The organism is Tsukamurella sp. TY48 (assembly GCF_019656655.1).
Taxonomy (GTDB): Bacteria; Actinomycetota; Actinomycetes; order Mycobacteriales; family Mycobacteriaceae; genus Tsukamurella; species Tsukamurella strandjordii.
Window position 1 is genome coordinate 735,276 of the sequence record NZ_BPMV01000002.1, and the last position, 230,686, is coordinate 965,961.

Here is a 230,686-nt window from a genome sequence, read left to right on the forward strand (position 1 = left end):
GGTCGCCGAGAACCTGTTGTCCGGGTGGGATGCTCCGGCCGCCACCACTGATCACCGGTTCGTGCCGGGCGCCGTCTTCAGCCGCCCGCAGGTGGCCTCGGTGGGCCTCACCGAGGCCGTGGCCCGGGACCGGGGCATCGATGTGGCGGTGGCGGAGCAGAAGTACTCCGATATCGCCTACGGCTGGGCCATGGGCGATCCCGAGGGCATGTGCAAGCTGATCGCCGACCGCTCGACCGGGTTGTTGGTCGGCGCGCACATCGTGGGGCACCAGGCCTCGGCGCTGATCCAGTCCGCGATCACGGCGATGTCGTTCTCGATCCCCGCGAAGGAGTTCGCGCGCGGCCAGTACTGGATCCATCCGGCGCTGCCGGAACTGGTGGAGAACGCCTTGCTCGGCCTGCACACCGAGCGATAGAGTCATATGCATGAATCACGATGATTTGAATGCACCCGGTTGTTCCAACCCCAACTGCACCTGTGAGAACTGTTCCTGCGGCGACAGCTGCAGCTGCGGCTCCGACAAGTAGGTCAGTTCCGTAGCGTCCGCAGCGCGATCTCCGAGGCCAGGGCCGAGGGGGCGCGCAGCGGAAGCCAATGGTCGCCGTCGGGTACCTCGCTGAGCCGGTAATCGGCCCGCAGGTACCGGGCGGTGCCCCTGGCCTGCGCCTGTCCCGCGATCGCATCGCGGGTGCCCCACACCAGCGTGGTGGGCACCTCGATCACCGGACAGTCCAGGCCCTCGCCACCGGGCACCATGTTCGCCCGGTACCAGTTCAATCCCGCGGTCAGCGTGGCGTTGTTCGCCACCGCGTCGATACCGCCTCCCGGCGCCGTCGCCAGCAGCGTGCGCGCATTGTTGTCGAGCAGCTGCTTCTCCGCCTCCCCCTCGGTGAGGAACAGCTCCAGGTATCGCGACCGCTGCCGCTGGTCCGGATCCGAGGCCATCGCCTCGCCGAAGGCCGACGGGTGCCCGAAGGAGACCGCCGTGAGGCTCATCGCCCGCAACGGGTACGCGGCGGCGAAGTGCCACGCCACGGTGGCGCCCAGCCCGTGCCCCACGAGGTGCGCGTACGGGATCTCCAGCGCATCGAGCACGCCCGCGGCGTCCTCGGCGAGCTGTTTCATCGTGTAGTTGTCGACGCCCTCGGGTCGCGCGCCGGCGCTGTACCCGCGTTGCCGCGGGGCGACGGTGCGCAATCCGGCCTCGTGCAGGCGCTCACGCACCTGGTCGAAGCACTCCTCGGTCTGCGGAAACCCGTGCAAGAGCAGCACGGGAACCCCGTGCTCAGGTCCCCCGACCGAGACGTCGAAGGTCCACGACCCCACGGGAACCTGCACCGTGCTCGGAGTATCGATCGGCATGGTGGATAACGCTAGTCACTGACGATGCGAAGCGGCGGCAGGATGGCCGAAAACACGCCAGACCGTTGCAAAGGTGCGACGATCGCGTCCACATCGCAGTGCTCCTCGATCGCGTCCGCCAGCCGGTCGAGCTGGGCCGATCGCGCACCGTCGTAGCTGGATTCCGGGCCGAGGTCCGTACCGGGGAAGGTGCGGCGCAGGTAGGCACGCCGGAATTCGTCGGCGCCGAACAGCCCGTGCCAGTGGGTGCCGAGGACGGCGCCGTGCAGTGCCCCCTCGGGACCGTCGGGTCCGTCGAGGAGCGGTGCCTCGCCGGTCCGGACGACGGCGCCGTGGTGGATCTCGTAGCCCGTGGCCGGTACGCCGAGGCCGGTGCCCGCCACCGTCCGCACGCACTTGCGGGCGCCGAACTCGATGTCGAGGTCGAGCAGGCCGAGGCCCTCGACGCGGCTGCCCGGCGCGGCCTCGACGCCCGTGGGATCGGTGATGCTGCGGCCGAGCATCTGGTACCCGCCGCAGATCCCGACCACGGGGCGTCCGGCGGCGGCGCGGGCCGCGAGAGCCGCGGCGAGCCCGCGCTCACGCAGCCAGGCGAGGTCGGAGACGGTGGCCTTGGTGCCGGGCAGCACCACGAGGTCGGCGGCGGCCACATCGGCGGGACGGGTGGTCCAGCGGACGGTCACGGCGGGCTCACAGGCGAGCGCCTCGACGTCGGTGGTGTTGGACACCCGGGGCAGGGCGATGGCGGCCACCTGCAGGGCGTCGGCGCGGCGCGATCCGGGGCCCACGAGGTCGGTGCCGAGTGCGGCGAGCGAATCCTCGGCGTCGAGCCACAGGTCGGGCAGGTGCGGCAGCACGCCGAGCGTGGGGCGCTTGGTGATCTCCGCGAGCTGGTCCAGGCCGGGCTCGAGGATCGACGGATCGCCGCGGAACCGGTTGATCAGGAACCCGTAGATGCGGGCCTGATCGGCGGGCGAGAGCACGGCGACGGTGCCGGCCAGGTGCGCCAGGACGCCCCCTCGGTCGATGTCGCCCACCACCAGCACGGGGAGGTCCGCCGCCTGGGCGAGTCCCATGTTGGCGATGTCGGTGGCGCGCAGGTTGATCTCGGCGGGGCTCCCGGCGCCCTCGCAGAGCACCACGTCGAAGTCCTCGCGGAGCGCGGTCAGGGTGGCGGTCACCTCGTCGAGCAGCCAGCGGCGGCGGGTGACGTAGTCCTTCGCGCCGACATCGCCCACGGCGCGGCCGTGCAGCACGAGCTGGGAGCGGCGGTCGCTGCCGGGTTTGAGCAGTACGGGGTTGTACCGGACCGACGGTGCCAGACCGCAGGCGAGCGCCTGCGTCGCCTGCGCGCGGCCGATCTCGCCCGAGGTCCCATCGGGTTCGACAGTGGCCACGGAGTTGTTGGACATGTTCTGCGCCTTGAACGGCGCCACCCGCACACCGTTGCGGGCGAGCAGCCGGCACAGGCCCGCGGTCACGGTGGACTTGCCGGCGTCGCTGGTGGCGCCGGCGATCAGCAGTGCGCCGTGGAGATCCACGCCTACGCGCTGGGCAGCGTGAGGATCTCGGCACCGTCGTCGGTGACGACGAGGGTGTGCTCGAACTGCGCGGTCCACTTCTTGTCGGTGGTGGCCACGGTCCAGCCGTCGGGCCAGATCTCGTAGTCGAGGCCGCCGAGGTTGATCATGGGCTCGATGGTGAAGACCATGCCGGGTTCGAGCACGGTGTCCACGTTCGGCTCGTCGTAGTGCAGCACCACGAGGCCGTTGTGGAAGGTCTCGCCGATGCCGTGGCCGGTGAAGTCACGGACCACGGTGTAGCCGAACCGATTCGCGTAGGCCTCGATCACGCGGCCGACCACGTTGAGCTCGCGCCCGGGCTTGACGGCCTTGATGGCGCGTTCGGTGGCGATGCGGGTGCGCTCGACCAGCAGGCGGTGCTCCTCGGAGACGTCGCCGGCGAGGAAGGTGGCGTTGGTGTCGCCGTGCACGCCGTCGATGTAGGCGGTCACGTCGATGTTGACGATGTCGCCGTCCTGGATCACGGTCGAGTCCGGGATGCCGTGGCAGATGACCTCGTTGAGGCTCGTGCAGCACGATTTCGGGAAGCCGCGGTAGCCCAGGGTCGACGGGTACGCGCCGTGGTCGATCATGTACTGGTGGGCCACCCGGTCGAGGTGGTCGGTGGTGACGCCGGGCGCCACCTCCGCGCCCGCGGCCTGCAGCGCGTCGGCGGCGATCCGCGAGGCCAGCCGCATCTTCTCGATGGTCTCCGGTGTCTGCACCCAGGGCTCGTTGCCCTCGTTCGCCGACTTCTTGTCGACGTACTCGGGGCGCGCGATCTGGGACGGGACGGCCAGCCGCGGCGAGACGGTGCCGGGGACGAGTGCAGCGCGGGTCATCCCTCCAGCCTAATCGTCCCCGCCGCCCCGTCGCCCCGCCTCCCCATCCCCCTCCCATCCCCTCCACTTCCCCCTCCCACCCCTCTTCTTCCGCCCCCAACCTGACTTAACTGCGTTAGCCCACACGACGTCCTGGGCGGATGCCTACACATATCGCTGTTAAGTCAGGAGGGGCTAGGTCAGAGGAGGAGCGTCAGAGGAGGAGCAAGGTCAGGGAGGTCGGGATCCAGTAGTGGCACAGAGGCGCGGTGAAGCCGTGCGCGCGGGCGTAATCGTCGACGGGCCGGATTCGTGCGAGGACGCCGCCGGCCGATTCGACGGTGCGGCGCGAGCCGATGTTGTCGTCGTCGCAGGTGACGAGCACCTCGGGCAGGCCGAGGCGGGCGGCCTCGGCGAGCATCAGTGCGAGCGCAGCGCCGGCGACGCCCTTCCGGCGCTCCGAGGGACGCACGTGGTAGCCGATGTGGCCGCCCAGTTCGGCGAGCATCTCGGTGAGTTCGTGGCGGAGCTGAATCGCTCCCAGGTAGCGATCGCCCCGAACGATCCAGCGATTGGTCGCGGGCACCACGGTGTCGGTCCGCTCGACCGTGGCGTTCGCGGCGAGCCGGTCCACCCAGGCGGCGAATCCGGCCGGATCACGACGATCGAGACCGCGGGCCAGCGCGCTGCCCGCCCCCGGATGATGCGCGGTATCGCCCCACTCGGCGACATTGCGCAACCACTCCTCGTGCAGGTCTGCGCGCGGCGCGATCAGTTCGATGCCCATGCCGCCACCCTTCCCCGGCCTTCGGGGCGGGGCAACCGAATTCCGTGGGACCCGGTCAGTTCGGGACGGCGCCGACCGGGGCGTCGAACCGGTCGAAGAACTCCTTGGTCACCGCGACGGCGTTGTCGGAGCTGCCACCGAGCACCACCATCGTCGCGAAGGCGAGATCGCCGCGGTAGCCCACGAACCAGGCGTGCGAGCCGCCCTCGACCTCGGCCTCACCGGTCTTGCCCAGGATGTCGCCGGACCCGCGGATCAGCTCGGCGGTACCGGAGGCGACCACCTCGCGCATCATGGCCCGCACCCCGTCGACCGCCCGGGGATCCAGCGGCGGGCGGTCACCGTCGACCTTGGTCGGCTTGCCCAGCAGCAGCTGCGGAGTGACCGCGCCGCCCTTGGCCACTGCCGCGGCGACCAGCGCCATGGAGAACGGGCTCACCAGCACCTCGCCCTGGCCGAAGCTGTCCTCGACCTGGTTCACCATGGCCTTGGGCGTGGGGTACTGGCCGGAGGCCACCGGCAGCCCCTGGATGTCGTACTCGGGTCCGACGCCGAGTTCCGCGGCGGCCGTGGGCAGTGCGTCGAAGGCCATCTTCGATCCGAGGTAGGCGAAGCTGGTGTTGCAGGACCGGGCGAAGGCGCGCTGCATGGTGACGTCGCCGAGCGCGAACCGGTTGTAGTTGGGCACCTCGCGCTCGCCGATGGTGAGTGTTCCGGGGCACGGCACGATCGTGTCGGGCGTCGCGGTGCCGGTGGAGATCGCAGCGGTGGCGGTGACGATCTTCCCCGTAGACCCCGGCGGATACAGGCCGGAGGTGGCCAGCGACCCGAGCTTGTCGGCCTCCGGATTCTGCGCCACGGCCAGTACGTTCCCCGTGGACGGCTGGATCACCACCATCATCGACTGCCGGTCGCGCCGGGTGTTCACCGCGGCCTGCGCCGCGGCCTGCGCGATCGGCGAGATGCTCACCGTGGCGGAGGCGGCGGTCTTCGGCGGCGTGCTGGTGAGGGTGACCACCTGGGCTCCGGTATCGGCCTGCACCACCACTTCCCAGCCGTCGGTGCCGCCGAGATCGCCCTCCACGTTCTTCTTGATCGACGACATGAGCGCGGGCGCGAAGGTGCGGTCCGTGGACACCAGATCTGCCTGCTCGACGAGCGTGACGCCGGGCAGCGCGGTCACATCGCCCGCCAGCTTGCGCAGATCGTCCTGGTTCACGGTGGCCACCACGTAGGGCCCCTGGAACGAGGTGGCCTGCTCGGTGAGCTGCACGGGGTCGAGCCCCGGGACGATGGGTTGCAGTGCGCGCGTGAGCTGTCCGGCCACGTCGAGCACCGTGGTGGGCGCGGTGACCTTCGAGGCCTCCAGGCGGATCCGGGTCACCACACCGGGCACCAGCACCGACCCACCCGATGCCGAGTTCACCGGCGCCTTGGGCGCGGCGAGGGCCTTGAGCACCATCGTCTGATTGGCGCCGAGCCGGGGGTGCAGCACCGTCGGGTCCCAGCGCACCTTCCACTGGCCGTTCTCCTGCACCGCGGTGAACGTGCCCTGGTAGCTCCACGTGCGGTTCGACCTACCGCGGTCGGCGGGCAGATCCCACACGTACTCGTAGTCCACGGCGCTGGTGGAGCCTTGCGTACGCACCTGTCCCACTTTGAGTTTCACGCCCCGCGCCTGCAAACCCTCGAAGGTGCCCTGCAGCATCTTCTTGGCGGCGGAGGGCGTGGTGGTGAGGTTCGCGGCGCCGTCGAGATCCTTGTCCGCGAGGGCGGCACCGAAGCGCACGGCCACCGGACCGGGACCGTTGGTGTTCGCGGTTGCGCAGCCGCCCGACACGACCATCGCCACGAGGGCGACGATCACGACGACACGGGTGCGCAGGTTCTTCACCGGGACAGGGTATGACGGTGCGCGGACCGGGCCGGGTTGCCGCGCGGGCCTGTGAAGACTGAGACGCAAGTGACCTCACCACGGTGCGCCCCACACCGAACTGACTCATGAGTAAGATAGCGCCATGTCCACTCCCACGAGCCGGCGCGCCGTGATCGTCTCCGGCGCCCGCACCCCCTTCGTCCGCGCCTTCGGCGACTTCGCCCAACTCGACACCATCGCCCTCGCCGGCCGCGCCGTCGAGGGCCTGCTGGACCGCGTCCCGGCCGTCGCGGACCGGATCGAGGCCATCGTCTGGGGCGGCGTGATCCTGCCCGCCGGTGCCCCCAACATCGCGCGCGAGGTGGCCATCGACCTGGGCCTGGGCCACGGCGTCGAGGGCCACACCGTGACCCGCGCCTGCGCCTCCGGCCTACAGGCCGTCACGACCGCGGCCGCCGCGATCGAGCGCGGTGAGTACGACATCATGATCGCGGGCGGCTCCGATTCGGTGTCGAACGCCTCGGTCAACCTGCCGAACAAGCTGGTCCAGGCAGCGGCACCGCTGGCCCTGGGCAAGCCCTCGATCCGCGACTACGTGGGTGCCGCGCTGGGGCTCGCCCCGTTCACCGGTCTCCTGCCGAGCCGCCCGAAGATCTCCGAGCGCACCACCGGAGAGGTGATGGGCGAATCGGCCGACAAGATGGCGAAGATCCACGGCATCTCCCGCGAGGCGCAGGACGCCTACGCCGCGCGGTCGCACGCCCGGGCCGCCGCCGCCATCGCCTCGGGCCGCTTCGACGACGAGGTGGTCCCGGTGACCACGCCCGACGGCACCACCGTGACCCGCGACGGCCTGGTCCGCGACAACACCAGCGCCGAGAAGCTGGCCTCCCTCCGCCCCGTCTTCAACCGCGACGGCACGGTGACCGCGGGCAACGCCAGCCCGCTGACCGACGGTGCCGCGGCCGTGCTCGTGATGAGCGAGGACAAGGCCCGCGAACTCGGCCTGACCCCGCTGGCCGCGATCCGCTCCTGGAGCTACGTGAGCGTCGACCCCGCCGACGAGGTGCTCATCGGCCCGGCCATCTCGATGCCGCGTGCGCTGGACAAAGCCGGCCTGGAACTGGACGACGTCGACCTCGTCGACATCCACGAGGCCTTCGCGGCCCAGACTCTGTCGGTCCTCGATGCGCTGGCGAGCCCGGAGTGGGCGGCGGAGCGACTCGACCGCGACACCCCGGTGGGCGAGATCGACCCGGACAAGCTGAACGTGCACGGCGGCTCGGTATCGATCGGACATCCCTTCGGCGCCACCGGTGCCCGCATGGTGACCACGATGGCCAACGAGCTCGCCCGCACCGGCAAGCAGACCGCGCTGCTCGGGATCTGCGCTGCCGGTGGGCACGGCGCGAGCGTGGTGCTGGAACGGGTCGAATGATCAGGTGACCGAGAGGCCACCGTCGACGCACAGGTTCTGGCCGGTGACGAACCGCGAGCCCTCCCCCGCCAGGAAGACCGCGGCCGCCGCGAAGTCCGACGGTGCGCCGAGCGTCCCGGTGTGGGCGCGCCGCCGGAAGTACTCGGCGCGTTCGGGATCGGCGAGGACGGCAGTGGTCATCGGTGTCGCGATCAGGCCGGGGGTCAGCGAATTGGCGGTCACGCCGCGGGCGGCCCAGGCCTCCGACTGGGAACGGGTAAGTCCGGCGATCCCCGCCTTCGCGACCCCGTAGGCCCCGCTGTTGCCGAAGGCGCGGTGCGCCTGCGTCGAGGCGACGTTGATGATGCGGCCCCAGCCGCGGGCGGCCATCCGCGGACCGTAGTGCTGCCCCAGCCGGAAGGGTGCGTCGAGGTTCACCGCGAGGATCTCGCGGTAGAGGACATCGTCGATCTCGGCGAGCGGCGGGCGGGGATTGGTCCCGGCGCAGTTGATCAGGATGTCGACGGCATCGGCACGCGCGTCGACCGCCGCGATGAGATCGTCGACCCCGTCGGCGAGGTCGGCGCTGATGCCCTCGGGACCGAGCCGGTCACGGTCCCGGCCGGTGCGCAGGACGCGGGCCCCGGCACCGTCGAGCGCCTCCGCGATGGCCGCGCCGATCCCCGAGCTGGCCCCCGTGACCAGAGCGGTGCGTCCGGTGAGATCGAACAGTCCCGCCACCTCGGATCGCATGCCGACACCCTACGCGGGGGCCTCGTTAGGCTGGGGTGATGTTGGGCCTGACACTGATGTTCAAGCGGTTCTTCGGCGCGGTGCGCACCAGCTGGCGGGACCCGTCGATGCGCGGCGCGGTGCTCAGCCTGATCATCATCGTGACCGCGGCGACGATCTTCTACACCCTCGCCGAGAAGTGGTCGGTGATCGATTCACTGTTCTACGCCGTATCCGTGGGGCTCCCGATGGGCAACGGCGATCTCAACCCCACGACGACCCTGTCGAAGATCTTCACGCTGGTCTACGCCGTGCTGGTGGTGGGGCTGTTCGTGACGGTGGGCGGTTCCCTCGCGAGCTCGATCGTGCAGAACAACACCGAGAAGGTCAGTCGGCTCAACAAGCGCGGCCAGGGCGATGAGCCGCAGGGCTGATCAGTTCAGCACGGCGAGCAACCAGATCCCCACGGCGCACAGCGCGCCGGCCAGTTCGATCAGGATGAGCAGTCCCGCGGCCTTGGTCGCGGCGATCGCCCCGGTCCAGCCCGCCCGAACGTCCTTGAGGCGCACCGCTTCGGCGATGAAGGTGCCACCGATGAAGCCGATCAGCAGCCCGATCACGGGGATCACGAAGAACAGCACGATCCCACAGACGCCGCCCGCCACGAGCGACCACTTCCCCACCCCGGCCTTGGCCATGGTGCGGTGTCCCACGAAGTACTTGACCACCCACGCGATCACCATGCAGCCGAGCGCCGCGGCGAAGACGCCCCAGGCCGACCCGCCGGTGAAGATCGCCCAGATCAGGATGCCCAGCGCCACCAGGGTGGAACCCGGCAGCACCGGGATCACGATCCCCAACAGGCCGACCACCATCAGCGCGACGACCGCGACGTACCCCCACGTATTCACGCACGAATAGTAAGGGCAAGGCGTTCTCTTACACGAGTGCCGTGACGCACTCAGGTCAACAGGACCGTGGCGAAGGTCGCGACCTGCTCGAATCCCACCCGCTCATAGGCGCGACGGGCCGGGGTGTTGAAGCTGTTGACGTACAGGCTGGGCACCCGCCCGGTGCGCCGCACCGCGTCGGCGACGGCCGCCGTTCCGGCACCGCCGAGACCCTGCCCCCGCAGGTCGGGCCGCACCCATACGCCCTGGATCTGTCCGACGGTGCGCGAAACGGCCCCGACCTCGGCCTTGAAGGCGACCTCGGGACCGTCGAAGAGCACGTACGCGCGGCCGCTGAGGATCGTGTTGGCGACGCGGCGGCGGTAGGCGCGGCCCCCGTCGCCCATGCGCGGGTCGATGCCGACCTCGGCGGTGAACATCGCGATCGACGCATCGAGGTAGCGGTCGAGCTCCGCCATCCGGGCGGGCCGGACACCGGTGTGCGGCGCGCGCGAAGGACCGGCCATGACCATCAACGGCTGCTCCTCGCGAACCTCCCGCGCCGGGCCCCACGACGATTCGAGGTCCGACCACAGGGGCAGCACCAGCTCGGCGCGACCGACCACCGATGCGGCGGTGCGCGCACCGCGGCCCGCGCGGCCGGCGAAGTACCGCATCGCATCGAGATCGCCGCGCAGCGGCATGAGGTTCGCCCCGGCGAAGCACAGGGCGGAGGAGGAATCGCGGTGCGACCACAGCTCGCCGCCGAGCGAACCGGGATCGGTGCCGTACTCCTGGACGCGCCCGGCCACCATGCAGGCGGCCACCGGATCCGCATCGAGGACGGCCAGCACCTTGGGCAGATCCCGCGGCGGGACCGGCCTCTCGTGCAGCATCCTCAACACGGGCGACTCCTCACGCTCTTCGCGACGGCCTACCTAGGACACGGTGACCACGGGGGTACCGCTCCCCTCACTATCCCCCGATTCCTCGGCGATCCGCAGGGCTTCCTCGATCAGGGTCTCCACGATCTGCGCCTCGGGCACCGTCTTGATCACCTCGCCCTTGACGAAGATCTGGCCCTTGCCGTTGCCGGAGGCCACACCGAGGTCGGCCTCGCGGGCCTCGCCCGGACCGTTCACGACGCAGCCCATGACGGCCACGCGCAGCGGCACCTCCATGCCCTCGAGCCCCGCGGAGACCTCGTTCGCGAGCTTGTAGACATCGACCTGGGCACGGCCGCAGGACGGGCAGGAGACGATCTCCAGCTTGCGGGGCCGCAGGTTCAGCGACTGCAGGATGGCATCGCCCACCTTGATCTCCTCGGCCGGCGGGGCCGAGAGGGAGACGCGGATGGTGTCGCCGATGCCCTCGGCGAGCAGGGCTCCGAAGGCGACGGAGCTCTTGATGGTGCCCTGGAAGGCGGGGCCGGCCTCGGTGACGCCGAGGTGCAGCGGGTAGTCGCACTGCGCGGCCAGCTGCCGGTAGGCCTCCACCATGATCACCGGATCGTTGTGCTTGACCGAGATCTTGATGTCGCCGAAGCCGTGCTCCTCGAACAGGCTCGCCTCCCACAGCGCGGACTCGACCAGCGCCTCGGGGGTGGCCTTGCCGTACTTCTCCATCATCCGCTTGTCCAGCGAGCCCGCGTTCACGCCGATGCGGATCGGGATACCGGCGTCACCGGCGGCCTTCGCGACCTCCTTGACGCGGCCGTCGAACTCCTTGATGTTGCCCGGGTTCACGCGCACCGCGGCGCAACCGGCGTCGATCGCGGCGAAGATGTACTTCGGCTGGAAGTGGATGTCCGCGATCACCGGGATGTTCGCCTTCTTGGCGATGATCGGCAGCGCGTCGGCGTCCTCCTGCCGCGGGCAGGCCACGCGCACCATGTCGCAGCCGGACGCGGTGAGCTCGGCGATCTGCTGCAGCGTGGCGTTCACGTCGTGGGTCTTGGTGGTGCACATGGACTGCACCGAGATGGGGCTGTCGCTGCCGACGCCGACTCCGCCCACGTTGAGCTGGCGGGTCTTGCGGCGGGGTGCGAGCGTCGGGGCCGGGGCTGCCGGCATTCCCAAACCTACGGACATGTGCTGCTTCTCCGGTTTCAGTTGAAGAGCTTGATGGGATTGACGATGTCGGCTGTGAGGACGAGCAACATGTACCCGCCCGCGAGCGCCAGGACGACGTACGTCAGCGGCGCGAGCTTCATGTAGTCGACGGGGCCGCCCTTGCGGCCGGTGACCAGGTCGCGGAGCTTCTCGAAGATCACCACCGCCATGTGGCCACCGTCGAACGGGGGCACCGGCAGCAGGTTGATCAGGCCGAGCATGAGGTTGAGGCCGGCGAGCAGCAGGAAGAACACCTGCCACATATCGCGCTCGGCCACCTCGCCACCGATCATCGCCGCGCCCACCATGGACTGCGGGGTGTCGAGGCCGCGCTTCTCGCCCTTGATCGCGTCGATCAGGGCCGGCACCTTCTGCGGCAGCTGGCCGATCGCGACCACGGTCTTCTGACCGAGGTCGAGGGTGAACGCCGCGGTGCCGCCGATCGCCGTGAGCGGGTTGTAGTGGTTCGTCACACCGAGCGTCCCCACCGTGATGCCGATGGTGGGCCCGGTGACCTCGGCGAAGTCCTTACCGTCGGGGGTCGACCGCCACTTCTTGGAGATGATGGGATCGACGGTGATCGTCTGGTCCCGGCCGTCCCGGACGATGCCGAGGGCGATCGGCCCGGAGGCCTTCTGCAGGGCGTCGAACACAGTCTCAGCGTTCACGGGAGTGCCGTTGACCGAGGCGATGACGTCGCCGAACTGCAGGCCCGCCTGCGCTGCCGGGCTGGGCTTGCACTCGCCGATCGGCTGGCCGGGCTTACCCTCCGGCGTCGGTTTGGTCGTGGCTTCGGCGACGCAGCCGGTGCCGGCGACGGCCGCCTGCGCGGGGGTGTTGATGGCGGGGAGGCCGGACACCACGGCGACGCCGTAGATCAGGACGATCCCGAGGACGAAGTTCATCGCCGGTCCGGCGAACAGCACGAACAGCCGCTTCCACGCGGCCTGCTTGTACATCGCCTTCTCCTGCTCGACGGGCGTCTTCAGCTCGTCCATCAGCGTCATTCCGGCGATATCGCAGAAGCCGCCCAGAGGCAGCGCTTTGACCCCGTACTCGATCCCGTCCGGGCCCTTCGGGCGCCGGGTCGACCACAGCGTGGGCCCGAAGCCCACGAAGTAGCGCCGCACCTTCATCCCCGTGGCCTGTGCGGCCCACATGTGCCCGCACTCGTGCCACGCGATCGAGGCGAGGATGCACAGCGCGAACGCCGCGATACCCAGGCCATACATCATGGCGTCCAGAATACCGGGGCGCGGCAGTGGTGCGGACCACGTGATCGGCGCTTCCGCTCAGGGCCGAATCCGTGGCCCTCGGGCCGGGTCAGGCGAGGCCGACGAGCGTCGCCGCACGGGCGCGCGCCCACTCCTCCGCGGCGAGCACATCGGCCACGTCGCGCGGCTCGGCCTGCCACTGCGCACCGTCGGACACCACCTGCGCGACGGTGTCGACGATGGCGAGGAAGGACGTGCGTCCGTCGAGGAAGGCCTGGGCGACCACCTCGTTGGCGGCGTTGAAGACCGCGGTCAGGCTGCCGCCCCGGGTGCCGGCATCGCGGGCGACGGCGATCGCGGGAAAGGTCTCGTCGTCCACGGGGGCGAAGGTCCAGGTGTGCGCCTGGGTGAAATCACAGGCCACGGACGCGCCGGGGACGCGATCGGGCCAGCCCAGCGCCAGCGCGATCGGCAGCTTCATCGACGGCGGCGAGGCCTTGGCGATGGTGGCGCCGTCGACGAAGGTGACCATCGAGTGCACCACGGACTGCCGGTGCACGGTCACGTCGATGCGGTCGTAGGGCACGCCGAACAGCAGGTGCGCCTCGATCACCTCGAGCGCCTTGTTCACCAGCGTGGCGGAGTTCAGGGTGATCATCTGCCCCATCGACCAGGTGGGGTGCTGCGCAGCCTGCGCGGGTGTGACATCGGCCAGTTCCGCCCGGGTGCGGCCGAAGAACGGGCCACCGGACGCGGTGAGGATCAGCCGGTCGACCTCGGCGGCCGTACCGCCGCGCAGGCACTGGGCGATGGCCGAGTGCTCGGAGTCGACGGGCACGATCTGGCCGGGCGCGGCGCGCCCCAGCACCAGCGAACCGCCGGCGACGAGGGATTCCTTGTTGGCCAGCGCGAGCCGCGCGCCGCTGTCGAGTGCGGCCAAGGTCGGGCCGAGACCGAGGCTGCCGACCACGCCGTTGAGCACCACATGGGCCTCGACCGTCTCCACCAGGCGGGTCATGGCGTCCGGGCCCGTCAGCGCGCCGTCGAAGGAGCCGGCGCGGGAGGCATCGGCGATGCCGATCCGGGCGCCGTCGATTCCGGTCGCGCGGGCCTGCTGCGCGAGCAACTCGGGGTTGCCGCCGCCGGCACCGAGCCCGACCACCTCGAACCGGTCCGGGTTCTCGGCGATCACCTCCAGCGCCTGGGTGCCGATGGAGCCGGTGCTGCCGAGGATGAGGACGCGGGTGGTCACCGCCTCAGCGTATCGGCGCTCACTCGGGGCCCGACGGTCCGCCACTCCTCGCCATGCACAGGCCAGGCTAACCTTGTGAAGTACGGAATCCCGACGAAAGGCCCGCCACGATGGCCAGCACTCTCCGCGACGGCGCGGTGTTCCCGATCTGCCTGCGCGAATTCGACGTGCTCCGCGTGACCGATGTGACGCCGGGGATGCGACGCATCGTGGTCGGCGGCCCGGCGATGGATACGCACGTCCGGGACGGGGTGGAGCTGCCACCGGTACGCAGCACCGGTTTCGACGACGACGTCAAGGTGCTCCTCCCCGATCTGCACACCGGCGAGTTCCCGTTCGAGGTGCCGAAGAACACCGATCAGGGCCGCGTGGACTGGACCGACGGGTCGTTCGAGCACGCCCGCACGTACACGGTGCGCGAGATCGACGCCGACGCCGGCGAGATGAGCATCGACTTCGTCCTGCACGGCACCGGCCTGGCCGCCACATGGGCCCGGCGGGCCGAGGTGGGTTCGAAGGTGCTCATCGCCGGGCCGAAGCACTCCGCCGCGCTCCCCCGCGATGTGGACTGGCTCCTGCTGGGCGGCGACGAGACCGCGCTGCCGGCCATCGGGCGCTGCCTGGAACTGCTGCCCCCGGGGTTCAAGGCCACCGCGATCATCGAGGTCGCCGAGCCCGCGCACCGGCAGGAGCTGCGGACGCAGGGCGATGTGGAGTTCGTCTGGCTGTACCGCTCGGAGTCGGGCGGGCAGTCGCGCATGGTCGAGACGGTGCAGCAGGCGCGGTGGCGCGGCGAGCGCCCGTACCTGTGGGTGGCGGGCGAGACGCTGACGATCAAGCCGCTGCGGCGCTGGGCGAAGAACGACAAGGGGCTGGACAAGGATCGGGTGGAGATCACCGGGTACTGGCGCCACCGCGAGGTGGCGACGGTCGAGGGCGACGCGGAGCTCGTGGACACCAGCCAGGATCAGAACCTCGCCTCCGAGATCCACGAGCTCACGGAGCTGTTGCCGCCGTTCGCGATCCGCGCCGGCGTGACCCTCGGCATCTTCGCCGCGATCGACGAGGGCGCCACCACGGCGTCGGCGATCGCCACCGCCTGCGGGACCGATCCCGCGGCCACCGAGAAGCTGCTGCGGCATCTGGCGCTGCTGGAGTTCGTGACGCGGGACGGGTCCGGCTACGCGCTGACGGCGCGCGGCGAGCTGCTCACCGACCCCGACGAGATCCTGCCGGGGAGCCTGCACAACGACCGCCTGCGCACGCGCCTCGACCTGCCCTTCACGCGGCTCGTCGACGCCGTCCGCACCGGCCGGGCCGTCCCGTTCGAGGGCGGCACGCTGCGCGAGGCGCGCCGGACCGACGACGACCTGGCCGAACAGCTGCACGCCCACGCCACGCGCTGGGCCACCTATCGCGCGCCCGCCCTCCCGGAGGCGATCGATTTCGCGGCGATCCGCACCGTGGCCGTCTTCGGCGACGGCGCCGGGGTGTACGCGGACAACCTCGCCCGGCTGCTCCCCGACGTGTCGGCGACCCTGATCGGGATGCCGAGCACGGTGGAGCGCGAGTACGCGGTCGTGGCCCCCGAGCGTCGCGCGCGCGTGACCGCCGCGCCCGCAACGGTCTTCGCGCCGCTGCCGCAGCGGTACGACCTCGTCCTCGGCATCGACTTCCTGGAGACACTCCCGGACGCGGACGCGCGCCTACTGCTCTCGACCTTGCGCGGCAGCGCCGGGACGGTGGCCTTCGTCGGTGACGTGCTCAATCCGGAGACCACGGACGATCACGAGACCGAGGCCGATCTGCGGGCACTGTGCCTGCACGGCGGCGGCGTGCGCACCGCCGACGAGATCGCCGCGCTGGCCGACGATGCCGCGCACCGGATCGCGCCGCTCGGCTGGGGAACCTTCGTCGTCGAGTTCGACGGGACGCCCGCCTGAGCCTCCGGGTACTCGTTTCCCATCGCAACGGCTACGCTGCGATGCATGTCGGAAAACTTCGACTCCAACGAACGTGAATTCGGCGGTGCGGGCAAGCGCGCCCGCGACGCCGATCGCGAGGAGGTCATGGGCCTGCTCGACAGCGCCCTGTCCGACGGTCAGCTCGACGGTGCCGAACATCGCGACCGGGTCGCCACCGCCCTGCGCGCGAGCACGCTCGGCGAGCTCACCGGCCTCGTCGACGATCTGCAGGTCGCGGCTCCCTCGTTCCTCGCACCACCCACGGACCGCCCGGCGACACCCGCCCGGGTGACGCCGTCCGCACCCGTACCCGCGCCTGCGAAACCGCCGTCGACGAAGGTCACACGGGCGGAATCGTCCGTCGACTCGACCACCTCCACCGCGCTCATCTTCGTGGTCGTGATCGTCCTCACCGCCGTGCTCATCGGGGGCGTCGCGAAGGCGATGAACGACTCGAGCGGAGGAACGTTCGGCGATGGGGGCCCTCAGTGGTCCCGGATCTGCGACAGCGAGGGCAAGAACTGCCGCGACCAGAACGGCAGGGCCGTGCCCGATGATCCACCCGCGAAGAAGCCGCCGGAGCCCGTGGCCGGTGTGCGCCTGGTCGGCAATCCGATGGCGTCGACGAACATCCGCGCCGTCTACGAGTCGATGACCACCGCACTGAAACCGGTGGCGGTCGTCTCGCTGACGATCGACCAGTGGGGCCCCGTGGCCACGCTCGCCCTCCCCGACGATCCCGAGAACCTCGAAACCTGGGTGCTCCGCGACGGTATGTGGAGATACTCCTTCGACCTGCGCAATCAGACCGGCGCCCGGTTCGCACCCGATGTGATGAACCTCGACGCCATCACCACTGCGATCGCCGATGCGCCCGGAATCACCCGGACGGTCCGCGAGCCGACCAGAGTCGCGTTCGCGGCGACGGCGGTCACGATCGACTACACCGGACCGGCGGGCACGAGCTCGACCCTGATCCTGGCGCCGGACGGCACCGTCGTTCCGTGACCTAGTCGATCCGCGCGGTCCCGGTCACCGCGGACACGGGGATCGGGCCGTAGATGTGCGGGAACAGCTCGTCGACGCCCGGGGCGGGCGGCTCGTACCGCACATCGAGGCCCGTCGGATCGATGGAGAGCAGGACGAGATCGGACGCGGGAACGTCGGCGTAGAACCGCTCCCGCACGCCGCGCCACTGCTCGGCGGTGGAGGCGTGGATGAATCCGACGTCGGCGAGCGACGCGCCGCGGGTCGACATCGTGTATTCGCCGGCGGCCTGAGCGGTATCCCAGTCGGTGACGAAGGCGAGGTGGAAGATCACCCGTCCGACGCTACCGGTGATTTGCGGCGCCCCTGATACGACAGCCGGTCGTAGCGGGATAGGATTCGTACATATCCCGGGGCTCAGCCTCCCGGGCGGCAGGCAGCGACGAAGGAGAACGCGCAGTGGCAACCACCGACCTGGAGCGTCAGCAGAGCAATTCGACGGTCGACGAGGCCGACGTGCCCTCGAAGGACTGGGGCTGGAGCGGCAACGCGCCGAACGCCGCCCGCGTCGCCGGCGTGCTGTTCGCGCTGCTCCTGCTGGGCATGACCATCGGCAACCACCCCGGCAAGACCGAGGACATCTGGCTGGTCGGCTTCGCCGTGGCCATCCTGGGTGCCATCGTGATCAACTGGTACTCCAGCCGCGGCAAGTGGAAGAACTGAGCTAGCCGCCCCGTTCCACCCGAGAACGCCTGACCCGCCGGGTCAGGCGTTTTCTTCTGCCGCGAGCTGACCGCAGGCCGCGGCGATCTCCTGGCCGCGGGTATCGCGCACGGTGCACGAGACGCCCTGCGCGATCACCCGGCGCACGAACTCGTCCTGCCGGTCCTTCGGCGAGGCGTCCCACTCGCTGCCCGGCGTCGGGTTGAGCGGGATCAGGTTGACGTGCGCGAACTGGCCCAGCTTCTTGCGCAGCTTCTCGCCCAGCATGTCGGCCCGCCAGGGCTGATCGTTCACGTCCCGGATCAGGGCGTACTCGATGGAGACGCGGCGGCCGGTCTTATCGGCGTAGTAGCGGGCCGCGTCCAGCACCTCGGCCACGCTCCACCGGTTGTTCACCGGCACCAGGGTGTCGCGGAGCTCGTCGTCGGGGGTGTGCAGCGAGACGGCGAGCGTCACCGACAGGCCCTCGTCGGCCAGCTTCCGGATCGCGGGCGCGAGGCCCACGGTGCTCACGGTGACGTGGCGCTGCGAGATACCCAGGCCCTCGGGCGCGGGTGCGACGATCCGGCGCACGGCCTGCACCACCCGCTTGTAGTTGGCGAGCGGCTCCCCCATGCCCATGAAGACGACGTTCGACAGGCGCCCCGGCCCGCCGGCCACGTCACCGTCCTGCATGGCCTTCGCGGCACTACGGACCTGGTCGACGATCTCGGCGGTGGAGAGGTTGCGATCGAGGCCGCCCTGGCCGGTGGCGCAGAACGGGCACGCCATACCGCAGCCGGCCTGGCTGGAGATACACAGCGTGGCGCGGTCGGTGTACCGCATGAGCACCGATTCGAGCAGCGTGCCGTCGTGCAGGCGCCACAGCGTCTTGCGGGTGGTGCCGCTGTCGGTGGCGATGTGCCGCACGGGCGTCATCAGCTCGGGCAGGAGCGCCTCGCCGACGGTGCCGCGCGCGGCGGCCGGGAGATCGGTCATCGTGGCCGCGTCGGCCTCGAGCCGGCCGTAGTAGTGACGGGCGAGCTGGTTCGCGCGGAACTTGGGCAGACCGAGGTCGACGACGGCCTGCTGCAGCTCGTCGTCGGTGAGGTCGGCCAGGTGGCGCGGGGGCTTGCCGCGCTTGGGCGCGTCGAACACCAGGGGCAGAGAAGTACTCATGTCCACTCCAGTGTCCCATGGTTTCGCAGTGCGCGATCAGGTGGCAGGATATGCCGCATGGCAGCGAACGAAGACCGTGTTCGGGACAGCGAAGAGCCCGTGAAGATTCCGGCCTCGACCGACCCCGAGGAACAGTCCGGCGCGCCCGCGAAGAAGGACGGCGGGGTGACTCTCGACGCCTACGACCAGGTCAAGCACACCCGGTCGGCGTCGCTGTGGTCCGGGCTGGTCGGTGGCGCGGTGATCCTGCTCGTACTGCTCGCCTTCATCGTGCAGAACCAGCAGAACACCCAGATCAACCTGCTGTTCTGGGAGGCGAACCTGCCGCTGGGCGTGTCCCTGCTGATCGCGGCCATCCTGGGCGCGCTCGTCGTGGGTTCCGCGGGCGGCCTGCGGATCTTCCAGCTGCGCCGCGCCGCGAAGAAGCTGCGCGACTGACATCCGGGCCGCCGTGAGCGCGACCGCGCCTCGGTGAAACGATGGGCGCATGCGTGCGTGGGTCGTCTGGTCGGTGGCGACGTTCGCCTATGTGATCGGTGTGCTGCAACGCACCTCGTTCGGGGTGTCGGGCACCGAGGCCGGTGAGCGGTACGGCGCGGCACCGGCGACGCTGTCCGCGTTCGTCGTGCTGCAGCTCGTGGTCTACGCGGGGATGCAGATCCCGGCGGGCCTGTTGCTCGACCGGTTCGGGTCGCGTCGGCTCGTGTTCACGGGCGCGATGATCATGGCGGCCGGTCAGATGACGCTCGCGCTCACCGAGTCCCTCCCCGTGGCCATCGCCGGCCGCGTCGCCGTCGGCGTGGGCGATGCCCTCACCTTCGTCTCGGTGCTGCGTCTGGTGCCCGCGTGGTTCCCGGTGCGCCGCATCCCGCTCGTCACCCAGCTGACGGGCATGACCGGTCAGCTCGGCCAGATCCTGTCGGCCGTTCCCTTCCTGGCGCTGCTGCACGCGTCCGGGTGGACACCCGCCTACGTGGGCGCGGCCAGCCTCGGACTCGTCGCGGCGGTCGCGGTGCTGACGCTGGTCCGGGACGCGCCGCCCGATCGGGTGGCGCCGCGCGTCACCGTCCGCGTGGGCGACATCCCGGGCATCCTGCGGTCGACGTGGATGCACCCCGGTACCCGTCTCGGTTTCTTCACGCACATGGGCGCGATGTTCTCGGTGACCGCCTTCATGCTGATGTGGGGCGTGCCCTATCTGACTCTCGGACAGGGACTCCCGTCGAGTACGGCGGGTGCGATCGTCAGCTTCGGTGTGGTCGCGACGCTGGCATCGGGCCCCGTGATCGGCTACCTCACCGGTCGCTTCCCGCTGCGCCGCTCGTGGATGGTGATCGCGATCATCCTGGGGAGCGCCGCGGTGTGGACGGTGGTCCTGGTGCGCGACGAGCCGTCCCCCGTCTGGCTGCTGACGCTGCTGGTCCTGGTGATCTCGGTGGGCGGTCCGAGTTCGGCCATCGGCTTCGATTACGCGCGCTCGTTCAACACCACCCGGGTGTTGGGCACCGCGCAGGGCATGGTGAACATCGGCGGCTTCCTGGCGAGCCTGGTGCTGATCCAGGCGATGGGCTCGATCATGGGCTCGGGCGCAGGTCTCAGCTTCGACGGCTTCCGCGCCGCCTGGATGGCGCAGTACCCGCTGTGGGCGATCGCTCTGATCGGCGTGATCGTGACCCGCCGCAAGGCGCGTCGCCGGGAGAACATCACGCCGCGACCGCTGCGCGAGGTGGTGCGGCGGCGCCCGGCGAATCCGGCCGGCTAGCTCCCCATCAACGCGGTGAGCGCGGCCCACACCACGACGGCGCTGGGCAGCAGCGAGTCCAGGCGGTCCATGAGGCCGCCGTGGCCGGGCAGCAGGGTGCCCATGTCCTTGATCCCCAGATCGCGCTTGACCTGCGATTCCAGCAGGTCGCCGAGGGTTGCGGTGATCACCACGACGGGCCCCAGCAGCAGGCCCCACACCGGGTTCACATCGAGCAGGTACTTCAGCACCAGCACGGCGCCGATCGCGCCCGCGACCATCGAGCCGGCGAAGCCCTCCCAGGACTTCTTCGGGCTGATCGCGGGCACCATCGGATGCTTGCCGAAGAGCACTCCGGCGGCGTATCCGCCCACGTCGGAGCACACGACCAGGATGATGAGCGCCGCCACGCGCTGCGGCCCGCGGTTGTCGGGCAGCACGAGCATCGCGCCGAACGACGCGAACAGCGGGATCCAGGCGAGCACGAAGACGGTGGTGGAGATGTCGCGGGTGAAGGAGTTCGGGGCGGCGGTGCTCTGATGTCCCAGGAGCCGCCAGATCATCGACACCAGCACGGTGGCGGTGAACGCGGCGAGCACGCCCTCGGGGCCGAGCGGCCAGCACAGCCAGATGATGGCCTGGCCGCCGATCAGCATCGGCCACAGTTCGAGGTTGGTGCCGGCGGCGCGGAACCGCTTGACCACCTCCCAGGTGGCCACCGCCACGGCGGCGGCGACGAGCGGCACCCACAGGTGCGGAGCGAACACCAGGATCGCGACGATCATCGCGCCCAGGCTCACGCCCACCGCGATGGCGGCGGGCAGGTTGCGTCCGGCACTGATCTGCCGCTTGGCCGGCGGCGCAGATCCGGCGCCGGGATCTCCGGTCGCCGATTCCGGGGTATCAGCCACGGCTAGACCTCCATCAGATCGGCTTCCTTGTGCTTGACCAGGTCATCGATCTGCGCCACGTACTTGGCGGTCGTCTTGTCGAGGTCCTTCTCGGCGCGTGCCACGTCGTCCTCGCCGGCGTCGCCGTCCTTCTCGATCTTGGCGAGCTGCTCATTGGCCTTGCGACGCACGTTGCGGATGGAGACCTTCGCGTCCTCGCCCTTGCTCTTGACCTGCTTGACCAGGTCGCGGCGGCGTTCCTCGGTGAGCTGCGGGATCGCGACGCGGATGAGCTGCCCGTCGTTGGTCGGGTTCACGCCGAGATCGGAGTTGCGGATCGCGGTCTCGATGTTGCCCAGCTGGTTGGCCTCGTAGGGCTTGATCACCACGAGGCGGGCCTCGGGGGTGGTGATGGAGCTGATCTGCGTGATCGGCGTGGGCGAGCCGTAGTAGTCCACGACCACCTTCGAGAACATCGAGGGGTTCGCGCGACCGGTGCGGATCGACTGAAAGTCCTCCCGGGCCACCGAGACGGCCTTCTCCATCTTCTCCTCGGCGTCGAAGAGTGCTTCGTCGATCACTGGTTTCGTCCTTCGTTCGTCAGTCGGTGAGGGGTGCGCGGCGGTCCGTCAGGGGCGGACCAGCGTGCCGATCTTGTGGCCGGCGACGGCGCGGGCGATGTTCCCCTCCACCAGGAGATTGAACACCAGCATCGGCATCTTGTTGTCCATGCAGAGGCTGAAGGCCGTCGCGTCGGCCACCTTGAGGCCCTTTTCCAGCGCCTCGCGGTGGGTGATCTCGGTGAACATGGTGGCATCGGGGTTGGTGCGCGGGTCGCTGTCGTAGACGCCGTCCACGGCCTTGGCCATGAGCACCACCTCGGCGCCGATCTCCAGCGCGCGCTGTGCGGCGGTGGTGTCGGTGGAGAAGTAGGGCATGCCCATGCCCGCGCCGAAGATCACCACGCGGCCCTTCTCCAGGTGCCGCCGGGCACGCAGCGGCAGGTAGGGCTCCGCGACCTGACCCATGGTGATGGCCGTCTGCACGCGGGTGTCCACGCCCTCCTTCTGCAGGAAGTCCTGCAGAGCGAGGCAGTTCATCACGGTGCCGAGCATGCCCATGTAATCGGACCGGGCGCGGTCCATGCCGCGGTTCTGCAGTTCGGCGCCGCGGAAGAAGTTGCCTCCGCCGATCACCACCGCGACCTCGTGGCCGCTGCGGGCCACTTCGGCGATCTGCTGCGCGACGGTGCTCACCACGTCGGGGTCGAGGCCCACCTCGCCGCCGCCGAACATCTCACCGCCCAGCTTGAGCAGCACGCGCTTGTAGCCGTGCCGCCCCTGTTCCTGTGGAGAGTCCTGCTGGGTTCCTTGGGCAACGTCTGTCACGGACCCCATCCTATGCGGGCCGATCGATTCCTCGGAGCCGGTCCTCGATCAGGTTGCCCACGGCGCGTTGTCCGGCGAGGGTCGGGTGCAGTCCGTTGGCCTCGGGCTCCTGCTCCTTGAGCTTCACTCCGCCCAGGGCCACATAGGGATCCGGCGAGCAGGCGGGCCGTTCGGTGGGCGGCGCGATGTAGAGGGCGCCGCGGTCGGCGGCCACCTCGGCGATGAGCTGTTCCATGCCGCGGTACCAGCGGCGCCAGTGGTCGACGTTCTCCGCGGGGATGCCCGCGCTGTCGAGGCACGCGGCGTTCTCCGGGCCGGACAGTGTGAACAGCGGCAGGTAGCCGACGAGCACGATGCGCACGTCCGGTGCGGCCGCCTTGCGGATCGCGTCGACGGTGGCCGCGTACTGGGCCCGCACGAAGGCCCATCCCTGGGTGCCGGGGAGGTTCTGTTCGGAGACGGCACGGCATTGCTCGTCCGGCTCGGCGAAGCAGTGCATCACCACTCCCCCGAAGCCCATCGAGTTCGCACCCGCGAGAACGGTCACCAGGCGGGTGTACGGCCCCACCCCGTACAGCTGCGGTGAGGTGTTCGGCTTCGGCGAGGGCTGCGTCAGATCGTCGAGAGTGGCGCCGGCGCACGCCCGGTCGGTGAAGGAGTAGGGCTGCAGCCGCTGGGCCAGCACGTGGCCGAGATCGTCGCCGTTGCGGGTGCACAGGTCCATCGCCTGCACCTTGCGGTGCGAGCCGGACGTCGCGTAGCTGTCGCCCATGGACACGTACTGGGCGCCGCCGGGAAGGTCGGGGATGTAGCTGGTCGCATTCGACTGGTAGTGCACGTAGCCGCTGCCGCCGCCGATGAAGGTGGAGGCCGCAGTCACCAGGATCAGGCACATCACGAGCGCGGCTGCGATCGCACGACGGGTCCTGGGCACCCCGGCGACACTACACAGCCGCAAACTCGCCTTCTCGCAGCGCGAGGTAGGCCGACGGAGTCATCCCCAGGAAATCGCGCACCTCGCGGCTCAGATGCGCCTGGTCGGAGAATCCGCGCCGGGCGGCGATCTCGGCGGGCCTGCCGCCGGCCTCGAGGTCGCGCCGGGCGGCGTCGAAGCGCATGAGGCGCGCCGCGGCCTTGATGCTCATGCCGAACTCGGCGGAGAACTTCATCGCCAGGTAGCGGGCCGACCACCCCGACCGCTGGGTGAGGTCGGCCACGGTGACCGCGCCCCGGTGACGGGCGAGGTGGGCCCAGGCGGCGGCCGCGTCGGGCTGTACCTGGCGTGCGGTGCTCGCGTGCCGGGCGAGGACGCCCGCCGCGACGCGGGCGCGGTCGGCGGGTGCGGCGGCACCGACCCGGCCGGCCAGTTCGGCGGCGAGCTCGGGGTGCAGGTCGGTGAGTTCGATCGCCTCGCCGCCGAGTTCGGCCGCGGGGGCGCCGGTCAGGGCCCGGACCAGGCTCGGCGGCAGGTCCACTTGGACGCCGCGTTGCAGGCCCTCGTGGTGCACCAGGTAGGGCGCGTGGTGCATCCCCGAGATGCAGACCCGGAAGCTGGTCCTGCCGTCGAGGCCCGGCCCCGTGAGGTCGAGGCCGTCACCGAGGTCGATGATCAGGGTGAGGGCCGGCGACGGGACGGCGAGGTGGGTGCCCGGGAGCACTCCGCCGATGTCGTACGCCACCGTGCGGGCGACGCCGGGCTCGGCTAGCCCGCGTACGTACCGAAACTCCACGTGTTGCCCTCCGGGTCGGCGATGGAGAAGCCTCGGGACCCATAGTCCTCTTCGGCCATGTCGCGCACCAGCGTGGCCTTCAGCTCGGTGGCGCGGGCGTACACGGCGTCGGGGTCGGTGACCACCACGTAGAGGCTGCCGCTTCCGGTGGGGACGGAGAAGGTCTTGTCCTGTTTGCAGGCGCTGTGGATCATGACGCGCCCGCCGTCGGGCCAGAGCATCTCGGAGTGGATCACCTCGCCGTCACCGTCGCCCTCGACGAGGATGCCGTCCTCGAAGCCGAGGCGGCGCAGCCATTCCCGCGCCGCGAGCGGATCGGTGTAGGTGAGTCCGGGCCAGATGTTGCTGTCTGTGCGTGTGGTGTTCATGCCTCAAGGCTGACAGCCGCCGCGCCGTTCGGGCTTGAAGAAATCCGCACGCCTCCATTGGACACAGTTACGACGATGAAAACCGCAGGTCGCGATGCACGGTCACGGTGTCGCAATCGGTGCGACGGCGGAAACGACGCGGGCCGGACAGTCGTGATGACTGTCCGGCCCGGGTCGTTGCTGCGGTGGAGGATTACTCCTGGCCGACCTCGAAGCGGGTGAAGGCGAGCACCTTCACGCCGGCCTCGTCCAGCACCTGCTGAACCGACTTCTTGCTGTCGGTCACCGACGGCTGGTCGGGGAGGACGGTGTCCTTGTAGTAGGCCACGGTCTTGCCCTCGACGATCTTCGACAGCGCCTGCTCCGGCTTGCCCTCGGCACGCGCGGTCTCCTCGGCGATGCGACGCTCGTTCTCGATGACGTCGGCCGGAACCTCGTCCCGGCTGGCGTAGCGCGCCTTGAGCGCGGCCACCTGCATGCCGGCGCCGCGAGCGGCCTCGGCAGCAGCGTCACCCTCGCCCGAGTACGAGACCAGCACGCCCACGGCGGGCGGCAGGTCCGAGCTGCGCTTGTGCAGGTAGACGGCCACGGGGCCGTCGTACCGAGCGACGCGACGCAGGACCAGCTTCTCGCCCAGCTTGGCCGAGGCGGCCTCGATGCGAGCGGCGACGGTCTCGCCGTCGATCGTCAGGGCCTCGACGGCCTCGACGGTGGCGGCGTCCGACGCGGCGGCGGCGGTCACGATGGCCTCGGCCAGCTCCTGGAACTCCGCGTTCTTGGCCACGAAGTCGGTCTCGGAGTTGAGCTCGATGAGCACGCCGTCCTTGGCGGCCACGAGGCCCTCGGCGGTGGAACGACCGGCACGCTTGCCGACGTCCTTCGCGCCCTTGATGCGCAGCACCTCGACGGCCTTGTCGAAATCGCCGTCGGTCTCGGTGAGCGCGTTCTTGCAGTCCATCATCCCCGACCCGGTGAGGTCGCGGAGACGCTTGACGTCAGCGGCGGTGTAGTTCGCCATGTATGCGGCTCCTTACGTAAGAGGGAAGGTCGTGCGACCGGAAAACGATCAGGCTTCCGGGGTCTCGGTGGGCGCCTCGGCCGGAGCCTCGGTGGCCTTGGCCTCGTCCGCCGCGGTGGCGACGGTGGCCGACTCCAGGAGCTCCTGCTCCCACTCGGCGAGGGGCTCGCCGGCGCCGGCCTCGGGCTTGGCGTCGCCACCGGCGACACCCGCGCGGGCCTGCACGCCCTCGGCCACGGCGGAAGCCACGACCTTGGTCAGCAGAGCGGCGGAGCGGATCGCATCGTCGTTACCCGGGATCGGGTAGTCGACGAGGTCGGGATCGCAGTTGGTGTCGAGGATCGCGATGACCGGGATACCCAGCTTGCGGGCCTCGCCCACGGCGATGTGCTCCTTGTTGGTGTCCACGACCCAGATGGCCGAGGGAACCTTGGCCATGTCGCGGATACCGCCGAGGGTGCGCTCGAGCTTGTTCTTCTCACGCGTGAGCATGAGGATTTCCTTCTTGGTGCGACCCTCGAAGCCACCGGTCTGCTCCATGGTCTCCAGCTCCTTCATGCGCTGAAGACGCTTGTGGACCGTCTGGAAGTTGGTGAGCATGCCGCCCAGCCAGCGCTGGTTCACGTAGGGCATACCGACGCGGGTCGCCTCTTCGGCGATGCTCTCCTGGGCCTGCTTCTTGGTGCCGACGAAGAGCACGGTGCCGCCGTGGGCAACGGTCTCCTTGACGAACTCGTAGGCCTTATCGATGTAGGTCAGCGTCTGCTGCAGATCGATGATGTAGATGCCGTTGCGGTCGGTGAAGATGAAACGCTTCATCTTCGGGTTCCACCGGCGGGTCTGATGACCGAAGTGCGCGCCGCTGTCCAGCAGCTGCTTCATGGTTACGACAGCCATGATGCCTCTTTCGTAGTTGCAGTTTCACACGCCGCGACTGCCCCGAATCCACTGGTCAGCGGTTCGAGACGGTGCGCGGTGTCCTGGTGTTCCGCCGCGCTGCACTCCCTCGTGCGAGGGAGACCGCGCTGCACGGCACGCCCGTGGGGCGCCTGGGGAACACGCGTAGTCACTCCGCCATCGGGACGGAGCGCGAATCCAGTGTACGCCGCGGGCGACGACCTGCGAAATCGTCGTTTCAGCGCAGGTCGGCGAACGCGCCGAGGTCAGGCGTCGACGGGATCGGTGCGGCGCTCCTCGGCCCGCTTGTCCCAGAAGTCGGCGCCCACGATGCCCAGGCCGGCCGGGTCGAACTGCGGGTCGATCCCCAGTTTCTGTTGGCGCTCGAAGTCGCGCAGCGCCGCGAACGCGGCGTTCTGCAGGACGAGGATGCCGAGCACGTTGAGCCAGGCCATCAGGCCGACACCGAGGTCGCCCATCGCCCAGGCGTCCTTGGCCTCGGAGACCGCCCCCATCGCGACGGACACCAGGATCAGGGCCTGTAGGAGGATCGTGAGCGTGCGCCCGAGCGGCGAGTTCAGGCCGGGGATCACGAAGGTCGCCGCGCGTCCGAGGAGGAAGCGCAGGTTGGTCTCGGCCATGTAGTAGTACGCGACGATGGTGGTGAAGCAGAAGAAGGCCAGTGAGATCGCGATGAAACTCGCGCCGGCGCCGTTGAAGACAGTGTCGAAGCCCTGCTGCGGATAGGCGGGGCCCACCGTGGGGTCGCCGGTGAGCGCGCCGCCGTCGGCGATCACGGGCGCGGTCTGGTCGTCGCCGTCGAACACTCGGTAAGCGCCGGTGCTGAGGATGAGGAAACCGGTGGCGGAGCAGACGAAGAGGGTATCGACGTACACGGCGAAGGCCTGGACCAGGCCCTGCTTCGCCGGGTGGCTGACCTCGGCCGCCGCCGCGGCGTGGGGGCCGGTTCCCTGCCCCGCCTCGTTGGAGTAGATGCCGCGCTTGACGCCCCACATGATCGCCGCGCCGACGGCGCCGCCGATTCCCGCCTCCAGGCCGAACGCGGAGGCGATCACCAGCTTGAAGACCTCGGGGACGGCCGACGCGTTGAAGGCCATCACGATGAGCGCGGCCGCGATGTAGACGATGGCCATGAAGGGCACGACCACGGTGGCGAAGGTGGCGATCCGCTTGACGCCGCCGATGATCACGAAGGCGAGCACGATCACGATGCCGACCGCGGCCACCCAGGGCTGCACGCCCCAGGCGCCGTCCATCGCGACGGCCATCGAGTTGGCCTGGACCATCGGCATCAACAGCCCGCAGGCCAGCACAGTGACCGCGGCGAAGGCGAGGCCGTACACCCGGCCGGCGAGGGCGAATCGGGTGTGCGCCCAGGCGCGGGAGAAGTAGTAGGCGGGGCCGCCGCGGTACTCCCCCGTGAGCCGGTCGCGTTCCTTGTAGATCTGGCCCAGCGTGCACTCGACGAAGGAGGTGGACGCGCCGAGGAAGGCCATCACCCACATCCAGAACAGCGCACCCGGGCCACCGAAGGCGATGGCGGTGGCCACACCGGCGATGTTGCCGGTTCCGACCCGGCCGGCCAACGAGATCGCCAGGGCCTGAAAGGAGCTCACTCCGTCGTCGGACTTCTCGCCGCCGACGAGCTGCTTGATCATCGTGGGGATCTGCCGCACCTGGACGAACCGGGACCGGATGCTGAAGTACACCCCCGCGCCGAGGCAGAGGAACACCAGGGGCGGGCTCCAGACGTACGTGTTCAGCGTGGCGATCAGCTCCGACATGGCCCCGACCGTAACCAGTACATCGGCGCAGTGGCGGCGTTATACCAATTCGAAACAAACATTTCCCAAAGCGTCATCAAAGACGGCGGTCACTCGCTGAAGAGCTCCTCGAGGTGCTTGTCGACGGCGGCCAGGGCTCCCGCGGGGGCGATGACGCCGAGGTCGAGCAGGGGCGTCAGGCCGGTGAGGGCGAGGACACGGTCGGCCTCGACCTCGGGGTCGCGCCGGGCGTCGATACTGCCATCCGCGATCGCCTGCGCGAGGAGGGAGACCACCTGGGCTCGCCCGGCGAGCATGCCCTCGCGGGTGCGCGCGCGCACGTTCTCGTCGTGCAGCGCTTCCAGGACGTAGGCCGCGCTCATCCGACTGGTCGCCCGCGCGTCGTCGTGGAGGGGCAACATCTCGGCGACGGTCAGCCGCAGCACCTCGCGCGGATGCGGCGCGTCTCCGAGCTCCGCCAATCCGCTCGCCACCCGCGCCGCGGTCCGTTCCGCGGCGAAGTCCATGGCGAAGGTCAGCAACTCCTGGCGGCTCGCGAAGTAGTGCTGGAGCTGCCCGTGAGACATGCCGGCCTCCTTCGCCACCTCGCGCAGGCTCAGCCGGAGCACGCCCCGGGTGTTCACCACCTGCCACAGCGCACGGGCAATGGTCTCCCGGCGCTCTCGATGATCGACCTGCTTCGGCATCGACCGCCCCTCCTGTTTCAATACGCTTGAAATAATACAACTGGCTGATAACGTCGAGGGGACGACACGCCACAGAGAGGTGATCGATATGAGCGAGCATCCCCGCGTCAGCACCGCCGAGGGCATCGTCGAAGGCGAGCACGTCAGGGGCACCGCGATCTACCGCGGCATCCCGTACGCGCAGCCGCCCGTCGGGGCGCTGCGCTTCGCCGCCCCGGCGCCGGTCCCCCACTGGGACGGGGTCCGGCCAGCGATCGAGTTCGGTCCCCCGCCTCCGCAATCCGGTCCCGGTCCGCAGGCGGCGGCGTCGGACGATGCGAATTGGCTCACCGTCACCGTGTGCACCCCGACCCCCGCCCGGTCTTCCGGCTCCGGACTGCCGGTCCTGGTGTGGATCTCCTGCGGCGGCTACATGGCCGGCACCGCGGCGGACCCGATGTTCGATCCCACCGCGCTCGCGAGCGAGGGCCTCGTGGTCGTGATCGTCCAGTGCCGGATGGGCGCCGAGGGCTTCGCGCTGCTGGACGGTGCACCGTCGAACCGAGGCCTGCTCGACCAGATCGCCGCGCTCGAGTGGATCCAGAGGAACATCGCGGCGTTCGGCGGCGACCCCGACGCGGTGACCATCTCGGGCACGTCGGGCGGCGCGGGATCGGTCGCCGCCCTGCTCACGATCCCGTCGGCGCGGCCCCTGTTCCGGCGGGCCATCACCCATTCGGTCCCCGGCCTGAACATCACCCCGGCGCTGGCATCGGAGGTCACGGACGCGCTCGCGGAACGTCTCGGCGTCGCGCCGACAGCGGCGGGGTTCGCAGAAGTCCCGCCGCAACGTCTCGCCGAGGAGGTCACGGCGCTGTGCGTCGACTCCCCCGCCCACCGGGAACGATGGGGCCGCCTCGCCCGGCTCGGGATCGTCGTGTGCCCGATCATCGACGGGGACCTCCTGTCGGAGACCCCGTGGGACGCGCTCAGTTCGGGCGGCGCCCCGGGCATCGACCTGCTCGCCGGGCACATGCGCGACGAGTTCCGCCTGTTCAGCATCATGATGGGCCTGCGCGGCACCTTCACGGAGGACGACGCGGCCACGGCACTGGAGGGCTTCGCGCCCGGCGATCCCGCCGAGTACCGCGCCGCGTACCCGGACGCGACGGCGGACCACATGGTGGAGATCGTGTACTCGGACGCCACGTTCCGCATGCCGACGGCGCTGCTCGCGGAGGCGAACGCCGAGGCGGGAGGCACCTCGTTCCTGTTCGAGATGCAGTACGCCTCCGAGGTCTACGGCGCCTGCCACAGCATCGACGTCCCGCTCGCCTTCGGAACCCTGGACTGCCCCACCGGCGTCCTCTTGTTCGGCGAGGACGCGCCGGACGGGGCGCGCGCGGTGTCGGATGAGCTGCTCCACACCTGGGTTCGGTTCTGCGCCACCGGCGACCCGGGCTGGCCCCGCTACGACACGGATCTGCGGAGCACCCGACTCCTCGACGCCCCGTCGACGACGGCGCCGTATCCGGAGGAACGGTCGCGCCGGATCTGGCAGGGCCGTCCGCCGGCACCGTTCGCCCCCGCCTGAGCGAGTGCCGGCAGCGATGGCACCACCGGTCCACGTCACCACCTGGCAGCCCACAGATCCGAGCCGCCGGGGCGCTACGCCCGCGATCTTCGTGCACGGCGTCCTCACTTGGGGTGACGACGCCGCGTACGGCTTCGCCGCGCAGCGTCCGCTCGCCGACGAGAGGCGCCTGCTGCTCGTGGACCGCCGCGGCTACGGCCGGTCCCCCGACCCGGATCGGAGCGACTTCGACGTGGACGCCGAGGATCTCGTCGCGCTCCTCGACACCTGCCCGGAGGGCGCGCACCTCGTCGGGCACTCGAACGGCGGACTCGCGGCGATGCTCGCCGCGGCGCGACGCCCGGGGGCCGTGCGATCGCTGACCCTGATCCAGCCGTCGGCTCTGCAAGCGGCCGCGGATCACCCGGCGGTGCGCGACCTGCTGGCCCGCGTCCAGGCCGGGCCCGCAGCAGGCACGCTCGACCTGGATCCGGCCGAGTTCCTCCGACTTTCGACCGAGGGCATGGGGATGACGATGCCTGCGCCGACTCCCGAGCGGCTGCGCGCCGCAGGAACGTCGATGCGTGAGCGACCGGTGTGGGAGGCGGATCCGCCCCTGCAGCCGCTCGCCGCCGCGCCGTGGCCCGCACTGGTCATCACCGGCACGTGGGAGGACGCTCCCGAGGAGTACCGGCGGTACGCGGGCGAACCGCTCCTCGCCTGCGCGGACGCGGTGGCCGACCGGATCGGCGCCCAGCGACTGCGCGTGCCCGGGTACTACCCGCACACCCAGCACCCCGCGGAGGTGAACGCCGCGCTGCGCCGCTTGTGGCGGGACTCAGTTCGGTAAAGCGCGCGGCGAGGCCGTCGAGCAGGAAGCGCACGGCGCCGTCGAAGCGCTCGTCCTCGTCCGGCGCGCCCCAGGCGTCGACCCGGCCTGCGCCGACGCGGGTGGTGCTCACGCTGTAGCGGAGACCCGCTCCTCGGCCGACTCGTCGGCGTAGACGTCCTTGCGCGGCGCGTTGTAGGCGTCCTCGTCGAGGATGCCCTCCTGCTTCGCGACGAGCGTGGGCACCAGCGCCTGGCCGGTCACGTTGAGCGCGGTGCGCCCCATGTCGACGATCGGCTCTACCGCCAACAGCAGGCCGGCACCGGCGAGCGGGAGACCCAAGGTCGACAGCGTCAGCGTGAGCATCACGGTGGCGCCGGTGGTTCCGGCCGTGGCGGCGGAACCGATCACCGCCACCACCACGATCAGCAGGTAATCGGTGAACCGGAGGTCGATGTGGAAGTACTGGGCCACGAAGATCGCGGCGATGGCCGGGTAGATCGCGGCACAGCCGTCCATCTTGGTGGTGGCGCCCAGCGGTACCGCGAACGAGGCGTACTCGCGCGGCACGCCCAGGTTCCGCTCGGTGACGCGCTCGGTCACCGGGAGGGTGCCGATCGAACTGCGGGAGACGAAGCCGAGCTGCGCCGCGGGCCACACTCCGGAGAAGAACTGCTTGACCGAAAGCCCGTGCGCACGAACGAGGATCGGATACACCACGAACCCGACGATCGCGAGGCCCAGGTAGATCGCGCCCGTGAAGGCGCCGAGCGAGCCGATCGAGCTCCAGCCGTAGGTGGCCACCGCGTTGCCGATCAGGGCGGCGGTACCGATCGGCGAGAGCCGGATGATCCACCACAGCACCTTCTGCACGATCGCCAGCAGCGAGGCGTTGAACTGCAGGAAGGGCTCGGCCTTCTGACCCACCTTGAGTGCGGCGATGCCGATGGCGATCGCGATCACCAGGACCTGGAGCACGTTGAAGCTCAGCGATACCGAGCCGTTCGACAGCTTCGCCTGCAGGCCGAGGAAGTTCGACGGCACCAGGCCGGTGAGGAAGGCCCACCAGGAGCCCGAGCTCGAGGGCGCCTTGCCCTCCCCTGTCACCGTGGTGTGCTCACCGGGCTGCAGCACCAGGCCCAGGATGATGCCGATCACCACGGCGATGAACGCGGTGATCGCGAACCATACGAGCGTCTTGGCGGCCAGTCGCGCGGCGTTGGTCACGTTGCGCAGGTTGGCGATCGACGCGACCACTGCGGTCACCACCAGGGGCACCACGGCGACCGTCAGCAGTTTGACGTAGCTGGTTCCGATGGTGTCGAGGGTTCCGGCGAGCCAGTTCTCGTTCCCGTCGGCGGCCGGGCCCATCCGGCGGGCGAGCAGGCCGAGCAGCACGCCCACGACGAGGCCGACCGTGATCTGGAAGCCGAAGTTCTTGAATAGCGGAGGAATACGTGAGGGAGCATTCGCCGAGGTCGCGGCAGTGGACATGACAGACGTCCTTAGAGAGATGTGGTCCTGGAATCAGGAAGAGGGTGCGGGTGGGCGGACGGGCGTCAGCGGCGACAGAGCGCGCTGGCCGTCTGCACCTGGTCGACGAACCGTCGACTCGTCAGGAGACACTGCACCGGACCACGGTAGCGCCCCGGCGGACCGTTGAGCGAACCGCGGTCCGCGTAGGGTGATACTTCGTGCGAGAAAGGATCGAGAAGAGTGACTGACATGGATCGCCCGGCCTTGCCGAAGCTCCGGATCGCCCTGATCCTCGGCTCGCTCTCATCCTTCGGCCCGATCACCACGGACCTGTACCTTCCCGCGCTTCCTGCGGCCGCTGAGGACCTGGGCGCCTCACAGCCCGCCATCCAGGCGACCCTGACGACCTGTCTGATCGGCCTGGCGATCGGCCAGATCGTGGTGGGCCCGCTGTCGGATTCGATCGGCCGCCGCCGGCCGATGATCGCCGGGATGGCGCTGTTCATCGCGAGCTCCTTGCTGTGCGCCGTGGCACCGTCGGTGTACCTGCTCGATGCGGCCCGGCTGCTGCAGGGGCTCGCGGGCGCCGCCGGGATCGTGCTGAGCCTGGCGATCGTGCGCGATCTGTTCCACGGGGTCGACGCGGCGCGCATGATCGCGGCCCTCATGGCGGTGAGCGGTGTGGCACCGATCGTCGCTCCCCTGGCCGGGGCCCAGCTCCTGAGGGTCATGGATTGGCGCGGACTGTTCGTGGTGCTGGCGGTCCTCGGGGTGCTGCTGCTCGCGGTCGCGGCGCTGTTGGTCCCGGAGACCCTGCCGGCCTCGGGGCGGCGCCCCTCGGGCTGGCGTTCGGTGGGCGCGGGCTACTACGCCTTGGCCCGGGATCGGCGGTTCGTGGCGCTCACCCTGACCGGCGGCCTCGCCTTCGCCGCCATGTTCGCCTACATCTCCACGTCGGCGTTCGTCTTCCAGGAGCATTTCGGCTACACCGCAACACAGTTCAGTGTGGTCTTCGCGGCGAACGCCGTGGGCCTACTGGTGTCGAATCTGGTGGGCGGCAGGCTCGTCGGCCGCGTCTCCACCTCCGCTCTGGTGTGGACCGGACTGGCCGGCATGACGGTGGGCTCGTGCGCGGCCCTGCTCGCGCTCACCGCGGATGCGCTCCCGCTCGTGATCGTCGCGCTGTTCGTCGCCGTGACCAGCCTCGGTCTGGTGATGCCGACGGTGGCGGCGCTCGCGCTGGAGGACCACGGGAGGCTGGCGGGCACGGCGTCGGCAGCACTGGGATCGGCGCGTTTCGTGCTCGGTGGAGCGGCGGCGCTGTTCGCGGGCATCGGCGGGAACCCGGTGGTGTTGGGCGTGGTGATGACGGTGTGCGCCGTGGGCGCCCTGATGGCTTTCGTGGTCGCCAAGCGAACGCCAACCCTCGCCAGCTAGATTTACTACATGACATCTTCAGGTCAACAAATACTTCTTCCGGGGATCAGTACCCGCGCCTGGGAACATCCGGCCGATCGCGCCGCGCTCGTCGCGCTGCGCAGCCTCAAGGGCTTCGACACCCTGCTCAAGGGCATCTCGGCGCTCCTGCGCGAACGCCAGCACCGCCTGCTCTACCTGGCCTCCGGGGTCCGGGCGGACGAGCGGCAGTTCGCCACGCTCCATTCCACGCTGCGGCAGTGCGCCGAGGTTCTCGACGCCGAGGCCGTGCCGGAGATCTACGTGGTGCAGTCGCCCGCCGTGAACGCCATGACGATCGGCATGGACACGCCCTTCATCGTGGTCACCACGGGCCTGCTCGATCTGCTCGACGACGACGAGCTGCGGTTCGTCCTGGGCCACGAGCTGGGTCACGCGTTATCGGGGCACGCCGTGTACCGGACGATGCTGATGCACCTGCTGCGGTTGGCGGGCAGTTTCGGGTGGGTACCGATCGGCGGCTGGGGCTTGCGGGCGATGGTCGCGGCGCTGATGGAGTGGCAGCGCAAGTCCGAGCTGTCGGGTGATCGCGCCGGACTGTTGTGCGTGCAGGATCCGGATGTGGCGCTGCGCGTGCACATGAAGACGGCGGGCGGCACCCGGCTGGCCGCGATGGACTCGCAGCGCTTCCTGGCGCAGGCGGCCGAGTACGAGCGCACGGGGGACCTCCGCGACGGCGTGCTCAAACTGCTGAATCTGGAGCTGGAATCGCATCCCTTCTCCGTGCTGCGCGCCGCCGACCTCAATCGATGGGTGGAGCGCGGCGACTACGGCCGGATCGTGGGCGGCGAGTACCCAACGCGCGCCGATGACGGAAAGGCCGATCCCGCCGAGGAGTTCAAGTCCGCCGCCAAGGGCTACAAGGAGAGCTTCGACGCCTCCGCCGACCCGCTGATCACCACGCTGCGCGAGTACGGCGCCTCCGCGGTGAACACGGTGGGCCAGGGCGTCACCGATGTGGCCACCGGCGTGAGCCGCAAGATCGACGAATGGCGCCGCAATGCGGCCCGTAGGTACGACGAGGACTGATCGTCAACCGGGGTGGCGGGCTCCTGTGGAGGAACGGGATTCCTCCACAGGAGCCCCGCCGGTGAGCATTCCGCGCGGATCGCGGCGCGCATCCTCGAAGCATGCGTCGCGTCGTCCTCGTCCTGCTCCTGCTGTTGCCCGCCGCGCCCGCGCGGGCAGCGCCGGGGTACGACTGGCCGCTGGATCCGCGGCCGTCCGTCGCCCGGCCGTTCGCGAATCCGGACAAGCGCTGGCAGCCCGGTCATCGCGGTGTCGATCTGGCTGCGGCGGCGGGGCAGGCCGTGTACTCGGCGGGACCGGGGCGGGTGCACCACGTGGGCCGCGTCGACGACCGCATCGTGGTCTCGGTGCTGCATCCGAACGGCCTGCTCACCACGTACGAGCCCATCGCGGAACCGGCCGTCGCGGAGGGCGACGAGGTCGCAGTGGGAACGGCCATCGGATCCGTCGCCGCGGGCCATGAGGGCTGTCCTGTCGCCGTTTGCCTGCACTGGGGCCTGCGTCGGGGATCCGGCCACGCGGCACGCTATTTCAATCCGTTGTTGCTGGTGGGGGCGGCACCGGTGCGCTTGCTGCCCGACACGGGCGGGCCGACTCCGGCGTGAGCTCGGTGGGGCGGCGCGCGCGCCGGGGCCCGGAGTGCAACGATGCACGGGTGACAGGCGAACCCGCAGACAGCGCTCCCACGGCCCCCTTGGACGACGAGGCGAAGGCGGAACGGCTCCAGGAGGCTCAGACCATCGCGTACCCGAGCAGTTCGGGGGGCAACAAGCGCAAGCAGCCCGAACACGATCCGACGGTCGTCGTGTTGTTCGGCGCCACCGGCGACCTCTCGCGGCGGAAGCTGCTGTGCGGCCTGGGCTACCTGGCCGTCTCCGGGCTCGGGCCCGATATGCGCGTGATCGGCACCAGCCTGGACGACATGACCGACGAGCAGTTCCGGGAGTTCGCCCGTACCGCCATCGACGAGGTCGGTGCCCGCAAGCTGACCGATGAGCAGTGGAAGGAGTTCGCGCCCGATCTGTCGTACGTGAACACCTCCGCCGGCCCGGAGGGATTGGCGAAGGCGGTCGCCGAGAAGGAGAAGGAGCTCGGTGCCGACCGCGGGCAGCGCGTGCGCCGCCTGTTCTACCTCAGCGTGCCGCCCAAGGCCGCGACGTCGGTGATCTCCACGCTCTCGAAGGCAGGGCTCACCGAGGGGTCGCGGGTGATCATGGAGAAGCCCTTCGGTGAAGACCTGGAGTCGGCGCTCGCCCTGAACGCGGAGGTCCATAAGACCTTCAAGGAGAAGCAGATCTTCCGGATCGACCACTTCCTCGGGAAGGAGGCGGCGCAGAACATCCTCGCCTTCCGGTTCGCCAATGGATTGTTCGAGCCGATCTGGAATCGCAACTTCATCGATCACGTGCAGATCGATGTCCCGGAGTCCCTGGGCCTCGACGCCCGGGCCGCCTTCTACGAGCCGACGGGCGCGTACAAGGACATGGTGGTCACCCACCTGTTCCAGGTGATGGCCTTCGTAGCGATGGAGCCGCCGACGGCGTTGGAGCCGCGGGCGATCTCGGAGGAGAAGAACAAGGTCTTCCGCTCCCTGGAGCCGATCCAGTCCGACGATGTGGTGCGCGGGCAGTACATCGGCTACCGGCACGAGGAGGGCGTCGACCCCGAGTCCGACACCGAGACCTTCATCGCGCTCAAGGCCCGCATCGACAACTGGCGGTGGGCGGGTGTCCCGTTCTACCTGCGCACCGGCAAGCGCATGGCGTCCGGGATGCGGATCATCTCGATCGCCTTCAAGGAGGCGCCCAAGTCGATGTTCCCCGCGGGTTCCGGTATCGGACAGCAGGGCCCGGATCACCTCACCTTCGACCTGGCCGACGAGTCGAAGGTGTCGTTGTCCTTCTACGGCAAGCGTCCCGGGCCCGGGATGCGGCTGGAGAAGCTGGCGATGCAGTTCTCCACCGAGGACACCGACCGCGCGGGCGACGTGCTGGAGGCCTACGAGCGCCTGATCCTCGATGCCATGCACGGCGACCACACGCTGTTCACCACGGCCGAGGGCATCGAATCGCTCTGGGAGCGCTCGATTCCCCTGTTGGACGATCCGCCCCCGGTCAAGCTGTACGAGCCGGGATCGTGGGGCCCGAACTCGATTCATCAGTTGATCGCGCCGAACGCGTGGCGTCTGCCCTTCGAACGCGCCTGGCACGACTGAGCTCATCGGCCGCGCACCGGACCGCCGGCGTCGACCTACCGGAAGTCGTAGTCGTCGAGGGGGAAGGTGTCCTGCGACCGCACCGCATCGCGGACCGATGTGGGCCGGAACAATGGCGATTCCCCGCGTCCGTTGGTCCAGTACGAGTTCGACGATGCGCAGTCGCCTCGGACGAAGACGGAATCGTCGAGCAGTCGCTCCATGCGTGCGAGGAAGCGGGCATTCGCCGCATCGGTCACCTCGAAGACCCGCGCATCCCGGCGGTGCAACTCGCCGAATAACCGGCGGATGTGCCGCATCTGGTATTCGACGGTGTTGAACCACGACAGCCCCACCCAGGAGTACGGGCTGGCGAGGGATAGCAAGTTGGGGAAGGCCGGCATCGAGACGCCCTCGTACGCCTGAAATCTGGTCTCCCGCCACCACGTACCGAGGTCGCGACCGTCCCGGCCGATCACCTCGAGCGCCGGCAGGTTGGTCTTCCAGACGTCGAACCCGGTGGCCAGGACGAGGGTGTCGACGAGTCGCCGGGTTCCATCGGTGCTCACCACCGCTCGGGGCTCGATCCGCTCGATCCCCGCGGTGTCGAGGTTGACGTGCGGTCGCGCCAGCGCGCGGTAATAGGCGTTGGAGACGGTCGGCCGCTTGCACCCGTAGTCGTACGCCGGTGTCAACGCCGAGCGGAGGCCCCGATCCCGGATCGACAGGAATCGGTGCGCGCGCGCAGCCTGAGCGGCGGACACGTTGAGATGTCGGAACCACCGGTACCGCCACATCGCCACGACCATCAGGAATTCCATGAAGGTATCCGTGCTCCATCGCACGGCGCGTTGCGTGGCCGGGTACCGGGCGAACAGGCGCCGAACCACGGGAGCGAATCGGATGTCGAGCTTGGGCATCACCCAGATGGGTGTGCGCTGGTACACGGTGAGCTCGGAGACCTCTTTCGCGAGTTCCGGAATCACTTGCACAGCCGTCGAACCGGTACCGATGATCGCTGCGCGCTCGCCGGTGAAGGAGTGCTCGGCATCCCAGGTGGCGGTATGCACCACCGTGCCCTCGAAGGTCTCGATGCCCGGTATCTCCGGGGTGGCGGGCTTGGACAGGAATCCGGTCGCGCACACGAGGAACCGGGTGCGCACGGATCCGCCGTCGGCGAACTCCACGTGCCATCGGCCACCGGCCTCGTCCCACCGGGCGCTGCGGACCTCCGTGGCGAAGCGCATGTGGCGACGCACGTCGTACTTGTCCACCACGTGTTCGGCATAGGCTTTGAGTTCCGGTCCCCGAGCGTACATCCCGGACCAGTTCGGATTGGGCTCGAACCAGTAGGAGAAGGTCGTCGAGGGCACGTCCACCGTCAAACCGGGGTACCGATTGACGTGCCAGGTGCCTCCGAGATCGTCCTCCCGGTCCACCACCAGCAGACGCTCGTAGCCGAGACCCTTCAGCGCGATCGCGGCACCGATTCCTCCGAATCCCGCGCCGATGACGACGACGTCGAGTTCGTCCGATGGCACGGTCATGGCCGCACTCGTCCCGTTGCGATCTCATCGTCGCGAGTACGCTGGGCCACATGAAAATTCACTCGGCCCGCGTGCTCATCACCGGCGCCTCCGGAGGATTGGGATCCGCGCTCGCCACCGCGTTCGCCGCCGGTGGGGCCGATCTGGTTCTCACCGGTCGTAGAGGTACGGCGCTCCGCGAGGTCGCTGATCGCGTCGGTGGCCGGGCCCTCGAGGCCGACCTCACCGACCCCGGAACCCCCGAAGCACTCGTGGCAGAGGCGGGTCCGATCGACATCCTGGTGAACGCGGCCGCGGTCCCCGCGTCGGGTCTGGCCTGGGAGTACAGCTCCGAAGAACTCGACCGCGCTCTGACCGTGAATCTTCGAGCACCCATCCTGCTCTCTCGGCTCGCCTCCGACGGAATGCGCGAACGTGGAACGGGGCATATCGTTTTCCTCTCCTCATTGTCCGGTCGATCGGCATCGGCGCGGATGGCCCTGTACAGCGCCACCAAGTTCGGCCTCAGAGGGTTCGCGCTCGCCCTACGGGAAGATCTGCGCCCTCACGGTGTCGGCGTCTCATCCGTTCTGCCCGGGCCGATTCGGGACGCCGGGATGTTCGCCGACTCCGGTGTCCGGGTCCCGAGGATGGCGACCCGGACGTCCGGTCAGGTGGCACGGGCGACGGTTCGCGCCGTACAGCGCGATATCGGCGAGATCACCGTCGCTCCGTGGCTCATGCGGGCGGCCACCGCCATCAGCGCGATCGCTCCCGGCGCCTCAGCGACGGTGGGCCGCATGACGGGTAGCGATGCGCTGATGGCGGAAGTCAGCGAGGGTCAACGCGGAAAGCGCTGACGAGCCGCCTACTTGGCCGTGCCGCCGGCCGTCGAGGAGTCACCGGTGGCCGACGAATCGCTGGCCGTCGATGAAACACTGCCCGCCGACGAATCACTGCTCGTCGACGAGGACGACGCGCTCGACCCGCCGGCGGAGCCCGAGGTCGCACTCGAAGTCGCCGACACCGACGTACCCGCCGACTCCGCGGCTGCGGACCCGGTCGTAGCGCCACTGGTGGAATCGCTCGTGCTGGTCCGGGTCGATCCGGAGCGATCGTCTCGACTCGGGGCGGTCGATGCGGGGGTCACCTGCGCCTGGCTCTGATCGCTCGTCCCCGATCCGCTGGTGGACGCCGTCGATCGCGTCGCATCGCCGCTGTTGGTCGCGGATCCATTGCCCGACAGGGGGTAGCCCGATCCGACCGGCGAATCGGAGTTCACCGATGCCGACTTCTCCGTACGCGCGGTGCCGACGCCTGTGGCACCGGCGACGGCCGCAGGCGACGCCGCTGAAGCGGACGACGCACCCTCGGCGATCGGGGCGGCCGCGGCGACCGGGGCCGGGGCGGGCGGCACGGCGGTCGGCAGCCCGAACGAGGAGGAGATGCTCGCCATCAGCGCTCCGAAGTCGCCGCCGACCGCGTTGGCCGCGCCGCTGATATCGGCGGGCTTCGGAATGACCTTGTCGAAGTCCTTACCGAGCTTGTCCAAGGTCTTCTTGATCTGCTCTGTATCGATGATGTCTCCGCGCAGGACCCGTTGGAAGGCCTCATCGGCCCCCTCCTGCACGCGCGCCTGCCCCTCGGGGCTCCACAACGACTTCGCGTCCACGTCTGCGCCCTTGGGGATTCCGGCGGGACGGCCGACCCAGTCATCACTGGTGAAGGGCTGCCCGAAGTCGGCGATGGTGTACCAGTTCCCGAACAGCGGGATGCGTGCCAGCGAACCGGGCGCGCCCTTCACGACGAACTGGCACGGCAGGCAGTAGGTGCCCTCGACGAACGGATTGAGGGCGTTGAAGGTCGCGGTCCCGAGCCGGGAGTACGCGGCGGACACCTGCTGCGGGGTCGGCATCTGCCGGAATCCCTCGGGAGTCTTCGTCAGGGTCTCCCACACCGCCTGCGGAAGCCCGAAGACGTTGATCCGCTGGGTCGTGTTCGACCACGGCATCGTGATCGACGGGTCGATGGTGTTACGCACCGTTCCGTACGAGACGCCCTGGATCAACTGCCACGGCATCACCTTGAAGTACTTGTCCCAGTACGTCGGGTTGGCACACGGTGCGGGTGCACCGGTGCAATCCGGTGTCATCGGGAAGTTCGCCTCGAAGGTGACATTGATCGGATTCGCCACGGCCTGTGCGATGGCCGGGATCGGCATCAGAAGCGACGTGATGCCGTTGACCTTCGCGATGTCCGCCTGGTCGTAGCCGAGTACGTTGCCGGGTTGGTACAGCCACCAGTTGCCGCCCAATTCGAAGGCCGCCGACGTCTTGTTGACACCATCGATCTGGGCCGCCGGCATGTTGGCGATCGTCTGGATGACGTTGAGCGGGATGTTGGCGACGGAGTTGGCGGAGGCCGCCGGCACGGGGAGGGTGGCGGCGAAGAATCCCGTGGCGGCCATGGTGGCCACGGTCATGGAGGTGGATCGAGTCGATCTCAAGATAGCAAACCTTCCTTGTTGTTGATTTGCAATTTTGTAGCGCGGGCGACGTTACCGGTCGGAACGCCGGGACTGAAGGTCTGCGTTCGAACTGACACATTCGGAGCAGATCGTCACGGCTGCGGCCTCAGCCAGCGCCTGCGGCCGTAGGAATCGAGATGGGTGACATCGCCGACCGGCGTCCGCGCAGACGGGCCGTACCGGCCCCGCGGCCATCCGAGGGGCACGATGCACACCGGTGTCACTTCGGCGGGCAGTCCCAGGATTCTGCGGGCGGACAGCAGATTCCACAGCGGCATGGTGATCAGCGATGCTCCGAGCCCCATCGCGCGCGCCGCCAACAACAGGTTCTGCACGGCGGGGTAGATCGACCCCCAGTACCCGCTCTCCGCGACGTGCGGCATACGGACCACGGGAACGCGTCCCTCGCCGACGCCCAACCGCAGGCAGGCGACCACCAGTACCGGGATCTCGGTGAAGTGATCCACCTGCCACTGAACGGCCTTGGCCATCCGCGCCTTCGAATCATCAGCCGCAGCGATCCGACGGTACGTCGTGCGCCAGTAGAAGTTCCAGGCCTGGCGGTAGCGCCGCCCCAGGCGTTCCTTGATCCGCGGATCCTTGACCACGACGAACTCCCACTGTTGGCCGTTCTGCCCGGTGGGAGCATGCTGCGCCAGTTCGATGCACCGCAGCACCAGGGCGTCGTCCACCGGATCCGGCAGCACACGGCGGATCGCCCGTTGCGTGAGCATCGCCTCCACGAGGGGCATGTCCAACCGGGCGAGGGCCGCTTCACTGGGCGGGATGCGATCAACCATGAGCGAGCGCCCACTCTCCGGTGAATCGTTGAATATCGGGAACGTGTGTCTTCACCTGGCCTGCGACCAGGCGCTCGATCGGACCACCGACCACCGGGACCCGCACCCGCACATCACCGGTCACGTACAACTGGCACCCCGTCTCCGTGGGCCGCAAGCGCGCACTGGCCACTCCCGAGCCGGGAGCACCCTGCACATCCACCGTGATCGCACCCTCCACGCGGGCACCGACGGGCACCCAGCGCTCGACGGCGATCACCCGGATGTCGCGCGGATACATCGCCGCCAGTAGCGGATGCATCACGGTGCGCGCGACGTCCTGAACGACTTCGACCATCACCGCCCCTGCGCCGTCGACGTCGAGCGATGTGAGGTCGAGGCCGCCGCCGAAGTGGTGGAATCGCGCTGCCCAGTAGTCGGGCGACGCGAAGGCACCCATGACTTGATCCATGGTCGCCGTCGAGCAGGTCTCGACTTCGAATCGACGCGACATGTCACTGACCTCCCGGGCTCGTGGAGCCGATCGCCGCCGCCAACTCGCGCGCCGAATCCAGGTGCTCCTGCTGCACATTCGTCGGAGGGATGGGTATTCCGAGGTAGCGGTCGCGCTGTTCACCCGTGCCGAGGTAGCTGGTGAGCGACAGCGTCGAGGTGATCTGATTCCCGGGGTAGGTCGCATGCATCTCACCCGCGAACCGGCCTCCTTGCCACTCCGCGAGCCGCGCGACCTCGGCGAGGTTGCCCCGCCAGCTGTCACGACAGGCGATGAACACGGCGAAGCGCCGGCCGGAGAGGACCTCTCGCCCTTGCGGGGAGGCGAGGAAGGATCGAACGGGCAGACTCGCACGCCCCCACCAGGTGGGCGATCCGATACAGATCAGGTCGTAGTCGCCGTCGAAGACCTCCGGAGGCAGGGCGATGTCGCCCACACTCCCCCGTACCTGAGCGGGCAGAAGGCTCATCATGTCCGGCCACACACGCCGGAGCGGGAAGTGCGCCAATCGCGGCGCGAATCTACGGTCCGTCAGCTCGATCTCCGCCGGCACCACGTCCCATCCGTGCCGGAGGAGTTCGTCTCCCGCCGCTCGCAGGAGACGGGCGGATTGCCCGGTGAAGCTGTAGGACACCAACAGTGCCCGAGGAGCAGCCTGTGCCATTCGTTCTCCTTCGTGTCGCTTCTGACACTTTGTTGCACTTGCAACGCTAGACCACCTAGGTGAACTTTTCGGAGCGACATATTCACAATCGTCACGTACCGTTGGCTCATGACCAACAAGGCCACCGTCGACCTGAGTGGCGCCGCCCAGACCATGCTGACCACGCTCTACCTCAAGGCGCTGGACGCGGATTTCGTGCGCCCGGTGCTCGGGGACGAGTTCGCCCGGGACGCGGTGGCCGGCATCGACTACGACTGGCGCTCGCTCGGTGTCTCCGCTCGCTGGGCCCCCCTCGTCACCGTGCGCACGGCCCAGTACGACATCTGGACGCGTGAGTTCCTCGCGAAGCACCCCGAGGCGACCGTCGTGCACCTGGGATGCGGACTCGACAGCCGGATCTTCCGCATCGCACCGGGACCGGGGGTGCGGTGGATCGATGTGGACTTCCCCGCAGTGATCGCGCTGCGCGGCCAGGTCTATCCGTCGCGTCCGGGTTACCGCCTCCTGGCCGCCTCCGCAACGGATAATTCGTGGCTGCAGGAGATTCCGGCTGATCGCCCCACGTTGCTGCTCGCCGAGGGGATCAGCATGTATCTCACTCGGGAGGAGGGTGGCGCGCTGTTGCGCTCGGTGATCGATCGCTTCGGCGCGGGAGAGGTGCAGATCGATTTCTACAGCCGCCCCACGATCCGGACGCAGCGCCTGCACAAGCTCAACCGCACCACCGGTTCCACATTGCACTGGGGCGTGAATCGCCCCGCCGAGGTTCTCGCCGATGTTCCGGAACTCCGATCGGTGGACGATCGATCCTTCTTCGATGCGAGCACCTTTCCGCGTGACTCGCGTCTGCTCTCGGCGCTCGGTCGGCTCGGCCGCGTACTGCCGCCCGTCCGGAACGCGGTGCAGTACCACCGCTACGGCTTCGGCCCGATCGCCTGACCCGGACATCAGCGGCCGTCCGCGATCTCGTCCAGGATCGCGGCGACGGCGTCCATCGCTTGCTTCGAATCCGTTCCATAGGTGTGGTATTCGAGCTGGAGACGCCCGTTGAAGATCTTGCTGGTGTACATCTCGATACCCGAGCTCACCTGGAAGAACAGTTCACCGTGTACGGCGGTCAGCTCCACCCCGTCCGGCGTGCGCACGGGTGGCACCACACCGTTGTCGGTGACCATCACCACGTCCGGAAGGCCAGGCGGATTGCCGACGTACTCGGGAGTGAAATGCAGCAGCGACTGCTGAATCACCCCTGCCGCGAGATCATCGCGGAAGCTGTCCGCGATCTCCCTGCCGAGGCTCACCACGTCGGTGTCCGAATCGATTTCGGCGAGGAAGGTAGCGACGCCGACAGGATTGGTACAGCCCGTTGCGGTGACGGCCGGCGAGAGGACGTACCGAAGATCGACGGGGTAGATGTACGGAACGGGAATCGCCGTGCCACCCCGCAAGCGCCACTCCGCGACGAGTACTGCCGCAGACACGATCCCGTTCACGCTCACGCGCCGATCACGGGAGAGGTCCACCAGGCGACGAGTCCGCTCCTCGCTGAAGGTGTGCTGCACCATCGGCACCCGCACGGGGTGTGGGGGCCGCGCCGTCGTCACGGCGCGGCGTGACGGCGGCAGGTCGTAGGCGAACATCGCGGGCATGAACCGCTCCAGGCCGGACCGGCGTTGCTTCGTCACGTTCCGTTCAGCCAGGATCTTCTCCAGCCCCTCGGGGGCCGGCTGAGGCGGGCCGGGGCGGGCGCCACCCGTCGTCACGAGGTCGGTGTAGATCCCGAAGAGTTCCTCGATCAGAGCGAACTGATGGTGTCCGTCCGCCAGCGCGTGGTGCACGTACAGCGTGGCGGCGGTCTGCGGGCCTTCCTGTTGCACCGTCAGGTGCACCAGCGCCTGCTCCTGATCGAACTGCGGCGCGGGCGCATCAGCCGTGACGAGGGTGATTCCCGGGTGGAGGAGATCGTCGGCGACGATCCTGAAACCGCCGTCACCGTCGTCTTCGATCCGCGCCGCCAGGACCGGATGCACCTCGAGCAGGATCTCGAAGGCCTCACCGAGCGCGTCGACGTCGACCGGACCGTGGACGTGCGCCCCCAATCCGACGAAGTTGTGGGTGTCGGCGAACATCTTCTCGCTGTCCGCGAGTGCCCGCAGTACCGAGGATTCGAACATGACTGCCTCTCATCGATCGTCAATCCCGCATGCTCGCCCGGCGATAGCCGATGGCGAGCGGCACGGCGCACAGCAGGACGATTGCCCCCGACCACGCGATCAGCTCCAGCAACGGCGACCGCACCGGCCCTCCGACAGCCAGGGCACGCATGACGTCGACGGTGTTGCTGAACGGTTGGTGCGCAACGATGGGCTGTAGCCACTGCGGATACTGCTCCAACGGAACGAATCCGGTGCAGAAGAACATGAACAGCCCGGAGACGAGCGCCGTGGCCTCGACGACGATCGTCTTGGCCGCGTACACCGCCACCGTCAGTACGGCGGTCGAGAACGCCACGCCGAAGAGCACCGGCACGAAGAGCCAGCCCACGGCGCCGAGCAGGCCGTTCTCGAAGCGCAGACCGAGGAGAACCCCGGTCACCGTGAGCACCGTTGTGGCGAACAGGATCCGCAGCGCCTCGGCCACCAATCGCGAAGTCACCCCGGCCGCCCGATGGATCGGGCTGCCCCACAACCGGGAGAGGAATCCGTTCTCGCGCTCGGCCATCACGCCCAACCCACCGACGGTGGCTCCCTGCGTGGCGGCGACCAGCGCCACGAGCGGCACGCTACCGGTCAGGGCACTGTGTCCCGTGAGCTGGGAGATCCCCTCCCCCAGCACGATGTCGAGTGTCACTAGGAAGGCGACGGGCACGAGGACGGTCTCCGCGAGTGTCGCGGGGTCACGCACCCATCGGCGCACGATCCGCTCCGCCAGCAACCCCGTCTGCCGCACCAGGGCACCCGGTGACCGCTCACCGGTGCGCGGGTCGGTGCGTTCATCGGGTGGCGCGGCCACCGCGTGCGTGCCGGTCATCGGTTCCTCCTCGCCACGACGACCGCATGGAGCGGCAGCACGGCCAGCACCAGGCCGATCGCCCAGTACACGGCGGGTCCGATCACGTCCCACGTCGCCGATCCGGCGGCTCCGGGCACTGAATCTCCGGCGAGGGCGCGCAGTGCGAAGACGAACTGGGACACCGGCTGGTCCCGTGCGAAGCCCTGAATCCACTCGGGGAACCGCTCGACCGGCTGCACACCGACAGACAACAGGCCGAGGATGAGCTGCGGCAGCATCATCAGGTGCGTCGTCGCCTCCGGGTTCCGGGTGGCGGTGCCCACCAGGTCACCCAACAGCGACAGTGTGAGACCCACCAGTAACGCGAGGCCGAGGAACCCGGCCGTGGCCGCCGCGCCGCCGTAGAAACGGAATCCGATCACGTGAGCACATGCCAGAGAGATCCCCAGTGCCAGAACGCACCGGTACATGCTTCCGGACATGCGCGCGGCCATCGGGATCAGCCGACCGATGGGCATGGAACGGAATCGGCGGTCGATGCCGTCCACGGAGTCCGTGGCGGCCCGGAATCCCCCCGAGATCGCGGCGAACGAAATCGCCTGCAGCACGATCAGCGGTGTCAGGTATTGGGCGTAGCTGCTCATCGCGGACGCGTACGCGCCCATGAACTGTTTGAGCGGGATGTAGAAGCCCACGGTGAACATGACGGAGGCCGCCACCTGGGTCACGAGCTCGCCGTTGCGCAGGCTGGGCACGATGGAGCGCACGGTGAGCACCCACCACTGCTGTCCCGCCGACGTATCGGGTCGCGCCGTCACGTCGCGACCTCCTCGTGCGCCGCCGGTGCGCCGCTCCCGGTGAGCGCGAAGAAGACTTCGTCCAGCGACGGGCGCCGCAGCGCGACGTCGAGGAGTTCGATACCCGCGGAGTCGATCCGAGAGACCGCCTCGACGAGCGTTCGAGTGCCGTCCGGCGCGGGGATCGCGATGCGATCCGTGCCCGTGGTCGCCTCCCTGTCGGCCGGGGCCATCGCCCCGAGGGCCTCGATCACCCGGGGCACGTCGGTGCGGTCGCGGGGCACGATCTCGCAGACGGTGGCTCCGGTGCGTTCCTTGAGCTGATCCGCAGTGCCCTCGGCGATGACGGTGCCCCGATCGATCACGGTGATGCGGTCGCTGAGCGCATCCGCCTCCTCGAGGTACTGGGTGGTGAGCAGGGTGGCGATGCCCTCTTCCCGCAACTGCCGCACCAGATCCCACACGCCCTGCCTACTGCGCGGGTCCAGGCCCGTCGTCGGCTCATCGAGGAAGACCACCTCCGGCCGCACCACCAGGCCGCATGCGATGTCGATGCGCCGGCGCATGCCTCCCGAGTAGGTGCCCACCTGACGGTCGGCGGCGTACTCCAGGTCGAATCGTTCGAGCAGGTCCGTCGCACGGGCCTGCGCAGCCGCCTTGCGAAGCCCCTGCAGCCGGGCGAACAGGATCAGGTTCTCCCGGCCGGTGAGCATGTCGTCCAGTGCGGCGTTCTGCCCCGTCAGCATGATCGCGCGGCGCACGCCCGCAGGGTCGAGCGCCACGTCGCATCCGGCGACCACCGCGCGGCCCGTCGAGGGCCGGGAAAGGGTGGCCAGGATGTCGACCGTGGTGGTCTTTCCGGCACCGTTCGGCCCGAGAAGGCCCAGGATCTCGCCCCGACGCACTTCCAAGTCGATGCCGCTCAGCGCGACGAAGTCGCCGAACCGCTTGGTCAGGCCCTCGACGACGACAGCGCTCTCCGTGTGGTTCATCCCGCATCCTCGCCAGACAGATCGATGAGTTCCCAGTCGTCGCCGGCATCCGCCGGAGACTCGGTCGTTTCCCGCGTCACCGCACCGAGTGCTGTGGACACGGCCTCCGCCAGTGCCGCGATCCGGGCCTCGTCGACCCGGCGCCGGTCGTACCACCAATCCAGGTGCATGCGACCGCCGGCGCGGTACACGCGCAGTTCCACGGCGTGGCCCAGCGCGGGGATGGCATCGCGCACGGGCCTGGCGGCATCGGTTCCGAGCCAGACGGGGGCCGACGCCGCCAACGCCTCCGGCGGCTCGGGGATCGAGCCGGCGATCGACAGATGTACATCTGCATCACGCAGTCCCGCGAGCCGCGCCGAGGTCGGCGCGTACTGGTAGCGCAACAATCCGTAGCCGATTCCCTGATGTGTCACGCCGCGCAGTTCGTTACGGACGGCGTCGAGCAGGAGGGAATCCCCCTCGTCCGGAGCTGTGATCGACACCGGGTAGACGGTGCCGAACCACCCCACCGTGTCCCGCAGATCGAGCTCGGGTTTCAGGATCGACCGCGCGTCACCGTCGACATCGATGAGGACCCGACCGGGACCCGCGATCGCGACGACTCCGCGCACCAGTGCCGCCGTGATCAGTTCGTCGAGGCGGATCCCCGTCCGTCGCCGCGCGTCGTCGAGCTCCGCCGCTTCCACCGCGCCCAGGGTCGTGGGCAGCCGGAGGAAGTCGGCCGCGGCCGGCGGCGCAGCGGTATCCGTCGTCGCGATGCGCACGGCGGGTTCGGACAAGGTGTCGAGCCATCGCGAATAGCCGTCGAGAACCGCACGGTGTCCGGCGAGCTCCGAGAGCCGCTGGCACCAATCCCGCCATCCGGTCGATGCAGGAGTGAGCGAGACCGGCATGCCGGCGGCGCGCTGGCTGAACGCGGTGAGCAGGTCACTCATGAGGATCTCGCGGGAACGGGCGTCGCCGACGATGCCGGGTACCGCGAGCGCCAATCGGGATTCACCGCCGTCGGTGTCCCGCAGGAGCAGCGCCGTGAGCATCGATCCGTCCCCGGGGCCGTCGGCGATGATCTCCGCCAACCTCTCCCCCGCAAGGGCTTCGGCGTCGGCGCCGGCGGGGAGAGTCTCCACGCAGGTGCTCGACCAGGCCTGCTGCTCCTCGGCGGGATCACCGATGATCTGTTCCCAGATACCGCCGCGACGGCGCAGGCGCAGACGGAGCACCTCGTGGCGGCGGACCACCGCCCCGAGTACCTCGGAGACGTCATCGACGCCGAGTCCTGCGGCCAGCCGCAGGACGATCGGGGTGCGCCAGCAGCCGTAGTCGGTGATGCCACCGTCGAGCAGCCGCGCGAGATTCGGCGGGAGCGGCGGGTGGTCCGTGGGCTCTTCTCCGCCGGTCAATCCGGCCTCGGCGTCGCGTTCGGCGATCGCCGCCGCAAGCGATCTCACCGTCGGGTGGTCGTACAGGTCCTGCGGCGTGATGTCGATCCCCGCGTGCCCTGCGGCGATCGAGACACCGATGGCGATCAGCGAATCTCCGCCCACGTCGAAGAAGTCCGCATCGGCGTCGACGGACTCCGCACCCAGGCATGCGGCCCAGACACGACGGAGGGCGGCTTCGATTCCCTCGCCGGCTTCGTCCTGGTCCTGCGCTGCAGCCGGAGTGTGGGCGGTATCGATACCGACGGTGCCCGCCCGCGGCGAGGGGTGCACCCAATGCCGCTCGGGCAGGAAGGGGTAGCCGGGAAGGAGCACCCGCTCACCGGTCGGCAGAAACTGCTCGACCTCGATGCCGGCGGCCCACAGTTGCCCCAGCCCTTCCAGGAAGAACTCGTGGTCGTCGCGGTCCTGAGCCGGATGCCGCAGCAGTCGCACCACGCGATGCGAGTCGCGGAACCGCGGATGCCGCTTGGCCGCCGATGTCAGGGCGCCACCGGGACCGACCTCGACGAGCACCCGGTGCGGATCGGCGAGAGCGATGTACAGTTCATCGGCGAACCGCACGGTGGCCCGGATCTGGCGGGACCAGGTCCCGGGATCGGTCGCCTCGGCGTCGCTCATCATGGCCCCGGTCACATTGGACGCCATAGGGATCCGTGGGGCCGACAGCGTCGATCGGCGCAGGACGGCGTCGAACGCGGTTGCCGCCTGCTCCATCATCCGGGAGTGGAAGGCGTGCGATGTGCGCACCCTACGAGCGTTCACTCCGTCCGCGGCGAGCCGCGCGCTGAGATCGGCGATCGCGTCCGCGCTGCCCGCGACGACGCACCCACCGGGCTCGTTGATGGTGGCGATGTCGAGGTCCGGACCCACGTGCGGCGTCACCTCCGGTGCACCGAGCGGCACCGCCAGCATGACGCCCGGCGGTGCGGCGTGCATCAGGCGCCCGCGCTCGGCGACCACGCTGATCGCGGTCGGGAGGTCGAACACTCCTGCCAGAGTGGCGGCGACGTACTCACCCACGCTGTGCCCCAGCAATAGCGAGGGCCTCACTCCCCGGCGCTCGAGTGCGCGGGCGAGCGCGTACTCCACTGCGAACAGTGCCGGCTGGGATCGGTCGGTGCGCTCCAACTCACGGCTCCGGCCGCCGAACATCAAGCTTTTGAGATCGATGCCCAGGGCCGCGTCGAATCCGGCGGCGCACCTGTCGATGTTCTCCGCGAACACCGGATCGCCGTCGTAGAGCCCGCGCGCCATTCCCACGTACTGCGCACCCTGGCCTGGGAAGAGCATGACGACACGGTCGGTCGCGTCCTCCGCCCCGGCCGGAACGGATGATGTGACACCCTCCGCGGCGCGGAGCGCCGAGATCGCATGGGCGCGGTCGCGGACAACGGTGACACCGCGGGTGACGTCCATCGGCCGGGCCGCCAGCGTGGCCGCCACATCCGCGAGCTCGACCGAGTCGTCCGCCTCGAGCTCATCAGCCAGCGCCGTTCGGGCCACCGTCAATCGTTCGGTCCCGCGTGCCGACAGCAACAGCGGGTACGGGCCGGCACCGGGGGCCGCCGCCGCCGGGACCGGGGCCTCCTCCAGCACCAGGTGCACGTTCGTGCCACCCACCCCGAACGAACTGATACCGGCGAGTCTGGGCCCCTCGCTCTCCCAGTCGATCACGCCTGGGTTCAGCGCGAACGGGGTCTCGTCGAGACGCAGTTCGGGGTTCGGGGCGGTGAAGTGCAGCGTCCCCGGGAGTGAGCGATTCTTCAAGCAGAGGATCACTTTGAGCAGACCGGCGATGCCCGAGGCGACTTCCAGGTGGCCGATGTTCGCCTTGACCGAGCCGAGGTGGCAGGGACCGGTGCGCTCGTGCTCCGCGAGCTCGAAGGCCTGGCGCAGGCCCTCGATCTCGATCGGGTCACCGAGCGGCGTTCCGGTGCCGTGCGTCTCGACATAGGTGACGTCCGCGGGGTCGACGCCGGCAACGCCGTGCGCCTCGGCGATCACGGCGGCCTGTCCGGCGGCGGTGGGCGCCGCATAGGTCATCTTGGCCGCACCGTCGTTGTTGATCGCCGATCCCCGGATCACCGCGTGGATCGGGTCGCCGTCGGCACGAGCGCGGTCGAGTGTCTTGAGCACGACGGCCCCGACCCCGCTTCCGAACACCGTTCCGTCGGCTCGCACGTCGAACGGGCGGCAGTGTCCGCTCGGTGATGTCATGGCACCGGGTTCGTGCCAGTATCCGGCGCGGTTGGGAATGCGAATCGATGATCCACCTGCGATAGCCGCGTCCACCTCGCCGGAGATCAACGCCTGGCATGCCAGGTGCACGGCGACGGCGGAGGACGAGCACGCGGTCTGCACGGACAGTGCCGGTCCGCGAAGGTCGAACTGATGCGCAACGCGAGTCGCGATGTGGTCCTTGTCGTTACGCAGGGAGAGATCGATCATCTCGAAACTCGCCCCCTGCCCGATGATGTGCTCCACATCGAGCCCCGACATCAGGTTGTTGAGCAGATATCCGCTCGCGGAACTCGTTCCGTAGACGCCGACTGCGCCGTCCAATTCCCGTGGGTGATAGCCCGCGTCCTCGATGGCGTGCCACACGGTCTGGAGGAACAGGCGATGCTGCGGATCGAGACCGTCCGCGACGGCTGCGGTGAAACCGAAGAGCTCGGCGTCGAACTCCTCGATCCCGTCCATGGGGGCGCCGGATCGGATGTAGCGCCGATCCGCGATCGCGTCGGCGGCGATGCCCGTCCGCTGCAGCTCCTGTTCGGTGAGCGCAACGATGGATTCGACACCGTCGCGCAGGTTGCGCCAGTACTCCCCCAGGGTTCGGGCACCGGAGAACCGGCCCGCCATGCCGATCACCGCGATCGAGCCCGCCGTGTCTTCCGGATCTTGCTCGTGCGACTGGTTCGTCATCACGGGTGGTCCACCTTTCGTCGGACGGAGGCGCGTCGCCGCGCCGCGACACGTTGTTGGGCGCGTCCACGGAGGCCGTCGGCAGGGGTCGCATCGGAGGTGTGCACGGGCGCCTCGGTCACCCCGAGCCTGCGGACGAGGTCGGTCGCCAGATCATCCAGCCCGGCCCCCTGCAGTAGGAGCGCCACCGGCGGTTCGACCCCGAACTCGCTGCGCACGGTGTTGCGGATACGGACCGCCATCAGCGAGTCCAGCCCCAGCTCGGTGAGCGCGCGCTCGGCGGGGACCACCGCGGTGCCGGAGTATCCGAGAACCGCGCCGATCCGCTTCTGCAGCCGCTCCAGTACGAGCCGGTGCGCCTCGGCGAAGGGCATCGTCCGGAGCCGGTCGAGGTCGATCGCCTCGGTGTCCTCGTCCGGGTCGAGTTCGGCGGCGAGGTGGGTGAAGTAGCCCAAACCCACCAGTTCCGGGAAAGCCGCGGCCGCGCGGTCGAGCCGAAGCCGGGCGACTCCCACGCGGGCACGACCACCGCCGAGGAGCGCGTCCAGGGCCTCCATGCCCTCGTCGGGTGCGATCGGGTCGAGAACGCTCATCTCGAGCGATCGCGCCAGTCCCACTTCGGACCACTGTCCCCAGCAGATCGACGTGACACGGGCCCCCTCCGCGCGGCGGCGCTCGGCGAGTGCGTCGAGATAGGCGTTCGCGGCGGCGTACGCGCCCTGGCCCGGCGATCCCAGCAGGGAGGCGACCGAGGAGAACAGGACCAACCAGTCCAGCGCCGAACCGGCGGTGGCCTCGTCCAGACGGACCGCGCCCATCACCTTCGGGCGCCACACGCGGGCAAGAGCATCGCGGGACATGGCGGTCACGAGCTCGTCATCGAGCACCGCGGCCGAATGGATCACGCCACGCAGCGGCAGCCCGGTCTCCTCGGCGGCCGTGACCAGAGACTCGGCGACACCGTCCGCGGCGACATCGCCGCTGACGTACACGACCTCAGTGTCTGCGGCGAGCTCGGCGAGCACGCGCGCACCGTCCTCGGACAGCTCACTGCGCCCGCACAGCACGATCCGCCCGGCACCGGCAGCCACCAGATGCCGAGCGACCGCCAGTCCGATGCCACCCATTCCTCCGGTCACCACGTAGGCGCCGTCGCTGCGCACCGTCGGATTGCCGGAACCCTCTCGTGGTTCGGGATCGGCCCGCACCAAACGCTGCACGTATCGCCGACCGTCCCGCCACGCCAGCAGATCATCGCCCACGGGCGCGCTGGCCTCGCGCAGGAGCGTCGCCGCCACGTCGTCGACCGACGAGAGGTCGACGAGGGTGGCGCGCAGGTCGGGGTGCTCGTACGCGAGAACCCGGATCAGACCGGTCAAGGCCCCGACGGCCGGTGTCCCGACATCCCCTTCAGCGACCTCCAAGCCCCTGCGAGTGACCAGCCACAACCGGGGTGGCCGGCCATGCCAACCCGAGGTCACCGCACTGACTGCCGTCGCGACCTGCCAGGTCAAGCGTTCCGCCACGGCGACGCGGTCGGCCGCGGTGGCGTCGTCAGTCTCCGCGTCCAGCAGGAGCACGATGCCGGTCGGCGGATAGTCCGGATCCGATGCCACCTCCGCGATCGCGTCCGCCACGGCCTGCTCGCCGAAGTCCGCGGTCACGATTCGACGGCCGGCCCCATGGAGGTCACTCGCGATCGCCTCCACACCGGGCCGGTCGTCGCTGAGCAGCAGCCAGGCCCCGTCGCCGCTTCCGTCGATGCCGTCCGGTGCGGCGCTCTCCTCCCACCGGTGGCCGAACAGCTTGCGCTCCAGGGGCAGAGGCACTGCGTGTCGGCGGATTCGGCGCAGGAAGACACCCCGGATCTCGGCGAGCAATGCGCCCGACCGGTCGGTGATCGTCACGTCTCCGGTGGCACCCTCGTCGCTGAGGGAGACGAACCGAGCGCGGCACGAACTGTCTCGACCGACCGGTGCGTACAGACGGATCGATTCCACCGACACCGGAAGGTAGGCGGCGTCCGCCTCGAGACCGGACTCGGGCAGCGCTGCAGCGAGCGTCTGCAGTGCGGCGTCCAGTGCGACGGGGTGCAGCACCAGTCCGGGGTGCCCGGTGGCCTCCGCCGGAAGGGTCACGTCCGCCTCCGCTGCGCCCACCGGATCACGGGAGACCCGCTGCAGCGCGGCGAATGCGCGATCGTGGTGCGCGCCGGCTCGCCGCAGTGCCGCGTAGACCTCCCGCGGCGAGACCGGCACTCCCGACGTGACCGGGGCGACAGGGCTCGGGTCCCGTTGCGCGAGTCCCGCTCCCACCCGAGCCGTGGCGTGGCGGATCCACTCGCCGCCGCTCCCCCTGCTGAAGATCTCGACCCGGCCGGAGCCGTCGGAGTCGTAGGTCAGCCGGGTCGTGAGTGGGACCGATCCGGTCAGCGGGAGCATCTGCTCCACTTCGAGCTGGTCGACGCCGGCAGGCGCGCCCTCGGTTCCGTACGCGGTGCGGCCGGCCGCCAGCGCGATCTCGGCGAATCCTGCGGCGGGCATGATCGCCTGGCCTTGGACTCGGTGGTCGGCGAGCCAACCGATCTCGTCGAGGCCGACGTCCGCGTGCCACAGGAATCCTCCGCCGGACGGGATCTCGACGGGGCTGCCCAGGAGTGGGTGGACCCGATCGGGCTGGGCTCGGCGATGGGCGGGAGCCGGTGTCCAGTACTTCCGATGGCGCCAGGTGTGTGGCGCGATATCGGTGATGTGCCCCGGAGGGAGGTCTCCCCCGAGTCGCGCGCGATGCGCGTGGAAGACGAGGGCCTCGTCCTCGCCGCGCAACAGCGTGGGAAGGACCAGGACCTCGCGGTCTTCGGGTCCGCTCTCGGTGATCGCGTGCGCGAGAAGGGGGTGCGGGCTGACCTCCACGATCGCGCCGTACCGTGACGTGGCCGCCGTGGCCGCCTCGGCGAAGCGAACGGGTTGCCGCAGGTTCGACACCCAGTACTCGGCGTCGAAGACCGGGGATTCGTCGCCCGGGCGGACCGTCGACAGCACCGGAATCCTCGGTGGGACCGGCGCGATTCCCGCCAGGGCCTGCCGCAGTTCCGGGAGGATGGGATCGACGGTGGCATGGTGGGATGCCACGTCCACCTCGACTCGCCGCGCCAACAGGTTCCGGCGGGACACGGCTTCCACCACCTCGTCCACCCGGTCGGGCGGGCCGGCGACAACGGTCTGCCGCGGCGAGGCGATCACGGCGATCGAGACACCGTCGTGGTCGGTGAGTAGGGATTCGACCGCCTGTGCATCCATCTCGAGTAGCGCCATTGCGCCCTGTCCGGACAGGTCCCTGCGCATCAGGCGTGAGCGGGTGGCGATCACGCGCAAGCCGTCCGCCACGGATAGTCCGCCCGCGACGATGGCCGCCGTCACCTCTCCCATCGAGTGGCCGATCACCGCGTCCGGTGTCACGCCATGGGCGCGCCAGAGATCCGTGAGGGCCAGTTGCACACCGACGAGGACCGGCTGGATCCGATCGATCCCCTCGATGGGCTCGTCGGACTCCAAGGCGGAGCGGAGTGAGAAGCCGACCTGCTCGACGAAATCAGCGTCGTAGCGGTCCACGGCGGCGGCGAACTCGGGCTCGTCCACCAGGAGCCGTCGGCCCATCCCCGGCCATTGCGCACCCTGCCCGGAGTACGCGAACACCACTCCCGGCCCGGGGCCGGCACCCGCGGGGAGGACTGCGGCGCGCGACTCCCCCGTGGCGAGCGCGCGCAGCCCCGCGACGGCCTCCCGGTGGTCTCGCGCCGACACCGTTGCGGTGAGCGGGGCCCCCGCACTCTGTCGGGCGACGGTGTGGGCGACGTCCCGCAGGACCGATCGCGCGCCGCGTCCCTCCAGCCACTGGGCGAGCGCCCGGGCACGATCGCGCACCGCCGCGTCGTCGGTGCCGCCGACCGAGAGCACGCAGACGGACCGCGCATCGCCCTCGTCTCCCAGCGGCATCGGATCGGGGCCCTGCTCGATGACCACGTGCGCATTCGTGCCGCCGAGTCCGAAGGAGGAGACACCCGCGCGGCGCGGACCGCTCGCGGACGGCCACGGATCCGGCTCGGTGGGGACGAACAGGCGGGTGCGGGAGGCATCGATCGCGGGATTCCACTGCGAGAAGTGCAGATTGGGCGGCACTTTTCCACGATTGACCACCAGAACGGATTTGATGAAGCCCGCGATGCCCGCGGCTGCCTCAAGGTGCCCCATGTTGGTCTTCACCGCGCCGAGCGCGCATCGGCTCTCCCCCGCCCCGTACACCCGGGCCAATGCATCGAACTCGATCGGATCGCCGATACCGGTGCCGGTGCCGTGAGTCTCGACGAAGTTGATCGACGCCGCGGGCACATCGCCGAGCGCACGCGTGAGCACCTCGCTCTGGGCGGGGGCGTTGGGCGCGGTGAGGCCGTTGCTACGGCCGTCCTGGTTGGTGGCGGAACCCCGCACGACCGCGAGCACGCGGTCCCCGTCCCGGACGGCATCGGTGAGGCGTTTGAGCACGACGACGCCGCAGCCCTCGCCTCGCACGAATCCGTCGGCGGCGGCATCGAAGGCGTTGCAGCGTCCGCGCGGCGAGAGCATTCCCCACTTCCCCAGTGCCAGTTGGGTCTCGGGCCGCAGGATGAGGCTCACTCCGCCGGCGAGAGCCAGGTCGGTCTCCCGGGACCGCAGACTCTGGCACGCCAGATGCACGGACACCAAAGACGATGAGCAGGCGGTGTCGACGGCGACCGCCGGGCCGCGCAACCCGAGGAGGTAAGCGATGCGACCCACGGTCACGCTGTGTGCGTTCCCGGTCGCCGAATAGGCGTCGATGGTGTCGGAATCCGCGACCGATGCCGCCTGATACTCGTTGTAGTAGACGCCCATCATCACGGCGGCGCGGAGCCCGTCGATCTGCCCCGGTGCGATCCCGGCGTGCTCGAGCGCCTCCCATGCCACCTCCAACAACATCCGCTGTTGCGGATCCATCGCCTCCGCCTCGCGGGGCGCGATGCCGAAGTGCTCCGCGTCGAAGCCGTCGATGCCGTCGACGAAACCTCCCCACTTCGATGGCATCCGACCGGGTACCGAGGGGTCGGCGTCGTAGTACGCCTCGGCGTCCCAACGGTCCTCGGGCACCTCCACGACGGCGTCTCCTGATCGCATCAACAGGTCCCAGTACTGGTCCGGATCGTTGACGCCGCCGGGGAACCGGCAGCCGATTCCCACGACCGCGATCGGTTCCGCGGTCGAGATCCTCGACGCCTTGGTGAACTGCTCCGTCAGGGCATCACGCTGGTCGTCCGACATCGCTTGCACTCGTGCGTAGGTCGATCCGCGTGCCGCACCGGACGCGGCCGACGACTGGTCGGAACTCGTCATCAGATACTCCTCTCAGCGTCGGAGAAGGTCTCCGCACTCTCGAACAATTCGTCCAGCAGGCTCGTCTCCGCCGGGGCATCGGTATCGCCGATGTCCGTCGCGTCGAGCGCCGGTGCAACCAACTGCACGATGTGTGCGGCCAGTTGCGCAACGGTGGGGTGGTCCCACAGCATCGTTGCCGAGAGATCCACTCCGACTTTCGCTTTGGCGTCCCGGAGCACGGCCATCGCCATCATGGAATCGAGTCCGAGCTCAGGAAACGGACTGTCCACGTCCACGACCTCGGGATCGGTGCCCAGTTCGCGGGCGAGCACGGCGCGCAGGAGGTCCCGCACCGCCGTCTGCGCCTGTTGCGGCGTCAGCGTGGACAGATCGGGCAATGAGCCGACCGGATCCTCGCCGTCGAGGTCGGCAGGGTCGGCACCGCTCATGCTTCCCGCCTCGAGAGGGGCGAAGCGCAGACCTCGCAGCTCGCACCACGTGCGACCGTCGGCATCGTCGATTCGGGCGTCGACAAGGAGGTCCTCGTCGCCCCCGGGGCGCCGGGCCACCTGCACCACGACGCGATCTCCGACGGGCGCAGCGCCGGTCGTCGCCGCATCGATCGAGACCGGGAGCAGCAGTCCTGCGTCCATCCTGCCGATGAGCCGGGCGAGGTGCACAGCCGCGTCGGTCGCCGAGGCGACGCTCGCGTCCGCATCGAGGGTGACCTCGGCGGTGATCGACCCCGGACCGGACACGTACCCGGTCACCTCCCAGGGGAACGGGCGGCCCTCAACCCCCCAGTCGCGAACCCGATCGGCCACCGCCGCCGCGTCGTACTCGGGTGTCTCGAACGCCGCTGCGCGGGTGCCCGCATCGTCGCGGTCGTCTTCGGTGCCGGCACGGGCTGTTCCGAATCCGGCGCTCGCGTGCCGGATCCATCGTTCGGCGGCGGCGTTCGGATCGGCGCTGGAGGTGATGACGATGCCGTCGTCGCTCCTCCGGACGTGCACGGCGCGAGGTCGGTCCAGGACGATCGGGTACTCGAACCGGAGGTCGCGCAGCTCCGCCCCTGCCGCCACCGATGCGAGGGTGGCTGCGATCACGGATACCGGAACCACCTCCACTCCCCGGACCCGGTGCGGGGTGGGGTACGGCCGGCGCCCGGCCGACAGACCCGCGAGCCAGCCGCCGTCGGCGTCGTCCCGCCCCTGCACGCTGCCGTGCTGCGGTGCAGGCAGATCCACGGCTGCCTCGCACCGCGCACCGAGCAGGCCGTCGAGGATCTTCATCGGGGCGCGGGTCCGGAAGCTCTCCGCGAGCAAGGGCCAATCCGCACCGGCGATCACGCTCCGAGTGGGGGCCTCCGGGCCGAGCACGTAGGGCAGGCAGCGGACGGCGGCGTCGTTCGGCATGGGGGTGAGCCCTGCGGACGCGGTGTCCGGCTGCGCCTGCGCCCAGGACTCAAAGAGGCCCCAGTCCACCACTCGCACCGGCAGGCCCAGGTGGCGGCGCACGGCGGCCACGGCGTCGGCGTACGCGTTGGCGGCGGTGTAGTGCCCGAGCCACCGCGACCCGGTGAGCCCGGTGATCGAGGAGAAGACGACGAGGTCGCGCAGGGGCGTGTGCAGACTCAGCTCGTGCACGATCGCGAGGACGTCGACCTTGGCGCGGAACATTGCGTCGATGTCGTCGGCGCTGAGCTCGGACAACAGGCCCGCGCCGCCCGCGAGCGAGCTGACGTACACGCCGCCGAGCGGCGGCAGGTCGTCGCCGAACCGTGCGAACAGTTCCGTCATCGCCGACCGGTCAGCCGCATCGATCGCCACGGGGACGATCCGGGTTCCGTTCTCGGCGAGCTCGTCCTCGAGTCCGTCCGGGAGTCCTCCGCGCCGGGAGAGCGCGACCACGGTCCGCGCTCCCATTCGGGCGAGCTGGCGGATCACATCGCCGCCGATGTTTCCGGTGGCACCGATCACCAGGTGGGTCTCGTCCCCGCCGACGTCGTTGCGCGCGATCGGCGCGGTGGTTCGGCGGAGCCGCGGAACGCGTCGCACGCCCGTGCGGTAGAGCACCTGGTCCTCGTCATCGGCGGCGCCGGCCTCCGCCGTCAGAGCAGCCGCCACGAGCCGCGGCGGCAGTGCCGCGTCGACGTCGATCAGCCCTCCCCAGAGCTCGGGATGTTCCAGAGCGAGGGTTCGGCCCGCTCCCCACAGGGCCGCGTGCGCGGGGTTCGCCACCTCACCCTCGCTCACCGCCTCCGCATTGCGGGTCAGGACCGTCAGGCGTGCGCCGTTCCCGTGCTCGCGAAGCAGCCGGATCAGGGTCGCGACATCGCGAACCCCCCGGCGTGCCGACGAGGGATCGACGCCGTCCCGGGGCATCGCCGGCGCATAGACCACACGATCGACGCCGTGCAGCGCGGAACGAACGGCCCCGATGTCGTCCACGAGGGCGGCCGCGCGCACAACGAGGGCTCCGTCACCGAGCAGCGCGCCGAGCTCATCACCGTCCTCATCGGCGACCACGAGCCACCGGCGTGGCTCCGGTTCGGCTGCGGCCAGGGCGCGTTCGGGGAATGCCAGTTCGAGGAACCAGCCGTGCGGCCCGCCGTCGGCGACCGGGGCGGGCGCATCGATGACGCTCGCGCGTGGCACGATCCAGTGCCGTTGTCGCATCCACTGGGTCGCGGGCAGGTCCACCGGCGGTCGCGGCCGTTGCGGTTCCACCGGATATCCGGGGCCGCGCACCGCGGTCAGATTCGCCTCGAACTGCACCGCCTCCGCCGCATCGCGGAGCAGAGTCCCCACCACGCAGGTGGATCCATCGACGACATCCTCGATCGCCGAGGTCAACAGGGGATGCGGGCTGATCTCGATGAACGTTCCGCACACCTTCGCCGCTGCCGACACCGCATCCGCGAAGAGAACAGGCCGCCGGAGATTGTCGGCCCAGTAATCGGCGTCGACCCGCGGACCTTCCTGGCCGGCCTGGACGGTCGAGTGGAACGGGATCCGTGGCACGGCGGGCGTGATGTCAGCGAGCGAGGCGCGCAGTTCGTCCAGGATCGGATCGACGGTGGCGTGATGGGAGGCCACGTCCACATCGATGCGCCGCGCCAAGAGATCACGGGCGGAGACCTCGGCGATCACGGCGTCGATCCGGTCGGGGTCGCCCGCGACCACGGTCTGCCGGGGTGATGCCACCACGGCTACCGATACCCCCTCGTGCCGGGCCGCGACCTCGGCGGCGGCATCCGCATCGAGCTCCAGGAGTGCCATCGCTCCCCGGCCCGCGAGGTCGCGCTTCATCAGCGCGGATCGGGTCGCGATCACCGTGAGACCGTCCCTGACCGACAGCGCTCCCGCGGTGACGGCCGCCGCGACCTCGCCCATCGAGTGGCCGATCACGGCATCGGGCTCCACACCCCGCGACTTCCAGAGCTCGACCAGCGCCAGTTGCACCCCCACCAGAACCGGCTGGATGCGATCGATCCCCGAGAGCGGGGATGCATCGGACAGTGCCTGTTCGAGCGAGAATCCGACCACGTCACGGAAGTCCGCGTCCAGCTCCCGCACCGCAGCGGCGAACGCGGGGTCGTCCGCCATCAGGCGCCGGCCCATGCCGGCCCACTGCGCACCCTGACCGGAGAAGACGAACACCGTCCCCGGGCGGCGCCCTCCTCGCTGGGGCGCCACCACGCCGGGCGCGGGCCGACCCTCCGCCAGCGCGTGCAGTCCGCGGACCGCCCCCTCGTGATCCGCTGCGATCACCGTCGCGATCCGCGGAAACCGTGGCCTGCGGAACTGCAGCTCGTGGGCGACATCGGCGAGCGGGACCGACGCCCCGGCACCGTCGAGCCAGTGCGCGAGGGCAGCGGCCGACGCCTTGATCCGCTCGATCGACTTGCCCGAGAGGGTGAGTCGTGCGACCGCGTCGGCGGTGTCCGGCGACAGGTGATCCGCATCCGGTGCGGTATCGATCGGCGGTGCCTGTTCGACGATCACGTGCGCGTTCGTTCCACTGACTCCGAAGGAGGAGACTCCCGCGCGCCGTGGCCGGTCCAGCGCCGGCCAATCGATCGTTCCCGTCGGGAAGACGAACTTCTCCGCTCCCTCGCCGGCGTGCGGCGTCAGCGCATCGAAGTGCAGGTTGCCCGGGATGCGCCCGCGTCCCAGCGCGAGCACGGTCTTGATGAAACCCGCCATACCCGCTGCGGATTCGAGGTGCCCCAGATTCGATTTCACTGCACCGATGACGAGCGGTGCGGCGCCGGCGCGTTCCCCGAAGACCCGCGCGAGGGTGTCCAGTTCGATCGGGTCCCCGAGTGCCGTCCCCGTGCCGTGCGATTCGATGAAATCGATGGTGTCCGGTGCGAGATCGGAGATCTCGAGCGCGCGCCGCAGGAGCGCCTGCTGCGCCGGTCCGTTGGGCACCGTCTGGCCGCTGCTCGCACCGTCCTGGTTGACGGCCGTCCCGCGTACCACGGCGAGCACGCGGTCGCCTGCGGCCGCCGCGTCCGATAGGCGCTTGAGCACCACGACCCCGCAGCCCTCGCTGCGCACGTATCCGTCGGCCGATGCGTCGAAGGGTTTGCACCGACCGTCGGGCGCCAACATGCCCCATCGCGAACACGCGATGCTGTTCTCCGGACTGAGGACGAGGTTCACGCCCGCGACGAGGGCCGCATCGCTCTCCCGGCTGCGCAGCCCCTGGCAGGCCAGGTGGAGGGCGCTCAGCGACGATGAGCACGCCGTGTCGAGGACGACCGCCGGTCCGTTGAGGCCGAGGAAGTAGGACAGCCGCCCGGCCGCGAAGTTGTGCGCGCTGCCGAACGGGACGTAGGGGTCGATCTCGTCGGGTTCGAGTGCCCCCGCCAGGGTGGTCGAGTAGTCGGTCGTGGTCAGGCCGACGTAGACCCCGGTTCGACTGCCCCGCAGGGAGGTGGGCACGATCCCCGCATGCTCGAGCGCCTGCCAGGCGACCTCGAGCAGGAGGCGGTGCTGCGGGTCCATGCCCGCAGCCTCGCGCGGTGAGATCCCGAAGAACTCAGCGTCGAAAGCGGCGGGGTCCCAATCGGTGAGGAACCCGCCCTCGCGATTACAGATCGTGCCCGGCACAGTGTGATCCGGCGAGTAGAGTTCGTCCGCGTCCCATCGGTCGCCGGGTACCCGCACCACCCCGTCGATGCCGTTGTCGAGCAGGTCCCAGTACTCCTCAGGGTCGGAGACTCCGCCGGGCAGACGGCACCCGATTCCGACCACCGCGATCGGCTCGCGGTCGCCCTGCTGGGCTATCGCGAGTCGCTCGGTGAGTTCGTCGATCCGACGCAGGGCCTCGGTGACCAGGGCCCGGCGATCGGTGGTGGATGGTGATGTCATGAAGTCAGCCCAGTCTTTCCGCGAGTCGTGCCAGTAGCTGGTCCTCGGTGATCTCGTCGTAGTCGTCCGACGGCGGCGTCATCGCCGGCGTCGCCTCGATGAGCTCCGGGAGGATCGTGCTGAGGTGGGCGGTGAGGCCGTCGGCGCTCGGGTAGTCGAAGACCACCGATGTCGGTAGGGCCGTCCCGATCGCCAGTGACAGCGTCCTGGCGACGGTCACCACGGTGAGGGAGTCCATGCCCGCCTGGAAGAAGCCGTCACCGCGGTCGAGCAGATCGGTGGAATCGAGTCCCAATGCAGCGGCGACGATATCGGCGACCGCATCGGCCAGGATCGCCCGCCGCTGGTCCGCAGGTGCGGCCCGCAATGCCGTCCTCAGTGCGGTGGCGTCCGATTCCGCGGCGTCACCCTCGCGCGGCAGGAGATCGTCGACCAGGCGGAGCGCCGCGTGCAGTCGGTACGCATCGGCCAGGCGCTGCCAGTCGGCGGCCACGACCACCGAACGGAGGGGACCGCCCGGCACCAGTGCCAGTCGCAGAGCGCGGATCGCGGTCGCATCGGCCATGGGCGCCAGCCCCGAGCCCTCGGTCGTCTCCCTGACCACCTCGTCCTGTGCCGCGTGCAGCGACTGCCACAGGCCCCAATTCACCACTGTGGCCGGCAGACCCGCGGCGCGGCGCGCGTAGGCGAAGGCATCGAGGTAGGTGGTGCTCGCGGCGTAGTGTCCGAGCCACCGCGATCCGGTCAGGCCCGAGATCGAGGTGAAGACCACGAAATGGGCCGGTGCTGCGCTCCGGGAAAGCCGGTCCAGGACGGCGACGGCATCGAGTTTGGGCGCGAACATCGCCGCGACGTCCTCGTCGTCCATCTGCGCGAGCGTGACCGGTCCGCCACCGAATGCGGCGAGATAGATTCCGGACAGCTCCGGCAGATCGGCACCGAATCGGCGGAAGAGCGCCGCCATGGCGGCTTCGTCGGTGACATCCGCCGCGACCGTGACCAGCCGCGCGCCCACCTCCGCGATCTCGGCCGCCAACCCGTCGAGCCGATTTCCCGGGTTCCGCGAGACCGCCACAACGGTGCGCGCACCCAATCGGACCAGTTCCCGGATCAGCGTCGGCCCCAGGTTTCCGGTCGCACCGACCACGAGGTGTGCGCCCGCGAGGTCGATCGCACCGTCGTCGATCCCATCGACCTCGCGCATCTCGTGTGCGCTGAACGGACGCAGTCGCGGGGCGTGCCGGACGCCCGCGCGGTAGACCACCTGGTCCTCGGTCTCGTCCGACGCCTCGGTGCGCAGATAGCCGGCCGCGATCGCGGCGGGGACCGCGGCGTCCACATCCACGAGCCCGCCGAACGCGCGGGGGTGTTCGAGCGCAAGGGTCCGTCCGAGGCCCCACAGCACCGCGTGCGCGGGGTCGGCGCGATCGCCCGCTCCGATCGGTTGCGCATTGCGGGTCAGCAGGTGCAGCGGACCGCATCCGACGGCGAGGGTCGCGGTCAGGAGCGCACGGCCCGTCGCGAAGAGTCGGTACCCGGCACTGGGATCGAGGGGATCGAGGGCTGGATCGGGCGCGTACACCACATGATCCGCCGCCCCGAGCGCGGCGACCGCCTCGGGGCTCGGCACGGTCTGCTGGGTCGCGAACTCCGCCGCGGACACGGTCGCCGCTTCCGGTCCGAGGGCGGCGGCGAGCTCGGCCGCCCAGGCACCGTCCCCGATCACGACCCATCGGCCCGTCGCGGGCGGTAGTCCCGCGGGCGCTTCACGTTCGGGCCAGTGCAGCCGGTGGTTCCACTCGGCGGGCACCGGTCCGTCCGCACCGGACGGCGCTGTCGCCCGTGCATGTATCGGCGCAGCCTCGGCGAGCCAGTGTTCGGTGCGGTGCCACGGCATCGTCGGCAGCAGTGGCGCAACGCTCTTCGCGGCCTCGTCCTGCGGCGGGCGGGGCGCCGCAACCGAGGCGACGGCGCGCCGGAACGCCACCGTGTCGTCACCGTCGCGGGTCAACGACCCCGTCACGAACCGTCCCTCGGGCACCGTGTCGGTGATCGCGTGCTGCAGCAGCGGATGGGTGCTGACCTCGATGAAAGTCCCGTGGTCGGCGGCCGCGCTGCTGATCGCGCGGGCCAGTCGCACCGGACGGCGGACGTTGTCCGCCCAGTAGGCCGCGTCGACTTTCGGCTCGGCGGTGTCCTGAACGGTCGAGTAGAAGGGCAGGCGCGGCACCGCGGGGACGAGATCGGCGAGTTCTGCCGCGAGTGCGTGCATCACCGGCTCCATCTGGGCGGTGTGCGAGGCGACCTCCATGTCCACGCGGCGGGCGAAGACATTGCGTGCAGAGGCATCGGCGATCACCGCTTCCACCTGCTCGGGAACCCCCGCGATCCCGGTCTGCCGGTCCGAGGCGTACACGCAGATCTCCACCCCGTTCCGCCCCTCGATGAGTTCGGCGGCCACCTCCGGACCCACGCCGAGCATCGCCACGGCGCCCGTGCCGCCCAGCTCCGACATCAGCCGGCCGCGGGTCGCCACGACGCGCAATCCCTGCTCCACGGTGAGCGCTCCGGAGACGACTGCCGCGGTGACCTCTCCCACCGAATGGCCGATCACCGCATCGGGTTCGACGCCATGACTGCGCAAGGCCGCGACGAGCGCGAGCTGCACTCCCACGAGGATCGGTTGGAGCCGGCGATCGCCCTCGATGCGGGCTCCCTCGGCGAGCGCGGATCGCAGTGAGAAGCCGGTGTTGGCGACGAAGGCCGGCTCGAGGAGATCGACGGCCTCCGCGAACGCGGGCTCCTCCGCCAGGAGAGTCCGAGCCATACCCGGCCATTGCGCGCCCTGACCGGAGAAGACGAAGACGGTACCGCTGGGGATCTCGCACCCCGACTGCGGTACCACGGCGTCGTGCTCCCCTCCGTCCGCGACCGCTCGCAGTGCCGCGGCGGCTCCGTCGGCATCGCGGGCGAGGACGGTCGCCGTGCAGGCGTACCGGGTCCGGTGCTCGGCGAGTGCCGCGGCCACCGCGGGCAACGGGAGGTCGGCGCCGGCCCCGTCGAACCAGTCACCCAGCCGCCGTGCCCAGGACGCGAGCCGCTCGGGGGTTTTCGCGGAGACGGTGAGCGCGGTCACCGGTTGGGCGCGGGAGGACTCCGGAGCGCGGGGCGCATCGGGTGCCTGTTCGAGCACGACGTGCGCGTTGGTTCCACCGAACCCGAAGGAGGAGACGCCCGCTCGGCGCGGCCGTCCGAGATCCGGCCACGGACGGTTCTCGTCGACGACCGCCAGACGCATGCGATCGAACGGAATGTGCGGATTGGGCTGCGTGTAGTGCGGTGTGGCGGGAATCGTGCCGTGTCGAAGCGCGAGCACGGTCTTGATCAGGCCCGCGATCCCCGCCGCCCCCTCGAGATGGCCGAGGTTGCCCTTCACGGAGCCGATCAGCAGCGGCGCGTCCTGCGGGCGTCCCCGCCCGAGGACGGCCCCCAGCGCCCGGGCCTCGATGGGATCGCCGAGGGGCGTGCCGGTTCCGTGCGCCTCCACGTAGTCGACCTCGCGCAGGGGCACTCCCGCCGCGGCGTACGCGGAGCGCAGCACGGCCATCTGCGCCGACGGATTCGGCGCGAACAGCCCGTTGGACAACCCATCCTGATTGACCGCGCTGCCGCGGACCACCGCCAGCACGTCATCGCCATCACGTCGTGCATCGGACAGGCGCTTGAGCACCACCACGCCGCAGCCCTCACCACGGACGAATCCGTCCGCGGCGGCGTCGAAGGCCTGGCATCGGCCGGTCGGCGACAGGGCACCCGATTCGTCGAATCCGTGGAAGATCGCCGGTGACAGTAGCAGGTTCACCCCGCCCACCAGCGCCACATCACTCTCCTTGAGCCGCAGCGAGGAGACGGCGAGGTGTAGCGCCACCAACGAGGACGAACACGCGGTATCCACCGTCAGTGAGGGGCCCCGCAGATCCAGGAGGTACGAAAGCCGGTTCGCGATGATGCTCAGCGCTCCACCGGTGTTGCTCCACGCGTTGACAGCGGACAGGTTCGCCGATGCGAGGAAGCCGTACTCGCTCACGCAGGCACCGATGAAGACGCCCGTGCGGCTGCGCCGCAGCGACTCCGGCACGATCCCGGCACGTTCGAGGGCCTCCCACGCCACCTCGAGCAACATCCGCTGCTGCGGGTCCATCGAGGCGGCTTCGCGCGCGGAGATGTCGAAGAACTCGGCATCGAACCCGGCGATGTCATCGAGGAACGCGCCCCATCGCGTCGTGCGTGCGAGTACCGCACCGGTCTCCGCGGTGCCGTCGTCCCAGGGCTCCCAGCGGCTGGGCGCGACTTCACGCACCCCCGTGCGCCCCGCGGACAGCATGTCCCAGAGCTCGTCGGGATCGTCGGCGCCGGGCACGCGGCACGCCAAGCCGACCACCGCGATCGGCTCATCCGGCTGGTGGATCGTGGAAGCGGTCACCGGGTCGGCATCGTCCTGCGGATCGTCCGCGGTCAAGTGCGCGACCAGCTGGTCGATCGTGGGGTGCTCCCAGAAGTCGACGGGAGAGACGACCGCGCCCACGTACTCCCCCAGCTCACCCGCCAGCACGACGAGGTCCTTCGATCCGACCCCGAGGTCGGTCATCGGCGCGCCTGTATCGACACTCCGACGGTCGACGTCGAAGTTCTCGACGAGATAGTCCACGATCCAGCTGCGGATCGTCACGGCGTCACGGTGCCCGGTCATTGAACGCTTCCCTCCACGCTGTCGAAAAGGTTGTCCAGCAGCCCGTCTCCGGCTTGCTCCGCGGCGGGCTCGCCGCGCGATTCCGCTCCCGGCGGACTCGCGCCGACGCGCTCCGCCAGATGCCGGGCGAGCGCGCCGAGCGTCGGGTGGTTCCACAGCATCGTCACCGACAGTTCGGTGCCGACCAGGGTCTCGGCATCACGCCGGATGGACATGGCCATCACGGAGTTCAGTCCGATCTCGGCGAAGGGCCGGTCCGCGGTGAGTTCCGCCGGACTCATCCGCAGCTCCCGGGCCACGATGTCGCGCAGTCCGCTCTCGATCGACGCCAATGCATCGCTCGGTGACATCTGCGACCACACCGGCGTTTCCCCGGCCCGGTCGCGCCCGGCGGCATCCGGCCGCGCGCCGCCCGGTCGCGGCACCATGATCGCCTGATGTGCACCGTGCGCGGCCGCGTACTCCCACGCTGCGAACGCCTCCGCCGGACGGACCGGGCGCGAACCCATCCGTTCGAGCTCGCGCCGGACCACCTCCGCGCCGGCCCCGAAGCCCATGTCCTGCCAGGCCACCCAGTCCAAGGCGAGCACGTCGGTCGCGCCCTCGTGGTGCCGGCGTCGTGCCAGTCCATCGAGGTACGCGTTCGCCGCGGCGTACGCGCTCTGCCCCGGTACGCCGTAAACGGCTCCGGCCGAGCCGACCAGGTGCAGGAAGTCGACCGTCCCCGGGGGGAAGGCATCGGCCAGAGCCCGGGCGCCGGCCACCTTCGGCGCCAACACCGCGTCGACGGATTCCGCGTCGACATCGTCGATCAACATCGCCGATTGCACCCCTGCCGCGTGCACGATGCCACGGATGGCAGGCGCCCCCTGTCGATCGCGATCGGCGAGGTACTCCGTGAGCGCACCGGCGGCCGCGATGTCCAGTGCGATCGTCTCGACCGCGACGCCGCGTTGCTCCAGGGCGGCGACGGCGTCGATACGCTCGCGCAGCACCGGTTCGACGACGGTGTTCCACTGCGCGCGGGCCGGCAGCGGTGTGCGGCCGGCCAGGATGATCCGTCGAGCCCCCTTGTCGGCGAGCCATACCGCGATCGCCAGGCCGAGGCTTCCGAGTCCGCCGGTCACGAGATACGCGGCATCGGGCCGGCAGCGCATCGGTGTCCCCGCGTCCGTCGCGGGGACTGCGGCGGGCACGCCGACGGTGATCGCACCGTCGCGCAACCGCAGGGGCTCTCGGGATCGTCCTCGGAGCGCCTCGGCCACCGGGGCGCCCTCGCCTACCGGTCCCGCTGCGGGCAGATCGAGCAATCCACCCCACGATTCGGGGTGCTCCGCCGCGATCACCCCTGCCAGGCCCCAGAGCACCGATTGCGGTGCAGCGCTCGGTGATGTGCCATCGGCGACGCCGTGCGTCAGCAACCAGACCCGGCCGGTGCCGGCCCGGTTCACGGCGCGGACCAGGTCCAGTACCTCGCAGGTGAGACGTGTGGCGGCGGCGAGGTCGGATTCCTCCGCGCGTACCTGCGGAACGTAGAGGACGCGGTCGCTGCGATCGATGTCCTCGTTCTGGCTGATATCGAGCCCGGTACCTGCCAGCTCCGCGGCGAGCTGCTCGTCACCGATCACCGTCACGGTTCGTGGTCGATCGGCGTCCTCCGGTGTCCAGGTTCGCCATTCGAGCGTGTGGACGATCTCCGAGGGTGCGGCGTCGGACAGCAGCGCATCGTCGCCGACAGGTGCGAATCGCAGTCCCCGCAGCTCTGCCAGCAGGGTGCCGTGGGCATCGGTCACGTCCACGTCGACTCCCCCGATGACCGCGTCGGAGCCCGACAGCGTCCGTCCATCCCGAGCGCGGACCGTCACCCGTCCACCGTCGGAGGGTGCGGGGTTGACGACGTGCAGCGAGTCGACTGCGGCGGGTACGAGCAGGCGGGAATCCTCCGGGGCCACCATTCTGCTCACCCCGACCGCGGCGTCGAGCAGGGCCGTGATCGGTGTCTGCGCGGTGGCGACGTCGACCACGAGGGCGGAGTCGCTGCGGCGTACCGCAGACACGGACCAGGGAAACGGAGTTCCCTCGACGCCCCACTCGGCGGGCGGCTCCGTGATCCCGCGTGCCTGGTCGTCCACCGCGTCCGGACCGATGGGGTCCAGGACATCGGGGGCCGCTCCCGCTGCGAGCCGGGCCGTCGCGTGCACGGTCCACGGCCCGTCATCGCCCGGCGCGCTCGACAGTGTCAGGCGATCGCCTTCGAGGATCACGTGGATGATCCGGTGCTGGTTCAGGACGAGCGGTGTCTCGAAGCCGAGACGGTCCACTCCGTGCGCACCGATGTCCGATGCCGCGGCCGCGAACGTGGCCAGCAGCACCGAGATCGGCACCAGCTCGACCTGATGGACCCGATGGAACCCCGGGTACGGCCGGTCGGTGGGCGCGATGCGTGCCCGCCACAGGTCCGTGGTCTGCGTGCCCACCAGCCGGGTGCGGCCACCGAGCACGGTGCCGATCCGGGGGACGGTATCGGTGGCGGACGATGCCCGCATCGGCGGCATCCAGTGCGCGGAGTGCAGCCAGGGCGTCGCAGGTAGCTCGATCCGCGGCCTCCGTGGCTGGACATCGGAATGCCGACCGAGCGAGGCGAGTGCGGTGTGGAAGTCGAGCCGCTCGTCACCGTCCCGCGCCACCGTCCCCGTCACGTGGTGCCGGGATCCGGGAAGGCACTCGGTGACGGCGTGGGTCAGTACCGGGTGCGGCGATACCTCGACGAAGGTGCCCCAGCGGTCGGCGGCGTCCGCCACTGCGGCGGCGAATCGCACCGGGGAGCGCAGGTTCGACGCCCAGTAGTCGGCATCGAACGGGGGCGCCGTGTCCCCCGCGAGCACGGTCGAGAGCACCGGGATCGTGGGTTTGCGCGGTGCCAGGCATGCCAGTTCCGCGCGCAGCTCGTCGAGGATCGGGTCGACGGTGCGGTGGTGCGATGCCACGTCGACGTCCACTCGCCGCGCCATCAGCCCCCGCGCCGCGACCGCGTCCATCAGCGCGGCGATCCGGTCCGGATCACCCGCGACCACGGTCTGCCGCGGCGAGGCGACGACGGCCACGGATACCCCGTGGAATTCCGACGCCAGGATCTCGGCGGACGCCTCGTCCATCTCGATCAATGCCATCGCACCGCGGCCCGAAAGTTCACGACGCATGAGGCGCGAGCGCGTCGCGATGACCCGCAGACCGTCGGCCACCGACAATCCGCCCGATACGATCGCCGCGCTCACTTCGCCCATCGAGTGACCTATCACCGCGTCCGGGACGATGCCGTGCGAACGCCACAGCTCCACCAGGGCCAGCTGCACGCCGATGAGGACCGGCTGGATCCTGTCGATCCCCTCCACCGGGCGTCCCGACCGGAGTACCTGCGCGAGCGAGAAGCCCACCTGCTCGACGAAGACCTGGTCGAGATCCGCCACCGCGTCGGCGAATGCCGGCTCGGCGGTCAGGAGCCGCTGGCCCATCCCCGTCCATTGCGCCCCCTGGCCGGAGAACACGAAGACCACGCCGGAATCGCGCGCCGGCTCCCGCGCCGGTACGACGCCGGCAGCAGACACACCGGCCGCCAGAGCGCGCAACCCCGCAACCGCGGCATCGCGATCCGCGGCGACCACCGCACCGAAGCACCCGCCCCGCGACCCGCGACCCGCGAGGGCCGCCGCGACGCTGGACAGCGGGGAGTCCGAGCCCGAGGTCTCGAGCCAGTTCGCGAGCACGTCCGCGAATCGCTGCACCCGTGGGACTGAGCCGGCCGGGACGGTCAGCCGAGTCAGGTCTGTTCCGGCGTCGGACTGAAACGCAGAAGGGGCATCGCTCGGCTCGTCGGGTGCCTGCTCCAGTACGACGTGCGCATTGGTTCCACCGAACCCGAAGGAGGACACGCCCGCTCGCCGCGGGTGTCCGGCGGTCGGCCATTCGGTGGGCCCGCCGACGACCCGGAGCCTGTGGGCATCGAACGGAATGTGGGGGTTCGGAGCCGTGTACCCCAGGTTGGCGGGGATACGGGCCTTCCGCAGTGCCAGGACGGACTTGATGAACCCCGCCACACCCGCGGCGGCCTCGAGATGGCCGAGGTTCGACTTCACCGCGCCCAGGAGAAGGGGCGCGTCGGGAGTCCTGCCGCGGCCGAGCACGGTGCCCAAGGCGCGGGCCTCGATCGGATCGCCGAGGAGGGTCCCCGTGCCGTGGGTCTCCACGAACTCGACGTCCCGAGGGGCGATTCCGGCATCGGCGTACGCGGCCCGCAGGACCGCCGCCTGCGCCGCGGGGTTGGGTGCGGTCAGACCGTTGGACCGGCCGTCCTGATTGACCGCGGAACCTCGCACCACCGCCAGGACCCGATCTCCGTCGCGTCGGGCGTCGGAGAGCCGTTTGAGCACCACCACACCACAGCCCTCGCCACGGACGTAGCCGTCGGCGGCCGCGTCGAAGGAGTGGCAACGCCCTGTCGGTGACATGGCGTCGAGCTGATCGAAGCTCCGGGTCACCGCCGGCGACAGCATCACATTGACCCCGCCCGCCAGGGCCAGATCGGTCTCCCCCGAGCGCAGGCTGCGGCAAGCCAGGTGGATCGTCACCAGGGACGAGGAACAGGCGCTGTCGATCGTGACGGACGGCCCCCGGAGATCGAGCGCGTACGAGACTCGATTCGACACCACGCTGAGCGCGCTGCCGGTGCCGGACCAGCCGTCGACGGCGGCCAGGTCGCGGCTCACCAAGTAGCCGTATTCGGCGGCGCACGCTCCGGCGAAGACACCCGTCTGCGAGTGCGCGAGCGAGTCGACGGGGATGCCCGCGTGCTCGATCGCCTGGTGGGCGACCTCGAGGAACAACCGCTGCTGGGGATCCATCTTCGCGGCCTCGTTGGGAGAGATCCCGAAGTAGTCGGCGTCGAACCCCGCTATGTCGGAGAGGAAGGCCCCGAACCGGGTGGTGCCCCGCACCGCGTCCGCCACCGGTGGCCCACCGTCGATGAAATCGTTCCACCGCCCGTCCGGGACTTCACCGACTGCGCACTCACCCGATTCGAGGAAGGCCCAGAACGCGTCCGGGTCGTTGATGTCGGACGGGAACCGGCAACCGATGCCGATCACCGCGATCGGCTCGTCGGTACTCCCCGTCGGTCCGGCCCCGGCCGCCGATTCCGCCGCATTCGCTCCGGCGAGCGCGGCAGCGAGCGAGTTGACGGTGGGGTGCTCGAAGAGTTCGGCTGCGGTCACCGTGCGCCCCAATAACTCCGAGAGTTCCCCTGCTAGTACCACGACATCGGTGGAACCGAGGCCCACATCGCGCAGTGGGGCATCGGGGTCGGCCTCGCCCTGGACGCACCCGACGACCTCCACCAGGTAGTCGAGCAACCATCCGCGGATGGCCGCCTCGTCCGGAGCCGCACTCATGCTTCCTCTCCGAGGCGCTGGAAGGCACCCTCTCGATAGAGCCGAGCGCTTTCCTGTCTCCGCGTCTTTCCACTGGTGGTGATGGGGATCGCGCCCTGCGGCACGAGAACGATGTCCGATGCCCGCAGGCTGTGCCGCTGCGCGATCGCCGCAGCCGCCTTCGCGCGCGCGTCGCGTACGGCGGTCGCGACCTCCGCGGGATCGCTCGGCAGGCGACGCAGTTCGGCCACGACGACCAGTTGCTCGGTACCGTCCCCCGGCACCGCGATCGCGGCGGTCCGCGCCCCCGTGTGCGCGGAAACGGTGGATTCGACGTCGTCGGGGTAGTGATTGCGCCCGTCGATGATGATGAGGTCCTTGATCCGGCCGACCACGAAGAGGTCGTCGCCGGACATCACTCCGAGGTCACCCGTTCGCATCCACGGTCCGGGCGCAGTGCCCTCCGAGGGCGCCTCGAGTCGCCCGCCGAAGACGCTCTCGCTCCGCTCGGGGTTTCGCCAGTACCCGGCCGCGACGTTGTCCCCGTACACCCAGATCTCGCCGACTTTCCCTTCCGGGCACTCGGTGCGACTCTCCGGATCGACGATCCGGAAGGTCGTGCTGCGCGGATGGCCGAGCCCGATCTGCTCGGACCCCGCCCCGGCGTCATCGACCCGGACTGCATACCCGTCCGCGAGCCGCTCGAAGTCGAATGAGACCACCGGCGTGTCACTTCCGACCACCGCCGACGACACGTACAAGGTGGCCTCGGCCAGACCGTAGGCGGGCGTCTGCGCCCCCGGGCTCAGTCCGAACGGGGTGAATCGCTCGCTGAATCTGCGGATCGTTCCCGCCTGAACCCGCTCGGCGGCGTTGAGGATTCCGCGCACACCGGCGAGGCTCAGTCCTTCGAGGTCCTCATCGCGGGTGCGGCGCGCGGCGAGGTCGAAGGCGAAGTTCGGTGCCGCCGAGTGCACGCACGGATATCCGGCCAGGAGCTTGATCCATCGTGACGGCTTCTGCAGGAAGGACATCGGGCTGGTTACCACTGCATGGCGACCGATTCCGATGGGCGACATGATGCCCAGCATCAGACCGAGGTCGTGGTAGAACGGCAGCCACGAGACCAGCGTGGTCTCCTCCGGCGGTTCGCCTCCCAGACCGCTGAACATGTCGGTGACGATCTGATCGATGTTGACCACGATGTTGCGGTGGGTGACGCTGACTCCCGAGGGGGTGCCCGTGGATCCGGACGTGTACTGCAGCAGTGCCAGCCGCTCCCCGTCCCGGTCGGTCGAGTAGGGAGCCGCCGGGGCGTCGTAGTCGAGGACGTCCAGTTCGATCACCGCGATACCTTGCGCGGACGGCGCATTCATGGACGGGAGAACCGCATCCACCGAGGTGGTGGTCGTGAGAACCACGACCGGTTCGCAGTTCTCGAGCACGCGCGCTGCCCGCTCGTCGTGCGCACCACCCATCGGAACGGACAGCGGCACAGCCACCAGGCCGGCTTCGAGCGCTCCGAGGAAGCCGACGATGTACTCCATCGACTGAGGCGCGAGAATCGCCACGCGATCCCCCACCGCGCCGTGCTTGCTCAGTTCGCCGGCGACCACCTGTACCCGACGGCGGAGCTCCGACCAGGTCAAGCTCTCGAAGAACCCGTCCTGATCCACCTCGTAGTCCACGAAGGTGAAGGCGGGCTCATCACCACGAGACTGGGCCAGACGCTCCAAGGCGACGGGGATCAGTTCGTCCGAGACACGCAATGCAGACACTTCCAGCACACACCTTCCGCGTAGGCGACGCGGGGCAGGAGATCGGCGCCCCGGTCCAAAGCATAACCAATTAACTGAACCTAGTTTCGCGTCACTTTGCTACCACATATGCCCAACGATGGCTGGGTACGTTGCCCGGACGCGGAGCGATCAGGCGGCTCGTCGACGGGTTACCACCCGGTCTGACGTGTGTCTATCCGAATTATCTTGCGAAATTATGAAGATCCATGGATTCGGCGACGGTCCTCGTCGGCCGGCACTACCGCTGCATCCAGGCTAGTTTCGATGTCGGCAGCCAGTGTTGCTAGGTGATCCGAGAGGTAGAAATGGTGACCAGTAAAGATTCGCATGCCGAAACCGGACACGGTACGACTCGCCCATTTCGACATATTGTTTACTGTCGCAATCTCATCACTCTCGCCGACATACGCCCGAATCGGACAATTCAGCACGGCCTCGTCCGGCGCCCGATAGCGGGTGATCGCCCGGAATCCACGCAGCGTGGGAAGGATCCGGGAAGCGAACGCATCGTGTTCGAGCAGCGCAGCGTCGATCCCCGTCATCGAGGCGGCCGCACCGAGAAGGCCGTCGTCGGAGTCCGCGACATCGTCGAAACCGGCGTGCCCGGGCGCTGCACACGCGGAGACGAACAGGGCGTCCACCGGACGCCCCGCCTCGGCGAACCGCCGGGCCATCTCGAACGCGACCAGCGATCCCATGCTGTGACCGAAGAAGGCTATCGGCGAACCATCGTCTACCCGCTCGGGAGAAAGCTTGCGCCACAGGCCGTCGACGAGTTCCTCGATACTGCTCAACGTGGCGACATCGTGAGCCCCGTCGCGTCCGGGGTAGGGCACGGCGATCCGCCGCACCCCGGAGGTGAATTCGCGCGCAAGCGGCACGTAGTACGACGGGGCGCCACCAGCGTGCGGAAACAGGAACAACTTCACCGTATTCACGATCTCACACTAACCGATTTCCACTGTCCCGCAACGGAGCTGGAATCGCTGCACCAGCGGATATGGTCAGTTGTCCGAAGCACCACACAGCTTCGACCGTCGAAGATTACGGGACGTTCGTCCAAGATTTACTTGCTCGCGAAGAGATTCGTCTCGCCGGAGCGTAACCTCATGCGCGTGGGTGCGCCTGTTCGTGCGCGGCACGAAGACGGGCGACGCTGACGTGCGTGTACAGCTGAGTCGTCGCGAGCGAGCTGTGGCCCAGGAGTTCTTGCACCACACGAAGATCGGCGCCACCGTCGAGCAGGTGCGTCGCAGCGGTGTGCCGCAATCCGTGCGGAGCCACCTCGCGGCCGCCGGGCACTGACGCCGTGACCTGGTGGACGACGGTGCGCGCCTGTCGCGGATCGAGCCGGCCCCCGCGCGCGCCGAGGAACAAGGCGGCGCCGGACTTCTCGCCCACGAGTCGCGGCCGGGCCTCGTCGAGCCATCGCCGCAGCACATCGGCGGCGGGCGCTCCGTAGGGCACCGTCCGTTCCTTGTTGCCCTTGCCGATCACCCGGATCACCCGGCGCGCCTGGTCCACGGAGCCCACGTCGAGTCCGCAGAGCTCGCTGACGCGGATGCCGGTGGCGTAGAGCAGCTCGGTGATCGCCTGGTCCCGCACGGCGATCGGGTCACCCTCTGCCGCACCCGAGGCCGCGTTCGCAAGAGCGGCCGAGGCATCGTCGGCCGACAACACACCGGGCAGCGTGCGGCGCGGCCGCGGCGCCTTCAAGCGCGTCCCGGGATCGAAGGCCAGGTGGCCGCGCCGGGTGGCCCAGGCCGTGAAGGTCCGCGCCGACGACGCCTGCCGCGCGAGCGTGGTCCGCGCGGCGCCGGAGGCCGCCCGCTCCCCCAGCCAGGCGCGCAGGGTCGCCAGATCGAGGTCGGAACCGGCCACACCACGCTCGGCGGCGAAGTCGAGGAGTGAGGTCAGGTCGGCGAGGTAGGCGCGCACGGTGTGCTCGCTGCGGCCACGTTCGAGCCGCAGGTACGTCTCGTACTCCGCCAGCGCCTCGCTCATATCCCCACGATAAGGCCAACTCCCGCCCGACCCGCCGATTGAACACCGTTACCGCGGACGCCACCTGGGGCGGCGATCGCGGTAACGGTGTTCAATTGCGAGCGGGGGACGCGGATCAGCCGCGGTGCTGGAGGCGGCGGCTGAGCCAGTTGCCGAAGAACTGGACGATCTGCACCACCACGATGAGCACGACGATCACCACGAGGGTGAGCTGCCAGTTGGCCTGCTGGTAGCCGTACTGGCGGGCGAAGTCGCCCAGGCCGCCGCCGCCCACGTAGCCGGCCATGGCCGACATGTCGACCACCGCGACGAACATGAAGGTGTAACCCAGCGTCAACGGCGCGAGCCCCTCGGGGATCACGACGGTGGCCAGGGTGCGCAACTTGCTGGCACCCATCGACCGCGCGGCCTCCACCACACCCGGGTCCACGGTCACCAGGTTCTGCTCCACCACGCGGCCGATCACGAAGGTGGCCATCACCGTCATGGCGAAGGCCGCGGCCTCGACACCGATCCGGGTACCGATCACCGCCTTGGTGATCGGCGCGATCGCCGTGATGAAGATGATGAACGGGATCGGCCGGATGATGTTGACCAGCACGTTGAGCACGCCGAAGACGAACTTGTTCTCCAGCAGGTTGCCGGGCCGCGTCGCGTACAACAGGGTGCCGTAGATCAGGCCCAGCAGTCCGCCCACGACCATGGTGATGCCGACCAGGCGGACCGTTTCACCGATCGCCTCGACGAACACCTCCTTGGTGCCGGGAGGGAAGACGTCGTCGAGGAAGGTCATGTAGTTGCCGCTCATCGCGCGACCTCCTGTCCGGTCTGCGGATCCTTGATGTGCGCGAGCACGCCGAGTTGCTCGATCGCCTTCGCGATCGCCGCGTCGTCACCGGTCACCGAGTAGGTCAACGAGCCGAACGGACGGCCGCCCACCTCGGCGACGCCGCCGTACAGCACGCGGGCGGTGGCGCCGTGCGCCGCGAACACCTCGGCCGCATCGGGTGCGTCGATATCGTCGCGGACGTCGACGGTGACGACGGTGCCCGGCCGCGCATCCAGCAGCCGTTGCAGGGTCTCCGGGGCGACATCGTCACCCACGGCCGCGTGCACGAGACTCGCGGTGGCCTCGGACTCCGAGGTCGCGAAGACGTCGTAGACGGGGCCGTAATCCACCAGTTTGCCCCGGTCGAGCACGGCGACGTGGTCGCAGATCCGGCGGATCACGTCCATCTCGTGCGTGATCACCACGATGGTGGTGCCGAACTCCTTGTTCACCCGCAGCAGCAGGTCGAGGACCTCACTGGTGGTGCCCGGGTCGAGCGCGCTGGTGGCCTCGTCGGCGAGCAGGATCTTCGGGTTGCGTGCCAGGGCGCGGGCGATGCCCACGCGTTGGCTCTGCCCGCCGGAGAGCTGACTCGGGTACTGCTCGGCCTTGTCACCGATGCCCACGAAGTCGAGCAGCTCCGCGACCCGCTTCTTGCGGTCGGCCTTGGACATGTCCGTCAAGGTCAGCGGGTACTCCACGTTCCCCGCCACGGTGCGCGAGTTCATGAGATTGAACCGCTGGAAGATCATGCCGATGCCTGCGCGGAGCTCGCGCAGGTCGCGCTCGCCGAGATCGCCGACCACGGTGTCGAGCACGCGCACCTCACCCGAGGTGGTGTTCTCCAGACCGTTGATCGTGCGGATCAGCGTGGACTTGCCCGCGCCGGATTGCCCGATCACTCCGGTGATGGTGCCCTCATCGATCGAGAAGCTGACGCCGTCCAGAGCCTTGGTCGTGCCGAAATCCCGAGTGGCATCGCGGAACTCGATGGCCACTCGGGCGTCGGTGTGCTCGCTCACTTGGTGCCGCGGGCCTGGACCTGCTGCTGAAGGCTCTCAGTGAGGCTCTGCAGCTCGGCGGCGGGCTTGTCGACCAGGATGAACGAATCGCCCTTGTCCTTCTTGAGCTGCTCGAGGACCTTCTGGTCCTTGTACAGCTGGGCCAGCTTCAGGTAGGTGGCGTTGTCCTTATCGGCCTTGCGGACCACGAAGGCGTTGATGAAGGGCTGTGACTGCGGGCTGGCCGGATCGTCCTTGGCGATGATCAGGTCCTTGCCCAGCTTCGCGTTCTCGGCGGGGTCGTTGTTCACCACGGCACCGTCGACGCTGTCGAGGCTCAGCGCGGTCTGGTTGGCGTCGACCGCCTTGACCGAGACCTTCGAGGCGGCGGTGTCGATATCCGCCGGGGTCACCTGGCGGCTCGCGACATCGCCCTTGAGCTTGATCAGGCCGGCCGACGAGAGCACGCCGAGGGCGCGCGACTGGTTGGTCGGATCGTCGGGCACCACGACGGAACCGCCCTGCGGGATCTCGGCCACCGACTTGTGCTTCTTCGAGTACAGCGGCAGCGGGTAGATCGCGGTCGCGCCGATCGGCACCAGCTCGGTCTTGTTCTTCACGTTGTACTCCGCGAGGAACTGCAGGTGCTGGTACTCGTTGATCTGCAGATCGCCGTCGTTCAGCGCGGCGTTCGGCTGCTGGTAATCGCTGAAGTTCGTGGTCTCCACCTTGATGCCCTGCTCCTTGGCGAGGTCCTTGTAGACCTGCCAGAACTGCTGGGCACCGTCGGTGACGCCGATCTTGATGGTGTCGCCGTCGCTCGAGCCGGAGCCACACGCGGTAGTGGCGAGGGCGAGGGGCACGACCAGGGCGAGCGCGAAACGCTTCATCTTCACGGCTTTGTTTCTCCAACGTCGACGGATACGGGGTTCTCCCGGTTGCGCAACGATACCTACTCGCTGGTACATCCGCGGTGCAACGCGGCGTCCCGGCACGGCGACCCCGGCGCTGACCAGGTTCGACGATGCGTGCGGGGTTTGACTCATGCGTGCATGAAACAGTCCGAACCCGCGTCCGAGCGGTCTGCACCCGATCGATCACGAATCGAGAAGCCGTGACCGATCCGCGCTCGTAACCTGGATCCGAGACCGCAGCCGGATCGCGAGGAGTAGCCATGGCACCGAAGAGCCCGACCCCCGTTTCGTTCACCGCCACCCCCGAGCGGCTCGCCGGCCGGACCATCCTCCGGCTCCCGGCGGATGCCAGCGCCGCGCTCCCCTCCCGCGGTCAGGTCGCGGTCACCGGCTCCGTCGGCGGTCGGGATTTCAGCGGCGTCGTCGAGCCGGACGGCCGGAAGGGGCATTGGCTCGATCTGGAGGGGACGACGGGGGTTCGTCCCGGGTCGGTCGTCACGGTCGACCTGACGCCCAGCGCGGAGTGGCCGGAACCCGCGGTGCCCGAGGATCTCAGTGCCGCGCTCTCGGATGCCCCCGATGTGGCGGACGTGTGGACGGACATCACGCCGATGGCCCGCTGGGAGTGGGTGCGCTGGGTCGGCGCCACGAAGAACCCGGCGACCCGGGCGAAGCGCGTCGAGGTCAGCATCTCCAAGATGCGCTCGGGCAAGCGTCGCCCGTGCTGTTTCGACCTCTCGTCGTGCACCGATCCCGAGCTGTCGAAGAGCGGCCAGCTGCTGGCCGCCGAGTAGGCGTCAGCGCGGGAGCGGGATCCGCGCCGTCTCCGGGATGCGGTAGGTCAACGCGAGCGCGATCACGTTGAGGGCCACCAGGTACAGCGGGAAGGCGATGTCGATTCCCAGCTGGTGGATCTCGGTGCCGATCGCCGGAATGGTGCCGCCGAACAGGGCGGTGGCGATCGAGAAGGCCGCGCCGGTGGCGAGGACGCGGATACGCGCGGGGAACATCTCGCCGATCATGGCGGCGGCGACGCACATGAGGATCGCGCAGATGCCCATTCCCACGCACTGGATGAGCAGCACCGTGACGGGGTTCGCCGAGATGCCCACGAACAGCGGCACGGTGAGCACGATGTTGGCGCCGTAGAAGGTGAACATCATCGGCTTGCGCCCGATGCGGTCCGAGAGCCGGCCCAGCGGGAGCTGAATCGCGCCGTAGAAGATGAAGGCGACGGTCGAGATGGTGATCGCCTGCTTCTTGTCGAGGCCGGACGTGATGATCGCCCACGTGGGCACGTAGGTGCTCCAGGTGTAGAAGACGGCGGCCGTCACGGACGCCAGGACGAAGGCGCGCCAGAACGCGGGCCGGTGGTCGACGAAGACCTCGCGGAAGGGCGGCGTGGCGGCGGGCTCGTCGCCCTGCCGATAGGTCTCCTCGGCGCGACGACGGATCCACCACGCCACGACGGCGGCGAGCGCACCGATGAGGAAGGGCACGCGCCACGCCCAGTCGGCCATCGCATCGGTGCCGACGGCGTTCACCAGGATCGTGATCAGTCCGAGGCACGCGACCTTGCCGAGGCTGGAGCTCACGTTCGTGATGCTCGTGTACACGCCGCGCCGCTCGTCGGGAGCAGACTCCATGAGGAAGGCGCTGGCCGCGGCGAGTTCGCCGCCGGTGGACAGTCCCTGGATCAGGCGCGCGATCACCAGAATGACCGGCGCCAGCACTCCGACCTGCTCGTACGTGGGTGCGACGCCGATCATCAGGCTTCCGACGCCCATCATTCCCACGCCCACGGTCAGGGCCAACCGTCGGCCGTAGCGATCGGCCATCCATCCCATCAGCACGCCACCGATGGGCCTGGTCAGGAAGCCGACGGCGAAGACCGCGAAGGTCGCGAGCAGCGGGACGACGGACTCCGCGTCGCCGGGGAAGAACTGCCGGGCGAAGTAGATCGCGAGGAAGGAGTAGGCGCTCCAATCGAAGTACTCGACCAGGTGACCCACCGAGCCGGTGAGGATCTGCCGCCGCCGACGCGCCGCGATCGCGGGGGTCGTCTCGGTCGTCATCGCGGCATCCTCGGGCTCGGGAATGGTCGATCCAGCATCGGATCCGGGGAATCGTACCCGGCCGAGTGCCCAGCTCACGACCCTGCGGAGACGAAAGGACCGCCCGCCGGACCGGTGCCGAATATCGGTACACCGTCCGGTATGCCGTCGCTCACAGATTGTGGCGCGCAATCCGGAGCCCACCTAGCGTGAACTACATGCGATCCGCAACTAACGTCTCCCCGGGATTCATCCGCCCTCTGGCGACAACGGAGTCCTTCTTCACACTCGGCGGCGGAATGTACGTCGGCTACGGCGTCGTCGCCGACGGGCCGGTGGACCTCGAAGCCCTCCGTGCGGCCGCCGCGCGACTCAGCGCCGCCTACCCCGGGCTGCGGGCGCGGATCACCGTGGAAGATCCGATGACTGGCGCGTTCGTCGCGAACGACGGCGCTGCGCCGATCGCAGTGTCGAGCTCGATCGGTGAGCCCACCGGGTTGGCGCCCCTGAAGGAACTGTCGATCGCGCAGAATCGCGCGATCGCCGAGATCCACGTGGTCACCGGCTCTGGCACCGAGCAGGCCGTGTACCTCCTGGTGCACCACGCGCTCGCGGACGGCCACCACGCACTCGCGCTACTCCAGGCGCTGTGGACCTCCTACACCGCGATCGTCACGGGCGGCGACGGCGTGCTCGACGAGCGGTCGCAGTTCCCCATCGCCCTCGAGGACTTCCTCGCCGAGCGCGGCTTCCCGACCGAGCTCCCGATCGAGGCCGCTGCGACCTCGACGGTCGATCCTGCCGACGCTCCGAGCGCCACCGCCGCGACCGGTACCGACGCGGCGCCCGATTCCGGAATGCCCGCGCTGCACCGCGCCCAGCTCTCCGCCACCGAGACCGCAGCGCTCATCGCGTACGGCCACCGCGCCGGCCGCACCGTGAACCAACTCGTCTCGGCGGCGTTCATCGCCGCCTCCGCCACGGTCCGCGGGCTCGGCGCGTCCCGCATCCTCTACGGCTACCCGGTCGACCTGCGCCGCCGCCTCGGCGAGCCCGCCGCCGGCTTCACCGACATCACCAATGCGCTCGGCATGGCCTTCTTCCAGGCGGATTCCGACGAGGCGAGCCTCGACGAGCTCGCGGCGCAGGTGGGCGCCGGACTCGCGCGAGATCTGGACGCGGGCACGGTCCAGCGGCCGATGTCGATGGCCTTCGGTGCCGAGATCCCCGAGGACTGCGCGGTCGCCGTGATCACCAACTGGGGACCCGTGCCGCACCTGCCCACGCCGGACGGTCTCTCCCTCACCGAGTTCCTCCCCGCGTTCCACCTCGACGTGCCCGCGGCACCCGGCGGTGCGGACTGGAGCGCTCTGGCGGCGAAGATGACCTTCGCCATCGTCTCCTCATTCGACGGCCGGCTCAACGTGGACCTGTCCGGCGGCGCCGAATCGGCCGAACTCGCCACCGAGCTCCTGCGGAACCTGCGCGCGTTCGCGCTGACGGACTGATCGTTCACCGGTCCCCCGCATCGGCGGATGACCGGAGGCGCCACAGCGCACCGTCTTTGGTGATCAGCCCCTTGGCGTCGAGCATCGCGAGGTGCCCGAGCACGGCGCGGGCGGGGAGGCCCGCGACGGCCGCCACCTCCGAGGCCGGCAGGCCCGAGCGCGCCGGCAGCGCGTCGTAGACGCGGAGCTCGGCCGGGCCCAGGCCGTCCGTCGGGCGCGCGGTAACCGCGCGTTCAGCTGCCAGCTCGCCGATCCGGCCCACCTCCTCGACCACCTCCGCCGATCGGGTCACCAGTCGGGCACCGTCGCGGATCAGCCGATGGCAGGTGACGGAGGTCGCCACGGTGATCGGACCGGGCACCGCGCACACCGGGACGTCACGACGCTTCGCCCAGGTAGCCGTGTTCCGGGTGCCCGACCGCAATCCGGCCTCGATCACCACCACTCCCCCGGGAACGGTGCCCACCATCCGATTCCGTTGCAGGAATCGATGCTTGGCCGGCACCGTACCGGGCGGATACTCCGAGACCACCGCACCGTCCTCCCCGATCCGCCGGAACAGCCGAGCGTGTCCCGCGGGATACGGACGGTCCACCCCGCCCGCCACGAAGGCCACGGTCGGACCGCCGGCGGCGAGGGCGGCGCGGTGCGCCACTCCGTCGATGCCGTAGGCCCCACCCGAGACGATCGTGAAGCCCTCCGCCGACAGATCGCCCGCGAACTGGTCGGCCACCCGCTCCCCGTAACCCGACGGTGCGCGCGTCCCCACCATCGCCACCGACCGGTCCAGGAGCTCGTCCAAACGGCCCTGCCCCACCACCCACAGCGCCAGCGGTCGCAGCTCACGCCACTGGTCCTCGTGATCCATGGCAGGAGTTCGCTCCCGCGCGTGCAGCACGGAAAGGCGGTACTCCGGCCATTCCTCGTCGTCCGGCGTCACCAGGCGCCCACCGAGGTGCCCGACGTGGGCGAGATCCGCCTCGGCGCGGTCCCGGTCGGCGCGGGCGGACGTCGCCTCGGCCACGTCCTCGAAGCCCGACGGGAATTCCCTGCGCCGCACAGCCTGTGCCGCGGCCTCCGGCCCCACCGTGTCGACCAGCGCGATCAGTGGCGCACACGGCGGTTCCGCGACCCGACTCAGATACGCCCACGCGCGCCGCGCCCCGTCGCCCGTCATCGTCCGTCCCGGAATCCCAGAGCCTGTACCACTTCCGGTTCGCCCGGCCGGTCCAGACCGGACAGGTCGGCAAGCGACCACGCCACCCGCAGGCACCGGTCGGCCCCTCGCGCGGTGATCCTGCCCTCGCGTAAGTACGCCTCCAAGGGCTGTAAGGCGGTCCGCGCCAACCGGAACCTGCGCCGCAGCACCACCCCCGGTACCTCGGAATTGGTGAGCCACCCCTCCGCCGCCCATCGCTCCGCCGCCGCCTCGCGCGCCGCCCGCACCCGTGCCCTGATCGCGGCGCTCGACTCACCCACCTCGTCGTCCTCGTGCAATGCGCCGGTGCCCGGCGGTTCCATGCGCACCCACAGGTCGACCCGGTCGAGCAGCGGTCCCGACAGTCTGCCGAGATAGCGGCGGCGCACCGTGGCGGTGCAGGTGCAGTCGCTGTCCCGCGCCGGGGCGCACGGGCAGGGGTTCGCCGCCAGAACCAGTTGGAACCGCGACGGGTACTTCACCACGCCGTCGCGCCGCGCCAGCCGGATCTGCCCCTCCTCCAGCGGGGTCCGCAGGGCCTCCAGGGATTTCGGGCCCATCTCGGCGCATTCGTCGAGGAAGAGCACGCCGCGGTGTGCGAGCGAGACCGCGCCGGGCTTGGCGAGTCCGCTGCCGCCACCCACCAGCGCGCTCACCGATGAGGTCTGGTGCGGAGCCACGAACGGCGGCACCGTGATCAACGGCCGATCCGCCCGCAGGTTCCCGACGATCGAGTGAATGGCACTCACTTCCAACGCCTCCCGCCTCCCCAGCGGTGGCAGGATCCCCGGCAGCCGCGACGCGAGCATCGTCTTCCCGATCCCCGGCGGTCCGGTGAGCATCACGTGGTGCGCTCCCGCGGCCGCCACTTCGAGCGCGAACTTCGCCTCGGGCTGCCCCACCACGTCCGCCAGGTCTGCGGCGCACGGTTCGTCGGTACCCGTCACCGAACCCGTCGGCTCGACGAGCGCCCCCTCCCCCGCGAGCCAGGCCACCACATCGGCCAGATGCGGGACGCCGAGCACCTCGATGCCGTCGACGAGGCCCGCCTCATCGAGATTCCCGAGCGGCACGAGGGCGCGAGTGAATCCGGATTCCTTCGCGGCCAACACGGCGGGAAGAACGCCCCGCACGGGCCGAACCCGGCCGTCGAGCGCGAGTTCGCCGAGCAGAACGCACCCGGCGAGCCGGGGTTCGGGAACGCGTTCGGCCGCGCGCAGGATGGCCACGGCGAGCGGCAGGTCGTACACCGATCCCACTTTGGGCAGCGTGGCCGGCGATAGGGCGAGCGTGATCCGGGTATCGGGGAACTTCAGGCCGATGTTGACGATGGCCGCCCGCACCCGGTCGCGCGACTCCTGCAGCACCGTGTCGGGCAGGCCCACCAGGTGCACGGCCGGGAGTCCGCCGCCGATGCAGCCCTCGATCTCGACCACGGCACCGTCGATCCCGGTGATCGCCACCGAGTGCACCTTGCTCAGCGCCACCATCAGGCCACCCCTGCCCGGTATTCGAGGGTCACCGGTCCGCCGGGCGGGGTGAACACCGAGGCCACGTCGATCCGGATGCGCTGGAACGCCCCCTCCCGCTCGGCCAGCCATCGGGCCGTGAGCGCCCGCAACTGCGCGACCTTCCGTGGGGTCACCGCGTCGAATCCGCTGCCGTAGGCCGTGCCCGACCTCGTCTTCACCTCGACCACCGCGAGCACACCGTCCGCGGACTGCGCGATCACATCCAGCTCGCCCCGCAGTCCCCCGCCGGAGTACCGCCAGTTCCGGTCCAGCACCCGCCACCCGTGCCCGGACAGGTACTCGCACACCAGGTCCTCGCCGGCGCGGCCCACCTCGTTGTTGCCCATGCATCGATCGTGCGCCGCGCAACCGACCGGAACTCCACGCGAGGACTCCCCTGTGGAGAAACGGAAGTTTCATACCCAAACTGGGGACGGATGGGCCGCGATGACCGCTCAGCCTCGGAGGAATCGCCCCGCGAGCAAACGGATCTCGGCCGCGTCACCGCGCCACCCCTGTGCCAGGACGCGGTACACCACCGGGCCCACCAGCTCGGCCGCCGCGCGTCGGCGATCCATCGCCGCGGGCAGTGCGCCGGCATCCTGTACCCGGGCGATCACCGCCTCGGCGGCGTCTCCCAAGGGATCGGCCCCGGCGATCAAGGCGGCCACCGCGGCGTCGTGCTGCGCCTCGCCGATCAGCGCGCGATACGCCAGCCCCGCATCGGACACGGTGAGGAAACGCACCACCGCAGCGAGGAAGCACTCGATGTCCGCGAGGGGCGTGGGCTGCGGATCCACCGCCAGTTCACGGACCGCGTCGGCGGCGCTGGCCTCCAGCAGGATCTCCGCCTTCGTCGACCACCACCGGTACACGGTCTGCCGCCCCACCCCGGCACGCTCGGCGATGCCCTTCATCGTCATCGCGGCGTAACCCTGCTCGACGAGCATGTCGTCTACCGCGCGCAGCACGGCCACCCGGGCCTCCTCGCTGCGCGGGCGGCCGACCGGCCTCTCCGTCCGCGTCATGGCGTCACCGTAACAGCGCCACGTCCGGCCGTTCCGGACGTGTGCCCCAGCGGGCGTCGCGCACCTGGTCGACCGAGATCAGCGGGAGCCCCGCGAACCGCTCGGCGCCCCGGACCTCGTGCAACCGCACCATCTCGCCGTCGTCGTGCACCAGTTCGCCCAGAGCACCGACCGGCGGGAGGCCGGCGAGCGCGAGCAGATCGACGGTGGCCTCGGTGTGGCCGCCGCGCTCGGCGGTGCCTCCGGGCCGGGCGCGCAGGGGCACGATGTGCCCCGGCCGCAACAGGTCCGACGGTGTGGTGGCCGGGTGGGCCAGCGCCGCGAGCGTGAGCGCTCGATCGGTGGCGGAGATCCCCGTGCTCACCACATCGCGGGCGTCCACGGTGACCGTGTACGCCGTCCGATGCGGATCCTCGTTGCGGTCGGTCATCGGTGCCAGCCCGAGCCTGTCCGCTCGCTCGGCGGTCATCGGGGCGCAGAGGAAGCCCGAGGTGTGCCGGATCATCCAGCCGACGGTGGCCGGGGTGGCGGTCGTCGCGGCGATGATCGCGTCGACCTCGTTCTCCCGGCGGGTGTCGTCGGCCACGAGGATCACCGCACCGCGGCGGAGCTGCGCGACGGCGGCGTCGATCGAATCGACAGCGATGTCCATCGATCCTCCGTCAGTTCCCGGCGGCGACGGCCGTGCGCGACGACCGCAGTTCCATCACGCCCGTGAGGCCGGCCAGCACGGCGACGGCGACCGCGAACACCAATCCGGCATCGCGCAGGCCGATCACCGCCGACAGCGCGCCGACGCCGATCGCGGGCACCGCGAGCATCAGGTACAACCCGGCGAAGAACGACGAGGAGACCTCGGCGCGATGGGCGGGCGGCACCTGCTCGACGGTGGTCGCGATGCCGGCGTTCAGGCAGAGGCCACCCGAGAGGCCGAGCACCACGGCGGCGGCGATGAGCGCCGCGAGAGAGTTCACCAGGAGGGCGACGGCGAGCAGGACGGCGGCTCCCACGAGGCCTGCGCAACCGGCGGGAAGTGCGGTGCGGGGCTTCATCCGGCGGGCGGCGAGCTGACCGATCGCCATGCCCGCGAAGGCCAGGAAGACCTCGAACCCAGCGAGCGAATGGCTCGGCAAGTGCAGGTACTCCGCTAGGAACAACGCCGAGACCGCGGTGAGGACGCCGGTCACGGCGAAGGCGGATCCCGCGGCGAGCACGGCACGCACGAAGGCACCGTGGATCTCGGCGGGCACGCGCAGGCGACGGGAACGCACGCGCCACGTTCCGGCCGCGGCCGCCCTGGGCGCGTACAGCCACAGGCCGGCGAAGGCCAGCAGCGACAGCGCGAGGTGCACCACGAAGGGCACCGTCAGTGGGGCCGAGGTGAGGTCGGCGAGGACACCCGCCAGGAGGGTACCCAGGGCGAGTCCGCCGGTGTTCACGCCGACCGCGAGAGCGCCCGCTGAGGCCTTCCGCTCGGGCGCGAACAGGTCGATCACGGCGGCCGTGCCGGCCCCGCTCATCAGTCCGGCCCCCAGACCGGAGATGACGCGGGCCACGATGAGCAGCGGCAGCGAGGGCGGCAGCAGGAACAGCGCCGCGCTCACGACGGCCATGGTGACGGCGAGCAGCAGCACTGGCCGGCGGCCGATCTCGTCCGAGAGCCGCCCGAAGACGGTGAGCGCACCGACCACGCCGAGCGCGTACACCGCGAAGAGCACGGTGACGATGAGCGAGCTGAATCCCAGCTGCGCGGCGTAGATCGAATAGAGCGGCGTCGGCAGAGTGGTCCCCATCATGACGACGAGGAAGGCGAATGCGGTGGTGGCCACGGCCGGCGCCGTCCGGACGTGCCGCGTTGTCAGTTCAATCATGCTTATCCTTCAATATCGAGACAATGTGACTCGATTCAGGATCGTAGCAGATTCGGGACACTGTGCACCGTTATCTTTCGATGGACCCGGGACGACGAGAAAGACCCAGGCACCGCCCGGTTCGGGCGGTGCCTGGGTCGCGAGGAACGAACGGGATCAGTCCGGCAGGCGCAGATCCGGCTTGTCGAGCTCCTCGATGTTGACGTCCTTGAACGTGACCACGCGAGCCTGCTTGAGGAAGCGGGCGGGACGGTACATGTCCCACACCCAGGCGTCCGTCATGTGCACCTCGAAGTACACCTCGCCGTCCGCGTTCCGCGGAATCAGATCCACCCCGTTGGCCAGGTAGAACCTGCGCTCGGTCTCCACCACGTAGGTGAACTGGCTCAGCACGTCCTTGTACTCGCGGTACATGGACAGCTCCATCGCGGTCTCGTACTTCTCGAGATCCTCTGCGCTCACCGGGGCCTCCTCACCTGTCACCGAACGGACGAACCCGCTCAGACTATCGCGCCGCGGCCGATCGCTCATTCGACGTGGCTTTGAGGGCGGCGCGCACGTTCTGATAGCGCATCCGGTGTTGATCGCTCGGGCCCAGCTCGCCCAGCGCCGCCATGTGCGCCGCCGTCGAGTAGCCCTTGTGCACCGCGAAGCCGTATCCGTCGTAGTCGGCGTCGAGCTCGGCCATCACCCGGTCCCGCGTCACCTTGGCCAGCACGCTGGCCGCGGCGATGCACGACGCCGAGGCGTCGCCCCCGATCACCGGCAACGACGGAATGCCCAGTCCCGGAACGGTGAACCCGTCGATGAGCACGTACCCCGGGGCCACGGGCAGGGTCGCGATGGCGCGGCGCATGCCGGAGATGTTGGCCACGTGCACACCGAGCCGGTCGACCTCGGGCGCGGGGATGGTGACCACCGACCAGCCGACGGCGTGCTTGAGGATCTCGGGATACAGCCTCTCGCGGGCGATCTCACTGAGTTTCTTCGAGTCGTCGAGCCGCGCCAGCGAAGGCGGGATCTTCGCGGGAAGGATGCACGCGGCCACCGTCATCGGCCCGGCGCAGGCGCCGCGTCCGGCCTCGTCGATCCCGGCCACGGGGCCGAGCCCGGCGCGGCCGAGCACCGTCTCCATCGTCGACAGTCCGGACGATGACCGCACCACCGGGCGCGGCGGCCAACGGTCGCGCACGCGGATCAGCCCTGCTGCGGGTTGATCGCCTTGACGGTCTGCCAGCGGCTGAACGGGTAGATGATCGCGGCGACCTTGCCGCGGATGTCCGCCTTGGGCACGGTGCCCTGCAGCTCGTCCTCGATGTGATAGCGCGAGTCCCGCGAGAACAGGCGGTTGTCGCCCATCATGAAGACATTGCCCTGCGGGACGGTGATCGGGCCGAAGGCGCCGGTATCACCGTCATAACGCTGCATCGGCCAGCACTGGTTCGCCGCGGCGTAGCGCTTGGCGTTCTCCTCCAGGTAGGGCTCGTTGAGCTTCTTGCCGTTCACGGTGAGACCCGTCCCCGGCTTGCACTCGATGGTCTGGCCGCCCACCGCGATCACGCGCTTGACGAGATCGTTCTCGTTCGGCGGCTGCAGCCCCACGTACGAGAGCGCCTCCTGCACACCGCGGATGAGGGTGTTGTCGGACCGGACCTTCTGCACCGGCTCCATACCCCAGGACGTGGTGGGCCCCTTGAAGACGATCACGTCGCCGGGCTGCGGATCACCGGTGAAGTAGCTGATCTTCTGCGTCACGATCCGGTCGCCCGTGCAGCCCTCACAGCCGATGAGCGTGGGCTCCATCGACTCCGAGGGCACGTACCACTGGCGGCCGACGAAGGTCTGCAGGCAGAAACTCAGGACCAGCGCGACGACGAGCACGACGGCCACTTCCAGCGGCCAGTTCGTCTTCTTCTGCTTCTTCTCGTCCGCATCACCGGCCACGGCCGCGGGCGCCGCGTGGCGGGCCGGCTCCTCGGCCCCGGATACGGAGGAACCCCCGGCCGACGTCGAATCGTCGGGCTCGGGGGTCTCCTGGGAGTTCGTCTGCTCGGGCACGGGATACACCCTACCGAGCGGGCGAGGCGGCGCGATCCACCCGGACCGCGACCCGCGCTGAGGTCAGCGCTTCTCCTTGATCTTGGCGGCCTTGCCGCGCAGGTCGCGCAGGTAGTACAGCTTCGCGCGACGCACGTCACCGCGGGTGAGGACGTCGATCTTGGCGATGTTCGGGGAGTGCACGGGGAAGGTGCGCTCCACACCGACGCCGAAGGACACCTTGCGCACCGTGAAGGTCTCGCGGATGCCGCCACCCTGGCGGCGGATCACGACGCCCTTGAACACCTGGACGCGCTCCTTCGAGCCCTCGATCACCTTGACGTGAACGTCGAGGGTGTCGCCGGGGCGGAAGTCGGGCACATCGCTGCGCAGGGACTGCTGGTCAATGAAGTCGAGCGTGTTCATCGCTTGATCACCGTTTCTTACATCTTCTTCGCGAGCAGAGGACCCTGGCGTCCCGTCACGACGGCTGTCGTGGGGGCTCGACCGGTTCGTACTCCTGGCTTGTCGACTGCCGGGCAGTCGGATAGGCCCGGGCAGCACGCAGCCCAGGCAACCTGTTGATTGTGCCAGATCGGCGCCGCTTTCCGGAAATCGTGAGGCGACTGGCCATGGAGCGGGGCCGCCGGGGCGGCAAGGGCGCGGGCACGACGGTGCGGTCGAGCTCCTTCTCGGTGTCCTCGCGCAGGTGCGGCAGGAGGTCGGGACGGCCGGCCATCAGGTCCTGAACGGCGATCTTCGCGCGGATCAGCGGTCGCCGCAGCCGCCGCTCGCGGCGCAGCGCCCGCAACATCCGGCGCGAATCCCGGTCGTAGCGCCAGCGCGCCCACGGCGCGCCCGGGCGGGACAGCCGCACGGCGCCGATCAACAGCAGCGGGAAGAAGAACAACCCGAGCAGCCCGGTCCAGATCTTCCCCTTGAGCAGTACGATCGCCGCAGTACCGAGGCTGACCAGCGCGAAGCCGATCTGCGCCGTCCGCCCGGAGGAATCCCGGAAACCGGCGACGTCCACCAGATCGAGCGGACGCAGCCCGAGCAGCAGCAGGCCCGTCATCGCGATCGCCACGAAGACCGCGTCCACGGACGTGCGCCCCTCGTCCTGCCAGTAGACGTCGCGCAGATAGAGGATCAGCGCGAACTCATCGAGGATCAGGGCGGCACCGAGGCCGAAGATCCCGGCGAGCACCGCCGCTGTCGTCTGCGTGGCGGTGCCGAAGTTCGCGATCAACCCCACCGCAGATCCCAGGCACAGGATCACGCCGAAGACCACGTGGTGCACGTGCAACCCGCCGGGCCGGACGTTGCCGAACCACCAGCGCACCTGCGCCCGGATCAGTCGGACGCTGGCACGGATGCACAGGAAGCCCACGATCAGCCCGACGAAGAAGGCGAACAGCGGCAGCCGTCCCGCCTCCACGATGTCGCGGGTGAACCAAGTGGACATGTCTCCAACCTAGCGCCGGATTCGGGCATACCAGGTCACAGCGGCGATCGAAGGTCGACACGGCACCCGGGGCCTCGCGCACGACGCGGTCGCGAGGTGCCCCGGCGCCGTCGATCGTGGGCCTACTTGCCGAAGCCGGCCTTCCGCAGCGCATCGGCCATGGAGCCCGACGGTGCGGACTGCCCGCTCCGCTGGCCGCGGTTCTGCTGGCCCCGGTTCTGGCCGCCCTGTCCCCCGCGGGACTGGCCGCCCTGCCGTCCGCCACCGGGCTGACCGCCCTGCCGTCCCCCACCGGGCTGACCGCCCCGGGACGGTCCGCGCTGCCCGTCGCGGGACCCGCCGCCCCGCTGACCGCGCTCCTTGGGGGCGGCGTCGTCGTTCAGACGGAGAGACAGGCCGATGCGCTGGCGCTCGACGTCCACGTCGACCACCTTGACCTTGACCACCTGACCGGACTTGACCACCTCGTGCGGATCGGAGACGTACCGATCCGACATCGCGGAGACGTGCACGAGGCCGTCCTGGTGCACGCCCACATCGACGAAGGCGCCGAACGCGGCGACATTGGTGACCACGCCCTCGAGCACCATGCCTGGCTTGAGGTCGGAGACCTTCTCCACACCGGCGGCGAAGGTCGCGGTGGCGAACGCGGGACGCGGGTCGCGGCCGGGCTTGTCCAGCTCGGCGAGGATGTCGGTCACCGTCGGGACGCCGAACCGCTCGTCGGCCAACTCGGCCGCGATGTCGGCGGGCCGCAGCTTCGCCAGCGCGGCGCTGTTGCCGATCAGTTCGGCAAGCTGCAGCCCGGAGCGGTCGAGGATCTTCCGCACCACCGGGTACGCCTCGGGGTGTACCCCGGAGGCGTCGAGCGGATCGTCGCCGCCCCGGATCCGGAGGAACCCGGCGCACTGCTCGAAGGCCTTGGGCCCCAGGCGCGGCACCTCCAGCAGGCCCTTGCGGCTCCGGAACGCGCCCGACTTGTCGCGGTACGCCACGATCGCGGCGGCGAGCCCCTCGGACACGCCCGAGACGCGGGCCAGCAGCGGCACAGAGGCGGTGTTGAGGTCGACGCCGACGGCGTTCACCGCGTCCTCCACCACGGCGTCGAGGCTCTTCGCGAGGCTCGCCTGCGAGACGTCGTGCTGGTACTGACCCACGCCGATCGACTTGGGGTCGATCTTCACCAGCTCGGCCAGTGGATCCTGCAGGCGCCGGGCGATGGAGACCGCCCCGCGGAGGGAGACGTCCATATCGGGCAGTTCGGCGCTCGCGTACTCGGACGCCGAGTAGATCGACGCGCCGGCCTCGCTGACCACGGCCTTCGCCGGGACGCGGGCACCGGTCTTCTTGATCTCGCCGAGCAGCTCGGTGGTGAGGGCGTCGGTCTCGCGGGAGGCCGTGCCGTTGCCGATGGCGACCAGATCCACATCGTGGCGGGCGATCAACGCACCGAGCAGCGCCTTGGACTTGTCCCACTGGTTCTGCGGCTGATGCGGGTAGATGATCAGGGTGTCGAGCACCTTGCCGGTGCCGTCCACCACGGCGGTCTTGACGCCGTTGCGGAAGCCGGGGTCGAGACCGAGGGTGGGACGGGTGCCGGCGGGTGCAGCCAGCAGCAGATCCTTGAGGTTGGTGGCGAAGACGGTGACGGCGTCGTCCTCGGCGCGCTGGCGCAGCCGGGTGCGGGCGTCGACGGTGGCCGAGACCATCAGCTTCGTGCGCCAGGCCCAGCGGACCACGGTGCCGAGCCACTTGTCGGCGGCGCGTCCCTGGTTCGCGACGCCGAGCGTGCGCGCGACCATCGCCTCGTAGCCCGCGTCCTCACCGCCGTCGAAGGTCAGCGAGAGCACCTCCTCCTTCTCGCCGCGCAGCACGGCGAGCACACGGTGGCTGGGCATCTGGTCGAGCGGCTCCGAGAACTCGAAGTAGTCGCGGAACTTCTGCGCCTTCTGCGGATCGGCGCCCTCGCGGACCGCGGTGCGCAGGGTGGAATCGGCCCAGAACTTCTCGCGCACCGTGCCCACCAACTCGGCGTCCTCGGCGGCCCGTTCCACCAGGATGTGGCGGGCGCCCTCCAGCGCCGCGGCGGCGTCGGCGACCTCACCCGTGACGAAGCCCGCGGCCAGCTCCTCCGGCACCAGGGTCGGATCGGCGAGCAGCTGCTCGGCCAGCGGCTGCAGGCCGTTCTCCCGCGCGATCTGCGCCTTGGTGCGGCGCTTGGTCTTGTACGGCAGGTAGATGTCCTCGACGCGCGCCTTGGTCTCGGCCGCGAGCAGTGCGGCGCGGATCTCGGGGGTCAGCTTGCCCTGCTCCTCGATCGACGCGAGCACTGCGGCGCGGCGATCGTCGAGCTCGCGCAGGTAGCCGAGGCGCTCCTCCAGCAGGCGCAGCTGCGCATCGTCGAGGCTGCCGGTGACCTCCTTGCGGTACCGGGCGATGAACGGCACCGTCGAGCCCTCGTCCAACAGCCGCACCGTGGCGGCCACCTGCCCCTCCTCGACCGACAGTTCGGCGGCGATGCGAGCGGAAACGGAGATCTCGGGCGTGTTCGGCAGCTTCGAATTCACCCGGCCACCCTACCGACGCCCACCGACGAGAACCGCGAGCACCGGCTCCGTCGCGCCGCACACCATCACCGCCTCGTAGGCGACGTCGGCGAGCCCGGCGCCGCCGTCGCGCACCAGGAAATGCAGCGCGGACAGGGCCCGGGCCGCCTGGAATCCCAGGACGTACCCGGTGTGGTCGCCGTCGGCGCGGCAGGCGTGCGCGTCGCGGTCCAGTGCGTCGACCGCAACCGCGAGCCGCTGCGCCTCCCCCCGCCGACAGCCGGGCGCCCGCATCTCGTCCAGCAGCACCGTGCCGGTGCCGTCGAGGCGAGCGTCGGCGGTGCGGTCGAGCGCGTCCGCCGCCACCGACAGGGCCACGGTGTGGCGACGGTCCGCAGGTACCGCCGCGATCGCCTCCGCGAGATCCGGGAGGCTAGCTGAGCGATGCATCGTCGTTCTCCCAGGTCGAGGAATCCCAGGCATCGGTCGCCCAGGAGGGGTGGAATCCCAACGCCCGCAGGTGATCGCACACATCGGGAGGTGGTTCGACCGCACCCACCACCGCCCCGGGTTCGAACCCGTGCGCGGCGCAGAAGGTGGCGATCGACAGTTCCGGCCAGATCTCGTTGCCCGCGGCCATCTCGCCGTCGAGGAGCGCGATGCCGGGGCGGAGGTAGCCGTCGAGCTCGGTGGTGCCGATCAGGCGCCAGGGCCGTCCCGCCTCGTCGGTGACGGCGGCCACGGCGAGCCGGGTCCAGCCCCGGGCCGGCCCCTCGATACCGCTGCACAACTCGCGCAGGCGCAGGTCGAGATCCTGCGGGGCCGCACCCGGTAGGTCGTAGCGGGTGGCGCGATGCACTCCGCCCGCGGATGCTCCGGCCCGCATCATCGCGCCCATGGGTGCGAACCCGCCGGCCGCAGCGCCGTGCCCGGCCGCAAGGTCGGCCGAGCTCCGCTCGGCGGCCTGGGCGGCGTCCTCGGCCTCCGCGCGGCCACGGAGATCGGCCAGCCCGGCGGCCTGGTCGGCGGCGGGGTCGCCAGGTGGCGCTTGCCCCTTCGCCTCCAGCCGGGCGAGCGCGGTGCGCGCCGCCACGCCGGTGAGAACCGTCTGCGTCTGCTCCACCAGGGCCGCGTAATCGGACACGAAATCGATGCGGGCGGCGGCGAGTTCGGCCGCACCGCGCAGGCCGTGCGAGGGCGCGCGCACCCCCAGTTCGGCGGCGATCCTGCGGGCCGCATCGTCGGCCCGGAGGTATCCCTCGGGATCGTCGGTAGCGATGCCGGGTTCACGCGGCCAGAACTCGGCGACGGTCATCGCGCCGTCGCGATCTGCTCGGCGCCGGAGGTGTCGGTGGCGATCACGTCCCGCGCTCCGGCGCGGATCCGGGCGGCGAGATCGTGCAGCTCGGCGACCGCGGCCCGGTGTGCGGCTCGGGCGGCGGCATCGGATCGCTGCGGGAGGTCGCCGAGGGCACGGGCGTAGCGGTCGTCGGGAAGCGGCAGGTCCGGCGGCTCCGGGAGACCCGCGGCGAGCTCGTCGACCGCGCGGGCCGCGCGCTCCCAGGCGCCGGGATCGAGCTCGAAGCTCATCGCGGCACCGCCGCCAGCTCGGCCCGGGACCGGTAGTGCTCCTCCAACGAATCCGCTGCGCGCCCGGCGAGTTCGGCGATCAGCGCACCCAGCCGCTCGGGCGGGTGGGCGCGCGGCGTACCCGGTGCCAGGTCGACGCCGACCACGTGCCCCCGGACGTCGACGGTGACCGCGACCAGCCGGTCGTTCGAGCGTGCGGTGACCCGGGCGCTCCGGAACTCCTCGTCGAGCGCGGCGAGTGCCGCCTCCCGGCGTTCCACCTCGGCCAGCAGCGCCTCGGCACCCCTGATGTCGGACATGACTCCCCCAAGTCCGCGGGCGCCCCCACGCCCGCTGCGGCACCATCTTCCCCTGCCGCGTGCCCGACGCGGCGGATTTCGGCGATTTCCTCCACCCCGCGGCGTGCGCGGGGCGCGATGGATCTCAGTCGGCGAGAAGATCGGGGCGACGCTCGGCGGTCCGCTCCCGGGACTGTTCGCGTCGCCACGCGGCGACCTTGGCGTGATCCCCGGACAGCAGGACCGGCGGCACCGTCAGATCGCGCCAGGTCTCGGGGCGGGTGTAGGAGGGGCCCTCGAGCAGTCCCTCGGCGCCCTCGGAGAAGGAGTCGTCGTGGTGCGAGAGCTTGTTGCCGAGCACCCCGGGGATCAGCCGGGCGAAGGCCTCGACCATGACCAGGGTGGCCACCTCTCCGCCGATCAGCACGTAGTCGCCGATGGACACCTCGACCACGCGAACGCGGCGGGCGGCGTCGTCGAAGACGCGCTGATCGATGCCCTCGTAGCGGCCACAGGCGAAGACGATGTGCTGCTCGGTGGCCCAGTCGCGCGCCATCGCCTGCGTGAACGGGACGCCCGCGGGGGTAGGCACCACGAGCAGGGCGTCGTCGGGGCAGACGTCGTCGAGCGCGGGGCCCCAGACGGTGGGCTTCATGACCATGCCCGGTCCGCCGCCGTAGGGCGAATCGTCGACGGCCTTGTGCACGTCGTGGGTCCAGTCGCGCAGGTCGTGCACGCCGAACTCGAGCAGCCCCTTGTCGACTGCCTTGCCGAGCAGCGCCTGCTGCAGTGGCGCAAGGTATTCGGGGAAGATGGTGACGACGTCGATGCGCATTACTCGGGGTCCAGCAGGCCCTCGGGTGCGTCCACCTCGACGAAGCCGCCGGCCACGTCGATCGTCGGGACGATGGCGGTGACGAACGGGATCAGGATCTCGCGGCCGTCGGGCGCCTTCACCGACAACAGCTCGCCGCCGGGCGGGTGCAGCACCTCGGCGATGACGCCCACCTCCTCGCCGTCGACGGTGCGCACGGCCAGGCCCTCGAGCTCGTGGTCGTAGAACTCGTCCGGGTCGTCGCTGGGGATCACGTCGGCGGAGTCGATAAGGAAGAGCGTGCCGCGAAGTTCGTCGGCGGCGGTGCGGTCGTTCACGCCCTCCAGACGCACCAGCAGCCTCCCGGAATGCTCCCGGGAGGCTGCCACGGTGTACGTCTGGGTGTTCTTCTCGCGGGGGCGCCGTCCGGTGAGGACGGCGCCGTCCGCGAAGCGGAGCTCGGGCGAATCGGTGCGCACGTCCACGACGATCTCGCCGCGGATGCCGTGCGACTTGGCGACCCGCCCGATCACGAGCTCCATCGGGTCAGCGGACCCGATCGGTGTCGACGACGTCGATCCGGATGCCCTTGCCACCGATGCCGGTGACGAGGGTGCGCAGGGCGGTGGCGGTGCGGCCGCTGCGGCCGATCACCTTGCCCAGGTCGTCCGGGTTCACGTGGACCTCGATCACGCGGCCACGACGGCCGGTGATCAGGTCGACGCGGACGTCGTCCGGGTTCGACACGATGCCGCGAACGAGGTGCTCAACGGCATCGGCGACGACGGCGCTCATTACTCGGCAGCCGGGGCGGTCTCGGCCGGAGCGGCCTCGGCGGGCGCCTCAGCAGCGGCCTCGGCGGCCGGAGCCTCCGCGGGCGCCTCGGCGGCGGCCTTCTTCTCGGCCTTCTTCTTGGCCGTGGTGGCCGCAGCGCTCGGCTCCTTGTCGGCCTCGGCGAGGGCGGCGTTGAACAGGTCCAGCTTGGACGGCTTCTCGGCGGCCTTCTTCAGGGTGCCCTCGGCGCCGGGGAGGCCCTTGAACTTCTGCCAGTCACCGGTGACCTTCAGGAGGGCGAGCACGGGCTCGGTCGGCTGCGCGCCGACACCCAGCCAGTACTGAGCGCGCTCCGAGTCGATCTCGATGAGCGACGGCTCCTCCTTGGGGTGGTACTTGCCGATCGACTCGATCGCACGGCCGTTGCGGCGGGTGCGGGCGTCGGCGATCACGACGCGGTACTGCGGGTTGCGGATCTTGCCGAGCCGCGTGAGCTTGATCTTGACAGACATCTGCTGTGTTCCTCTTACGTTGTAGTCACTGTGCAATTCAGCGATGCGCCTGGATGGCGCACCCGGTTTTGCCGTCTTCAAAGCGTGACCGCCGGGCGGCATACGTACCGGCGCCGGTCAGCAGCGATCCATTCTGCCATGCCCTGCGAGCTGGGCGAAATCGCGGCCACCCGCGCCGCCCTGCCGACGCCGCGGTTCGGCGGTAGCGTGCGCTCATGAGCGAGTTCAGCACGCCACTCGATGACGATTCGGTCCTGATGCCCGCGTATTCGGGCCGGCTCGGCACCGAGCCCATCCCCCGGTCCCGGCTCGCCGATCAGGAGACCGGCCCGTCGGAGGCGTACCGCTTCATCCACGACGAATTGATGCTGGACGGGCAGTCGCGGATGAACCTGGCGACCTTCGTGACCACCTGGATGGAGCCGCAGGGCCAGGCGCTGATGTCGGAATCCTTCGACAAGAACGCCATCGACCACGACGAGTACCCCGCGACCTCGGCGATCGATGCGCGCACCGTGGCGATCGTCGCCGATCTGTTCCACGCCCCGGATCTGGACCCCGCGGATCCGTCGTCGGCCACCGGGACCACGACGATCGGCTCGTCCGAGGCCGTGATGCTCGCGGGGCTCGCGCTGAAGTGGCGGTGGCGCAAGGCCCGCCTGGCCGCGGGTGGCGATGCCGGCCGGCCGAAACTGGTGCTCGGCAGCAATGTGCAGGTGGTGTGGGAGAAGTTCTGCCGCTACTTCGATGTGGAACCGGTGTATCTCCCGGTGGCCCCCGGGCGGTACGTGGTGACCCCGGAGCAGGTACGCGCGGCGGTCGACGAGGACACCATCGGCGTGGTCGCGATCCTCGGCACCACCTTCACCGGCGAGTACGAGGACGTGGCCGGCATCTGCGCGACGCTCGACGAGCTCGCATCGTCCGGCGGCCCCGATGTACCGGTGCACGTGGACGCGGCGAGCGGCGGGTTCGTGGCGCCCTTCCTCGATCCCGATCTGGAGTGGGACTTCCGGCTTCCCCGGGTGGCGTCCATCAACGTCTCGGGGCACAAGTTCGGCCTGACCTACCCGGGCATCGGTTTCGTGGTCTTCCGCGATCGCGCCGCACTCGACGAGGAGCTCATCTTCCGGGTCAACTACCTGGGCGGCGATATGCCCACGTTCACATTGAACTTCTCCCGCCCGGGCGCCCAGATCATCGGCCAGTACTACAACTTCATCCGGCTCGGCCGGCGCGGCTACACCCGGGTGATGCAGGCGCTGCGCGGAACCGCGACCTGGCTCGCGGGGCAGCTCGATGCGCTGCCGCACCTCGAGATCATCACGGACGGTTCGGCATTGCCCGTCGTCACGCTCCAGCTGGCCGACGGTACGCCGTTCACCGCGTTCGACGTCTCGCACGAGCTGCGCACGTACGGATGGCAGGTTCCGGCGTACACCATGCCGGCCGACGCGCAGGACGTGACGGTGCTGCGGATCGTGGTCCGCGAGGGCTTCTCGGGCGATCTCGCCGGGAAGCTGCGCGACGATTTCGCGGCGGCGCTGCAGCGGCTGTGCAATGCGAACGAGGGAGCCGCGCCGAGGTCGGTGTTCCACTACTGAGGCGACCGCCGACTAGGCTCGACGGCAGTTCGTGGTGTTCGCGTGATCCGTGCCACTTCCGGCGCGTTCATTGCAGGAGCAAGGTTACCGACGGGTAAACTCAACGTACGTCGCAGTCTGAGCTCCCACCACTGCCCGGTGTAGACCCCTGCCAGGCCGCGTCCAGCAACCCCGCAGGATTGGACAGCACAATCTTCTCCATGGCTTCGTACCTGGATACCGCCCGGAAGGCGACTCCCGCACGGGACGTCGCACGGTCGGCGCCTGCGAAGTCCGGTGAGCCCGTGAAGGCGCGGTCCGGCGGTTACCTGCACCAGCTCGACTTCGTGCGCACCATCACCTTCCTGCTGGTGGTCTTCATGCACGCGCTCACCAACACCAACGACGAGGTGAACGGCGTCGTCACCAACGCGATCGCCATGAACCTGCACTTCACCCGCAACGCCTTCTTCGCGCTCACGGGTCTGGTGCTGGCGTACGGCGTGGTGGAGTGCGGCGCGCGCCTGAGCCCCCTGCAGTTCTGGCGCAAGCGACTGCCGCTGGTGGTGATCCCCTTCGTGATCTGGGCCTTCGCGTACTGGGTCTACGACATGACGCTCGACGGCCGGTTCTCCACAATCCCCACGAGCCTGGGCGAATTCTGGGACAACCTGAAGTGGGGCGGGATCAACGGGTACCAGCTGTACTTCATCTTCGTCACCATCCAGATCTATCTGCTGTTCCCGCTGATCATCGCCTTCGCCGAGCGCACGCGCGGCGCACACGGCCGCATCCTGGTGGTGAGCGCGGTGCTCCAGGTGGCCATCTACGCGGTGGTCACCCACTGGAACCCCACCACCGGCTGGTGGTCCGAGAACTTCTGGCACATCTACGCCACCTTCATCCCGTACCAGTTCTTCATCCTGCTGGGCGTGTTCGCCGCCTTCCACCGCGAGCGCATCGAAGCGATCCTGCTGGGCAACGCGCCGCTGGTGTACGCCGGAACCGGCGCGGCCGTCGCGGCACTGCTGGTGCACTACCGGATGCAGCTCGACGAGCAGACCGCCCCGTCGGTGGTCTCGGCCGCGTTCCAGCCGATCAACTTCGTGGTCTACGTCGCGCTCGTGGTCGCCGTCTACACCACCGGGTTGCTGCTGGCCCGCAACCGGCACCGGATCCCCCGGATCACCCGGTTCGCCGCCTACGGCACGAAGCGCTCGTTCGGCGTCTTCCTGGTCCACGTGATGGTGCTGTCGGTCCTGCTGCTGCCCAAGGCTCCCGACGGGACGCCGTGGCTCTCGACCGCCCTTCCGAGCCCGGTCGGGACGATCATCGCGTACGCCGTGACCATCGTGGTGACGCTGGGCATCGTCGAGCTGCTCAGCCGCGCACCGAAGGCGCAGTGGTGGATCGGGCGGCCCCGCGCCCCGCGGTCGGTACGAAAAGAGTCTTGACTCTCCCCATAGTGGAGACCGCAGGCTGTATCCCGTGACCGAACACGACACCCTGTTCAGCATCGGCGACCTCGCCACCCGCACCGGACTGTCGGTCAAGACGATCCGGTTCTGGTCCGACGAGGGGCTGGTGCCGCCCACCACCCGCAGTGCCGCCGGATATCGGCGGTACGACGCGGAGGCGGTCGCGCGGCTCGAGCTGGTGCACACGTTGCGCTCGCTGGGAGTCGACGTGAAGACGGTGCGCGCCCTCCTCGACCGGCAGACCAGCCTGGCCGAGGTGGCGCAGGCCCATGCCCGAGCGCTCGATGCGGAGATCCGCACGCTCCGCGTGCGCCGCGCCGTGCTCCGTTCGGTCGCCACCAGGAACAGTTCGACCGAGGAGCTCAGAATCATGCACGAGATGGCCACCCTGTCCGCAGCCGAGCGGCAGCGGATCATCGATGACTTCGTCGACGAGACCTTCGCCGGCATCGCACCCGACGCCCCCGGGGCGCACATCGCCACCGGAATGCGGTCCCTGCCCGCCACGCTCCCGGACGATCCCACGCCCGCCCAGGTGGACGCGTGGATCGAGGTGGCCGCCCTGGTCGCCGATCCCGCGTTCCGGGCCCGCACCCGCGAGATGGCGGTGACCGGCGCGCAGGCCACCGAGGCCCCGGTGATGGTGGACCTGGAGGCGGCGCGCGAGGCGGTGGATTCCGGGGTCGATCCGGCGTCGGCCGCGGCGGGCGCCCTTCTGGACATGCTGATGCCCGCCGGCACGGACCGGCGCGCGATGGCCGACCAGATGGTCACCTTCACCGATGCCCGGGTGGAGCGCTACTGGTCGCTGTTGGCGGTGCTGAACGGCTGGCCGCAGCGCCCCGCGATGGTGCCGGTCGCCGAGTGGGTGATCGCGGCGCTGCGCGCGCACGCGTGATCGCTAGGGCACGGCCACGGTGATCGGCACCGTCCGGACCTGCCCGTCGACCTGGAACTGGACGAACATCCGGTAGTTCCCGGAGGCGCCGAACATGGCGTCGACCTCGACGGTGGGACCGCCGGTGCCGGTCGCGGGTCCGCCGACGGGGTGCAGGTGCGACAGTGCCAGGTCGCCCTCGTGGATCGCCGTGACGTGCGCGAAGCTCTGCAGGTACGGCTGGAGCGCGGTCTCCGGGGAACCGTTGCGGGAGATGACGATCGAGAGCCGGGATTCGGTGCCCGCTGCGGGAGTGCCCGAGACGGTCACGCCGAACTCGCCCGCGGTGGCGGAGGCCGCGGCGGGAGGCAGCGGCGCCTTGGCGTCCTTGCCGATGCCGGCCACGGCGACCGGGTTCGAGAGGATGATCGGGCCGTCCTTCTCGGCGGCACGCGGGATCACCTGCACGTACACGCGGTAGGAGCCGGGAAGCGGCGCGGCGACCGGAGCGGTCCACGCCCCGTCTCCCGAGGCCGTGGGGTGCACGTGCTGGAAGCCGGTGAGGTCGTCCCGCACCAGGTACAGGTGCATCGGCTCGGTCTGCTCGTCGACGACGTCGGTGACCGGTTTCCCATCGGGGCCCGTGATGGTGAACGAGATGCCGCCGGACTGCCCGGGGTCCTTGGCGGCCAGCGTGTAGCCGTTGCGCGTGGCCGACAGGCTGTCGGCGCCCATGCCGGGCATCCCGGCATGGTCCGACGAAGCGCTCGTGGCGGAGCCGTGGCCGGCGTGCTGGCCACCCTGTCCCCCGTTGTCGGTGCCGCAGCCGGCGATCGCGAGCACGGCCGCAGCGGCGAGCGCGGTGGAGGTGAGGATCCGGGAGGTACGCATACTGTCCACCTTCGTGGTCGGTGCCGATGACACCGACCACAGTACCCCCTAGGGGTATGTCGTCAAGGTCTAGAGTTCCGCGAGTTGCCCGCGCACCAGCACCGCCACCGGGGCGGGTAGGGCGCCCTGGGCCAGCGCGATCCGCGGGTCGTCCGCGTAGATCACCAGATCGGCGGGGGCACCTTCCTCGATCGAGGCGAAGCCGAGCCACTGCCGCGCGCGCCACGACGCCGCCGCGATCGCCTCCTCCGGCGGCATCACCGCGGCGAGCGCCGCGATCTCCCGGGGAAGGGCCCCGTGCACGTTGAAGCCGCCGGCGTCGGTCCCCGCGTACATCGCGATCCCGGCCTCCCAGGCGGCTCGGAAGGTGGCCTCGCGACGGTCGTGCAGGGCCGTCATGTGCCGGTGGTAGGTGGGGAACTTCTCCTGCGCCGGGGCGGCGATGGAGGGGAAGTTCTCGATCTGGATCATGGTGGGCACCAAGCCGATCCCCTTCTCCACCATCACCGCGATGGTGTCGTCGGTGAGCCCGGAACCGTGTTCGATCGCGTCCACCCCGGCGGCCAGCAGACCGGGCAACGCGTCCTCACCGAAGACGTGTGCGGTGATCCGCGCTCCCGCCTCGTGCGCCACCCGCACGGCCTCGGCGAGCACGTCATCGGGCCACAGCGGCGCGAGGTCGCCCACGGACCGGTCGATCCAATCCCCCACCAGCTTGATCCACGGATGCCCTTCAGCGGCCCGCCGCCGCACCGCGTCCACGAGCTGCGACGGATCGTCGAGTTGCTCCCCCAGGCCGCGGGTGTACCGCTTCACCAGGGCGATGTGCCGCCCCATCCGGACGAACCGCGGCAGTCCCGGCCGCCCGTCGAGCGGCGAGGTGTCCAGGTCCGATCCCGGCTCACGGATCACGGTGACGCCCACCCGGACGTCCTCGAGCGCGAGGGCGCGGCCCTGCACCAGGTCCGGCTCCCCCTCGGAGACGATGCCCACGTGGCAGTGCGCGTCCACGTAGCCCGGGACCGCCCAGCCGGTGAGCCGGGCATCGGCGGGCGCGCGGTCACGGGTGATCGCGCCGTCGCTCACCCAGAACTCGTCGCGTTCCCCGCCCGGAAGGGTGAAGCCCGAGAAGTGCACACTGCTCATTCTCGGCACAGTAGCTCAGCGGATCACCGCTTCTTGCGGAGTTGCTCCTCCAGCGCGGCCATATCGATGCCCTCCAGGCCCGGAGGCAACTGGTCGAGCCCCTTGGGCATGCTCGACAGGTCCATTCCGGCGGGCATGCCCGGCATTCCCGGCATCCCGGGGAAGCCGCCGCGCATCTTCGGCTGCGTGGGGCCCTGCCGCTTGGCCTTCTTGCCCTGCTTGCCCTTCTGCTTGCGCTTGGGGATCCGCTTGGGGCCGCCACCGAAGCCCGCCATCTGCGACATCATCTTGCGGGCCTCGAAGAACCGGTCCACCAGCTGATTGACGTCGGAGACCGCAACGCCCGAGCCCTTGGCGATGCGCAGGCGGCGGGAGGCGTTGATGATCTTGGGATCGTTGCGCTCGGCCGGGGTCATACCGCGGATGATGGCCTGGATGCGGTCGAGCTGGCTGTCGTCGACCGCGGCCAGCGCGTCCTTCATCTGGCCGGCGCCCGGCAGCATGCCCAGCAGGTTGCCGATCGGACCCATCTTGCGGATCATCAGCATCTGGTCGAGGAAGTCCTCCAGCGTCAGCTCACCCGAGGTGATCTTGGCCGCCGCCTCCTCGGCCTTCTGCTGGTCCATGACCTGCTCGGCCTGCTCGATCAGGGTGAGCACATCGCCCATGCCGAGAATCCGCGAGCTCATCCGGTCGGGGTGGAAGACGTCGAAGTCGTCCAGCTTCTCGCCGGTGGACGCGAACATGATCGGCTTACCGGTGATCTCACGGACCGACAGCGCGGCGCCACCGCGGGCGTCACCGTCGAGCTTGGTGAGCACCACACCGGTGAAGTCGACGCCGTCGGCGAAGGCCTGCGCCGTGGTCACGGCGTCCTGGCCGATCATGGCGTCGAGGACGAAGAGCACCTCGTCGGGGTCGACGGCGTCGCGGATCGCCCGGGCCTGGCCCATGAGCTCCTCGTCGATGCCGAGGCGGCCGGCGGTGTCGACGATCACCACGTCGTGCTGCTTGGCCTTCGCTTCGGCGATGCCGCCGCGGGCCACCTCGACGGGGTCGGCGGCGCTCACGCCGAGCGTGCCCTCGCCGCCGACGGAGGTGCCGGGGTGCGGCGCGTAGGTGGGCACTCCGGCGCGCTCACCGACGATCTTGAGCTGATCGACGGCGCCGGGACGCTGCAGGTCGCAGGCCACGAGCATGGGCGTGTGGCCCTGCTTCTTGAGGTGATGGGCCAGCTTGCCGGCGAGGGTGGTCTTACCGGCGCCCTGCAGGCCCGCGAGCATGATCACCGTGGGCGGGGTCTTCGCCAGGTTCAGCCTGCGGGTCTCGCCGCCGAGGATGCCGACGAGCTCCTCGTTGACGATCTTGACGATCTGCTGCGCGGGGTTGAGCGCGGCCGAGACCTCGTGGCCCTTGGCGCGCTCCTTGACGCGGGCGACGAAGGCGCGCACCACGGGCAGCGCGACATCGGCCTCGAGCAGGGCGAGCCGGATCTCCCGCGCGGTGGCGTCGATGTCCGCGTCGGTGAGCCGGCCCTTGCCGCGCAGTCCGGAGAGTGCGCCGCCAAGCCGATCGGAGAGGGATTCGAACATTGCTCCAGCTTATCGGAGGCTAGGGCCGTCCCGCGTCCTCCGGTGGAGTGGGCGGCGCGGCCTCGGGCAGAACAGCGGTCACGGCGGCCTCCGCACGAGCCCGGAACGCGGTCTCGTCCCCGGCCGCATCGAGACAGAAGACGTCGCTGACGGTGGCACCGAGGGTCGCGGCGCGGGCCCACCGGATGTCCACCCCGGCGTCCTCCAGCGCCGCCGCGATCCGCGCCAGCAGGCCGGGCGTGTCTCCCGCACGCACCTCGAGCACGGCGGTCCCGGGGGCACCGTCGAACCAGCGCAGGTGCGGCGGCGCGGCCACCCGGAGCGGTGGAGCGGCCTCGTCACCGTCCACGGGCGCGGTTGCCGACCGCTCGCGCTCGCGGAGCTCGGATAGCACATCGGCACCGTCGAGCGCGGCGAGCAGTCGCTGCCGGACGATGGCGGGGTCGGGCGGATCACCGAAGGTCGGCACCACCACGAAGGTGTTGACGGCGCTGTCGCCGATGCCGGTCACGGTGGCGCTCTGCACCCGCAGCCCCGCGAGCGCCAGGACCGCGGCCATCCGGGCGAGCACACCCGGTCGGTCGGGCCCGATCACGGTGGCGGTGAAGGTGTGCGGCCCCAGTGCAGGGGCGGGCTCGATCCGCACGTGGGTTCCGCCGTCGGCCGCGAGCGCGGCGATCTCGGAAGCCACGGGCTCGGGCGCCGGCGGGGTGTCGCCGTCGAGCGCGCGGGTCGTGCGCCGCACCAGCTCCCCGATGAGCCCGGCCTTCCAGTCGCCCCAGACGCCGGGGCCGGTGGCCAGGGAGTCGGCCTCGGCGAGCGCGTGCAGCAGTTCGAGCAGCACCGGATCGTTGCCGATCCGCTCGGCGACGAACTCGATCGTGGCGGGGTCGTCGAGATCGCGCCGAGTGGCGGTGGCCGGGAGCAGCAGGTGATGCCGCACCATGCCCTCGAGCACCGCGGTGTCGGCGTCGTCGAGGCCCATTCGCGCGGCGATGGCGATGGCGATCTCGGCACCGATCACGCTGTGGTCGCCACCGCGGCCCTTGCCCAGGTCGTGCAGCAGCGCGCCCAGGACCAGCAGGTCGGGTCGCGCCACGCGGGTGGCGAGGTTCGCGGCGTAGGCGGCGGCCTCCATGAGGTGCCGGTCCACGGTCCAGGTGTGCACCGCGTCGCGCGGCGGCAGATCGCGGACGGCGCCCCACTCGGGGAGCAGCCGCCCCCACAGGCCGGTGCGGTCGAGCGCCTCGATCACCGGAACGGCGTTGCGGCCCGCACCGAGCAGGGCGAGGAAGTCGGCGACGGTCTCCGCCGGCCACGGGCTGCGCGGCGCGGGCGCCACGTCGGCGAGCCGGCGCAGGGTCGAGGCGGAGATCGGCAGGCCCGCGGCCGCGGCCGCGGCGGCGACGCGGACGGTGAGCCCCTGGTCGCGTTCGGGGCGGGCGTCGCGGGCGAGCGCCACCTCACCGGCATGGGCCACGACACCGTCGGCGAGCGGCCGGCGGACGGGCGCGCGGCGCAACCGCGAGACACCGCGGCGCGGCAGCGCATTGGTCGCGGTGCGCAGCCCGGTGTCCACGGCGAAAGCCACGGTGCGGCCACTGTCGCTGATGATCCGGGCCAGGTCGAAGCGGTCGCCCAGGCGCAGGGCGGCGGCGATCTCGTCGGCGTCCTGGGCACGCAGCTGGTCCCGGGCGCGACCGGAGATCCGGTGCAGTTCGGTGCGCACGTCGAGCAGTCGCTCGTAGGCCTGTGCGAGTTCGTTGCCCGACCGTCCGTGGCCGGAGCCCGACGGCGTCGGGATGCCGTCGGTGAGCTGGGCCAGCGAGAGCGCCTGCAGCAGTTGCACATCGCGCATGCCGCCGCGGCCGCTCTTGAGGTCGGGTTCGGCGCGGTGGGCGATCTCGCCGGAGCGGCGCCACCGTTCGCGGGCCTGGGTGGCGGTCTCGTCGAGCCTGGACCGGATGTCGGCGCGCCATTGCCGGCGCACACCGCTGACCAGCAGGTTGGTGATCTCCTCGTCGCCCACGATGTGCCGGGCGTCGAGCAGGCCGAGGGCGGCGGAGAGGTCCGAGGCGGCCACCTGCACGGCCTGTGGCACGGTGCGCACGCTGTGATCGAGTTTGATGTGGGCGTCCCACAGCGGGTACCAGATGCTCTCCGCTGCGGCCGTGACGGTGTCCGGATCGACGCCGTTATCGTGGACGAGCAGGAGGTCGAAGTCGCTGTACGGCAGCAGTTCCCGGCGGCCGAGTCCGCCCACGGCGACCAGCGCCAGACCGCTGTCGGGGCCGATTCCCGCGGCGGTGCCGTGGGTGGCGAGCCAGACCTCGGCGAGGTCGGCCATGGAGGCTCTCAGGGTGGCCGGGTCGATCCGGTGCGGGCCGGAGGCCCTGTCCAGGAGGCGGTTCCGGGCGGCGACCAGTTCGGTCGCCGCACCGGAGCGTCCCGGCTCGTTGGTCTCGCGCGGAGCCGCCACCCGTCTTCCTCCGGCCTAGATGGCGTCGGCGCCGCGCTCGCCCGTGCGCACGCGCACCACGGACTCGACGGGCGTGACCCACACCTTGCCGTCGCCGATCTTGCCGGTGCGGGCACCGTCGACGATCACCTGAACGACGGAGTCGACCACGGCGTCGTCGACGACGACCTCGATGCGGACCTTCGGGACGAAGTCCACGGAGTACTCGGCGCCGCGGTACACCTCGGTGTGCCCCTTCTGGCGGCCGTAGCCCTGCACCTCACTGACGGTCATGCCGAGGATTCCGGCCTGTTCCAGTCCGGCCTTCACATCCTCGAGCGTGAACGGCTTGACGATCGCGGTGACCAGCTTCATGAATGATCCTTACTCAGTCGGTGGTAGTCAGCTTATGTGCCGGGCGCTCAGACCAGGTCGTACGCGGTCTCGGCGTGCTCGGAGTTGTCGATGCCGTCGGCCTCGGACTCCTTGTCGATCCGCCAGCCCAGGGGCTTGAGTGCGAAGGCGATGGCCACGGTGAGCACCGCGGTGAAGGCCATCGCGACCACGGCGATCACCACCTGGACCACCAGCTGCTTGTAGTCGCCGCCGTAGAACAGGCCGGTGTCCTTGGCGATGAAGCCCAGCGAGACGGTGCCGATCAGGCCTGCCACGAGGTGCACGCCCACCACGTCGAGCGAGTCGTCGAAGCCGAACTTGGTCTTGAGTGCCACGCCGTACGCGGCCGCCACACCGGCGACGATGCCCAGGCCGATGGCGCCGATCGGGCTGATGTTGGCGCAGGCGGGGGTCACGGCGACGAGGCCTGCGACCACGCCCGACGCGGCGCCCACCGAGGTGGCGTGGCCGTCGCGGAACTTCTCCACCGCGAGCCAGCCGAGCATCGCGGCGGCGGTGGCGGCCGTCGTGTTCACCCAGGCCAGGCCGGCGGTCATGTTGGCGGTACCCGCGGAACCGGCGTTGAAGCCGAACCAGCCGAACCACAGCAGCGCGGCGCCGAGCATCACGAAGGGGATGTTGTGCGGGCGGTAGGAGTGCTTGCCGAAGCCGAGGCGCTTGCCCACGATGATGGCGAGGATGAGGCCCGCGATACCGGCGTTGATGTGCACCACGGTGCCACCGGCGAAGTCGATCGGTGCGACGTTGGCCGCACCGTCGGTGGTGCCGAACATCGCGGCCGCGATGCTGCCCTCCTTGCCGGAGAGCAGGCCGCCGCCCCACACCATGTGCGCCAGCGGCAGGTACACGATGGTGGTCCAGATGGCGGTGAACAGCAGCCAGGTGCCGAACTTCACGCGCTCGGCGAGCGCACCGGAGATCAGCGCCACGGTGATCACGGCGAAGGTCAGCTGGAAGCCCGCGAAGACGATGGCCGGCAGGCCGCTGCCCGCTGCGCTGAGCACGTACTGCGTCTCACCCGCGACCTCCTTGGTCTGGGTCAGCTGGTCGAGACCGAAGTACTTGAAGGGGTTGTCGAAGAGGCCGAGGTAGTTGCCCTCGCCGGAGAACGACGTGGAGTAGCCCCACAGCACGTAGACGACGGAGACCACGCCGAGCGAGCCGACGGACATCATCATCATGTTCAGGACGGACTTCTGGCGGGACAGGCCGCCGTAGAAGAACGCCAGCGCGGGCGTCATGAGCAGCACGAGCGCGGCGGACATCAGCATCCACGCGGTGGTGCCGGTGTCGACTTTCCCGAAGAGTTCGTCGGGGACAGAAGCCAAGAGCACGGGTGAAACCTCCTCGCGAGCGCCCTTGCGGCGCAGGTGAGAAAAGCTTCTGCCCCGGCGGTTTCCCCGTGGTCGCGCTGATGTTGCCCTCGTGTAACCGGTCCGGGCGAACTTCGGCCCTCCGGTTACGGGGGTGTTACCCGCGCCGCTATCCGAGCAGCGCGTCCACGAAGGCGCCGGGCTCGAAGGGTGCGAGGTCGTCGGCGCCCTCGCCCAGGCCGACGAGCTTCACCGGCACGCCGAGTTCGTGCTGCACGGCGTAGACGATGCCGCCCTTGGCGGTACCGTCGAGCTTGGTGAGCACCACACCGGTGATGTCGACGACCTCGGCGAACACCTTGGCCTGCGAGAGCCCGTTCTGCCCGATGGTGGCGTCCAGCACCAGGAGGACTTCGTCGACCTCGGCCTTCTTCTCGACGACCCGCTTGACCTTGTCCAGCTCGTCCATGAGGCCGGTCTTGGTGTGCAGCCGGCCCGCAGTATCGATGAGCACCACGTCCACACCCTCGGCGGTGCCGCGGGCCACGGCGTCGAAGGCCACCGCGGCGGGGTCGGCGCCCTCCTTGCCGCGGACCACCTCGGCGCCGACGCGCTCGGCCCAGGTCTGGAGCTGGTCGGCGGCGGCGGCGCGGAAGGTGTCGGCGGCGCCCAGCAGCACGCGACGGCCATCGGCCACGAGCACGCGCGCCAGCTTGCCGGTGGTGGTGGTCTTGCCGGTGCCGTTCACGCCCACCACCAGCAGCACCGACGGTGCGCCGGCGTGCGGCAGCGCCTTGATGCTGCGGTCGTACTCGGGGTGGGCCTCGTCGATGAGGACCTTGCGGAGCAGTGCGCGGGCCTCGGCGGCGTTCGCGACACCGTTAGTGGCCACCTGGCGGCGCAGCTCCTCGACCACCTTCAGCGTGGTGGGGGTGCCGAGGTCGGCCATGAGCAGCGTGTCCTCGATCTCCTCCCACGAGTCCTCGTCGAGATCGCCACCGCCGAGCAGGCCGAGCAGCGATGCGCCGACGGTCGACTGCGAGCGGGCCAGGCGGCCCTTGAGCCGGTCGAGTCGCCCTTCGGTGGGGGCGATCTCGTCGAGCTGCTTGAGCGGCGCTTCACCCTGTGCGGCGCGCTCGTCTTCGAGCTCCTCGATCTCGGTGGGTGCCTGCGGTGCCACGTTCGCGATATCGGGCTCGACGTGCTCGGCGACGGCGCGACGGGCCTCCGCCTGCGCCTGCTCCTCCTCGGCGCGACGCTGTTCCTCGGTCTCCGCGAGGTCCGCGAGCGTCACCTCGGGCTCCGGGGCCTCCGGCTCGGTGTCCACGGGCACGGGCGCCGCGGTCGCCTCGGGGGCCGCGGTCGCCTCGGGGGCCGGCTTCGGCTCCACCTTCGGCGTGGCCGGAACCGGTTCCTTCGCACGCGTGCCCTCGCTGAAGTTGAATCCGCCGCCCGCCTGATAGCCGCCGGACTTGTCCAGGCTCTTCGGCTCGGTGGTGTCGTCCTTCAGAGAGACCTGACGCCGCTTGTTGAGGTAGTAGCCGGTCGCCAGTGCGATCAGCACCAGCACAACGGCGACGACGGCGATCAGGATCGCGATGGTCGAAGTAGTCACCCCACGACTCTAGTCAACGCCGTGACGGCGCTGATCGGCGCTCATGCGGACGCCCGGCGTGCCCACTCGGGTGCGTGTTCGGGCAGTGGTCCGATGGCCACTCCACGCGCGGTCAGGCCCCGGAGCACGGGGAATCGACGCAGGACTCGGATGGGCAGAGGCATCCTGTTTCCCGTCCCGACGGTGCCGGGTGCGGCGAGAGCCGGCGCGAGCACCGCCCGGTGCACGACGCGCTGAACCCCTTGAACCAGCGCCGTGGGGAGCCACCGCCGGATCTGGACGCGCCGCAATAGCCCGACCGGAACGGGGCCTCCCTCGCCCAGGGCGGGCCCGAGGATTCGGGCGGCCGCGACCGCATCGGCGACGGCGAGGTTGATTCCCACGCCACCGACGGGCGACATGGCGTGGGCGGCGTCGCCGATGAGGAGCAGTCCCTCGGCGTACCAGCGGCGCGCGCGATTGAGTTCCACGTTGAGCAGCTTCACCTCCTCGAGCGATCCGAGGGTGGCGACGCGGTCGGCGGCCCACGGCGCGAGCCTGACCACCTCGCGCCGGAAGCGGTCGAGTCCGCCTTCGCGGAGCGCGATATCGCCGCCCTTGGGGATCACGTAGGCACACTGCCAGTACTCCCCTCGGTCGATCGTGACGGCGAATCGCCCAGCGCTCATGCGGCCGAACACCCCGTCGGGATCGCCATCGCGGCGGGGCAGCCGGAACCAGAGAACGTCCATCGGTACCCCGAACCGGCGCGGGACGATTCCCGCGGCCGCGCGCACCGCGGAGTCGCGGCCGTCGCAGGCGACGGTGAGCGCGGCCCGCACCTCGTGCTCGGCTCCGGTCCGCCGATCGCGATATCGCACGCCGCCGATCGCCTCTCCCTCTCGGATCAGGTCGATCACCTCGGCGTCACGCACCAGGGTGAAGCTCGGTTCAGCGGCAGCGGCGTCGGCGAGCAGGTCCAGCAAGTCCCACTGCGGAACGAACGCGATGTGCTTGTGCTGCCCCGGAAGTCGGCGGAAGTCGGCGACCACCGCTTCGCCGGCGTCGAGCTGCACCGTCATCTGCTCGACCAGACGGTGCGGCACGGCGGCGAACCGCGCGCCCAGACCGAGCTCGTCGAGCAGCCGCAGGGTCGAGGCGTGCACGGTGTCACCGCGGAAGTCGCGCAGGAAGTCGGTGTGCTTCTCCAGCACCGTGACGCGCGCACCGGCGCGGGCGAGCAGCAGGCCGAGCACCATTCCGGCGGGGCCGCCGCCCACGATGAGACACCCATTTTTCATCATGTGTTGAAATCTACGTCCGCCGAGCGCAGCGGGCAAGCCCCGACGAAACGCAGATCACACCTTCGGATTCGTGGTGAGCCGAATTATTCGCCGTCCGTAATACCGGGGCTACCGTCACGTCCACCGGGTCATTCACTCCACCGAAAGCGAGATCGACTCATGCGCAACACCCTTCCCCGCCGCGCGTTCATCGCGGGCCTGTCGCTCGCCGCGGCGGCGGCCTCCACCGTGGTCGCGACCCCCGCCGCCCACGCGGACACCCTCAAGGGCACCTTCTCGATCGGCTCCGGGTCGTACTTCCGGATGATCCTGCCGAGCGGCTCGCAGTCCGGGCCCTTCCTCGCCAACGGCAACTCGTCCAGCTCGGACAAGACGCTCACGCCGCTCTCCGGAACGTTGACCTCGGGTTCGTACCAGTCGCAGGTGACGGGCGCGCGCACCTTCTTCGGTTCGGACTTCGTGACCTCGACCAAGGCCACCGATCCGCAGACCGGTTCGGCCACGTCGGTGCCGACCATCACCCGGAACGGATCGTCGCTGTCCGGTGATCTGTCGGCCTTCGGTGTCGCGTGGAACGGCCAGGTCTTCAATCAGGGCGCCCCGAAGCCGGGCGGCGGTTTCCCCGGCAAGACCAGCGCGGTGACCGGTTCGATCAACGGGAACACCTACACCCTGCAGTGGACCAGCCAGATCGTGGGCGGACCGTTCAACAACTTCACCGGCCTGTGGCACCTCACAGGCACCTACAACGGGTGACCGCTGCGCCCGAGGCGTCCGGCGCCCTGCTCGCGGGCGTGCCGCGGCTACGAGCCGTGGCCCCGCCCCGCACGGCGGCGACGGCACCGCCGCGGCGGTGGCCGGCGGTGGTACTCCTCGTGATCGGCATCGGCCTCGCGGCCTCGGCGATCGCGGGAGGCCTGCCGAAGACCACGGCCGGCGCGACGAAGATGCTGGACGCGTTCGGGCCGCAGTTGACCAGCGAATCCCTCGCGCGACTGAACGGTGACGTCGATTCCGTCGCGCGATTCGGGGCTGCGGCCCGGGCGGAGGCCGCGTCCGGGCGCCTGGCCACGGCCCCGCGCACCGCGGAGTTCGCCCGCCGCTCCCCCGCGATCGAGTCCAATGCCCGCAATCTCCTGGTGTCGGCGACCGCGGCTCGCGGCGATGTCGATCGTCTGGGGTCGATCCGCGGACTCGGTACAGTCCCGCAGCTGCTCCTGCTCGTCGGAATCGGGCTCGCGATCTCCGGCGCGGTGCTCCTGCGGTCGAGGGCGGATTCCTCGCGCAGGTGGGCGGCGGCCGCCGCATTGCTCGGCGCTGTCTTCCTGCTGATCCACCCGTTCGCCTCCGGACTGGCGACCAACGCCGCATCGGCCCAGCGGGTGATCGACCGCTTCGCGCCGATCATGACGCAGGAGCAGGTGGTCACCCTGCAACAGGACTTCCTGACCCTGGTGGGCGCGGTCGGCGAGATCGATCGCGGCACCGCGGTGCGCCGCACACCCGAGATCCGTGCATTCACGGCCTCGTGGCAGACGGTGTCCTCCGATCTGGCGACGCTCACCGGAGCGATCAACGACAACCTCCCCGACTACCAACGACTCGCGCGAACCAACCGGCTCGTCCCGGTTCCGGGCGGCACCTTCGCCCTGCTCCCGTGGGCGGAACTCGCACTCGGGATCGCCGCCACGGCATCCGTTCTCGCGCTCCGACGAAAGGTTCATCCATGACGGCACGCAGGGCACTCGCCCTCGCCCTCGTCACGCTCGCGGCGGGCGGTGCGGTCGCGTGCGGCTCGGCGTCGAGCGACGCACCGCAGGAGGCACCCGAGCAGCTGGTCGGTCTGTTCCGTTTCACCCCGGGCGGCTTCGCGGACGGTAAGCCCACGGGCACCTACTTCAAGATGGCGATCGTCGGCGGCACCGCGCAGGGCCCGTTCGTCTCGAACGCCAACTCGCCCATCGCCGGCGGCGAGGTGACCGCACTCTCCCCTGGGACCGCAGGCGGGCTGCGCACGGGCGCCTACCAATCGGAGGCGAAACCCGGCTTCCGCAACGGTGATTCGATATCGGGTTCCGTGATCACGCCCACCAAGTTCTTCGATGTGCTGTTCGGAATCTCCACCAACGCGGTCGATCCGCAGACCAGGGCCGCACTGCCCGCACCCTCGGTCACCCGGACCGGCACCGCGCTCTCCGCCGATGTCTCGGCCTGGGCGGCATCGTGGAACAACCAGGAGTTCAACCAGGGCGCTCCGAAACCGGTGCCGCAGACCGACGCCACCGCCGCCGGACAGGAGAACGTGGCCAAGGCGTGGGACGTGGTCTCGCAGCGGTGGCTGGCCCAGCCCGCCGCGGCGAAGTCGACCGGCCCATCGGCCACCGGCACCTTCGATCCCGCCACCCGGCGCTTCACCCTCGACTGGACCAGTCACATCCAGGGCGGACCGTTCAACGACTTCACCGGCGTCTGGCATCTGGAGGGCGTCTTCGAACCCGGACCCCCACCCACCCGGTGACCGCCTCCTCTCCCGATCGATCCGACGAAAGAGCCACGCATGTATCGCCTTCCGCGCACTCTCGGCCTCGCGATCGCGGCCACCCTGGCCGTGACCGTCCCCGCCGGCACCGCCGCCGCGGCGCCGACAACACCGCCCGCCCCAGCGCCCTCGGCCACCTCGCCGAGTACCGCACCGGCGGGGTCGAGCGCCTCGGCCCCGCCTGCCGTGGCCGGCGTGGTCCCGGGCGTGAACCCGGCCGATATCCAGTGCCCGCTGGGGTGGCCCAAGCCGAAGGAGAAGGGCGGCCTCGCGTCGCTGATCCTGCTGGCACCCGCCGCCGGAGCCTTCACCGATGAGGCCTTCGCCGCGGGACAGGCGTACGACCCGATCCTCAGCCTGATCGGGCCCTTCCTGGCAGCGCTCGCCCCGGAGATCACGAAGGCGCAGCCCGCGCTGGCGGGTCCGGTCGGAGCCCTCAACGGTGCCGAGCAAGCGGTCTACGACGCGATCAAGCCCTGGTACGCCCAGTACCGCCCCAAGGTGATCGACGCGCTGACTAAGGCGGGCAACGATCTCGCGCCGGTCCTGCAGGAGATGGTCGCAACCCCGCTCGGCGCCTGCTTCGTGGCCTGGGAGGCGCAGGTGCTCACGGGATTGCAGACCGGCCGGTGGTCGCCGATCGTCTTCAGCGGCCTGGGTGAACTGGCCGAACTCGCCCGCAGCGGCAAGGGCGGCGGCCCCGTCACCGGTTCCCCGACAGGTCCGAAGAGTGGTCCGAAGAACGACCCGAAGGCGGCACCGACGACCAGTGCCCGGCCGTCCGGACCGTCATCGTCCGTGGCGAAGCCGCCGGCCGCCGCGCCGACCACCGGGTCCGTCGCCGCGGTCAAGCCCTCGCCGCGACCCGTTCCCGCGCCGGTCGTCGTCGCGAAGCCGCGGTGATCGAGCTCCGGGACGTCACGGTTCGCTACGGCTCGACGGTGGCGGTCGAGGGCGTCAGCTTCACGGCCCCGTCGGGCGCGGTCACCGGGCTGATCGGCCCGAACGGCGCCGGCAAATCCACCACGCTGCGGCTCATCGCCGGGCTGGAGATCCCGACCTCGGGGACCGTCACCATCGACGGCACGCCCTACCACGAACTCCCCAACCCGGGCACCACGATCGGGGTGCTGCTGGATGCGGAGTGGGCGGCACCGTCGCGATCGGCGCGTGATCACCTACTGTGGCTGGCGGCGGCGATGGGACTGCCCGCTGCGCGGGTCGATGCGGCGCTGGAGCTGGTGGGGTTGCAGGAGGTCGCCCGGCAGTCGGTGGGGTCGTACTCACTGGGCATGCGGCAGCGTCTCGCGATCGCCGGTGCGGTTCTCGGTGATCCGGGAACCGTAGTGCTCGACGAGCCGGTCAACGGACTCGACCCGGAGGCCATCGCGTGGATCAGGCGCACCCTGCGGCGGTTGGCCGACGAGGGGCGCACGGTGCTGTTGTCCTCACACCTGCTCGCCGAGCTGGAGCAGACCGCAGATCGGGTGGTGGCCCTGCGCGACGGTGCGGTCGTCGCCGACGCCCCGCTCCCCGAACTGGTTCCGGCCGCCCGGTCCGGCAGGTCCGGGCTCGAGGAGGTGTACTTCCGGCTGACGGGCGACGACGACGCCCTGCCCATGGCGGATGTCGCGAACGGGACAACGGATTCGGTGATCCCACGGCCGGCGCTGCGCCGCGCGGTCTCGGCCGAGGCGCGAAAGGCGCGCACGTCGGCGGGCTACCGCGCTGTGCTCGGCGGCACGGTGGCGGTGAGCATCGCGGTCGCGATCGTGGTGGGCGTGTTCGCATCCGCGTTCCACGGCGCCACGGTGACCACGGCGGCGTACGGGTTCGGTCTGGTGGGCGGCGCGCTGCTCGCGGTCTCAGGTGTGCTGCTCGTGGGGCTCGACCGCGACCACGGCACGCTCGCATTGACCCGCGTCCTGATCCCCCGCCGCACACTGGTCTACACCGCGAAGGCCGTGGTCGCGGGCTCCGGGGGCGCGGTTGCGGGCCTGGCGTCCGCCGCGGTTGCGGCGGTGATCGGCGCGGTCGCGGGACTGCCCGCGCCGGCGGGCGAGGTCGTTCGCTTGGTGGTCGCGGCACCCGTCGCGGGTGCGCTGCTGAGCATCCTGGGCCTCGCGGTCGGGTACCTCGCATCGTCGACCACCGCCGGCGTGGGCGCGGTGCTGGGCTGGTGGTTCCTGGTGGAGGCGATCGCGGTTCCGGCGCTCCCCTTCGGCCGGGCGGTGCTGGCATGGCTTCCGGCGACGAACGCCCAGTTCGCCACGATCGGCGTCCCCGCGAACACCGTCTCCTGGTCGCCCTGGGTCTCGCTGGCGGTGCTCGCAGCCTGGGCGGCGGCGCTGTCGATCGCCGCGTGGGCCACCCGGCGGTAGCCCCCTGTCGCCGTTCCCCGTGGATGCCACGCGAGCGGAACTGCGCCTGATAGCGTCACGATCCGAGTCGGCTGCGGGAATCCGGTGGGAATCCGGGACTGGCGCGCAACGGTGTGAGGCACTGCCTCGAGTCCGATACCGCCCGGCTCGCGATGTCCATCGCCGCTCCCGCGCACGGGGTGGCCGACGAAACGAGTCGAACCATGCGCTCCGCGCTTCCCGCCCTCATCGCGTCCAGTGCCGTGCTCGCCGGGTGCGGCGCCGGCGCACCGTCGGCCGGCCCCAGCACGCAGGCCTCCGGGAACTTCCCCGTGACGGTCACGACGTGCGATGTCCCCTCGGAGGTCAAGGCCGCGCCGCAGCGGATCGTGACCATGAACCAGGGCGCCACCGAGGTGGCGCTGGCGCTGGGCGTCGCGAGCCGGATGGCGGGCACCGGTTACCTCGACGACGCGGTGGCCCCGCGGTACCAGGCCGACTACGCGACCATTCCCGTGCTGGCCCCGAAGTACCCCACGCAGGAGAAGGTCCTGTCGGTGAACCCGGACCTGATCTACGCGTCCTATGCCTCGGCATTCACGGACAAGGCCGGAGGGGAACGCGCGAAGTGGGCGGGTCGCGGCATTCCGACTGTGCTCGCCCCGGCGGGCTGCCAGAAGAAGCCCGAGCGCGCCACCTGGGACCTGATCTGGGACGAGTTCGCCGCAGCCGGAAAGGCCTTCGGCGCCGAGGAGGCGGCCGCTAAACTCACCGCCGACCAGAAGACGGAGCTGAACGGCGACGCACTCAAAGGCGCGGCCCGGGGCCAGCGGATCCTGTGGTGGGACTCCAAGACCGATATCCCGTTCGTCGGTGCGGGCAAGGGCTCGCCGCAGCTGCTGATCGAATCGGTCGGCGGGGTGAACGTCTTCGCGGACCGGCCCGGTAACTGGGCCGATGTGTCGATGGAGAACGTGATCGGCTCGAATCCGGACGTGATCGTGGTGGCCGATTCCACCAGCAGTCCCGCGCAGTCCCGCATCGACTTCGCCCGCACGGATCCGGCGATGAGTCAGTTGCGGGCCGTGCGGGAGAACAGGTTCGTGGTGATCCCGTTCTCGGAGACCACCTCCGGCGTCCGGTTGCTCGACGGGGCACGCCGGATCGCCGACGGCATCAAGGGACTGCCGTGACCACGGTCCTCGTCGGCATGTCGGCGGGTATCGATCCGGACGAGCTGACGGCGCTCGCCCTGCGCTCGGGTGCCGAGCCGGCCTTCCTCCAGGTGCACGATCCCGCGCTGGTCGATGTGCTCAGCCGGGCCGCCGACGGCGGTGCCCCCGAACTGCTGCTGATCGGGACCGGCTGGGCCGAACCGGGACCCAAGCGTTCATGGCTGCGCCGGGTGGCCGCGCACTGGTTGCGGGAGCGGCTCGCGCTCAGCGCCGCGGCCCCGACGGTGCGCCTCGCCCCGACGCTGCTCGCCGCGCCCGATCCGGCCCTCCTCGCCGCCGCGATCACCGCCGGTGGCGCTCCGATGGCCGCGGATGCAGCGCCGCTGGAATCGGCCGCGTGGGAGGAGGTGCCGCGCCACCGGCATCAGGTACTCGTGTGCCGCGGGCCGCGGTGTTCGGCGCGGGGTGCGTCCGGCCTCTCCGGCGCGCTGAGCGATGAGCTCCGGCGGCACGACCTGGGCGACGACGATGTTCTGGTCACGGTGACGGGGTGCCAGTTCCCGTGCAATCACGCGCCGGTGATCACGGTGCAACCCGACGACGCCTGGTACGGCGGGGTGAGCGTCGACGATGTGCCGCGGCTGGTCGCGGAGCACCTGCTGGAGGGCGGGCGCCTGGTGGGCCGGCAGCTTCCCCGCACCCGGTCCTGATCCAGGAATAATCGGACCGCAGTCCGGAGTTGAGGGGGCTATGAAGAAGATCGGATTCCTCTCGTTCGGACACTGGAGCGACGCGCCGGGGTCACGGACCCGCAGCGCATCGGACGTCTTGCACCAGTCGATCGATCTGGCGGTGGCGGCGGAGGAGGTGGGCGCCGACGGCGCCTACTTCCGCGTGCACCATTTCGCTCAGCAGCTCGGATCGCCCTTCCCGCTCCTCGCCGCCGTGGGCGCGAGGACCTCGCGGATCGAGATCGGCACGGGCGTGATCGACATGCGCTACGAGAATCCGCTGTACATGGCGGAGGACGCGGGCGCTGCTGATCTGATCGCCGGTGAGCGACTGCAGCTCGGGGTGAGCCGGGGATCGCCCGAGCAGGTGATCGACGGCTGGCGCTACTTCGGCTACGAGCCCGGCGAGGGCGAGACCGATGCCGATATGGGACGCTCGCACACCGAACTGTTCCTCAAGGTGCTCGAGGGCCAGGGTTTCGCGCAACCGAGCCCTCGGCCGATGTTCCCGAATCCGCCGGGCCTGCTGCGGGTGGAGCCGCACTCCCCTACGCTGCGCGACCGGATCTGGTGGGGCGCGGCATCGGACGCGACCGCCGAGTGGACGGCGAAGCAGGGCATGAACCTCATGAGCTCCACGCTGAAGACCGACGAGTCGGGCGAGCCCTTCCACGTCCAGCAGGCCACGCAGATCCGCAAGTTCCGCGAGGCCTGGACGGAGGCCGGACACGACCGTGAGCCGCGGGTCTCGGTGAGCCGCAGCATCATGCCGATCATCGACGACGAGAGCCGCGCCTACTTCGGTCACGAGGGCCGAGGAAGTGATCAATTCGGCACCATCGACTCGTTCCGTGCGGTGTTCGGCCGCACCTACGCCGCCGAACCGGATCAGCTGATCGAGCAGTTGCGGGAGGACGAGGGCATCGCCGCCGCCGACACGCTGTTGGTGACGGTGCCGAATCAGCTGGGAGTGGAGTACAACACGAAGCTCCTGGAGTCCTTGGTCAAGGACGTGGCCCCGGCCCTCGGCTGGCGCTGACTCGACTGCCGCCTAGCCCTGATTCACCTTCACCGCGAGAACAGGGCAGGTCGCATCGAGCAGGATCCGCTGCGCGGAGGAACCGAACAGCAGCTTGCCGGTCGGGGTGCGGTGCTTGATACCGATGATGAGCACGGAGGCGTCCAGCTCCGTCCCGGCGTCGACGAGTCCGCCCACCGGATCGCGATCGAGTTCCTTCGGGTGCCGGAAGGTGACCGCGAGGCCCCGCTCGGCCGCATTCGCGATATCCGGCTCGTCCCCGTCCAGGATGAAGATCACGATCTCCTCCCTGCCGCGACGTTCCGACTCCGCGTAGGCCGCTTGGAGGGCCGCCGCGCTCTCCGGGGTCGTCGAGTGGGCGACGAGAATCGTCATGGTCAGACATCCTTTCCGGTACGGGAGGTGACGACTTGGCGGGCCTTGAGCAGGAGCACCAGGAGCAACAAGCTGTAGAGGCCGACCGAGATGGGCGAGGACACGAACACCGAGTAGTTCCCGTTCGACGAGAGCAGAGCATCACGGGCGCTGGTCTCGGCGAGCGGCCCGAGCACCATGCCGATCAGCAGGGGCGCGATCGGCACGTCGTAGCGCTTGAAGGTGAAGGCCAACAGCCCGATACCGAGGAACATCACCAGATCGAAGGTCGTCGGCGAGGTCGCATAGATCCCGAGTCCGCAGAAGACGATGATGCTGCCGTACAAGTAGGGCGCGGGAATCAGCAGCAGCTTCGCCCATAGCTGGGCGAACGGCAGATTGATGATCAACAGCACGACCATGGCGATGAAGAAGCTCGCGAGAAGCGCCCACACCAGGTCCGGCGAATTGTCGAACAGCAACGGCCCGGGCTGAAGCCCGTACTGCCGGAAGGCTGCGAGCATGATGGCGGCGGTCGCGGAGACCGGCAGGCCCAGTGAGAGGAGCGCCCCCATCGCCATGCCTGTTGTCGAGTTTCCCGCGGCCTCCGGCGCTGCGAGCCCTCGGGGTGCCCCCTTTCCGAACATCGGGACCTTCCGTCGCCTGTCCAGACGGCGCTCCATGTCGTAGGCCAGGAAGGTCGGGACCTCCGATCCGCCCACGGGAATGACACCGAAGGGCAGCCCGATGGCGGTGCCGCGGCCCCACGCGGGCATCGCCTCCTTGAACTCGGAGCGGGAGAGCCACGCACGCCCGGCCTTGGCGCCCAGCGCCTTCGGAGCGGGATCGCGGCGGAATCGTCCTGCCACGATGATGATCTCACCGAGCGCCAGCATGCCGACGGCGACGATGACCAGCGAAATCCCGTCGAACAGGTTCGCGGAGCCGAACGTGAATCGCTCGGTCCCGGAGATCTGATCTATCCCGACAGTGGCCAGCATCAGCCCCATCACCAGGGATGCGAGTCCCTTGATCACGGATTCGGAAACGACCGAGGAGATCGCACCGAAGGCGAGCAGGGCGAGGGCGAAATACTCGGCTGGACCGAACTTCGTCGAGACATCCGCCATGAACGGGGCGAGAAGGACCACCAGGAAGGATGCGACCATGCCGCCGATGAAGGCACCGATCGCAGCGATCGCGAGCGCTTGCGGTGCTCTTCCCGTTTTCGCCATCTGATGACCTTCGAAGGTCGAGGCGATCGCCGAGGCCTGACCGGGAGTATTCATCAGGATGGCCATCGTCGAATCTCCGAAGAGGCCGCCGAAGTAGATGCCGGAGAACAGGATGAAGGCCGCGGTGGGATTGAGCGCGAAGGTCATCGGCAGAAGAAGCGCGACAGCCATTGACGAACCCAGGCCCGGCAGAACGCCCACGGCGGTCCCGATCAGGCAGCCGATGACGACCCACATGAGGTTCGCAGGCGACAGGGCACCCGCGAATCCGTCGAGTAGCAGTCCGAATTGATCCATGTCTACAGGCCCCCCAAGATCCCGGACGGAAGCGGGACATCCAACAGGACGCCGAAGATGAGGAAGACCAGACTGGAGAGCAGCAGGGCGGCAGAGACGTCGACCAAGGGTCGCTTGCTGTCGAACGCTCTCGTCACGCACCAGAAGAGCAAGGCAGCCGCGAGAATCCAGCCGAGGATCTCGAGCAGGACCGCGAAGGCCAGCAGCCCACCGATGAGCCAGCCCGCAGCAGCCCAATCGGTGTACGTCCGGAACTTCTTCTCGGCCCGCGCGAGCTCATCGGGATGACGGATGAAGCTCACCGCGAGAGCCGCGGCGAGCGCATACCCCGCGAGTGCGAGCAGCCACGGGAAGAAGGTCGGTCCGGGCTTATCCTTGGCCTGGACGTCCATGGTGAGAATGCCGATAACGACGAGTGTGCTCGCAGCGGCGAGGATCGCCGGCACGACGAGCGCGGAACGTCCGCTCGGGGTGCGCGCCGTCGCAAGGCTCGCCCCTTCGTCCTCCATGGTCATTTGCCCAGCTCCTCGTACAGTCCGGCGACGACGCGATCCTCGTCGGCGATGAAGGTCGCGAGTTCGGGCCCGTCGAGCCAGGACCGCGTCCACTTGTTCCTGCGCTCGGCCTCCGCCCAGTCCTCCGTCCGCAAGACCTCGGCGAAGACGTCCCGAATGTTCTTGACATCGTTGGAGGAGATCCCCGGTGGCGCGAAGATCGCACGCCAGTTCGCCAGCGTGACTTCGTATCCCAATTGGCGGAGCGTCGGAAGATCGACCCCGCTGATCGGATCCTTGGCTGCCATCGCGAGCCCGCGCAGTCGCCCTGTTTGAATCTGGTCCACCAGGTCGGCGTAGCCGGAGAACGCAGCCTTGGCGGTACCGGTCACCAGCGCCTGTGCCACCTCACCGCCGCCGGCCTTCGGTATGTACGTCGTAGCCTTCGGCGAAATTCCTGCGGCCCTGGCAAACTGGGCCATGACCAGCTGGTCGAAACTTCCGCCGCCGGTGAACGGGAGCGATTGCGGGTTACTCTTCCACGCTGCAACCAGGTCGTCGACGGTCTTGTACGGGGAGTTCGCGGGCACCACGAGCACGTCGTATTCTTCGAAGATCCGCGCGATCGGGGTGACATCGGAAACCTTCACCGCCGATTTGGTCTGCTGGACGCCGGCTACGAGTCCGGTACCGCCGACCATCGCGACATCAGCGCGCCCCGGCATGGAGTGGAGCCGAGACAGCCCGATCGTCCCTGCGGCTCCCGGAACGTTGATCACTTGAATGTTCGTGGCGATCTTATCTTTTCGCATGATCGCCTGCGATTCGCGCATGACGAGGTCCCAACCGCCGCCGGCGCCCGCGGGAGCGATGAGCGTTGCTTTGTTGCGAATGTCAGCGGTAAGGCCACCTCGTTGAAAGGAGTAGTAGACGGCCGCGGAGACCACGACGACCACGACGAGCAGGTAGACCGCCCAGGCAAACGCCTTTCGCTGTCCTGGTGGACCTTTCGAGCGCCCCGACTCGTCCACAGCCTCCGCCACGATCTCGCCCTCCTCGACCACATGATGAGAACACCCGATGAGGACGCCAGCTTAACGCCGAGTTAACGCGATCCGAGGCGAATGCAAAACTTCAACAAATAGCAAGGTTTGCGAATCTCAAGTTGTTGCGACAATTGTTGCACCGCAGCCGGTTCGGACAGTGGTCGTCGCCCGGCACAACGTGCTGATGAGGGTGCGGAATCATCCGGAGCACCGAGTGCACGGCGACGCGGTCGAGATCCTCTGATCAGACGAGGGAGAACCTCATCAGGACGCGGGTGAAGCCGTTCAGCACCGAGGTGGTATCGGTGACGTACTCGAATCCGGCGCGCTCGAACAGCGCTCGCGTTCCGACGTACGCCATCGTGAGGTCGACCTTCGCGCCGCGGTTGTCCACGGGATAGGCCTCGACCACCCGTGCCCCGTTGTCCCGGGCGAAGGCGAGCGCACCGTCGACCAGGTGGTGGCTGATGCCCTGCTTGCGGTGACCGGGGCGCACTCGGATGCACCACAGGGACCACGGGTCGAGGTCGTCGACGTGCGGGATCTTCCGGTTGGTGGCGAAGCTGGTGTCCGAGCGCGGGTGGATCGCCGCCCAGCCCACCGGCTCCTCGCCGTCGTACGCGAGCACGCCGGGCGGCGGGGTCTCGGCGCACAGGCCGCGCACCCGGTCGGCGCGGGCGGGGCCGCGCAGCTCCTGGTTCTCCTTGGAGCCGATGCGGTAGCTCAGGCAGAAGCACACGTTCGAGGTGTCCTTCTTCGGACCGACCACCGCCCGGACATCGTCGAAGACGGTGGCCGGGCGGACGTCGATGGGCATCGGTGCGCCCTAGTCGGTCTGGACCTCGCTGCGGTCGCCGGACCACAGGGTGTGGAAGGTGCCGGCCTTGTCGACGCGCTTGTAGGTGTGCGCGCCGAAGAAGTCGCGCTGGCCCTGCACCAGGGCGGCGGGCAGCCGGTCCACGTTGAGCGAGTCGAAGTAGCTCAACGCGGTGGCGAAGCCGGGGACGGGCACGCCCGCCTGGGTCGCGGTGATCACCACGCGGCGCCACGCGGCCTCGCCGTCGCGGATGGCCTGCGCGAAGTACGGTGCTTCGAGAAGCGTGGCGAGGTCGGGGTTCTCGGCGTAGGCGTCGGCGAGCACGTTGAGGAACTGGGCGCGGATGATGCAGCCGCCGCGCCAGATCTTGGCGACGGCACCCTTATCGATGTTCCAGTCGTACTTCTCGGCGCCGGCGATGATCGCGTCGAAGCCCTGGGCGTAGGCCACGATCTTCGAGGCGTAGAGCGCCTTGGCCACGTCGTCGACGAAGGAGTCGTCGACCGCCGGGGCTTCGGGACGGGCGATGCCGAGCGCACGGACCGCGTCACGCTGGCCCCGCTTGGAGGAGACGGCGCGGCCGAACACGGCCTCGGCGACTCCGCCCACGGGCACGCCCAGGTCGAGGGCGGTCTGCACGGTCCAGACGCCGGTGCCCTTGCTGCCGGCCTGGTCGACGACGATATCGACGAAGGGCTTGCCGGTCTCGGCGTCGACATGCTTGAGGATCTCGGTGGTGATCTCGATGAGGTAGCTGTTGAGCGGCCCCTCGTTCCACTTCTTGAAGATGTCCGAGATGGCGGAGGGCGAGTGGCCGGCCACGTTGCGCAGCAGGTCGTAGGCCTCGCCGATGAGCTCCATATCGGCGTACTCGATGCCGTTGTGGATCATCTTGACGAAGTGCCCGGCGCCGTCGGTGCCGACGTGCGTCACGCAGGCCTCGCCCTCGGCGACGGCGGCGATCGAGGCGAGGATCGGGCCCAGGGTCTCGTACGACTGGGCCGTGCCGCCGGGCATGATCGACGGTCCCTTGAGCGCACCCTCCTCGCCACCGGAGATGCCGGCGCCCACGAAGTGGATGCCGGTCGGCGAGATACGCGCCTCGCGGGCGATGGTGTCATGGAAGTTGGCGTTGCCACCGTCGACGATGATGTCGCCCGGCTCGAACCGCTCGGCCAGCTGGTCGATCACGGCATCGGTGCCGGCACCCGCCTGCACCATGATGATCGCGGTGCGGGGCTTGGCGAGGCTGGCGACGAAATCGTCGATCGACTCGCTGGCGACGAAGTTCGCCTCGGGATGGTTGGCGGTCACCTCACGCGTCTTCTCCGGCGACCGGTTGTAAATGGCCACGGTGTTGCCCTCTCGGGAGGCCAGGTTGCGGGCCAGGTTCGAGCCCATCACCGCCATCCCCACCACACCGATGTTCGCCTGGGCGTCGTTGCTGGTCATAACTGGTTCGTACCCTCTCGTCGTGGCCCGTCGCCGTTCCGCTCCTACGCTACTCCGGGGCCATCACGGTGAGCACCGGTACGGGTGCGTCGAGCAGGACGCGCTGCACGGCGCTTCCCACCCCTCAAGGGACTGACCACCTTGGTGATCGGGCTATCGGTGGCCCTCGTCGGCACCGAGCACGAGCTAGAGCCGCGTACAACAAGCTCCAGATGCGGCGCAGTGCCGACGTCTCAAGATTCCGCTCTCACGTCACGGCACCGGTTACGCGCCCTAGGGTGGGAACTATGGCTCGCATCCGTGCTCTGGAACCTGGCTCCCAAACTGTTCGCCGGCACCCTACCGAGGTCGATTGCTACTACTCCGTGGTTACCGACGGCAACGGTGACCTCTTACATCTCTCCACATTTGGCTCTGACGATCGTCAGTCAGATCCGAAGAGCAGCCAGTCAATCCAACTCGACGAGGCTGCTGCTGGCCAACTGCTCGACATTATTGTTAAGGCATTTCCGACGTTGTCCCAGCGCCTGTACTAGCTGGATCAGACCGGCAGCGCGCCGAGGTCCTGCCCACGGATCCGCTGGGAGATGACCTGCGTGATGCCGTCACCCCGCATAGATACACCATACAGCGCGTCGGCAACTTCCATCGTCGGCTTCTGGTGCGTGATCACGATCAACTGGGACTTGTCCCGCAGCTGCTCGAACAACGAGATCAAGCGCCGCAGGTTGGTGTCGTCCAGAGCCGCCTCGACCTCGTCCATCACGTAGAAGGGTGAGGGCCGGGCACGGAAGATGGCCACCAGCATGGCGATGGCGGTGAGAGACTTCTCGCCACCGGACAGCAGCGAGAGCCGCTTCACCTTCTTGCCCGGCGGGCGGGCTTCGACGTCGATGCCGGTGGTGAGCATGTCGGAAGGATCGGTGAGGATCAGCTTGCCCTCGCCACCGGGGAACAGCGTCGCGAACACCTCCACGAACTCGCGCTCCACGTCCACCCAGGCCTCGGTGAACACCTGCAGGATCTTGGCGTCCACCTCGTCGACCACGCTCAGCAGATCCTGCCGGGCTGATTTCACGTCTTCCAGCTGGGTGGACAGGAAGTTGTAGCGTTCCTCCAGCGCCGCGAACTCCTCCAGCGCCAGCGGATTCACCTTGCCCAGCGTGGCGAGGTCCTTCTCGGCCAACTTCAGCCGGCGCTCCTGAGCGGCGCGCTCGAAGGGCATGCCCACCGGCCGGACCACCTGCTCGCCCCGCTCCCGGGCCGCCTCGTACTCGTCGAGCTCCAGCTGCGACGGAGGCAGCGGCACATCGGGTCCGTACTCGGCCACGAGATCGTCGGGGGCCATACCGAACGAGGTGAGCACCTGCTCCTCGAGTTGCTCGATCCGCAGCGCCGCCTGCGCCCGCGCCACCTCATCGCGGTGCACGGCATCGGTCAACTGGGTCAGCCGGGCCGACAGCGCCGTCGACTCCTGCCGCGCCACATCCAGGGCACCCGCTCGCTGCGCGCGCGTCGCCTCCAGCGAATCCCGGTGCGCGGCAGCCCGCGTCACCGCGCGCCCCAGGCGATCCGCCACCAGCGCGGCGCCTTCCGCACACGCCGACGCCACTGCGGCGGCCTGCATGCGCACAGCCGCGGCGCGCTCCATCCGCTCCCTGTTCGCGCGCTCCGCGGCGGCCGCACGGCGCAACCCCTCGGCCTTGCCCCGCACGCCCACGGCGCGCTCCTCGGCGCTGCGCTTGGCGAGCCGAGCCTCCATCTCCACGCTGCGTGCCGAGGCCAACGCCGCCGCGGCGGCGTCCCGCTCGTCGGTTCCCACCGACACCGAATCCTCGGGAAGCTCCTCCGCCAGCCGCAGCCGCTCCTCGTGCTCGACGAGCGCCGCCTGCGTCTCGTCCCGCGACGATTCGATCCGATCCCGCTGCGCCACCAGGCGTTCGGCCTCGTCACGCGCGCTCCGGGCGGCCTGCCCCAGCCGTGCCAACTGCTCGTAGATCGCGCCGAGTTGCGCATCCGACTCGTGCAGAGCCGCGAGCGCCGCCTCGGTCACCTCACGCCGCGCGGCCAGATCCTCGGTCGCACCGGCCAGCGCCGCAGTCACGGACTCCACCGATCGCCGGGTCTCCCCCAGCGACGATTCCGCCGCATCGATCGCCTTCTGCACCTCCAGCGTGGACTGCCGGGCGGCGGAACCACCGGTGAGCACGCCGTGGGCGATCACGTCACCGTCGGTGGTCACGGCCCGCAGCTCCGGCCGCGCCTCCACCACGGACACCGCGGAGGCGACCGAGTCGACCAGTACCACCGAGGCCAGCGCGGATGCCACCACACCGTCCAACGCCGACGGGGCGGTCACGCACTCGCTCGCCCACACGGCACCGTCGGTCAGCGAACCCGCCGGGGACGACGGGGCGGCGAGCCCCTCGACCACGAGCGCGGCGCGGCCCCCGTCGGCCTCGCGCAGTCGGGCCAGCGCGGCGGACGCCACGGCCACCGACGGTGCGGCGACCGCCTCGGCGATCGGGCCCAGCGCCGCGGCGATGGCCTTCTCGTATCCGGGGCGGATCTGCAGCCGCTCGGCGACGGCCGCGGTGATCCCGTCCACGTGCTCGACGACCCAGGCGGCACCGTCGCCCCGGTCCAGGTTCAGGGTGAGCGCCTCGATCCGGGCAGCCAGCGAGGCCACCTTCTGTTCGGCGGCGCGCTCGGCGGCCTGCAACTCCTCGACGCGGGCCTGCGCCGCGACCAACGCGGCCGAGCTGCGTTCGTGATGCTCGTCCAGGCCGGCCTCGTTGGCGTCCAGCTCGGCGATCTGCCCCTGGACCTGTTCGAACTCGGTCTCCGCGGCCTCGGCGCGCTCCACGGCCTCGGCGATGGCCGCGGTGAGGCGTCCGGCCTCGGCGTCGACGGATTCGGCGCGGGTGCGCAGGGTCTCGACCTGCCCCGCCAGGCGGGCGAGCCCTTCCCGACGGTCCGCGACCGCCGCAACGGCGGCCATGTGCGCGGTCTCCGCGGCGCGGGCGGCCTCCTCGCGCTCGGCCAGCTCCTCGGCGGCGCCCTCCAGGATCATGGCGGCCTCTTCGAGGGCCTCCATGAGCTCGGCCTCTTCCTCGGCCACGCGCTCGGCCTCGGCGTCCAGCTCATCGGGATCGCGGCCGGGGGCGTGCTGCACGGGCTCGGACAGCAGCCGGGCCCGCTCGGAGGCGATGCGTCCCGTCGACGAGACCCGTTCGGCCAGCGCCGACAGCGAGAACCAGCCCTCGCCGGCAGCCTTCACGGCCGGATCGAGCGCGGCCACGGCCTCGGAGTGCGAGGCGACCAGCGCGCTGATCTCCTCCAACTGCGCCGCGACGATGTTCTGCTCCTCGCGCACCGCGGCCTCGTTGCCGCTCTGATCGGCGAGCTCGGCGCGGCGCCGGACGAGATCGTCCGCGGCGATCCGCAGCCGGGCGTCGCGCAGGTCGGCCTGGATCGTCTGGGCCCGTCGTGCCACCTCGGCCTGCCGTCCCAGCGGCTTGAGCTGGCGCCGCAGCTCCGTGGTCAGGTCGGTGAGCCGCGCCAGGTTGGCCTGCATCGAGTCGAGCTTGCGGACCGCCTTCTCCTTGCGGCGGCGGTGCTTGAGCACGCCGGCCGCCTCCTCGATGAAGGCGCGACGCTCCTCGGGCTTGGATTCGAGGATGGCCGCCAGCTGCCCCTGCCCGACGATCACGTGCATCTCGCGGCCGATACCGCTATCGGAGAGCAGCTCTTGGACGTCCATGAGCCGGCACTTGGTGCCGTTGATCTCGTACTCGCCGGCGCCGTCGCGGAACATGCGCCGCGTGATGGAGACCTCGGAGTAGTCGATGGGCAGCGCGCCGTCGGAGTTGTCGATGGTCAGCGTGACCTCGGCGCGGCCCAGCGGCGCGCGGCCGGAGGTGCCGGCGAAGATGACGTCCTCCATCTTGCCGCCGCGCAGGCCCTTGGCGCCCTGCTCGCCCATCACCCAGCGCAGGGCGTCGAGGATGTTCGATTTGCCCGATCCGTTGGGACCGACGACGCAGGTGATGCCCGGTTCGAGGCGCAGCGTGGTCGCCGAAGCGAAGGACTTGAAGCCCTTCAGCGTGAGCGACTTGAGATACACGATTGTCGAGAATACCCGTGGTGTCGGATGCCGCGACCTCGCGGTATCGCTCGGCGCGCCTGGTCAGTGGGCGTAGCGGTGATCATCGCGGGGGCTTCGAGCCGAGCGGCTTCGTGCTGAGCGCCCCGCGGGCGTCGACGACCAGCTGCCAGTAGGCCCCGTCATCGCTGCGAATCACCGGTCCGGCCGCCGGTGAGTCGGCGACGGTGGGCGCACGCATCAGCATCGGGCCGAGCACGGTGCTACCGCGGACGCCGTAGCGGCCCTGCACGCTCCATCCCTCCGGGAAGAGGGACAACGATACGTCCTCGGCCGCGCCCGAGATCAGATTGACGGCGGTGCCCTGCGGGCAGCCCGTGTCGTCGATCCGCACCGGGATCGGGGGCGCGGTCGTGCCGGTATCGGTGTCGAAGGCGACGTTCGCGAGGTACGGCTGCCGGCAGTACCTGAGATCGATCCCCACTTTCCGGGCGCCGATCTTGACGTTCACCAGGCCCAGCTGGGCCGGCCCGCCGTTGGCGTCGCCGATGGCCAGGCCGGTGTCGCAGCCCTCGAACCAACAGTTGGTGAGGAACCAGTCGTTCGCGGCGCCCTCCACCCGGATGTGCGTCTCGGTGACCCGCGGGTCGCCGGTGCCCACCAGCTCGACGTTGGTGAGCGAGAGGCCGGCGTTGTGATCTGCGCCGGACCCGAGGATGCTGATGCGGTTGTTGGCGAACTTGCACGCGGTGACGTAGTTCTGAATGCACTTCGTGGTGATGCCCACCCCGAAGTTGTTGATGTCGGAGTTGATGAAACTGGTGCCGCCGGTGTTCTCCTCCATCACCACACCGCGTTGGCCGTGGAAGCGCGGCGCGGTCTCGGCGTTGTGCTCTCCGCGGAGGGTCACCGCATCGAAGGAGCAGCGGAACGAATTCGCGAGCTGCACCGCTGTCGCCTTCACGCCGGTCAGGTGGAAACCCATGCGGGAGAAGGCCACGCGGTGCCTGTCGCGGAGCGTGATGAGCGTGCCCTCGCCGTCGTACACCACCGTGCTGAGGTCGGCACCGGCACCGATGATCGTGGTGAAATCGGGGAGGTCGGGAAAGCGGGTCACGCGGTAAGCGCCCGGCGGCACGTAGATGGGGGCTTTGCCCGCGGCTGCGCGGACCGCCGCATCGAAGGCGGCGGTGGCATCGGCCTTCCCGTCCCCGACCGCCCCGTAGGAGGCGATGCTGATCCGGCCGTCGGGCCCGGGGTCGACGGGGGTCGGGGGCTCGGCGGACGAGCGACAGGCGGCGGCGGTCGTGGCGGCCGCACCAACCCCCAGGCCCAAGAGGAGGCGTCGGCTCAGAACTCCTTCGCGTCCTTCGGCCTCGTCCTCACCCACGATCGCTCCCGACGGTCCCCCGGTCGCTGCACCACTGCAGCACCGTTTCCGCGACCGCCGCGCGGACATCGGCGTGGTAGGCGGGGTGATCGCCGAATTCGGTGGATACGATGTCGATTCGCGGGGCGGGACTGCGCCGGTTCAGGCTCCGGAGGCCCTCCCCACCGCGCTGTCCGGTGAACCACTCGGCGTCCGGCGGCGCCAGGACCACCGTGGTGTGCACATCAGCGTCCGCCAGCGGGCGCAGGAGGACCTCCGGCACCTGGGTGATTCCCGCGATACCGAGGAGGCGCCAGGCCGGGTACGGAAGCCGGGACTGCAGCAGGGCCTTCACCCGCCCGCGGAACGAGCGTTGGAAGGCGGGATCGGACCGCGGCACCCCCTGCGCGTCCGGGCCATCGGCATTGCGCAGCGCGCGTTTGGTGCGCCACGACCAGATCACGGGGTTGACGAGAACCGCTGCGTCCAAACGGGATTCCCGCCCGAGATGCGCCGTCAGCCAGGAACCCGAGCACACGCCGACCGCGGCCAGTCCCGCCGAGTCCGGATCGGCGGCGGCCGCGGCGGTATCGGCGTCCTCGCGTGCCTCCTCCGAGTAGCCGTGCGCGCGTTCTCCGCGGAGCACCACCCCGGACTCCCCCGCGCCCCGGCGATCGAAACGCACCGCCACCACACCGGTTCCGGCGACTCTGCGTGCCAAGCGCACCCACTCACGGTTCGGGCCGTGGTGGGTGTCATTGGCCGTCGCGAAGAACAGCACGCCGGGCGTCGCGTCCCCTGCCGATTCCGATGCGTGCCCTGGGGGTGTCGTCCGAATGCTGAACAGTGAATGGGGACCGAGGTATTCGATGCTCTCGGTCACCTCGCCGCCCGCCGGGTCACGCAGGCGCGCGGTCCGGCGGATCGGTGGGTCGACGGGGACCTCCGGACCGGTGGCGGCGGTATCGAGCCAGTCGGTGATCGCGTCGATGGCGTCGTCCGGGATGCGCACGAGGTAGTCGGGGGGCTGGACGTACTCGGCCATGTGCTCGACGTCGAGGCGGTCCGCGTCGACCGCCGTCGCGAAGGCCTCGACTTTGCGGTCGCCGCCTCCCGGCCGGGTCGCCACCAGCCATCGGCCACCGGTGCCGACCCTCTCCGGATCCAGGCGCAGCCCGGACAGGGCCGCGGCCGCGGTCTCCGACAACGTGGTCCCGATGAGCGGCACGGAGCCGGACACCGATCGGTCGTCTGCGCCGACCGTCATCAGGTACAGGGCCCGTTGCTCGCGGAGGAAGGCCCGCCCGGAGGAGACCGGATCCCACAGTACGACCGGCCCCGTCTCGTGTCCCTCGGTCAGCGCGCGGGCGGCCATCAGGCAACCGGCCCGGAGCCCGACGACGGCGGGCGGCCCGGCGTTCAGCTCGCGCAGGTAGGCCAAGCCCGTACGACAGCTCGCCGCCCACTGCTCGACGGCGTCGTCACCGTCTTCGGAATGCGCGGAATCCCCGGTACCGAGGTAATCGATACGGAGGACGGCGAGCCCCCGGTCGGCCAGTTGTGCGGCGAGCCTCCGCATTCCACGGGTCGCATCGAACTGCTCCTTCGCGAGCGAAGGGAGCAGCAGCACCGATCCCCGGGCGCGGCCCGAGGCGGGCAGATGGAGCACACCGAAGACCGCATCCGGATCCGTTCCCAGGTAGGTGTGCACCTCGCGGTGCGAGACGGGGCCAGCGGCGGCACGATCGTCGGTGCGCTGCTCCTCGGTCACCTCCGTCACTCCTTGGTTCCGATCGGAAGCCGCTGCCACCAGGGGTTCGACTTCGCCGCGACGACGGTGTGCCCGGCCCGGGAGGGCTCGTTCATCCCGAGGGCGCGGCGGTACCCGTCCGGCGATCGCGTGCCCAGGCGCGCCACCACCAGGCGCACCCTCTCGTCCAACCGCGCCGGGGATTCCGCCGGCACGCCGCCGAGGATCACGTAGTCGAAACCCGCGCCGAGCGTGCGCACCACATCGTGCGCGCGTGGTGACAGGAGGCGATCGGACACCGTCGAATCGGCTGCGTCCCCGGATCGAGCCCCGGACGGGAGCACCGCCACCGTGCCCGCCTCCGGCGCCAGGGTCCGGGAAACGCTCTGCGCGCCGTCGACGCCCGCGGCCAACGCAGCGCGCAGGCTCGGCTCCGCTCCGCCCGACGCGTCACCCGCCGACGCCGAGGCGGCGGAGGCGGGTCCCACCGCACGGCAGTCGATCAGCAGCACAGCGGAATCGGTGTCGGCCAGATCCTCGGCGAGGGTCTGCGCCATCGGCCAGGCGTCACCGTCGACCGCCGACACCAGAATCGACACACCGGTCCCCGCCGAGGCGGCACCGGCGGCCGCGACGACGGTATCGCGCACCGCGACGCCGTTCTCGGCGCGCACGACCGGGACGCCGAGGTCGTCGCCCAGTTCGCCGGCCGTCGCGACGCGCGGACGAAGCCTGATCAGGACGAAGGCCGCGGCGCACCCCAGGAGGACACCGACCGCGAGACCCGCGGCGCCGTACTTCGACACCGGGGCAACCGATGCGACGGCCCCGGATCCGTCCGTCACGGGGAGCAGCCGCACCCACGGCGGCAACCCGGGCCTCGGGAGTTCGAGTTCGGACACCTCGCGAGCCAGTTGGCGTGCGGTCTCCCCCGCCAGCCCCTGCGCGATCACGTCGGACGGGTGGGTCGCCGTGAACTGCAGCAACAACGTCCCCGGGGCGAAGGTCACCTTCACCTGGGCGGCGATCTCCTCCGGACTCATCGTCAGCTGCAGCGCTTTGGCGACCTCGGCGGTGATCTTCGGGGAGGTGCCGAGCTCGGCGTAGGTGGCCATCCGGGCCTGGGCGGCCTGGACCGAGTTGTACATGTCGCCGCCCGAAGTGCCGGAGTTGTTCACCACCACGTAGGACTGCGCCGTCGCGGTGTACACGAGGGGCCTGGACTGCGCGTACCCGACGCCGAGGACCGTTCCGGCGACCGCGCAGATCAGGACGAGCCACCACCCTCGCCGCACGAACTGGGTGACGTCACGGAGCGTCACTATGGGATTCCTTTCGGTACGGCCGCAAGAACCGGAGCGGCGACTCCGGGGCCGGGGTTCGACGGCGGACTCCCGCATTCGGACCGCATGCCTGCCTCGCCCCCACTGGCCTCGGCGTGCGCACCCCGTGCGCGCTGGCGATCTTGCGCACCCAGGATACGGATGAACCATACGACTGCAAAGACCGCGGTGGCGAGCACACACTGCTGCAGTCCCTTCCCCGCGACCTCCGAAATGCCCAGCGCGCCGCGCTCGAACAGGGCGGGCAGTGCGACGAAGACCACCCCCATGGTGAGCACCGGGACGGATCGTCCCCGCAGGCACCGGGATACCGCGCACACGGCCAGCAGCACGAGGATCGATTCCACGAGGACACCCGACGTTCCGCCGATCCGGATCCCCTCGTTGATGTGCCCTTCCGCCAGCGAGACCTGCACGCCCGACATGTCGACGGAGCTGGCGCGCACCCGCTCCGCCCAGTCCGGCCCGGCGAGCTTCTTGTCGACACCGAGCTGCGCGGGAATCAGGTTCAGGGGCATCCGGAGCAGGACATCGGAGATATCGAGATAGCCGGGCCCCCGGTAGAAGGTGTTGTCGGTGGCGGCCTCGAACAGGTCGAACCGCCGGATCAGCGGCAGGAGCGGCCCCCACGCGGGCGGATACGGCGCATCGATGCCCGAGGTCAGGTGCGCGGTCGTCGCGCCGACCTTGAGGCCCTGGAGCGCGCCGAAGACGCCCACCGCACCGATCCCGCCGACCGCGAGCAGTACGGCGCGCATCTTCGTGAATCCGGTGAGGAGCAGGCGCACCGTGACCGCCATCAGGGCACCCATGAAGGGGGTCTTCGACGACTGCACCACCCCCCACGCGAACTCGCCCCCCACCAGGACGGCGATCGCGACGGCGTTCCACCGTGGCGAATCCAGTCGCAGGTAGAGGATGAGGGCCGCGGCGCCGATGGCTCCCATCCCGGTGAAGATGGACAGGTAGGGATTGGCTGCGGCGACCTCACCGGCGCGACTCACGGTGCCGGTGAGGTACGCGAAACCCCTGGCCGCCAGTCCCACGCACCACAGCACGACGAAGGTGGCGATCACGGCGGCCGATTGCTTCGGCAGGTCCGCGTCGGGCCGCCGGTCCGGCGGTTGGAGGCGTTGGAACAGGACGAAGGCGGCGACGCAGGCAACGTAGATCCAGAGCCCCGAGGTGACCGGCGGGAGCACCTGGGCGATGCCGCGGTCGTATCCCGCGTGGAAGAGCCGCGTATCGGCGATGTTGTCGCCGAACGACGGTGTCGGCGTGGCCACCAGCAGCAGGACCGGGCGCGCGATGAACGAGATCGTCCAGTACGCCGATTGGATCAGCAGCAGCACCCGCGGGGCGCCGCGCCCCGCCGCAGCGACCAGGGCCAGCGCGATCAGGGGGATCGCGGTCTGCACGATGCTGCCCCACCCCGGGGTGACCTCAGCCCAGGGCGGCATGGATCTGTTCCGCCCGATCGCGATAGGTGTGGCCGCCCTCGACGATTCTGCGGTGGCCACGCGCGGCGACCGCGGCGGCCTCGTCGGGAGCTGCGGCGCAGCGACGCAGGATCTCGGCGAGTTCCTCGTGGCTGTCGAAGAGGTAGGCCTCCCGGCCGTCGTCGAACAGCGCCTCGTGCTCGACGGTGCGCTCCCCCACGACGAGTCCGGCGGCCGCGGGGACCTCGAAGGTCCGGCAGGTGTGGGTGTCGCGGTTATCGGAGTTGAGGAGCACGAGGTTGGCGCCGATCGTGGCGATCGCGGCCGAGAGTTCCTCGCCGTACTGCGGGCCGGCGATCCGGGCGCCACTGGTCCTGGCTCCGAGATTCCGCCGCCAGCCGGGGCCCGCCAGGTAGAACCGGTCACCCAGTTCGCCCGCGAGTTCGATCAGGAATTCGGTGCGGTCGGGCCGCATCGCGCCGATGAATCCCGCGTCGTACCGGACGGGGCCGCGCCGTGCCACGGGGCGGTGCCAGGCGGGGTCGTAGGCGCTGAAGACGTGGATCACCCGGGCCACGCCGCGGGCGTCCAGTTCGGGCACGTTGTGCGCCTTGGTGGTGACCACCGCGTCCCACTCGGCCTCCCGTTCGAGGTAGGCCGGCGTGGTGTTGTACGGATTCGTCACATCGTCCGCGCTGTAGTGCACCTTGACCGGCACCGGCAGGGACAGGAGCCGGGCCTGGTCGAGATGCACCGTCTTGTAGCAGAACAGGAGGTCGGGGCGCAGGGCGGCAACGCAATCCGCCAGTTCGCGGTGCACCCGGTCGACGGTGGCCGGCGAGCGCTCGCCGGTGCGTTTGGCGTACCACCACGCGGGCGTGCCGCGCGTCGGCACGGTCACGGCGGTGGTGTCGACGACGACGACCTCATGGCCCGCGGCCCGGAAGCCGTCGGCGAGGGAACGGGCATTGCTGCCGTACCAGTTGTCGCCCGCGAAGAGGATTCTCATACCGGTGTCTCCTCCGCAAGGGTCGGCGCGACTCCTCGACGGCGCAGTACCTCCGCGCGGACGAGATAGAAGGTGGCCGCGGCGGTCTCCGCGAGCGCGATGCCGACGACGAGCGTCATCGGTGCGTGGGTCTGGAAGGCGACGCCGAGCGTGATGAAGGCGACCACTGCACCGGTCGCCGCACCGGCCACCACGCCGATCTTGTCGCTGAGCACCGGCAGGACCGCGGTCGCGACGAAGGAGGCCACCGCCATCCCCGGCAGCGACCATGCCCCGACCTGGAGCAGGGGTACCGCGTCGATGAACTCGGCCCCGAACAGGATCGGAACGATCCACGGCGCCAGCACCGTCAGCATCAGGGCGGCGAGCGCGCCGAGTCCGGCCACCACCAACACCATGCGCCGGACCACTCCCCAGAACTCGGCGCCGATGCGTTTGCGATCGGCCATCCGCGGCAGCAGGGTCCAGCCGACCGCGTCGAGCAACGAACCGGTCGCCTGCACCGGCCGGTCCGAGGCGCTGAAGAGGCCGATCGCCTGCCGCGGCAGTGCACCGGCGAAGAGGGCCGCAGCTCCCTGCTCGTACGAGTTCTCGAGCATCCGGGCCAGCAGCACCGGAGCCCCGAGCCGATACAGGTCGCCGAGTTCGCGGGGGCGCCCCGGCGGGCCCAGTTCGCGCCACGCCCAGACCCACGACCAGCACACCGGCACCAAAGACGAGGCGATCATGCACAGCACCGCCACGTGTGCGGTGGGCCGGATCGGTAGCAGCGCCACGAGCAGGAGCAGGTACAGCGCGCGCCCCACGGACTGCTGCACCAGGATCACACCGAATCGCTTCATGCCCAGCTGAACCCAGTCCTCTCCGGCGGCGCTGATCGCGCCGCCGAACAGCCCGAGCGTGGCGATGTTGAGCAGGTCGGATGTGGAGAACAGATGCGTCGCCGCGCAGAGTCCGCCGAGGAGCGCCACCATCGTGCCGCGCATCACGCCGTAGGCGCCGCGCAGCTCACTGAGCCCGGGGTCGCCGATCCGGGCGGCGAGGAAGGCGGTGATGCCCTGGTCGGTGACGAGCGCACCGAGGAAGAAGGTCGACAGCGCCACTGTCAGAAGGCCCATCCCGTACGGGCCCAGCAACCGGGCGCACAGCGGGAGCGTGATGAGGGTGATGAGGTACTGGCCGTACTTCCCGAACGAGACGAGCGCGACGTCGCGCATCACGCCCACTGCGCCCTTCATCGGGGCCGCCGTCCGTCGAGCGTCCGGTGGATCAGATGCGCCGCCTGCTCCGCGGACGCATCGATGCCGAAGTCCTCGGCGCGCGCCGCGGCTCTGTCGGCGAGCCGGGTCCGCAGGTCCCGGTCGTCGATCAGCCGGTCGATCGCCGCGGCCAGCAGCACAGGATCACCGGTCGGGACGAGAACCCCGTCGACACCGTCGTCGATGATCTCGGTGGGGCCTCCGCTCGCCGCGGCGATCACCGCGCAGTGGGCCGCCATCGCCTCGACGACCACCTGGCCGAAGGGCTCGGCGAGGCGAGAGAAGTGAATCACCACATCGGCGGCGGCGGCCTCGGCGAGCGGCTCGGAGACATTGCCCACGAAGGCCACGCGCTCGCCGAGTCCCAGCTCGGCAGTCCGCCGGCGCAGCTGATCGGCGTACTCGTGCTCGCCGAAGAGCGTGCCGCCGACGAATCGGACGGCACTCTCGGTACGCGTCCTCGCGAGGGCCTCGAGCACGAGGTCCTGTCCCTTCCACGGCGCCAAGCGACCGAGCATCAGCACGCGCGCTTCGTCGGGTGCGCGCTGCGGCGCACCGCCCGGCACGGAGGCCAGGTCGACGCCGGGGTAGACGACCGCGGCCGGCCGGCCGCCGGTCCACAGGGTGTCGCGGGTGGTGCGGCTGTTCGCGATGAATCCCCGGGCGACGCCGCGGCCCAGGGCTCGCAGGATGAGGGCGACGGGACCGAAGTAGTCGGGGCTGATGCGATCGTGCACGTGCCAGATCAGCGGGATCCCGGCGCGGCGGGCAGCGACCGTTCCCATCAACAGCGCTTTGGTCGACTCGGCGAGCACGGCCTCGGCGCCCGCTGCCCGCAGGACGCCGCCGATGCGCCATCCGGCCCGCACCATCCGCGCCGCACCGGAGATCCAGCGCAACCGGGATCCGGCGATCGACACGGATGAGCTCGCGAATCCTGTGTCGACCACAGTCGCCTCGACGCCCGCATCCGCCAGGATCTGTTGCAGGGGGCCTGCTTCGGTGAGCACCGCGAGCGGCTCGATCCCGTGCTGCGGGAACCGCCGGGCCATGCGGGCCCAGGCGAGTTCGGCGCCCGACGGTGCCGCGGAGTGCGAGAGCAACGCCACCTTCGTCATCGCACCAGGCTCCGGTACAGCTGCACGTGCCGGTCGGCGCAGCGCTGCCAGGTGAACTCCTCGGCATGCCGGCGGCAGGCGTCGACGTCCGGCCGGTCGCCCTCGAGCGCGCGCACCAGCCGATCCGCCAGCGCGCCCTCATCGAGCGCGGGTACCACCAGGTCCGGCGCCAGCCCGACCACCGAATCCGGAAGGCCTCCGACGTCGGTGACCACCGGCGCCCGTCCCGCGGCGAGGGATTCGAGCGCGACCAGGCCGAAACCCTCGAGCGATCGGGTGGGGACCGCGGTCACCGTGGCGGCGCCGTACGCGGCTGCGAGTTCGGCGTCGGAGACCGCGCCGTGCAGCCGGACCGAGTCGCTGAGCCGCAGGTCGCTCACGAGCCGCGCGAGCTCCGCGCCCTGCGAACCCGTGCCGACGATGTCGAGCCGCGCGTCGGGCAGGGCGGCCAGGACCGCGGGCCAGGACCGGATCAACACGTCGATTCCCATGCGCCGTTCCAAGCGGCGCACAGTCAGCACGCGGGGACGGCCGTCCGGAATCGGAGTGGGGCGGAACCGATCCAGATCGGCGCCCGGTGGAATCACCACCACGTCCTCGGGCGGCACACCGTAGGTCGAGACCAGGACATCGGCGAAGTACTGCGACAGTACGACGATCGCTGCAGAGCGCCGGTATCGAACCCACTCCCAGGCCCGTTTGGCCTGTACCGCAGCGGGGCTCGCACCGGAGGCGGCGCTCTCCAATGCCCACGGACCGTGGAAATGCGTCACCAGCGCCGAATGCCCGCGCGCCGGACCGTAGGGCGCGAAGTGCCGATCGAGCACATCGGCATCGCGGCCGGCCGAGCTGGCGCGCGCTCGCGTGAGGAGGTTGCCCTCCGGCGGGCCCCAGCTGCCGCCGCCGGGTTCGGCGTCACCGAAGGCGTCGGCGCTCACCTCGACGTCCGCGCGCGCCCGCAGGGCGGCGAAGAGGCTCGCGAAGTAGCTCGGGATGCCGCCACGACTGGTGCGCGGCCATTCGGCGCCCGCCATGTGCACCGTGAGCGGATCGGAATTGCTCGTACCGCTCACGATGTGGCCTTCGCACCCGGACCGGTGAACCGCAGCCGGACCTCGTTGGGGCAGGCCGCGCGCAGCACGTCGGGGAGATCGTCGGGTGCATCGGCGCTCACCGTGACCACGGCCCGGACCGGCGGGCCCACGGTGATCCGGACATCGTCGACGTGGTCCCCGCGCAGGATGTGCCGTATCTCGCCGAGTTCGACGAATCCGCCGTGGACGCGCACCCGCTCGGCTCCGGTCCCGCGGTACACGCACCCCGATTCGGTGAGCTCCACCCGATAGTCGGTCGGCACCGCACCGTGCTCGGTGAGCAGGGTGACCCAGCCCGCGCTGCCGAACAGCGCCGGATCACCGAGATCGGTGGTCACCGTCATCCCGTACACGCCGTTCTGTCCGCCCGCACGCGCCAGCTCGACGGCGTCGGTCGGAGCACCCCACACCGGTTCTGCCGCATCGGCGTTCGGCGCGAGCTCGAGCGTCACGCCGGGCGTGCCGGCGAGCGCGCGGTGCGCCTGCGCCTCGGCCGGTGTCAGGGCACTGATCTCGCTGAGCGGGCGATCCGGTGCGCCGGCCGTGGCATCGAGCCACCGGGCGAGCCGGTCGGCATGCGTCCGCGCCCGCACCGGCGAATACAACTGCGGGTTGAACTCCGTGAACAGGATGAGGTCGCCCGCTCCGGTCTGCGTGATGACCACCGAGACGTCGCTGACCGGACCGTAGCCGTGGACCCGGGTGTTCCACTTCTCGTTCTCGGGGTCCGGCCGCAGGAAGGGGATCACGTTCACGGTGGGCCCGTACAGCCTGCCCGCGCGGATCGCGCCCGGCATCGATTGGAACAGCTCTCGAGTGTCGACGCGGCCGCGGCCGGCACGCGTGATCCCCGCCGAGACCTGATTCGCGAGTTCGGCGCCGGTCGCCGTCTCGCTCACGTCCAGCCGGATCGGCACCACGTTGGTCATCGTGACCGCGGCGGCGCGCTCGCGCTGGTTCAGCCGGTTCACCATCACCGAGCCGATGATCGACCGCCGGTTGCCGGTGTAGCGCGCGCAGTACGCGCCGACCAGCCCGAGGAGGTGGTGCGGCCACTGCCGCCCGGACGGAGTGATGTGGAGATCGTGACGAAAGGTGACGGGATCGGGAGCCATCGCCGCCGTCGCGGAGGTGAGTGACAGCTGCGGGTTCGCCCAGCCCTCGGTGGACAGCAGGGACGACCACATCTCCAGGTCCACCGGGAAGGGTTCGCGGTTCGCGAGCAACTCGTCGACCTCGACGAACTCGAAATGCTCCGGTTCGCGTCCCGCCAGCAGGGCCACATAGACCTTGGCGAGGCGATTGCGGAACAGGGCGGCGGCGTAGCCGTCGAGGACGGCGTGGTCACCGAACATGGCGTATCCCACCCGGCCGTCCACCTCGACCGTCCATTGTTCGCCCAGCGCAGTACCGTCCAGCAGGTAGGGCTTCCGGAACCGCTCGTTCCCCCATGTCAGGAATTCGCCCTCGGACGCGAAGGTGAGGTGTCCGCGAAAGGGCAACGGGCCGTAGTCGACCTGTAGGTTCGCGCCCTCGGACAGGATGCGCAGGCCCAGGCTGCGGCACTCGTCGGTGGTGCGGTGCAGCGCCTCGGTGAACACCGCCAGATCGGCGCCCGCGGGCAGCAGCGACGAGGTGCCGATCGTCATCAGCGAGGTACCCGGTGCGTCATTGCGGCCCCGCACGAAATTCATCTGTTCCGGGAGCAGCCTCACCGCGCCAGAATAGCCGACGGCGGGCGCATCGCCGGGGTCGAATCGCGAGGTCACAGCGACTCCACCACGGTTCGCATCTGCTGGCGGAACCGCTTAGGGCAGAAGCTTTCCGCCCTGGCGCGGATCACCTGCGGATCGAACGACTCGTCGCGGAATCCCGACATCGCGGCGGCGAATCCGGCGACGACGCCGTCGTCGTCGCTCGGTGGGACCAGCACGCCGGTCACGCCGTCGATCACCGAATCGAGCACGCCGCCCTCACCGAGCGCGATGACCGGGGTGCCGCACGCCATGGCCTCCACGGGCACGATCCCGAAGTCCTCGACTCCCGGCATCAGCACCGCCCGCGCGCGCTGCATGAGCTGCACCATGCGTGCATCGTCGACCCGCCCCACGAACGTGGTCTCGGGGCCGGCGAATTCGCGGCACCGTTGCTCCCACCGGCCCTCGCCCGCCACGATGAGGCGGACCCCGGCGGCCCGCGCCGCGCGTACTGCAAGGTCGGCGCGCTTGTAGGGCACCAGCCGGCCCGCCATGAGGAAGTAGTCCTCCCGCTCCCCCGCGGGCCCGGTACTGAATCGGGTCACGTCGACGGGCGGATGGACGACCTCGGCCTCGCGGCCCCACCACTGTTCGATCCGGCGGGCCACCACACTCGAGTTCGCCACGATCCGGGTGAAGCTCGGCGCCGCGGCTCTCTCGACGGCGCGGGCCTGCTTCGCCAGCAGGGCCAGCGCCAGGCGGCCGGCCGGCGAATTCGCCTCACCCGCCCGGAGGGTCGAGTCCCAGGCCCAGCGCGCGGGCGAGTGCACATAGCCGACGGTCGGCACGCCCACCGTCGGCGCGGCGGCTGCTGCCAAGGCGAAGTGACTGATCACCACGGCATCGACATCGCCGACGTCGACCCCGCGAAGAGCAGCGGGGGCCAGGGGCATCAGCGGCGCGTGCGAGCGGAGGCCGCCGGCCCGGTACGCCCGGTACAACCGATCGAGCCGCGTCGCGCGAAGCCGGCCCGCGAGCTCGACCGGCACGATCGCGGGATCGGCGAACGGGACGTACACGGGCGCATCGGGCCACTCCCGGAGCAACTCCTCGATGACGGACTCCGCGCCCCCCATCTCCGTCCACCGCTCGTGGACGATCGCGATCCGCGATCCCGAACTCACGCTCGGAGCCCGTCGATCATCTCGGTCAGCGCGCCGAGCGATCCGAAGGTCTCCTTCTTGAGTAGCCGATCAGGGATCTCGATATCGAACTCGTCCTCGATGGCGACCATGACGGCCACGCTGGCGTGCGAGGTCATTCCGAGTGCGTAGAGATCGTCGTCCGTAGCGATGGAGTTCGCATCCACGGCGAGCTTGCCGTATTTGCCGAGAATGGAGCGCAGCGTCTGTTCCACGGCGCACGACCCCCTCTGATCGATTGTGCCGACAGTGAAGTATTGCTACATGGGTTGCCCATCCGGGCGACCAGTCATGTCAAGCTACACCAGCGTCACGAAGATACGCGATGCGATCGCAACGAGTCGCCGCGGTGTGCGCACGGGCCCTCCGTCGGTGACCACAACCCCTGCACGGACGCGCACGTCGGACCGGTGATCACACCCACGACGGGGTCACACCGTGCGTGCGCACCATCGCCAGGACGATCCGTTCGATCCCGAAGCCCACGCACGAGCTGTGCGCCGGCGCGCCGTCGGACTGGAGGATGTCGAACCTCTGTCCGAAGTGATCCTGGTGGTTGTTGCAGGAGGCGACGGCGGTCGCGGGGTTGTCCGGCCCGTACAGCGGTATCACCAGTTCCGTCTTCAACGCCTGGTCGAGTTGGTTGGCCTTGAGCATCCTTCCGGCCCGACCGAAGAACGGATCGTTCGCCGTTTCGGGCCGCACATCCAGTCCGAGATCGCTCAGCACCGCGGTGGCGCGGCGGATCCACTCGTCGGCGTGCTCCACGGCCTGCGCGGCATCGCCGACCCGCACGTAGTCGTGCGCGCGGAAGGCCTGCATGCGGAGGGGGTCGATCGCGGGCTCGCGGCGGAAGCAGTACCCGTAGACGTCCAACAGGGCGCCCTCGGACGGCAGCGTCCCCGTGAGCGTCGGATAGGCCGGCTGACACGCTGCCGAGACCAGAGCGACCCCGGACGGGCTCAGGTGCCGCTCCCACCCCAAGCCCTCCTCCCGGTCCGCCAGGAGGGCCCGGTGCTCGGGATCGCCGCCGTCGAAGGAGTGGACGCTGCCCGCGAGATCGGGGAACGAGGCGACGTAATCGGTCCGGTCGAGCGTCTCGCTGGGGAAGACCGGAGGAAACCGCAGGGTGCGGGGCCGGGTGGCGAAGGCCGCAGCGGCTTCGGTCGACACCCGCGCATCGATCTTCGCGACCACGGCTTCGAACTGCTCACTTCGGCCGTAGAGGCCGTCCATCCCGGTGGGGACGAGCCAGTCGTGCGCGATCAGGTCGTCGCGGAACCGGCGCCGCGCCTCGTCCAAGCTCGACATCGGGGGCCGGTTAGAAGACTGCCATCGCCACGATCAGGCCGAGGGCCACGTGGCAGGCGGCGATCACGCGGGCCTGCGGCAGGAAGACGTCCGCGTGCATGAGCTCGTCCAGGTCCACACCGGTCACCAGGTCCAACACCCGCACACACACGATCTGCGCGATGATGCCCACCAGGCCGTAGATGAGCGCGTAGGTCACGCCCTCCACGAGGCGACCGCCCGCGGCGTAGATCGCCACCACGATGATGAAGGCCATCGAGAGCATGCCCGCGGCGGTGATGTAGGTGGCATTGGGCTTGCCCGCCTTCACCAGCTCACGCAGCTTGCCCGGGGTCGACAGGTCGACCGCGTAGAAGCCGACGACCATGAGGACGAGGCCCACGAGCGCGTACAGGCAGATCGCGCCGATACCGCGGCCGATCGTGTTCAGCTGCACATCGGCGAGGAGTGTCACGTTCACGAGGCGGGGGTCCCTTTCGGAGTGATGCGGTGCGGTACGAAGGCGGCACCGTCGTCGGTGATGAGGCCGGAGGTCTCACGGATGCCGATGCCGGCGGGCTCGTCGCCCACGATCCAGGCGCCGATCACGGGATGGTATCCGTCGAACTCGGGCAGCGGGTCGAACAGCTGGTACACGTAGCCCTCGGCGCCGTAGACACCGCCGGTGGCGGTCTCGCGTCCGGCGTCCACGATGGTGAGGTTCGCTCCCTCACGTCCCAGCTTCGGCTTCTTCACGTACTCGGTGAGGAAGCCCGGGTTGTCGATGTAGGCGGGCAGCAGATTCGGGTGGTCGGGGAACATCTCCCAGAGCACCGCGAGGATCGCCTTGTTCGACAGGATCGTCTTCCACAGCGGTTCGATCCACGTGGTGGCCGGGAGCGATTCGGCCACGCGCTTGCCGAAGTCGTCCTCCAGCACCCACTCCCACGGGTAGAGCTTGAAGACGGCGTTGATCGGGGCGTCCTCGAGATCGACGAAGGTCTTGAGGTCGTGATCCCAGCCGATGTCTTCAATGGGCAGTCCCACGGTGTCGAAGCCCGCCTCGGCGGCGGTCTCCTGCAGGTAGCCGGTGGTCACGTGATCCTCGCCGGATTCATCGGCGCTCGACCAGGAGAAGTGCAGCTCCGACGGCGGGATGACCTTCTTGACCTCGGCCCAGCGCTCGACGAGGGACTCGTGCAGCGAGTTCCACTGGTCGTAGCCGCCTTCGTCCCACGGACGAACATCCGGCGCGGTCTCCTGGAACCAGTACCACTGCACCACAGCCGCTTCCAGCAGCGAGGTGGGCGTATCGGCGTTGTATTCGAGGAGTTTCGCGGGACGGCGTCCGTCGTAGCGCAGGTCGAACCGGCCGTAGACGTGGGGGTCCTGCCGCTTCCAGGACTCCTCGATCGGTCCCCAGGCCCACTCGGGAATGCCGAAGTCGGCGTACCGCTCGGTGAGGATCACGTTCTCCACGGCCTGCAGGCACATCGAATGCAGTACTCCCACCTGGGCTTCCAGGGAGAGGACCTCGTCCATGTCGAACTCGTAGAAGACCGACTCGTCCCAGTACTCGCGGCTACCGCCGGAGCCGTCGCGCGCGGGCGTGCCGAACACCAGTCCCTGCGACTGGATCGTCTGGCGCCAGTTCGGGCGGGGCGTTCCCCGCATTCGCCGCACGTCAGGACCCGCCGGACTTGGAACCACCGCTGGAGCCGCCCTTGTTGGACGTTCCGAGGCCACCGCGATCGATGTTCTTGCCTCCGTTGTTGCTGTTGCCCGCGTTCGTGCCGCCCTTGTTCGAGCCGCCCGAGTTCGCCGCCGGCGGTGGGGGCTTGCTCCCCGCGTTCGACTGACCGCTGTTGTTGAACGAGGTGGCCTTGCCCGGATCCACGGCCGCACCGGACTGCGTGCGGAAGTTGGTGTTCGCGGGCCGGTCGTAGGAACCGCCGACGACGCGGCCGTTCGCGACGGCGCCGCCGTAGTTGTACCGGTAACTCATGCCGTTGAGCAGAATGAAACCCGTGACGGGGTTGTATGTTCCGGACGAGCAGTAGTTGTCGGAGACGACCTGTCCGTCGACGGTGCAGTAGGCCGTCTCGGTGCGGGCCGGCACGGAGCCGCCGTTGTCGTCGGGAATGGCGGCGTACAGCAGCGCGATGGTGCCGACGACGCCGACGCCGACGCCCGCGCCGATCATCTGCTTGCGGCGGCGTGCCTTCTTCGCGAGCGCCTCGGCTGCCTCACGGGCCTGCTGCTCCTGCTCCTGGACGCGCTGGCGCTGCGCCCGGGTACGGGCGCGGGCCTCGGCCACGGTCTCCGGGCGGGCGCGTGTGGTCTCGTCCTGCTGGCGCATCCGGCCGGGGCGCCGGGGCTCGTCGACGGTGTCCGGCAGGGACACGGTCGGCGGCATGCCGGGCACCGGAGGCAGATAGTTCGACTCCGGCCCGGGGATGTCTCCCACCGGCCTGTTCTCAGGGACGGGCGGCTGCATCGCTCACCTCTCCTCGAAGTACGGGAGCCCACCGCGCGCGGGCCCGAACAACTCCACCACCAGGTCGACGCGACCGGGACCATCGCCCGACCACAGCCGCTCGAGCAGAGTGTCGCATGCGGATCGATCCCCTTCGACCACCACCCGGACCCTCCCGTCCGGCTGATTGGCAGCGTATCCGAGCAGGCCGAGTTCCAGGGCCTGCGTCTTGGTCCAGTAGCGGAATCCCACTCCTTGGACTCCACCGTGCACCCAGGCCGTCATGCGCGCCTGCTCATCGACCACGGACATCACTCCGTGGTGATGTCGAGATTGACGACGGCGCCCGCCTTGATCGTGCGCCCCACGGTGCACACCTGGTCGATGGACCGCCGCGCCACCAGGAGGAGCCGCTCACGCGCCTCCTCGTCGAGCTCGGAGAGGTCGAGTTCCAGGACCTCGTTCAGCTCGGGGTAGGTCTCGTTCTCGCGGTCCGCGTCGCCGGAGACGCGGACGGTGGCGTCGTACCCGTCGCCGAGGCGGCGCGCCAGCGGACGGTCGGAGGCCATCCCGGTGCAGGCGGCGAGGGCGATCTTCAGCAGCTCACCGGGCGTGAACACGCCCTCGACATCGGCGGAGCCGACGAGCACCTCGGCACCGCGGGAACTGCGGCCCACGTAGCGGCGCACGCCGGTGCGCTCCACCCACAGTTCGGTCGCAGGGGTCGGGGCGGTCGGATCGTCGGCCATGCGACCAATCTACCCGCACCGTCGGCCTTCCCCGGGTTCGACGGCCAGCGGTACGGTCCTTGCATGCGGACACGATGGTGGATCTTCCTCGGTTCCGTCCTTCTCTGCGGCGCCGCGCTGACGTGGGCGGCGGTGTCCGGTCCCGATCCGTTTCCGACCCACTTCTCCTTCCGCGGCGATGCCACGTCGTGGGCCCCGAAAAGCGAGGCGCTGACCACCCTCGGCCTGCTGGCGGGCGGGCTCGCGATCCTGTTCGGCGGACTCGCGGCGTTCGCACCGAAACTGCCCGATTCGGCGATCAACACCCCGCGTCGCGGGTACTGGTTGACACCGCAGCACCGCCCGGAGTTCGACGCGACCATGTCCCGGTTCTTCCTCGCCATCGGCGCCCTGACGCAGCTCATGTTCGCGGGCATCTTCCTGTGCGCGACCGCGCAGCCGAGCGGCGGCACCGTCGCCCTCGTTCCCGCGATCGGCCTGCTCGCGATCCTGGGCGTCGTCGTCTATCTCGTGCAGCACCTGCTCACCGCGCCCGCCCGGTCGTCGTCGCCGTCGTGATCGCCGGCGATCGCGGTCAGCGGCGCGGCACGGTCTGGCAGGTGGGACAGAAGTGCGATCCCCGGTTCATGAATTGCTCACGCCGCATGATGGTTCCGCAGCGGCGGCATGGCTCACCGTCGCGCGCGTAGGCGTTGAGGGATCGCTCGAAGTAGCCGGATTGCCCGTTGACGTTCACGTACAGCGCATCGAAGCTGGTGCCGCCCTGGTCCAGTGCCCTACGCATCACGCCGGTGGCATCGTCGATGAGCCGGCCCAGCGCGGGCTTGGTGAGCGCGGAAGCGTGGCGCCGCCCGTGAACGCCGGCGAGCCACAGTGCCTCGTCGGCGTAGATGTTGCCCACGCCGGAGATCACCGTCTGGTCCAGCAGGACGCGCTTGATCTCCGTGTCCTTGGCCTTCATCCGGCTGATCACTGCGGCCCGGTCGAATCGCTCGTCCAACGGATCCCGGGCGATGTGCGCCACCGATTCCGGGACGAGGGTGCCATCCACCTCGACGAGCGGGTCCACCGCCCAGCCGCCGAAGGTGCGCTGGTCGACGAACCGGAGCACGGCACCGTCGTCGAGCCCGGCCCGGATGCGCAGGTGCGTGTCCAGCCCCTCGCCCACCAGCATCTGACCGCTCATGCCGAGGTGCACCACGACCGCGGTGTCGGCGGGCCGGCCGCCGCGCTCGAGCGGGAGCCAGAGGAACTTGCCCCGGCGCTCGGCCGACGAGACCGTGCTGCCGGTGATCTGACCGATCAGGTCGGCGTCGCCCGCCACGTGGCGGCGCGCGGCGCGCGGGTGCAGCACCTCGACCGAGGTCACCGTGCGACCCACCAGGTGATCCGCCAGACCGCGGCGCACCACCTCGACCTCGGGCAGTTCGGGCATCAGGCCGGCTCGGGTGCGGCCGATTCCTCGGATCCGGCGGTGACGGAATCGTCGGCGTCCAGCGCCTTCCAGGCCGCGGCGGCGGCCCTCTGCTCGGCCTCCTTCTTGGTGCGGCCCACGCCCTCGCCGAGGTCGCGCTCGTCCACCACGACCACGGCGGTGAACTCCTTGTCGTGGTCCGGGCCCGTGGAGGTGATCCGGTAGGCGGGCACCCCGAGGTCGCGCTCGGCGGTGAGCTCCTGCAGGGAGGTCTTCCAGTCGAGCCCGGCGCCCATGGTGGACGAGGTGTTCAGCATCGGCTCGAACAGGCGCAGCACCACGTCACGGGCGGTGTCGATGCCGTGCTCGATGTGGATGGCGCCGAGCAGAGCCTCCATGCCGTCGGCGAGGATCGAGTCCTTGTCGCGGCCGCCGGTGAGCTCCTCGCCGCGGCCGAGGTACAGGTGCGCGCCGAGGCCGCCCTCCCCCAGCTTGCGGGCCACCCGGGCCAGCGCGTGCATGTTGACGACGCTGGCGCGGATCTTGGCGAGTTCACCCTCGGGCTTGTCCGGATGCGTGGTGTACAGCCACTCGGTGACGGAGATACCCAGCACGCTGTCGCCGAGGAACTCGAGGCGCTCGTTGGTGGGGAGCCCGCCGGCCTCATAGGCGTACGAGCGATGGGTCAGGGCCAGGGTGAGCAGCTCGTCGTCCAGCCCGACGCCCAGTGCCTCCAGCAGCGGGGTGCGATCCGACGCGGGCGGCGCGGGCAGACGCTTGCTCACGTGCGGTCGGCCTCGCCCTCGGCGGCGCCGGGGCCGAACTTCGCGAGCTTGGCCCACCGCGGGTCGATCTGCTCGTGGGCGTGGCCGGGCTCGAGCTCGGCGAGACGCTCACCGCAGCCCTGGCACAGGCCCGGGCAGTCCTCGGCGCACAGCGGGGAGAGCGGCAGTTCCAGCGCGACGCCGTCGATGATGGCCTGCTCGAGATCGATCATGTCGTCGTCGATGCGGAACATCTCATCGTCGTCGGTGGTCTTGTCGGTCTCACTGTCCGGGTACGCGAACAGCTCGGTGAGGAACAGGTTGACCGCGCCGGAGACGTCGGCGAGGCACCGCGCGCACTGTCCGGTGGTGTCGGCGCTCACGGTGCCGGTCACCAGCACGCCCTCGGAGACCGCCTGCACCTGGAGATCCATGTCGATCTCCTCGCCGGTGTCGATGCCGATGAGGTCGACGCCGATCCGACCGGGGGCGGCCACGGTGCGGTGCACCTGCGCCGATGTACCGGGCCGGCGGCCGAAGCTGCGGACATCGAGGACGTACGGCTTACCGGCCGGCTGACGTACGGCCGTCTGGATTTCGTTCACAACTACCTCGGTGTAGGTCGACGATTCGAGTCAAACACCCGAGTGTACGTCCGATGCGGTGTGGTGCGCCAGCTACCGCGCCTCGGCGCGGGAATCGGCGAATTCCTCCAGGTAGCCGTCGGTGGCGCCGTGGTCGCTGTAGTCGTGCACACCGGCCGCGGTGCGCAGCTGCTGACGGCCGCGGTTCACCGAGCGGACGGTGGCGCCGAGCACCTCTTCGAACTGCGCGAGCTTGGTGTCCACGTACACGTCGCACTCGCCACGCAGCCGGTCGGACTCGGCGTGGGCGGCGTCGATGATGCGATCCGATTCGGCCTTGGCGGCCGCGACCACCTCGGTGGCCGAGACGAGGCGCTCCTGCTCGGCGATGCCCTCGGCAACCGAGCGCTGGTAGGTGGCGTTGCCGTCGGCGGTGAGACGGTCGGCCTCGGCGCGGGCGCGGCCGGTGACGGCCTCGTACTCGCGCTGGGCGCCGCGGCGGATGCGCTCGTCCTCGGCGCGGGCCTCAGCGACCAGGCCGGTGGCGTGCTGGTGCGCCTCGGCGACCATGCGGTCCGCCTGCGCCTTGGCGTCGGAGAGGATGCGATCGGCCTCGGCGCGCGAACGGCTCAGCGTGGCGTCGGCCTCGGAGTTCGCCTGGTTGACGGTGGTGTCGTAGTGGGTACGCGCCTCGCTGACCAGGCGATCCTTCTGATCGAGCACGTCCTGTGCGTCGTCGAGGTCGGCCGGGAAGGCGTCGCGGATGTCGTCGAGGAGTTCGAGGACGTCGCCGCGCGGTACGAGGCAGCCCGCGGTCATGGGGACGCTGCGCGCCTCCTCGAGGATCGCTCCCAGCTCGTCCAGCGCTTCGAAAACTCGGTACACGGCCTTACCCCTTCGCCCACGGTCACCTCGTGGCGACCGCTACACCATTGTGACGCGTGGTGCCGCTGATTCGTCGGATCCGCCCGGGCGCGTGTCGGTGGTTCAGCCGCCGAGCTTGGCGTCCAGCGCGGCCTGCACGTTGGCCGGGATCAGCGCCGAGACATCACCGCCCAATTTGCGCACCTCCTTGACCAGGGAACTCGACACGTACGAGTACTGGGGTGCGGTGGTGAGGAAGGCGGTCTCGACGTCGGTGAGGTGCATGTTCATGCCCGCCATCGGTAGCTCGTAATCGAAGTCGGTGGAGTTGCGCAGCCCCTTCACGATGCAGGCCATCCCCCGATCGCGGGCGTAATCGACGAGCAGGCCCTCCCACCGTTCGACGGTGACGCCCGGCAGGTCGGCGATGTTCTCCTCGATCAGCGCGATCCGCTCGTCGATCGAGAACATCCCCTGCTTGTTGGGGTTGACCACCACGGTGATCACCAGCTCGTCGAAGAGCTTCGCAGCGCGGCGGAAGATATCCAGGTGGCCGTTGGTCATCGGGTCGAACGATCCGGGGCAGCACGCCTTACTCATGCCGGTAGATCCTGCCAGACGGCCATCTCGATGCGGGTCTCCCCGTAGTCGCGGTTCATGACGGGTTCGAGTCCGTCGGGCCAGGTCGCCGACGGTGTGCGCGCCGACCGCTCCAGCACCACGTAGGCGTCGGGATTGAGCCATCCGTGCGTGAGGGCGGCCAGGTCGGCGTCGACGGTGGCGGCCGGCACGTCGTAGGGCGGGTCGAGGAAGACGAGGTCGAAGGGCTCGGGCGTGCCGCCGAGGTAGCTGCCCGTGCTCCCCCGGCGCACCGTCGCCCCCGGGAGGCCGACGGTGCGGGCGTTGTCCTTGGCGATCGCAGCGGCCTTGGCGTCGTGATCGACGAGGACGGTGCGCGCCGCGCCACGGGACAGCGCCTCCAGCCCGAGCGCGCCGGATCCGGCGTAGAGGTCGAGGACGGCGAGGTCGTCGAAGTCCAGGCGTGCGACGAGCGCGCTGAAGACGGCCTCGCGCACCCGGTCCGAGGTGGGGCGGGTGCCGCGGGGCGGCACCGCGAGCCGGCGCCCGCGGGCCGCCCCCGCGATGATCCTGGTCATGGGACCAGTGTCGCAGCAGCGATCAGGCCGCGGCCTTCGCCTCCTCGATCTGCGCGAGTCGCGTGGCGTTGGTGTCCGGACCGGGTACCTCGGTGCCACGGATCGAGCAGCCCTTGGTCTCCTGCAGGAAGGGCAGTGCGATGAGGCCGATCACGCAGGCGCCCATCATGTAGACCGCCGGGAAGAGGTTCCACCCGGTTCCCTCCACCACGGCGTCGTTCACCAACGGCGCCGTGCCGCCGAACATCGCCGTGGCCACGTTGTAGGAGATCGCGAAGCCCGCGTACCGCACCTGCGTCGGGAACATGGCCGGGAAGGTCGCGGTGATGGTCGACAGCTGCGGGATGTACAGCAGACCCAGCACCACGAATCCGAGTACCGCCCACCAGAACCCCTGGCCCATGAGCCAGAACATGGGTACGGCCATGACGAGCAGGCCGATCAACGAGATCCACCACATCGGTTTGCGGCCGGTGCGGTCGGACAGTGCGCCGAAGAACGGGATGCACAGCGCCATGGCCAGTTGGCCGATCAGCATGAGCACCGAGGTATCCGATTCGGTGAGGCCGATCGTGTTCTGCAGGTACGTGGGCATGTAGGCCAGCAGCGTGTAATTGGCCACGTTGAGCGCGACCACCATGCCGAACATGATCATGATGGGGCGCTTGTAGTCCCGCAGTAGCGAGGTGAAGCGATCCCACGCCGAACCCTGCGCCTCCTGCTCGTCCGCCATCTCCTCGAACACCGGGGTGTCGTCGAGCTGGTTACGCAGGTACCACCCCACGAAGCCCAGTGGAATCGCCACGAAGAACGGGATCCGCCAGCCCCAGGAGTACATCTCCTCGCTGGTCAGGAACTGCTGCATCATCAGCACGAAAGCGGTGCCGCCCGCGAAGCCGCACATGGTGCCGAATTCGAGGAAACTCCCGTACTTTCCGCGTTTGTCGTCGGGCGAGTACTCCGCCATGAAGGTGGCGGCGCCACCGTACTCGCCGCCGGTCGAGAAGCCCTGGACCACGCGCAGGCCGATCAGCAGGATCGGTGCCAGAACACCCACCTGGGCGTACGTCGGGAGCACGCCGATCAGTGCGGTGGAGGTTGCCATCAGCAGAATCGTGGTGGCCAGCACCACTTTCCGGCCGAGTCGATCACCGAGCGGGCCCCAGACGAACCCGCCCAGGGGACGCAGCGCGAACGAGACGGCGAACCCGAGCAGTGTGCCGAGTGTGCCGAGGGTTCCGGGGAAGAACGCTTGAGTCAGATACGCGGTGGTGGCGGCGTAGACGCCGTAGTCGAACCATTCGGTGAAGTTGCCCATCGCTGATGCCGCGATGGCCTTGTGCAGTGTCTTCTTCCGTTCCTGCTCGGTCTCCTGGAGCCCCACTGTCGACAGCGGCGAACTCCCGGACGTTGTTGAGTTATCAGGCATGCTCATCAGCCCCTGGCGTTGGTCACCGTGCGGACCGGGCTGCCTGTGGCTAGACGAGCGGGCCCACCGGACGTGTGATTACCGCGCATTCGACGTTAACAGAGTTGATGTTCGGTTCTCGCCTTCGCCGTTCACCTGGTGGACACCCTCTCCCATCCGCGCTGGTAACCCGGTGTTCGCCGGCCGGGAACTCGGCTGCGCCATCCTCCTCGCATGCCCCTCAGCGATTCTCAGTCCAGCCCGCTTCGATCCGCCTCCTCCCGGCGATCCGTCCTCAAAGCCGGTGCCGCCGGCGCGCTCCTGATCCCCGCGGGATCACTCCTGGCCGCGTGCGGCGGATCGTCCTCGACGGGGGCCGGCGCGTCGTCGTCCGGGCTGGTCACGGGCCGGCCGAACCTGACCCACGGCATCGCCTCGGGCGATCCGCGCACCGACGGCGCGCTGATCTGGGCGCGGTCCGATGCACCCGCGCGGATGATCGTGGAGACCGCGTCGTCGGAGTCCTTCTCCAATGCCCGCCGCTTCGAGGGACCGCAGCTCGATCCGTCGAGCGACGGTGCGGGCCGGTTCCGCATCACGGGTCTGGAATCCGGCCAGACGGTGCACTATCGGGTCACCCTGGAGGGCGAGAACGGCGCGCGCTCCGAGCAGCTCAGCGGCACCTTCCGCACGGCGCCGTCCGCGGCGCAGAACATCAAGTTCGCCTGGTCGGGGGACGTGGTGGGCCAGGGCTGGGGCATCAACCGGGACGGCGGAATGGCGATCATGGGGGCAATCGCCGATGGCCGCCCCGACTTCTTCCTGCACTCCGGCGACGCCATCTACGCGGACAACCCCGTCCCCGAGACGCAGAAGCAGAACGACGGCGGCATCTACCGGAACGTGACCTCCGATGCGAAGAGCCGGGTGGCGCAGACCCTGAACGATTTCCGGGGGAACTACGCCTACAACCTCACCGATGACCACTACCGCCGGTTCGCGGCGACCGTGCCGCAGTTGATCCAGTGGGACGACCACGAGGTGGTCAACAACTGGTACCCGGGCGAGAGCCTCGCCGGACAGAACCGCAAGGGCTACACGGAGACCGACGTGAACAAGCTCGCCGATGCGGCGTACCAGGCGTGGCGGGAATGGCAGCCCGTCCAGCCCACCGAGGCCGCCGACGGCAGGCTCTACCGCAAGATCTCGTACGGCCCGCTCCTGGACGTCTTCGTCCTCGATATGCGCAGCTACAAGGACCCCAACCCGAATGCCTGGGCGCAGTCCAACGACGCCGGCATCCTGGGCGCGAAGCAGACGCAGTGGCTGATCGACGGACTGACCTCGTCGACCGCGGTGTGGAAGGTGGTGGCCAACGATCTGCCGCTGAGCATCGTGGTCCCCGACGCCGCCACCGATCCCAAGGACGGCGGCCCGAAGTCGATGGAAGCCGTGGCCCAGGGCGAGAACGGCGCCCCGCTGGGCCGTGAGATCGCCTTCTCCCGCATCCTGTCCCAGACCAAGGACGTCCGGAACATCGTCTACCTGACGGCCGATGTGCACTACACCGCCGCGATCTCGTACCACCCCGATCGCGCGGGATTCCAGGACTTCTCGCCGTTCTGGGAGTTCGTCTCCGGTCCGCTCAACGCCGGCGCCTTCCCGAAGAGCCCGCTGGACGGCACCTTCGGCGCCCAGTACGAGTTCGTGCACGCACCGGACAAGGCGAACGTCTCCCCCGCCGAGGGATTCCAGCACTACGGCGAGGTGACGATCGATGCCGGTTCCCGCGCGCTCACGGTGAACCTGCGCGACGCCAAGGGCGCGGCGCTCTACACCAAGGAGTTGGCACCGGCGTAACGGAAGCGCTGGGCGGGGTGATCGGCCGCGAGCCGGTCACCCTGCCCGAAGAGCTTGTGCCGCAGGGTGCCAGGCACGTACTCGCTGGGGTACACGCCCCGGCGGCGCAGCTCGGGGACGATGAACTCGACGATGTCCTCGAACGTGCCGGGGGTGATGGCGTAGGCCAGGTTGAATCCGTCCACGTCGGTCTCCTCGACCCATTCCTGCAGTTCATCGGCCACCCGCTCAGCGGAGCCGACCAGTACCGGCCCCATGCCGCCGATGCGGCCCCACTTGCCGATGTCCTCGACCGTCCACTCCTTGCCCGACGGGTCGGCCTGCTGGAAGTTGGAGACCGCCGAGATGATGGCGTTGGACTGCACATCGCCCACGGGGTCGCTCGGGTCGTAGGCGCCCAGGTCCACGCCCATCCACCCGGACATGAAGACCAGCGAGCCCTCGATGCTGGCGTACCGGTGGTACTCCTCGAGTTTCGCCTGCGCCTTCGCCTCCGTCTCGTCGGTGACGATGGTCAGCAGGGTGTAGACCTTGGCCGAGTACGGATCGCGGCCGTTGGCGACGAGGCCCTCGCGGATCGTGCGGACGAGCTTCTTCAGAATCTCCTTGGTGGGCGCCGCGACGAAGATCGCCTCGGCGTTCCCGGTCGCGAACTTCAGCCCGCGCGGCGACGCCCCCGCCTGGTAGATGACCGGGGAGCGCTGCGGCGAGGGCTCACCCACGTGGATGCCGGGGACGTCGAAGTACTTGCCGTGGTGGTTGATCGGATGCACTTTCGACGGGTCGGTGAAGACGCCGCTCTCGCGGTCGCGGATCACCGCGTCGTCCTCCCACGAGCCCTCCCACAGCTTGTACAGCACCTCGAGGTACTCGTCGGCGTGGTCGTAGCGCTCGTCGTGCTGGAGCTGATCCAACTGCCCCATGTTCTGTGCCGCGGAGGGCAGGTAGCCGGTCACCACGTTCCACCCGATCCGGCCGTTGGTCAGGTGATCGAGGGTGGTCAGCCTGCGGGCGAACGGGAAGGGGTGCTCGAAGCCCGTGCCGGCGGTGATGCCGATACCGAGGTGCTCCGTGGCGCCCGCGATGGCCGAGGCGAGCAGAATCGGGTCCGACACGGGCACCTGGGCGGCGTGCCTGATCGCGGCGTCGCCGTTGCCCTTGTAGGAGTCGTAGATCCCCAGCACGTCGGCGATGAAGATGCCGTCGAAGGTGCCCCGCTCCAACAGCTTCGCCAGGTCCGTCCAGTAGCCGAGTTCCTTGTAGCGATGCGACTGATCCTTCGGGTGCCGCCACAGCCCCGGGGACTGGTGCGCGACGCAGTTCATGTCGAAGGCGTTGAAACGGATCTGACGGGTCATGGTGGCCGACGCTAGGCCGCGCGGCTTCCGCCGCCCACCGTTGCGCTCAGTCTGACGCCAGATCAGGCCAGGTTCAACTGCCAGGACACCCCGAACCGATCGGCCACCCACGCGAACGCGGTCGAGAAACCGTAGGAGTCCAGCGGCATCAGGGTGGCGCCGTCCGCACCGAGCGCCGTGGTGAGCCGTTCGAGTTCGGCGCGATCGTCGCAGTCCACGAACAGCGAGTTCGAGGGCGTGAAATCGAAGGCGTGCGGCACCGAACTGTCGCTGACCAGCACGCGCTGCCCCTTCAGATCCAGCTCGGCGAGCTGGATGCCGTGCGCCGGATCGGGGTGCGGCGTCGAGGAGATCACCTCGCCGCCGAAGGTCGCGGTGTACAGCTCGATGGCGGCGGCGGCCTTGCCGCCCTGGAACATGAGGAAGGGTCGAATCGTGGTCATCCTTCGAGGCTAGGCCGCGGCGGGCCGTAGGGTGCGGGCATGACGTCGGTGGTGGTGGTCGGCAGTATCAATCTGGACGTGGTCACGGTGTGCGATCGGTTTCCGCAGCCTGGCGAGACCATCACCGGGGTGTCGGTCTCGTTCGGGCAGGGCGGCAAGGGCGCGAATCAGGCGCGGTCGGCGGCCCGCGCGGGCGCTCGGACGGTGTTCGTGGGCGCGGTCGGTGACGACGATGCCGCCGAGACCGTGCTCGGCTCGCTGACCGCGGCGGGCGTCGACGTCTCCCCCGTGCGACGAGTCCCGGGCAGCACCGGGTTCGCGAACGTCACGGTGGACGGGACCGGCGAGAACCACATCATCGTGGTGCCCGCGGCGAACGCCGAGGTCGAGCTCGACGATGCCGCCCGCGCGGCGATCACCGCGGCCGATGTCCTGCTGCTGCAACTGGAGATCCCGCTTCCGGTGGTCACGGAGGCGGCTCGGACCGCCCGCGCGAGCGGCACGACGGTCCTGCTCAACCCCTCTCCCGTGCAACCGATCCCCGACGAGTTGGTCGAACTCCTCGACGCGGTGATCGTCAACCGCGACGAGGCGGCGGCGCTGGCGGAGGCGATCGCGACCGTGCCGCAGGTGATCACCACACTCGGTGGCGCCGGCGCGCGCGCCACGTCGCCGGAGGGCACCGTCGAGTCACCCGGCTTCGAGGTGCGCGTCGTCGACACCACCGGCGCGGGCGATGCCTTCGCGGGTGCGCTGGCGGCGAACTGGAATCGCCCTCCCGCGGAACGCATCCTGCGCGCCAACGCCGCGGGGGCGCTCACCGCCACGGCCCCCGGGGCGGCGGCCGCCCCCTCGAGGGCCGATGTGGACGCCTTCCTCGCCGAGCAGGGCCCCGCCCGATGAGCGTGACGGTCTACGAGGTGGGCACAGGAGGGCCGTACGCCCTCACCACCGGACCCGATGGCGCGGTGTGGTTCACGCTGGTCGAGAGCGGGGAGATCGGCAGGTTCGACCCGCGGACGCAGTCCACGACCCGGTTCGCCGTGGGTGAGGGTACCGGCCCCACCGTGATCACCGTGGGCCCCGACGACACCCTGTGGTTCACCGAGTACCGCGCGCATCGCCTCGGCCGAATCACCGTGTCCGGTGAGGTCACCCACCACGACCTCGCCGCGGGCAGTGGTCCGTTCGGTATCGCGCCGGGCCCGGACGGAGCGCTGTGGTTCACCCAGACCGCCACCGACCGGATCGGCCGGATCACCGTTTCCGGTGAGATCACCGAGTTCGAGATTCCCCACCGGGGATCGTTCCCGTCGGCGATCACCGCCGGGCCCGACGGGGCGCTCTGGTTCACCCTGAACGGGGCGAACGCGATCGGCCGCATCGATGCGCGGGGCGAGCTGCGAGTCCACCCGCTCGAAGCGGGAAGTGCCCCCGTGGGAATCTGCTCCGCGCCCGATGGGTCACTGCGGTTCGTCGAGATCGGCGCGGGACGGATCGGACAAATCACGCCCGACGGCGCCGTCTCGCACATCGACCTCCCGGACCCGACCGTGCGCCCGCATGCGATCTGTGCAGCTGCCGATGGCACCGTGTGGTTCACCGAGTGGGCGGGAAACGCCGTCTCGTCGATCGATCCGGCGGGTACCCTCAGCCGCTTCGACCTGGTGGTTCCCGGTGCGGAACCGCACGGCATCGCGGTCGGTGCCGACGGTGCGATCTGGGCCGCCCTGGAATCCGGGGCACTCGCTCGGATCCTGCCCTGAACCACATCGATGTGACCCATGTCACAACACCCCGTCTCTCTGGGGATACGTCAGGGTTTCGAAGGGCAGTTTCGAGCGCGAGGTGATTTCGCGGCGGCCGGTTGTTAGCGTCGAAATCGATGAGCCCGTCTCACAAGAGCAATTCCACAGCCACCGCGAACGCGGGGGTCAGCACCCGGCACCCATCGCTCGACGATGGAGTGCGGCTGTGGGAGATCGCCCGAGACACGGCAGTTCTCGACCTCAATTCGACGTACGCGTACACACTGTGGTGCCGCGATTTCGCGGACACCTCGATCGTGGCCGAGCACGACGGCGCGGTCGCCGGATTCGTCTCCGGCTACCGTCGTCCCGAACGCCCGGACACGCTCTTCGTCTGGCAGGTGGCCGTAGATGCGGCCCACCGCGGCCACGGCATCGCGTCCCGAATGCTCATCGACCTGTTGGACAGTCTTGCGGTGGCGGGCGTGACTCGCCTGGAGACCACGATCACCGCGTCCAACACGGCGTCCCAGGAGCTGTTCGGCTCCGTGGCCAAGCGACGTCGTTCCACTCTGACGGTGCGCGACCTGTTCGCCTCGCACCACATCTCCCCCAACGAATCCGACCCCCACGAGCCGGAGCAGCTGTACACCATCGACCCCGTCTGACGGTCTCCGTCCGACGACTGCCGATACCCGCTGACTCCTGGTCACTAGGAGGATCACATGTCCACTCTGACCGATGGAACCATCCGTACCGAGGACTTCCCCGCACAGCGCGAGGTGAGCATCGGGCAGGGCTTCGACGCCGACATCTTCGACAAGCGCGAGTCCGAGGTCCGTAGCTACTCGCGCTCGTGGCCGGCTGTTTTCGACAAGGCCGAGGGCGCGTGGCTGCAGGACACGGAGGGCAACCGCTACCTCGACTTCTTCGCCGGCGCCGGTGCGCTGAACTACGGGCACAACAACCCGATCCTGCGCGACGCGCTGGTCGACTACATCACCAGCGGCCGCATCACGCACGGTCTCGACATGTCGACGGTGGCCAAGGGCGAGTTCCTGCAGACCTTCCAGGACAAGATCCTGGCGCCGCGCGGGCTCGACTACAAGGTGCAGTTCCCCGGCCCGACCGGCGCGAACACCGTGGAGGCCGCGCTGAAGCTGGCCCGTAAGGTGACCGGCCGCGAGTCGGTGGTCAACTTCACCAACGCCTTCCACGGCATGACCCTCGGCGCCCTGTCGGTGACCGGCAACTCGATGAAGCGGGCCGGTGCCGGTGTGCCCCTGGTGCATTCGACGCCGATGCCCTTCGACAACTACTTCGACGGCACCGTCCCGGACTTCTCCTGGTTCGAGCGGCTGCTGGAGGATTCGGGCAGTGGTCTGAATCTGCCCGCCGCGGCGATCGTCGAGACCGTGCAGGGCGAGGGCGGCGTCAACGTCGCTCGCGCGGAGTGGCTCCGCGCGCTCGCCGATCTGCTCAAGCGCCACGACATCCTGCTCATCGTCGATGACGTGCAGATGGGCTGCGGCCGCACCGGACCGTTCTTCTCGTTCGAGGAGGCCGGGATCACCCCCGATATCGTGACCCTCTCGAAGTCGATCGGCGGTTACGGCCTGCCGATGGCGCTCACCCTGCTCAAGCCGGAGCTGGACGTGTGGCTCCCCGGCGAGCACAACGGCACCTTCCGCGGTAACAACCCCGCGTTCGTGACCGCCAAGGCCGCGATCGACGCCTACTGGTCGGACGACACCCTCGAGAAGGAGACGCTCCGCAAGGGCGCGCTCATCGAGCGGCGCTTCCAGGCGCTGGTCGAGGCATACCCCGGCGAGTTGTCCACCCGCGGCCGTGGTCTGGTGCAGGGCCTGTCCTTCACCACGCCGGAGAAGGCGGGCGAGGCCTGTGCCGCCGCGTACCGTCTGGGCCTGCTCGCCGAGTCCTCGGGCCCGCGCGACGAGGTGGTCAAGCTGCTGCCGCCGCTCACCATCACCGACGGTGAGCTGGAGCAGGGCCTCGACCTGCTGGAGGCGGCCGTGGCGGAGGTGCTGTCGCGATGATCGTGCGCACCACCGACGAGATCACCGGCACCGATCGCGATGTGGCGGCCGGCAACTGGCGCAGCAAGCGGATCGTGCTGGGCGGCGATAAGGTGGGCTTCTCGTTCCACGAGACCACCATCGAGCCGGGGACCGTCAACGAGTTCCACTACGCCAACCACGTCGAGGCCGTATGGCTGGTGGAGGGCGAGGGCACCCTGCTCGACCGGGAGACCGGCGTGGAGTACCCGCTCGCTCCCGGCACCATGTACCTGCTCGACGGCAACGAGCGGCACACCGTGACCACCCGCACCCGCATGCGGATGCTGTGCGTCTTCAACCCGCCCGTGGTGGGCACCGAGGTGCACGACGAGAACGGCGTGTACCCCCTGGTCGCCGTGCCCGAATAGCACAGGACTCCAACCGATCCCCGTCGATCACTCCTCCTTCTTGGAGTGGTCGGCGGGGATCGGCGGTTCCGGGACCACCGGGTAGTTGCCGGTGAAGCCCTCGCGTTCCGCGGCGATCGCCATGACCCGTCCGCGCACGGCGTACCAACCACCGATCAGCATCGGCACGAGGGCCACGATCGCGATGAGATTCCAGTAGTTCACGTAGCACATGATGACGACCACGACCGCCAGGAAGAGCAGCGATGCGTAGCTCGTCCACGGCGAGAGCGGCTGCCGGAAGGCGGGCCGGGTGACGATGCCGCGATCGGCCCAGCGGTGCAGCTGGATCTGGCAGAGCAGGATCATCGCCCAGGTGGCGATGATGCCGAGCGCCGACAGATCGAGCGCGATGTTGAAGGCCTCCTCCGGCACGAACAGGTTCAGCACCACCCCGAGCAGGGTGAGCGCCCCGGTCAGGGCGATGCCACCGAAAGGCACGCCGTTGCGGTTCATCCGGCCGGTGAACGCCGGCCCGCTGCCGTTGAGCGCCATCGACCGCAGGATCCGGCCCGTCGAGTACAGCCCCGCGTTGAGGCTCGACAGGGCCGCGGTGAGCACCACGATGTTCATCACATCGCCCGCGTACGGAACACCGATCTTGGAGAAGAAGGTGACGAACGGGCTCGTCCCCTTGACGAATTCGGTGTAGGGCACGAGCAGGGCCAGCAGGATCAGTGACCCCACGTAGAACACCGCGATGCGGATGATCACCGAGTTGATCGCGCGCGGCATCACCTTCGCCGGTTCGGCGGTCTCGCCGGCGGCGATGCCCACGAGTTCGACTGCGGCGTAGGCGAAGACCACGCCGGAGACCACGAGCACCAGCGACAGCGTGCCCTGCGGGAACAGGCCACCGTTGTCGGTGATCACCGACAATCCGGTGGCGCGGCCGTCCACCTCGGTGCGGCTCGCGAGGAACACCACCCCGACCACGAGGAAGCCGACGAGGGCGACGACCTTGATGATCGCCGCCCAGAACTCCAGCTCACCGAACATCTTCACCGAGATCACGTTCATCGCCATCACCACGCCCAGTGCGATGAGCGCGATGAGCCACTGCGGTACGGACTTGAAAGCGCCCCAGTAGTGCACGTACAGCGCGATCGCCGTGACATCGACGATCGCGGTCGCCGCCCAGTTGAAGAAGTACAACCAGCCGGTGACGAAAGCAGTCTTCTCCCCGAAGAACTCGCGAGCGTACGAGACGAAGGACCCCGACGACGGCCGGTGCAGCACGAGCTCGCCGAGCGCGCGCAGGATGAAGAAGACCACGATGCCGCACGCGGCGTAGACGAGGAACAGGCCTGGTCCCGCGTCGCGGAGTCTGCCGCCGGCGCCCATGAACAGGCCGGTACCGATGGCGCCGCCGATGGCGATCATCTGGATCTGCCTCGGTGTGAGGCTCTTGTGGTAGCCCTCCTCCTCGTGGGCGAGGGCGGAATTGTCGTAGTCGGTCTGAGTCACGGTCCGGGACTCCCTTTCGCCGCAGTGTGGTCGACTGCGACGAAACTAGAAACTCCGTATGACGGCGAGGGGACCCGCGTGTTACAGGCGCACTAACGACGATGACGACGCCCGCGCGGTGGCGGCTCGACGTCGCGCAGGGTGCGCGCCAGGATCCCCGCCAGCTCGCCGCACGTCTGATACCGGTCCTCCGGTCGCTTGGCGAGGGCCTTCGCGAACACCGCGGTGAGCGACCGCGGCAGCCACGGACGCACCCCGTCCGGAGCGGGTGGCGCCGCGTGCAGATGCGCGAAAGTGGTCGCCAGTCGGGTGGCGCGCGGATAGGGCGGTGCGCCGGTGAGCAGTTCGAAGGCGGTGGCCGCGAAGCCGTACTCATCGGTGGCGGGGATCGCCGGGCCGCCCCGCAGCGACTCGGGCGCCGCATAGCCGATCGACAGGTCGACGGTGCCCTCGACCCACGCCGTCCCCGCCTCGTCGACGGCGATGCCGAAGTCGGTGAGGAACCCGCTCGCCCCGTCCTCACCGATCTCCACCAGGATGTTCCCCGGCTTCACGTCGCGGTGCACGATGCCCTGTCCATGGGCGGCGTCGAGCGCACTCGCGACGTCCGCCAGCAGGCCGACGACCGCGGGGAGATCCGGCTCCGATCCGCCGCGCGGCACCAGGGCGGTGGCGGGCGGGCCGTCCACGTACCGCAGCGCCAGCCAGTCCCGCGGCGTGGACAGCTCGGCACCGTCGCGCCGAACGTGCGACCGCCCCCGCGCGATGACCGGCACCACATGGGGATCGCTGAACTCCGCCCCGATCGCCGCCTCGCGATCCATCCGCGCCGCGGCCGAACCGTCGTGCGCGCGGGCGATCTTGAGCGCCACCGCTCGGCCCGCGTTCTCCGCGAGAAAGACATCGGCCGACCCGCCCACCCCGATCGGCCGCAGCAACAGGTAGTCGGCGAGCACGTCCCCGGCGGTGAGCACGACCATCAGGATACGAACCGTCGACCCGCCCGGCTACTTCACCGGATCGGGGACGAAGGCGCTGCCCCGCTCGCGGTCGAGGAAGGTCTCGGACTTGTTGCGCAGGCAGAAGATGTACACCGCCAGCGAGATCGCGATCGTGATGGTGACGTAGGCGATGAACCAGGGCACGTGCCCCGACTTCTTCGCCGCCTCGTAGATCAGCGGCGCGGTGCCGCCGAAGATCGAGTTGGCCAGCGCGTAGCCCAGGCCCACCCCCAGGGCGCGGACGTGCGACGGGAACAGCTCCGCCTTCACCAGGGCGTTGATCGAGGTGTACCCGGTGAGGATCACGTAGCTCACGCACACCATGGTGAGCGAGGCGATCGCCACGTGCAGCGTGGGCAAGTAGGTGATGAGGAAGTAGGTGTAGGTGACACCGCCCACGCCGAAGAAGATCAGCATCGGCTTGCGGCCGATCTTGTCGCTGATCATGCCGCCGATCGGCTGGATCACCATGAGGAAGATCAACCCGATGAGGTTGACCCAGGTGGCCGTGAAGGCGTGATCGGTGTACGCGCTCTTGATGATCGCCGGAGCGTTCACGCTGTACACGTAGAAGGCCAGCGTGCCGCCCATCGTGATGAGGAAGCACAGCACGAGCTGACGCCAGTATCCGCCGAACAGCTCACGCATGGTGCCCGACGAGGTGTCCTCCCCCTCGCGCACCGCCGCGAGCTGCTCCTCCGACAGCGACTCGTCCATCGTGCGGCGCAACCAGAAGACCACGATCGCCGCGATGCCACCGATGAAGAAGGCGATGCGCCAACCGAAGTCGGAGACCTGGTCCTTGGTGAACAGCGCCAGCAGGATGAGGAGGGTGAACTGCGCCAGCACGTGGCCGCCCACCAGCGTCACGTACTGGAAGGACGAGAAGAAGCCGCGCCGCTCCCTGGTGGCGGCCTCGGACATGTACGTGGCCGAGGTGCCGTACTCACCGCCCGTGGCGAATCCCTGCACGAGGCGGCACAGCACCAGGATCACCGCGGCGGCCACGCCGATCGTCTCCCGTCCCGGGACCACGGCGATGATGAACGAACAGGCGGCCATCAGGGAGACGCTCATGGTGAGCGCGGCGCGGCGCCCCCGCCGGTCCGCGAAGCGGCCGAAGAACCACGACCCGACGGGCCGCATGATGAACGTGACCGCGAAGATCGCGTACACGTACAGCGTGGAGTTCTTATCGGCCTTATCGAAGAACTGACTCTCGAAATAGGTCGCGAACACGGTGTAGACATAAACGTCATACCATTCAACCAAGTTGCCACTGGAGCCGCGAAGCGTGTTCCACACCGCTCGCCGGGTCTCCGCCCGTGACGAAACCGGCTCTCTCGCCTCGCCTTCGGTATCTGTCATGTGCACCGCCTCCTGCATCTGTTCACCCGCTAGATCGCGTCGGCCGAGCGGCCGGTACTCCGGTGCCCCAGCGCAGCCACGGTCACCATCAGCCCGAACATCGCAGCGGCCACCACCGCGAACACCCACACGCTGCCATGCTCGTCCAGCACCGGAAGCAGAATGAACGGAAGGAACGCCGTCACGAGCTTGGTGAGTGAGTACGCCGCCCCGGCTGCCGTGCCCCGGATCGCCGTGGGGTAGGAATCGGCCAGGTACACGTGATAGGCGTTCGAGAACAGGTTCGATGCCAGCGTGTACAGGAAGCCGGCGATCACGATCTGCGCCGGACTCGATGCGAAGCCGAACCACAGACCGAACGCGGCCATGAGCCCCGCCGACCCGATCACCAGGTACCGGCGCTCCACTCGTTCGACGATCGGCATCGCCAGCGCCGCCCCCAGCGGGTACCCGATGTACGACAGCGCGACGAACAACAGCGAGGTCTGGATCGAATACCCCTTCGCCACCAGCACCAGCGGCGCGATGGTGCCGAAGCCGTAGTACCCGAAGACCTCGAGCGCCGAGACGATCCACAGCATCACCGTGCGGCGCCGATAGGGAGGGCGGAAGAGGTCGGCGATCGATATCGACTGCGCGGTCACCGGCCTGAGGTGCGGATCGGGCTGTGCCAGCGCCTTCCCCTCCTTGACCGCCTGCTCCTCCAACCGCCGGACGATGGCGTCGGCCTCGTCGTAGCGTCCCTGTGCCTCCAGCCAACGCGGCGATTCGGGCAGCCCCCGGCGGACGAGCCACACCAGGAAGGATCCGAGCGCGCCGAAGACGAAGAGCAGTCTCCACCCCGCCACATCGACCGATCCCAGGTGGAAGGTGTGCGGGGTCAGCCAGCGCGCCGCGAAGCCCACCACGGGAACACCGAGGAAGGACACCGTGTACGCGAGCGAGATGTACTTCCCTCGGACGTTCTTCGGGAGGAGGTCCGACAGGTAGGAGTCGGCGAGCGCGAACTCGCCGCCGATGCCGATGCCCGCGATGAACCGGGTGACCACCAGGAACGAGACGTTCGGGCTGAACGCGCCCGCCAGCGACATCGCCGAATAGATGGCCAGGTTGATCATGAAGGCGCGGCGGCGTCCCACCCGGTCGGCGAGCCGGCCCATGAGCAGTGCGCCGAGGAACTGGCCGATGAACGCCGAGGCCAGCAGGATCTTCAGCTGCTCCGGCCCCAGCGCGAAGTCGCGACGCAGCACCGTCGCGATGGTCGCGGCCAGGAAGTTTTCGTACTGGTCGAAGAACAGGCCGAGTCCGATCACGCCGACCGCGGCGAAGTGCAGCCTGGTCATCGGCAGCCGATCGAGGCGGGCGGCGATCGACGGCACCGATGTCGTTTCCGTGGACATCCTCACAAGGTACTTCGGCTCTCGAAGCCTCTCGCGGTACGCCCGCCCATGTCACAGACATTCCGGGCATCGGCGACGCCACCGCGACCGCGATGACTCCGTCCGCCCTGCGGCTGCAACGGCGTAGAATCGACTCGTGCGCACCGCGATACCCGCCTGGGAACCCGCGGAGCCGACTGTGCCCGACGACGACTACGCCGACCGGCTCCACTCGGCGGCACAACTGCTCCACGGCCGCCGGATCGTCGCCCTCACCGGCGCCGGCGTCTCCACGGCCTCCGGAATCCCGGACTACCGCAGCCCGGGGGCGCCACGCCGCACCCCGATGACCCTGCAACAATTCCTCGGCTCGCCCGAGTTCCGCAGCCGGTACTGGGCGCGCAACCACCTCGGATGGCGGCACATGGATTCGGCAGTTCCGAACGCCGCGCACCGCGGGCTCGCCGCGCTGCCCGGCGTGACGGGTGTGATCACGCAGAACGTGGACCTGCTGCACCTGAAGGCCGGCTCGCGCGGCGTGATCGATCTGCACGGCAACTACGCCCAGGTGCGCTGCCTGAGCTGTGATCACCGGATCAGCCGGCATCGTTTGCACACGATCCTGGAGCCGCTCAACGCGGGCTTCTCCGCGCGCATCGCGGGCCGCGGCGCGCTCGAGGTGGCGCCCGACGCCGATGTGGTGGTCGAAGACACCACCGACTTCACCATGGTGGACTGCGGCCGGTGCGGCGGCATCCTCAAACCCGACATCGTCTACTTCGGTGAGTCGGTGCCCAAGCCCCGTGTAGCCCGGGCCTTCTCGGCGGTCGACGATGCGGACGCCCTGCTCGTGCTGGGCACCTCGCTGACCGTCATGTCCGGCCTGCGCTTCGTGCGGCACGCACACAAGCACGGCAAGCCGATCGTCATCGTCAACCGGGGCCGCACCCGCGGGGACGAGCTCGCCGATGTCACCGTGGACGTCGACGTGGCCACCGCCCTGGACGCACTCGCGCACCACTGAGAGGACAGCCCATGACCGCCGCCGACGATCTCCCCCTCGAGGACCGGGCCCGCCTGCTGACGGGTGCCGACTTCTGGACGACCGCGGCGGTGCCCGAAGCGGGAGTGCCCGCGATGGTCCTCACCGACGGCCCGCACGGGGTACGCCGGCAGATCGGATCCGCCGATCATCTCGGACTGAACGCGGCGGCACCGGCCACCTGCTTCCCGCCGGCGGTGGCCGTCGGGTCGAGCTGGAACCCCGATCTCGCGCGCCGCATCGGCGCCGCCATCGCCGTGGAGGCCCGCGCCCTCGGCGTGACGATAGCGCTCGGTCCCGGGGTGAACATCAAACGCCATCCGTTGTGCGGCAGGAACTTCGAGTACTACTCCGAGGACCCACTGCTCGCGGGTGTGCTCGGCGCGGCCCACGTGACCGGACAGCAGGGCGGCGGCACGGGAGCCTCGGTCAAGCATTTCGCGGTGAACAACCAGGAGACCGAGCGGATGCGGATCAGCGTCGACGTGGACACGCGCACGCTGCGGGAGATCTATCTCCCCGCCTTCGAGCGGATCGTCACCGAGGCCGCCCCCGCCACCGTGATGTGCTCGTACAACCGGATCGCGGGCACCTACGCCTCGGAGAACACCTGGCTGCTCACCACACTGCTGCGCGAGGAGTGGGGCTTCCGGGGGCTCGTGGTCTCCGACTGGGGCGCCGTGCACGACCGGGTCGCCGCCCTGCGCGCCGGACTCGACCTGGAGATGCCGCACGCGCCGCGCAGCGTCGAGCAGGTGGTGAGCGCCGTGGGATCCGGCGACCTCGATGCCGCCACCGCGACCATCTCCGCACAGCGGGTGCTCGACCTCGCGCGGTACGCACCGTCGGACCAGGAGCCCGCACCGGACGTGCAGGCGCACCACGACCTCGCCCGTGCGGCCGCCGCGGAGTGCGCCGTGCTGCTGCGCAACGAGAACTCCGCCCTGCCCCTCGGCCCGGACTCCGGGCGCATCGCCGTGATCGGCGAGCTGGCGCGCACACCGCGGTACCAGGGAGGCGGGTCGAGCCACATCACCGCGACCCGCGTCGACGTGCCTCTCGACGAGATCAACACGCGCGCAGCCACGATCGGCGTGAACACCGAGTTCGCCGCCGGATACGCGCTCGACCGCGACGACGCCGCCCTGCGCGCCGAGGCCTCGGCCGTCGCCGCCCGCAGCGACATCGCAGTCGTCTTCGCCGGGCTCACCGAGACCGAGGAGTCCGAGGGCTTCGACCGCCCGAGCCTCGCGATCGCACCGCACCAGGTGGAGCTCCTGCGGGCCGTGGCCGGGGCCGCACCGCGCACCGTCGTGGTCCTGGTCGGCGGCGGGGTCGTCGAGCTCGAGCCCTGGCACGACGAGGTGGACGCCATCCTCGAGGCCTTCCTGCTCGGCCAGGGCGGCGGCGCGGCGATCGCCGACCTGCTGTTCGGGATCGCGGCACCGTCGGGCAGGCTCGCCGAGACCATCCCCCGGCGCATCGAGGACACCCCCGCGTTCGGCAACTTCCCCGGCGAGCTGGGCACCGTCCGGTACGGCGAGGGCCTCCTGGTGGGCTACCGCTGGTACGAGACCCGCGACATCGCGCCCCGGTATCCCTTCGGGCACGGCCTGGGGTACACCACGTTCGATATCAGCGGCCTCGAAGTGGTTGCCACCGGAGCCGATTCCGCGACCGCCCGGGTGACGGTGACGAACACGGGCACCCGGGCCGGACATCACGTGGTCCAGCTGTACATCGGTTCCGATGCCGGTGCCGTCTTCCGGCCGCGACGCGCACTCGCCGCGTTCCGCAAGGTCGAGCTCGTCCCAGGAGCGAGCACCGTCGTCGAATTCGACCTGCCACGAAGGGCATTCGCGCACTACGACGTGTCCCGTGCGGACTGGGCGGTCCCGGGCGGGACGTACCGCATCGACGCCGGGCACAGCAGCCGCGACATCGCGGCCGTCGCCGAGATCCGGCTCGACGGAGACGTGCTCGTCGAACGCTTGGGCATGGACTCGACGATCGCCGAATGGGCGGCGCACCCCCTGGCGGGCGAGGCCTTCCGGACGGCGCTCGCCGACTCCGCGGGTGGCCTGCCGATCGACCAGCTCCTCGAACTCGCCGGGTCGATGCCCCTCGGTAAGGCCCTCGACATGATTCCCGGGCCCGGCGGCGAGGAGGCCCGCGCCCACGTCGAGACCATGATCGCGGCGCAGTGAGCCGCGCTGCTCACAGCGGATCGGCTACCTGAGCGGCCGCATCGCGTCGTAGCCTTCGACCATGGAGACGCGCACCGACGGCGAGGCCCTGTTCCGGCACGAACTGGGATCGCAGCTGCGTCGGTTGCGGCATCAGCGCGGCGAGCGCCTCGCCGACACCGCACGCCGCGCCGGCATCTCGCCGCAGTACCTGTCCGAGGTGGAACGCGGCCTCAAGGACCCGTCCAGCGAGATGCTCGCGGCCATCACCGGCGCGCTCGGCGCCCCGGTCGGCGAGGTGATCGTCGCCGTCGGGCTCCAGCTGCGCACGGTCCGCCGGCCCACCCGACTGCACCTCGTTCCCACCGGCACCGTCGCCACCCCGGTGCCGCAGGCGCCACGCGGCGTGCAGGCGCACTCCCCCGTGCTGCGCGCCGCCTGAGGTCAGTGTTCCTCGATCACCTCGTCGATCAGGCCGTACGCCACCGCGTCCGCGGGAGTGAAGACGCGGTCGTGATCGGTATCGGCACGCAATCGGTCGGGCTCCTGCCCCGTGTGCCGGGCCAGGATCTGCTCCATCTGCCCACGCACCCGTACCACCTCGTCGGCCTGCAGGATCAGATCGGGGATCGTTCCGCGGCCCTGCGCGGCGGGCTGGTGCAGCACCACCCGCGAATGCGGCAATGCCACCCGCTTACCGGGCGCACCGGCCGCCAGGAGGACCGCGCCCACCGCCACCGCCTGCCCCACGCACGTGGTCGCGATCGGTGAGCGGATGTAGCGCATGGTGTCGTAGATGGCCAGCATCGCGCTGGGATCGCCGCCCTCGCAATTGATGTAGAGCTGGATATCCGCATCCGGGTTATCGGACTCGAGGAACAGCAGCTGTGCCACGACGGCGTTCGCGACCCCGGCGTCGATACCCGTTCCCAAGTACACGACCCGCTCGGACAGTAGGTAGGAGTAGACGTCCGAGACCCGCTCGCCGTGCGGGCGCCGTTCGATCACGTTGGGGATGGTGTAGGTGCTCATCGGGCCGCTCCCGCCAGGTCGAAGCCCGCTCGGCGGCGGCGTCCGGGGACGATCTCGTCGAAGGAGCCGACGATCTCGTCGATGAAGCCGTAGTCGAGCGCCTCCCGTGCGGTGTACCAGCGATCGTGCAGGGAATCCTCGAAGATCTGCTCGCGCGGCCTCTCCGTGTCCTCGGCGATCAGGCCGAGCACCGTATCGCGGGTGTGCCGCAGATCGCCGGCCTGCAGCTCGATGTCGACGGCGGTGCCGCCGATGCCGGCCGAAACCTGGTGCATGAGGACACGGGCGTGCGGGAGGGCGCGGCGCTTACCCGGAGTACCGGCCGACAGCAGGAATTGCCCTGCGCTGTAGGCGATGCCGAAGACCAGGGTGGACACATCGCACGGGATCAGGCGCATCACATCGCGGATGGCCAGCATCGCCGGGACGGAACCGCCCGGGGAGTGGATCCACAGCGCGATCTCCTTGGGGCTGGCCGCCGCCAGCGACATCAATTGGGTGGCGAGGAGGGCGCCGTTATCGTCGTCGAGCGGACCGTCGAGCACCACGACCCGCTGGTCGTACAGCTCGCGGCGCACACGTTCGGTGAATTGCGGGATCTTCGGGTTTTCGCTCATGCCCCGATGCTGCACCGCACAACCACCGCGGTGCACGCCGATCCGCCTGCCGCGGAACCGCTTCCGGCAGCTCCGCTGCGAGCGGATCCGCCGTCAGCCGCGCACGCAGGCCGGCGTCAGGTTCAGTTCGCGGAGTACGCGGGTTCGCTGCGGAAGCGCGAGGCGCGGCCGTCGATGCCCAGGGCGCGCCACAGTAGCCGCGATACCGGGTTCATCAGCTTGGTGTGCTCGGCCAGCAGTCGCACATCGCCGAAGACCTCGCGCTTGACGGCCTGCGATTCCGGGGAGCGCCAGTACATCTGCTTCCACACCGACCGCGGGATGTCGAACCGCTTGCGGAACTGCCGAGGCGGCACCGCGATCGCGGTGAGCAGCGACCGCATCACGAGCGGCAGCGCCAGCGACAGCAGGAATCGCGGAAGCGGGCCACGGGTGGGGATGCGGTGCTCCAGCAGCTGGTGCGCGAACGAGATGTGCCGCGCTTCCTCGGCCACGTGGATCTGCATCACGGCTGTCATCGTGGGGTGCTGTTCGATGCCCGAACGCAGGAACTGCTTCTGGACATGGTCGATCGGCTCCTCACCGCCCAGCACGCCCATGTAGAAGATGATCGGGAAGGTGGTGGCCGCCAACGGGATCAGCGGCGACAGACGGCGGAACCACAGCGGTCCGCCGGGCACGTCCATCCCGATCCGGTTGACGAACTCCTGGAACATCAGCGTGTGCTGGCACTCCTCCTTCGCCTCGTGCGTGGCGTACCGGAACTCCGGCGAATTGTTCGGCTGCACCGCGGTGTACTGCATGATCCCGCGGATCAGGACGGACTCGAACTGCAGCCCCACCTTGGCCACATTGGCCTGGCGCCACATGCCCATCTCGATCTGCTTCGACCGCGGCTGCGCCTGGTACCACTCGGTGCGGCCGATCGGGTCGAACCGCGAATCGAGGATCCAGCGCGGATCGTCCGGGGTCACGGCGAGCTCGGGCGAATCCCAGTCGATGTCGACGTAGGGGTCGAAGTTGCGGTTCACCGACGCCTCGGACAGATCCTGGAGGGTCTGTTCGTACTCCGCCTGCCCGGGGAACGGGCGGCCGCGGGTGCGTCCCATGTGCGTGATGTGCAGCGCCACGTCGACCTCCTGGCTGAAAGAGTGACACAGGTTCAGCGAAAATGTACCACGCGGCGGACATTTTCTACAGAAGTGTATGAACCGCCAGTTCAGCGCACGGGCACCAGATCGTCCGCGTGCACCACGGGCCGGCGCATATCGGGCGGCAGGTCCACGGTGCCCTGCCCGAGCATCGCCTCCAGCTCGGAGGCGTCGTAGGCCACCACGCCGCGGGCGCGCACGGTGCCGGCGGTGTCCACCAGGTTCACCACATCGCCACCGGAGAAGCCGCCGCCCACCGCCGTGATCCCCGCGGGGAGCAGGGATCGCCGCCGGTCCACGACCGCCGCCACGGCACCGTCGTCCAGGGTGAGGTCGCCGTGCACATCGGCCGCGTGCCGCACCCAGAACCGCCGCGCCGACAGCCTCGTCGCGCGGGGCCGGAAGACGGTGCCCACATCGGCGCCGTCGAGCGCCCGGTCGGCGAGCGAGGCAGCCGTGAGCAGCACCGGCACGCCGGCGTCCGCGGCGAGCCGCGCGGCGGACAGCTTCGACGCCATCCCGCCGGTACCGAGCGCACCGCCCGAGCCGGCGACCACGCCGTCCAGATCCTCCGGACCGTCGACCGCGGCGATGAGCGAGGCATCGCCCTTGCGCGGGTCACCGTCGTACAAGCCGTCCACATCGGAGAGCAGCACGAGCGCATCGGCACCGGTCAGGTGCGCCACCAGGGCCGCGAGCCGATCGTTGTCGCCGAAGCGGACCTCGTTCGAGGCCACCACGTCGTTCTCGTTGATGATCGGCACCGCGCCCAGGCTGCGCAGCCGATCCAGGGTGCGCTGCGCATTCGCGGCGTGCACCCGCAGGCCCACGTCGTGCGCGGTGAGCAGGACCAGGGAGACGATCCTGTCGTACCGCTGGAAGGATGCGCCCCAGGCATTGGCGAGCTGCAACTGCCCCACCGAGGCCACCGCCTGCTTGGTGGCGAGGTCGGTGGGCCGGCGCTTGAGTCCCAGGGGAGCCATGCCCGCGCCGATCGCGCCGGACGACACCACGATCACCTCGGTGCCGCGGTCGAGCCGGGCGACGATGGCATCGGTGAGGGCGTCCAGCCGATCGGAGGAGAGGCCGTGTTCGAGGTCGGTGAGCGCCGAGCTGCCGATCTTGACGACCAGCTTGCGGGCTCCCGCGACCGCGGCGCGCATATCGCCGGCCAGCAGGTCGCCCGTTGCGGGCGCTGCTGTCATTCGTCGTCCTCGTCGTCGCTCGCCAGACCGCGGCGGACGTCGTGCTGACGACGCCGTTCGGCGGCGCCGACGCGCTCGTTCTGCTCCAGCCGGATATCGGTGCCGCGGCCGGTGACGGGCACATCGTCGATGGTGCCGAGCGAGGGCTCCCACTCGAAGCACACGTCGCCGATGGTCACCGGGCAGCCGGGCTGCGCGCCGAGCTTGACCAGCTCGGCCTCCACGCCGAGCCGGTTGAGCCGGTCGGCGAGGTAGCCCACAGCCTCGTCGTTGTCGAACGGAGTCTGCTTGATCCACCGCTCCGGCCGCGGGCCGCGCACGATGAAGCCGCCCGGCTGATCCGGATCGGAGATGACCTCGAAGCCCGACTCGTCGATCGCGATGGGCCGGATGACGGGGCGGCGAGCCACCGGGGTGCCGCGCTCGGCGCGGTACTTCTGCACCAGGTCCGACAGCGCGAAGGTGAGCTCGCGCAGGCCCGTGTGGGCGACCGCGGAGATCACGAAGACGGGCCAGCCCCGGGCCTCGAACTCGCCGCGCACCATCTCGGCGAGTTCCTCGGCGTCGGGCACATCGGCCTTGTTGAGCACCACGATCCGCGGACGCGCGGCCAGCTCTCCCAGCCCCGTATCGGCCGCGAGCGCCGGCTGGTACGCGGCGAGTTCCGCCTCCAGGGCGTCCACATCGCTCACGGGGTCCCGGCCGGGCTCCAGGGTCGCGCAGTCCACGACGTGCGCGAGCACGGCGCAGCGCTCCAGGTGCCGCAGGAAGTCGAGGCCGAGGCCGCGTCCCGTGGAGGCGCCGGGGATCAGGCCTGGCACATCGGCGATGGTGAAGGTGTTCTCACCGGCCGAGACCACACCGAGGTTCGGAGCGAGGGTGGTGAACGGGTAATCGGCGATCTTCGGCTTCGCCGCGGACAGCACCGAGACCAGCGACGACTTCCCCGCCGAGGGGAAACCGACCAGGCCCACATCGGCCACCGACTTGAGCTCGAGCACCAGATCGCGGGACTGTCCGTCCTCACCCAGCAGGGCGAAGCCGGGGGCCTTGCGGGCCTTCGAGACGAGCGCGGCGTTGCCGCGGCCGCCGCGACCGCCCTGGGCCGCGTCGAACCGGGTGCCGGCTCCGACCAGATCGGCGAGCATCTTGCCGTCGGTGTCGAGCACCACCGTGCCGTCCGGGACCTTGAGGATCATGTCCTGGCCGGATTTGCCCTCGCGGTTGCCGCCCTCACCGGGCTTGCCGTTGGTGGCCTTGAGATGGGGCCGGAAGTGGAAGTCGAGCAGTGTGTGCACCTGCGGATCGACCTCGAGGATCACCGAACCACCGCGCCCGCCGTTACCGCCGTCGGGGCCGCCGAGCGGCTTGAACTTCTCCCGGTGGATCGACGCGCAGCCGTGGCCACCGTTACCGGCCGTGACGTGCACCGTCACCCGGTCGACGAACCTAGACATGCGCTCTCCTTCGTGTTCCGGCCACGCGGGCCGATCCCGCGTTCGCGGGACTAGTGGTGTTCAACGAAGAGCGGGCAGGGACTCTTCCATGGAGTCCCTGCCCGCTCTCGATGAAGCTGTGTACTGCTGCTGCGGACTAGGCCTCCACAGCGACCGGCACGATGTTGACCGTCTTGCGGCCACGCTTCGTGCCGAACTCGACGGCACCCGCCGCGAGGGCGAACAGGGTGTCGTCGCCGCCGCGGCCGACGCCGACGCCGGGGTGGAAGTGGGTGCCGCGCTGGCGGACCAGGATCTCGCCGGCGCTGACCTTCTGGCCACCGAACCGCTTCACGCCCAGTCGCTGGGCGTTGGAATCACGACCGTTGCGCGAGCTAGACGCGCCCTTCTTGTGTGCCATCTGGCTACTCCTGTTGAATCGATCCGAAAAGTTTTACGGCGCCGCTCAGGCGATCGCGGTCACCTTGAGCACGGTCAGCTTCTGCCGGTGGCCCTGACGCTTGTGGTAGCCGGTCTTGTTCTTGAACTTGTGGATGCGGATCTTCGGTCCCTTGACCTGATCCACGACCTCGCCGGTCACGGAGATCTTCTCCAGCGCGGCGGCGTCGGTGGTGAGGTTCGCGCCGTCGACGACCAGAGCCACGGGCAGCTTGACGCTGGTCCCGGGCTCGCCGTCGATCTTCTCGACCTTCACCAGGTCGCCGACAGCGACCTTGTACTGCTTGCCGCCGGTCTTGACGATCGCATACGTGGCCATCGGGGGCTTACCTCTTCTTCTTCACATCTCGTAGTTCAGCGCGCGGGTGCGCGGCTCGTAAATCACGCGGGTGATCCGATGCCGCGCACGGTGAAGCGGCGGCGCCGGAAAAGCGACCTTCCCAGGTTACGGGACGGCCACTACCAGGGTCAAACCGGCTGGTCCGCCTTGTCAGCAGCGTCACTCCCACCGGCCGCGGGGCCCGCGGGACGGGCGGCGGCCCGGCGTCGGGCCCGCTTGCGTGCGGGCTCGGCTGCGGTCTCCCCCGCACCGTCGGCCGCCGGGGTGGTGACGGCGGGCGCGGCCGGGGCCTCGCTCGCCAGGTCCACGACGATCGTCTGTGCGGAGGCGGACGTGGTGGTGGGCGCCTTGCGGGCCACCCGCCTGCGCCGTGGTGCCGACGGTGCCGCCTCCGTCACTGCAGCGACCGGGGCGGCCTCGGCGGTGGGCTGCGGGGCGGGCTCGGCGGCCGGCTGCGGCTGTTCGACGGGGGCCGGCTCGGCGGTGGCCGCCGACTGGTTCCGGCGCGACCGCGACCGCTTCCTGGCGGGCTCGGGAGCGTCGGAGTCGGGCGTCGCGGCGGCGGGGGCCGCCTCGTCCGCGGGAGCCGCCTCGTCCGTTCCCAGCTCCTGCTGGGGCGCGTCATCGTCGTGATGCTGCGCCATCGCCTGGAACATGGGGTGCGGGTTCTTGTGCACCGGCTTGTCGTCCTTGGCGGGCGCGGGGGCCTGCGCAGTGTCGGACTTGGTGCGCTTGCGCTTCTTGCGGCCACCCTCGGACTTCTCGCCCGAACGGCCTGAGTCCTCGCCGCCGCCCGAGGTCTCGACCGGGTCGGCGTGGATGATGATGCCGCGGCCCGAGCAGGCTTGGCACGGCGTGGAGAAGGCCTCCACCAGGCCGGTGCCGATCCGCTTGCGCGTCATCTGCACCAGGCCCAGCGAGGTGACCTCGGACACCTGGTGACGGGTCCGGTCGCGGCCGAGGGCCTCGGTGAGGCGGCGCAGCACCAGGTCCCGGTTCGATTCAAGGACCATGTCGATGAAGTCGACCACGATCATGCCGCCGATGTCGCGCAGCCGCATCTGCCGCACGATCTCCTCGGCGGCCTCGAGGTTGTTCCGGGTGACCGTCTCCTCGAGGTTGCCGCCCGAGCCGGTGAACTTGCCGGTGTTCACGTCGACCACGGTCATGGCCTCGGTCCGGTCGATCACCAGGGTGCCGCCGGAGGGCAGCCACACCTTGCGGTCCAGCGCCTTGGCGAGCTGCTCGTCGATCCGGTACGCCGCGAAGACGTCGGGCGAATCGGCGTGCGGCTTGTCGAACCGCTCGACGCGGGGCATCAGATCGGGGGCGACGGTCGAGACGTACTTCTCGACGGTGCCCCAGGCATTGTCGCCCTCGATGACGAGCTTGCTGAAGTCCTCGTTGAACAGGTCGCGGACCACCTTGACCAGGAGGTCGGGCTCCTCGTACAGCGGGCGCACGCCCTTCGCCTTGGAGGCCTCCTCGATCTCGGCCCACTGCGCCTGCAGCCGCGAGACGTCGCCCGCGAGCTCCTCGGCGCTCACGCCCTCGGACGCGGTGCGGATGATCACGCCGGCGTCGGACGGGACGATCTCCTTGAGGATCTCCTTGAGCCGCTTGCGCTCGGTGTCCGGCAGCTTGCGCGAGATGCCAGCGGAACCGCCACCGGGCACGTACACCAGGAACCGACCGGCCAGCGAGATCTGGGTGGTCAGGCGGGCACCCTTGTGACCCACCGGGTCCTTGGAGACCTGCACCAGCACCTGATCGCCGGGCTTGAGGGCCTGCTCGATCTTGCGGGCGTTGCCATCGAGTCCGGCGGCGTCCCAGTTGACCTCGCCGGCGTACAGCACGCCGTTGCGGCCGCGGCCGATGTCGACGAAGGCGGCCTCCATCGAGGGCAGTACGTTCTGCACGCGGCCGAGGTAGATGTTGCCCACCATCGACGCCGAGCTCGACGAGGTGACGAAGTGCTCCACGAGCACGCCGTCTTCGAGCACGGCCACCTGGGTGTAGTCCGAGGGGTGCGGCACGGTGTGGCCGTCCTGACCCTCCGACGGTGCCACGTTGGTGCGCTCGCGGACCACCATCACGCGGTCGACGGCCTCGCGACGGGCGAGGAACTCCGACTCGGTGAGGATGGGCGGCCGGCGGCGCACGGTGTCGCGGCCGTCGCGGCGGCGCTGGCGCTTGGCCTCCAGGCGCGTGGAACCGCTGATGCCGCGCACCTCGTCGCGGCGCGTCTTCTGCCGCGGCTCACGCTCGTGCACCACGGTGTTCGGCGGATCGTCGGTGGCGGCGGTCTCGGCGTCGTCTCCCCCGCCGCGGCGACGGCGACGGCGGCGACGGCGACGCGAGCTGCCGTCGGTCACGTCCTCGACATCGTCGCCCTCGGCGTCGGCGTCCTGGCCCTGGTCCTCGGCCGCATCGTCCTGCTCGGACTTCTCAGCCTTGTCGCCCTTGGCCTTATCGCCCTTGGCGGTATCGGCGGACTCGTCGCCGTCGGTGGCGTTCTGATCCTGCTCGTCGGCGTTCTCGCCGCGTCCACGGCCACGACCGCGGCGGCCGCGGCGACGGCGGCGGTTGCCTCCGTTGTCGTCGTCCGCATCGCTCGACTCGCCGCTCGCGGTCTCGTCGGCGGTCTCGGTGGCGACCTTCTCGGTGGCGGCCTCGTCGGTCGAGGCGGCTGCCTCCACCGGGGCCTCCGCCGGCTCAGCGGCGGCGTCCTCGGTCGCGGTGTCCTGCTTCGGCTCCTCGGCATCGGCCTTGGCGCGGCTGCGGGTGCGGCGGCGCGGGGCGGCCTCGGCCTGGTCGGGCTGCAGGAACAGCGGGACCCCGGCGTCCACGGCCTGCGCAGGTGCGGGCTCGACCACGGGCTGCGGGGCGGTGAGCGCGGAGAACAGCGAGGGCGTCTCGGCCACGGGCTGTTCCGGGTTCGACTCCGCGACGGGCTCAGCAGTATCGGCCCCGGCGATGCGGTCGCGCACGCGCTCGGCGGCGCTGCGATCGATGCTGGAGTGCGCGCTGCGCGCGACGAATCCCAGGTCGTTGAGGTGCGCGAGCACCTCCTTGCTGGTCAGGCCCAGCAGACGTGCGAGCGCGTGGACGCGCAGCTTCTGCGGGAACTCCTCCCGAGCTTCGCTGTTCTGTTCTTCCGGCGACGGTGTGTCGGCCACTCAAATCTCCTACCGACCCCCGGGCGCGTCAATGAAGTCGCGGCCACGCAGGGGCGTGTCGTGTGGTGCGGGCGAAGTCTCCTACCGCCCCACGTTTGTCAAGGTCTGCACGTGTCTTCGTGCCTGGCGCACGCCCGCTCGACGAAATCTGTGAGCAGGCCGGGCCGGTCGACGCTGCGCGGGTTTGCGCGCATCGACGTGCGTCCGCCCTCATTATCCCACACGGCGGAACGGGAGTGGGAAAGGATCGGGCCCGCGCCGCGCGGAAGGCGCGACGCGGGCCCGGTGGGTGCGTTCATTACGGGGCGACGGTCCGCCGCCCGGTGGGGTGTCCCCGCAGGTCAGGAGAGACCGGGGAACCAGAGAGCGATCTCGCGCTCGGCCGACTCGGGCGAATCGGAGCCGTGCACCAGGTTCTGCTGGGTCTCGAGACCGAAGTCGCCGCGGATGGTGCCGGGCGTGGCCTTCTCGACGGGGTCGGTTCCACCGGCGATCTGCCGGAACGCGGCGATCGCGCGGGGGCCCTCCAGAACGGCCGCGACGACCGGCCCGGAGGTGATGAAGTCGAGCAGGGAGCCGAAGAAGGGCTTGTCCTTGTGCTCGTCGTAGTGGCCCTTCGCCACCTCGGGCGAGACCTTCTTGAGCTCGAGGGCCGCGATGGTCAGGCCCTTCCGCTCGATCCGCGCCAGGATTTCGCCGGTCAGGCCGCGTCGCACGCCGTCGGGCTTGATCAGAATCAGAGTCCGCTCAGTCACGGCACACACAGTAGCGGGGCGGTGGTCACCGCCCCGACACCAGCCCGCTCACGATTTCGGGTTCTGCGGGTGCACGAGCCGGAATCGGGCGGTGTGCACTCGCGGAGCCCGACATCGTGACGTCATTCGGTGATGGGTTCCTGGCCGGGGAGGCGTCCCTCGGCGATGCGCTTGCGCACATCGCGCTCGATGAACACGATGTAGCCCCACACGATGCCGAAGACGATGCCCACCCCGCCGATGCCGGGGTGCACGACCCACCCCGCGATCACCGCGACCTGCAACGCGCAGAAGGCGGGGATCGCCCACGGCTTCTTGACCACCATGCAGCCGGCGAAGCACGCGGCGGCCAGCAGCAGCACGTACACCACCTTGATGCCGGTGAGTCCGGGCGAGAGCTTGAAGACCACCGGCAGGGCCAGCAGGATCACGATCATCTCGAGGATCAACGTGCCGGACAGGATGCCGCGGAAGCTCTTCCACGGATCCTTCGGGGGCGGGGTGAACCGCTGCGGCTGACTCACTGGGGTTCCTTTCCGAACAGCGAGCGCGCTGCGCCCGCGGTGACCACGGAACCGGTGATGAGGACGCCGACGCCGGAGGCGGGGTCCTCATCGTCGGATTCCTGGTCGGCCAGGGCGACGGCGGTCTCGACCGCGTCGACCATCGTGGGGGCGGTGACCACGCGGTCCTCGCCGAAGATCTCCTCGGCGATCGCGCCGAGCCGCTCCACTTCGAGGGCGCGGGGCGAGCCGTTGTGCGTGACGACCACGGTGTCGAGGACCGGTTCGAGTTCGGTGAGGATGCCCACCGCGTCCTTATCGGCGAATACCGAGACCACACCGATCAGGGTGCGGAAGTCGAACTCGCTCTCCACGGTTCGCGCGAGGGCCTGGGCGCCGTGCGGGTTGTGGGCGGCGTCGATGAAGACCGTGGGCGCGGTGCGCACCCGTTCGAGGCGACCGGGCGAGACCACCGTGGCGAAGCCCTCGCGCACGGTGTCGATGTCGAGCTGCTGGTCGGCGCCGGCGCCGAAGAAGGCCTCGACCGCGGCGAGGGCGACGGCGGCGTTGTTCGCCTGGTGCTCGCCGTGCAGGGGCAGGAAGATCTCGTCGTAGACGCCGCCGAGTCCCTGCAGGGTGAGTTGCTGACCGCCCACGGCGATGCGGCGCTCGATCACCGCGAACTCGGAGCCCTCGCGGGCCACGGCCGCGTCGGTCTCGACCGCCTTCCGCAGCAGCACGTCCATGGCCGCCGGCTCCTGCTTACCCACGACCATCACGGTGTCCTTGGGGATCAACCGTTCGGGGGCGCGCTTGACGATGCCCGCCTTCTCCCCCGCGATGCTGGTCAGATCGGGGCCGAGGATCTCCACGTGATCGAGACCTATGGGGGTGATCACGGCGACCTCGGCGGTCACCACGTTGGTGGCGTCCCAGGTTCCGCCCAGGCCCACCTCGACGACGGCCACGTCGACCGGCGCCTCGGCGAAGGCGGCGAAGGCCATCGCGGTGAGCACCTCGAACTTGCTCATCCGCGGACCGTCGGCGGCCTCGGACTGCTGATCCACGAGCTCGATGTAGGGCTCGAGCTCGCGGTAGGTGTCCACGTACTGCCGGGCGGTGAGCGGCGCACCGTCGATCGCGATCCGCTCGGTGGCGAGCTGCAGGTGCGGGCTGGTGATGCGGCCCGTGCGGCGGGAGAACGCGAGCAGCAGCGAGTCGATCATCCGCGCGGTCGACGATTTGCCGTTGGTCCCGGCGATCTGGATCGACGGGTACGCGTCCTGCGGCGAGCCGAGCAGCTGCATGAGCGCGGAGATGCGGGACAGCGAGGGCTCGATCTTGGTCTCGGGCCAGCGCTGGTCGAGTTCGGCCTCGACCTCCGCGAGCTCGGCGAGATCGTCGGGGTCGGCGGCGAAGGCGGGCACCGTCACGCGGGGGCCCCTCCGAGCTGCTCGATCCGAGCGGTGAGCCGCTCGACCTCCTCCTGGGCCACCGTCTGGCGGCCGCGGATCTTGTCGACCACGTTGTCGGGCGCCTTGGCCAGGAAGGCCTCGTTGCCGAGCTTGGCCGACGTGCCGTCGAGCTCCTTCTGCGCGGCCTTGAGGTCCTTCTCCAGGCGTGCCCGCTCCGCGGCGAGATCGACGGTGCCCGACGTGTCGAGTTCGACGGTCACGGTGCCGCCGGCGAGCCGCACCTCGAGCGAGGCGGTCGCGGCGAAACCGTCCTCCGGCGGGGTGAGCCGGCACAGGCTGGTGGCGGCGGCGGCGAGGGAGGTCAGGCCGGCCTCCTCGATGCCGGTGAGGCGGGCGGCCACCCGCTGGCCGGGCTTGAGCAGCTGATCGCTGCGGAACCGGCGGATCTCGGTGACCAGCCGCTGCAGATCGGCGAAGCGGCGGGCGGATTCGATGCCGTCGGCGGGGAGCTGCGCCGGCGCCCAGTCGCGGGTGGGCCAGGACGCGATCACCAGCGACTCCTCGCCGGTGAGCGCCTTCCAGAGCACCTCGGTGACGAAGGGCATCGTCGGGTGCAGCATGCGCAGCACCACGTCGAGCGCCTTGCCGAGCACCAGCCGGGTGGCGGCGGCGACGGTCTCGTCACCGGACTGCAGCTGCAGCTTCGCGACCTCCAGGTACCAGTCGCAGAGCTCGTCCCACGCGAAGTGGTACAGCGCCTCGCAGGCCTTGCCCAGCTCGTTCGCATCGAGCGCGGCGTCGGCCTCCGCCTGGGTGGCGGCCAGCCGGTCCAGGATCCAGCGGTCGGCGTCGGTGAGCGCGGCCCGGTCGGGCAGCTCGCCCACGTGCGCCTCGTTCATCAGTGCCAGCTTGGTGGCGTTGAACAGCTTGGTGGCGAACTTCTTACTGCTCGCCGCAGCGTCGGCGCCCACATTGAGATCGGCGCCGGGAATGGTGCCGCGGGCCAAGGTGAAACGCAGCGCATCGGCGCCGTACTCGTCCACCCAGTCCAGCGGATCGATGCCGTTGCCCTTGGACTTGCTCATCTTCTTGCCGAACTCGTCCCGCACCAGGCCGTGCAGGAGGACCTCGTGGAAGGGCACCTTGCCGGGAGCACCCGGCTCCTCGCCGATGAAGGTGCCGAACATCATCATCCGGGCCACCCAGAAGAAGATGATGTCGTAGCCCGTGACCAGCGTGGACGTGGGATAGAACTTCTCCAGGTCCGGGGTGGTGTCGGGCCAGCCCATGGTCGAGAACGGGAAGAGGCCGGAGCTGAACCAGGTGTCGAGGACGTCCGGGTCCTGCTCGTAGCCCTCGGGCGGCGTGTCGTTCGGGCCGCAGCAGACGACGTCGCGGTTGCCCTCGGCGTCGGCCGGGCCGTACCAGACGGGGATCCGGTGACCCCACCACAGCTGCCGGGAGATGTTCCAGTCGTTGAGGTCATCCACCCAGGCGAAGAAGCGCGGTGCCATCGATTCCGGCACGATCACCGTGTCGCCGCTGCGGACCGCGTCGCCCGCGGCCTTGGCCAGGCTATCGACCTTGACCCACCACTGCATCGACAGCCGGGGCTCGATCGGCTCACCGGAGCGCTCGCTGTGGCCCACGCTGTGCCGGTACGGGCGCACCTCTTTGACGATGCGGCCCTGTTCGGCGAGAGCATCGCGGATGGCCTTGCGCGCGGCGAAGCGATCGAGTCCGTCGAATCGTGTTCCGGTGCCGGCGATGTGGGCGGTCTCGTCCATGATCGTGGGCATCGGCAGATCGTGACGCTGGCCGAGAGCGAAGTCGTTGGGGTCGTGCGCGGGGGTGATCTTCACTGCGCCGGAGCCGAATTCCGGATCGACGTAGTCGTCGGCGACCACGGGGATGCGGCGCTCCAGGAACGGATGCTCCAGGGTGGTACCCACCAGGTCGCGGTAGCGCTCGTCGTCCGGGTGCACGGCGATCGCGGTATCGCCGAGCATCGTTTCCAGACGCGTGGTGGCACAGACGATGTGCGGCTCGTCGTCGTTGAGCGAGCCGTACCGGAAGGACACCAGCTCGCCGTCGACCTCCTTGTGGTCGACCTCGAGATCCGAGATGCCGGTCTGCAGCACGGGCGACCAGTTCACCAGGCGCTCGGCGCGGTAGATGAGGCCGGCGTCGAAGAGCTGCTTGAAGATGGTCTGCACGGCGCGGGACAGGCCCTCGTCCATGGTGAACCGTTCGCGCGACCAGTCCACACCCACACCGATGCGCCGCATCTGGCCGGTGATGTTGCCGTGGCTGGCTTCCTTGAAGGCCCAGGCGCGGGTGAGGAACTCCTCGCGGCCGATCTCCCGGCGACTCGTGCCCTCGGCGGCGAGCTGCTTCTCGACCAGGCTCTGGGTGGCGATGCCGGCGTGGTCGGTGCCGGGCAGCCACAGCACCTCGTAGCCCTGCATCCGCTTGCGGCGGCAGAGGGCATCGGTGATGGTCTGGTCGAGGGCGTGGCCCAGGTGCAGGCTGCCGGTCACGTTCGGGGGCGGCAGCACCACCGAGAAGGCGGGCTTGCTGGAGGTGTTGTCGGCGGTGAAGTAGCCGGAGTCGACCCAGCCGTTGTAGATGTCGCCCTCTACCGCGCCCGGCTCCCACGCGGCGGGGAGGCGGTCGACAGGGTTCTGCGGCGGAGTAGTCACCCCACGATTCTAGTCAGTGCACGCGGGCGCCCGACGGCGGGCTTTTGCTCAGGCCACGTCGTTCGATGTCGCCGACCAGGTGTTGCAGCGGGCCAGCCGGTTCGACTGGTAGCCGGTGTCCCACCAGCCCTGCGAGTGCGCCAGCGTGCCGTGCGTCCGATTGGGGTCGCCGGGGCGGTCGCCGCGTTCCTGATCCTCGTACGCCGTGCGGTAGTCGGCGCGGGTGAACTGTCCGCCGGTGTCGCTCACGGATTTGACGAAGAGCCCGCTGAAACACTGCGCCTGCAGCTCCAGCCGCCGCGAGGATTCGAGCCCGAGGGCCGAGGTGCGGCCGTTCTGTCGTTCGATGCGGGTCTGCGCGGTGATGATCCCGCTGACCCGCTGCACGTGGTGGCCGTACTCGTGGGCGTAGACCGCGAGGTAGATCACGGGCTTGTTGCCGTAGCGGTCCACCTGCAGCCCCTTCGGCGGCATGTAGAGCGTCTCGTTGCTCGGGCAGTAGAACGCCGCGACGTTCTCAGTGGCGAGGTTCGTCATGCCGCACGGCGAGCTGATCAGCTGGCCGGTGGGCACGAGCACGGTGGGAGCGCGGTAGGTGAGGTTCGCCGCGCGCATGGCCGCACCCCAGGCGCGGTCGAGGCACGGGGAGATGCTGTCGAAGAATCGCTGACCGGCGGTGCTGTCGGAGGGCCATCCGACGGCGTTGCAGGGCTGCGTGATCAGTCCGGTGCTCGGGTTCGCGTAGAGCGGGTTGCCCTGCAGGGCCGCGGTTCCCGTCGGCGTGGTGCCGATCCCACCGCTGCTGGTGGTGGCCGCCGAGGTGGTGGTGGTGCCGAGCGTGGTCGTGGTCGTTTCCACAGTGGACGTGCCCGGGTACGTGGTTCCCCCGGCATCGGTCCCGGTGCGGCCGTTGAGGAATAGGACGCTGCCCGCCAGGACCAGAGCGATCAATACGACGATCGCGATGAGCAGCATGATCAGCCACGTGTTGTCGGCCTTCGCCGGCGGCCGCGGCGCCCATGCCGCCTGCTGCCACGCGGGCTGCTGCCAGTTGGCCTGCGGATATCCGGAGCGGACGGGCTGCCTCGGCCCCGCGGGCATCCGGTACGGCGCGGCGGCGGGCATCGACCACTGCTGGTGGGGCACGGCGCGCGGCGGCGCCGCGGGGACGGTGCGGCGCGGGGCCGGGACCGGGCGGTACTGCGGCGCGACGGGGCGCTGCTGCTGCGGCGGGACCCAGGCGGGTGGCGGCGGGGTCGTCGGCCTGGGACGCGCGGCGACGCGGTACTGGCCGGTGGCTCCGCGGACCGGCGCGGGACGGGGCGCGCGCGGCGGGGGCGGCACCGGGGCGTACGGGCGCCGCTGGCCCTGTCCACCCCGGCCGCCGCTCGGATCCTGCGGATATCCCACTGCTCTCCCCCTCGGTCACCCCGGATGTCGGTTACTGTACCCAGACATGTGGGAGGGCAGGCGAAACCAGGGTGGAACCGATCGACGCCGGTGGCGCGGCGGCTGGGCGGCGGCGACGGCGGTGATCGGCCTCGTCTTCGCGACGGCCGCGGCGGGTCCGGCGGCCGCGGAGCCGAGCGGTGTCACGGTCGACACCGTGCTGGAGCTGAAGGACGACGGTGCGCTCGCGGTCAGCACCGTGATCACCGCGCCGCAGGGCAAGCCGGTCTCGCAGCGACTCCCCCTCGACGTGCCGGTGGAGAACAACCGCACGCAGCACTTCTCGGTGACCGACGCCAAGGCCGAGAACGGCACGGCCACGGTGGCCGACGGCGCCTTGCAGGTCTCGGCACCCGGCGGCAGCACCACAGTGACGTTCACCGTGCGCGGCACGGTGGCCGACGGTCCCGATCTGCAGCAGTTCACCTGGCCGATCGCGGCGGGCTACACCGCCGATTTGGACAAGCTGACGATGCGGTTCGCCTCCCCCACCGATACCCCGGATTCGCCGCTGTGCGGCATCGGGCAGGTCGGCGAGCGCCGCATGTGCACGCTCACCGAGACGAACGCGTCGGGCATCGTGACGGCGCAGCAGAACGGCTTGCCGCGCGGCAAGGTCGCGGTGTTCACCACGCTGCTGCCCGCGGGCACCGTCAAGGCCGATGCGCGGTTCTCGGCGACGTCCGCGGCGGCACCGGAGCGCAGCACCGGCGGGCTGATCGCGATCTCGGTGGCCACGGTGCTGGCGATCGCCCTCGGCGGGTACGCCTACCTGCGGCGCCGGTCCGACGATGCCGCCGCAGATTCCGCGGGGGCCACGGCCGATCTGCTGGTGCCGGGCGGCAACGGCGTGGCCTTCGCCTCGCCCGACGGGGTCCTGCCGGGCCAGATCGGCACGTTGCTCGACGGTCGGCTGCGTCCCACGGACGTCGGTTCGACGGTGCTCGATCTCGCTGTCCGCGGATACCTGTGGCTGGCGGCGTTGCCCGGCGGCGACTTCCAGATCTCGCGGCGGGTCCCGCTCGACGGTGCGGTGACGGCCGCCGAACGGGCGGTGGTCGACGCCCTCCTGCCCGACGGTGCCGAGACCATCACGGTCTCCGAGCTGTCCGGGGGCGCGCGTCCGCTCGACCTGACCGCCGTGAGCACGCAGACCCGCGACGGCGTCGTGACCCGGGGCTGGCTCCGTTCGAAGGGCCGTGCCGGGCTGGTGGCGCCGGCCTTCGCGATCGCCGGGGCCGGCGCCATCGCCGCCCTCGTCTGCGCCTTCGTGAACACCGGCGTGCTGTACGCGGTCGCGGTGCTCATCCTGGGGCTCGGCCTCGTGGTGGCCGCATTGCTGTGGCCGGCGCGCACCGTCGCCGGTAGCCGCCTGGCGGCGGGGGTCGGCGGCATGCGGCAGTACCTGGCCTCGACCAATGTGAGCGCCCTGCCCACGGAGCAGCGCTCGGTCCTCTTCGAGCGGGCCATCCCCTACACGCACGCTTTCGGCGATCTGCGTGGCTGGCTCGCCACCTGGGGCGGCAGCACCACCGCTCCCCTGGACTGGTACCGCTCCACCCAGGGGCCCGTCGCGGGCCTCGCCACCCTCGCCGCGATCCTCGACGGCGCCGCCGCTCAGTCCCAGGCCTCTAGCCGCGACTGACCCGGCGCGCACCGTCGCCTCCCTGACTTAACGTTGTTAGCCCACAGATTCTTCTCGTGATTCGTCTGGGCTAACGCTGTTAAGTCAGAGCGGGCCGTGGAAAAGCGGTGGCGGTCGGCGCGGCGCGCACAGCACGATGGGACATATGGGACATCTCGAGGCGACGCACGTGGAGTACTACCTGCCGGACGGGCGGGCGCTGCTCGGCGACGTCTCGTTCCGGGTGGGCGACGGTGCCGTCGCGGCACTGGTGGGCCGCAACGGTGCGGGCAAGACGACACTGCTCCGACTGCTCGCGGGCGACCTGGAGCCGCACGGCGGGACGGTGACCTCCAGTGGCGGCGTGGGTGTGATGCCGCAGTTCATCGGGTCGGTCCGCGACGACCGGACGGTGCGCGACCTGCTGGTCTCCGTCTCCCCCGCCCGGCTGCAGGCCGCCGCGGCCGAGCTCGACGCCACGGAGCTGGCGCTCATGGACGACGACGGCGATGCGGCGCAGCTGCGGTACGCGAACGCCTTGGCCGAATGGGGCGATGCGGGAGGCTATCTCGCGGAGACGATGTGGGATGCGTGCACGATGGCGGCCCTGGGCGTTCCGTACGACCGGGCGCAGTGGCGCGGCCTGACCACGCTGTCGGGCGGCGAGCAGAAACGGCTGGCGCTGGAGGCCCTGCTGCGCGGCGAGGCGGAGGTGCTGCTGCTCGACGAGCCGGACAACTACCTCGACGTCCCGGGCAAGGAGTGGTTGGAGGAGCAGCTGCGGCAGACCCCGAAGACGGTGCTGTTCGTGAGCCACGACCGGGAACTGTTGTCGCGGGCCGCCACGCGGATCGTGGCCGTCGATCCCGCGCCCGGCGGGGCCGACGCCTGGGTGCACGGCGGCGGCTTCGCCACCTTCCCCGCGGCACGCGCGGAGCGGTTCGCGCGGTTCGAGGAGCTGCGGCGCCGCTGGGACGAACGGCACCAGCAGCTCAAGAAGCTGGTGCTCACGTTGCGCGAGCAGGCGAAGTTCAACGACGGCATGGCATCTCGCTATTCGGCGGCGCAGACGCGGCTGCGCAAGTTCGAAGAAGCCGGTCCCCCTCCGGAGCCGCCGCGGCAGCAACAGATCGCGATGCGACTGCGCGGCGGCCGCACCGGAGTGCGGGCGGTCACGGCGAAGCAGTTGGAGCTGACCGGCCTGATGAAGCCCTTCGATCTGGAGGTCTTCTACGGGGAGCGGGTGGCGGTGCTGGGGTCGAACGGCTCCGGGAAATCGCACTTCCTGCGGCTGCTGGCCGGTGAGGACGTGGCCCACACCGGTGCGGCCACGTTGGGCGCTCGGGTGGTGCCGGGGCATTTCGCGCAGACCCACGCGCATCCGGAGCTGCAGGGCCGCACGTTGGTGCAGATCCTGCGCGAGGAGCACGCCGCGCATCTGGGACGGTCGATGCCTGCGCTGCGCCGGTACGAGCTGCACGGGCAGGCCGAGCAGCGGTTCGAGAGCCTCTCGGGCGGGCAGCAGGCGCGGTTCCAGGTGTTGCTGCTGGAGTTCGCCGGCAGCACCGCGCTGCTGCTGGACGAGCCGACCGACAACCTGGACCTGGAGAGCGCGGAGGCACTGCAGGACGCGCTGGAGGCCTACGAGGGCACGGTGCTCGCAGTGACCCACGACCGTTGGTTCGCGCGATCCTTCGATCGGTTCCTGGTGTTCGGGTCCGACGGCACGGTCCGCGAGGCCGACGAGCCCGTTTGGCACGAGAAGCGGGTACAGCGAACCCGCTGACCGCGGACGACGAAGCCCCGGACCACTGCGGTCCGGGGCTTCGTCGGGTATATGCGTGTTAGGCGCTCTTCTCGCGGCGCTCGTCGCGAGAACGCTTGCGCGGCACGATGGTCGGGAGCACGTTATCGCGCACCGTCTCGCCCGTGACGACGACCTTGGCCACGTCGTCGCGCGACGGGATGTCGAACATGACGGGGTTGAGGACCTCTTCCATGATGGCGCGCAGGCCACGGGCACCGGTGCCGCGCAGGATCGCCTGGTCGGCGATGGCGCCGAGCGCGTCCTCGTCGAACTCGAGTTCCACGCCGTCCATGTCGAACAGCCGCTGGTACTGCTTGACCAGGGCGTTCTTGGGCTCGGAGAGGATCGAGACCAGCGACTCCTTATCGAGATTGCTCACGGAGGCGATCACGGGGAGGCGGCCGATGAACTCGGGGATCAGGCCGAACTTGATGAGGTCCTCGGGGAGCACGTCGGCGAAGTGATCGACGGTGTCGACCTCGCTCTTGGAGCGGACCTCGTTGCCGAATCCCAGACCGCGCTTGCCGATCCGCTCGCCCACGACCTTCTCCAGCCCGGCGAAGGCGCCAGCCACGATGAAGAGCACGTTCGTCGTGTCGATCTGGATGAACTCCTGATGCGGGTGCTTGCGGCCGCCCTGCGGGGGCACCGAGGCCTGCGTGCCCTCGAGGATCTTCAGCAGGGCCTGCTGCACGCCCTCGCCGGACACGTCGCGCGTGATCGACGGGTTCTCGCTCTTGCGGGCGATCTTGTCGACCTCGTCGATGTAGATGATGCCGGTCTCGGCGCGCTTGACGTCGTAGTCGGCGGCCTGGATGAGCTTGAGCAGGATGTTCTCGACGTCCTCACCCACGTAGCCGGCCTCGGTGAGGGCGGTGGCGTCGGCGATGGCGAAGGGCACGTTGAGCATCTTCGCCAGGGTCTGCGCGAGGTAGGTTTTGCCGCAACCGGTGGGACCGAGCATGAGGATGTTGGACTTCGCCAGCTCGACACCCTCACCGCGGGCGTCCTTGCGCTCGCCGGCCTGGATCCGCTTGTAGTGGTTGTAGACGGCCACGGCGAGGTTCCGCTTCGCGGAGTCCTGGCCGATGACGTAGTTGTCCAGGAAGTCGCGGATCTCGACGGGCTTGGGGAGCTCGTCCAGCTTCACATCGCTGGACTCGGCGAGCTCCTCCTCGATGATCTCGTTGCAGAGATCGATGCACTCGTCGCAGATGTACACGCCGGGGCCGGCGATCAGCTTCTTGACCTGCTTCTGGCTCTTCCCGCAGAAGGAGCACTTGAGCAGGTCCGCGCCGTCCCCGATCCGTGCCATTGCTGTCCTACTTCCCTAGCTGGTCCGCGTGTTCACCGAGTTCGCGGTGCGTGACGCTTGTTTACGACGGTACCCGTGAACCGCAGTCCCGGCGACCGATATGAATAGCTTGCTGCAGCCGTCGCCGGGGGCCGCGGAACGATGCTCCTGCGGCGTGTCGCGGCCCCCGGCGCGGCGTGCGGATCTACTTGGCCGAGGCCTTGCGGTACGGGAACACGGTGTCGATGATCCCGTACTCCTTGGCCTGGTCGGCGGTGAGGATGTTGTCGCGATCGGTGTCCTTGCGGATCTGATCGACGGTCTGACCGGTGTGGTTGGCCAGGATCTCGTCGAGGCGATTGCGGACGCGCTCCATCTCGGCGGCCTGGATCTCCAGATCGGAGACCTGGCCCCGAGCCGACCCACCGGTGCGGGGCTGGTGGATGAGCACCGTCGAGTTGGGCAGCGCGGCGCGCTTGCCCGGGGTGCCACCGGCCAGCAGGATCGCCGCGGCGGAGGCGGCGGTGCCGAGCACCACGGTGGCCACGTCGCAGTGCACGTACTGCATGGTGTCGTAGATGCCGAGGGCGTCGTAGACGCTGCCGCCGGGCGAGTTGATGTAGATGGTGATGTCGCGGTCCGGGTCCTGCGACTCGAGCACCAGCAGCTGCGCCATCACATCGTTCGCCGAGACCTCGTCGACCTGGGTCTTGAGGAAGATGATGCGCTCGTCGAAGAGCTTGGCGTACGGGTTGGTGACCCGCTCGTTGCCGTTGGGGGCGCGCTCGATGAACTGCGGGACGTCGTACCGCTGCTGCGGCAGCGACAGGCCCAGCGGCGGCAGGGGCGGCGTGTTCATGGGGTAACCGTCGTTCATGGGTATGGTCCTCTCGCTACTTGACGGAGCTCGCGCGGCTGACGACGTGATCGACGAAGCCGTAATCACGGGCCTCCTCGGCGGTGAACCACTTGTCACGGTCCGCATCGGCCTCGATCTTCTCGATCGGCTGGCCGGTGAACTTCGCGTTGAGCCGGTTCATCTCGACCTTGGTGTTGCGGAACAGCTCGGCCTGGATGGCGATATCGGCTGCGGTGCCGCCGATGCCGGCGGACGGCTGGTGCATCATGATGCGCGCGTGCGGCAGGGCGTAACGCTTGCCCTTCGAACCCGCGGCGAGCAGGAACTCACCCATCGAGGCGGCCATGCCCATCGCGTAGGTCGCGACGTCGCACTCCACGAACTCCATGGTGTCGAAGATCGCCATGCCGGCCGAGATGCTGCCGCCGGGCGAGTTGATGTAGAGGTTGATGTCCTTGGTGGGATCCTCCGCGGACAGCAGCAGCATCTGCGCGCAGAGCTGGTTCGCGATGTCGTCGTTCACCTCGCTGCCGAGGAAGATGATCCGCGATTCCAGGAGGCGGCTGTACACCGAATCGTTGAGGTTCAGGCCGGCAATTCCGGACCGCATAATGGGGTTGGAGGTCATCCGCTGCTCCCTACCTTTCTTTGCTGACATCGACACTAACGAACGCACACCCTCGAACCGTCCCCCGGCACGCTCGGGTCCGCTGAGGGCAGAAACGCCCCGCAGCCGGTATCGACTGCGGGGCGTCTGATCAAGCGATTACTTCTCGTCGGCCTCGGTGGCCTCGGACTCGGCGGCGTCGGCCTCGGGAGCCTCGTCGGCGTCCTCACGGTCGAACAGGGCCTTGGTGTCCACGGGGTTGCCGTCGGCGTCGACGACCTTCACCTCGAGCACCACGTCGGCCAGGCCCTTGCCGCGGCGGACCTCCTGGAACAGGGCGGGCAGCTGCCCGGCCTGCTGGATCTGCTGGATGAACTCCTGCGGCTGCATGCCGTAGCGCTGCGACTGGAACAGAATGTGCTCCTGCAGCTCCTGCTGATCGACCTGCACGTCCTGGGCGTCGGCGATGGCGTCGAGCAGCAGCTGCACCTTGACCTGCTTCTCGGCGGACTCCTGCGCCTGCTGCTCGAACTCCTCGCGGCTGGTGCCCTGCGCCTTGAGGGCGGTCTCGAGGAGCTCCTCGTTGTGGCCCACCTGGTGCAGCACATCGTGCACGTTGGCATCGGCCTGCTGCTTGACCACGCTCTCGGGGAGCGGGATCTCGGTGGCCTCGATCAGCTTCTCCAGCACGGCGTCGCGGATGTCCGCGGCCTGGCTCAGACGCTTGTTCTGCTCGACCCGGCCGCGCAGGTCCTCGCGCAGCTCGTCGACGGTGTCGAACTCGCTGGCCAGCTGGGCGAAGTCGTCGTCCAGCTCGGGCAGCTCGCGCTCCTTGACGGAGTCGACGGTGACGGTCACGTCGGCCTCCTGGCCGGCGAACTCACCGGCCACGAGGTTGGTCTTGAACTCCTTGGACTCGCCCGACTTCAGGCCGATGATGGCCTCGTCGAGGCCGTCGATCAGGTTGCCCGAACCGACCTCGTGGGACAGGCCGGAGGTCTTGGCGTCCTCGACGTCCTTGCCGTCGACGGTGGCCGACAGGTCGATGGTGACGAAGTCGCCGTCCTGGACGGGGCGGTCGACGCCCTTGAGGGTGCCGAAGCGGGCGCGCAGGCCCTCGATCTGCTCCTCGACGTCGGCATCGGTGACCTCGAGGCTGGGGACCTCGACCTCGATGTCGGAGTACGCCGGCAGGGTGACGTCCGGGCGGACGTCGACCTCGGCGGTGAAGGCCAGGGCCTCGCCGTACTCGAGCTTCTCGATGTCGATCTCGGGCTGGCCGAGCGCCTTGACGTCGGCCTCCACGACCGCCTGGCTGTACTTGCCGGGCAGCGCGTCGTTGATCACCTGAGAGAGCACGGCGTCGCGACCCACGCGCGCCTCGATCAGCTTCGCGGGGGCCTTGCCCTTGCGGAAGCCGGGGATGTTCACCTGCTGGGCGAGGGCCTCGTAGGCGCGCTCGAAGTCGGGCTCGAGCTCGTCGAAGGGAACCTCGACGCTCAGGCGGACGCGAGTCGGGCTCAGCTGCTCGACGGTGCTCTTCACTCGTTCTCCTCGGGTTGGTATCGGCAGGAAGCCGCGATGATGTGCGGTTTCCTGCGGGCAGCACGAGGCCCCGTCGGGCCTACGGCACTCGGACCAGGGTACTCGACGATGCCGCGTCGTCTCAGGGCGGGCGGGGACCGCGGATCACGCACGATCGGTCATGATGATCCGATGATCGTCGTGGGACTCGCCCTCGCCGCCGTCGCGGCCCTGGTGCACTGCTTCATCTTCTACCTGGAGTCCATCGCGTGGACCTCTCCCCGCGCCCGCGCAGCGTTCGGCACCACCGAGGAGACCGCGGAGATCACCCGCCCACTCGCTCTCAATCAGGGCTTCTACAACCTGTTCCTCGCGATCGCCGTGGCTGCGGGCATCGCGGTGTTCGGTCCGGCGCGGACGGTGGGTGCCACGCTCATCTATGCGGGTGTGGTCTCGATGGTCGCCGCCGCGGCGGTGCTGGTGATCTCGGACCGGACGAAGGCCCGTGCCGCGGCGATCCAGGGCACCGCTCCCCTGTTGGCCATCGTCGCGTTGACCGTGGGGCTCGCGGCCTAAGCTGGGAACATGACCGTCCAGCTACGCGCGATGGAGCGCACGGACCTGCGGTTCGTGCACGGGCTGTTCAACGACCGGGCGGTGATGTCGTACTGGTTCGAGGAGCCCTTCGATGCGCTGGCCGAGATGGAGGACATCTACGAGCGGCACGTGCACGACGAGCGGGAGCGCCGCTTCATCGTCGAATCCAGCGGGGTGCCGGTGGGTTTGGTGGAGCTGGTGGAGATCAATTTCATCCACCGCAAGTGTGAGTTCCAGATCATCGTGGCGCCGTCGGCCCAGGGCAAGGGATACGCGGGCGCCGCGACCCGCAAGGCACTCGACTACGCCTTCCGGATTCTGAACCTGCACAAGGTCTATCTGTTCGTGGACGTGGCCAACGAGAAGGCGGCCCATGTGTACGAGAAGTTGGGCTTCGTGGAGGAGGGACTGCTGCGCGAGGAGTTCTTCTCCAACGGCAGCTACCGCGATGCGCGGATCATGCGGTTGTTCCAGCGCGACTTCCTGGCGGCGGACCCGCCGGAGTGACCCGGGTCTCATTCACACCACGGTGTGAATCAGTCCCGTGCAGCGGGGCGCTGTGAACCTGTCGCGCAGGCCCTGCGGCGGCGGCCCCGTGTCGGTATCAACGGGACATGACAACCACGACGAAGACCCCGAAAGAATCGGTCGTCTCCCGCGAGACGGCGATCGGCGCCGATGCTCGGCTCTCGTGGCTGCTGGCCGGAGTGGCGGGCATGGTGGGCGCGGTCGCGTTCCTGCATTCCGCCGGCTACTTCGTGACCTTCATGACGGGCAACACCGAACGGGCAGTGCTGAGTTGGTTCTCCGTTTCGGACAAGGAGAAGGTGGCGGGCGCGGGAGCGCTCGCCGCGATCGCGCTCATCGTGGCCTTCGTCGCGGGGGTGGTGGTGTCGTCCTTGTGCCGCCGGTACCTCTGGCACGGCCACCCGCACGGCCCGACGGTGCTCACCACCGCCGGCCTGCTCGCCGCCTCGGGTCTGGACTTCTGGTTCGACGGCTTCGCCGAGCCCGAGGTGCGTTTCGTACCGATCCTCATCATCACGTTCTCGCTGGGCGCGCTCAACACCTCGTTCGTGAAGAACGGTGAGGTATCAGTGCCGCTGTCGTACGTGACGGGAACGCTGGTGAAGCTGGGGCAGGGCATCGAGCGGCACGCGTCGGGCAACGGCACGGTGTACGACTGGCTGGGCTACGCGCTGGTGTACGCGGGATTCCTGCTGGGCGCGGCGGTGGGCGGCGTGGTGGGATCGATCTTCACCGGCCCGCAGGTGATCCTGGTCGCCGGAATCCTGTGCGGTATCACCACTCTGGTCACGTTCTTCCATTCGGATCGCCGGGCGATCCTGGGTTGATCCACGGCTGCTGTGCGGGTCCGTGCAGCGGCGGACGGTGATTCGGGTCCCGGTTGTACGGGTACGGCGGCATCGGAGGCGGGTACTGCGCCGGCATGTGCTTGCGCTTGCGTGACGATGACGTCACGGCGAGCACGACGACCACGATGAGAGCTGCTCCGGCCAGCAGGAGACCGGCGATGATCACGAAGGCCATCAGGACTGCCATGTGTGCATTCTGCCGCCTCCCCACGATCACGGCGAGCACAACCGGTGACAGCGATCCGGAAGCGCCGTAGCTTCCGCTCGGTGAGTACCGCCACCGCCGACCTCGATCCGCTCCCCGCGCCGCCCGACCGCACGCAGTTGCGGCGGGTGATCGCGGCATCGCTGCTGGGGACCACGGTGGAGTGGTACGACTTCTTCCTCTACTCGACTGCGGCATCGCTGGTGTTCAACAAGCTGTTCTTCCCCGACACCAGCTCGTTCGTGGGCACCATGCTGAGCTTCGTCACCTTCGCCGTCGGATTCGTGATGCGTCCGATCGGTGGGCTCGTGTTCGGGCACATCGGCGATCGGATCGGCCGTCGGCAGACGCTGGCGCTCACGATGCTGCTGATGGGCGTGGCGACGGCACTCATGGGTGCGTTGCCGACCGCGGCCCAGGTCGGGGTGCTGGCGCCGATCCTGCTGCTCGTCCTGCGCATCGTGCAGGGCTTCGCCCTCGGCGGCGAGTGGGCCGGCGCGGTCCTGCTGGCGGTCGAGCACGCGCCTCCCGGGAAGAAGGGGCGTTTCGGTGCCGTGCCGCAGGTGGGGCTGGCCCTGGGCTTGGGCCTGGGCACCGCCGTCTTCGCGCTGCTCCAGACGGTGTTCGACGATGAGCAGTTCCTCCGGTTCGGTTGGCGGATCGCGTTCGCGGTGTCGATCGTGCTGGTGGTGATCGGCGTCGTCGTGCGGTTGGCGGTCGACGAGACGCCCGCTTTCGTCGCGGCGCGGGCGTCGCTGGACACCACGCGCACTCCCCTGCGTCAGCTCCTCGGTGATCCGCAGTTGCGCCGCAACACGATCGCGGGATGTCTCGCGCGGTGGGCGGAGGGCAGCGCGTTCAACACCTGGGGCGTCTTCGCCATCACGTACGCCACGGCGACGCTGGCGATGAACAAGGTGGACGTGCTGCTGGCCGTGACCGCTGCGGCGCTGGTGATGGCGGTGGTGATCCCGTTCGGCGGCGTCCTCGTGGACCGGTACGGCGCGGGGTTGATCTACGGGATCGGCGTGGCGCTCTACGGATTAGTGGTGTTCCCGGTGTTCGCGCTGTTCGGCACCGGTTCGATCGTGTGGTTCACGGTGGGACTCGTGGTGGTGTTCGGTCTCGTCCACGGGGTGTTCTACTCGGCGCAGGGCACGTTCTTCGCGGGCCTGTTCCCCACCGAGGTGCGATACACGGGGCTGTCGGTGGTCTATCAGTTCTCGGGGATCTACGCCTCGGGCCTGACTCCCCTCATCCTCACCGCGCTGATCCACGGGGCCGACGGTGCGCCCTGGTCGGCCGCCGGCTATCTCGCTGCGACAGCACTGATCTCAGTGGTCGCAACGGTGTGGATCCGCCGGCGGGCCGCACTTCCGGCGAGCCCGGCCACCACGGGTTCCTAACCCGACCTTCGCCTCCGCGTTCGGTAATCGATTCGAGATTCGATTCTCGATCTGATATGGTTTCGATAGATCTAGAGAGCGTGACTGTAAACCGCTCACTGATACAGAGGCCGGGGCGCGTTACAGGTGCCACCGGCCTCGTCCATATCCAGGACCATGTCTGAGATCGCTGGCACTCGCAGCCTGCCCCGAAATGCTAACGCAAACAACGTGTCTCGGTACCGTGTCTGTCCGTGAAGAAAATCGCACACATTGCCCGGCTCGGAATCGGTTCCGTCACCGCCCTGACGCTCACGCTCGGTCTCGCCCCGATCACACAGAGTCAGGCAGCGCCGAGCCGCTGCGGCTCCAACTACTACGAGAACGCCGCAGGCAACTGCGTGCAGCGGCCGTCGGGCCCTGCGAACAGCACCGGATCCAAAGTCCGCTGTTCGGACGGCACCTACTCGTTCAGCGAGACGAACCGTGGCATGTGCTCCGCACACGGCGGCACCGGGCGCGCTACCAAGCCGTCGACCGCCAAACCGCGCGCGTCGTCGCCACGAACGACGCCGAAGAAGCCCTCGGCGAGCACGTCAGGAAGTTCGTCCGGGAAGTCCGGTTCGGCCACGAAGCGCCCCTCGAGCCGTCGGTAGACCCCGAAACGGCCGTGATGGTCGGGATGACAGGATTTGAACCTGCGACCCTTCGCTCCCAAAGCGAATGCGCTACCAAGCTGCGCCACATCCCGCGATCGCGTGCGCGACCAGCCTAGACAGTACCCTCCGGCCGCTTGACCCCCAGCAGCCAGTACACGGCGATGCCGACGACCAGGGCCCAGAAGGCCGAGCCGATACCGGCCGCCGTCGTCCCCGATGCCGCGACGACGAAGGTGACGGCGGCGGGCACTCGGGCTTCCGCATCGGCCATGGCACCCGCGCAGGCGGCGGCGAAGGCGCCGACCAGTGCGACGCCGGCCACGGCCTGCACCACCCCGTCGGGCGCCGCGAGCACCGCGGCGGTCAACCCCGTGCTGAGCACGCCGAGAACGAGGTAGCCGGCACCGGCGGAGACGCCGGCGATCCAGCGTCGCTCCTCGTCGGGACCGGCATCGGGCCCCGCGGCCAGCGCCGCACTGATCGCGGCCAGGTTGATCGCGTGCCCGCCGAAGGGCGCGCCGAGCACCGATCCGGCGCCGGTCACCGCCAGTGCCGGCCGCCACGGCACGGTGTACCCGTAGGTCGACATCACTGCGACGCCCGGGATGTTCTGCGAGGCCATGGTCACGATGTACAGCGGGAGCGCGACCCCGGTGAGCGCCTGCAGGCTCCACGCGGGCGCGGTCCACTCCAGATTCGGCACGAGCGCAGACACCGTGGGCACGGAGGACGACCGCACCAGGGAGACTCCGATCACCGCCAGCGCCACCACGAAGGCCGCCGGAACCGCCCACCGGGGACGAACTTTCAGCAGCACCAGCCACACCACCAGCACGGGTGCCACGGCCGCGGGGTGCGCTCCGAGCGCGGACACCGGCGCGATGCACAGCGGCAGCAGCACACCCGCCAGCATCGCCTGCGCGATCGGTGCCGGAATCCGCTGCACCAGCGTGGCCAGTGCGGGCCACAGCCCCGTCAACACCAGGAACACGCCGCACACCACGAACGCTCCCACCGCGGCCGGCCATCCGCCGGCAACGGCGCCGGTGCTCACCAGGAGCGCGGCACCGGGAGTGGACCAGGCCACGGTGATCGGCATCCGGTACCGCCAGGACAGCAGCACCGTTGCCGCCCCCATCGTCACCGTGACCGCGAGCAGCCCCGACGCCGCCTGCCCCGGCGAGGCACCCACCGACCGTAATCCCGCGAGCACCACGGCGAACGCGGAGGTGAAGCCCACCAGCGCGCAGACGATGCCCGCGCCGATCGGGACCGCGGGCGACACCGTCGTTCTGACAACAGAACGTTCCATGAACAGAACGTATCATGGGACCATGCCCACCCCCGATATCGGCGGCCGACTCCGCGAGCTGCGCACCGAACGCGGCCTGAGCCTGTCGGAGCTCGCCCGTCGCGCGGGTGTCGGCAAGGGATCGCTCTCGGAGATCGAGGCCGGCGGTCGCAACCCCACGGTGGAGACGCTGTACTCGTTGTGCGGCCCGCTCGACGTTCCGCTCACCGCCCTGCTCGGCGAGGCACCCGGCTCGGACGGCACCGCGCACGGCGGCATGCGCACCGTTCTGCTCTCGGTCCGCCACCTGCCGCACATCACCGTGGAGGTGTTCCGGCTCGAATTCCCCGAGGGCTCCGACCACACCTCCCCAGGTCATGGCCCGGAGGTCCGGGAGCACCTCACGGTGGTCGACGGTGCGCTCCTGGTGGGCCCGGTGGGGAAGGAAACCACAGTCCAGCATGGTGATTCACACGCCTGGACGAGCGATGGCCCGCACAGATTCGCGGCGGTCGACGGCCCCGCGGAAGCCGTCGTGGTGATCACGACACCGCGTTAGAAGGCGCGCGCCCCACCCGTACTGACGAACATGCCGTGTCCAGTTCCGTTGTTGGTGAACCGGGTTCCCTCGAACGAGGCCTCGATGGTCCAGCCGCGCGCGGTGTAGGTGGCGTACTCGAGCGTGGCGGGATTCGCGACACCGATATCACCCAGCACGTAGGTCAAGGTGCCGTCGCGTCCCACGTTCACGCCGTTCGCCCGATCACCGGATTCGGTTTTCGGTCCCGGCTTATCGAATTCGAGCTGGCAGCCGGCGCCGGTCGTGCTCACCCTGCAGCGGGCCTTGCCACTCTTGGTCTGCATGAAGGTGAAGCCGTTCCCGTTGTCGGGGATCGCGATCGGCGGCGCCTTCGCGCGACTGCTGGACGGCGCGGGGGTGGAGGTGGACGGCCGCACCGTGACCGTCTCGGTGCGCGGCGTGTTCGGACCGGGCTGTGCGTCCCCGCTCACCGTCGTCGAGCATCCGGCCAGGACGGCCGTTCCCGCGGCCAGCACCGCCATCACCTTGAACCGTGCGCCCACCGACGACCTCCTCACGTTCCGACCGACTCGTACGTTCTCGACCTTCTGTGGCCAGCCTAGGTGCTCGGCCGCTCCAATCCGAGGATCGGACGCCCGTCGGGCCCCGTCGTCGCGTGCACGCGAGCGCCGAAATGCTCGCCGATCAGCTCGGCGGAGAGCACCTCCGACGGGCCGCCGTACGCCGCGACGGCACCGGATGCCAACAGCACCAATCGATCCGCGTACTGTCCGGCCAGCGTGAGGTCGTGGATGGTGGTGATCACGGTGAGACGATCGTCACGGCGCAGTGTGTCGAGCAGTTCCATCGCCTGCTGCTGGTGACCGATGTCGAGTGCGGTGGTGGGTTCGTCGAGGAGCAGGACCGGCGCCGGTTGCGCGAGCGCCCGCGCCAGCACAACCCGTTGCCGCTCGCCGCCGGACAGGCGATCCAATCGCCGGGGAGCGAAGTCGGCCAGGCCCAGCCGGTCCAGCGTCTCGCCCACGATCCGGCGGTCCGCGGCGCTCTCGCGCCCCAGGTACGAGATGTACGGCGAGCGACCCAGAAGCGCGTAGTCGAAGACCGTCATACCTGCGGGGAGGTTCGGCGACTGCGGCGCGGAGGCGACCAGTCGCGCCCGCTCGCGCGGTGCGAGCGAGCGGAGGTCGACACCGTCGATCGTGATGCTCCCGTCGCCCGGCACCAGGCCGAGGACCGCCCGCAACAGTGTCGACTTGCCGGCGCCGTTCGGACCGATCACGGCCGTCCACTCCCCCGTCGGCGCATCGAGGGAGACCTGGCGCAGCACCGGTCGGCCGTCGAGCCGCACACTGAGCGAATCGATGTGGACGGTCATGCCTCCCCCCGTCCTCGCATGGTGCGCAGGACGAGCACGAAGAACGGGCCGCCCACGAAGGCGGTGACCACGCCCAGCGGCAGCTCGCCCGGGGCGACCACCGTCCGCGCGATCACGTCCGCGACCTCCAGGAACGCGGCACCACCGAGGAGCGAGAGCGGGAGCACCACCCGGTACGAGGTCGATCGCGCCCAGCGACGGACGATGTGCGGCACCACGATGCCCACGAATCCGATGAGCCCGCCCAGGGCCACCGCGGACGCCGTCGCCAGCGAGGCAGCAGCGAGCACCGCCAACCGGACGCGTCCGGCGGAGACGCCGAGCGCAGCGGCCTCGTCGTCGCCCACACCCAGCACATCCAGCAACCGGCCGTGCAGCAGCAGCGCGATCACCGACACCGCCGCATACGGCGCCACGGCCACCAGGTGCGGACCGTCGGCCGCACCCACCCCGCCGAGCACCCACGAGTAGATGCGCTGCAGCTCCCGCGAATCGAGCTGCATGAGGAAGGTCTGCACGGCCCCGAGGAAGGCGGACACGGCGACGCCCGCGAGCATCAGCGTGGCCGATCCACCGCCGCCCGCGGTGTTGCCCAACAGGTACGCCAGTGCCACTCCGGCGAGCGCACCGACGAACGCCGCCACGGGTACCGTCGCCGCCGGATCGCCGGGCAGCAGCGCGATCACGGCGGTGGCACCCACACCCGCCCCGGCGGCCGCGCCGAGCAGGTACGGATCGGCCAGGGGGTTGCGGAAAACGCCCTGATATCCGGCGCCGGCGATCGCGAGCAGTCCGCCCACCAACGCCGCCGCGGCGACGCGGGGCAGCCGCACCTCGATGAGCAGGTTCTTCTCCAGCTGCGTGAGGCCGGAATCGACACGCACGAAGGGGATTCGGTCGGCAAGCTCCAGCAGGACGCCCCGAAGCGGCAGATCTGCGGCGCCGACCAGCAGCCCGAGCGCGGTGGCGGCGAGCAGCACGACGAGCGCCCCGAGCAGGGTGCTCGGACGCAGGCCCGAGGCGCGCGACGGTGCGCTCACCCGCCCGCCGGGACCTTCCGCGCGGCGTCGGCCACCGCGGCGCCGACGGCGCGGTAGAAGTCGGGCAGCCGCGGACCCCAGCGCGAGGTGATGTCGGCGTCCAGGGTGAGCACCGCACCGTCCCGCACGGCGCGCAGATCGCGCCAGCCCGGTCGCTGCGCGACGGTATCGGGGCTCTGGCCGCAGCACTGGCCGTCCGCGAGGAAGACGAGGTCGGGATCGCCCTGGAGCAGCGCCTCGCGGGACAACTGCGGGTACCCGGACCGCTGCGCGTCGGCGGCATCGGCGATGTTGCGCAGGCCGAAGGCGCCGTACACCTGGCCGATGAAGGTCATGGAAGTCACGGTGAACAGCTGGGGGTCGAGTTCGTGGAAGTAGCTGACCTGCCGGGCCGGCCGCGGTGTGGCGGCGAGGGTGGCCTCGATGGACGAGCGCATACCGGTCACGAGCCGCCGCGCCTCCATCGTCTTGCCGGTGGCATCGCCGAGGTCGAGGATCTGCTCGTAGGCGTCCTCGAGGTTCTTCGCGGCCGGCTCCACCAGCACGGGCACGTTCAGCTTCTGCAGCGCGGCCACGATGCCGTCCTGATCGCCGGAGACCACGACGAGATCGGGGTTGTACTTCGCGATCGCCTCGACATTGGGCTTGAAGCCGGACAGCTTCGTGCGCGGCGCCTCGGCCGGATAGGTCGACTGATCGTCGACGGCCACCACCTGTGCGCCCGCGCCGATCGCGAACAGCGTCTCGGTGTGGGTGGGGGCGAGCGAGACGATGCGCTGCGGATTCGCCGGAACAGCGACCGGTCCGCTCGGTGCGTCGACGGTGACCGTGGCCCGTTCGCCCTGTTGGCTCGCGCTGCCACAGCCCGCGATCAGCCCGAGCGCCAGTAGCAGCGGAACGAGCACCCTGGGACGCAACATCGCCTTCTCCTTTCGACCGCGACCACCAGTGTCGCAAACCCCGTAGTCTGCGGCGATGAACCTGTTGCTGCTGTCCCTGAACGCGGGGGCGCTCCCGGACTTCCTGCTGCGGCACACGGGACGGACGCCCAGCGGAATCCGGATCGGTTACATCGACGATGCCACCCGGCTGGTGGCCGACGCTCCCTACAACGCCTTCGAGTGGAATCAGCTGACCGACCTGGGCTTCCGGCTCACGCGGATGTCGGCGCGCAAGTACACCAACGCCCGCGATTTCGATTCCGATCTGGATTCGGTGGACGCCGTGTACCTCGCCGGCGGTCACACCTTCGCCCTGCTCGGGTCGCTGCAGAGCAACGGCACGGGCGAGGTGCTGACGCGGCGTGTCCGCGAGGGACTGCCGTACATCGGACTCAGCGCCGGCTCCGTGGTGGCGGGACCGCACCTCGAACCGGTGGTTCCCCTCGACGATCCGACCGAGGTGCCCGAGGTCACCGACTTCACCGGGCTCGGCCTCGTGGACACCGTGGTGATCCCGCACGCCGACGGTGCGCTGCCGCCGTACCCGCTGTCGCTGATCGACGAGGTGGAGCGCACCTACGGCGACCGGTACCCCCTGACCCGCCTCAACGACGATCAGGCGCTGCTGGTGGAAGACGGTGTGACGACACTCATCCCCTCGCGAATCACGTAGCGGCTGCAAAGGTCTTCCCGCGCACCGGGTACACCGGGTAGACAGTGGGTATGTCCGATCTCGCCGCGCTCGCGTCCGCACTGAAGTCACTCCACATCAAGGGCGATCCGGTGGTCTTGCCCACCGTCTGGGACGCCTGGTCGGCCCGGTCCGCATCGTCGCGGTTCGCCGCGCTCACCGTGGGCAGCCACCCGCTCGCCGAGTCGATCGGCCGAGCCGACGGCGAGGGCATGACCTTCTCGGAGGCGATGTCGCGGGTCTCCGAGATCACTCGCGCCGTGCACGTCCCGGTGTCGGTCGACATCGAGTCGGGGTACGGCGAGCCGCCCGCCGTCCTGATCGACGGTCTCCTGGCCGCTGGGGCGGTGGGCTTGAACATCGAGGACACCGTGCACAAGGAGGACGATCGGCTGCGGGAGCCGCAGGAGCACGCCGACCTCGTCGCCGCCCTGCGTGCCGCTGCGGACGCCGCGGGCGTCCCGGTGGTGATCAACGCCCGCACCGACGTGATCCTGCGCAAGGACGGCGATCCGGGCGACCGCGTCGATCGCGCGATCGCCCGGCTGAAGCTCTGCGCCGAGGCCGGGGCGGATTCGCTGTATCCGGTGGGCTACCACGACGATGAGGTGCAGCGCCGGCTCACGGACGAGCTGCCGCTGCCCGTGAACGCCATCGCGCATCCCGCCACGGGCGATCTGGCGCACCTCGCCTCGCTCGGCGTGGGCCGTATCAGCTTCGGTCCGCTGCTGCAGTCGGCACTCGCCGAGCGCGCGGCGGAGCTGTTCACGCGCTGGGAGTGATCCTCGCGCCCTTACCCGCACGCAGGTGACGGTCGAAGTGCTCGTCGATCAACCGGTACATGGTGAACAGGTTCTCGGGGTTGGTGAAGTGATGCCCCTCGTCCTGTGCCACGAAGTACTCGACCGGCACACCGCGCGCCCGCAGCGAGTCCACGATGGCATCGGACTCCGACTGCCGTACCCGAACATCGTTGGCGCCCTGTAGGACCAGCAGCGGAGTGCGGATCTCGTCGACCTTCTCGATCGGCGAGCGGGCGCGCATATCGGCGGCCTGTTCGGGATCCTCGGGATCGCCGGCGTAGGCGATCCAGTTGTTCTGCAGGTGCGGCCGCACGAAGGGCGGCAGATCGCCGATGAAGTTCAGCAGGCTCGACACGCCCACGTAGTCGACCGCGGCGGCGAAGTAGTCTGGGGTGAATGTGACGCCCACGAGGGTGGCGTAGCCGCCGTAGGAGCCGCCGAAGATGGCGATCCGGTCGGGATCGGCGTAGCCCTGGTCGACGGCCCAGCCGGCGGCGTCGATCAGGTCGTCCTGCATCGTGCCGGCGAGCTGTTTGATGGCGGACGTGATGTGCCGGCGGCCGTACCCGGTGGAGCCGCGGAAGTTCACCTGCAACACCGCGTAGCCGCGGTTGGCCAGCAGCTGCGCCTCGTTGCTGTAGCGCCACAGGTCGTGCGCCCAGGGCCCGCCGTGCACGAGGAGTACGAGCGGCAAGCGCTGGGGTTCCACCCCGACGGGCAGGGTGAGGAAGCCGTGCAAGGGCAGGCCGTCGCGGGCGGTGAAGTGCACCGCGGTCATCGGTGCGAGATCAGCGGGGTCGAGCGACGGATGGGCACGGAACAACAGCCTGCTCTCGCCCGTGGCGTGGTCGTAGAAGTACGTGGCACCGGGGTCGCGGTCGTGCAGGAAGCTGACCACCCAGCGCTGTTCGGCATCGTCGGAGCTGACGGCGTCGATCACACCGTCGGAGAGCTTCGAGAGTTCCGCGTACACCTGCGCGAAGTGGTCGTCGACCGGCTCGATGATCGGCCGGTCGCCCACGAATCGGGCCGCGATCACCTCGCCGGTCCGGCGGCTGAGGAAGACCGACTCGGGATAGCCGAAATCCTCCGTCGCCCAGCCCATCGTGCACAGGTTCCGGCCGGGCAACGCCGCCACCACGGTCTGCTCGCCTGTACGGTCGATACGGATCAGCCGCAATTCGTCGGCATCGTCCTGAAACATGCCGATGATCAGCGCCTCGCCGTCTGCGCTCGGGAACATCGGGTAGGGCCCGATCGGGTACTCGGGACCGGTGAGGCGCAGGAGAAGACGCCGCTCCCCCGTGGCCTCGTCGATCGCGTAGAACTCGTGATCGCCGTTGTCGGCCTGGCGGGAGAAGAAGCGCTCCTCGGTATCGCGTCCGAAGACGGTGCCCGCGGCACTGTCGGCCGGCTGCTCACGCACGAGCGTCGTCGCGCCGGTGCCGACATCGATCATGTACAGCCCGAAGACCATCGGGTCGGGGTTCATTCCGACCAGGAGGTGTCCCGGTTCGGTACGCATCATTCCCGCGCCGACCACGCGGGAACCCGGCGCCATCGGCGTGAGGTCGAGCGCCGGTTCCTCAGGGGCGTCGAGGTCGACGCGGTAGATGTGCCAGTCCTCGTTGCCGTCGGTGTCCTGGCGGTAGAGCAGCCAGCGCGGATCGTCGGTCCAGTAGTAGGTCTTGATGCCGCGGCGTTCGTCGTGCGTTACGCACACGGCGTCGTCGTGATCGTCGTCGATGCCGCGCACCCAGACCTGGGTGCGGCCGTACTTCGGTGCGAGGTAGGCGATGCGGTTTCCATCCGGCGAGATCGATGCCCCGGAGAACTCCGGGTCCGCGAAGAACTCCTCCACCTCGATCCGGCGGGGTCGGCCGGTCGATGTGGGTGTCGTGGCGGTCATGGCGTGTCCTTCCGTCGCGGTCACGTCCCATCGGAAACCATGCCGCTGCGGCACAGTCAAGCGACGGACTTCAGACCGGTCGCCGCATCCGCAGTTCGTGGCAGTCCCACTCCGCGTCGTGACGCGCGGCCCCGTCGAGGTCGAAACCGTGCTTGCGGTAGAACGCGATGGCCCGCCCGTTGCCGGCGGCGACCCAGAGATACGCCGGGGTGCCGGGGGCGACGACGGCGTCCAGCAGCCGGCTCGCGACGCCCTGCCCGTGATGGCCGGGGAGCACGTTGAGCGACCACAGCTGGGTGCCGACCGGGGCATCGGCGTCGCGTGCCGGACCGCCGGTCGCCATGGCGATGATCTCGCCGCCCGCCACGTCCACCGCGCAGCGGGTACGGATGCCACGGGACTGCGCATCGTCGCGCTGCGCCACGATGGCGGTCCAGCCCGGAATTCGATCCGCTGCGGTCAGCCCGTCGAGCTTCACCTGGTCGACCAGCCCCGGATAGGTGTTCTTCCACACGGCGACGTGCACCGCGGCGAGCCGAGGTGCGTCTCCGTCGTCCAGTGGGCGGATCTCGTACCCGGTCATCATCCGATCGTGGCCGCTGCACCGCGTGGATTCAAGCGAAATCGGGCGCGGCCGCCGCACGCCGATAATGGAATCCCACACTCGTTCGAGTAGGATTCCTTACCAACGAATTGAGAGGTCCGGGGTGAAGACGCAGCCCGGGACACGCAGCACGCACGTGGAGCAGAACGTCGATACACGATAAGAAGTCACCAGCGTCCCCCGGCACGGCTCCCGTCAGCGTGAAGCCCCGCAGGGCGCTCACCGCCGACCTGGTGCGCGTGCTGTTGTTCACCGGCGTCGTGGTGGCGCACTGCGTGAACTACATCAACTTCACGCCCGATGTGGTGCGCCCGGCCGGCCTGATCGCCACCCTGCTGCACCTCACGCGGTACGGGTTCGTGGCAGTCACACTGTTCGTGCTGGTGCTCAGCATGCGCGGGCGGGACATGTCCCCGACCCAGTTCTGGCGCCGGCGGTTCGGTCTCGTGGTGGCGCCCTACCTGGTGTGGACGGTGGTGTACTCCATCACCGACCACCTGCTCATCGAGGACAATCCGTTCCCCTCGCCCGGACGGTTCTTCGGTGACCTGGCGCGCACCACACTCACCGGCGATGCGAAGTATCAGCTCTACTTCCTGCTGATCTCGATGCAGATCTACCTGGTGTTCCCCTGGCTTTCCCGCTTCATGAAACGGACCTCCGGGCATCCGTGGTTGGTGCTGTCCGCGGCGGCCGTGATCCAGGTCGCGGTGTTCGCCTTCTACCAGTACTTCCCGGAGCCCGAGGGGCGCGGCTGGGAGACCTTGTTCAACCACATGTGGAAGCTGCTTCCCATGTACGCGTTGTTCATCGCTATCGGCATGCTCGCGGCGCAGCACTACGATGCGGTCTCTGCCTGGCTCCGAGCGCGCGCCGTGCCGGTGGTCATCGTGTGCGGGCTGGCGGCGGCGTTCAGCATCGTCGCGTATCTGCGCGCCACCGAACCCGGCGATGTCCCCGAGGATGCCGCCACCGCGTGGAATCCCACGCTGCTCCCGTGGCTCGTCGGTGGCCTCGTCCTGCTCTGGCTCGCCGCCATGAAGTGGGACGATCTGCGCACGGCGGGGTTGCCCGTCGGAGAGCGCGCGGTGACCTACGCCACCATCCGGGCTTTCGGCGCCTTCGCCGTGCACCCGCTGGTCCTCGACCTGCTCGGCTACCTCGGCTTCTACCCGCTCCTGTACGAGTGGTTCCCGGCATCCGCGACGCTGCGCACTCTGACCCTCGTCGTGGTGGTGCTGGCCATCTCGCTGCTGTTCATCGACACCGTGCTGCGGACGCCACTGAGCCGCTGGGTGGTGGCCCGCGATCGGATTCCGTTGCGCCGCCCGAAACCGGAAAAGCTAGCGCCGGTGGTCGACGAGACGATTGCCGCGGGCTCGGTACCGTGCCATGACGCCGACGAGGACTGCGAGCACGAGGGCGATCGCCCAGGCACCGGCCGTGAACTTCATGGCCAGCACCACCACGGCCGCCACGCCCGTCAGTAGCGCACCGAAACCGTTGAGCGCGGCCCGCACTCGCCAATCGGGGCCACGCACCGCGGACCAATGCCGGACCATTCCCGCCTGCGCCAGGGTGAAACCGACGAACACGCCGATCGCGAAGAGCGGGACGAGGGCGTTCATATCCGCACCCGAGAGCACCAGCAGCACGGCCGCGGTGGCGGCGAGCGCGAGCACACTCACCGTGTACACCCCGCGCTCGTTGCGGCGGGTGAGGATCTCGGGGAGGTAGCCGTCGCGGGCCACCACGCACAGCAGCGTCGGGAGCCCACCGAACGAGGTGTTGGCGGCCAGCGCCAGCAGCAGCACTGTGGCGCCCTGGACCAGAAAGTACCCCACGCCGTGACCTAGCGATCCCTCGGTGACCTGCGCGAGAACCGTCACCCCGTCCTGCGGGACCACGCCGTACCGTTCGATGAGGGCGGCGATGCCCAGCATCATCGTGCCGAGCAGAACGCCCAGGATCACCTCGGTGCGCTGCGCCCGCCGCACGCGCGGCTCCCGGAACTCGGGAACGGCATTGGCGATGGCCTCCACCCCCGTGAGTGCGGAGCAACCGCTCGCGAAGGCCTTGAGCAGCAGCAGGACTCCGACGGTCTGCGTCGCCTCCGGCGAGACTGCCGGGGCCATCGACTGGCCGCCCGTGACGAGGCCGACCACGATCACCGTGAGGACCGAGCCGACGAACAGCACCGTGGGGACGGCGAGCGCGTAGGCGCTCGCGGTGAGGCCGCGCAGGTTGAGTGCGGTGATCACGACGAGCACCAGGAGGCCGATCTCGACGAGGTACGGTCGGGTCTGCGGCACCGCGGAGGCCAGCGCCGCCACACCCGCGGCCACGGATACCGCGACGTTGAGCACGTAGTCGACCACCAGCGAGGCCGCGGCGAGCAGTGCCGACGGACGCCCCAGCCGGGCGCGCGCCACACCGTACGAGCCTCCACCCTCGGGGTAGGCGCGGATCACCTGTCGGTAGGAGAAGACGAGCACCACGAGCAGCACCACGATCGCCGCACTCACGGGCAGGGTGAAACCGAGCCCGACGGTGCCGGCCGTCGCGAGGACGAGCGCGATCGCCTCCGGGCCGTAGGCCACCGACGCCATCGCATCGAGTGACAGTCCGGCAAGGCCCGACGAGGTGGTCAAACGGCGACGCTCCGGGGCGTCCAGCGGGGGCCGATCGGCGCGCAACATCACACTCACCGATCGAGTCTGCGACCGATTCCCGCCGCCACCCGCGATCCTGACGGGACCTTGACGTCAAGGTCCCGTCAAGTCAGAAGCGAAGACTCACACCGGACGCGGCGGCGCCCACACTCCCGGTCCGGCGGGCAGCCCGGTCTGCGCCTGGTAGGCGGCTGCCGACTGCAGAACGAGGTCGAATCGTTCCGTCCGCATCCGCTGATCCGTGTAGAGCAGGGTCTGCACAGACGACATGAACGGCATGGTGATGATTCCGCCGATCGCAGTTCCGATCGATGACAACGCGAGCCCCAGCACCGAGGTGCCGGCGACCGTACCGATGGTGCTGTCGTTCGCAGCCAGCACCAGGCCGATGTTGAAGGGGATCCCGACGACGGTGTTGATGGCCATCACGATCAGGTAGGTCAACAACATGATGCCCAACAGACGCCAGAATCCCGGTCGCTGGAGCTGGAAACCACGTCGCAGTGCATTGATTGAACCGCGTCCTTCAAGTACGACCGAAGCAGTCGCCATCGCGAACGCCGGCATCAGGCCGACCACGATGACCACCATGATTACGAACATGAGGATGGCCACGAATACTCCTGCGACCCAACTGCCTGCGCCGACCAGCGCCACCGTGAGCAATCCGATCATGATGAGGGTCGGGACGAGGTAGATCAGCGCTTGGAGCACGACCAATCCGATCAGGGGCCACAGGCGGGGCACGAGGGCACGCCAGGCCGAGCCTGCGCCCGTCTTATCGCCGAGCACGGAACGGGCGACGACCACTGTGAGCATGCCAGTGAGAATCGTTGTGGCGATCATCGAGATCAGCGCGCCCCCGAGTGCGGACGCGCCGGATGCGATCGACGTCGACAGTATCGCCGGTTCGTCCTCGGAGCCCGGGTCGACGGTGACGTCGGTGAGGGGAATCTGGCCGATGAACGCCACGAGATTCGAAAGAACGACGATGATCGCCGTGAACCCGATCATGACCCCCGGGTTCGTACGGATAGCAGTGATGGCTCCGCCGTAGATGTCACCGAGGCTCAGCGGACGAAGCGGCACGCTACCGGGCTCGGGCGCCGACGGTGCGCCCCAACCGTATTGCTGCTGGGGATACGCAGGGTATCCGTTTCCCTGCGGATAACCGGCCGGGTATCCCGGCGGAGGTGCGGAATACCCCGGCGGGGGCGCGTTACACCCCGGGCCGACTGGCTGCTGCGGAGGGTAGCCCGCAGGTGGGGCACCGGGCGCGACGTAGCCCGGTACCGGGTACGCGCCCGGGAACTGGCCTGTCGGCGCGTTTGCGCCGTCCTGCGGAGTCCCTTCGGTGCCGCTCGTCGGTTCGTGCGGGCTCGCCTGAGGCTTGTCGTCGCTGCTCACGCAAACATCGTGCCTGGCCCGTCGAATTCAGACAAGTGAACCGAAGAAACGAGTCGGGGCACCGTCCGATCGACCCGTCAATTCGTGCTCGGAACAGCACGCGAACACGAATCGAACGTCCTCGATACCCTTCTCACCGACCTTGCGCAGCAGTCCTGACTCTCCCAGTGAGCAGCGCATACTCAACATCCGCACGCCCCCTCGACGCGGCGATCTCTGCGGCTTTGCCCCAGGGATACTCGAGCGCACGGAACTCTGCTTCCCAACGGCCCGAGACATCGTCTACGACTGCATACCGCGCATGCGGAGTACCTGCCTCCATGACGTGTGGGTAGGGGCGATCGTCGTCGTAAGCTGGCCAACCAACGCTCCCAGGGTTGACCACCAGGGGTCCCTGCGGGATCCGCAACGATCTCTGGATGTGAGTGTGGCCGCACAACAGGAGGTCACGGTCTAAGTACCCTTTGAGACGCTCGACAACTTCTTCAACGGTGGCCTCGCGCGCGCCTTGCTCGGTCACCGTCTCCAAGAGATACTCCAGGTCATCCTCTGGAGTTCCATGGAAAGCGAAGACGCCCGCGCCGATGTCAGCGGAGCGCGGCATAGAGGTGAGCCACTCACAATGATCGTCACCAAGCTGCTCTAGCGCACAACGATCGGAAGCGCCCATGGCGCTCGGCTCCAGCTCCTCAAGCTGACGCTCATGGTTGCCCCGGATGCACACCATCGGCACCGTCTTCATCAGTCGCGCTGTCTCCGCTGGCAACACTGCACCAGAGAAATGGTCGCCGAGGTTGACGATCACGTCGACGTGATCGTGCTGTATCGATTCAAGAACAGCCCGCAGGGCAAATGCGTTGCCGTGGACGTCAGAGATCGCGGCAATTCTCATGCCCGCAATGGTTCCATGCAACTTCGTCGAACAGACTGCATGTCGACATAATCGCTGTTATCTAGACACTTTCGGTCCATGCGCTGGGGCCGCGAAGTAAACTTCAGTTGTGCGCGGCAAGCTAAGCGGCGCTAGGAGTGTCTTCCGACGAAGGCGACGCACTGGGGGCACTCATTGAGGATCGGGTGAGTGCATTGCAGCGTGTGCCTCAGGAACGTGATTGCCGCGTCGATCTGCTCGCGCTGGGACTGCAGCTGTTGGAGATTCCGGGTAACGATCTCGGCCCGCGTTCCTCGGTGCGGGGTGTTGAGCTGGGCGATATCAGCGAGTGACATCCCGGCATGCTGGGCGCGCAGCGTCAGTCTGCCGTGATCGAGGTCCGCGTTGCTGTAGCGGCGGTGGCCGGTTGCAGTGCGGGCCGATGGGCGAAGAGCACCCACCTCGTCCCAGTGCCGCAGGACGTGTGTTTCGACCCCAAGCGCCCGGGAGGCTTCGCCGATCGTCATCCACTCCACGATGCGCCCCTCGTTTGCCGCTTGACTTCAGGTCGACCTGAATTTCTACCGTCAGCCTATGGAGATTACCGAGTTGAACGCTGGCACACTCCGTCCGGATGGCGGCCGCGCAGTGTGGGGTGCCGATGAGCTGGTGTGCCGATGCCTTCTCCTGCAAGACAACGGTTTAGTCGCGATCGTCGATGCTGGGATCGGTCTCGTGGATATCGCAGATCCGGTGGGGCGGTTGGGGCAGGATTGGCTCGACATGGCCCGCCCCGCACTTGATCCTGCGGAAACCGTCTATCGGCAACTTCAGTCGCGTGATATCGATCCGGCCCTGGTCGGACACATCATCGTCACTCATCAGCACCGCGATCACATCGGTGGGCTTGCGGACTTCCCAGATGCTGAAGTTCATCTCTCAGCTACGGCGAGACGCGCGGTCACCGCAATTGGCGGCGATGCGCACTCGGCAGACCTATCACCTCAATGGGCGCACGGAGTGCGTTGGGCCGGTGACCCCCGCACGGCGCCGGATTGGCATGGCCTTAGCACGTACACTTTGGTAGGTCTGCCTCGAACGATTCGACTTCTACCGCTACCAGGGCATGCAGACGGACACAGCGGTGTTCTGATCGAAACCAAGGACGGGTTCGTGCTCCACGTGGGTGACGCTGCGTTCCATCCAGCGCAGTACACGGAGGGGACAGTGCCCCCAGGTCTCGCCGCTTTCACCACGGCAACCGAACATTGTCCGACAGCCCGTCACGACTCTGAACGCACACTGACCGAGATTCACGCCAACCATTGGGCAACGATCCTGACCAGCCACTGGATATGACTCTGAGGTCCGTGGACAAGCCCAGGTCCGCGCACAGGGCCGACCCTTTGGGTCTGGAAGTCCGGCGGCGTGACTGAGTGCGGTGGATACTGGCGTCATGAAGGTGCTCACCGAGCACGAAGGCGGGGCGGTCAGCCGCGTCTACCTGCCCTGCACGGCTGGCGCCGAAGTCGAGCCGGTCAACCGGTACCTCGCACACCTGATCGACGCCGCGTACAGCCCGAATACCGTCGCTGGGTATGCCTACGATCTGCGGCACCTCCTGACGTTCCTCGCCGCCAATGGCCTGAGCATCAACGACTTCCGGCCATTGACCGCGTTCGAGCTTCTCGGCTATCTGCGCCGGATCCCGTCCCGGCGTCCTGCGCAGCGTCTCGGGCTGGCGGTCGCTACCGATCGCGGGCGGTTGCTGGCGCCGTCGTCGGTGCAGCGGATCCTCGCGGCGACGTCCAGCTTCTACGAGTGGGCGATCGCGGTCGAGTACTACACCGCTGCCAGCGACTACGCCCGCAGACTCCGACAGCGGCTCGCCGTCGAACAGCAGCTGATCGCCGACGCGCAGCACCGAGGATGGGACCGGGAAGAAGAGCGCACCAACGATCCGCTGCGCGAATTTCAGAGCTACTGGCAGAGCCGAAGAACACGCGCCGGTAACGTCGGCTCACATGAGCCTCCCCAAGTTGTTCATAGGGTCGTCCGCGGAGGGCAAACCTGTCGCCCACAACCTCCAGGCGGTACTCGAAGAACGCCAAATCTGCGAGGCCACGGCATGGGATCAAAACGTGTTCGCGCCAGGAAGTTACGCACTCGACGCGCTCCTTGAAGTCGCCAGCGGGTACGACTTTGCGGTCTTGATCGCGTCGCCGGACGATACGACCGACAGCCGTGGCGAGAGCAAGCCGTCAGCACGGGACAACGTCATCTTGGAGCTGGGGCTCTTCATTGGCGCCCTGGGCCGCGAGCGGGCATACCTGCTCGCAACTGGCGACCTCAGGCTGCCCTCGGACACGTTTGGCCTCACGCGACTTAGCTACCAGGGCCGCGCCGACGACAATCTGCGCGCCGCCGTCAATCCCGCTGTCCTTCAGCTTGAAATCCAGGTCAAGAAGCTCGGCGTCCGTCACGCCTCCGCCACCGTTGAAGCGAGCGACAGCAAGCTCGAGCGCGAACTGGAGCGCCTCTTCCTTAACGCCGAGGCGCAGGGATGGACGGTCAAGTACAACGGCCCCACTACTGTCCGGTTGGTGTCGCCGGGCGGGCGCACGTACTCGTTTCAGAGACGTACGCCAGCAATGACTCGGGAAAACCTGCGAGCATTTGCGGCTGAGCTTCGCGCTGGGGGACTCCGGGTCAACAGCGCGCTCTTGTCGTCACCTGCCGAGTCTCCGCTATGAGTGGCATGTCCCCCTGCAGGGAGGTGGCTACCGTGCGGCATAACGCCAGCTGTGCAGGGGGACGACGCTCCAACCTGGGCACCACCAGGAACACCCCGAAGGGCCGCCGCGCCTCGACCAGCATCCTCACATCGCGTATGTCCTCGGCATCGCGCTTCGGACCCCGCCCTCAAGACGGTATGTGTAGCAAAAACCCGCTCTGTGGCTCCGCTGGCTTGGATATCTTAGCCCCAACTCTCGCAATTCAGACGCAGTCTGGAACGCACGTCCACAGCACATGGATGTAGCTAGGGGCGAGTATCACGCGCGATGGGCGGGGTTTGCAAGCTCAGTCGACCGCCTGGCGGTGGCGATGGCAGATCCTGACGCCTTCCCGACGGCCCCCGGCGGCACCTTAGGTGTGGACGATCAACTGTTGCATCCTTTTCGAGCGAGCGAGGCGGTCCGCCACGTTATCAATGCGGCGATCGATCAGCTGCACGGGATCAAAACGACAGTAGTCGATGCCCAAGTGATTCACCTTGGCGTCAGCGCGACACTGGCGCGAGGAGCGCTGGAGAACGCTGCGACCGGACTATGGCTGATCGGTCCCGCCGATCGGACGGAACGGCTCAAGCGCGTTCTTAGGTGGCACGCACAGGACTACTACGACCGGAACGCATATGTGGTTGAGGCGGGGACACGCAACCCGCAGAGGGCTGCACGATTCGCCGAGCATTCCCGCATACTGCAGGAAGTAGTCAGCAGAAATGGTTGCGCTCCATTGCCATCCGGAGGCGTCAAGATCACGGAACCCTTGCGCGGATGCGCGGACGACACTGAGGTTCTGGTCATGCAGAAGTGGATGATAGCCTCCGGGTTCGCACACGGCCGCCCGTGGGCACACCAGGGCTTCCTTGATCACCAGTTGATCAGCGAGAACGAGCGTCTGCCGATCTACACTTACGCGCCACGGCGGGACGTGACCCAAGATCTGCCGTTAGCCGCACTAGCACTCCTCGAGGACCTGCTCCGTCTACGTGAAACTCGCGCGTCTCCCGCATCCGAGGAACCAGGATTGTCCACATAATCGAGCGCGACCTCATCAGCGAACGCACCCGCGCAGCCCTCGCAGCCAAGAAGGCCCAGGGCGTGCGGATCGGCGCGCCCGAGCGGATGAGCCGAGACGCCAGCCACCGGCGAGACCGCAGCCACCGGACCCCACGCCGTCTACGACTCGCCCAAGACCCGCCGATCCCGCAGGCGCGTGCCGCTGACGGCTGCGACGGTTGCGATCCTCCGCGATTACTTGACGCCGCCCGAGCCGCGCGACGGACCCGACCCCCGATTCAACGCGGGAGTCGCCACGCTAGCCCCACGGACGGACGCCCGGAATCGGACTCACCCGCGAGCGTGCGACCCCGACGCGCCCCTGTTCCCGAACATGCGGCTCATCGCAGACCCACCGACCGGCAGGCGCGCACCCCGCCACGAAACCGGACCCCGCGCGGGCAAGCCGATGCCCCCCGAAGAACAGGCCGCACGCCGCACCGTCGAAGAAGCACAAGCCCGCCTGGAACTCGACTGGACCGCGGTACTGCTCCACAAGACCTACTACAAGGCCGTCTTCCGCCCCGCGCTCCTCCGAGCCACCCTGGCCCTCGTGGCCGACGGGCTCCGCCCGATCCCAGCGGAAGCAACCGCCCACAGCCTTCGACACACGTACGCCTCGTTCTGTGTCAGCGCAGGCCTGCACCCGAAGCAGATCGCGGACTTCATGGGCCACGCCTCCGTGAACACTACGATGGGCATTTACGCCCACCTATTCGAGGATGACCACACCGAGGCCATGAGTGCCCTCGGTAGCGTCGGTGCTACCCGGCCGCGCCCGAACAACGTCACCCCGATTCGGGGCTGGGGTTAGTTCGACCTAAATCGATCTAGCACACCAATCTGATCGAGATACTGAAGCATGCCTTCGACGTATGTGCTGGGAATGTTGCCTCGAGGGATTACGGTACCAATAAACTTTCGAGCCCCTCGCACTTCCAGCCGCCAGTGGCCACGCAGGTGTCCGGGATAACTCAGATTCAACTTCTCTTCCAGGGTCAGTGGGTCCTGCAGCCACGACAAATATACTGCTGGCACTTCATAAGCGCCAACGAAATTGCGCAAAACAATCGCGTCCACTCTGCTTACGATGCCCTGACAAACTGCCATGTAAGATAGGAGCCTATCGTCTGATAGTGCGAGAGGTGCGGACGCTTTGTCTAACCACGACGCCGTCAGATTGGTTATCGCGCTCGACTCATTCCAGGTCGAACCAACATGAAATGCCCCGAGACCGTGCGCTGCAGAGTTCCGAATTTCGCGCATCTTCTCGAGATTCGACTCGTTCGCTCGAAACACATCTGCAACGTCGTCGCCCAGCCAGTCTCTGATGGCAGCGATTCGCTTGCTCCATTCACCCTTAACGAGATCGACCGTTGGCGGCACTCTTAATCGATACAAGTGTCTGCGATCCAAAAGTTCAAGACCATCCACTTTTTTCGGGAACCCTGGAATCAATAGAGGGTCCGACAGCATTGCCAACCGTGCAATCTCGTCAACGTAGCGTTCTAACGCTGACACAACGTGCACTAGCGCCGTTAATCTCATGTGCCCCTCCGCGCTTCTGACTGGGGCACGAAGGCCAGTTACGGTTGCGCCGAGAGGACGCTTCCAGACATCTTCTAGACGCAACGCCTCAGCTGGTGCGCGATCGCCATCTCCCGCTTTCTCTGCGGAAGCGATCTCATAGCTACATGCCTTAAATGCAAGCCGGGAATGCCAATATGTTTCATTGGCTAGGGTGGAGTCATCACGAAATCGGTACGCAGGCAGACTCGCAAAACTGGGGCACAGTGCGCGGTCGAACTGTTCAGCCAAGCGTTGGTAATCGCCATTCGCAGACACCCTCGACACAGTAGCAAGACACACCCAGCACGGTCACCCGGGCGGGTACGGGACACCTCCGGACGCGGTGCCGTCGCGGTGTCGATTGCCTCGGGTCGACCCTGAGCAAGGCGAAGGCCCCGGCCGGAAACCTACTCCGAACAGGGCCTTCGCGATTGAGCGGGCGACGGGAATCGAACCCGCGTAGCTAGTTTGGAAGACTAGGGCTCTACCATTGAGCTACGCCCGCGTAGTGCGCGAGCCAGCTTACCCGGTGCGCACGGCGGCCGGAAATCCAGGTGCTCAGAGCCCCCACACCAGGCTCGCCGCCATCGCCATCGCGACCACCACGAGCAGTCCTACGTAGCAGCGCGCGTGCACCGCGTCGGGGATGTGTGGGCCGCGTCGCCGCAGGTAGACGATCACGGGCAGCGATCCGAGCAGCAGAGCCCCCGCAGCCCGGAGATCGACCGCACCGACGAATCCGGTGCCGGCGCCCATCGGACGCCCGCCCGATACCAGTAGGAAGACGATCGCGGCCGGCACCGCCACGGCCAGGGTCAGCGGATTCGCCAACGCTGTCGCGGTGGACATGCGGTGGCCGGCACGCCGCATCACGGGCACCGTGAGCACACTGCCGCCCACGCCGAGAAACGCCGCCACAGCGCCGATCGGCAGCCCCACCCAGGATTGCAGCGGCCGCCCCGGACCGTCGGCCACCTGCAGGAAGCCGGGCCGCACCAGTGTGGAGGCGATCGTGAGCACCAGATAGACCAGGAATCCCCACGCGATCACCGGGCCGGCTACGAACCGCGCCGCCACCGCACCGGCCACTCCACCCAGGCCGAGCAGCACCAGAAGCGGTCCACTCCCCCGCAACTCCGCCACGACATCGCGCGAGGTCGAGGCCGTCGCCACCAGCGCTCCCACCACCATCAGCACCGACGATGTCGCCACGGCGACACGGGCGGCATCGTCGCCCAGCGCGACCTCCGCCCAGACCAGCACGGGGACGGCCACGAAACCACCCCCGAACCCGAACAATGCGGTGGTCACACCCGACGCGATACCCACGATCACCAAACCCAGAACCATCACCCGTCCAGTGCACCGTGCACACACAGCGTCCGGCAATCGAAATCCGGCCGATGATCTTCGAGAATCGGTACGCTGGCCCCGTGCGCAACATCCCCATCGCCACGATCGAGGAGCTGCCGAGGGATGTGCTCCCCGTGGGCACCGACTACGCCGACGGGTACGTGCTGGACTGGCACCGGCACCGTCGAGCCCAGTTCCTCTACAGCGCAACCGGAGTCATGCAGCTCGAGACCTCCGGCGGAGCGTGGTCCGTGCCCACCGACCGCGCGGTCCTCATCCCTCCGGGTGAGCGGCATCTGATGCGCACTCATCACGTGAGCACACGCAGCCTGTACATCGAACCCGCCGCCGTGCCGTGGTGGCCGCAGCAGTGCACCGTGGTCGATGTGACCCCACTCCTGCGCGAACTCCTCCTCACCGCAGTGGAATTCGACGAAGACTACGACACCGCCGGCCGCGACGGCGCGGTGATCACACTGATGCTCCATGAGATCGCCGCGCTCGCCCCGCTCCCGCTGCACGTTCCACTCCCGGCGGACCCCGAGTTGTCGGCCCTGTGCCGCGATTACCTCGCTGCGCCCGATGTGGCGATCGACAACGCCGCCTGGGCCGCCCGCGTCGGCCACAGCGAGCGCGCCTTCACCCGACGATTCCGGGTGCAGACGGGGACGGCCCCGGCGCAGTGGCGCCGCCGGGCGCGATTACTCGCGGCACTGCCGATGTTGCGCACCGCCACCGTCTCCGAGACCGCCTCCGCCCTCGGTTATGCCACGCCCGCCGCGTTCACCGCGGCATTCACCGCCGAATTCGGGCTTCCACCGTCCCGCGCGAGCGGTGCGTGGCCCTCGCGGGAACACGGGACCGGCACCGCCAGTACCGCTGCACGGCTTAGGGTCGAGCCATGACCGAGCCACTGCTGATCGAGCGCGACGGCACCGTCGTGACCTGGACGCTCAACGATCCCGCCGCCCGCAATCCCGTGTCCGACGAGGCCGTGATCGCCGCCATCGAGACCGCCGTCGCCGACGTGAACCGGGACGATTCGGTGCGCGCGGTGATCCTCACCGGAGCGGGTTCGGCGTTCAGCTCGGGCGGCAACGTCAAGCACATGCGCGACAGGGAGGGCATGTTCGGCGGCACACCCACCGAACAGCGGCAGGGCTATCGCCATGGCATCCAACGCATCCCACGCGCCCTGTACCACTGCGAGGTTCCCACGATCGCCGCGGTCAACGGCCCCGCGATCGGGGCCGGCTGCGATCTGACGATGATGTGCGATCTGCGGGTCGCGTCCACCCGCGCGGTCTTCGCCGAGAGCTTCGTCAAGGTGGGACTGATCCCGGGCGACGGCGGCGCGTGGCTGCTCCCCCGCATCGTGGGAATGGCCCGCGCCACCGAGATGGCGTTCACCGGCGAGGCGATCGACGCGCAGACCGCGCTCGATTGGGGCATCGTGTCGAGCGTCGTCGAACCGGACGATCTGCTGCCCGCCGCCCGGGCGCTGGCGGACCGGATCGTCGCCAACCCGCCGCAGGCGCTGCGGATGACGAAGCGATTGCTGCGCGAGGGCCAGCATCAGAGCCTGGATGCGCTCCTCGAACTCTCGGCCGCCATGCAGGCCATCGCGCACACCACCGCCGATCACCATGAGGCCGTGGCCGCGATGCTCGACAAGCGGCCGCCCGAGTTCACCGGGCGGTAGACCGCTCCCCACCCGGTAGTGCGGGGGCCATCACCCAGAGCACCCGGGCACCGTCGGGTCCGGCGCGGAAGGTGTGCGGCGCCCCCGGATCGAAGGTGAGCGCGTCTCCCGCCGCGAGATCGACGGTGCGGTCGGGCGGGAAGCCCAGCCGCAGCGTGCCGCCCTGGACCAGGACGAACGAGACCTCGGCGGGGAGCCCGTAGGCGTCATCGCCGCTGCCGCCGCCCGGCTCGATGTCGCTGAGCAGTACTTGCACGCGTCGCTCACCGACCGGGGTCAGCAGATACTCGGCGAGTCCGGTACCGCCGAACCGGATACGCGGGTACGCGTCCGCGCGCACCACATCGCCGCCGGTCCCGCCGTCGAAGAGCGAACCCACCGGAACATCGAGAACACTGCACAACTTGATAAGCGTTCCCACGGAGGGCGCCGCCAGGCCGCGCTCGATCTTCGAGAGGTACCCCTTGGTGACCCCGACGCCGTCGGCGACATCGGCCAGGGTCAACCGCCGCGATCGTCGCGCCGCATTGAGCGCCGGGCCCATCCGATCCGGCGCTGCCAGAACGGCATCCGCACCGACGGTAGCGTCGTCCAACACCGGTATCCTTTCATGAAACTCGAGTTGACATCCCGGTCGGTGTCCCACACTATGTGATCCAACCCACAAACGCAGCCCTGTGCGAGAGGATCGACCCGTGCCCCACGACTCCCAGCCCATCGGCCCCGTCGACGCCAGCGCGATCCCCCGCTATTGCGGACCGGAGACCTTCGCGCGCCTACCCCGCCTCGACCAGGTGGACTCCGCCGCGGTCGCGGTGCTCGGCATCCCGTTCGACAGCGGGGTGAGCTACCGCCCCGGCGCACGGTTCGGCCCCGGCCACATCCGCGCCTCCTCCAAGCTGCTGCGCCCGTACAACCCGGCCCTCGACGTCTCGCCGTTCGCGGTGCATCAGGTGGCCGACGCGGGCGATCTGCCGGTGAATCCGTTCAACATCGAAGAGGCGCTCGCCACGGTGCAGGCCGAGATCTCCCGCCTGCGGTCGGCCGGCTCGAAGGTGCTCACCCTCGGCGGCGATCACACGCTCGCGCTGCCCATCCTGCGCGCCGTCGCCGCCGACCGCGGCCCCGTCGCCGTGCTGCACTTCGATGCCCACCTGGACACCTGGGACACCTACTTCGGCGCCCCCTACACGCACGGCACGCCGTTCCGCCGGGCCAGCGAGGAAGGGCTGATCGACCTGCACCGCTCGATGCACATCGGCATCCGCGGCCCGCTCTACAGCGAGCAGGACCTCACGGACGACGGCGTGCTCGGCTTCCAGGTGGTGCGCTCGGACGACTACGAGAACGACGGCCTGGACGCGGTGATCGAACGCATGCGTCGCCGCCTGGGCGACGGCCCCGTGTACGTCTCCGTGGACATCGACGTCCTCGATCCCGCGCACGCCCCCGGCACCGGCACCCCCGAGGCCGGCGGCATGACGAGCCGCGAGCTGCTCAACACCCTCCGCGCACTGGTCGGCACCGATGTGGTGGGCGCCGACGTCGTCGAGGTCGCACCGCCGTACGACCACGCCGAACTCACCGGCATCGCTGCGGCACACGTCGCCTACGAGCTCCTCTCGGTGCTCGCGCGCAACGAAGCGGCGAATCGATGACGATCATGGACGCGCTGGTGGCGCGCAAGCCGGTCGACCGCATCCTGGCCGACAGCGCCGCCGAACACGGCGACGGCCCCACGCTGAAGCGCTCGATGGGCCTCGGGCACCTCACCGCGCTCTCCATCGGCGCCTCCCTGGGCACCGGCATCTTCGTGATCCTCGGCGAGGCGACGCCCGAGGCGGGCCCCGCCGTGATCGTCGCCTTCATCCTGGCCGCCGTGACCGCGCTGTTCTCCGCCCTGTCCTACGCCGAGCTCGCCGGCACCATCCCCGTCTCCGGCAGCGCCTACTCCTACGCCTACGCGACCATCGGCGAGTTCTTCGCCTGGGTCTGCGGATGGTGCCTCCTGCTGGAGTACGGCGTCTCCATCGCCGCGGTCGCCGTCGGGTGGGGCCAGTACATCAATGAGCTCTCCCGCGCGCTGTTCGACGTGGAGCTGCCGACCGCACTCTCCGCGCCGCCGGGCGACGGGGGCCTGGTCAACGTTCCCGCGATGGTGATCGTCGCCCTGGCCTGCCTGATCCTGGTGGGCGGCGCCACCGAGAGCGCGCGCCTGAACACCGCCATGGTGATCCTCAAGGTGTGCATCCTGGTGTTCTTCTGCGCCATCGCCTTCACCGCCTTCAAGGCGAGCAACCTGTCGCCGTTCATGCCCTTCGGCACAGCGGGAGTGTGGACCGCGGCAGCGATGGTGTTCTTCTCCTACATCGGATTCGACGCGGCCTCCACCGCAGGCAACGAGGCCAAGGACCCGCGCCGCGACCTGCCGCGCGCGATCATCCTCTCGCTCGGCATCATCACCGTGCTGTACTGCCTGGTCGCCCTCGCCGCCGTGGGCGCGATGCCCTGGCAGGAATTCGGCGGCACGGAGGCCTCACTCGCCAAGGTGCTCACCGATGTCACGCAGAGCACCTGGCCCGCCGTGGTGCTGTCCATCGGCGCCGTGATCGCCATCGCGAGCGTGGTGCTCGCCGTCATGTACGGCCAGACCCGCATCCTGTACACCATGGGCAAAGACGGCCTGGTGCCGTCGGTGTTCGCGAAAGTCAATGCACGCACCCGGGTTCCGGTGCGCAACATCCTCATCGTCGGGACGATCGTGGCACTGCTCGCCGGCCTGGTGCCGCTGGGCGAGCTGGCCAACGCCACCTCGATCGGATCACTGTTCGCCTTCGCGCTGGTCAACATCGGCGTGATCGTGCTGCGCAACACCCGGCCCGATCTCGATCGCACCTTCACCACCCCCTTCACCCTGAAGATCCCCTACGACGGCCGCACCTTCCAGCTGCCGCTGGTCCCCGTCGCGGGTGTCGCCTTCTGCAGCTACCTCATGTCGAAGATGCAGGCGCCCACCTGGATCGCCTTCACCCTCTGGACCCTCGTGGGGCTCGGCGTGTACTTCGCCTACGGCTACCGCAAGTCCCGGCTGCGGACCACTGAGACGTCGGCATGACGGTCACCGTCGCGATGTACCAGGGACCGTTCGGCACCGGTCCCGATGCCGACGTCAGCCGCAACCTCGCAGCCATCGAGGACGCGGCCGCACGAGCGGCCACGGCCGGTGCGGACGTTCTCGTGACGCCCGAGCTGTCGATCACCGGCTACGACATCGGTCCCGCCGCGGCGGAACTCGCGCGCCCGCGCGGTGGCGAGTACCACGCCGAGATCGGGGCGCTCGTCGCGCGGTTCGGCATCGCCATCCTGTTCGGCTACCCGGAGAGCGACGGCGGCGCGGTGTACAACGCCGCCGCCGTGCTCGCGCCGGACGGACCCCACGCCTGGCGGGAACTGGCCCACTACCGCAAGACGCACCTGTTCGGCGATCTCGACCGCGCGGTCTTCGCGCCGGGCCACGACCTCACCGTGACCTTCCCCTTCGGCGATCTCACGTGCGGCCTGCTCACCTGCTACGACGTCGAGTTCCCGGAGGCGGTGCGGGCCCACGCCGATGCCGGAACCGACCTGCTCCTGGTGCCGACGGGACTCATGGAGCCCTTCGGCGTGGTCGCCGAAGTGCTGGTGCCCGCGCGGGCCTATGAGAGCCAGATGTACATCGCGTATACCAACCACTGCGGCCGGGAGCTATCGCTGCAATACTGCGGCCTGAGCACCGCTGCGAACCCCGACGGGACCGTCGCAGCACGTGCCGGACGCGGGGAAGCGCTCGAACTGTTCACCGCCGATGGCGCGGCCCTCGCGACCTCGCGCACCGTCAACACCCACCTGCGCGATCGGCGCACCGACCTGTATGACACCCGGAAAGGACCCGCACGGTGACCCAGCCCGCGATGCCCGCCCACTCGGACGAGGATCCCCGCCCGCTCACGATGTTCGGGCCGGACTTCCCCTTCGCCTACGACGACTGGGTATCGCACCCCGACGGCCTCGGGAGCATCCCCGAGGAGGCGCTCGGCACCGAGGTCGCCGTGATCGGCGGCGGACTCTCCGGACTCACCGCAGCCTATGAACTGGCGAAGCTCGGCCTCAAGCCCGTTGTGTACGAAGCCGACCGGATCGGCGGACGCATGCGCAGCGACCGGTTCGAGGGCTACTCCGACGAGCTCGTCGCGGAGATGGGCGCCATGCGGTTCCCGCCGTCGTCGACCACGCTGCAGCACTACTTCGACGCCATGGGACTGCAGACGCACGCCTTCCCCAACCCGCTCTCGGAAGCCACCCCCAGCACCGTGATCGACCTCAAGGGGCACAGCCACTACGCGCACACCGTGGACGATCTGCCGCCCGAGTACGGCGAGGTGGCACGGGCGTGGGATGCGACGCTGGCCGACTACGCCGACGCCGCCGAGCTCCAGGACGCGATCCGCGATCGCGACGCGCAGCGGATCCGCGCCGTGTGGTCGCGCCTGGTGGACCAGCTCGACGATCAGACCTTCTACGGATTCCTCACCGCCTCCGAGCACTTCCGCTCGTTCGCACACCGGGAGCTGTTCGGTCAGGTGGGATTCGGCACCGGCGGCTGGGACACCGACTACCCGAACTCGATGCTGGAGATCCTCCGCGTCACCTGCACCGCGGCCGACGATCATCACCGCGGAGTGGTAGGTGGATCGGACCAGTTACCGAAGCGACTGTGGGACACACCGTTCGACGGTGAGCGGTCTGTCCGCGACCTCAACGGCGGCGAGCACCGTCCGGCGGTCACCGCTATCCGGCGCACCTCGGGGCCCGACGGCGGGCCGCGCTACACCATCGTCGATGCGGGCGGCGAGACCCGCACCTACCCCGCCGCGATCTTCACCGGTCAGTCGTGGATGCTGCTCAACACCATCGACTGCGACGACGATCTGCTGCCGATCGATCACTGGACCGCGGTGGAGCGCACGCACTACATGGGCAGCTCCAAGGTCTTCGTCCTCGTCGACCGGCCGTTCTGGCGCGATCAGGACCCGGCCACCGGCCGCGACACCATGTCGATGACGCTCACCGACCGGATGAGCCGCGGCACCTACCTGCTCGATCACGGTCCGGACAGCCCCGCAGTGATCTGCCTGTCGTACACCTGGTCCGACGATTCGCTCAAGCTGCTCCCGCTCGACGTGAACGCCCGCATGGACCTGATGCTCAAGTCCCTAGGTGAGATCTACCCGAACGTCGACATCCGCAGCCACGTGATCGCCACCCCGAAGACGGTGTCGTGGGAGACCGAGCGCTACTTCATGGGTGCGTTCAAGGCGAACCTCGCGGGCCACTACCGGTATCAGGAGCGGCTCTTCACGCACTTCAAGCAGGACCGCCTCGATCCGCGGCACCGCGGCTTCTTCCTGGCCGGCGACGACATCTCGTGGACGGCCGGCTGGGCCGAGGGCGCCCTCCAAACCGCACTCAACGCGGTCTGGGGCGTCGTGCGCCACCTCGGCGGCGCCTCGCACGCGAGCAACCCCGGCCCGGGCGATGTCTTCGACGAGATCGCCCCGGTGCGGCTCGGCGACGAACGCGGTTCCCGCGCCTGACCGTCAGCGCCGCGCCACCGCCGTCACCAATCCCCCGTCGCCCGGGATCATGGTGACGTTGCGGTGCTGCGGGCGCTCCGGAGCCGCGTCGGTCATCGCGAGGTCTGTGCGCGTGAGGATCTCGGTGACGACCACGCGCAGCTCGGCGAGTGCGAGACCGGCGCCGAGGCACCGCCGGTTGCCGCCGCCGAAGGGCATCAGCCGCTGCGGCGACGGGCGGACGCCGAGGAACCGCTCGGGGTCGAAGGCGAAGGGCCGCGGGTACAGGTCGTCGCGGTGGTGCAGCAGCAGGATCGACACCAGCGCCACGATGCCCTCGTCCACCGCCCACGGGCCGAACCGCCAGGGGGTCAGGAGCTCCCGCGCGACTGCGGGGACCACCGGGCGGCTGCGCATCGACTCGTTGAGCAGCGCGTCGATATAGGCCTCGTCGCCGGTGCGTGCCGCCTCGACGGCGCGCGCGTACACCTCGGGATTGCGCGTGAGCCGCTCGAAGGTCCACGCCACGCTGTTCGAGGTGGTCTCGTGGCCGGCGAGCACGAGGGTCAACAACTCATCGCGGATCTCGCTGTCCGACAGCGGCGCACCGTTGTCTCCACGTGACGCCATGAGCACGGTGAGGATGTCGCTGCGTCCGGCGCCGTCGGCACCGTCGGCCCCCTCGCGGCGGCGCTCGGCGATCACCGCGTAGATCGCCCGATCGAGCGGGCGGAGCACCAGCTTGAGCACGCCGCGCGGTTCGGGACTGCGGGCGTTGAGCAGTTGGACGAGCGGAGCGAACTTCTTCGTCGACAGCCGCAGTAGACGCACCATCGCCGTGCGGACCGCCGTTTCGGCCCTCGTCGCGGACGAAGCCCCCTCGATCCCGAAGACGGCGGACATGATCACGTCCAGGGTGATCGCCTGGCCGATATCGGCCAGGGCCACCGGCTCCCCGGGAAGCCACTCGTCGATCCGATGGGCGGTGGCCTCCTCGATCCGCTGCTGATAGGCCGTCACGGCACGGCCGTGGAACTGCGGCAACAGCAGTCCGCGTTGCTGTTTGTGCCGGGCGCCGATCGAGGTGAGCACCGAATCCGGGCCGATGATGGGGCGCAGCGGCGAGAATCGCGTGGCCGACGGCGCGAGATCGGGAGCGGACATCACCGACGCGATATGGGCGGGGTTGGAGAGGAACACGGCCCGGCCCGGCCCTCCGAGGAAGTCCGCCCGATAGACCTCGCCGAGGCGGGCGGTGCTGCGGAACATCAGGTCACCCTCGCGGAGCACGAATCCGACCGAGGTCCGCACCGCGTCGCCCGCGACGCGCGGCGCCGGTGCCAGGCCGGCGATCGATTCGAGCGGGCCGGCCTCGTCCGCCGTTTCGCCGGACGACCGGATACCGCTCGCGGCGTCCGCCGGACGGAGGTGCCACGCGTACTCGGGGATGCCGAGTGAGCGAGTCATGGTGCGGGTGAGCGTCGTGGTCATCGAAGGTCCTCCTGCGTCGATTGTGCGGAACGCCGTCGTTCCGCGGGGCGGCTCCGGCGGATCAGACCAGGAGTCCGCGTGCGCCACGCGCACCCGAATCCCGTTCCCCCTGGGCCCGGTGCCGGTCCCGCGCGCGGAAGTCGAGTCCGTCGCTGTCGTGGGTCAACCACGCCAGCACGACGATGAAGGCGACGATGAGATAGACGGTGAGCATCTCCGACTCCGTTCCTGAGCCCGCGGTCTGTGTTCGCGGTCACATTCGACGCTATCGACCGTGCCCGTGCAGGTCAGCGTGCCCAGGGAGGAACTCGGCATCCGTCCTGAGGAGGGGACGAAGATCCGCCCCAGGACGGGCGACGGAGCTTGCACCGGAGGCTAC

General features: G+C 69.5%; 203 protein-coding genes, 2 tRNA genes, 3 pseudogenes and 1 riboswitch (1 of these 209 running past the window's edge). Of the genes and pseudogenes, 61 read left to right on the plus strand and 147 right to left on the minus strand.

The window, feature by feature from the left end; translation table 11 throughout:
* A protein-coding gene (locus tag TTY48_RS19335; protein WP_220659637.1) for a mycothione reductase crosses the window boundary here: on the plus strand, positions 1–418 show its end. 980 nt of this gene lie to the left of the window's left edge; only the last 418 of its 1,398 coding nucleotides appear in the window; its start codon lies off the left edge, out of view; the stop codon is at positions 416–418.
* A gap of 113 nt (positions 419–531) precedes the next feature.
* Here the strand turns inward: TTY48_RS19335 and TTY48_RS19340 are convergent, their stop codons facing one another.
* The 5 genes from TTY48_RS19340 to TTY48_RS19360 form a co-directional block, all read right to left on the minus strand.
* The gene (locus TTY48_RS19340) at positions 532–1,365 is read right to left on the minus strand and encodes an alpha/beta fold hydrolase (RefSeq protein WP_220659255.1); all 834 of its coding nucleotides are present in this window, start codon (positions 1,363–1,365) and stop codon (positions 532–534) included.
* A gap of 11 nt (positions 1,366–1,376) precedes the next feature.
* Positions 1,377–2,906 (minus strand): cobyric acid synthase, encoded by a 1,530-nt coding sequence (locus TTY48_RS19345; RefSeq protein ID WP_220659256.1) that lies wholly within the window; start codon positions 2,904–2,906, stop codon positions 1,377–1,379.
* Between the two features lie 2 nt (positions 2,907–2,908).
* Positions 2,909–3,769: a type I methionyl aminopeptidase gene (map, locus tag TTY48_RS19350; protein ID WP_220659257.1), complete on the minus strand. Its 861-nt coding sequence runs from the start codon at positions 3,767–3,769 to the stop codon at positions 2,909–2,911.
* A gap of 193 nt (positions 3,770–3,962) precedes the next feature.
* Positions 3,963–4,535, minus strand: a complete 573-nt coding sequence (locus TTY48_RS19355) for a GNAT family N-acetyltransferase (protein ID WP_220659258.1) — start codon at positions 4,533–4,535, stop codon at positions 3,963–3,965.
* Between the two features lie 55 nt (positions 4,536–4,590).
* Positions 4,591–6,429 (minus strand): penicillin-binding transpeptidase domain-containing protein, encoded by a 1,839-nt coding sequence (locus TTY48_RS19360; RefSeq protein WP_220659259.1) that lies wholly within the window; start codon positions 6,427–6,429, stop codon positions 4,591–4,593.
* Between the two features lie 124 nt (positions 6,430–6,553).
* Between TTY48_RS19360 and TTY48_RS19365 the strand changes: the two genes are divergently transcribed.
* Positions 6,554–7,849 carry an acetyl-CoA C-acyltransferase gene (locus TTY48_RS19365; RefSeq protein ID WP_220659260.1) on the plus strand — a complete coding sequence of 432 codons (1,296 nt, stop codon included), beginning with the start codon at positions 6,554–6,556 and terminating at the stop codon, positions 7,847–7,849.
* Here the strand turns inward: TTY48_RS19365 and TTY48_RS19370 are convergent, their stop codons facing one another.
* Positions 7,850–8,581 (minus strand): SDR family NAD(P)-dependent oxidoreductase, encoded by a 732-nt coding sequence (locus TTY48_RS19370; protein ID WP_220659261.1) that lies wholly within the window; start codon positions 8,579–8,581, stop codon positions 7,850–7,852. It abuts the gene before it with no gap.
* A gap of 38 nt (positions 8,582–8,619) precedes the next feature.
* On the opposite strand from TTY48_RS19370, the gene TTY48_RS19375 reads away from it, so the two are divergent.
* On the plus strand, positions 8,620–8,994 hold the full coding sequence (locus TTY48_RS19375) for a potassium channel family protein (protein WP_220659262.1): 375 nt from the start codon (positions 8,620–8,622) through the stop codon (positions 8,992–8,994).
* On the opposite strand, the gene TTY48_RS19380 is transcribed toward TTY48_RS19375, so the two are convergent.
* The 5 genes from TTY48_RS19380 to dxr form a co-directional block, all read right to left on the minus strand.
* Entirely contained in the window at positions 8,995–9,471 is a 477-nt protein-coding gene (locus TTY48_RS19380) for a DUF456 domain-containing protein (protein ID WP_220659263.1), read from the minus strand.
* Positions 9,472–9,521: 50 nt separating this feature from the next.
* Positions 9,522–10,355 carry a GNAT family N-acetyltransferase gene (locus tag TTY48_RS19385; RefSeq protein WP_220659264.1) on the minus strand — a complete coding sequence of 278 codons (834 nt, stop codon included), beginning with the start codon at positions 10,353–10,355 and terminating at the stop codon, positions 9,522–9,524.
* 33 nt (positions 10,356–10,388) lie between these two features.
* Positions 10,389–11,540 (minus strand): flavodoxin-dependent (E)-4-hydroxy-3-methylbut-2-enyl-diphosphate synthase, encoded by a 1,152-nt coding sequence (ispG, locus tag TTY48_RS19390; RefSeq protein ID WP_220659265.1) that lies wholly within the window; start codon positions 11,538–11,540, stop codon positions 10,389–10,391.
* Between the two features lie 17 nt (positions 11,541–11,557).
* Positions 11,558–12,796 (minus strand): RIP metalloprotease, encoded by a 1,239-nt coding sequence (locus TTY48_RS19395; protein WP_220659266.1) that lies wholly within the window; start codon positions 12,794–12,796, stop codon positions 11,558–11,560.
* A gap of 88 nt (positions 12,797–12,884) precedes the next feature.
* The gene (dxr, locus tag TTY48_RS19400) at positions 12,885–14,027 is read right to left on the minus strand and encodes a 1-deoxy-D-xylulose-5-phosphate reductoisomerase (RefSeq protein ID WP_220659267.1); all 1,143 of its coding nucleotides are present in this window, start codon (positions 14,025–14,027) and stop codon (positions 12,885–12,887) included.
* Between the two features lie 110 nt (positions 14,028–14,137).
* Here dxr and TTY48_RS19405 point away from each other — a divergent pair, with 110 nt between their 5' ends.
* Together TTY48_RS19405 and TTY48_RS19410 are read left to right on the plus strand one after the other, a co-directional pair.
* A complete protein-coding gene (locus tag TTY48_RS19405; RefSeq protein WP_220659268.1) occupies positions 14,138–15,970 on the plus strand; it encodes a siderophore-interacting protein in 1,833 nt (610 codons plus the stop codon).
* Positions 15,971–16,015: 45 nt separating this feature from the next.
* Positions 16,016–16,999 carry a DUF1707 domain-containing protein gene (locus tag TTY48_RS19410; protein WP_220659269.1) on the plus strand — a complete coding sequence of 328 codons (984 nt, stop codon included), beginning with the start codon at positions 16,016–16,018 and terminating at the stop codon, positions 16,997–16,999.
* A gap of 1 nt (position 17,000) precedes the next feature.
* On the opposite strand, the gene TTY48_RS19415 is transcribed toward TTY48_RS19410, so the two are convergent.
* Positions 17,001–17,312 (minus strand): DUF952 domain-containing protein, encoded by a 312-nt coding sequence (locus TTY48_RS19415; RefSeq protein WP_220659270.1) that lies wholly within the window; start codon positions 17,310–17,312, stop codon positions 17,001–17,003.
* A 125-nt stretch (positions 17,313–17,437) separates the two neighbouring features.
* On the opposite strand from TTY48_RS19415, the gene TTY48_RS19420 reads away from it, so the two are divergent.
* Positions 17,438–17,701, plus strand: a complete 264-nt coding sequence (locus TTY48_RS19420) for a DUF2631 domain-containing protein (RefSeq protein ID WP_255585837.1) — start codon at positions 17,438–17,440, stop codon at positions 17,699–17,701.
* A gap of 42 nt (positions 17,702–17,743) precedes the next feature.
* On the opposite strand, the gene rlmN is transcribed toward TTY48_RS19420, so the two are convergent.
* Entirely contained in the window at positions 17,744–18,859 is a 1,116-nt protein-coding gene (rlmN, locus tag TTY48_RS19425) for a 23S rRNA (adenine(2503)-C(2))-methyltransferase RlmN (RefSeq protein WP_220659271.1), read from the minus strand.
* 57 nt (positions 18,860–18,916) lie between these two features.
* Between rlmN and TTY48_RS19430 the strand changes: the two genes are divergently transcribed.
* Both TTY48_RS19430 and TTY48_RS19435 read left to right on the plus strand, forming a co-directional pair.
* The gene (locus TTY48_RS19430) at positions 18,917–19,297 is read left to right on the plus strand and encodes a lipopolysaccharide assembly LapA domain-containing protein (RefSeq protein WP_220659272.1); all 381 of its coding nucleotides are present in this window, start codon (positions 18,917–18,919) and stop codon (positions 19,295–19,297) included.
* A gap of 49 nt (positions 19,298–19,346) precedes the next feature.
* Entirely contained in the window at positions 19,347–20,621 is a 1,275-nt protein-coding gene (locus TTY48_RS19435) for a nitrate/nitrite transporter (RefSeq protein WP_220659273.1), read from the plus strand.
* On the opposite strand, the gene TTY48_RS19440 is transcribed toward TTY48_RS19435, so the two are convergent.
* From TTY48_RS19440 to TTY48_RS19485, 10 genes are all read right to left on the minus strand, one after another.
* Positions 20,618–21,511, minus strand: coding sequence for a phosphatidate cytidylyltransferase (locus TTY48_RS19440; protein WP_220659274.1), 894 nt, complete (start codon positions 21,509–21,511; stop codon positions 20,618–20,620). The two genes, TTY48_RS19435 and TTY48_RS19440, sit on opposite strands and share 4 nt — an antisense overlap.
* A gap of 2 nt (positions 21,512–21,513) precedes the next feature.
* Positions 21,514–22,071, minus strand: coding sequence for a ribosome recycling factor (gene frr / locus TTY48_RS19445; RefSeq protein ID WP_220659275.1), 558 nt, complete (start codon positions 22,069–22,071; stop codon positions 21,514–21,516).
* A 48-nt stretch (positions 22,072–22,119) separates the two neighbouring features.
* Positions 22,120–22,887, minus strand: coding sequence for a UMP kinase (gene pyrH / locus TTY48_RS19450; RefSeq protein ID WP_343930514.1), 768 nt, complete (start codon positions 22,885–22,887; stop codon positions 22,120–22,122).
* A 1-nt stretch (position 22,888) separates the two neighbouring features.
* A complete protein-coding gene (locus TTY48_RS19455; protein WP_220659277.1) occupies positions 22,889–23,812 on the minus strand; it encodes an SGNH/GDSL hydrolase family protein in 924 nt (307 codons plus the stop codon).
* A 10-nt stretch (positions 23,813–23,822) separates the two neighbouring features.
* Complete coding sequence (locus TTY48_RS19460; protein ID WP_220659278.1) at positions 23,823–24,608, minus strand: AraC family transcriptional regulator; 786 nt, start codon at positions 24,606–24,608, stop codon at positions 23,823–23,825.
* Positions 24,581–24,976: a glyoxalase gene (locus tag TTY48_RS19465; protein WP_220659279.1), complete on the minus strand. Its 396-nt coding sequence runs from the start codon at positions 24,974–24,976 to the stop codon at positions 24,581–24,583. The genes TTY48_RS19460 and TTY48_RS19465 overlap by 28 nt, the downstream gene beginning before the upstream one ends.
* A 193-nt stretch (positions 24,977–25,169) precedes the next feature.
* Complete coding sequence (tsf, locus tag TTY48_RS19470) at positions 25,170–25,994, minus strand: translation elongation factor Ts (protein WP_220659280.1); 825 nt, start codon at positions 25,992–25,994, stop codon at positions 25,170–25,172.
* A gap of 48 nt (positions 25,995–26,042) precedes the next feature.
* Positions 26,043–26,891, minus strand: coding sequence for a 30S ribosomal protein S2 (gene rpsB, locus TTY48_RS19475; RefSeq protein WP_220659281.1), 849 nt, complete (start codon positions 26,889–26,891; stop codon positions 26,043–26,045).
* A gap of 266 nt (positions 26,892–27,157) precedes the next feature.
* Complete coding sequence (locus TTY48_RS19480) at positions 27,158–28,696, minus strand: sodium:alanine symporter family protein (protein WP_220659282.1); 1,539 nt, start codon at positions 28,694–28,696, stop codon at positions 27,158–27,160.
* An 89-nt stretch (positions 28,697–28,785) separates the two neighbouring features.
* Positions 28,786–29,382 (minus strand): TetR/AcrR family transcriptional regulator, encoded by a 597-nt coding sequence (locus TTY48_RS19485; RefSeq protein WP_220659283.1) that lies wholly within the window; start codon positions 29,380–29,382, stop codon positions 28,786–28,788.
* An 88-nt stretch (positions 29,383–29,470) separates the two neighbouring features.
* Here TTY48_RS19485 and TTY48_RS19490 point away from each other — a divergent pair, with 88 nt between their 5' ends.
* Together TTY48_RS19490 and TTY48_RS19495 are read left to right on the plus strand one after the other, a co-directional pair.
* Positions 29,471–30,955, plus strand: coding sequence for a carboxylesterase/lipase family protein (locus TTY48_RS19490; protein ID WP_220659284.1), 1,485 nt, complete (start codon positions 29,471–29,473; stop codon positions 30,953–30,955).
* Positions 30,956–30,971: 16 nt separating this feature from the next.
* The gene (locus TTY48_RS19495) at positions 30,972–31,784 is read left to right on the plus strand and encodes an alpha/beta fold hydrolase (protein ID WP_220659285.1); all 813 of its coding nucleotides are present in this window, start codon (positions 30,972–30,974) and stop codon (positions 31,782–31,784) included.
* A 108-nt stretch (positions 31,785–31,892) separates the two neighbouring features.
* Here the strand turns inward: TTY48_RS19495 and TTY48_RS19500 are convergent, their stop codons facing one another.
* Positions 31,893–33,257, minus strand: coding sequence for a dicarboxylate/amino acid:cation symporter (locus TTY48_RS19500; protein WP_220659286.1), 1,365 nt, complete (start codon positions 33,255–33,257; stop codon positions 31,893–31,895).
* Positions 33,258–33,488: 231 nt separating this feature from the next.
* Here TTY48_RS19500 and TTY48_RS19505 point away from each other — a divergent pair, with 231 nt between their 5' ends.
* From TTY48_RS19505 to zwf, 4 genes are all read left to right on the plus strand, one after another.
* Entirely contained in the window at positions 33,489–34,676 is a 1,188-nt protein-coding gene (locus TTY48_RS19505) for a multidrug effflux MFS transporter (RefSeq protein WP_255585890.1), read from the plus strand.
* 9 nt (positions 34,677–34,685) lie between these two features.
* Complete coding sequence (locus TTY48_RS19510) at positions 34,686–35,744, plus strand: M48 family metallopeptidase (RefSeq protein WP_220659288.1); 1,059 nt, start codon at positions 34,686–34,688, stop codon at positions 35,742–35,744.
* A 101-nt stretch (positions 35,745–35,845) separates the two neighbouring features.
* Entirely contained in the window at positions 35,846–36,349 is a 504-nt protein-coding gene (locus TTY48_RS19515) for a M23 family metallopeptidase (RefSeq protein WP_220659289.1), read from the plus strand.
* An 89-nt stretch (positions 36,350–36,438) separates the two neighbouring features.
* A complete protein-coding gene (zwf, locus tag TTY48_RS19520) occupies positions 36,439–37,959 on the plus strand; it encodes a glucose-6-phosphate dehydrogenase (protein ID WP_220659639.1) in 1,521 nt (506 codons plus the stop codon).
* Positions 37,960–37,994: 35 nt separating this feature from the next.
* Here zwf and TTY48_RS19525 read toward each other — a convergent pair whose 3' ends face one another.
* The gene (locus TTY48_RS19525; protein ID WP_220659290.1) at positions 37,995–39,485 is read right to left on the minus strand and encodes an NAD(P)/FAD-dependent oxidoreductase; all 1,491 of its coding nucleotides are present in this window, start codon (positions 39,483–39,485) and stop codon (positions 37,995–37,997) included.
* Positions 39,486–39,535: 50 nt separating this feature from the next.
* Here TTY48_RS19525 and TTY48_RS19530 point away from each other — a divergent pair, with 50 nt between their 5' ends.
* Positions 39,536–40,324 (plus strand): SDR family oxidoreductase, encoded by a 789-nt coding sequence (locus TTY48_RS19530; RefSeq protein WP_220659291.1) that lies wholly within the window; start codon positions 39,536–39,538, stop codon positions 40,322–40,324.
* Positions 40,325–40,332: 8 nt separating this feature from the next.
* On the opposite strand, the gene TTY48_RS19535 is transcribed toward TTY48_RS19530, so the two are convergent.
* The 4 genes from TTY48_RS19535 to TTY48_RS19550 form a co-directional block, all read right to left on the minus strand.
* Entirely contained in the window at positions 40,333–41,970 is a 1,638-nt protein-coding gene (locus tag TTY48_RS19535; protein ID WP_220659292.1) for a hypothetical protein, read from the minus strand.
* A 113-nt stretch (positions 41,971–42,083) separates the two neighbouring features.
* Positions 42,084–42,791, minus strand: coding sequence for a nitroreductase family protein (locus tag TTY48_RS19540; RefSeq protein WP_220659293.1), 708 nt, complete (start codon positions 42,789–42,791; stop codon positions 42,084–42,086).
* Entirely contained in the window at positions 42,784–43,362 is a 579-nt protein-coding gene (locus TTY48_RS19545) for a DUF2505 domain-containing protein (RefSeq protein WP_308443068.1), read from the minus strand. Before TTY48_RS19545 ends, TTY48_RS19540 begins: the two co-directional genes overlap by 8 nt.
* Complete coding sequence (locus TTY48_RS19550) at positions 43,286–43,948, minus strand: flavodoxin family protein (RefSeq protein WP_220659295.1); 663 nt, start codon at positions 43,946–43,948, stop codon at positions 43,286–43,288. Before TTY48_RS19550 ends, TTY48_RS19545 begins: the two co-directional genes overlap by 77 nt.
* A 108-nt stretch (positions 43,949–44,056) precedes the next feature.
* Here TTY48_RS19550 and TTY48_RS19555 point away from each other — a divergent pair, with 108 nt between their 5' ends.
* Positions 44,057–44,887 (plus strand): class I SAM-dependent methyltransferase, encoded by an 831-nt coding sequence (locus tag TTY48_RS19555; protein WP_220659296.1) that lies wholly within the window; start codon positions 44,057–44,059, stop codon positions 44,885–44,887.
* Between the two features lie 8 nt (positions 44,888–44,895).
* Here TTY48_RS19555 and TTY48_RS19560 read toward each other — a convergent pair whose 3' ends face one another.
* The 15 genes from TTY48_RS19560 to TTY48_RS19630 form a co-directional block, all read right to left on the minus strand.
* Complete coding sequence (locus tag TTY48_RS19560) at positions 44,896–46,122, minus strand: acyltransferase (RefSeq protein WP_220659297.1); 1,227 nt, start codon at positions 46,120–46,122, stop codon at positions 44,896–44,898.
* Positions 46,123–46,141: 19 nt separating this feature from the next.
* Complete coding sequence (locus TTY48_RS19565; RefSeq protein WP_220659298.1) at positions 46,142–46,978, minus strand: ABC transporter permease; 837 nt, start codon at positions 46,976–46,978, stop codon at positions 46,142–46,144.
* Entirely contained in the window at positions 46,975–47,778 is an 804-nt protein-coding gene (locus TTY48_RS19570) for an ABC transporter permease (protein WP_220659299.1), read from the minus strand. Before TTY48_RS19570 ends, TTY48_RS19565 begins: the two co-directional genes overlap by 4 nt.
* Positions 47,775–48,749 carry an ATP-binding cassette domain-containing protein gene (locus tag TTY48_RS19575; protein ID WP_220659300.1) on the minus strand — a complete coding sequence of 325 codons (975 nt, stop codon included), beginning with the start codon at positions 48,747–48,749 and terminating at the stop codon, positions 47,775–47,777. The genes TTY48_RS19570 and TTY48_RS19575 overlap by 4 nt, the downstream gene beginning before the upstream one ends.
* Positions 48,746–53,119: a type I polyketide synthase gene (locus TTY48_RS19580; RefSeq protein ID WP_220659301.1), complete on the minus strand. Its 4,374-nt coding sequence runs from the start codon at positions 53,117–53,119 to the stop codon at positions 48,746–48,748. Before TTY48_RS19580 ends, TTY48_RS19575 begins: the two co-directional genes overlap by 4 nt.
* The gene (locus TTY48_RS19585; protein WP_220659302.1) at positions 53,119–58,524 is read right to left on the minus strand and encodes a type I polyketide synthase; all 5,406 of its coding nucleotides are present in this window, start codon (positions 58,522–58,524) and stop codon (positions 53,119–53,121) included. The genes TTY48_RS19580 and TTY48_RS19585 overlap by 1 nt, the downstream gene beginning before the upstream one ends.
* Entirely contained in the window at positions 58,524–63,887 is a 5,364-nt protein-coding gene (locus TTY48_RS19590; protein ID WP_220659303.1) for an SDR family NAD(P)-dependent oxidoreductase, read from the minus strand. The genes TTY48_RS19585 and TTY48_RS19590 overlap by 1 nt, the downstream gene beginning before the upstream one ends.
* A gap of 4 nt (positions 63,888–63,891) precedes the next feature.
* Positions 63,892–68,637 (minus strand): type I polyketide synthase, encoded by a 4,746-nt coding sequence (locus TTY48_RS19595; protein ID WP_220659304.1) that lies wholly within the window; start codon positions 68,635–68,637, stop codon positions 63,892–63,894.
* A complete protein-coding gene (locus TTY48_RS19600; RefSeq protein WP_220659305.1) occupies positions 68,634–74,081 on the minus strand; it encodes a type I polyketide synthase in 5,448 nt (1,815 codons plus the stop codon). Before TTY48_RS19600 ends, TTY48_RS19595 begins: the two co-directional genes overlap by 4 nt.
* A complete protein-coding gene (locus TTY48_RS19605) occupies positions 74,078–75,829 on the minus strand; it encodes an AMP-binding protein (protein WP_255585892.1) in 1,752 nt (583 codons plus the stop codon). The genes TTY48_RS19600 and TTY48_RS19605 overlap by 4 nt, the downstream gene beginning before the upstream one ends.
* Positions 75,830–76,053: 224 nt before the next feature.
* On the minus strand, positions 76,054–76,797 hold the full coding sequence (locus TTY48_RS19610; protein ID WP_220659306.1) for a thioesterase II family protein: 744 nt from the start codon (positions 76,795–76,797) through the stop codon (positions 76,054–76,056).
* A gap of 169 nt (positions 76,798–76,966) precedes the next feature.
* Positions 76,967–77,863 (minus strand): tyrosine recombinase XerC, encoded by an 897-nt coding sequence (locus TTY48_RS19615; protein ID WP_220659307.1) that lies wholly within the window; start codon positions 77,861–77,863, stop codon positions 76,967–76,969.
* A gap of 115 nt (positions 77,864–77,978) precedes the next feature.
* The gene (locus TTY48_RS19620) at positions 77,979–78,656 is read right to left on the minus strand and encodes a methionine ABC transporter permease (RefSeq protein ID WP_220659641.1); all 678 of its coding nucleotides are present in this window, start codon (positions 78,654–78,656) and stop codon (positions 77,979–77,981) included.
* Positions 78,657–78,667: 11 nt separating this feature from the next.
* Positions 78,668–79,714 carry a methionine ABC transporter ATP-binding protein gene (locus TTY48_RS19625; RefSeq protein WP_220659308.1) on the minus strand — a complete coding sequence of 349 codons (1,047 nt, stop codon included), beginning with the start codon at positions 79,712–79,714 and terminating at the stop codon, positions 78,668–78,670.
* Positions 79,711–80,583 (minus strand): MetQ/NlpA family ABC transporter substrate-binding protein, encoded by an 873-nt coding sequence (locus TTY48_RS19630; protein ID WP_220659642.1) that lies wholly within the window; start codon positions 80,581–80,583, stop codon positions 79,711–79,713. Before TTY48_RS19630 ends, TTY48_RS19625 begins: the two co-directional genes overlap by 4 nt.
* 284 nt (positions 80,584–80,867) lie before the next feature.
* On the opposite strand from TTY48_RS19630, the gene TTY48_RS19635 reads away from it, so the two are divergent.
* Positions 80,868–81,401: a YdeI/OmpD-associated family protein gene (locus TTY48_RS19635; RefSeq protein ID WP_220659309.1), complete on the plus strand. Its 534-nt coding sequence runs from the start codon at positions 80,868–80,870 to the stop codon at positions 81,399–81,401.
* A gap of 3 nt (positions 81,402–81,404) precedes the next feature.
* Here the strand turns inward: TTY48_RS19635 and TTY48_RS19640 are convergent, their stop codons facing one another.
* On the minus strand, positions 81,405–82,682 hold the full coding sequence (locus tag TTY48_RS19640) for an MFS transporter (protein WP_220659310.1): 1,278 nt from the start codon (positions 82,680–82,682) through the stop codon (positions 81,405–81,407).
* A gap of 197 nt (positions 82,683–82,879) precedes the next feature.
* Between TTY48_RS19640 and TTY48_RS19645 the strand changes: the two genes are divergently transcribed.
* Entirely contained in the window at positions 82,880–84,169 is a 1,290-nt protein-coding gene (locus tag TTY48_RS19645; protein ID WP_220659311.1) for a hypothetical protein, read from the plus strand.
* 4 nt (positions 84,170–84,173) lie between these two features.
* Here TTY48_RS19645 and dprA read toward each other — a convergent pair whose 3' ends face one another.
* From dprA to rpsP, 20 genes are all read right to left on the minus strand, one after another.
* Entirely contained in the window at positions 84,174–85,346 is a 1,173-nt protein-coding gene (gene dprA, locus TTY48_RS19650; protein WP_220659312.1) for a DNA-processing protein DprA, read from the minus strand.
* Positions 85,343–86,854, minus strand: a complete 1,512-nt coding sequence (locus TTY48_RS19655) for a YifB family Mg chelatase-like AAA ATPase (RefSeq protein WP_220659643.1) — start codon at positions 86,852–86,854, stop codon at positions 85,343–85,345. Before TTY48_RS19655 ends, dprA begins: the two co-directional genes overlap by 4 nt.
* Before the next feature lie 2 nt (positions 86,855–86,856).
* Positions 86,857–87,225: a YraN family protein gene (locus tag TTY48_RS19660; RefSeq protein ID WP_255585841.1), complete on the minus strand. Its 369-nt coding sequence runs from the start codon at positions 87,223–87,225 to the stop codon at positions 86,857–86,859.
* A 108-nt stretch (positions 87,226–87,333) separates the two neighbouring features.
* Positions 87,334–87,906, minus strand: a complete 573-nt coding sequence (locus tag TTY48_RS19665) for a TetR/AcrR family transcriptional regulator (protein ID WP_220659313.1) — start codon at positions 87,904–87,906, stop codon at positions 87,334–87,336.
* Between the two features lie 4 nt (positions 87,907–87,910).
* Positions 87,911–88,558: a 3,4-dihydroxy-2-butanone-4-phosphate synthase gene (ribB, locus tag TTY48_RS19670; protein ID WP_255585842.1), complete on the minus strand. Its 648-nt coding sequence runs from the start codon at positions 88,556–88,558 to the stop codon at positions 87,911–87,913.
* Between the two features lie 10 nt (positions 88,559–88,568).
* Positions 88,569–89,777 carry an MFS transporter gene (locus TTY48_RS19675; protein WP_220659314.1) on the minus strand — a complete coding sequence of 403 codons (1,209 nt, stop codon included), beginning with the start codon at positions 89,775–89,777 and terminating at the stop codon, positions 88,569–88,571.
* Positions 89,778–89,933: 156 nt separating this feature from the next.
* Positions 89,934–90,239, minus strand: coding sequence for a DUF2469 domain-containing protein (locus TTY48_RS19680; protein WP_220659315.1), 306 nt, complete (start codon positions 90,237–90,239; stop codon positions 89,934–89,936).
* 43 nt (positions 90,240–90,282) lie between these two features.
* Complete coding sequence (locus TTY48_RS19685; protein WP_220659316.1) at positions 90,283–90,969, minus strand: ribonuclease HII; 687 nt, start codon at positions 90,967–90,969, stop codon at positions 90,283–90,285.
* A gap of 5 nt (positions 90,970–90,974) precedes the next feature.
* Positions 90,975–91,835, minus strand: a complete 861-nt coding sequence (gene lepB / locus TTY48_RS19690; protein WP_220659317.1) for a signal peptidase I — start codon at positions 91,833–91,835, stop codon at positions 90,975–90,977.
* A gap of 63 nt (positions 91,836–91,898) precedes the next feature.
* On the minus strand, positions 91,899–92,240 hold the full coding sequence (rplS, locus tag TTY48_RS19695) for a 50S ribosomal protein L19 (protein WP_013126282.1): 342 nt from the start codon (positions 92,238–92,240) through the stop codon (positions 91,899–91,901).
* 55 nt (positions 92,241–92,295) lie between these two features.
* Entirely contained in the window at positions 92,296–93,279 is a 984-nt protein-coding gene (locus tag TTY48_RS19700) for a hypothetical protein (RefSeq protein ID WP_220659318.1), read from the minus strand.
* A 122-nt stretch (positions 93,280–93,401) separates the two neighbouring features.
* A complete protein-coding gene (locus tag TTY48_RS19705) occupies positions 93,402–95,846 on the minus strand; it encodes a Tex family protein (RefSeq protein WP_255585843.1) in 2,445 nt (814 codons plus the stop codon).
* Between the two features lie 9 nt (positions 95,847–95,855).
* Positions 95,856–96,275: a hypothetical protein gene (locus TTY48_RS19710; protein ID WP_220659319.1), complete on the minus strand. Its 420-nt coding sequence runs from the start codon at positions 96,273–96,275 to the stop codon at positions 95,856–95,858.
* Positions 96,259–97,140 (minus strand): hypothetical protein, encoded by an 882-nt coding sequence (locus tag TTY48_RS19715; RefSeq protein ID WP_220659320.1) that lies wholly within the window; start codon positions 97,138–97,140, stop codon positions 96,259–96,261. The genes TTY48_RS19710 and TTY48_RS19715 overlap by 17 nt, the downstream gene beginning before the upstream one ends.
* Positions 97,137–97,415 (minus strand): hypothetical protein, encoded by a 279-nt coding sequence (locus TTY48_RS19720; protein ID WP_220659321.1) that lies wholly within the window; start codon positions 97,413–97,415, stop codon positions 97,137–97,139. Before TTY48_RS19720 ends, TTY48_RS19715 begins: the two co-directional genes overlap by 4 nt.
* Positions 97,412–97,714 carry a YbaB/EbfC family nucleoid-associated protein gene (locus TTY48_RS19725; protein WP_220659322.1) on the minus strand — a complete coding sequence of 101 codons (303 nt, stop codon included), beginning with the start codon at positions 97,712–97,714 and terminating at the stop codon, positions 97,412–97,414. The genes TTY48_RS19720 and TTY48_RS19725 overlap by 4 nt, the downstream gene beginning before the upstream one ends.
* A 124-nt stretch (positions 97,715–97,838) precedes the next feature.
* A complete protein-coding gene (trmD, locus tag TTY48_RS19730; RefSeq protein ID WP_220659323.1) occupies positions 97,839–98,528 on the minus strand; it encodes a tRNA (guanosine(37)-N1)-methyltransferase TrmD in 690 nt (229 codons plus the stop codon).
* Positions 98,528–99,049, minus strand: coding sequence for a ribosome maturation factor RimM (rimM, locus tag TTY48_RS19735; RefSeq protein ID WP_220659324.1), 522 nt, complete (start codon positions 99,047–99,049; stop codon positions 98,528–98,530). The genes trmD and rimM overlap by 1 nt, the downstream gene beginning before the upstream one ends.
* 4 nt (positions 99,050–99,053) lie before the next feature.
* Entirely contained in the window at positions 99,054–99,302 is a 249-nt protein-coding gene (locus TTY48_RS19740; RefSeq protein WP_013126270.1) for an RNA-binding protein, read from the minus strand.
* Positions 99,302–99,793, minus strand: coding sequence for a 30S ribosomal protein S16 (gene rpsP / locus TTY48_RS19745; protein ID WP_220659325.1), 492 nt, complete (start codon positions 99,791–99,793; stop codon positions 99,302–99,304). Before rpsP ends, TTY48_RS19740 begins: the two co-directional genes overlap by 1 nt.
* Before the next feature lie 215 nt (positions 99,794–100,008).
* On the opposite strand from rpsP, the gene TTY48_RS19750 reads away from it, so the two are divergent.
* The 3 genes from TTY48_RS19750 to TTY48_RS19760 all read left to right on the plus strand — a co-directional run bounded on the left by TTY48_RS19750 (position 100,009) and on the right by TTY48_RS19760 (position 103,752).
* Complete coding sequence (locus TTY48_RS19750; RefSeq protein ID WP_220659326.1) at positions 100,009–101,397, plus strand: glutamate decarboxylase; 1,389 nt, start codon at positions 100,009–100,011, stop codon at positions 101,395–101,397.
* Positions 101,398–101,597: 200 nt separating this feature from the next.
* Complete coding sequence (locus TTY48_RS19755; RefSeq protein WP_220659327.1) at positions 101,598–102,830, plus strand: acyltransferase; 1,233 nt, start codon at positions 101,598–101,600, stop codon at positions 102,828–102,830.
* A 34-nt stretch (positions 102,831–102,864) separates the two neighbouring features.
* A complete protein-coding gene (locus tag TTY48_RS19760; protein ID WP_220659328.1) occupies positions 102,865–103,752 on the plus strand; it encodes a MerR family transcriptional regulator in 888 nt (295 codons plus the stop codon).
* A gap of 3 nt (positions 103,753–103,755) precedes the next feature.
* Here the strand turns inward: TTY48_RS19760 and TTY48_RS19765 are convergent, their stop codons facing one another.
* The 8 genes from TTY48_RS19765 to TTY48_RS19800 all read right to left on the minus strand — a co-directional run bounded on the left by TTY48_RS19765 (position 103,756) and on the right by TTY48_RS19800 (position 114,446).
* The gene (locus tag TTY48_RS19765) at positions 103,756–104,622 is read right to left on the minus strand and encodes a hypothetical protein (protein WP_220659329.1); all 867 of its coding nucleotides are present in this window, start codon (positions 104,620–104,622) and stop codon (positions 103,756–103,758) included.
* A gap of 69 nt (positions 104,623–104,691) precedes the next feature.
* On the minus strand, positions 104,692–105,768 hold the full coding sequence (locus TTY48_RS19770) for an amidohydrolase family protein (protein WP_220659330.1): 1,077 nt from the start codon (positions 105,766–105,768) through the stop codon (positions 104,692–104,694).
* Between the two features lie 23 nt (positions 105,769–105,791).
* Complete coding sequence (gene ffh, locus TTY48_RS19775; RefSeq protein WP_220659331.1) at positions 105,792–107,360, minus strand: signal recognition particle protein; 1,569 nt, start codon at positions 107,358–107,360, stop codon at positions 105,792–105,794.
* Between the two features lie 19 nt (positions 107,361–107,379).
* A complete protein-coding gene (locus tag TTY48_RS19780; protein ID WP_220659332.1) occupies positions 107,380–109,839 on the minus strand; it encodes a [protein-PII] uridylyltransferase in 2,460 nt (819 codons plus the stop codon).
* A gap of 15 nt (positions 109,840–109,854) precedes the next feature.
* The gene (locus tag TTY48_RS19785; RefSeq protein ID WP_220659333.1) at positions 109,855–110,193 is read right to left on the minus strand and encodes a P-II family nitrogen regulator; all 339 of its coding nucleotides are present in this window, start codon (positions 110,191–110,193) and stop codon (positions 109,855–109,857) included.
* Positions 110,194–110,240: 47 nt separating this feature from the next.
* Positions 110,241–111,506 carry an ammonium transporter gene (locus TTY48_RS19790; RefSeq protein ID WP_220659647.1) on the minus strand — a complete coding sequence of 422 codons (1,266 nt, stop codon included), beginning with the start codon at positions 111,504–111,506 and terminating at the stop codon, positions 110,241–110,243.
* A 211-nt stretch (positions 111,507–111,717) separates the two neighbouring features.
* Entirely contained in the window at positions 111,718–113,163 is a 1,446-nt protein-coding gene (gene ftsY / locus TTY48_RS19795; protein WP_220659334.1) for a signal recognition particle-docking protein FtsY, read from the minus strand.
* Positions 113,164–113,204: 41 nt separating this feature from the next.
* Positions 113,205–114,446 (minus strand): FAD-dependent oxidoreductase, encoded by a 1,242-nt coding sequence (locus tag TTY48_RS19800; protein ID WP_220659335.1) that lies wholly within the window; start codon positions 114,444–114,446, stop codon positions 113,205–113,207.
* A gap of 159 nt (positions 114,447–114,605) precedes the next feature.
* On the opposite strand from TTY48_RS19800, the gene TTY48_RS19805 reads away from it, so the two are divergent.
* The 8 genes from TTY48_RS19805 (at position 114,606) to TTY48_RS19840 (ending at position 122,290) form a co-directional block, all read left to right on the plus strand.
* Positions 114,606–115,202 carry a hypothetical protein gene (locus TTY48_RS19805; protein WP_220659336.1) on the plus strand — a complete coding sequence of 199 codons (597 nt, stop codon included), beginning with the start codon at positions 114,606–114,608 and terminating at the stop codon, positions 115,200–115,202.
* Positions 115,199–116,176, plus strand: coding sequence for a hypothetical protein (locus tag TTY48_RS19810; protein WP_220659337.1), 978 nt, complete (start codon positions 115,199–115,201; stop codon positions 116,174–116,176). The genes TTY48_RS19805 and TTY48_RS19810 overlap by 4 nt, the downstream gene beginning before the upstream one ends.
* A complete protein-coding gene (locus TTY48_RS19815) occupies positions 116,173–116,964 on the plus strand; it encodes a hypothetical protein (protein ID WP_220659338.1) in 792 nt (263 codons plus the stop codon). Before TTY48_RS19810 ends, TTY48_RS19815 begins: the two co-directional genes overlap by 4 nt.
* A gap of 39 nt (positions 116,965–117,003) precedes the next feature.
* Positions 117,004–117,888, plus strand: coding sequence for a hypothetical protein (locus tag TTY48_RS19820; protein WP_220659339.1), 885 nt, complete (start codon positions 117,004–117,006; stop codon positions 117,886–117,888).
* A complete protein-coding gene (locus tag TTY48_RS19825; protein ID WP_220659340.1) occupies positions 117,885–119,366 on the plus strand; it encodes an ABC transporter ATP-binding protein in 1,482 nt (493 codons plus the stop codon). The genes TTY48_RS19820 and TTY48_RS19825 overlap by 4 nt, the downstream gene beginning before the upstream one ends.
* Before the next feature lie 29 nt (positions 119,367–119,395).
* Positions 119,396–119,528: riboswitch (cobalamin riboswitch) on the plus strand.
* Between the two features lie 41 nt (positions 119,529–119,569).
* Entirely contained in the window at positions 119,570–120,538 is a 969-nt protein-coding gene (locus tag TTY48_RS19830; protein WP_220659341.1) for an ABC transporter substrate-binding protein, read from the plus strand.
* Positions 120,535–121,230 carry a ferredoxin gene (locus TTY48_RS19835; RefSeq protein WP_220659342.1) on the plus strand — a complete coding sequence of 232 codons (696 nt, stop codon included), beginning with the start codon at positions 120,535–120,537 and terminating at the stop codon, positions 121,228–121,230. Before TTY48_RS19830 ends, TTY48_RS19835 begins: the two co-directional genes overlap by 4 nt.
* 40 nt (positions 121,231–121,270) lie before the next feature.
* Positions 121,271–122,290, plus strand: coding sequence for an LLM class flavin-dependent oxidoreductase (locus TTY48_RS19840; protein ID WP_220659343.1), 1,020 nt, complete (start codon positions 121,271–121,273; stop codon positions 122,288–122,290).
* Positions 122,291–122,302: 12 nt separating this feature from the next.
* On the opposite strand, the gene TTY48_RS19845 is transcribed toward TTY48_RS19840, so the two are convergent.
* From TTY48_RS19845 to TTY48_RS19960, 24 genes are all read right to left on the minus strand, one after another.
* On the minus strand, positions 122,303–122,665 hold the full coding sequence (locus tag TTY48_RS19845; RefSeq protein ID WP_220659344.1) for a universal stress protein: 363 nt from the start codon (positions 122,663–122,665) through the stop codon (positions 122,303–122,305).
* Between the two features lie 2 nt (positions 122,666–122,667).
* Positions 122,668–124,176, minus strand: a complete 1,509-nt coding sequence (locus tag TTY48_RS19850; RefSeq protein WP_220659648.1) for a tripartite tricarboxylate transporter permease — start codon at positions 124,174–124,176, stop codon at positions 122,668–122,670.
* Positions 124,177–124,178: 2 nt separating this feature from the next.
* Positions 124,179–124,691 (minus strand): tripartite tricarboxylate transporter TctB family protein, encoded by a 513-nt coding sequence (locus TTY48_RS19855; RefSeq protein WP_220659345.1) that lies wholly within the window; start codon positions 124,689–124,691, stop codon positions 124,179–124,181.
* Positions 124,688–125,734, minus strand: a complete 1,047-nt coding sequence (locus TTY48_RS19860; RefSeq protein WP_255585844.1) for a tripartite tricarboxylate transporter substrate binding protein — start codon at positions 125,732–125,734, stop codon at positions 124,688–124,690. The genes TTY48_RS19855 and TTY48_RS19860 overlap by 4 nt, the downstream gene beginning before the upstream one ends.
* 226 nt (positions 125,735–125,960) lie before the next feature.
* Positions 125,961–126,533: a GNAT family N-acetyltransferase gene (locus TTY48_RS19865; RefSeq protein ID WP_220659346.1), complete on the minus strand. Its 573-nt coding sequence runs from the start codon at positions 126,531–126,533 to the stop codon at positions 125,961–125,963.
* A gap of 9 nt (positions 126,534–126,542) precedes the next feature.
* Positions 126,543–127,985 carry an NADP-dependent phosphogluconate dehydrogenase gene (gndA, locus tag TTY48_RS19870; protein ID WP_220659347.1) on the minus strand — a complete coding sequence of 481 codons (1,443 nt, stop codon included), beginning with the start codon at positions 127,983–127,985 and terminating at the stop codon, positions 126,543–126,545.
* A gap of 541 nt (positions 127,986–128,526) precedes the next feature.
* Complete coding sequence (gene smc / locus TTY48_RS19875; protein WP_220659348.1) at positions 128,527–132,111, minus strand: chromosome segregation protein SMC; 3,585 nt, start codon at positions 132,109–132,111, stop codon at positions 128,527–128,529.
* A gap of 82 nt (positions 132,112–132,193) precedes the next feature.
* Positions 132,194–133,426: a glycoside hydrolase family 55 protein gene (locus TTY48_RS19880; protein WP_255585845.1), complete on the minus strand. Its 1,233-nt coding sequence runs from the start codon at positions 133,424–133,426 to the stop codon at positions 132,194–132,196.
* Between the two features lie 46 nt (positions 133,427–133,472).
* Entirely contained in the window at positions 133,473–135,230 is a 1,758-nt protein-coding gene (locus TTY48_RS19885) for an alpha/beta hydrolase (protein ID WP_220659350.1), read from the minus strand.
* A 5-nt stretch (positions 135,231–135,235) separates the two neighbouring features.
* Positions 135,236–136,531 carry a Wzz/FepE/Etk N-terminal domain-containing protein gene (locus tag TTY48_RS19890; RefSeq protein ID WP_220659351.1) on the minus strand — a complete coding sequence of 432 codons (1,296 nt, stop codon included), beginning with the start codon at positions 136,529–136,531 and terminating at the stop codon, positions 135,236–135,238.
* Positions 136,531–138,012 carry a hypothetical protein gene (locus TTY48_RS19895; RefSeq protein WP_220659352.1) on the minus strand — a complete coding sequence of 494 codons (1,482 nt, stop codon included), beginning with the start codon at positions 138,010–138,012 and terminating at the stop codon, positions 136,531–136,533. The genes TTY48_RS19890 and TTY48_RS19895 overlap by 1 nt, the downstream gene beginning before the upstream one ends.
* A complete protein-coding gene (locus TTY48_RS19900; RefSeq protein WP_220659353.1) occupies positions 137,996–139,000 on the minus strand; it encodes a glycosyltransferase in 1,005 nt (334 codons plus the stop codon). The genes TTY48_RS19895 and TTY48_RS19900 overlap by 17 nt, the downstream gene beginning before the upstream one ends.
* Positions 138,997–140,238 carry a lipopolysaccharide biosynthesis protein gene (locus tag TTY48_RS19905; protein WP_255585846.1) on the minus strand — a complete coding sequence of 414 codons (1,242 nt, stop codon included), beginning with the start codon at positions 140,236–140,238 and terminating at the stop codon, positions 138,997–138,999. The genes TTY48_RS19900 and TTY48_RS19905 overlap by 4 nt, the downstream gene beginning before the upstream one ends.
* On the minus strand, positions 140,235–141,377 hold the full coding sequence (locus TTY48_RS19910; RefSeq protein WP_220659354.1) for a glycosyltransferase family 4 protein: 1,143 nt from the start codon (positions 141,375–141,377) through the stop codon (positions 140,235–140,237). The genes TTY48_RS19905 and TTY48_RS19910 overlap by 4 nt, the downstream gene beginning before the upstream one ends.
* The gene (locus TTY48_RS19915; RefSeq protein WP_220659651.1) at positions 141,374–142,411 is read right to left on the minus strand and encodes a glycosyltransferase family 4 protein; all 1,038 of its coding nucleotides are present in this window, start codon (positions 142,409–142,411) and stop codon (positions 141,374–141,376) included. Before TTY48_RS19915 ends, TTY48_RS19910 begins: the two co-directional genes overlap by 4 nt.
* Positions 142,412–142,446: 35 nt before the next feature.
* Positions 142,447–144,186: a condensation domain-containing protein gene (locus tag TTY48_RS19920; RefSeq protein WP_220659355.1), complete on the minus strand. Its 1,740-nt coding sequence runs from the start codon at positions 144,184–144,186 to the stop codon at positions 142,447–142,449.
* Positions 144,187–144,236: 50 nt separating this feature from the next.
* A complete protein-coding gene (locus tag TTY48_RS19925) occupies positions 144,237–145,352 on the minus strand; it encodes a glycosyltransferase (RefSeq protein WP_255585847.1) in 1,116 nt (371 codons plus the stop codon).
* Positions 145,349–145,585: an acyl carrier protein gene (locus TTY48_RS19930; protein ID WP_220659356.1), complete on the minus strand. Its 237-nt coding sequence runs from the start codon at positions 145,583–145,585 to the stop codon at positions 145,349–145,351. The genes TTY48_RS19925 and TTY48_RS19930 overlap by 4 nt, the downstream gene beginning before the upstream one ends.
* Positions 145,586–145,784: 199 nt before the next feature.
* On the minus strand, positions 145,785–146,681 hold the full coding sequence (locus TTY48_RS19935) for an amino acid--[acyl-carrier-protein] ligase (RefSeq protein WP_220659357.1): 897 nt from the start codon (positions 146,679–146,681) through the stop codon (positions 145,785–145,787).
* Positions 146,682–146,691: 10 nt separating this feature from the next.
* Positions 146,692–147,141 carry a DUF350 domain-containing protein gene (locus TTY48_RS19940; RefSeq protein ID WP_220659358.1) on the minus strand — a complete coding sequence of 150 codons (450 nt, stop codon included), beginning with the start codon at positions 147,139–147,141 and terminating at the stop codon, positions 146,692–146,694.
* Positions 147,138–148,343: a glutathionylspermidine synthase family protein gene (locus tag TTY48_RS19945; RefSeq protein WP_220659359.1), complete on the minus strand. Its 1,206-nt coding sequence runs from the start codon at positions 148,341–148,343 to the stop codon at positions 147,138–147,140. The genes TTY48_RS19940 and TTY48_RS19945 overlap by 4 nt, the downstream gene beginning before the upstream one ends.
* Position 148,344: 1 nt before the next feature.
* Positions 148,345–149,127, minus strand: a complete 783-nt coding sequence (locus TTY48_RS19950) for a hypothetical protein (protein ID WP_220659360.1) — start codon at positions 149,125–149,127, stop codon at positions 148,345–148,347.
* 33 nt (positions 149,128–149,160) lie between these two features.
* Positions 149,161–149,448: an acylphosphatase gene (locus TTY48_RS19955; protein ID WP_255585848.1), complete on the minus strand. Its 288-nt coding sequence runs from the start codon at positions 149,446–149,448 to the stop codon at positions 149,161–149,163.
* On the minus strand, positions 149,448–149,885 hold the full coding sequence (locus TTY48_RS19960) for an OsmC family protein (RefSeq protein WP_220659361.1): 438 nt from the start codon (positions 149,883–149,885) through the stop codon (positions 149,448–149,450). The genes TTY48_RS19955 and TTY48_RS19960 overlap by 1 nt, the downstream gene beginning before the upstream one ends.
* Before the next feature lie 63 nt (positions 149,886–149,948).
* Between TTY48_RS19960 and TTY48_RS19965 the strand changes: the two genes are divergently transcribed.
* Positions 149,949–150,443, plus strand: coding sequence for a hypothetical protein (locus TTY48_RS19965; protein WP_220659362.1), 495 nt, complete (start codon positions 149,949–149,951; stop codon positions 150,441–150,443).
* A gap of 16 nt (positions 150,444–150,459) precedes the next feature.
* Here TTY48_RS19965 and mutM read toward each other — a convergent pair whose 3' ends face one another.
* The 7 genes from mutM to TTY48_RS20000 all read right to left on the minus strand — a co-directional run bounded on the left by mutM (position 150,460) and on the right by TTY48_RS20000 (position 156,103).
* Complete coding sequence (gene mutM / locus TTY48_RS19970) at positions 150,460–151,320, minus strand: bifunctional DNA-formamidopyrimidine glycosylase/DNA-(apurinic or apyrimidinic site) lyase (RefSeq protein ID WP_220659363.1); 861 nt, start codon at positions 151,318–151,320, stop codon at positions 150,460–150,462.
* Positions 151,320–152,084 (minus strand): ribonuclease III, encoded by a 765-nt coding sequence (rnc, locus tag TTY48_RS19975; protein ID WP_220659364.1) that lies wholly within the window; start codon positions 152,082–152,084, stop codon positions 151,320–151,322. Before rnc ends, mutM begins: the two co-directional genes overlap by 1 nt.
* Positions 152,081–152,668 (minus strand): DUF177 domain-containing protein, encoded by a 588-nt coding sequence (locus tag TTY48_RS19980; RefSeq protein WP_220659365.1) that lies wholly within the window; start codon positions 152,666–152,668, stop codon positions 152,081–152,083. The genes rnc and TTY48_RS19980 overlap by 4 nt, the downstream gene beginning before the upstream one ends.
* A gap of 72 nt (positions 152,669–152,740) precedes the next feature.
* A complete protein-coding gene (locus tag TTY48_RS19985; RefSeq protein ID WP_220659366.1) occupies positions 152,741–153,532 on the minus strand; it encodes a DivIVA domain-containing protein in 792 nt (263 codons plus the stop codon).
* A 102-nt stretch (positions 153,533–153,634) separates the two neighbouring features.
* The gene (gene coaD / locus TTY48_RS19990) at positions 153,635–154,111 is read right to left on the minus strand and encodes a pantetheine-phosphate adenylyltransferase (RefSeq protein ID WP_220659367.1); all 477 of its coding nucleotides are present in this window, start codon (positions 154,109–154,111) and stop codon (positions 153,635–153,637) included.
* Positions 154,108–154,668, minus strand: coding sequence for a 16S rRNA (guanine(966)-N(2))-methyltransferase RsmD (rsmD, locus tag TTY48_RS19995; RefSeq protein WP_220659368.1), 561 nt, complete (start codon positions 154,666–154,668; stop codon positions 154,108–154,110). The genes coaD and rsmD overlap by 4 nt, the downstream gene beginning before the upstream one ends.
* A gap of 22 nt (positions 154,669–154,690) precedes the next feature.
* Positions 154,691–156,103 (minus strand): MFS transporter, encoded by a 1,413-nt coding sequence (locus tag TTY48_RS20000; protein ID WP_255585849.1) that lies wholly within the window; start codon positions 156,101–156,103, stop codon positions 154,691–154,693.
* 207 nt (positions 156,104–156,310) lie between these two features.
* On the opposite strand from TTY48_RS20000, the gene TTY48_RS20005 reads away from it, so the two are divergent.
* Positions 156,311–157,936 carry an alkaline phosphatase gene (locus tag TTY48_RS20005; RefSeq protein ID WP_220659369.1) on the plus strand — a complete coding sequence of 542 codons (1,626 nt, stop codon included), beginning with the start codon at positions 156,311–156,313 and terminating at the stop codon, positions 157,934–157,936.
* Here the strand turns inward: TTY48_RS20005 and TTY48_RS20010 are convergent.
* Positions 157,909–159,294, minus strand: a complete 1,386-nt coding sequence (locus TTY48_RS20010; RefSeq protein ID WP_220659370.1) for an LLM class flavin-dependent oxidoreductase — start codon at positions 159,292–159,294, stop codon at positions 157,909–157,911. The genes TTY48_RS20005 and TTY48_RS20010 overlap by 28 nt on opposite strands.
* 62 nt (positions 159,295–159,356) lie before the next feature.
* Complete coding sequence (locus TTY48_RS20015; RefSeq protein ID WP_220659371.1) at positions 159,357–159,737, minus strand: VOC family protein; 381 nt, start codon at positions 159,735–159,737, stop codon at positions 159,357–159,359.
* 39 nt (positions 159,738–159,776) lie between these two features.
* Between TTY48_RS20015 and TTY48_RS20020 the strand changes: the two genes are divergently transcribed.
* From TTY48_RS20020 to TTY48_RS20040, 5 genes are all read left to right on the plus strand, one after another.
* Positions 159,777–160,640 (plus strand): ribokinase, encoded by an 864-nt coding sequence (locus tag TTY48_RS20020; protein WP_220659372.1) that lies wholly within the window; start codon positions 159,777–159,779, stop codon positions 160,638–160,640.
* On the plus strand, positions 160,637–161,503 hold the full coding sequence (locus TTY48_RS20025) for a virginiamycin B lyase (RefSeq protein ID WP_220659373.1): 867 nt from the start codon (positions 160,637–160,639) through the stop codon (positions 161,501–161,503). Before TTY48_RS20020 ends, TTY48_RS20025 begins: the two co-directional genes overlap by 4 nt.
* A gap of 119 nt (positions 161,504–161,622) precedes the next feature.
* Positions 161,623–162,153, plus strand: coding sequence for a diaminobutyrate acetyltransferase (ectA, locus tag TTY48_RS20030; RefSeq protein ID WP_220659374.1), 531 nt, complete (start codon positions 161,623–161,625; stop codon positions 162,151–162,153).
* A 57-nt stretch (positions 162,154–162,210) separates the two neighbouring features.
* Positions 162,211–163,542 (plus strand): diaminobutyrate--2-oxoglutarate transaminase, encoded by a 1,332-nt coding sequence (ectB, locus tag TTY48_RS20035; RefSeq protein WP_255585850.1) that lies wholly within the window; start codon positions 162,211–162,213, stop codon positions 163,540–163,542.
* Positions 163,539–163,931, plus strand: a complete 393-nt coding sequence (locus TTY48_RS20040; RefSeq protein WP_220659375.1) for an ectoine synthase — start codon at positions 163,539–163,541, stop codon at positions 163,929–163,931. The genes ectB and TTY48_RS20040 overlap by 4 nt, the downstream gene beginning before the upstream one ends.
* Positions 163,932–163,958: 27 nt before the next feature.
* On the opposite strand, the gene TTY48_RS20045 is transcribed toward TTY48_RS20040, so the two are convergent.
* From TTY48_RS20045 to TTY48_RS20060, 4 genes are all read right to left on the minus strand, one after another.
* A complete protein-coding gene (locus tag TTY48_RS20045) occupies positions 163,959–165,437 on the minus strand; it encodes an amino acid permease (protein ID WP_220659376.1) in 1,479 nt (492 codons plus the stop codon).
* 92 nt (positions 165,438–165,529) lie between these two features.
* A complete protein-coding gene (locus TTY48_RS20050) occupies positions 165,530–166,411 on the minus strand; it encodes a serine/threonine-protein kinase (protein ID WP_220659377.1) in 882 nt (293 codons plus the stop codon).
* Between the two features lie 33 nt (positions 166,412–166,444).
* Complete coding sequence (locus TTY48_RS20055; protein ID WP_220659378.1) at positions 166,445–167,806, minus strand: MFS transporter; 1,362 nt, start codon at positions 167,804–167,806, stop codon at positions 166,445–166,447.
* A 29-nt stretch (positions 167,807–167,835) separates the two neighbouring features.
* Complete coding sequence (locus TTY48_RS20060; RefSeq protein ID WP_220659379.1) at positions 167,836–169,206, minus strand: MFS transporter; 1,371 nt, start codon at positions 169,204–169,206, stop codon at positions 167,836–167,838.
* Between the two features lie 136 nt (positions 169,207–169,342).
* Here TTY48_RS20060 and TTY48_RS20065 point away from each other — a divergent pair, with 136 nt between their 5' ends.
* From TTY48_RS20065 to TTY48_RS20075, 3 genes are all read left to right on the plus strand, one after another.
* The gene (locus TTY48_RS20065; protein WP_220659380.1) at positions 169,343–170,209 is read left to right on the plus strand and encodes a Sir2 family NAD-dependent protein deacetylase; all 867 of its coding nucleotides are present in this window, start codon (positions 169,343–169,345) and stop codon (positions 170,207–170,209) included.
* An 11-nt stretch (positions 170,210–170,220) separates the two neighbouring features.
* Positions 170,221–172,434, plus strand: coding sequence for a glycoside hydrolase family 3 C-terminal domain-containing protein (locus tag TTY48_RS20070; RefSeq protein WP_220659381.1), 2,214 nt, complete (start codon positions 170,221–170,223; stop codon positions 172,432–172,434).
* Positions 172,435–172,495: 61 nt separating this feature from the next.
* Complete coding sequence (locus TTY48_RS20075; protein ID WP_220659382.1) at positions 172,496–172,855, plus strand: helix-turn-helix domain-containing protein; 360 nt, start codon at positions 172,496–172,498, stop codon at positions 172,853–172,855.
* 2 nt (positions 172,856–172,857) lie between these two features.
* Here the strand turns inward: TTY48_RS20075 and TTY48_RS20080 are convergent, their stop codons facing one another.
* The 13 genes from TTY48_RS20080 to TTY48_RS20140 form a co-directional block, all read right to left on the minus strand.
* On the minus strand, positions 172,858–173,445 hold the full coding sequence (locus TTY48_RS20080; RefSeq protein ID WP_220659383.1) for a ClpP family protease: 588 nt from the start codon (positions 173,443–173,445) through the stop codon (positions 172,858–172,860).
* The gene (locus TTY48_RS20085) at positions 173,442–174,062 is read right to left on the minus strand and encodes a ClpP family protease (RefSeq protein ID WP_220659384.1); all 621 of its coding nucleotides are present in this window, start codon (positions 174,060–174,062) and stop codon (positions 173,442–173,444) included. The genes TTY48_RS20080 and TTY48_RS20085 overlap by 4 nt, the downstream gene beginning before the upstream one ends.
* A 122-nt stretch (positions 174,063–174,184) precedes the next feature.
* A complete protein-coding gene (locus TTY48_RS20090; protein WP_255585893.1) occupies positions 174,185–175,171 on the minus strand; it encodes a diiron oxygenase in 987 nt (328 codons plus the stop codon).
* 110 nt (positions 175,172–175,281) lie between these two features.
* A complete protein-coding gene (proB, locus tag TTY48_RS20095) occupies positions 175,282–176,418 on the minus strand; it encodes a glutamate 5-kinase (RefSeq protein ID WP_220659386.1) in 1,137 nt (378 codons plus the stop codon).
* On the minus strand, positions 176,415–177,875 hold the full coding sequence (obgE, locus tag TTY48_RS20100; RefSeq protein ID WP_220659387.1) for a GTPase ObgE: 1,461 nt from the start codon (positions 177,873–177,875) through the stop codon (positions 176,415–176,417). The genes proB and obgE overlap by 4 nt, the downstream gene beginning before the upstream one ends.
* Before the next feature lie 136 nt (positions 177,876–178,011).
* The gene (gene rpmA, locus TTY48_RS20105; protein ID WP_013126135.1) at positions 178,012–178,275 is read right to left on the minus strand and encodes a 50S ribosomal protein L27; all 264 of its coding nucleotides are present in this window, start codon (positions 178,273–178,275) and stop codon (positions 178,012–178,014) included.
* A gap of 45 nt (positions 178,276–178,320) precedes the next feature.
* Positions 178,321–178,632 carry a 50S ribosomal protein L21 gene (rplU, locus tag TTY48_RS20110; RefSeq protein WP_220659388.1) on the minus strand — a complete coding sequence of 104 codons (312 nt, stop codon included), beginning with the start codon at positions 178,630–178,632 and terminating at the stop codon, positions 178,321–178,323.
* A 149-nt stretch (positions 178,633–178,781) separates the two neighbouring features.
* The gene (locus tag TTY48_RS20115) at positions 178,782–181,832 is read right to left on the minus strand and encodes a translation initiation factor IF-2 N-terminal domain-containing protein (RefSeq protein ID WP_220659389.1); all 3,051 of its coding nucleotides are present in this window, start codon (positions 181,830–181,832) and stop codon (positions 178,782–178,784) included.
* Between the two features lie 341 nt (positions 181,833–182,173).
* Entirely contained in the window at positions 182,174–182,587 is a 414-nt protein-coding gene (gene ndk, locus TTY48_RS20120) for a nucleoside-diphosphate kinase (protein ID WP_220659390.1), read from the minus strand.
* Between the two features lie 122 nt (positions 182,588–182,709).
* Positions 182,710–183,111 (minus strand): DUF4233 domain-containing protein, encoded by a 402-nt coding sequence (locus TTY48_RS20125; RefSeq protein WP_220659391.1) that lies wholly within the window; start codon positions 183,109–183,111, stop codon positions 182,710–182,712.
* Positions 183,108–184,523 carry a folylpolyglutamate synthase/dihydrofolate synthase family protein gene (locus tag TTY48_RS20130; protein WP_220659392.1) on the minus strand — a complete coding sequence of 472 codons (1,416 nt, stop codon included), beginning with the start codon at positions 184,521–184,523 and terminating at the stop codon, positions 183,108–183,110. Before TTY48_RS20130 ends, TTY48_RS20125 begins: the two co-directional genes overlap by 4 nt.
* Positions 184,520–187,207, minus strand: coding sequence for a valine--tRNA ligase (locus TTY48_RS20135; RefSeq protein ID WP_220659393.1), 2,688 nt, complete (start codon positions 187,205–187,207; stop codon positions 184,520–184,522). Before TTY48_RS20135 ends, TTY48_RS20130 begins: the two co-directional genes overlap by 4 nt.
* Before the next feature lie 48 nt (positions 187,208–187,255).
* The gene (locus TTY48_RS20140; RefSeq protein ID WP_220659394.1) at positions 187,256–188,617 is read right to left on the minus strand and encodes a neutral zinc metallopeptidase; all 1,362 of its coding nucleotides are present in this window, start codon (positions 188,615–188,617) and stop codon (positions 187,256–187,258) included.
* Positions 188,618–188,663: 46 nt separating this feature from the next.
* Here TTY48_RS20140 and TTY48_RS20145 point away from each other — a divergent pair, with 46 nt between their 5' ends.
* Both TTY48_RS20145 and TTY48_RS20150 read left to right on the plus strand, forming a co-directional pair.
* A complete protein-coding gene (locus tag TTY48_RS20145; protein WP_220659395.1) occupies positions 188,664–190,301 on the plus strand; it encodes a DUF2207 family protein in 1,638 nt (545 codons plus the stop codon).
* Positions 190,302–190,446: 145 nt separating this feature from the next.
* A complete protein-coding gene (locus TTY48_RS20150; protein WP_220659396.1) occupies positions 190,447–192,066 on the plus strand; it encodes an ABC-F family ATP-binding cassette domain-containing protein in 1,620 nt (539 codons plus the stop codon).
* A 58-nt stretch (positions 192,067–192,124) separates the two neighbouring features.
* Here the strand turns inward: TTY48_RS20150 and clpX are convergent, their stop codons facing one another.
* The 4 genes from clpX to tig all read right to left on the minus strand — a co-directional run bounded on the left by clpX (position 192,125) and on the right by tig (position 196,392).
* Positions 192,125–193,402 (minus strand): ATP-dependent Clp protease ATP-binding subunit ClpX, encoded by a 1,278-nt coding sequence (gene clpX / locus TTY48_RS20155; protein ID WP_220659397.1) that lies wholly within the window; start codon positions 193,400–193,402, stop codon positions 192,125–192,127.
* Between the two features lie 184 nt (positions 193,403–193,586).
* Positions 193,587–194,240 carry an ATP-dependent Clp protease proteolytic subunit gene (locus TTY48_RS20160; protein WP_374758749.1) on the minus strand — a complete coding sequence of 218 codons (654 nt, stop codon included), beginning with the start codon at positions 194,238–194,240 and terminating at the stop codon, positions 193,587–193,589.
* Positions 194,241–194,274: 34 nt separating this feature from the next.
* Positions 194,275–194,868, minus strand: coding sequence for an ATP-dependent Clp protease proteolytic subunit (locus TTY48_RS20165; protein WP_220659399.1), 594 nt, complete (start codon positions 194,866–194,868; stop codon positions 194,275–194,277).
* A 138-nt stretch (positions 194,869–195,006) separates the two neighbouring features.
* Positions 195,007–196,392, minus strand: a complete 1,386-nt coding sequence (gene tig / locus TTY48_RS20170; RefSeq protein ID WP_220659400.1) for a trigger factor — start codon at positions 196,390–196,392, stop codon at positions 195,007–195,009.
* 171 nt (positions 196,393–196,563) lie between these two features.
* Between tig and TTY48_RS20175 the strand changes: the two genes are divergently transcribed.
* The 3 genes from TTY48_RS20175 to TTY48_RS20185 all read left to right on the plus strand — a co-directional run bounded on the left by TTY48_RS20175 (position 196,564) and on the right by TTY48_RS20185 (position 198,323).
* On the plus strand, positions 196,564–196,947 hold the full coding sequence (locus TTY48_RS20175; protein ID WP_220659401.1) for a DUF1304 domain-containing protein: 384 nt from the start codon (positions 196,564–196,566) through the stop codon (positions 196,945–196,947).
* A 9-nt stretch (positions 196,948–196,956) separates the two neighbouring features.
* Positions 196,957–197,475: a spermidine N1-acetyltransferase gene (speG, locus tag TTY48_RS20180; protein WP_220659402.1), complete on the plus strand. Its 519-nt coding sequence runs from the start codon at positions 196,957–196,959 to the stop codon at positions 197,473–197,475.
* 107 nt (positions 197,476–197,582) lie between these two features.
* Entirely contained in the window at positions 197,583–198,323 is a 741-nt protein-coding gene (locus tag TTY48_RS20185) for a YoaK family protein (protein ID WP_220659403.1), read from the plus strand.
* Here TTY48_RS20185 and TTY48_RS20190 read toward each other — a convergent pair.
* Positions 198,283–198,531 (minus strand): hypothetical protein, encoded by a 249-nt coding sequence (locus tag TTY48_RS20190; protein WP_220659404.1) that lies wholly within the window; start codon positions 198,529–198,531, stop codon positions 198,283–198,285. The two genes, TTY48_RS20185 and TTY48_RS20190, sit on opposite strands and share 41 nt — an antisense overlap.
* 80 nt (positions 198,532–198,611) lie before the next feature.
* On the opposite strand from TTY48_RS20190, the gene TTY48_RS20195 reads away from it, so the two are divergent.
* Entirely contained in the window at positions 198,612–199,955 is a 1,344-nt protein-coding gene (locus TTY48_RS20195) for an MFS transporter (protein WP_255585851.1), read from the plus strand.
* A gap of 233 nt (positions 199,956–200,188) precedes the next feature.
* A pseudogene (locus TTY48_RS21515) lies at positions 200,189–200,389 on the plus strand (hypothetical protein); the annotation flags it as partial.
* 8 nt (positions 200,390–200,397) lie between these two features.
* Here TTY48_RS21515 and TTY48_RS21410 read toward each other — a convergent pair.
* The 3 genes from TTY48_RS21410 to TTY48_RS20210 form a co-directional block, all read right to left on the minus strand.
* Positions 200,398–200,565 (minus strand): hypothetical protein, encoded by a 168-nt coding sequence (locus tag TTY48_RS21410; protein ID WP_255585852.1) that lies wholly within the window; start codon positions 200,563–200,565, stop codon positions 200,398–200,400.
* A gap of 43 nt (positions 200,566–200,608) precedes the next feature.
* Positions 200,609–200,685: transfer RNA gene (locus tag TTY48_RS20205), tRNA-Pro, on the minus strand.
* 20 nt (positions 200,686–200,705) lie between these two features.
* A complete protein-coding gene (locus tag TTY48_RS20210) occupies positions 200,706–201,905 on the minus strand; it encodes a benzoate/H(+) symporter BenE family transporter (RefSeq protein WP_220659406.1) in 1,200 nt (399 codons plus the stop codon).
* Positions 201,906–201,927: 22 nt separating this feature from the next.
* On the opposite strand from TTY48_RS20210, the gene TTY48_RS20215 reads away from it, so the two are divergent.
* On the plus strand, positions 201,928–202,443 hold the full coding sequence (locus TTY48_RS20215) for a helix-turn-helix domain-containing protein (protein ID WP_220659407.1): 516 nt from the start codon (positions 201,928–201,930) through the stop codon (positions 202,441–202,443).
* Here TTY48_RS20215 and TTY48_RS20220 read toward each other — a convergent pair.
* Genes TTY48_RS20220 through TTY48_RS20235 form a run of 4 tightly spaced genes read right to left on the minus strand, consistent with a single transcriptional unit; the run spans position 202,440 to position 205,760 of the window.
* Complete coding sequence (locus tag TTY48_RS20220) at positions 202,440–202,967, minus strand: hypothetical protein (protein WP_255585853.1); 528 nt, start codon at positions 202,965–202,967, stop codon at positions 202,440–202,442. The two genes, TTY48_RS20215 and TTY48_RS20220, sit on opposite strands and share 4 nt — an antisense overlap.
* 56 nt (positions 202,968–203,023) lie before the next feature.
* The gene (locus tag TTY48_RS20225) at positions 203,024–203,800 is read right to left on the minus strand and encodes an ABC transporter ATP-binding protein (RefSeq protein ID WP_220659408.1); all 777 of its coding nucleotides are present in this window, start codon (positions 203,798–203,800) and stop codon (positions 203,024–203,026) included.
* The gene (locus TTY48_RS20230; RefSeq protein ID WP_220659409.1) at positions 203,797–204,840 is read right to left on the minus strand and encodes an iron ABC transporter permease; all 1,044 of its coding nucleotides are present in this window, start codon (positions 204,838–204,840) and stop codon (positions 203,797–203,799) included. The genes TTY48_RS20225 and TTY48_RS20230 overlap by 4 nt, the downstream gene beginning before the upstream one ends.
* Complete coding sequence (locus tag TTY48_RS20235; RefSeq protein ID WP_220659410.1) at positions 204,837–205,760, minus strand: ABC transporter substrate-binding protein; 924 nt, start codon at positions 205,758–205,760, stop codon at positions 204,837–204,839. Before TTY48_RS20235 ends, TTY48_RS20230 begins: the two co-directional genes overlap by 4 nt.
* Before the next feature lie 55 nt (positions 205,761–205,815).
* On the opposite strand from TTY48_RS20235, the gene TTY48_RS20240 reads away from it, so the two are divergent.
* Both TTY48_RS20240 and TTY48_RS20245 read left to right on the plus strand, forming a co-directional pair.
* Positions 205,816–206,454, plus strand: a complete 639-nt coding sequence (locus TTY48_RS20240; protein ID WP_220659411.1) for a Type 1 glutamine amidotransferase-like domain-containing protein — start codon at positions 205,816–205,818, stop codon at positions 206,452–206,454.
* 50 nt (positions 206,455–206,504) lie between these two features.
* A complete protein-coding gene (locus TTY48_RS20245; RefSeq protein WP_220659412.1) occupies positions 206,505–207,254 on the plus strand; it encodes an isocitrate lyase/phosphoenolpyruvate mutase family protein in 750 nt (249 codons plus the stop codon).
* Here the strand turns inward: TTY48_RS20245 and TTY48_RS20250 are convergent.
* Both TTY48_RS20250 and TTY48_RS21415 read right to left on the minus strand, forming a co-directional pair.
* A complete protein-coding gene (locus tag TTY48_RS20250; RefSeq protein WP_374758733.1) occupies positions 207,238–209,184 on the minus strand; it encodes an alpha/beta fold hydrolase in 1,947 nt (648 codons plus the stop codon). The genes TTY48_RS20245 and TTY48_RS20250 overlap by 17 nt on opposite strands.
* A gap of 70 nt (positions 209,185–209,254) precedes the next feature.
* Positions 209,255–209,767, minus strand: a complete 513-nt coding sequence (locus TTY48_RS21415; RefSeq protein WP_255585855.1) for a GNAT family N-acetyltransferase — start codon at positions 209,765–209,767, stop codon at positions 209,255–209,257.
* 221 nt (positions 209,768–209,988) lie between these two features.
* On the opposite strand from TTY48_RS21415, the gene TTY48_RS20255 reads away from it, so the two are divergent.
* Positions 209,989–211,278, plus strand: a complete 1,290-nt coding sequence (locus tag TTY48_RS20255; protein WP_308443067.1) for an acyltransferase — start codon at positions 209,989–209,991, stop codon at positions 211,276–211,278.
* A gap of 27 nt (positions 211,279–211,305) precedes the next feature.
* Here the strand turns inward: TTY48_RS20255 and TTY48_RS20260 are convergent.
* The 4 genes and pseudogenes from TTY48_RS20260 to TTY48_RS20275 all read right to left on the minus strand — a co-directional run.
* A pseudogene (locus tag TTY48_RS20260) lies at positions 211,306–212,487 on the minus strand (APC family permease); the annotation flags it as partial.
* Positions 212,488–212,583: 96 nt separating this feature from the next.
* On the minus strand, positions 212,584–213,867 hold the full coding sequence (locus TTY48_RS20265; protein ID WP_220659414.1) for a hypothetical protein: 1,284 nt from the start codon (positions 213,865–213,867) through the stop codon (positions 212,584–212,586).
* 133 nt (positions 213,868–214,000) lie between these two features.
* Positions 214,001–214,759, minus strand: coding sequence for a metallophosphoesterase (locus tag TTY48_RS20270; protein ID WP_220659415.1), 759 nt, complete (start codon positions 214,757–214,759; stop codon positions 214,001–214,003).
* Positions 214,760–214,890: 131 nt separating this feature from the next.
* Entirely contained in the window at positions 214,891–215,265 is a 375-nt protein-coding gene (locus TTY48_RS20275) for a MerR family transcriptional regulator (RefSeq protein ID WP_220659416.1), read from the minus strand.
* 67 nt (positions 215,266–215,332) lie between these two features.
* Here TTY48_RS20275 and TTY48_RS21520 point away from each other — a divergent pair, with 67 nt between their 5' ends.
* The 5 genes and pseudogenes from TTY48_RS21520 to TTY48_RS20300 all read left to right on the plus strand — a co-directional run bounded on the left by TTY48_RS21520 (position 215,333) and on the right by TTY48_RS20300 (position 219,394).
* Positions 215,333–216,097, plus strand: a complete 765-nt coding sequence (locus TTY48_RS21520) for an MBL fold metallo-hydrolase (protein ID WP_220659417.1) — start codon at positions 215,333–215,335, stop codon at positions 216,095–216,097.
* A gap of 97 nt (positions 216,098–216,194) precedes the next feature.
* A pseudogene (locus tag TTY48_RS21425) lies at positions 216,195–216,560 on the plus strand (site-specific integrase); the annotation flags it as partial.
* 202 nt (positions 216,561–216,762) lie between these two features.
* Positions 216,763–217,491 carry a nucleotide-binding protein gene (locus TTY48_RS20290; RefSeq protein ID WP_255585857.1) on the plus strand — a complete coding sequence of 243 codons (729 nt, stop codon included), beginning with the start codon at positions 216,763–216,765 and terminating at the stop codon, positions 217,489–217,491.
* A 352-nt stretch (positions 217,492–217,843) separates the two neighbouring features.
* The gene (locus TTY48_RS20295; protein ID WP_220659419.1) at positions 217,844–218,560 is read left to right on the plus strand and encodes a hypothetical protein; all 717 of its coding nucleotides are present in this window, start codon (positions 217,844–217,846) and stop codon (positions 218,558–218,560) included.
* 429 nt (positions 218,561–218,989) lie between these two features.
* Positions 218,990–219,394, plus strand: a complete 405-nt coding sequence (locus TTY48_RS20300) for a tyrosine-type recombinase/integrase (RefSeq protein WP_220659420.1) — start codon at positions 218,990–218,992, stop codon at positions 219,392–219,394.
* Here the strand turns inward: TTY48_RS20300 and TTY48_RS20305 are convergent.
* From TTY48_RS20305 to TTY48_RS20315, 3 genes are all read right to left on the minus strand, one after another.
* Entirely contained in the window at positions 219,391–220,425 is a 1,035-nt protein-coding gene (locus tag TTY48_RS20305; protein ID WP_220659421.1) for a hypothetical protein, read from the minus strand. The genes TTY48_RS20300 and TTY48_RS20305 overlap by 4 nt on opposite strands.
* 158 nt (positions 220,426–220,583) lie before the next feature.
* Positions 220,584–220,654 (minus strand) — tRNA-Gly (locus TTY48_RS20310).
* A 53-nt stretch (positions 220,655–220,707) separates the two neighbouring features.
* The gene (locus TTY48_RS20315; RefSeq protein ID WP_220659658.1) at positions 220,708–221,499 is read right to left on the minus strand and encodes a sulfite exporter TauE/SafE family protein; all 792 of its coding nucleotides are present in this window, start codon (positions 221,497–221,499) and stop codon (positions 220,708–220,710) included.
* Positions 221,500–221,582: 83 nt separating this feature from the next.
* Between TTY48_RS20315 and TTY48_RS20320 the strand changes: the two genes are divergently transcribed.
* Together TTY48_RS20320 and TTY48_RS20325 are read left to right on the plus strand one after the other, a co-directional pair.
* Positions 221,583–222,407 (plus strand): helix-turn-helix domain-containing protein, encoded by an 825-nt coding sequence (locus TTY48_RS20320; RefSeq protein WP_220659422.1) that lies wholly within the window; start codon positions 221,583–221,585, stop codon positions 222,405–222,407.
* The gene (locus TTY48_RS20325) at positions 222,404–223,204 is read left to right on the plus strand and encodes a crotonase/enoyl-CoA hydratase family protein (RefSeq protein ID WP_220659423.1); all 801 of its coding nucleotides are present in this window, start codon (positions 222,404–222,406) and stop codon (positions 223,202–223,204) included. The genes TTY48_RS20320 and TTY48_RS20325 overlap by 4 nt, the downstream gene beginning before the upstream one ends.
* Here TTY48_RS20325 and TTY48_RS20330 read toward each other — a convergent pair.
* Positions 223,191–223,748, minus strand: a complete 558-nt coding sequence (locus tag TTY48_RS20330) for a helix-turn-helix domain-containing protein (protein ID WP_220659659.1) — start codon at positions 223,746–223,748, stop codon at positions 223,191–223,193. The genes TTY48_RS20325 and TTY48_RS20330 overlap by 14 nt on opposite strands.
* Positions 223,749–223,899: 151 nt before the next feature.
* On the opposite strand from TTY48_RS20330, the gene speB reads away from it, so the two are divergent.
* The 4 genes from speB to TTY48_RS20350 are packed head-to-tail and all read left to right on the plus strand — an operon-like array spanning position 223,900 to position 228,837.
* The gene (gene speB / locus TTY48_RS20335) at positions 223,900–224,862 is read left to right on the plus strand and encodes an agmatinase (RefSeq protein WP_220659424.1); all 963 of its coding nucleotides are present in this window, start codon (positions 223,900–223,902) and stop codon (positions 224,860–224,862) included.
* Positions 224,859–226,319: an amino acid permease gene (locus TTY48_RS20340; RefSeq protein ID WP_220659425.1), complete on the plus strand. Its 1,461-nt coding sequence runs from the start codon at positions 224,859–224,861 to the stop codon at positions 226,317–226,319. Before speB ends, TTY48_RS20340 begins: the two co-directional genes overlap by 4 nt.
* Positions 226,316–227,143, plus strand: coding sequence for a carbon-nitrogen hydrolase family protein (locus TTY48_RS20345; RefSeq protein ID WP_220659426.1), 828 nt, complete (start codon positions 226,316–226,318; stop codon positions 227,141–227,143). The genes TTY48_RS20340 and TTY48_RS20345 overlap by 4 nt, the downstream gene beginning before the upstream one ends.
* Positions 227,140–228,837: a flavin monoamine oxidase family protein gene (locus TTY48_RS20350; RefSeq protein WP_374758734.1), complete on the plus strand. Its 1,698-nt coding sequence runs from the start codon at positions 227,140–227,142 to the stop codon at positions 228,835–228,837. Before TTY48_RS20345 ends, TTY48_RS20350 begins: the two co-directional genes overlap by 4 nt.
* 3 nt (positions 228,838–228,840) lie before the next feature.
* Here the strand turns inward: TTY48_RS20350 and TTY48_RS20355 are convergent, their stop codons facing one another.
* Positions 228,841–230,307: a cytochrome P450 gene (locus TTY48_RS20355; protein ID WP_220659427.1), complete on the minus strand. Its 1,467-nt coding sequence runs from the start codon at positions 230,305–230,307 to the stop codon at positions 228,841–228,843.
* Positions 230,308–230,368: 61 nt separating this feature from the next.
* Positions 230,369–230,521 carry a hypothetical protein gene (locus TTY48_RS20360; RefSeq protein ID WP_220659428.1) on the minus strand — a complete coding sequence of 51 codons (153 nt, stop codon included), beginning with the start codon at positions 230,519–230,521 and terminating at the stop codon, positions 230,369–230,371.
* Between the last annotated feature and the right edge of the window lie 165 nt (positions 230,522–230,686).

Coding starts and splice junctions, on each gene's coding strand:
- TTY48_RS19340 (WP_220659255.1), bottom strand. CDS start 1,365: ATGCCGATCGATACTCCGAGCACGGTGCAGGTTCCCGTGGGGTCGTGG.
- map (WP_220659257.1), bottom strand. CDS start 3,769: ATGACCCGCGCTGCACTCGTCCCCGGCACCGTCTCGCCGCGGCTGGCC.
- TTY48_RS19355 (WP_220659258.1), bottom strand. CDS start 4,535: ATGGGCATCGAACTGATCGCGCCGCGCGCAGACCTGCACGAGGAGTGG.
- TTY48_RS19365 (WP_220659260.1), top strand. CDS start 6,554: ATGTCCACTCCCACGAGCCGGCGCGCCGTGATCGTCTCCGGCGCCCGC.
- TTY48_RS19370 (WP_220659261.1), bottom strand. CDS start 8,581: ATGCGATCCGAGGTGGCGGGACTGTTCGATCTCACCGGACGCACCGCT.
- TTY48_RS19375 (WP_220659262.1), top strand. CDS start 8,620: ATGTTGGGCCTGACACTGATGTTCAAGCGGTTCTTCGGCGCGGTGCGC.
- ispG (WP_220659265.1), bottom strand. CDS start 11,540: ATGTCCGTAGGTTTGGGAATGCCGGCAGCCCCGGCCCCGACGCTCGCA.
- TTY48_RS19395 (WP_220659266.1), bottom strand. CDS start 12,796: ATGATGTATGGCCTGGGTATCGCGGCGTTCGCGCTGTGCATCCTCGCC.
- TTY48_RS19405 (WP_220659268.1), top strand. CDS start 14,138: ATGGCCAGCACTCTCCGCGACGGCGCGGTGTTCCCGATCTGCCTGCGC.
- TTY48_RS19410 (WP_220659269.1), top strand. CDS start 16,016: ATGTCGGAAAACTTCGACTCCAACGAACGTGAATTCGGCGGTGCGGGC.
- rlmN (WP_220659271.1), bottom strand. CDS start 18,859: ATGAGTACTTCTCTGCCCCTGGTGTTCGACGCGCCCAAGCGCGGCAAG.
- TTY48_RS19430 (WP_220659272.1), top strand. CDS start 18,917: ATGGCAGCGAACGAAGACCGTGTTCGGGACAGCGAAGAGCCCGTGAAG.
- TTY48_RS19435 (WP_220659273.1), top strand. CDS start 19,347: ATGCGTGCGTGGGTCGTCTGGTCGGTGGCGACGTTCGCCTATGTGATC.
- pyrH (WP_343930514.1), bottom strand. CDS start 22,887: ATGGGGTCCGTGACAGACGTTGCCCAAGGAACCCAGCAGGACTCTCCA.
- TTY48_RS19465 (WP_220659279.1), bottom strand. CDS start 24,976: ATGAACACCACACGCACAGACAGCAACATCTGGCCCGGACTCACCTAC.
- tsf (WP_220659280.1), bottom strand. CDS start 25,994: ATGGCGAACTACACCGCCGCTGACGTCAAGCGTCTCCGCGACCTCACC.
- rpsB (WP_220659281.1), bottom strand. CDS start 26,891: ATGGCTGTCGTAACCATGAAGCAGCTGCTGGACAGCGGCGCGCACTTC.
- TTY48_RS19480 (WP_220659282.1), bottom strand. CDS start 28,696: ATGTCGGAGCTGATCGCCACGCTGAACACGTACGTCTGGAGCCCGCCC.
- TTY48_RS19485 (WP_220659283.1), bottom strand. CDS start 29,382: ATGCCGAAGCAGGTCGATCATCGAGAGCGCCGGGAGACCATTGCCCGT.
- TTY48_RS19490 (WP_220659284.1), top strand. CDS start 29,471: ATGAGCGAGCATCCCCGCGTCAGCACCGCCGAGGGCATCGTCGAAGGC.
- TTY48_RS19495 (WP_220659285.1), top strand. CDS start 30,972: ATGGCACCACCGGTCCACGTCACCACCTGGCAGCCCACAGATCCGAGC.
- TTY48_RS19500 (WP_220659286.1), bottom strand. CDS start 33,257: ATGTCCACTGCCGCGACCTCGGCGAATGCTCCCTCACGTATTCCTCCG.
- TTY48_RS19505 (WP_255585890.1), top strand. CDS start 33,489: ATGGATCGCCCGGCCTTGCCGAAGCTCCGGATCGCCCTGATCCTCGGC.
- TTY48_RS19510 (WP_220659288.1), top strand. CDS start 34,686: ATGACATCTTCAGGTCAACAAATACTTCTTCCGGGGATCAGTACCCGC.
- TTY48_RS19515 (WP_220659289.1), top strand. CDS start 35,846: ATGCGTCGCGTCGTCCTCGTCCTGCTCCTGCTGTTGCCCGCCGCGCCC.
- TTY48_RS19525 (WP_220659290.1), bottom strand. CDS start 39,485: ATGACCGTGCCATCGGACGAACTCGACGTCGTCGTCATCGGCGCGGGA.
- TTY48_RS19530 (WP_220659291.1), top strand. CDS start 39,536: ATGAAAATTCACTCGGCCCGCGTGCTCATCACCGGCGCCTCCGGAGGA.
- TTY48_RS19540 (WP_220659293.1), bottom strand. CDS start 42,791: ATGGTTGATCGCATCCCGCCCAGTGAAGCGGCCCTCGCCCGGTTGGAC.
- TTY48_RS19545 (WP_308443068.1), bottom strand. CDS start 43,362: ATGTGCAGCAGGAGCACCTGGATTCGGCGCGCGAGTTGGCGGCGGCGA.
- TTY48_RS19550 (WP_220659295.1), bottom strand. CDS start 43,948: ATGGCACAGGCTGCTCCTCGGGCACTGTTGGTGTCCTACAGCTTCACC.
- TTY48_RS19555 (WP_220659296.1), top strand. CDS start 44,057: ATGACCAACAAGGCCACCGTCGACCTGAGTGGCGCCGCCCAGACCATG.
- TTY48_RS19560 (WP_220659297.1), bottom strand. CDS start 46,122: ATGTTCGAATCCTCGGTACTGCGGGCACTCGCGGACAGCGAGAAGATG.
- TTY48_RS19565 (WP_220659298.1), bottom strand. CDS start 46,978: ATGACCGGCACGCACGCGGTGGCCGCGCCACCCGATGAACGCACCGAC.
- TTY48_RS19575 (WP_220659300.1), bottom strand. CDS start 48,749: ATGAACCACACGGAGAGCGCTGTCGTCGTCGAGGGCCTGACCAAGCGG.
- TTY48_RS19580 (WP_220659301.1), bottom strand. CDS start 53,119: ATGACGAACCAGTCGCACGAGCAAGATCCGGAAGACACGGCGGGCTCG.
- TTY48_RS19585 (WP_220659302.1), bottom strand. CDS start 58,524: ATGACGAGTTCCGACCAGTCGTCGGCCGCGTCCGGTGCGGCACGCGGA.
- TTY48_RS19590 (WP_220659303.1), bottom strand. CDS start 63,887: ATGACATCACCATCCACCACCGATCGCCGGGCCCTGGTCACCGAGGCC.
- TTY48_RS19595 (WP_220659304.1), bottom strand. CDS start 68,637: ATGACCGGGCACCGTGACGCCGTGACGATCCGCAGCTGGATCGTGGAC.
- TTY48_RS19600 (WP_220659305.1), bottom strand. CDS start 74,081: ATGAGTGCGGCTCCGGACGAGGCGGCCATCCGCGGATGGTTGCTCGAC.
- TTY48_RS19615 (WP_220659307.1), bottom strand. CDS start 77,863: ATGAGCGAGGCGCTGGCGGAGTACGAGACGTACCTGCGGCTCGAACGT.
- TTY48_RS19620 (WP_220659641.1), bottom strand. CDS start 78,656: ATGACCTTCCTCGACGACGTCTTCCCTCCCGGCACCAAGGAGGTGTTC.
- TTY48_RS19630 (WP_220659642.1), bottom strand. CDS start 80,583: ATGAAGCGTTTCGCGCTCGCCCTGGTCGTGCCCCTCGCCCTCGCCACT.
- TTY48_RS19635 (WP_220659309.1), top strand. CDS start 80,868: ATGGCACCGAAGAGCCCGACCCCCGTTTCGTTCACCGCCACCCCCGAG.
- TTY48_RS19640 (WP_220659310.1), bottom strand. CDS start 82,682: ATGACGACCGAGACGACCCCCGCGATCGCGGCGCGTCGGCGGCGGCAG.
- TTY48_RS19645 (WP_220659311.1), top strand. CDS start 82,880: ATGCGATCCGCAACTAACGTCTCCCCGGGATTCATCCGCCCTCTGGCG.
- dprA (WP_220659312.1), bottom strand. CDS start 85,346: ATGACGGGCGACGGGGCGCGGCGCGCGTGGGCGTATCTGAGTCGGGTC.
- TTY48_RS19660 (WP_255585841.1), bottom strand. CDS start 87,225: ATGGGCAACAACGAGGTGGGCCGCGCCGGCGAGGACCTGGTGTGCGAG.
- TTY48_RS19665 (WP_220659313.1), bottom strand. CDS start 87,906: ATGACGCGGACGGAGAGGCCGGTCGGCCGCCCGCGCAGCGAGGAGGCC.
- ribB (WP_255585842.1), bottom strand. CDS start 88,558: ATGGACATCGCTGTCGATTCGATCGACGCCGCCGTCGCGCAGCTCCGC.
- TTY48_RS19675 (WP_220659314.1), bottom strand. CDS start 89,777: ATGATTGAACTGACAACGCGGCACGTCCGGACGGCGCCGGCCGTGGCC.
- rplS (WP_013126282.1), bottom strand. CDS start 92,240: ATGAACACGCTCGACTTCATTGACCAGCAGTCCCTGCGCAGCGATGTG.
- TTY48_RS19700 (WP_220659318.1), bottom strand. CDS start 93,279: ATGTCCACTTGGTTCACCCGCGACATCGTGGAGGCGGGACGGCTGCCG.
- TTY48_RS19710 (WP_220659319.1), bottom strand. CDS start 96,275: ATGCATCGCTCAGCTAGCCTCCCGGATCTCGCGGAGGCGATCGCGGCG.
- TTY48_RS19715 (WP_220659320.1), bottom strand. CDS start 97,140: ATGACCGTCGCCGAGTTCTGGCCGCGTGAACCCGGCATCGCTACCGAC.
- TTY48_RS19720 (WP_220659321.1), bottom strand. CDS start 97,415: ATGAGCTTCGAGCTCGATCCCGGCGCCTGGGAGCGCGCGGCCCGCGCG.
- TTY48_RS19725 (WP_220659322.1), bottom strand. CDS start 97,714: ATGTCCGACATCAGGGGTGCCGAGGCGCTGCTGGCCGAGGTGGAACGC.
- trmD (WP_220659323.1), bottom strand. CDS start 98,528: ATGCGCATCGACGTCGTCACCATCTTCCCCGAATACCTTGCGCCACTG.
- rimM (WP_220659324.1), bottom strand. CDS start 99,049: ATGGAGCTCGTGATCGGGCGGGTCGCCAAGTCGCACGGCATCCGCGGC.
- TTY48_RS19740 (WP_013126270.1), bottom strand. CDS start 99,302: ATGAGCGCCGTCGTCGCCGATGCCGTTGAGCACCTCGTTCGCGGCATC.
- rpsP (WP_220659325.1), bottom strand. CDS start 99,793: ATGTCTGTCAAGATCAAGCTCACGCGGCTCGGCAAGATCCGCAACCCG.
- TTY48_RS19750 (WP_220659326.1), top strand. CDS start 100,009: ATGAGCGAGTTCAGCACGCCACTCGATGACGATTCGGTCCTGATGCCC.
- TTY48_RS19755 (WP_220659327.1), top strand. CDS start 101,598: ATGGCTTCGTACCTGGATACCGCCCGGAAGGCGACTCCCGCACGGGAC.
- TTY48_RS19765 (WP_220659329.1), bottom strand. CDS start 104,622: ATGCGTACCTCCCGGATCCTCACCTCCACCGCGCTCGCCGCTGCGGCC.
- TTY48_RS19770 (WP_220659330.1), bottom strand. CDS start 105,768: ATGAGCAGTGTGCACTTCTCGGGCTTCACCCTTCCGGGCGGGGAACGC.
- ffh (WP_220659331.1), bottom strand. CDS start 107,360: ATGTTCGAATCCCTCTCCGATCGGCTTGGCGGCGCACTCTCCGGACTG.
- TTY48_RS19785 (WP_220659333.1), bottom strand. CDS start 110,193: ATGAAGCTGGTCACCGCGATCGTCAAGCCGTTCACGCTCGAGGATGTG.
- TTY48_RS19790 (WP_220659647.1), bottom strand. CDS start 111,506: ATGCTGATGTCCGCCGCGCTCGTGCTGCTCATGACGCCCGCGCTGGCG.
- TTY48_RS19800 (WP_220659335.1), bottom strand. CDS start 114,446: ATGATGAAAAATGGGTGTCTCATCGTGGGCGGCGGCCCCGCCGGAATG.
- TTY48_RS19805 (WP_220659336.1), top strand. CDS start 114,606: ATGCGCAACACCCTTCCCCGCCGCGCGTTCATCGCGGGCCTGTCGCTC.
- TTY48_RS19815 (WP_220659338.1), top strand. CDS start 116,173: ATGACGGCACGCAGGGCACTCGCCCTCGCCCTCGTCACGCTCGCGGCG.
- TTY48_RS19820 (WP_220659339.1), top strand. CDS start 117,004: ATGTATCGCCTTCCGCGCACTCTCGGCCTCGCGATCGCGGCCACCCTG.
- TTY48_RS19830 (WP_220659341.1), top strand. CDS start 119,570: ATGCGCTCCGCGCTTCCCGCCCTCATCGCGTCCAGTGCCGTGCTCGCC.
- TTY48_RS19840 (WP_220659343.1), top strand. CDS start 121,271: ATGAAGAAGATCGGATTCCTCTCGTTCGGACACTGGAGCGACGCGCCG.
- TTY48_RS19845 (WP_220659344.1), bottom strand. CDS start 122,665: ATGACGATTCTCGTCGCCCACTCGACGACCCCGGAGAGCGCGGCGGCC.
- TTY48_RS19850 (WP_220659648.1), bottom strand. CDS start 124,176: ATGGATCAATTCGGACTGCTACTCGACGGATTCGCGGGTGCCCTGTCG.
- TTY48_RS19855 (WP_220659345.1), bottom strand. CDS start 124,691: ATGACCATGGAGGACGAAGGGGCGAGCCTTGCGACGGCGCGCACCCCG.
- TTY48_RS19865 (WP_220659346.1), bottom strand. CDS start 126,533: ATGCCCATCGACGTCCGCCCGGCCACCGTCTTCGACGATGTCCGGGCG.
- gndA (WP_220659347.1), bottom strand. CDS start 127,985: ATGACCAGCAACGACGCCCAGGCGAACATCGGTGTGGTGGGGATGGCG.
- TTY48_RS19895 (WP_220659352.1), bottom strand. CDS start 138,012: ATGCCGCCCTGGGCTGAGGTCACCCCGGGGTGGGGCAGCATCGTGCAG.
- TTY48_RS19900 (WP_220659353.1), bottom strand. CDS start 139,000: ATGAGAATCCTCTTCGCGGGCGACAACTGGTACGGCAGCAATGCCCGT.
- TTY48_RS19905 (WP_255585846.1), bottom strand. CDS start 140,238: ATGAAGGGCGCAGTGGGCGTGATGCGCGACGTCGCGCTCGTCTCGTTC.
- TTY48_RS19910 (WP_220659354.1), bottom strand. CDS start 141,377: ATGACGAAGGTGGCGTTGCTCTCGCACTCCGCGGCACCGTCGGGCGCC.
- TTY48_RS19915 (WP_220659651.1), bottom strand. CDS start 142,411: ATGGCGGGCGCCGAATGGCCGCGCACCAGTCGTGGCGGCATCCCGAGC.
- TTY48_RS19935 (WP_220659357.1), bottom strand. CDS start 146,681: ATGTCGAGCTTGGACGAGGCGCGGCGCCGGTTCCGCGACGACCTGATC.
- TTY48_RS19955 (WP_255585848.1), bottom strand. CDS start 149,448: ATGTCCGTGGTCGATGAGCAGGCGCGCATGACGGCCTGGGTGCACGGT.
- TTY48_RS19960 (WP_220659361.1), bottom strand. CDS start 149,885: ATGGCCGACGATCCGACCGCCCCGACCCCTGCGACCGAACTGTGGGTG.
- TTY48_RS19965 (WP_220659362.1), top strand. CDS start 149,949: ATGCGGACACGATGGTGGATCTTCCTCGGTTCCGTCCTTCTCTGCGGC.
- mutM (WP_220659363.1), bottom strand. CDS start 151,320: ATGCCCGAACTGCCCGAGGTCGAGGTGGTGCGCCGCGGTCTGGCGGAT.
- coaD (WP_220659367.1), bottom strand. CDS start 154,111: ATGAGTAAGGCGTGCTGCCCCGGATCGTTCGACCCGATGACCAACGGC.
- rsmD (WP_220659368.1), bottom strand. CDS start 154,668: ATGACCAGGATCATCGCGGGGGCGGCCCGCGGGCGCCGGCTCGCGGTG.
- TTY48_RS20000 (WP_255585849.1), bottom strand. CDS start 156,103: ATGAGCATGCCTGATAACTCAACAACGTCCGGGAGTTCGCCGCTGTCG.
- TTY48_RS20005 (WP_220659369.1), top strand. CDS start 156,311: ATGCCCCTCAGCGATTCTCAGTCCAGCCCGCTTCGATCCGCCTCCTCC.
- TTY48_RS20010 (WP_220659370.1), bottom strand. CDS start 159,294: ATGACCCGTCAGATCCGTTTCAACGCCTTCGACATGAACTGCGTCGCG.
- TTY48_RS20015 (WP_220659371.1), bottom strand. CDS start 159,737: ATGACCACGATTCGACCCTTCCTCATGTTCCAGGGCGGCAAGGCCGCC.
- TTY48_RS20020 (WP_220659372.1), top strand. CDS start 159,777: ATGACGTCGGTGGTGGTGGTCGGCAGTATCAATCTGGACGTGGTCACG.
- TTY48_RS20025 (WP_220659373.1), top strand. CDS start 160,637: ATGAGCGTGACGGTCTACGAGGTGGGCACAGGAGGGCCGTACGCCCTC.
- ectA (WP_220659374.1), top strand. CDS start 161,623: ATGAGCCCGTCTCACAAGAGCAATTCCACAGCCACCGCGAACGCGGGG.
- ectB (WP_255585850.1), top strand. CDS start 162,211: ATGTCCACTCTGACCGATGGAACCATCCGTACCGAGGACTTCCCCGCA.
- TTY48_RS20040 (WP_220659375.1), top strand. CDS start 163,539: ATGATCGTGCGCACCACCGACGAGATCACCGGCACCGATCGCGATGTG.
- TTY48_RS20055 (WP_220659378.1), bottom strand. CDS start 167,806: ATGACAGATACCGAAGGCGAGGCGAGAGAGCCGGTTTCGTCACGGGCG.
- TTY48_RS20060 (WP_220659379.1), bottom strand. CDS start 169,206: ATGTCCACGGAAACGACATCGGTGCCGTCGATCGCCGCCCGCCTCGAT.
- TTY48_RS20070 (WP_220659381.1), top strand. CDS start 170,221: ATGACCGCCGCCGACGATCTCCCCCTCGAGGACCGGGCCCGCCTGCTG.
- TTY48_RS20075 (WP_220659382.1), top strand. CDS start 172,496: ATGGAGACGCGCACCGACGGCGAGGCCCTGTTCCGGCACGAACTGGGA.
- TTY48_RS20080 (WP_220659383.1), bottom strand. CDS start 173,445: ATGAGCACCTACACCATCCCCAACGTGATCGAACGGCGCCCGCACGGC.
- TTY48_RS20085 (WP_220659384.1), bottom strand. CDS start 174,062: ATGAGCGAAAACCCGAAGATCCCGCAATTCACCGAACGTGTGCGCCGC.
- TTY48_RS20090 (WP_255585893.1), bottom strand. CDS start 175,171: ATGGGACGCACCCGCGGCCGCCCGTTCCCCGGGCAGGCGGAGTACGAA.
- proB (WP_220659386.1), bottom strand. CDS start 176,418: ATGACAGCAGCGCCCGCAACGGGCGACCTGCTGGCCGGCGATATGCGC.
- obgE (WP_220659387.1), bottom strand. CDS start 177,875: ATGTCTAGGTTCGTCGACCGGGTGACGGTGCACGTCACGGCCGGTAAC.
- rpmA (WP_013126135.1), bottom strand. CDS start 178,275: ATGGCACACAAGAAGGGCGCGTCTAGCTCGCGCAACGGTCGTGATTCC.
- rplU (WP_220659388.1), bottom strand. CDS start 178,632: ATGGCCACGTATGCGATCGTCAAGACCGGCGGCAAGCAGTACAAGGTC.
- TTY48_RS20145 (WP_220659395.1), top strand. CDS start 188,664: ATGTGGGAGGGCAGGCGAAACCAGGGTGGAACCGATCGACGCCGGTGG.
- TTY48_RS20150 (WP_220659396.1), top strand. CDS start 190,447: ATGGGACATCTCGAGGCGACGCACGTGGAGTACTACCTGCCGGACGGG.
- clpX (WP_220659397.1), bottom strand. CDS start 193,402: ATGGCACGGATCGGGGACGGCGCGGACCTGCTCAAGTGCTCCTTCTGC.
- TTY48_RS20160 (WP_374758749.1), bottom strand. CDS start 194,240: ATGAACACGCCGCCCCTGCCGCCGCTGGGCCTGTCGCTGCCGCAGCAG.
- TTY48_RS20165 (WP_220659399.1), bottom strand. CDS start 194,868: ATGACCTCCAACCCCATTATGCGGTCCGGAATTGCCGGCCTGAACCTC.
- TTY48_RS20175 (WP_220659401.1), top strand. CDS start 196,564: ATGATCGTCGTGGGACTCGCCCTCGCCGCCGTCGCGGCCCTGGTGCAC.
- speG (WP_220659402.1), top strand. CDS start 196,957: ATGACCGTCCAGCTACGCGCGATGGAGCGCACGGACCTGCGGTTCGTG.
- TTY48_RS20185 (WP_220659403.1), top strand. CDS start 197,583: ATGACAACCACGACGAAGACCCCGAAAGAATCGGTCGTCTCCCGCGAG.
- TTY48_RS20190 (WP_220659404.1), bottom strand. CDS start 198,531: ATGGCAGTCCTGATGGCCTTCGTGATCATCGCCGGTCTCCTGCTGGCC.
- TTY48_RS20210 (WP_220659406.1), bottom strand. CDS start 201,905: ATGGAACGTTCTGTTGTCAGAACGACGGTGTCGCCCGCGGTCCCGATC.
- TTY48_RS20215 (WP_220659407.1), top strand. CDS start 201,928: ATGCCCACCCCCGATATCGGCGGCCGACTCCGCGAGCTGCGCACCGAA.
- TTY48_RS20225 (WP_220659408.1), bottom strand. CDS start 203,800: ATGACCGTCCACATCGATTCGCTCAGTGTGCGGCTCGACGGCCGACCG.
- TTY48_RS20235 (WP_220659410.1), bottom strand. CDS start 205,760: ATGTTGCGTCCCAGGGTGCTCGTTCCGCTGCTACTGGCGCTCGGGCTG.
- TTY48_RS20240 (WP_220659411.1), top strand. CDS start 205,816: ATGAACCTGTTGCTGCTGTCCCTGAACGCGGGGGCGCTCCCGGACTTC.
- TTY48_RS20245 (WP_220659412.1), top strand. CDS start 206,505: ATGTCCGATCTCGCCGCGCTCGCGTCCGCACTGAAGTCACTCCACATC.
- TTY48_RS20250 (WP_374758733.1), bottom strand. CDS start 209,184: ATGACCGCCACGACACCCACATCGACCGGCCGACCCCGCCGGATCGAG.
- TTY48_RS21415 (WP_255585855.1), bottom strand. CDS start 209,767: ATGACCGGGTACGAGATCCGCCCACTGGACGACGGAGACGCACCTCGG.
- TTY48_RS20270 (WP_220659415.1), bottom strand. CDS start 214,759: ATGAGAATTGCCGCGATCTCTGACGTCCACGGCAACGCATTTGCCCTG.
- TTY48_RS20275 (WP_220659416.1), bottom strand. CDS start 215,265: ATGACGATCGGCGAAGCCTCCCGGGCGCTTGGGGTCGAAACACACGTC.
- TTY48_RS21520 (WP_220659417.1), top strand. CDS start 215,333: ATGGAGATTACCGAGTTGAACGCTGGCACACTCCGTCCGGATGGCGGC.
- TTY48_RS20290 (WP_255585857.1), top strand. CDS start 216,763: ATGAGCCTCCCCAAGTTGTTCATAGGGTCGTCCGCGGAGGGCAAACCT.
- TTY48_RS20295 (WP_220659419.1), top strand. CDS start 217,844: ATGGCAGATCCTGACGCCTTCCCGACGGCCCCCGGCGGCACCTTAGGT.
- TTY48_RS20300 (WP_220659420.1), top strand. CDS start 218,990: ATGCCCCCCGAAGAACAGGCCGCACGCCGCACCGTCGAAGAAGCACAA.
- TTY48_RS20315 (WP_220659658.1), bottom strand. CDS start 221,499: ATGGTTCTGGGTTTGGTGATCGTGGGTATCGCGTCGGGTGTGACCACC.
- TTY48_RS20325 (WP_220659423.1), top strand. CDS start 222,404: ATGACCGAGCCACTGCTGATCGAGCGCGACGGCACCGTCGTGACCTGG.
- TTY48_RS20330 (WP_220659659.1), bottom strand. CDS start 223,748: ATGGGCCCGGCGCTCAATGCGGCGCGACGATCGCGGCGGTTGACCCTG.
- TTY48_RS20340 (WP_220659425.1), top strand. CDS start 224,859: ATGACGATCATGGACGCGCTGGTGGCGCGCAAGCCGGTCGACCGCATC.
- TTY48_RS20345 (WP_220659426.1), top strand. CDS start 226,316: ATGACGGTCACCGTCGCGATGTACCAGGGACCGTTCGGCACCGGTCCC.
- TTY48_RS20355 (WP_220659427.1), bottom strand. CDS start 230,307: ATGACCACGACGCTCACCCGCACCATGACTCGCTCACTCGGCATCCCC.
- TTY48_RS20360 (WP_220659428.1), bottom strand. CDS start 230,521: ATGCTCACCGTCTATCTCATCGTCGCCTTCATCGTCGTGCTGGCGTGG.